This is a genomic window from Lelliottia sp. 7254-16, assembly GCF_002922995.1.
GTDB classification, from domain to species: Bacteria; Pseudomonadota; Gammaproteobacteria; order Enterobacterales; family Enterobacteriaceae; genus Enterobacter; species Enterobacter jeotgali.
In genome coordinates, this window is record NZ_PQVS01000001.1 from 172,149 (window position 1) to 402,834 (window position 230,686).

210 protein-coding genes and 2 pseudogenes (1 of these 212 running past the window's edge) are annotated in these 230,686 nt (G+C 54.9%); 118 read left to right on the top strand and 94 right to left on the bottom strand.

Annotated elements, in window-relative coordinates; translation table 11 throughout:
• The first annotated feature begins 85 nt into the window (after positions 1-85).
• The 4 genes and pseudogenes from manD to C3708_RS00875 all read left to right on the top strand — a co-directional run bounded on the left by manD (position 86) and on the right by C3708_RS00875 (position 5,361).
• Positions 86-1,300 (top strand): D-mannonate dehydratase ManD, encoded by a 1,215-nt coding sequence (manD, locus tag C3708_RS00860; protein ID WP_095281924.1) that lies wholly within the window; start codon positions 86-88, stop codon positions 1,298-1,300.
• A 14-nt stretch (positions 1,301-1,314) separates the two neighbouring features.
• On the top strand, positions 1,315-2,334 hold the full coding sequence (locus C3708_RS00865) for a Zn-dependent oxidoreductase (RefSeq protein ID WP_103949099.1): 1,020 nt from the start codon (positions 1,315-1,317) through the stop codon (positions 2,332-2,334).
• Positions 2,334-3,758: pseudogene (locus C3708_RS00870) on the top strand (MFS transporter). The gene C3708_RS00865 and the pseudogene C3708_RS00870 overlap by 1 nt, the downstream one beginning before the upstream one ends.
• Positions 3,759-3,897: 139 nt before the next feature.
• Positions 3,898-5,361 (top strand): mannitol dehydrogenase family protein, encoded by a 1,464-nt coding sequence (locus tag C3708_RS00875; RefSeq protein ID WP_103949019.1) that lies wholly within the window; start codon positions 3,898-3,900, stop codon positions 5,359-5,361.
• Between the two features lie 44 nt (positions 5,362-5,405).
• Here the strand turns inward: C3708_RS00875 and ydfZ are convergent, their stop codons facing one another.
• Positions 5,406-5,609 (bottom strand): putative selenium delivery protein YdfZ, encoded by a 204-nt coding sequence (gene ydfZ, locus C3708_RS00880; protein WP_095281927.1) that lies wholly within the window; start codon positions 5,607-5,609, stop codon positions 5,406-5,408.
• A 285-nt stretch (positions 5,610-5,894) separates the two neighbouring features.
• Between ydfZ and C3708_RS00885 the strand changes: the two genes are divergently transcribed.
• Entirely contained in the window at positions 5,895-6,326 is a 432-nt protein-coding gene (locus C3708_RS00885; protein WP_103946333.1) for a universal stress protein, read from the top strand.
• Between the two features lie 41 nt (positions 6,327-6,367).
• Here the strand turns inward: C3708_RS00885 and C3708_RS00890 are convergent, their stop codons facing one another.
• From C3708_RS00890 to C3708_RS00905, 4 genes are all read right to left on the bottom strand, one after another.
• Positions 6,368-7,054, bottom strand: coding sequence for a GntR family transcriptional regulator (locus C3708_RS00890; protein ID WP_095281929.1), 687 nt, complete (start codon positions 7,052-7,054; stop codon positions 6,368-6,370).
• A 92-nt stretch (positions 7,055-7,146) separates the two neighbouring features.
• Positions 7,147-7,893, bottom strand: a complete 747-nt coding sequence (ydfG, locus tag C3708_RS00895) for a bifunctional NADP-dependent 3-hydroxy acid dehydrogenase/3-hydroxypropionate dehydrogenase YdfG (RefSeq protein ID WP_103949018.1) — start codon at positions 7,891-7,893, stop codon at positions 7,147-7,149.
• A 101-nt stretch (positions 7,894-7,994) separates the two neighbouring features.
• Complete coding sequence (gene bamE, locus C3708_RS00900) at positions 7,995-8,300, bottom strand: outer membrane protein assembly factor BamE (RefSeq protein ID WP_095281931.1); 306 nt, start codon at positions 8,298-8,300, stop codon at positions 7,995-7,997.
• Positions 8,301-8,381: 81 nt separating this feature from the next.
• A complete protein-coding gene (locus tag C3708_RS00905) occupies positions 8,382-8,639 on the bottom strand; it encodes a hypothetical protein (RefSeq protein ID WP_095281932.1) in 258 nt (85 codons plus the stop codon).
• Positions 8,640-8,906: 267 nt separating this feature from the next.
• On the opposite strand from C3708_RS00905, the gene dcp reads away from it, so the two are divergent.
• The gene (gene dcp / locus C3708_RS00910) at positions 8,907-10,946 is read left to right on the top strand and encodes a peptidyl-dipeptidase Dcp (RefSeq protein WP_103949017.1); all 2,040 of its coding nucleotides are present in this window, start codon (positions 8,907-8,909) and stop codon (positions 10,944-10,946) included.
• A 180-nt stretch (positions 10,947-11,126) separates the two neighbouring features.
• On the opposite strand, the gene C3708_RS00915 is transcribed toward dcp, so the two are convergent.
• Positions 11,127-12,116, bottom strand: a complete 990-nt coding sequence (locus C3708_RS00915; protein ID WP_095281934.1) for a 2-hydroxyacid dehydrogenase — start codon at positions 12,114-12,116, stop codon at positions 11,127-11,129.
• A gap of 209 nt (positions 12,117-12,325) precedes the next feature.
• On the opposite strand from C3708_RS00915, the gene C3708_RS00920 reads away from it, so the two are divergent.
• Genes C3708_RS00920 through C3708_RS00930 form a run of 3 tightly spaced genes read left to right on the top strand, consistent with a single transcriptional unit; the run spans position 12,326 to position 15,481 of the window.
• The gene (locus tag C3708_RS00920) at positions 12,326-14,965 is read left to right on the top strand and encodes a YdbH family protein (protein WP_103949016.1); all 2,640 of its coding nucleotides are present in this window, start codon (positions 12,326-12,328) and stop codon (positions 14,963-14,965) included.
• Positions 14,962-15,153, top strand: a complete 192-nt coding sequence (locus C3708_RS00925; RefSeq protein ID WP_095281936.1) for a YnbE family lipoprotein — start codon at positions 14,962-14,964, stop codon at positions 15,151-15,153. The genes C3708_RS00920 and C3708_RS00925 overlap by 4 nt, the downstream gene beginning before the upstream one ends.
• A 7-nt stretch (positions 15,154-15,160) precedes the next feature.
• The gene (locus tag C3708_RS00930) at positions 15,161-15,481 is read left to right on the top strand and encodes a YdbL family protein (protein WP_103949015.1); all 321 of its coding nucleotides are present in this window, start codon (positions 15,161-15,163) and stop codon (positions 15,479-15,481) included.
• Here C3708_RS00930 and feaR read toward each other — a convergent pair whose 3' ends face one another.
• Positions 15,482-16,390, bottom strand: a complete 909-nt coding sequence (feaR, locus tag C3708_RS00935) for a transcriptional regulator FeaR (RefSeq protein ID WP_095281938.1) — start codon at positions 16,388-16,390, stop codon at positions 15,482-15,484. It abuts the gene before it with no gap.
• 240 nt (positions 16,391-16,630) lie between these two features.
• On the opposite strand from feaR, the gene C3708_RS00940 reads away from it, so the two are divergent.
• On the top strand, positions 16,631-18,130 hold the full coding sequence (locus tag C3708_RS00940) for an aldehyde dehydrogenase family protein (protein ID WP_103949014.1): 1,500 nt from the start codon (positions 16,631-16,633) through the stop codon (positions 18,128-18,130).
• A gap of 101 nt (positions 18,131-18,231) precedes the next feature.
• On the opposite strand, the gene C3708_RS00945 is transcribed toward C3708_RS00940, so the two are convergent.
• From C3708_RS00945 to paaZ, 4 genes are all read right to left on the bottom strand, one after another.
• Positions 18,232-19,338, bottom strand: coding sequence for a GGDEF domain-containing protein (locus tag C3708_RS00945; protein WP_103949013.1), 1,107 nt, complete (start codon positions 19,336-19,338; stop codon positions 18,232-18,234).
• Between the two features lie 66 nt (positions 19,339-19,404).
• The gene (locus tag C3708_RS00950) at positions 19,405-21,381 is read right to left on the bottom strand and encodes an alkyl/aryl-sulfatase (RefSeq protein WP_103949012.1); all 1,977 of its coding nucleotides are present in this window, start codon (positions 21,379-21,381) and stop codon (positions 19,405-19,407) included.
• 171 nt (positions 21,382-21,552) lie between these two features.
• The gene (gene tynA, locus C3708_RS00955; protein ID WP_103949011.1) at positions 21,553-23,826 is read right to left on the bottom strand and encodes a primary-amine oxidase; all 2,274 of its coding nucleotides are present in this window, start codon (positions 23,824-23,826) and stop codon (positions 21,553-21,555) included.
• Positions 23,827-23,975: 149 nt separating this feature from the next.
• On the bottom strand, positions 23,976-26,021 hold the full coding sequence (gene paaZ, locus C3708_RS00960; protein WP_103949010.1) for a phenylacetic acid degradation bifunctional protein PaaZ: 2,046 nt from the start codon (positions 26,019-26,021) through the stop codon (positions 23,976-23,978).
• Positions 26,022-26,305: 284 nt separating this feature from the next.
• Here paaZ and paaA point away from each other — a divergent pair, with 284 nt between their 5' ends.
• The 14 genes from paaA (at position 26,306) to C3708_RS01030 (ending at position 37,864) form a co-directional block, all read left to right on the top strand.
• The gene (gene paaA / locus C3708_RS00965; protein ID WP_233210382.1) at positions 26,306-27,235 is read left to right on the top strand and encodes a 1,2-phenylacetyl-CoA epoxidase subunit PaaA; all 930 of its coding nucleotides are present in this window, start codon (positions 26,306-26,308) and stop codon (positions 27,233-27,235) included.
• An 11-nt stretch (positions 27,236-27,246) separates the two neighbouring features.
• A complete protein-coding gene (gene paaB, locus C3708_RS00970; RefSeq protein WP_008502380.1) occupies positions 27,247-27,534 on the top strand; it encodes a 1,2-phenylacetyl-CoA epoxidase subunit PaaB in 288 nt (95 codons plus the stop codon).
• Positions 27,535-27,542: 8 nt separating this feature from the next.
• Positions 27,543-28,289: a 1,2-phenylacetyl-CoA epoxidase subunit PaaC gene (paaC, locus tag C3708_RS00975; RefSeq protein WP_103949009.1), complete on the top strand. Its 747-nt coding sequence runs from the start codon at positions 27,543-27,545 to the stop codon at positions 28,287-28,289.
• A gap of 12 nt (positions 28,290-28,301) precedes the next feature.
• Positions 28,302-28,799 (top strand): 1,2-phenylacetyl-CoA epoxidase subunit PaaD, encoded by a 498-nt coding sequence (paaD, locus tag C3708_RS00980; protein ID WP_103949008.1) that lies wholly within the window; start codon positions 28,302-28,304, stop codon positions 28,797-28,799.
• Between the two features lie 7 nt (positions 28,800-28,806).
• Positions 28,807-29,877 carry a 1,2-phenylacetyl-CoA epoxidase subunit PaaE gene (gene paaE / locus C3708_RS00985; protein WP_103949007.1) on the top strand — a complete coding sequence of 357 codons (1,071 nt, stop codon included), beginning with the start codon at positions 28,807-28,809 and terminating at the stop codon, positions 29,875-29,877.
• On the top strand, positions 29,874-30,641 hold the full coding sequence (gene paaF, locus C3708_RS00990) for a 2,3-dehydroadipyl-CoA hydratase PaaF (RefSeq protein ID WP_103949006.1): 768 nt from the start codon (positions 29,874-29,876) through the stop codon (positions 30,639-30,641). Before paaE ends, paaF begins: the two co-directional genes overlap by 4 nt.
• Positions 30,641-31,429, top strand: a complete 789-nt coding sequence (paaG, locus tag C3708_RS00995) for a 2-(1,2-epoxy-1,2-dihydrophenyl)acetyl-CoA isomerase PaaG (RefSeq protein WP_103949005.1) — start codon at positions 30,641-30,643, stop codon at positions 31,427-31,429. The genes paaF and paaG overlap by 1 nt, the downstream gene beginning before the upstream one ends.
• A 1-nt stretch (position 31,430) precedes the next feature.
• Positions 31,431-32,858, top strand: a complete 1,428-nt coding sequence (gene paaH / locus C3708_RS01000; protein ID WP_103949004.1) for a 3-hydroxyacyl-CoA dehydrogenase PaaH — start codon at positions 31,431-31,433, stop codon at positions 32,856-32,858.
• Positions 32,848-33,270, top strand: coding sequence for a hydroxyphenylacetyl-CoA thioesterase PaaI (paaI, locus tag C3708_RS01005; RefSeq protein ID WP_095281951.1), 423 nt, complete (start codon positions 32,848-32,850; stop codon positions 33,268-33,270). Before paaH ends, paaI begins: the two co-directional genes overlap by 11 nt.
• Entirely contained in the window at positions 33,270-34,475 is a 1,206-nt protein-coding gene (pcaF, locus tag C3708_RS01010; RefSeq protein WP_103946319.1) for a 3-oxoadipyl-CoA thiolase, read from the top strand. Before paaI ends, pcaF begins: the two co-directional genes overlap by 1 nt.
• Positions 34,476-34,503: 28 nt before the next feature.
• Positions 34,504-35,823, top strand: coding sequence for a phenylacetate--CoA ligase PaaK (gene paaK, locus C3708_RS01015; protein ID WP_095284264.1), 1,320 nt, complete (start codon positions 34,504-34,506; stop codon positions 35,821-35,823).
• Positions 35,824-35,941: 118 nt separating this feature from the next.
• Entirely contained in the window at positions 35,942-36,865 is a 924-nt protein-coding gene (gene paaX, locus C3708_RS01020; RefSeq protein ID WP_095281953.1) for a phenylacetic acid degradation operon negative regulatory protein PaaX, read from the top strand.
• A gap of 10 nt (positions 36,866-36,875) precedes the next feature.
• Complete coding sequence (gene paaY, locus C3708_RS01025; protein ID WP_103949003.1) at positions 36,876-37,478, top strand: phenylacetic acid degradation protein PaaY; 603 nt, start codon at positions 36,876-36,878, stop codon at positions 37,476-37,478.
• Between the two features lie 170 nt (positions 37,479-37,648).
• Complete coding sequence (locus tag C3708_RS01030) at positions 37,649-37,864, top strand: cold shock domain-containing protein (RefSeq protein WP_095281955.1); 216 nt, start codon at positions 37,649-37,651, stop codon at positions 37,862-37,864.
• Between the two features lie 77 nt (positions 37,865-37,941).
• Here C3708_RS01030 and C3708_RS23800 read toward each other — a convergent pair whose 3' ends face one another.
• Both C3708_RS23800 and azoR read right to left on the bottom strand, forming a co-directional pair.
• Entirely contained in the window at positions 37,942-38,112 is a 171-nt protein-coding gene (locus C3708_RS23800; protein ID WP_318261141.1) for a YnfU family zinc-binding protein, read from the bottom strand.
• A gap of 221 nt (positions 38,113-38,333) precedes the next feature.
• The gene (gene azoR / locus C3708_RS01035; RefSeq protein ID WP_095281956.1) at positions 38,334-38,939 is read right to left on the bottom strand and encodes an FMN-dependent NADH-azoreductase; all 606 of its coding nucleotides are present in this window, start codon (positions 38,937-38,939) and stop codon (positions 38,334-38,336) included.
• 202 nt (positions 38,940-39,141) lie between these two features.
• On the opposite strand from azoR, the gene hrpA reads away from it, so the two are divergent.
• A complete protein-coding gene (hrpA, locus tag C3708_RS01040) occupies positions 39,142-43,044 on the top strand; it encodes an ATP-dependent RNA helicase HrpA (protein ID WP_103949002.1) in 3,903 nt (1,300 codons plus the stop codon).
• A 93-nt stretch (positions 43,045-43,137) separates the two neighbouring features.
• Here hrpA and C3708_RS01045 read toward each other — a convergent pair whose 3' ends face one another.
• The 4 genes from C3708_RS01045 to C3708_RS01060 form a co-directional block, all read right to left on the bottom strand.
• A complete protein-coding gene (locus tag C3708_RS01045) occupies positions 43,138-43,797 on the bottom strand; it encodes an O-methyltransferase (RefSeq protein ID WP_103949001.1) in 660 nt (219 codons plus the stop codon).
• An 89-nt stretch (positions 43,798-43,886) separates the two neighbouring features.
• Positions 43,887-45,266 carry an efflux transporter outer membrane subunit gene (locus C3708_RS01050; RefSeq protein ID WP_103949000.1) on the bottom strand — a complete coding sequence of 460 codons (1,380 nt, stop codon included), beginning with the start codon at positions 45,264-45,266 and terminating at the stop codon, positions 43,887-43,889.
• Positions 45,263-46,345, bottom strand: coding sequence for an HlyD family secretion protein (locus C3708_RS01055; protein WP_095281960.1), 1,083 nt, complete (start codon positions 46,343-46,345; stop codon positions 45,263-45,265). The genes C3708_RS01050 and C3708_RS01055 overlap by 4 nt, the downstream gene beginning before the upstream one ends.
• Positions 46,346-46,374: 29 nt before the next feature.
• Positions 46,375-48,027, bottom strand: coding sequence for an MFS transporter (locus C3708_RS01060; RefSeq protein WP_370446854.1), 1,653 nt, complete (start codon positions 48,025-48,027; stop codon positions 46,375-46,377).
• Between the two features lie 212 nt (positions 48,028-48,239).
• Here C3708_RS01060 and C3708_RS01065 point away from each other — a divergent pair, with 212 nt between their 5' ends.
• Both C3708_RS01065 and aldA read left to right on the top strand, forming a co-directional pair.
• On the top strand, positions 48,240-49,034 hold the full coding sequence (locus C3708_RS01065; RefSeq protein ID WP_103948999.1) for a YdcF family protein: 795 nt from the start codon (positions 48,240-48,242) through the stop codon (positions 49,032-49,034).
• Between the two features lie 197 nt (positions 49,035-49,231).
• Positions 49,232-50,671 carry an aldehyde dehydrogenase gene (gene aldA / locus C3708_RS01070; RefSeq protein ID WP_103948998.1) on the top strand — a complete coding sequence of 480 codons (1,440 nt, stop codon included), beginning with the start codon at positions 49,232-49,234 and terminating at the stop codon, positions 50,669-50,671.
• Between the two features lie 38 nt (positions 50,672-50,709).
• Here the strand turns inward: aldA and gap are convergent, their stop codons facing one another.
• Positions 50,710-51,711: a type I glyceraldehyde-3-phosphate dehydrogenase gene (gene gap / locus C3708_RS01075; RefSeq protein WP_103946314.1), complete on the bottom strand. Its 1,002-nt coding sequence runs from the start codon at positions 51,709-51,711 to the stop codon at positions 50,710-50,712.
• 192 nt (positions 51,712-51,903) lie between these two features.
• Here gap and cybB point away from each other — a divergent pair, with 192 nt between their 5' ends.
• A complete protein-coding gene (gene cybB, locus C3708_RS01080; protein ID WP_095281964.1) occupies positions 51,904-52,431 on the top strand; it encodes a cytochrome b561 in 528 nt (175 codons plus the stop codon).
• A gap of 224 nt (positions 52,432-52,655) precedes the next feature.
• On the opposite strand, the gene C3708_RS01085 is transcribed toward cybB, so the two are convergent.
• Entirely contained in the window at positions 52,656-53,084 is a 429-nt protein-coding gene (locus C3708_RS01085) for a DUF3828 domain-containing protein (protein ID WP_103948997.1), read from the bottom strand.
• The gene (locus tag C3708_RS01090) at positions 53,081-53,311 is read right to left on the bottom strand and encodes a hypothetical protein (RefSeq protein WP_217449954.1); all 231 of its coding nucleotides are present in this window, start codon (positions 53,309-53,311) and stop codon (positions 53,081-53,083) included. Before C3708_RS01090 ends, C3708_RS01085 begins: the two co-directional genes overlap by 4 nt.
• A 456-nt stretch (positions 53,312-53,767) precedes the next feature.
• Here C3708_RS01090 and C3708_RS01095 point away from each other — a divergent pair, with 456 nt between their 5' ends.
• From C3708_RS01095 to C3708_RS01105, 3 genes are all read left to right on the top strand, one after another.
• Positions 53,768-54,043 carry a metal/formaldehyde-sensitive transcriptional repressor gene (locus C3708_RS01095; RefSeq protein WP_032610935.1) on the top strand — a complete coding sequence of 92 codons (276 nt, stop codon included), beginning with the start codon at positions 53,768-53,770 and terminating at the stop codon, positions 54,041-54,043.
• A 29-nt stretch (positions 54,044-54,072) separates the two neighbouring features.
• A complete protein-coding gene (locus C3708_RS01100) occupies positions 54,073-55,191 on the top strand; it encodes an S-(hydroxymethyl)glutathione dehydrogenase/class III alcohol dehydrogenase (protein WP_103948996.1) in 1,119 nt (372 codons plus the stop codon).
• Between the two features lie 158 nt (positions 55,192-55,349).
• A complete protein-coding gene (locus C3708_RS01105) occupies positions 55,350-57,041 on the top strand; it encodes a methyl-accepting chemotaxis protein (RefSeq protein WP_103948995.1) in 1,692 nt (563 codons plus the stop codon).
• A 126-nt stretch (positions 57,042-57,167) separates the two neighbouring features.
• On the opposite strand, the gene C3708_RS01110 is transcribed toward C3708_RS01105, so the two are convergent.
• Both C3708_RS01110 and C3708_RS01115 read right to left on the bottom strand, forming a co-directional pair.
• The gene (locus tag C3708_RS01110) at positions 57,168-59,552 is read right to left on the bottom strand and encodes a membrane-bound PQQ-dependent dehydrogenase, glucose/quinate/shikimate family (RefSeq protein ID WP_103948994.1); all 2,385 of its coding nucleotides are present in this window, start codon (positions 59,550-59,552) and stop codon (positions 57,168-57,170) included.
• 287 nt (positions 59,553-59,839) lie between these two features.
• The gene (locus C3708_RS01115; RefSeq protein ID WP_095284267.1) at positions 59,840-60,763 is read right to left on the bottom strand and encodes a LysR substrate-binding domain-containing protein; all 924 of its coding nucleotides are present in this window, start codon (positions 60,761-60,763) and stop codon (positions 59,840-59,842) included.
• Positions 60,764-61,026: 263 nt separating this feature from the next.
• Between C3708_RS01115 and C3708_RS01120 the strand changes: the two genes are divergently transcribed.
• Both C3708_RS01120 and C3708_RS01125 read left to right on the top strand, forming a co-directional pair.
• Positions 61,027-62,370: a VOC family protein gene (locus C3708_RS01120; RefSeq protein ID WP_103948993.1), complete on the top strand. Its 1,344-nt coding sequence runs from the start codon at positions 61,027-61,029 to the stop codon at positions 62,368-62,370.
• A gap of 42 nt (positions 62,371-62,412) precedes the next feature.
• Positions 62,413-63,921, top strand: coding sequence for a carboxylesterase/lipase family protein (locus tag C3708_RS01125; protein WP_103948992.1), 1,509 nt, complete (start codon positions 62,413-62,415; stop codon positions 63,919-63,921).
• Here the strand turns inward: C3708_RS01125 and C3708_RS01130 are convergent.
• Both C3708_RS01130 and ompC (C3708_RS01135) read right to left on the bottom strand, forming a co-directional pair.
• Positions 63,884-64,750: a LysR substrate-binding domain-containing protein gene (locus C3708_RS01130; protein ID WP_103948991.1), complete on the bottom strand. Its 867-nt coding sequence runs from the start codon at positions 64,748-64,750 to the stop codon at positions 63,884-63,886. The genes C3708_RS01125 and C3708_RS01130 overlap by 38 nt on opposite strands.
• 114 nt (positions 64,751-64,864) lie before the next feature.
• Positions 64,865-66,007, bottom strand: coding sequence for a porin OmpC (gene ompC, locus C3708_RS01135; RefSeq protein WP_103948990.1), 1,143 nt, complete (start codon positions 66,005-66,007; stop codon positions 64,865-64,867).
• Positions 66,008-66,457: 450 nt separating this feature from the next.
• Between ompC (C3708_RS01135) and C3708_RS01140 the strand changes: the two genes are divergently transcribed.
• From C3708_RS01140 to rimL, 4 genes are all read left to right on the top strand, one after another.
• Positions 66,458-67,627, top strand: coding sequence for a pyridoxal phosphate-dependent aminotransferase (locus C3708_RS01140; RefSeq protein ID WP_103946305.1), 1,170 nt, complete (start codon positions 66,458-66,460; stop codon positions 67,625-67,627).
• 11 nt (positions 67,628-67,638) lie between these two features.
• The gene (locus tag C3708_RS01145; RefSeq protein ID WP_095281975.1) at positions 67,639-68,412 is read left to right on the top strand and encodes an ABC transporter substrate-binding protein; all 774 of its coding nucleotides are present in this window, start codon (positions 67,639-67,641) and stop codon (positions 68,410-68,412) included.
• A gap of 245 nt (positions 68,413-68,657) precedes the next feature.
• Entirely contained in the window at positions 68,658-70,313 is a 1,656-nt protein-coding gene (locus tag C3708_RS01150) for a glucan biosynthesis protein D (RefSeq protein WP_103946304.1), read from the top strand.
• Between the two features lie 58 nt (positions 70,314-70,371).
• Positions 70,372-70,911, top strand: a complete 540-nt coding sequence (gene rimL / locus C3708_RS01155; RefSeq protein WP_103949098.1) for a 50S ribosomal protein L7/L12-serine acetyltransferase — start codon at positions 70,372-70,374, stop codon at positions 70,909-70,911.
• Here the strand turns inward: rimL and ydcK are convergent.
• The gene (gene ydcK, locus C3708_RS01160; RefSeq protein WP_103948989.1) at positions 70,906-71,886 is read right to left on the bottom strand and encodes a YdcK family protein; all 981 of its coding nucleotides are present in this window, start codon (positions 71,884-71,886) and stop codon (positions 70,906-70,908) included. The genes rimL and ydcK overlap by 6 nt on opposite strands.
• 122 nt (positions 71,887-72,008) lie before the next feature.
• Here ydcK and tehA point away from each other — a divergent pair, with 122 nt between their 5' ends.
• Both tehA and tehB read left to right on the top strand, forming a co-directional pair.
• A complete protein-coding gene (gene tehA, locus C3708_RS01165; RefSeq protein WP_103946302.1) occupies positions 72,009-73,013 on the top strand; it encodes a dicarboxylate transporter/tellurite-resistance protein TehA in 1,005 nt (334 codons plus the stop codon).
• Positions 73,010-73,606 carry a tellurite resistance methyltransferase TehB gene (gene tehB, locus C3708_RS01170; protein WP_103946301.1) on the top strand — a complete coding sequence of 199 codons (597 nt, stop codon included), beginning with the start codon at positions 73,010-73,012 and terminating at the stop codon, positions 73,604-73,606. Before tehA ends, tehB begins: the two co-directional genes overlap by 4 nt.
• On the opposite strand, the gene pepT is transcribed toward tehB, so the two are convergent.
• On the bottom strand, positions 73,603-74,832 hold the full coding sequence (pepT, locus tag C3708_RS01175; protein WP_103948988.1) for a peptidase T: 1,230 nt from the start codon (positions 74,830-74,832) through the stop codon (positions 73,603-73,605). The two genes, tehB and pepT, sit on opposite strands and share 4 nt — an antisense overlap.
• Before the next feature lie 111 nt (positions 74,833-74,943).
• Between pepT and C3708_RS01180 the strand changes: the two genes are divergently transcribed.
• Both C3708_RS01180 and C3708_RS01185 read left to right on the top strand, forming a co-directional pair.
• Complete coding sequence (locus C3708_RS01180) at positions 74,944-76,536, top strand: ABC transporter substrate-binding protein (protein ID WP_103948987.1); 1,593 nt, start codon at positions 74,944-74,946, stop codon at positions 76,534-76,536.
• Positions 76,537-76,675: 139 nt separating this feature from the next.
• Positions 76,676-77,344 (top strand): DUF3313 domain-containing protein, encoded by a 669-nt coding sequence (locus tag C3708_RS01185; protein ID WP_103948986.1) that lies wholly within the window; start codon positions 76,676-76,678, stop codon positions 77,342-77,344.
• Positions 77,345-77,377: 33 nt separating this feature from the next.
• On the opposite strand, the gene C3708_RS01190 is transcribed toward C3708_RS01185, so the two are convergent.
• Entirely contained in the window at positions 77,378-78,274 is an 897-nt protein-coding gene (locus C3708_RS01190; RefSeq protein ID WP_103948985.1) for a DMT family transporter, read from the bottom strand.
• A gap of 171 nt (positions 78,275-78,445) precedes the next feature.
• Between C3708_RS01190 and C3708_RS01195 the strand changes: the two genes are divergently transcribed.
• Positions 78,446-79,318: a helix-turn-helix transcriptional regulator gene (locus C3708_RS01195; RefSeq protein ID WP_103946297.1), complete on the top strand. Its 873-nt coding sequence runs from the start codon at positions 78,446-78,448 to the stop codon at positions 79,316-79,318.
• Here C3708_RS01195 and C3708_RS01200 read toward each other — a convergent pair.
• Positions 79,298-80,485 carry a benzoate/H(+) symporter BenE family transporter gene (locus tag C3708_RS01200; RefSeq protein WP_255411526.1) on the bottom strand — a complete coding sequence of 396 codons (1,188 nt, stop codon included), beginning with the start codon at positions 80,483-80,485 and terminating at the stop codon, positions 79,298-79,300. The two genes, C3708_RS01195 and C3708_RS01200, sit on opposite strands and share 21 nt — an antisense overlap.
• A gap of 71 nt (positions 80,486-80,556) precedes the next feature.
• Here C3708_RS01200 and C3708_RS01205 point away from each other — a divergent pair, with 71 nt between their 5' ends.
• Together C3708_RS01205 and C3708_RS01210 are read left to right on the top strand one after the other, a co-directional pair.
• Entirely contained in the window at positions 80,557-81,084 is a 528-nt protein-coding gene (locus C3708_RS01205; RefSeq protein WP_095281986.1) for a helix-turn-helix domain-containing protein, read from the top strand.
• Positions 81,085-81,164: 80 nt separating this feature from the next.
• Positions 81,165-83,129 (top strand): U32 family peptidase, encoded by a 1,965-nt coding sequence (locus C3708_RS01210; protein ID WP_103948983.1) that lies wholly within the window; start codon positions 81,165-81,167, stop codon positions 83,127-83,129.
• On the opposite strand, the gene C3708_RS01215 is transcribed toward C3708_RS01210, so the two are convergent.
• Positions 83,130-83,360: a DUF2554 family protein gene (locus C3708_RS01215; protein WP_103946293.1), complete on the bottom strand. Its 231-nt coding sequence runs from the start codon at positions 83,358-83,360 to the stop codon at positions 83,130-83,132.
• A 244-nt stretch (positions 83,361-83,604) separates the two neighbouring features.
• Between C3708_RS01215 and C3708_RS01220 the strand changes: the two genes are divergently transcribed.
• A complete protein-coding gene (locus C3708_RS01220) occupies positions 83,605-83,982 on the top strand; it encodes a hypothetical protein (protein ID WP_103948982.1) in 378 nt (125 codons plus the stop codon).
• 162 nt (positions 83,983-84,144) lie between these two features.
• Here C3708_RS01220 and ftrA read toward each other — a convergent pair whose 3' ends face one another.
• Positions 84,145-85,161 (bottom strand): transcriptional regulator FtrA, encoded by a 1,017-nt coding sequence (ftrA, locus tag C3708_RS01225; protein WP_103948981.1) that lies wholly within the window; start codon positions 85,159-85,161, stop codon positions 84,145-84,147.
• 73 nt (positions 85,162-85,234) lie between these two features.
• On the opposite strand from ftrA, the gene C3708_RS01230 reads away from it, so the two are divergent.
• From C3708_RS01230 to zinT, 8 genes are all read left to right on the top strand, one after another.
• Positions 85,235-85,633, top strand: coding sequence for a rhodanese-like domain-containing protein (locus C3708_RS01230; protein ID WP_103948980.1), 399 nt, complete (start codon positions 85,235-85,237; stop codon positions 85,631-85,633).
• Positions 85,634-85,793: 160 nt separating this feature from the next.
• Complete coding sequence (locus C3708_RS01235) at positions 85,794-86,897, top strand: cobalamin-independent methionine synthase II family protein (protein ID WP_103948979.1); 1,104 nt, start codon at positions 85,794-85,796, stop codon at positions 86,895-86,897.
• Positions 86,898-87,100: 203 nt separating this feature from the next.
• Complete coding sequence (gene urtA / locus C3708_RS01240) at positions 87,101-88,372, top strand: urea ABC transporter substrate-binding protein (protein ID WP_103948978.1); 1,272 nt, start codon at positions 87,101-87,103, stop codon at positions 88,370-88,372.
• Positions 88,373-88,396: 24 nt separating this feature from the next.
• Positions 88,397-89,971 carry an urea ABC transporter permease subunit UrtB gene (gene urtB, locus C3708_RS01245; protein WP_103948977.1) on the top strand — a complete coding sequence of 525 codons (1,575 nt, stop codon included), beginning with the start codon at positions 88,397-88,399 and terminating at the stop codon, positions 89,969-89,971.
• On the top strand, positions 89,971-91,044 hold the full coding sequence (gene urtC, locus C3708_RS01250) for an urea ABC transporter permease subunit UrtC (RefSeq protein ID WP_103948976.1): 1,074 nt from the start codon (positions 89,971-89,973) through the stop codon (positions 91,042-91,044). The genes urtB and urtC overlap by 1 nt, the downstream gene beginning before the upstream one ends.
• The gene (urtD, locus tag C3708_RS01255) at positions 91,044-91,841 is read left to right on the top strand and encodes an urea ABC transporter ATP-binding protein UrtD (RefSeq protein ID WP_095281996.1); all 798 of its coding nucleotides are present in this window, start codon (positions 91,044-91,046) and stop codon (positions 91,839-91,841) included. The genes urtC and urtD overlap by 1 nt, the downstream gene beginning before the upstream one ends.
• Before the next feature lie 9 nt (positions 91,842-91,850).
• The gene (gene urtE / locus C3708_RS01260) at positions 91,851-92,549 is read left to right on the top strand and encodes an urea ABC transporter ATP-binding subunit UrtE (protein WP_095281997.1); all 699 of its coding nucleotides are present in this window, start codon (positions 91,851-91,853) and stop codon (positions 92,547-92,549) included.
• A gap of 68 nt (positions 92,550-92,617) precedes the next feature.
• Positions 92,618-93,259: a metal-binding protein ZinT gene (zinT, locus tag C3708_RS01265; protein ID WP_103948975.1), complete on the top strand. Its 642-nt coding sequence runs from the start codon at positions 92,618-92,620 to the stop codon at positions 93,257-93,259.
• 105 nt (positions 93,260-93,364) lie between these two features.
• On the opposite strand, the gene ydeE is transcribed toward zinT, so the two are convergent.
• Positions 93,365-94,558, bottom strand: coding sequence for an efflux MFS transporter YdeE (ydeE, locus tag C3708_RS01275; protein ID WP_103948974.1), 1,194 nt, complete (start codon positions 94,556-94,558; stop codon positions 93,365-93,367).
• A gap of 188 nt (positions 94,559-94,746) precedes the next feature.
• Between ydeE and eamA the strand changes: the two genes are divergently transcribed.
• On the top strand, positions 94,747-95,646 hold the full coding sequence (gene eamA / locus C3708_RS01280; protein WP_095282000.1) for an O-acetylserine/cysteine exporter: 900 nt from the start codon (positions 94,747-94,749) through the stop codon (positions 95,644-95,646).
• A 33-nt stretch (positions 95,647-95,679) separates the two neighbouring features.
• Here the strand turns inward: eamA and marB are convergent, their stop codons facing one another.
• From marB to marR, 3 genes are read right to left on the bottom strand one after another with little or no spacing between them, the layout of a single operon-like run.
• Positions 95,680-95,898, bottom strand: a complete 219-nt coding sequence (gene marB, locus C3708_RS01285) for a multiple antibiotic resistance protein MarB (RefSeq protein WP_103948973.1) — start codon at positions 95,896-95,898, stop codon at positions 95,680-95,682.
• A 31-nt stretch (positions 95,899-95,929) separates the two neighbouring features.
• Positions 95,930-96,313 (bottom strand): MDR efflux pump AcrAB transcriptional activator MarA, encoded by a 384-nt coding sequence (gene marA / locus C3708_RS01290; RefSeq protein ID WP_146052590.1) that lies wholly within the window; start codon positions 96,311-96,313, stop codon positions 95,930-95,932.
• A gap of 18 nt (positions 96,314-96,331) precedes the next feature.
• Positions 96,332-96,766, bottom strand: coding sequence for a multiple antibiotic resistance transcriptional regulator MarR (gene marR, locus C3708_RS01295; protein ID WP_095282003.1), 435 nt, complete (start codon positions 96,764-96,766; stop codon positions 96,332-96,334).
• Between the two features lie 257 nt (positions 96,767-97,023).
• Between marR and C3708_RS01300 the strand changes: the two genes are divergently transcribed.
• On the top strand, positions 97,024-97,689 hold the full coding sequence (locus C3708_RS01300) for a MarC family NAAT transporter (protein WP_095282004.1): 666 nt from the start codon (positions 97,024-97,026) through the stop codon (positions 97,687-97,689).
• 79 nt (positions 97,690-97,768) lie between these two features.
• Here the strand turns inward: C3708_RS01300 and C3708_RS01305 are convergent, their stop codons facing one another.
• Entirely contained in the window at positions 97,769-98,965 is a 1,197-nt protein-coding gene (locus C3708_RS01305; RefSeq protein WP_103948972.1) for a sugar transporter, read from the bottom strand.
• 176 nt (positions 98,966-99,141) lie between these two features.
• Between C3708_RS01305 and C3708_RS01310 the strand changes: the two genes are divergently transcribed.
• Complete coding sequence (locus tag C3708_RS01310; protein ID WP_103946280.1) at positions 99,142-99,936, top strand: PhzF family phenazine biosynthesis protein; 795 nt, start codon at positions 99,142-99,144, stop codon at positions 99,934-99,936.
• 219 nt (positions 99,937-100,155) lie between these two features.
• Positions 100,156-100,638 (top strand): GNAT family N-acetyltransferase, encoded by a 483-nt coding sequence (locus tag C3708_RS01315; RefSeq protein ID WP_103946279.1) that lies wholly within the window; start codon positions 100,156-100,158, stop codon positions 100,636-100,638.
• Here the strand turns inward: C3708_RS01315 and C3708_RS01320 are convergent.
• A complete protein-coding gene (locus C3708_RS01320; RefSeq protein WP_095282010.1) occupies positions 100,592-101,470 on the bottom strand; it encodes a LysR family transcriptional regulator in 879 nt (292 codons plus the stop codon). The genes C3708_RS01315 and C3708_RS01320 overlap by 47 nt on opposite strands.
• A 99-nt stretch (positions 101,471-101,569) precedes the next feature.
• On the opposite strand from C3708_RS01320, the gene sad reads away from it, so the two are divergent.
• The 9 genes from sad to C3708_RS01365 all read left to right on the top strand — a co-directional run bounded on the left by sad (position 101,570) and on the right by C3708_RS01365 (position 112,716).
• Positions 101,570-102,958, top strand: a complete 1,389-nt coding sequence (gene sad, locus C3708_RS01325) for a succinate-semialdehyde dehydrogenase (protein ID WP_103948971.1) — start codon at positions 101,570-101,572, stop codon at positions 102,956-102,958.
• Positions 102,959-103,079: 121 nt separating this feature from the next.
• Positions 103,080-104,657: a methyl-accepting chemotaxis protein gene (locus C3708_RS01330; RefSeq protein WP_103948970.1), complete on the top strand. Its 1,578-nt coding sequence runs from the start codon at positions 103,080-103,082 to the stop codon at positions 104,655-104,657.
• Between the two features lie 63 nt (positions 104,658-104,720).
• Positions 104,721-105,647 (top strand): glutaminase B, encoded by a 927-nt coding sequence (gene glsB, locus C3708_RS01335; protein ID WP_095282013.1) that lies wholly within the window; start codon positions 104,721-104,723, stop codon positions 105,645-105,647.
• Between the two features lie 131 nt (positions 105,648-105,778).
• Positions 105,779-107,227, top strand: a complete 1,449-nt coding sequence (locus C3708_RS01340) for a GGDEF domain-containing protein (RefSeq protein ID WP_103948969.1) — start codon at positions 105,779-105,781, stop codon at positions 107,225-107,227.
• A 180-nt stretch (positions 107,228-107,407) separates the two neighbouring features.
• Positions 107,408-108,400: a diguanylate cyclase gene (locus tag C3708_RS01345; protein WP_103949097.1), complete on the top strand. Its 993-nt coding sequence runs from the start codon at positions 107,408-107,410 to the stop codon at positions 108,398-108,400.
• 53 nt (positions 108,401-108,453) lie between these two features.
• Positions 108,454-109,419: a sensor domain-containing diguanylate cyclase gene (locus C3708_RS01350; protein ID WP_103948968.1), complete on the top strand. Its 966-nt coding sequence runs from the start codon at positions 108,454-108,456 to the stop codon at positions 109,417-109,419.
• Positions 109,420-109,502: 83 nt separating this feature from the next.
• Positions 109,503-110,030 carry an N-acetyltransferase gene (locus C3708_RS01355; RefSeq protein WP_103948967.1) on the top strand — a complete coding sequence of 176 codons (528 nt, stop codon included), beginning with the start codon at positions 109,503-109,505 and terminating at the stop codon, positions 110,028-110,030.
• Between the two features lie 116 nt (positions 110,031-110,146).
• Positions 110,147-111,598 carry a tagaturonate reductase gene (locus tag C3708_RS01360; RefSeq protein ID WP_103948966.1) on the top strand — a complete coding sequence of 484 codons (1,452 nt, stop codon included), beginning with the start codon at positions 110,147-110,149 and terminating at the stop codon, positions 111,596-111,598.
• Between the two features lie 203 nt (positions 111,599-111,801).
• Positions 111,802-112,716 (top strand): bestrophin family protein, encoded by a 915-nt coding sequence (locus C3708_RS01365; protein ID WP_095282018.1) that lies wholly within the window; start codon positions 111,802-111,804, stop codon positions 112,714-112,716.
• A 7-nt stretch (positions 112,717-112,723) separates the two neighbouring features.
• Here C3708_RS01365 and C3708_RS01370 read toward each other — a convergent pair whose 3' ends face one another.
• Positions 112,724-113,272: a GNAT family N-acetyltransferase gene (locus C3708_RS01370; protein ID WP_095282019.1), complete on the bottom strand. Its 549-nt coding sequence runs from the start codon at positions 113,270-113,272 to the stop codon at positions 112,724-112,726.
• A 96-nt stretch (positions 113,273-113,368) separates the two neighbouring features.
• On the opposite strand from C3708_RS01370, the gene C3708_RS01375 reads away from it, so the two are divergent.
• Both C3708_RS01375 and C3708_RS01380 read left to right on the top strand, forming a co-directional pair.
• Positions 113,369-113,857 carry a GNAT family N-acetyltransferase gene (locus C3708_RS01375; RefSeq protein ID WP_095282020.1) on the top strand — a complete coding sequence of 163 codons (489 nt, stop codon included), beginning with the start codon at positions 113,369-113,371 and terminating at the stop codon, positions 113,855-113,857.
• Entirely contained in the window at positions 113,854-114,294 is a 441-nt protein-coding gene (locus C3708_RS01380) for a GNAT family N-acetyltransferase (protein WP_103948965.1), read from the top strand. The genes C3708_RS01375 and C3708_RS01380 overlap by 4 nt, the downstream gene beginning before the upstream one ends.
• A gap of 6 nt (positions 114,295-114,300) precedes the next feature.
• On the opposite strand, the gene tam is transcribed toward C3708_RS01380, so the two are convergent.
• Positions 114,301-115,059, bottom strand: coding sequence for a trans-aconitate 2-methyltransferase (gene tam / locus C3708_RS01385; RefSeq protein ID WP_103949096.1), 759 nt, complete (start codon positions 115,057-115,059; stop codon positions 114,301-114,303).
• A 48-nt stretch (positions 115,060-115,107) separates the two neighbouring features.
• A complete protein-coding gene (locus C3708_RS01390; RefSeq protein WP_103948964.1) occupies positions 115,108-115,683 on the bottom strand; it encodes a nuclear transport factor 2 family protein in 576 nt (191 codons plus the stop codon).
• Between the two features lie 111 nt (positions 115,684-115,794).
• Here C3708_RS01390 and C3708_RS01395 point away from each other — a divergent pair, with 111 nt between their 5' ends.
• On the top strand, positions 115,795-116,679 hold the full coding sequence (locus tag C3708_RS01395) for a LysR substrate-binding domain-containing protein (RefSeq protein ID WP_103948963.1): 885 nt from the start codon (positions 115,795-115,797) through the stop codon (positions 116,677-116,679).
• A gap of 154 nt (positions 116,680-116,833) precedes the next feature.
• On the opposite strand, the gene C3708_RS01400 is transcribed toward C3708_RS01395, so the two are convergent.
• The 7 genes from C3708_RS01400 to C3708_RS01430 are packed head-to-tail and all read right to left on the bottom strand — an operon-like array spanning position 116,834 to position 123,864.
• On the bottom strand, positions 116,834-117,304 hold the full coding sequence (locus C3708_RS01400) for a hypothetical protein (RefSeq protein ID WP_233210383.1): 471 nt from the start codon (positions 117,302-117,304) through the stop codon (positions 116,834-116,836).
• The gene (locus tag C3708_RS01405) at positions 117,291-118,055 is read right to left on the bottom strand and encodes a winged helix-turn-helix domain-containing protein (RefSeq protein WP_103948962.1); all 765 of its coding nucleotides are present in this window, start codon (positions 118,053-118,055) and stop codon (positions 117,291-117,293) included. Before C3708_RS01405 ends, C3708_RS01400 begins: the two co-directional genes overlap by 14 nt.
• Positions 118,056-118,110: 55 nt before the next feature.
• Entirely contained in the window at positions 118,111-118,803 is a 693-nt protein-coding gene (locus C3708_RS01410; RefSeq protein WP_103946268.1) for a molecular chaperone, read from the bottom strand.
• The gene (locus tag C3708_RS01415; protein WP_103948961.1) at positions 118,775-120,118 is read right to left on the bottom strand and encodes a fimbrial protein; all 1,344 of its coding nucleotides are present in this window, start codon (positions 120,116-120,118) and stop codon (positions 118,775-118,777) included. Before C3708_RS01415 ends, C3708_RS01410 begins: the two co-directional genes overlap by 29 nt.
• Entirely contained in the window at positions 120,115-122,595 is a 2,481-nt protein-coding gene (locus tag C3708_RS01420) for a fimbria/pilus outer membrane usher protein (RefSeq protein WP_103948960.1), read from the bottom strand. The genes C3708_RS01415 and C3708_RS01420 overlap by 4 nt, the downstream gene beginning before the upstream one ends.
• Complete coding sequence (locus C3708_RS01425; protein ID WP_233210387.1) at positions 122,582-123,295, bottom strand: molecular chaperone; 714 nt, start codon at positions 123,293-123,295, stop codon at positions 122,582-122,584. Before C3708_RS01425 ends, C3708_RS01420 begins: the two co-directional genes overlap by 14 nt.
• A 14-nt stretch (positions 123,296-123,309) precedes the next feature.
• Positions 123,310-123,864: a fimbrial protein gene (locus C3708_RS01430; RefSeq protein WP_095282028.1), complete on the bottom strand. Its 555-nt coding sequence runs from the start codon at positions 123,862-123,864 to the stop codon at positions 123,310-123,312.
• Positions 123,865-124,499: 635 nt separating this feature from the next.
• On the opposite strand from C3708_RS01430, the gene C3708_RS01435 reads away from it, so the two are divergent.
• Together C3708_RS01435 and C3708_RS01440 are read left to right on the top strand one after the other, a co-directional pair.
• Positions 124,500-124,778: a VF530 family DNA-binding protein gene (locus C3708_RS01435; protein WP_095282029.1), complete on the top strand. Its 279-nt coding sequence runs from the start codon at positions 124,500-124,502 to the stop codon at positions 124,776-124,778.
• Between the two features lie 7 nt (positions 124,779-124,785).
• Positions 124,786-126,093, top strand: a complete 1,308-nt coding sequence (locus tag C3708_RS01440; RefSeq protein ID WP_103948958.1) for a glycoside hydrolase family 10 protein — start codon at positions 124,786-124,788, stop codon at positions 126,091-126,093.
• A gap of 6 nt (positions 126,094-126,099) precedes the next feature.
• Here C3708_RS01440 and dsbG read toward each other — a convergent pair whose 3' ends face one another.
• The 6 genes from dsbG to C3708_RS01470 all read right to left on the bottom strand — a co-directional run bounded on the left by dsbG (position 126,100) and on the right by C3708_RS01470 (position 131,724).
• Positions 126,100-126,861 carry a thiol:disulfide interchange protein DsbG gene (gene dsbG, locus C3708_RS01445; protein ID WP_095282031.1) on the bottom strand — a complete coding sequence of 254 codons (762 nt, stop codon included), beginning with the start codon at positions 126,859-126,861 and terminating at the stop codon, positions 126,100-126,102.
• An 83-nt stretch (positions 126,862-126,944) separates the two neighbouring features.
• A complete protein-coding gene (locus C3708_RS01450) occupies positions 126,945-128,153 on the bottom strand; it encodes a murein L,D-transpeptidase catalytic domain-containing protein (RefSeq protein ID WP_158251351.1) in 1,209 nt (402 codons plus the stop codon).
• 104 nt (positions 128,154-128,257) lie between these two features.
• The gene (locus C3708_RS01455; RefSeq protein ID WP_095282033.1) at positions 128,258-129,472 is read right to left on the bottom strand and encodes a diguanylate phosphodiesterase; all 1,215 of its coding nucleotides are present in this window, start codon (positions 129,470-129,472) and stop codon (positions 128,258-128,260) included.
• A 142-nt stretch (positions 129,473-129,614) separates the two neighbouring features.
• On the bottom strand, positions 129,615-130,922 hold the full coding sequence (locus C3708_RS01460) for a type II toxin-antitoxin system HipA family toxin (protein WP_103946262.1): 1,308 nt from the start codon (positions 130,920-130,922) through the stop codon (positions 129,615-129,617).
• The gene (locus C3708_RS01465; RefSeq protein WP_103946261.1) at positions 130,923-131,174 is read right to left on the bottom strand and encodes a helix-turn-helix domain-containing protein; all 252 of its coding nucleotides are present in this window, start codon (positions 131,172-131,174) and stop codon (positions 130,923-130,925) included.
• A gap of 85 nt (positions 131,175-131,259) precedes the next feature.
• Positions 131,260-131,724 (bottom strand): helix-turn-helix domain-containing protein, encoded by a 465-nt coding sequence (locus C3708_RS01470; RefSeq protein WP_095282036.1) that lies wholly within the window; start codon positions 131,722-131,724, stop codon positions 131,260-131,262.
• A gap of 87 nt (positions 131,725-131,811) precedes the next feature.
• On the opposite strand from C3708_RS01470, the gene C3708_RS01475 reads away from it, so the two are divergent.
• The gene (locus tag C3708_RS01475) at positions 131,812-133,026 is read left to right on the top strand and encodes an MFS transporter (protein ID WP_103948956.1); all 1,215 of its coding nucleotides are present in this window, start codon (positions 131,812-131,814) and stop codon (positions 133,024-133,026) included.
• Here the strand turns inward: C3708_RS01475 and C3708_RS01480 are convergent.
• Positions 132,959-134,476 carry a carboxylesterase gene (locus C3708_RS01480; RefSeq protein ID WP_103948955.1) on the bottom strand — a complete coding sequence of 506 codons (1,518 nt, stop codon included), beginning with the start codon at positions 134,474-134,476 and terminating at the stop codon, positions 132,959-132,961. The two genes, C3708_RS01475 and C3708_RS01480, sit on opposite strands and share 68 nt — an antisense overlap.
• A 94-nt stretch (positions 134,477-134,570) precedes the next feature.
• Positions 134,571-135,479: a LysR family transcriptional regulator gene (locus C3708_RS01485; RefSeq protein WP_103948954.1), complete on the bottom strand. Its 909-nt coding sequence runs from the start codon at positions 135,477-135,479 to the stop codon at positions 134,571-134,573.
• A 130-nt stretch (positions 135,480-135,609) separates the two neighbouring features.
• On the opposite strand from C3708_RS01485, the gene C3708_RS01490 reads away from it, so the two are divergent.
• Positions 135,610-137,022 (top strand): MFS transporter, encoded by a 1,413-nt coding sequence (locus C3708_RS01490; protein ID WP_103948953.1) that lies wholly within the window; start codon positions 135,610-135,612, stop codon positions 137,020-137,022.
• 44 nt (positions 137,023-137,066) lie between these two features.
• Here the strand turns inward: C3708_RS01490 and C3708_RS01495 are convergent, their stop codons facing one another.
• Both C3708_RS01495 and C3708_RS01500 read right to left on the bottom strand, forming a co-directional pair.
• On the bottom strand, positions 137,067-137,495 hold the full coding sequence (locus C3708_RS01495) for an OsmC family protein (RefSeq protein WP_095282041.1): 429 nt from the start codon (positions 137,493-137,495) through the stop codon (positions 137,067-137,069).
• An 87-nt stretch (positions 137,496-137,582) separates the two neighbouring features.
• On the bottom strand, positions 137,583-138,464 hold the full coding sequence (locus tag C3708_RS01500) for a LysR family transcriptional regulator (RefSeq protein ID WP_103948952.1): 882 nt from the start codon (positions 138,462-138,464) through the stop codon (positions 137,583-137,585).
• 114 nt (positions 138,465-138,578) lie between these two features.
• Between C3708_RS01500 and C3708_RS01505 the strand changes: the two genes are divergently transcribed.
• The 6 genes from C3708_RS01505 (at position 138,579) to C3708_RS01530 (ending at position 144,549) form a co-directional block, all read left to right on the top strand.
• On the top strand, positions 138,579-139,430 hold the full coding sequence (locus tag C3708_RS01505; protein ID WP_103948951.1) for a Vmh family MBL fold metallo-hydrolase: 852 nt from the start codon (positions 138,579-138,581) through the stop codon (positions 139,428-139,430).
• A 51-nt stretch (positions 139,431-139,481) separates the two neighbouring features.
• Positions 139,482-140,003: a VOC family protein gene (locus C3708_RS01510; protein WP_103948950.1), complete on the top strand. Its 522-nt coding sequence runs from the start codon at positions 139,482-139,484 to the stop codon at positions 140,001-140,003.
• Positions 140,004-140,142: 139 nt separating this feature from the next.
• On the top strand, positions 140,143-140,358 hold the full coding sequence (gene bdm / locus C3708_RS01515; protein WP_095282045.1) for a biofilm-dependent modulation protein: 216 nt from the start codon (positions 140,143-140,145) through the stop codon (positions 140,356-140,358).
• 96 nt (positions 140,359-140,454) lie between these two features.
• Complete coding sequence (sra, locus tag C3708_RS01520) at positions 140,455-140,592, top strand: stationary-phase-induced ribosome-associated protein (RefSeq protein WP_095282046.1); 138 nt, start codon at positions 140,455-140,457, stop codon at positions 140,590-140,592.
• A gap of 175 nt (positions 140,593-140,767) precedes the next feature.
• On the top strand, positions 140,768-142,465 hold the full coding sequence (locus tag C3708_RS01525) for an NAD-dependent malic enzyme (RefSeq protein WP_095282047.1): 1,698 nt from the start codon (positions 140,768-140,770) through the stop codon (positions 142,463-142,465).
• 374 nt (positions 142,466-142,839) lie between these two features.
• On the top strand, positions 142,840-144,549 hold the full coding sequence (locus C3708_RS01530; RefSeq protein WP_103948949.1) for an ABC-F family ATP-binding cassette domain-containing protein: 1,710 nt from the start codon (positions 142,840-142,842) through the stop codon (positions 144,547-144,549).
• A 36-nt stretch (positions 144,550-144,585) separates the two neighbouring features.
• Here C3708_RS01530 and C3708_RS01535 read toward each other — a convergent pair whose 3' ends face one another.
• Positions 144,586-145,185, bottom strand: a complete 600-nt coding sequence (locus C3708_RS01535) for an inorganic diphosphatase (RefSeq protein ID WP_095282049.1) — start codon at positions 145,183-145,185, stop codon at positions 144,586-144,588.
• Positions 145,186-145,456: 271 nt separating this feature from the next.
• Between C3708_RS01535 and adhP the strand changes: the two genes are divergently transcribed.
• A complete protein-coding gene (adhP, locus tag C3708_RS01540; protein ID WP_095282050.1) occupies positions 145,457-146,467 on the top strand; it encodes an alcohol dehydrogenase AdhP in 1,011 nt (336 codons plus the stop codon).
• Positions 146,468-146,472: 5 nt separating this feature from the next.
• On the opposite strand, the gene C3708_RS01545 is transcribed toward adhP, so the two are convergent.
• Entirely contained in the window at positions 146,473-146,982 is a 510-nt protein-coding gene (locus C3708_RS01545) for an Rrf2 family transcriptional regulator (RefSeq protein ID WP_103946252.1), read from the bottom strand.
• 210 nt (positions 146,983-147,192) lie between these two features.
• Between C3708_RS01545 and C3708_RS01550 the strand changes: the two genes are divergently transcribed.
• The 7 genes from C3708_RS01550 (at position 147,193) to C3708_RS01580 (ending at position 155,653) form a co-directional block, all read left to right on the top strand.
• Entirely contained in the window at positions 147,193-148,395 is a 1,203-nt protein-coding gene (locus C3708_RS01550) for an NAD(P)/FAD-dependent oxidoreductase (RefSeq protein ID WP_103948948.1), read from the top strand.
• Between the two features lie 144 nt (positions 148,396-148,539).
• Positions 148,540-150,159 (top strand): TIGR04028 family ABC transporter substrate-binding protein, encoded by a 1,620-nt coding sequence (locus tag C3708_RS01555; RefSeq protein ID WP_103948947.1) that lies wholly within the window; start codon positions 148,540-148,542, stop codon positions 150,157-150,159.
• A 10-nt stretch (positions 150,160-150,169) separates the two neighbouring features.
• The gene (locus C3708_RS01560; RefSeq protein ID WP_103948946.1) at positions 150,170-151,114 is read left to right on the top strand and encodes an ABC transporter permease; all 945 of its coding nucleotides are present in this window, start codon (positions 150,170-150,172) and stop codon (positions 151,112-151,114) included.
• Entirely contained in the window at positions 151,111-151,962 is an 852-nt protein-coding gene (locus C3708_RS01565; protein WP_103948945.1) for an ABC transporter permease, read from the top strand. Before C3708_RS01560 ends, C3708_RS01565 begins: the two co-directional genes overlap by 4 nt.
• Positions 151,959-153,566, top strand: a complete 1,608-nt coding sequence (locus C3708_RS01570; protein WP_103948944.1) for an ABC transporter ATP-binding protein — start codon at positions 151,959-151,961, stop codon at positions 153,564-153,566. Before C3708_RS01565 ends, C3708_RS01570 begins: the two co-directional genes overlap by 4 nt.
• Positions 153,563-154,552 carry a putative FMN-dependent luciferase-like monooxygenase gene (locus tag C3708_RS01575; protein ID WP_103948943.1) on the top strand — a complete coding sequence of 330 codons (990 nt, stop codon included), beginning with the start codon at positions 153,563-153,565 and terminating at the stop codon, positions 154,550-154,552. The genes C3708_RS01570 and C3708_RS01575 overlap by 4 nt, the downstream gene beginning before the upstream one ends.
• A gap of 9 nt (positions 154,553-154,561) precedes the next feature.
• Positions 154,562-155,653: an alkylhydroperoxidase domain protein gene (locus C3708_RS01580; RefSeq protein ID WP_103948942.1), complete on the top strand. Its 1,092-nt coding sequence runs from the start codon at positions 154,562-154,564 to the stop codon at positions 155,651-155,653.
• Positions 155,654-155,659: 6 nt separating this feature from the next.
• Here C3708_RS01580 and araJ read toward each other — a convergent pair whose 3' ends face one another.
• Both araJ and C3708_RS01590 read right to left on the bottom strand, forming a co-directional pair.
• Entirely contained in the window at positions 155,660-156,835 is a 1,176-nt protein-coding gene (gene araJ, locus C3708_RS01585; protein ID WP_103948941.1) for an MFS transporter AraJ, read from the bottom strand.
• A 120-nt stretch (positions 156,836-156,955) separates the two neighbouring features.
• On the bottom strand, positions 156,956-157,597 hold the full coding sequence (locus C3708_RS01590) for a Qnr family pentapeptide repeat protein (RefSeq protein WP_095282060.1): 642 nt from the start codon (positions 157,595-157,597) through the stop codon (positions 156,956-156,958).
• Between the two features lie 142 nt (positions 157,598-157,739).
• Here C3708_RS01590 and ppk2 point away from each other — a divergent pair, with 142 nt between their 5' ends.
• Positions 157,740-158,558, top strand: coding sequence for a polyphosphate kinase 2 (gene ppk2, locus C3708_RS01595; RefSeq protein WP_095282061.1), 819 nt, complete (start codon positions 157,740-157,742; stop codon positions 158,556-158,558).
• Between the two features lie 86 nt (positions 158,559-158,644).
• Here ppk2 and fdnI read toward each other — a convergent pair whose 3' ends face one another.
• The 3 genes from fdnI to fdnG are packed head-to-tail and all read right to left on the bottom strand — an operon-like array spanning position 158,645 to position 163,237.
• Positions 158,645-159,301, bottom strand: a complete 657-nt coding sequence (gene fdnI / locus C3708_RS01600; protein ID WP_095282062.1) for a formate dehydrogenase-N subunit gamma — start codon at positions 159,299-159,301, stop codon at positions 158,645-158,647.
• Positions 159,294-160,178, bottom strand: coding sequence for a formate dehydrogenase subunit beta (gene fdxH, locus C3708_RS01605; protein WP_103946243.1), 885 nt, complete (start codon positions 160,176-160,178; stop codon positions 159,294-159,296). Before fdxH ends, fdnI begins: the two co-directional genes overlap by 8 nt.
• Before the next feature lie 11 nt (positions 160,179-160,189).
• Positions 160,190-163,237: a formate dehydrogenase-N subunit alpha gene (gene fdnG / locus C3708_RS01610; RefSeq protein WP_103972657.1), complete on the bottom strand. Its 3,048-nt coding sequence runs from the start codon at positions 163,235-163,237 to the stop codon at positions 160,190-160,192.
• 221 nt (positions 163,238-163,458) lie between these two features.
• Here fdnG and yddG point away from each other — a divergent pair, with 221 nt between their 5' ends.
• From yddG to C3708_RS01625, 3 genes are all read left to right on the top strand, one after another.
• Positions 163,459-164,337 (top strand): aromatic amino acid DMT transporter YddG, encoded by an 879-nt coding sequence (gene yddG / locus C3708_RS01615; protein WP_095282065.1) that lies wholly within the window; start codon positions 163,459-163,461, stop codon positions 164,335-164,337.
• 609 nt (positions 164,338-164,946) lie between these two features.
• Entirely contained in the window at positions 164,947-166,026 is a 1,080-nt protein-coding gene (gene ompC, locus C3708_RS01620; protein WP_095282066.1) for a porin OmpC, read from the top strand.
• A gap of 80 nt (positions 166,027-166,106) precedes the next feature.
• Positions 166,107-166,547, top strand: coding sequence for a GFA family protein (locus C3708_RS01625; protein ID WP_095282067.1), 441 nt, complete (start codon positions 166,107-166,109; stop codon positions 166,545-166,547).
• Here C3708_RS01625 and C3708_RS01630 read toward each other — a convergent pair.
• Positions 166,537-167,475 carry a LysR substrate-binding domain-containing protein gene (locus tag C3708_RS01630; RefSeq protein WP_095282068.1) on the bottom strand — a complete coding sequence of 313 codons (939 nt, stop codon included), beginning with the start codon at positions 167,473-167,475 and terminating at the stop codon, positions 166,537-166,539. The two genes, C3708_RS01625 and C3708_RS01630, sit on opposite strands and share 11 nt — an antisense overlap.
• Positions 167,476-167,646: 171 nt before the next feature.
• Here C3708_RS01630 and C3708_RS01635 point away from each other — a divergent pair, with 171 nt between their 5' ends.
• The 7 genes from C3708_RS01635 to C3708_RS01665 are packed head-to-tail and all read left to right on the top strand — an operon-like array spanning position 167,647 to position 174,097.
• Positions 167,647-168,597, top strand: coding sequence for a branched-chain amino acid ABC transporter permease (locus C3708_RS01635; protein WP_103948939.1), 951 nt, complete (start codon positions 167,647-167,649; stop codon positions 168,595-168,597).
• Positions 168,598-168,605: 8 nt separating this feature from the next.
• Positions 168,606-169,712: a branched-chain amino acid ABC transporter permease gene (locus C3708_RS01640; RefSeq protein WP_103948938.1), complete on the top strand. Its 1,107-nt coding sequence runs from the start codon at positions 168,606-168,608 to the stop codon at positions 169,710-169,712.
• On the top strand, positions 169,709-170,476 hold the full coding sequence (locus tag C3708_RS01645; RefSeq protein WP_095282071.1) for an ABC transporter ATP-binding protein: 768 nt from the start codon (positions 169,709-169,711) through the stop codon (positions 170,474-170,476). Before C3708_RS01640 ends, C3708_RS01645 begins: the two co-directional genes overlap by 4 nt.
• Complete coding sequence (locus C3708_RS01650) at positions 170,469-171,188, top strand: ABC transporter ATP-binding protein (protein ID WP_103948937.1); 720 nt, start codon at positions 170,469-170,471, stop codon at positions 171,186-171,188. Before C3708_RS01645 ends, C3708_RS01650 begins: the two co-directional genes overlap by 8 nt.
• A 28-nt stretch (positions 171,189-171,216) precedes the next feature.
• Positions 171,217-172,374: a branched-chain amino acid ABC transporter substrate-binding protein gene (locus C3708_RS01655; protein ID WP_103948936.1), complete on the top strand. Its 1,158-nt coding sequence runs from the start codon at positions 171,217-171,219 to the stop codon at positions 172,372-172,374.
• 17 nt (positions 172,375-172,391) lie between these two features.
• A complete protein-coding gene (locus C3708_RS01660; protein WP_095282074.1) occupies positions 172,392-172,874 on the top strand; it encodes an L-2-amino-thiazoline-4-carboxylic acid hydrolase in 483 nt (160 codons plus the stop codon).
• Positions 172,871-174,097, top strand: a complete 1,227-nt coding sequence (locus C3708_RS01665) for a Zn-dependent hydrolase (protein WP_103948935.1) — start codon at positions 172,871-172,873, stop codon at positions 174,095-174,097. Before C3708_RS01660 ends, C3708_RS01665 begins: the two co-directional genes overlap by 4 nt.
• A gap of 81 nt (positions 174,098-174,178) precedes the next feature.
• Here the strand turns inward: C3708_RS01665 and C3708_RS01670 are convergent, their stop codons facing one another.
• A complete protein-coding gene (locus C3708_RS01670; protein WP_103948934.1) occupies positions 174,179-175,666 on the bottom strand; it encodes an MFS transporter in 1,488 nt (495 codons plus the stop codon).
• Positions 175,667-175,781: 115 nt separating this feature from the next.
• On the opposite strand from C3708_RS01670, the gene C3708_RS01675 reads away from it, so the two are divergent.
• The 6 genes from C3708_RS01675 to narI all read left to right on the top strand — a co-directional run bounded on the left by C3708_RS01675 (position 175,782) and on the right by narI (position 184,682).
• Complete coding sequence (locus C3708_RS01675; RefSeq protein ID WP_103948933.1) at positions 175,782-176,357, top strand: TetR family transcriptional regulator; 576 nt, start codon at positions 175,782-175,784, stop codon at positions 176,355-176,357.
• 210 nt (positions 176,358-176,567) lie between these two features.
• A complete protein-coding gene (locus tag C3708_RS01680; protein ID WP_095282078.1) occupies positions 176,568-177,959 on the top strand; it encodes a NarK family nitrate/nitrite MFS transporter in 1,392 nt (463 codons plus the stop codon).
• Between the two features lie 69 nt (positions 177,960-178,028).
• A complete protein-coding gene (locus C3708_RS01685; RefSeq protein WP_103972658.1) occupies positions 178,029-181,769 on the top strand; it encodes a nitrate reductase subunit alpha in 3,741 nt (1,246 codons plus the stop codon).
• Positions 181,766-183,310, top strand: coding sequence for a nitrate reductase subunit beta (gene narH / locus C3708_RS01690; RefSeq protein WP_103945951.1), 1,545 nt, complete (start codon positions 181,766-181,768; stop codon positions 183,308-183,310). The genes C3708_RS01685 and narH overlap by 4 nt, the downstream gene beginning before the upstream one ends.
• Positions 183,310-184,005, top strand: a complete 696-nt coding sequence (narW, locus tag C3708_RS01695; RefSeq protein ID WP_103949284.1) for a nitrate reductase molybdenum cofactor assembly chaperone — start codon at positions 183,310-183,312, stop codon at positions 184,003-184,005. Before narH ends, narW begins: the two co-directional genes overlap by 1 nt.
• Entirely contained in the window at positions 184,002-184,682 is a 681-nt protein-coding gene (gene narI / locus C3708_RS01700; protein WP_095282082.1) for a respiratory nitrate reductase subunit gamma, read from the top strand. The genes narW and narI overlap by 4 nt, the downstream gene beginning before the upstream one ends.
• Before the next feature lie 159 nt (positions 184,683-184,841).
• Here narI and nhoA read toward each other — a convergent pair whose 3' ends face one another.
• The 4 genes from nhoA to C3708_RS01720 all read right to left on the bottom strand — a co-directional run bounded on the left by nhoA (position 184,842) and on the right by C3708_RS01720 (position 189,112).
• Positions 184,842-185,687: an N-hydroxyarylamine O-acetyltransferase gene (gene nhoA / locus C3708_RS01705; RefSeq protein ID WP_095282083.1), complete on the bottom strand. Its 846-nt coding sequence runs from the start codon at positions 185,685-185,687 to the stop codon at positions 184,842-184,844.
• A 72-nt stretch (positions 185,688-185,759) separates the two neighbouring features.
• Positions 185,760-187,415, bottom strand: coding sequence for an iron ABC transporter permease (locus C3708_RS01710; protein WP_103949285.1), 1,656 nt, complete (start codon positions 187,413-187,415; stop codon positions 185,760-185,762).
• Positions 187,416-187,454: 39 nt separating this feature from the next.
• Positions 187,455-188,423: an ABC transporter substrate-binding protein gene (locus C3708_RS01715; RefSeq protein WP_103949286.1), complete on the bottom strand. Its 969-nt coding sequence runs from the start codon at positions 188,421-188,423 to the stop codon at positions 187,455-187,457.
• Positions 188,420-189,112 carry an ABC transporter ATP-binding protein gene (locus tag C3708_RS01720; RefSeq protein ID WP_095282086.1) on the bottom strand — a complete coding sequence of 231 codons (693 nt, stop codon included), beginning with the start codon at positions 189,110-189,112 and terminating at the stop codon, positions 188,420-188,422. The genes C3708_RS01715 and C3708_RS01720 overlap by 4 nt, the downstream gene beginning before the upstream one ends.
• Before the next feature lie 136 nt (positions 189,113-189,248).
• Between C3708_RS01720 and C3708_RS01725 the strand changes: the two genes are divergently transcribed.
• Positions 189,249-189,821, top strand: coding sequence for a flavin reductase family protein (locus C3708_RS01725; protein ID WP_103945956.1), 573 nt, complete (start codon positions 189,249-189,251; stop codon positions 189,819-189,821).
• A 117-nt stretch (positions 189,822-189,938) separates the two neighbouring features.
• Here C3708_RS01725 and fusA read toward each other — a convergent pair whose 3' ends face one another.
• Positions 189,939-192,041, bottom strand: coding sequence for an elongation factor G (gene fusA / locus C3708_RS01730; RefSeq protein ID WP_103949287.1), 2,103 nt, complete (start codon positions 192,039-192,041; stop codon positions 189,939-189,941).
• Between the two features lie 161 nt (positions 192,042-192,202).
• Here fusA and C3708_RS01735 point away from each other — a divergent pair, with 161 nt between their 5' ends.
• Complete coding sequence (locus tag C3708_RS01735; RefSeq protein WP_103949288.1) at positions 192,203-192,502, top strand: helix-turn-helix transcriptional regulator; 300 nt, start codon at positions 192,203-192,205, stop codon at positions 192,500-192,502.
• Positions 192,503-192,602: 100 nt separating this feature from the next.
• On the opposite strand, the gene C3708_RS01740 is transcribed toward C3708_RS01735, so the two are convergent.
• The 10 genes and pseudogenes from C3708_RS01740 to C3708_RS01790 form a co-directional block, all read right to left on the bottom strand.
• Positions 192,603-193,478 (bottom strand): MBL fold metallo-hydrolase, encoded by an 876-nt coding sequence (locus C3708_RS01740; RefSeq protein WP_103949289.1) that lies wholly within the window; start codon positions 193,476-193,478, stop codon positions 192,603-192,605.
• 193 nt (positions 193,479-193,671) lie between these two features.
• Positions 193,672-193,902 (bottom strand): tautomerase PptA, encoded by a 231-nt coding sequence (gene pptA / locus C3708_RS01745; protein WP_095282093.1) that lies wholly within the window; start codon positions 193,900-193,902, stop codon positions 193,672-193,674.
• Positions 193,903-193,936: 34 nt separating this feature from the next.
• Positions 193,937-194,554 carry a glutathione S-transferase family protein gene (locus C3708_RS01750; protein ID WP_103949290.1) on the bottom strand — a complete coding sequence of 206 codons (618 nt, stop codon included), beginning with the start codon at positions 194,552-194,554 and terminating at the stop codon, positions 193,937-193,939.
• Between the two features lie 37 nt (positions 194,555-194,591).
• Positions 194,592-195,479, bottom strand: a complete 888-nt coding sequence (locus C3708_RS01755; RefSeq protein WP_103945961.1) for a transporter substrate-binding domain-containing protein — start codon at positions 195,477-195,479, stop codon at positions 194,592-194,594.
• Between the two features lie 9 nt (positions 195,480-195,488).
• The gene (locus tag C3708_RS01760) at positions 195,489-196,262 is read right to left on the bottom strand and encodes an amino acid ABC transporter ATP-binding protein (protein ID WP_095282096.1); all 774 of its coding nucleotides are present in this window, start codon (positions 196,260-196,262) and stop codon (positions 195,489-195,491) included.
• Positions 196,246-197,169: an amino acid ABC transporter permease gene (locus tag C3708_RS01765; RefSeq protein WP_103945962.1), complete on the bottom strand. Its 924-nt coding sequence runs from the start codon at positions 197,167-197,169 to the stop codon at positions 196,246-196,248. Before C3708_RS01765 ends, C3708_RS01760 begins: the two co-directional genes overlap by 17 nt.
• Before the next feature lie 9 nt (positions 197,170-197,178).
• Positions 197,179-197,688, bottom strand: a complete 510-nt coding sequence (locus tag C3708_RS01770; RefSeq protein ID WP_103949291.1) for a GNAT family N-acetyltransferase — start codon at positions 197,686-197,688, stop codon at positions 197,179-197,181.
• Between the two features lie 9 nt (positions 197,689-197,697).
• Positions 197,698-199,960 (bottom strand): annotated as a pseudogene (locus C3708_RS23805) (NtaA/DmoA family FMN-dependent monooxygenase).
• A gap of 16 nt (positions 199,961-199,976) precedes the next feature.
• The gene (locus C3708_RS01785) at positions 199,977-201,098 is read right to left on the bottom strand and encodes a M20 peptidase aminoacylase family protein (protein WP_095282101.1); all 1,122 of its coding nucleotides are present in this window, start codon (positions 201,096-201,098) and stop codon (positions 199,977-199,979) included.
• Entirely contained in the window at positions 201,095-202,096 is a 1,002-nt protein-coding gene (locus tag C3708_RS01790; protein ID WP_103949294.1) for an LLM class flavin-dependent oxidoreductase, read from the bottom strand. The genes C3708_RS01785 and C3708_RS01790 overlap by 4 nt, the downstream gene beginning before the upstream one ends.
• A gap of 457 nt (positions 202,097-202,553) precedes the next feature.
• Between C3708_RS01790 and C3708_RS01795 the strand changes: the two genes are divergently transcribed.
• Complete coding sequence (locus tag C3708_RS01795; RefSeq protein WP_103949295.1) at positions 202,554-204,089, top strand: methyl-accepting chemotaxis protein; 1,536 nt, start codon at positions 202,554-202,556, stop codon at positions 204,087-204,089.
• Here C3708_RS01795 and C3708_RS01800 read toward each other — a convergent pair.
• A complete protein-coding gene (locus tag C3708_RS01800) occupies positions 204,086-204,484 on the bottom strand; it encodes a cupin domain-containing protein (RefSeq protein ID WP_095282104.1) in 399 nt (132 codons plus the stop codon). The two genes, C3708_RS01795 and C3708_RS01800, sit on opposite strands and share 4 nt — an antisense overlap.
• Before the next feature lie 111 nt (positions 204,485-204,595).
• On the opposite strand from C3708_RS01800, the gene C3708_RS01805 reads away from it, so the two are divergent.
• A complete protein-coding gene (locus C3708_RS01805; RefSeq protein WP_095282105.1) occupies positions 204,596-205,486 on the top strand; it encodes a LysR family transcriptional regulator in 891 nt (296 codons plus the stop codon).
• A 1-nt stretch (position 205,487) separates the two neighbouring features.
• On the opposite strand, the gene C3708_RS01810 is transcribed toward C3708_RS01805, so the two are convergent.
• Positions 205,488-206,471, bottom strand: coding sequence for an aldo/keto reductase (locus C3708_RS01810; protein ID WP_103949296.1), 984 nt, complete (start codon positions 206,469-206,471; stop codon positions 205,488-205,490).
• Between the two features lie 319 nt (positions 206,472-206,790).
• On the opposite strand from C3708_RS01810, the gene ansP reads away from it, so the two are divergent.
• Positions 206,791-208,287 carry an L-asparagine permease gene (ansP, locus tag C3708_RS01815; RefSeq protein WP_095282107.1) on the top strand — a complete coding sequence of 499 codons (1,497 nt, stop codon included), beginning with the start codon at positions 206,791-206,793 and terminating at the stop codon, positions 208,285-208,287.
• 131 nt (positions 208,288-208,418) lie between these two features.
• Here the strand turns inward: ansP and C3708_RS01820 are convergent, their stop codons facing one another.
• A complete protein-coding gene (locus tag C3708_RS01820) occupies positions 208,419-209,480 on the bottom strand; it encodes a YncE family protein (RefSeq protein ID WP_103949297.1) in 1,062 nt (353 codons plus the stop codon).
• Between the two features lie 232 nt (positions 209,481-209,712).
• Here C3708_RS01820 and pqqU point away from each other — a divergent pair, with 232 nt between their 5' ends.
• Positions 209,713-211,827, top strand: coding sequence for a TonB-dependent receptor PqqU (gene pqqU, locus C3708_RS01825; protein WP_095282109.1), 2,115 nt, complete (start codon positions 209,713-209,715; stop codon positions 211,825-211,827).
• A gap of 60 nt (positions 211,828-211,887) precedes the next feature.
• Here the strand turns inward: pqqU and C3708_RS01830 are convergent, their stop codons facing one another.
• The 5 genes from C3708_RS01830 to C3708_RS01850 form a co-directional block, all read right to left on the bottom strand.
• The gene (locus C3708_RS01830) at positions 211,888-212,235 is read right to left on the bottom strand and encodes a hypothetical protein (protein ID WP_133159901.1); all 348 of its coding nucleotides are present in this window, start codon (positions 212,233-212,235) and stop codon (positions 211,888-211,890) included.
• On the bottom strand, positions 212,232-212,738 hold the full coding sequence (locus C3708_RS01835) for a hypothetical protein (RefSeq protein WP_233210384.1): 507 nt from the start codon (positions 212,736-212,738) through the stop codon (positions 212,232-212,234). Before C3708_RS01835 ends, C3708_RS01830 begins: the two co-directional genes overlap by 4 nt.
• A gap of 172 nt (positions 212,739-212,910) precedes the next feature.
• Positions 212,911-213,579 (bottom strand): GntR family transcriptional regulator, encoded by a 669-nt coding sequence (locus tag C3708_RS01840; RefSeq protein WP_095284281.1) that lies wholly within the window; start codon positions 213,577-213,579, stop codon positions 212,911-212,913.
• A 257-nt stretch (positions 213,580-213,836) separates the two neighbouring features.
• Complete coding sequence (locus C3708_RS01845) at positions 213,837-214,874, bottom strand: NADP-dependent oxidoreductase (RefSeq protein WP_095282112.1); 1,038 nt, start codon at positions 214,872-214,874, stop codon at positions 213,837-213,839.
• Positions 214,875-214,940: 66 nt separating this feature from the next.
• The gene (locus C3708_RS01850; RefSeq protein ID WP_095282113.1) at positions 214,941-215,516 is read right to left on the bottom strand and encodes a helix-turn-helix domain-containing protein; all 576 of its coding nucleotides are present in this window, start codon (positions 215,514-215,516) and stop codon (positions 214,941-214,943) included.
• Positions 215,517-215,663: 147 nt separating this feature from the next.
• On the opposite strand from C3708_RS01850, the gene C3708_RS01855 reads away from it, so the two are divergent.
• The gene (locus tag C3708_RS01855) at positions 215,664-216,179 is read left to right on the top strand and encodes a GNAT family N-acetyltransferase (RefSeq protein WP_095282114.1); all 516 of its coding nucleotides are present in this window, start codon (positions 215,664-215,666) and stop codon (positions 216,177-216,179) included.
• Positions 216,179-216,628 carry a DMT family transporter gene (locus tag C3708_RS01860; protein ID WP_103949299.1) on the top strand — a complete coding sequence of 150 codons (450 nt, stop codon included), beginning with the start codon at positions 216,179-216,181 and terminating at the stop codon, positions 216,626-216,628. Before C3708_RS01855 ends, C3708_RS01860 begins: the two co-directional genes overlap by 1 nt.
• Before the next feature lie 3 nt (positions 216,629-216,631).
• Here C3708_RS01860 and C3708_RS01865 read toward each other — a convergent pair whose 3' ends face one another.
• Together C3708_RS01865 and C3708_RS01870 are read right to left on the bottom strand one after the other, a co-directional pair.
• Positions 216,632-216,865: a DUF2526 family protein gene (locus C3708_RS01865; protein WP_095282116.1), complete on the bottom strand. Its 234-nt coding sequence runs from the start codon at positions 216,863-216,865 to the stop codon at positions 216,632-216,634.
• Between the two features lie 244 nt (positions 216,866-217,109).
• Complete coding sequence (locus C3708_RS01870) at positions 217,110-218,720, bottom strand: ABC transporter substrate-binding protein (protein WP_095282117.1); 1,611 nt, start codon at positions 218,718-218,720, stop codon at positions 217,110-217,112.
• A 282-nt stretch (positions 218,721-219,002) separates the two neighbouring features.
• Between C3708_RS01870 and C3708_RS01875 the strand changes: the two genes are divergently transcribed.
• The 3 genes from C3708_RS01875 to C3708_RS01885 are packed head-to-tail and all read left to right on the top strand — an operon-like array spanning position 219,003 to position 225,506.
• Positions 219,003-220,349, top strand: a complete 1,347-nt coding sequence (locus C3708_RS01875; RefSeq protein WP_103949300.1) for an SrfA family protein — start codon at positions 219,003-219,005, stop codon at positions 220,347-220,349.
• Between the two features lie 4 nt (positions 220,350-220,353).
• Complete coding sequence (locus C3708_RS01880) at positions 220,354-223,335, top strand: virulence factor SrfB (RefSeq protein ID WP_095282119.1); 2,982 nt, start codon at positions 220,354-220,356, stop codon at positions 223,333-223,335.
• Positions 223,332-225,506 carry a virulence factor SrfC family protein gene (locus tag C3708_RS01885; RefSeq protein WP_103949301.1) on the top strand — a complete coding sequence of 725 codons (2,175 nt, stop codon included), beginning with the start codon at positions 223,332-223,334 and terminating at the stop codon, positions 225,504-225,506. Before C3708_RS01880 ends, C3708_RS01885 begins: the two co-directional genes overlap by 4 nt.
• 699 nt (positions 225,507-226,205) lie before the next feature.
• On the opposite strand, the gene C3708_RS01890 is transcribed toward C3708_RS01885, so the two are convergent.
• Positions 226,206-226,379, bottom strand: a complete 174-nt coding sequence (locus C3708_RS01890) for a GhoT/OrtT family toxin (protein WP_095284283.1) — start codon at positions 226,377-226,379, stop codon at positions 226,206-226,208.
• Between the two features lie 250 nt (positions 226,380-226,629).
• On the opposite strand from C3708_RS01890, the gene C3708_RS01895 reads away from it, so the two are divergent.
• Genes C3708_RS01895 through C3708_RS01905 form a run of 3 tightly spaced genes read left to right on the top strand, consistent with a single transcriptional unit; the run spans position 226,630 to position 227,525 of the window.
• A complete protein-coding gene (locus C3708_RS01895) occupies positions 226,630-226,956 on the top strand; it encodes a DUF1971 domain-containing protein (RefSeq protein ID WP_103949302.1) in 327 nt (108 codons plus the stop codon).
• Between the two features lie 28 nt (positions 226,957-226,984).
• Complete coding sequence (locus C3708_RS01900; RefSeq protein WP_103949303.1) at positions 226,985-227,338, top strand: DUF1971 domain-containing protein; 354 nt, start codon at positions 226,985-226,987, stop codon at positions 227,336-227,338.
• Between the two features lie 4 nt (positions 227,339-227,342).
• Complete coding sequence (locus C3708_RS01905) at positions 227,343-227,525, top strand: DUF1869 domain-containing protein (RefSeq protein WP_103949304.1); 183 nt, start codon at positions 227,343-227,345, stop codon at positions 227,523-227,525.
• A 169-nt stretch (positions 227,526-227,694) separates the two neighbouring features.
• Here the strand turns inward: C3708_RS01905 and patD are convergent, their stop codons facing one another.
• The 3 genes in view from patD to C3708_RS01920 are tightly spaced (at most 24 nt apart) and all read right to left on the bottom strand, a layout consistent with a single transcriptional unit that may run on beyond the window.
• Positions 227,695-229,119: an aminobutyraldehyde dehydrogenase gene (gene patD, locus C3708_RS01910; RefSeq protein WP_103949305.1), complete on the bottom strand. Its 1,425-nt coding sequence runs from the start codon at positions 229,117-229,119 to the stop codon at positions 227,695-227,697.
• A gap of 24 nt (positions 229,120-229,143) precedes the next feature.
• Positions 229,144-229,950 (bottom strand): ABC transporter permease, encoded by an 807-nt coding sequence (locus C3708_RS01915; RefSeq protein WP_103945980.1) that lies wholly within the window; start codon positions 229,948-229,950, stop codon positions 229,144-229,146.
• Positions 229,940-230,686, bottom strand: the 3' portion of a protein-coding gene (locus tag C3708_RS01920; RefSeq protein ID WP_103945981.1) for an ABC transporter permease. 198 nt of this gene lie beyond the right edge of the window; the window shows 747 of its 945 coding nt (coding positions 199-945); its start codon lies beyond the right edge, outside the window; the stop codon is at positions 229,940-229,942. Before C3708_RS01920 ends, C3708_RS01915 begins: the two co-directional genes overlap by 11 nt.

Here is a 230,686-nt window from a genome sequence, read left to right on the forward strand (position 1 = left end):
GATTTTTTGATCGCTATACTTGTATGGTAGTTGCGTAATTGCGTAAGTTTCTTGCATCACAACGAGCGATGTAAGGAACGGGATCATGAAAATTGTCGGGGCCGAAGTCTTTGTTACCTGCCCAGGGCGTAATTTTGTCACGCTTAAAATCACCACTGACGACGGGATCGTCGGCCTGGGTGATGCCACCTTAAACGGACGCGAGCTGTCCGTTGCCTCTTATCTAAAAGATCATCTCTGTCCGCAGTTGATTGGCCGCGATGCGCATCGCATCGAAGACATCTGGCAGTTCTTCTATAAAGGCGCGTACTGGCGGCGCGGACCGGTCACGATGTCGGCCATTTCTGCCGTCGATATGGCGCTGTGGGATATCAAAGCCAAAGCCGCCGGAATGCCGCTTTATCAGCTTTTGGGCGGAGCATCGCGTGAAGGTGTTATGGTTTATTGCCACACCACCGGCCACACGATTGACGATGTCCTGGAAGATTACGCCCGTCATAAAGAACAGGGATTCAAAGCCATCCGCGTGCAATGCGGCGTTCCGGGCATGAAAACCACTTACGGCATGTCGAAAGGCAAAGGGCTGGCGTATGAACCAGCGACCAAAGGCCACTGGCCGGACGAGCAGCTGTGGTCGACGGAAAAATACCTCGATTTCACGCCAAAACTGTTCGACGCCGTGCGCAACCAGTTTGGCTTTAACGAACATCTGCTCCACGACATGCACCACCGCCTGACACCGATTGAGGCAGCGCGGTTTGGTAAAAGCATTGAAGCGTTTCGCATGTTCTGGATGGAAGATCCGACGCCTGCTGAAAACCAGGAATGCTTCCGCCTGATTCGCCAACATACCGTTACGCCGATTGCTGTCGGGGAAGTTTTCAACAGCATCTGGGACTGCAAACAGCTGATCGAAGAACAGCTTATCGATTACATCCGCACTACCATCACCCATGCGGGCGGGATCACCGGTATGCGGCGGATTGCTGATTTCGCCTCACTCTACCAGGTGCGCACCGGTTCACACGGTCCATCGGATCTGTCGCCGATTTGCCACGCCGCCGCGCTGCATTTCGATCTGTGGGTGCCAAACTTCGGTGTGCAGGAATACATGGGTTATTCCGAGCAAATGCTGGAGGTTTTCCCGCACAGCTGGAGCTTCGACAACGGCTACATGCATCCGGGTGAAAAGGCGGGGCTGGGCATTGAATTCGACGAGAAACTGGCCGCGAAATATCCGTACGACCCGGCGTATCTGCCTGTCGCCCGCCTTGAAGATGGCACCCTATGGAACTGGTAAATCAGGAGCACACCATGAAAAGTATTGTGATTCAAAAACCGAATGCGCTGCTGATTGATGAGCGTCCATTACCTGTACCGGGCAAGGGCGAAGTGCGGGTCAAAATTACCCTCGCGGGTATTTGCGGTTCCGACAGCCATATCTATCGCGGCCATAACCCGTTTGCCAAATACCCGCGCGTGATAGGGCATGAGTTCTTCGGTGTGATTGACGCGCTCGGTGAAGGCGTTGAAGAAAATCGTCTCGGGCAGCGCGTTTCCGTCGATCCGGTGATCAGCTGCGGGCACTGCTATCCGTGCTCGGTGGGGAAACCCAACGTCTGCACAACGCTGGTGGTGCTGGGCGTGCATCGTGACGGCGGCTTTAGCGAATATGCGGTGGTTCCGGCGAAAAATGCCTGGCACATCCCGGATACGATCCCCGATAAACATGCGGTAATGGTGGAGCCTTTCACGATTGCGGCCAACGTCACCGGGCACGTTCAGCCCACGGAGCAGGATGTTGCCCTGATTTACGGCGCGGGTCCGATGGGGCTGGTGACCGTGCAGGCGTTGAAAGGCGTTTATAAGGTGAAGCAGGTGATTGTGGTCGACAGGATTGACGAACGGCTGGAGATGGCGAAACGCAGCGGCGCGGACTGGACGTTCAACAACGCAGAACAGTCGCTGCAGGCGGCGCTGGAAGAGAAGGGCATTAAACCAACGTTAATTGTTGATGCGGCCTGCCATCCGTCGATTCTTCAGGAAGCGATTACCCTCGCTTCTCCCGGCGCGCGCATTGTGCTGATGGGCTTCTCCAGCGACCCGAGCCAGATTGTGCAGCAGGGAATCACCGGCAAAGAACTGTCGATTTTCTCTTCTCGCCTGAACGCCAATAAATTTCCGGTGGTGATCGACTGGCTGGAAAAGGGGCTGATCGACCCAGACAAACTGATCACCCACTCTTTTGACTATCACCACGTCACTGACGCCATCGAACTGTTTGAGAAAGACCAGCGGCAGTGCTGCAAAGTCCTCCTCACGTTCGGCCAATAATAACAAACGCGGTTAAGTGGTACGCATCTTACCTTTATTCAGAGATAGCCATTATGACTCAAGTACAACCTCAAAGAACGACGTCGGATCTGGTGAAAGCGGCTGTTTCCGGCTGGCTCGGTACCGCGCTGGAATTCATGGATTTCCAGCTCTATTCCCTGGGTGCGGCGCTGGTGTTCCATGAAATATTCTTTCCGGAACAGTCCGCTGCAATGGCGTTGATTCTGGCGATGGGGACTTACGGCGCAGGCTATATTGCGCGTATCGTCGGGGCGTTTATCTTCGGCAAAATGGGCGACCGTATCGGGCGTAAAAAGGTGCTGTTTATCACCATCACCATGATGGGGATCTGTACCACGCTGATTGGCGTTCTGCCGACCTACGCGCAAATTGGCATTTTTGCGCCGGTGCTGCTGGTGACGCTGCGCATTATTCAGGGGCTGGGCGCCGGGGCAGAAATTTCTGGCGCGGGAACCATGCTGGCGGAATACGCGCCGAAGGGTAAGCGCGGAATAATTTCCTCGCTGGTGGCAATGGGAACCAATTGCGGAACCCTGAGCGCCACGGCTATCTGGGCGGTGATGTTCTTTGTGCTGGACCGTGAAGATCTTATCGCCTGGGGCTGGCGCGTGCCGTTCCTCGCCAGCGTCGTAGTGATGATCTTCGCCATCTGGCTGCGAATGAACCTTAAATAAAGTCCGGTATTTGAGAAGGTAAACGATGAAAGCGGCCCGGTAGTGACCGCTGAAGAAACCTCGCTCGGCGCGATGTTCAAAAGCAAATCATTCTGGCTGGCGACCGGGCTGCGTTTTGGTCAGGCGGGAAATTCCGGTTTGATTCAAACCTTCCTGGCCGGTTATCTGGTGCAGACGCTGCTGTTTAATAAAAGCATCCCGACCGATGCGCTGATGATCAGCTCCATTCTCGGGTTTATCTCTATCCCGCTGCTGGGTTGGCTGTCCGATAAAGTAGGGCGCCGCCTGCCTTATATCTTGCTCAACATCTCCGCCATTATTCTGGCGTACCCGATGTTGTCGATTATCGTCGATAAAAGCTACAGCCCAGGGGTGATCATGCTATCGATCATCGTCATCCATAACTTTGCGGTGCTGGGCCTGTTTGCGCTGGAAAACATCACTATGGCGGAGATGTTTGGCTCGCGGAACCGTTTTACCCGCATGGCGATTTCGAAAGAGGCGGGTGGTTTGGTGGCGGTCGGATTCGGCCCGGTGCTGGCGGGGATCTTCTGCAATATGACCGGTTCCTGGTGGCCAATTGTGGTGATGATGGTGGTCTATTCGGTAATCGGTCTGATATCAGCGGTGCTGATGCCGGAAGTGCGCGACCGCGATCTGAGCCTCGCGGAAGATGCCGCCGAAAAAGCGGTTTCCACCGTGCCGCTTGGCCATACGGTGAATCAGTAAGATCGCAGGGCGGGAGGTCGATCCCGCCTTTTCTTCTCTTCTTGTATGGTAGTTGATGGAAATCAAAGATGTCATACCAATTGCATGAGATGGTCTACCTCCTCAGATTCGACGACCACTCACTAAAATGAGCCTCCTCATGAATAATAAATTGTTGAATGCCAAAGCGTCACTTCCTGCCTACGACCGTAACAAGCTAGTGCCACGCATCGTGCACCTCGGTTTCGGCGCGTTCCATCGTGCTCATCAGGCCGTTTACACGGATATCCTCGCGGCTGAGCACGGCAGCGACTGGGGTTACACCGAAGTGAACCTGATTGGCGGCGAACAGCAAATTGCCGATCTCAAGGCCCAGGATAATCTCTACACCGTGGCGGAAATGTCCGCCGACGCCTGGACAGCTCGCGTCGTCGGTGTCGTCAAAAATGCGCTTCATGCGCAGGTTGATGGTCTGGAGACCGTGCTGGCTGCCATGTGCGAGCCGCAGGTTGCGATTGTTTCGCTGACCATCACCGAAAAAGGTTACTGCCATGCGCCTGCGACCGGGCAACTTATGCTCGATAACCCGCTGATCGCCGCCGATCTGCAAAATCCGCATCAGCCAAAATCTGCGCCGGGCGTGGTGGTAGAAGCGCTGGCGCGTCGTAAAGCGGCGGGTTTACCGGCTTTCAGCGTCATGTCTTGCGACAACATGCCGGAAAACGGCCATGTCATGCGTAACGTCACCTGCGCGTACGCGCGAGCGGTAAACAGCGAACTGGCAGACTGGATTGAAGCGAACGTCACGTTCCCGTCGACAATGGTCGATCGTATTGTGCCGGCAGTGACGCCGGAAACGCTGGATAAAATCGAACAGTTAACTGGCGTGCGCGATCCTGCGGGCGTGGCCTGCGAACCATTCCGTCAGTGGGTAGTAGAAGATAACTTTGTTGCCGGGCGTCCTGAGTGGGAAAAAGCAGGCGCAGAGCTGGTGGCAGATGTGATTCCGTTTGAAGAGATGAAGCTGCGTATGCTTAACGGCAGCCACTCTTTCCTGGCGTATCTCGGCTATCTGGCGGGTTATCAGCACATCAACGACTGCATGGAAGACGAAAATTATCGTCAGGCCGCTCATGCGCTGATGCTCAATGAACAAGCGCCAACCCTGAAGGTAAAAGGTGTTGATCTGGGGCGTTACGCCGATCTGCTGATTGCGCGCTACAGCAATCCGGCGCTGCGTCATCGCACCTGGCAAATCGCGATGGACGGCAGCCAGAAGTTACCGCAGCGTATGCTCGATTCTGTACGCTGGCATCTGGCGCATCAGCGCAGTTTCCCGCTGCTGGCGCTGGGCGTAGCAGGATGGATGCGTTATGTCGGCGGCGTGGATGAAAGTGGAAACGCGATCGAAGTCTGCGATCCGCTGCTGTCCACCCTTCAGGCGGCGGTCAAGGGTAGTGCCGAAGGCGAAAGCCGGGTGAAAGCGCTGTTGGGTATCGAGGAGATTTTCGGTAACGAATTACCGCTGGAAGCCCGCTTTGTGGATGCGGTGATGGGAGCGTATAAAATGTTGCTGGAGCAGGGCGCGAAAGCGACGGTGGCACAGACTCTCGCTTCGAAATAAACACGTATCATGCCGCCGTTTGCGGCGGCATGTCATTAGGCCTGTTAGTGCATTCCTAAGCGAATCAGTTCAATCGGTTCGAACTTGCCTTCACAACCTTCCACTTCTACCGTTTTACTGCGGCGAACCTGCGCGGCGTCCAGCCCCTGAGCGTGAATTGCACGGACAGTCCCTGTGCGCCCGGTGCCGTTAATCATCACACGGCTGCCAGTGGTAATTGCGTTACGGTTGCGGTCATACGTCATCATGGTTATTTCTCCTCTTCTCTACACATCACGGCCCTGTTATTCCTGCCGCTGACGGGAGAATATAAATACGCCTGTTGCGTTCACATTTTTTTGTTTTTGATCAAGCTCACACTTTTTTGTCTGCATTTTATTGCCATTGGGCGGTTCAGACGCAAATTGACAAAACGGACAATTGTTTTCATTTATTGATAGTTTCGCCACTGAACGGTTTAGCCTTCGTTTCAAATAGCCATGTCACTCTTAAGTCAGATAACTCATTATTTTATTTGGAATAAGGAAGGGCTTATGTACAAGAAAATATTAATGCCTGTAGACGTATTTGAAATGAACCTCAGTGATAAAGCGGTGCGTCATGCGGAGTTTCTGGCGAAAGCGGATAACGCGACCATCACCTTGCTGAACATCCTGCCCATCAGCAGCCGCTCGTTGCTACGCGGGTTTAACTCTGACATTAAAAAGTTCGAAGCCTATATGGTCACCGAGTCAGAGAAAAAGATGAATGAATTAAAGCGCTTATTTGATATCGCGCCGGAGAATATTCACACTGAGGTGCGCTTCGGTAATGTTCGCGATGAAATCATCAGCATGAGTAATAAAGAGGATTACGAAGTGATTGTTATCGGCTCGAAGACGCCGGGAATGTCCAGCCATCTGCTTGGCTCAAACGCGGAATCGGTTATTCGCTACGCCAAAATACCTGTCTTAGTGGTACGCTAATTATTTAAGCGCCTCCCTGTAGGGAAGGGAGGCGCTTAATATTAATCTTCTGTAAACCAGTCGCTGTTTTCCTGGCGAATAAGCTGCACCGACTCGCCAATTTCTTGCAAATGCACGGTCATCGCTTTGTCTACGGCATCAACGTCACGCTTTTCCAGTGCGGCGAAAATATCGTGGTGCTGACGCAACAGCATTTCCGGTGGCGAGACGTGATCAAGGCTCATATAGCGCACGCGGTCCATCGTGGCTTTGATATTTTCAATGGTATCCCACGCCAGTTGACAGTCGGCAATTTGCGCCAGTTTCTGATGAAACTCATCGTCGAGCTGGAAAAAGTCATTCAGCTGTTTGCGTTCAATCGCAATGCGCTGCTGGTGGAGATTCTGTTCCAGCAAATAGCACTGATTTTCGTCAATCAGAGAAGCCGCACGACGCACCACCGCGCATTCAATCGCCTGACGGACAAAACAGCCGTTGCGCACTTGCGAAAGGGATATTTTATTCACGTAGCTGCCGCGCTGCGGGCGAATTTGAATCAGACCGTTTTCGGCAAGTTTAATGAATGCTTCGCGCACCGGCTGACGCGATACGTCAAAACGCACCGAGACCTCTTTTTCAGAGAGCGGTGTACCGGGCGGGATCAAACAATGGACGATATCACGTCGCAAAATGCGGTAAATTTGCTGATTAACAGGCTGGGTAGGATTCAGTTGCGATTCGGCGGCCATTGGATGTGATTTCTCAAAGAGTTAACACTTCAATACTACCATTCTTTTACCGGTCATCCCAGACCCGACCCGCAGGCCGGGCAGGGAAATAATCAGCCGCGATGCACGCTTAATCCGGCAAAGCTCTGGCTGACTGGCATCATTTCGACGGTGTTAATGTTGACGTGTTTTGGCAGCGTCGCGACCCACCAGACGGTTTCGGTCACATCTTCCGGGGTCAGAGCCTCGGTGTTTTCATAGGTTTTGCCTGCTTTCGCGTCATCGCCTTTGAAACGCACGTTGGAAAACTCGGTCCCGCCGACCAGACCCGGCTCAATATCCGTCACGCGGATCGCCGTGCCGTGCAGATCGGTACGCAGATTCAGACTGAACTGACGCACAAAAGCTTTGGTTGCGCCGTACACGTTTCCACCTGCGTAAGGCCAGCTTCCGGCGGTCGAGCCGATATTAATGATATGGCCGCGGTTACGCTCGACCATGCCCGGCAGCACCGCGCGGGTCATGTACACCAGCCCTTTGTTGTTGGTGTCGATCATGTTTTCCCAGTCTTCGACGCTGGCTTTATGCGCAGGCTCCATCCCCAGCGCCAGACCGGCGTTGTTGACCAGTAAATCAATGGCACGCCATTCTGCGGGCAGGTTAGCCAGCATCTCTTCAATGGCCGCACGATTACGCACGTCGAGTTGTGCGGTCAAAATGCTATCGCCAAGCTCATCCTTCAGCTCCTGCAAACGCTCCTGACGGCGACCTGTTGCAATCACTTTATGGCCGTTGTCGACGAAGCGACGCGTGATGCTTTCACCAAAACCCGCCGTTGCCCCGGTAACTAATACGATCATCTCACTGTTCCTCAACGCTTTTTGTGTTGTACAACCATAGCACGCCATCTGGCACGTCGTTAAGGCAACTTTTGTATCGCTAAATGAACGTGGAGAGGGCACTAAAAGACGACGATTCCTGTAACAGGGGCTCCCGCGCTACGAATTTGGCCGCTGCCATACTGAACGACTTTTCCGTCGACAAAAGTGACGTAATAGTCGCCTTTATCCCAACCCCATCCGGATGCCAGGCGATTGCTATACTGGATCTGTTCTTTATTGCCTTCAACCGCATCACCATCAGGCGTGCCTAACACGTCGATGACCTGTGCCTTAGTCATTCCCGTCTGAACATTATGTATTTTTTCGCCAGTGGTACACCCAGCCAGCAGCAGTAACGCCAAACTGGCTAAAAGATTTTTTTTCATTGTTGTCTCAGTAACGATAAGGATTAAATTTAGAACGTTTAAAAAATCAAATTAGAATATCGAATGCTTTCCTGCCGAAGGCTAGCGAATACGTTGAACATCGACGGATTCGCCATCATCAATGCTGACAATTTTATCTTCATCATCGGTGACGACCACATCTGATGCCGGTAGCCACAAGCCGCTGGTGATAGTGTCATAGCTGGCAACCTGCCATACGGAATTATCATCGAGAATAAGGATTTCCCCATTGGCATTATTACTTTTAATGAAATGCTGTTCAGCGGCTATGGCAGGGGTTAGGCAGAGTAACGATATAAAAAAGAGAATGGTTTTCATTAATAGCTCCAGAGCGAATGTATTTCGACATTAAAAGACGAAGGGTAAATTTGCGTTTAGGTTAATGCCTGACTCACAAGTCGTGTTGATCTTCGTCACGCTTTTTATGATTTGAAATTAATGAAACCGTTCAGAAATTAAACATGCAAACATTAATATCAGGAGAGACATAATATCTGATGGCAATAAATCTGCTCCTAATGGGGATTGCAGCACGCCGCTGGCTGTCCTACTCTGGGAGGATTATTATGTGCCCAGGAGTCAACGATGTCGGTTTCAAATCCGTTATTTGAAGTAAGCGTATTACCCTATCAGGCACCTCGATTCGATGTCATCGAAGACTGCCATTATCGTCCGGCATTTGATGAAGCGATGCGCCAGAAGCGCGCAGATATTGATGCCATTATTGCCAGTTCCGCCGCGCCGGATTTTGCCAACACGGTTTTGGCACTGGAAAAAAGCGGTGCGATGCTTTCGCGCGTCAGCAGCGTGTTCTTCGCCATGACCTCCGCGCACACCAACGACTATTTGCAGGAACTGGACGAAGCTTTTTCTACCGAACTGGCGGGATTAGCCAACGATATCTGGCTCAACGACGCGCTGTTTTCGCGCGTGCAGGCGGTGTGGGAAGGGCGGAAATCGCTGGATGCTGAGTCGTGCCGGCTGGTGGAAGAGACCCATCAGCACTTTATTCTGGCAGGGGCAAAACTGACTGAGACGCAGAAAGCCGAATTAAAATCACTCAATACCGAAGCCGCATCGCTGACCAGTCAGTTCAATCAGAAACTGCTGGCGGCAGACAAAGCGGGTGGGCTGGTGGTCGATTATGCGCATCAGCTTGAAGGGCTGAGCGCCGACGAAATCGCCAGCGCCGCACAGGCAGCCGCAGATAAAGGGCTGGCGGATCGCTGGTTGATCTCATTACTCAATACCACGCAGCAGCCAGCGCTTTCGGCACTTCACGATCGTCAGACGCGTGAAAATCTGTTCAACGCAGGCTGGATTCGCACCCAGAAGAATGATGAAAACGATACCCGTATGATTGTGCTCAGACTGGCGAATTTACGTGCCCGTCGTGCGCAGTTGCTTGGGTTCGAGAGCTACGCTAGCTGGAGTACCGCCGATCAGATGGCGAAAACGCCTGACGCGGCACTGAAATTTATGCGAGGTATTGTCCCGGCAGCGCGAGCGCGCGCGCAACGGGAGCAGGCCGATATCCAGAAAGTGATTGATGACGAGCAGGGGCGTTTCAGCGTGCAGGCCTGGGATTGGGCGTATTACGCTGAGCGCGTTCGTCTGGAGAAATACGCTCTGGATGAATCGCAGATCAAACCTTATTTTGCCCTCGATACTGCGCTGCACGATGGCGTCTTCTGGGCGGCTAGCCAGTTGTTCGGTATTCGCTTTGTCGAGCGCTTCGATATTCCTGTTTATCACCCGGATGTTCGCGTCTGGGAGATTTTCGACCAGAACGGCGAGGGTATGGCGCTGTTTTACGGTGATTTCTTCGCGCGTGATTCCAAAGGCGGCGGGGCGTGGATGGGGAATTTCGTCGAACAATCCCATGAACTCGCTGCACGCCCGGTGATTTACAACGTCTGTAACTACCAGAAACCGGCTTCCGGACAGGCGGCGCTACTCTCCTGGGATGATGTCATTACGTTGTTCCACGAGTTCGGTCACACGCTGCACGGCCTGTTTGCCGATCAGCGTTTCGCCACATTATCCGGCACCAACACGCCGCGCGACTTTGTTGAATTCCCGTCGCAAATCAACGAACACTGGGCCAGTCATCCTCAGGTCTTTGCGAACTATGCCCGTCATTATCAAACCGGAGAACCGATGCCAGACGCGCTGCGCGAGAAAATGCTCAGCGCGACGCAGTTCAATAAGGGTTACGACATGACCGAGCTTCTTAGCGCGGCGTTACTGGATATGAACTGGCACGGTATCGGCACGCAGGAAACGGTCACGGACGTGGATACGTTTGAATCGTCAGCGCTTAAAAAAGAGGGGCTGGATCTGCCCGCTGTTCCGCCACGCTATCGCAGCAGCTATTTTGCGCACATCTTTGGTGGCGGTTATGCAGCCGGATATTACGCCTATCTGTGGACGCAGATGCTGGCGGACGACGGCTATCAGTGGTTTGTCGAACAGGGCGGCTTAACGCGTGAAAACGGACAGCGGTTCCGCGAAGCTATTTTGTCGCGCGGGAACAGTAGCGATCTGGAAGCGTTGTATCGCGACTGGAGAGGGCACGATCCGTTGATCGAGCCGATGTTGAAGAATCGTGGGTTAAGCGATTAGTTCTTTGCGGTCTGATGCCCTCACCCCGACCCTCTCCCACGGGGAGAGGGAGAAAATAGAGTCCGAGCTTGAGGGAGAAAATCGAGTCCGTGCTTAACGTAAAAAACCGGCTCCGAGCTTGAGGGAGATCAGCGGACGATCCCCTCTCCCATTGGGAGAGGGTTAGGGTGAGGGGAAAAATTACACCACTTCGTTCGGGCAATCTTCGCCGTTTTCCAGCTGTTTAAGATTACCCAGCGTTGTTTCTGAAATGCTGATCAGCGCTTCGGCAGTCAGGAACGCCTGGTGTCCGGTAAACAGCACGTTGTGGCAGGCAGACAGACGGCGGAACACATCGTCCTGAATCACGTCGTTAGACTTGTCTTCAAAGAACAGATCGCGTTCGTTCTCATACACATCCATTCCCAGCGCGCCGATTTTTTGCGTTTTTAGGGCTTCAATTGCTGCCTGGGAATCGATCAGGCCGCCACGGCTGGTATTGATAATCATCACGCCGTCTTTCATCTGATCAAAGGCGTCTTGGTTGAGCAGGTGATAGTTCTCCGGCGTCAACGGGCAGTGCAGGGAAATCACGTCCGACTGCGAGAGCAGCGTTGGCAGGTCAACATACTCCACGCCCAGCTCCAGCGCAGCAGCACTTGGGTACGGATCGAACGCCAGCAGACGCATACCGAAACCTTTCAGAATGCGCAGAGTCGCCACGCCGATTTTACCGGTGCCGATCACGCCCGCCGTTTTACCGTACATGGTAAAACCGGTCAGACCTTCGAGAGAGAAGTTGGCATCACGGGTGCGCTGATACGCGCGGTGAATGCGTCGGTTCAGGGACATCATCATTCCGATGGCATGTTCCGCGACGGCTTCCGGGGAGTAGGCCGGAACACGCACCACTTTCAGACCCAGCTCTTTGGCGGCGTCCAGATCGACGTTATTAAAGCCTGCACAGCGCAAAGCAATGTATTTTACGCCGTGTTTTTTCAACTCTTCCAGCACCGGGCGGCTACCGTCGTCGTTGACGAAAATGCACACCGCTTCGCAGCCGTTCGCCGTTTTGGCGGTTCTTTCGGTCAGCAGAAAGTCGAAAAATTCGAGTTCGAATCCGTAAGTCTCGTTAACATGTTGCAGATACTTTTTATCGTACTGTTTTGTGCTATATACCGCGAGTTTCATAAGACTTTCTCCAGTGATTTTGCATTCACGTTAGCATGATTAAAATAATCTTACAATTTATAAAATTTTATTGAATTCAATAAGTTCTATCAATAATTCTAGAGCAACTATCCTTAAAACTGGCGTTGACTTCAACTGACTGGCTAAACATGCCACAATGACGGGCACTGTCGGCTTATTTTTTCGCTAAATCAGGATATTAACTGCCCATGAGGGGTAAATACAAAGCCGTAATTGCGCTACTTCTGCTCATCATTCTCTTGCCGCTGACGCTGCTGATGACGCTTGCCCAGTGGGTCCCCACTCTTGCCGGGATTTGGCTCCCTGTCGGTACGCGCATTGCATTTGAAAAAAGCCCGCGCCTCAGCCGCAATCAGATTGTGATCCCCGATCTCCGTTATCTGGTCGATGACTGCGAAATCGCCCGCGTGGAAAACGCCACGCTGTCTCATCCCAGCCGCTGGAAGCTTGACGTTGGCGCGCTCGAGCTCAATACCGCCTGCTTGAGTAAACTGCCGCAAACGGAACAGGCCAACACTGCGCCGAAAACGCTCGCCGAATGGCAGTCAATGCTGCCGAATACCTGGCTTAATATCGATCGTCTAACACTTTCCCCGTGGCAGCAGTGGCAGGGAAAACTCAACGTATCATTAACGCCGTCAATGCAGGAAGTGACTTACTTGGGTGAACAGGTAAAAGTGCGAGGTAAACTTCGCGGCCAAAGCCTGACCATCAGCGAATTTGAACTTCACCTGCCGGATTATCCACAGCCGATTCAACTGGCGGGAGAGTTCACGCTGCCGCTGATTCCGGACGGCGTGCCGGTAAAAGGCCACGCAGAGGCCACCCTGACCGTGCCGCAAATTGCGTCGCCGGTGGATGTCGATCTCGACTGGGAACAGAATCGGGGTCAATTAGTGATGAGCGCCCGCGATAACCCCGATCCGCTGCTCGATTTACCGTGGCAACTCACCGCCGAACAGCTGACGATCAGCGACGGGCGCTGGCACTGGGATCTCACCGGTCTGCCATTAAGCGGGCGCGTGGGGCTGAAAGTTGAAAACTGGCAGCAAGGCCTGGAAAACGCCATCTTTACCGGTCGTCTGAACGTGCTGACCCAGGGCGATGCCGGTAAAGGCAACGCCGTGCTAACCCTCGGTCCGGGCAAACTGAGCATGGATAACAGCGCTATGCCGCTCCAGTTGACGGGCGAAGCCAAGCAGGGCGATCTGATTTTATATGCCATTCTTCCGGCCCAACTGACCGGCAGCCTTGCCGATCCGCATCTGGCATTTGAACCTGGTGCACTGCTGCGCTCACGCGGTCGGATCATTGACTCCCTGAATATAGATGAAATCCGCTGGCCGCTGGCGGGAGTAAAACTGTCGCAGAAGGGCGTGGATGGGCGTTTACAGGCCATTCTCAAAGCACATGAAAACGAAATGGGCGATTTTGTTCTGCATCTGGACGGACAGGCGAATGACTTTCTGCCGGACAGCGGCCTGTGGCAGTGGCGCTACTGGGGCGATGGTCACTTTACGCCAATGAATGCCCGCTGGGATGTGGCTGGCAAAGGCGAGTGGCGCGACAGCGCGATTGAACTGACGGCATTATCGACCGGTTTCGATAAACTGGAATACGGCACCATGCTGGTGAGCAAACCGCGTCTGATATTAGACCAACCCGTGCGCTGGGTGCGTGGCGAAAATAATCCGCACTTTAGCGGCGCGCTGTCGCTGGATGCGGAGGAGACCTCGTTCTCCGGCGGCAGCGTGCTCCCGCCGTCGACCCTGAAATTCAGCGTCGACGGCACGGACCCGACCTTCTTCCAGTTTAAGGGCGATCTGCACGCTGGCGCGATTGGCCCGGTGCAGCTGAACGGTCGCTGGGACGGGGAACGTCTGCGCGGGCAGGCCTGGTGGCCGAAACAGTCCCTGACGGTCTTCCAGCCGCTGGTGCCGCCAGACTGGAAAATGAACCTGCGCGACGGCGAACTGTACGCGCAGGTGGCGTTTTCTGCCGCCGCTGGTCAGGGATTTGAAGCGGGCGGTCACGGCGTGCTGAAAAGCGGCAGCGTCTGGATGCCGGATAACCAAATTAACGGCATCGATTTTGTCCTGCCGTTCCGTTTCAGCGAAGGCACCTGGTCGCTGGGCACGCGCGGCCCGGTGACGCTGCGTATTGCTGAAGTGGTCAACCAGGTGACGGCGCGCAATATCACGGCGGATTTGCAGGGTGATTACCCGTGGAGCGAGCACAACCCGCTGCTGCTGACCAACGTCAGCACCGACGTGTTGGGGGGAAAAATCACCATGCAGCAGTTGCGAATGCCGCAGCACGATCCGGCCCTGCTGCGGGTGAATAATATCTCCGCCAGTGAGCTCATCAGCGCCGTCAATCCGAAACAGTTTGCCATGTCTGGCCCGGTCAGCGGTGCGCTGCCGTTCTGGCTGGAGAACGAAAAATGGATAATCAAAGACGGCTGGCTGACCAATCCCGGCCCGATGACCTTGCGTATCGACAAAGACACGGCGGATGCCATCGTCAATGACAACATGGCGGCGGGTGTGGCGATTAACTGGCTCCGTTATATGGAAATTTCTCGCTCGTGGACGAAAATCAATGTAGATAATCTGGGTGTGCTGACTATGCAATCGGCGATCAGCGGTACCAGCCGGGTAGACGGAAAAAGTAACACCGTGCACCTCAATTACACCCACGAAGAGAATCTTTTTACCCTGTGGCGCAGCCTGCGCTACGGGGATAATTTACAGGCATGGCTTGAGCAACACGCGGCGTTACCGGATGTCCGCTGTCAGGCAGGTAAGGAATGTGAGGAACAACAATGAAAAATCTGACTGGCGCGCTTGGCGTGATCATGGTCGTAATGCTCTCGGGCTGTACGCCGCGTATTGAAGTGGCGGCACCGAAAGAGCCGATCACCATCAATATGAACGTCAAAATCGAACATGAGATCCACATCAAAGTGGATAAAGACGTCGAAACCCTGCTGAAATCGCGCAGCGATCTGTTCTGAGGATGCCATGAAACGACTTCTTGCAATCGGTCTGCTGATGTTAGGCATCAACGTGCAGGCGCAGGCGATCACCTTAAACGAAGCACGTGCGCAGGGGCTGGTCGGCGAAACCCTGAGCGGCTACATTGCGCCGCTGCGCCAGGATAAGCAGACGCTGGCGTTGGTCAATGAGATCAATGCAGCCCGCACAGAAAGTTATCAGAAGCTGGCAGACAGCAATAATCTTCCGGTCGATGAAGTGGCGAAAATGGCCGGACAGAAGCTGGTGGCCCGCGCACAGCCGGGGGAATATGTGAAGGGGATTAACGGGAAGTGGCTGAAGAAGTGATCAGCGATAGCGCTTGCGGTACTCGCCCGGAGAGACACCAAAACGTTGTTTGAACGCCGTTGAAAAATGGCTATGGTCGGCAAAACCCCAGCTGTAGCCAATTCCCGCCAGTTTTTCATCATCACCCGTGGCGCGTAACACTTGCGCGCACAGGTCCAGCCGCCGGTTTTTGATGTACTGCGCCACCACCAGGCCTTTATCGGCAAACATGCGATACAGGCTGCGCACGGACATGCCGCTCTCGGTGGCGATCCACTCCGGGCGCAACGCTTCCGACTGAATGTGCGAATCAATCAGCGTCAGCACATTCTGGAACTGACGTTCTTTACGCGGCGGTGCGGATTCTCGCTGTTGAAAAGCAGGGCGCAGTAAACACACCATTGCCTCCAGCGCCGCTTCGCTTTCCAGATCGCTCAGATGGGCGTTATCCATGCTCTCCTGCAACAGCCGATAGCTCAGTTGCACCGTCGGCAGGTTGCGCGACAGCTTGAGCGCGCAGCTGACTTCCTGAAAGCGACACTGCTGTTCCAGAATCTGGCGTGGGAGTAAAAGAGAAATCTGGCGTGATTTATCGTGCCAATAAATCGAACAGGGGCGTGAAGCATCGATAAGCGTAATGTCACCCGCTTCAATCACCGTTTGCCTGTCGTCCTGTTCCAGCGTCGCATTGCCCTCGAGCTGAAATACGGTGTAGAACCAGGCGTCGTTGCTGCCTTTGATCTCCTGACGAGTGCGAAACAGATTAACGCCTGCGGCAGTGACAGTGCTGAGCTTCATACTTCTGGCGTAGCTGGTTTCCAGTTCGCCAAGAAACGGACCTGCCAGCGGACGCGCGGCAAAGCTGCCACACACCTGGTTAATTTGCGCCAGCCACTGTTGATATTTTTCCTGCTCGCTTGCACACGCCATCGTTCATCTCGCTGCACTGTCAATGTTTTTGCATTGTTGCATTTGTGTTGCATTTTGTCAGAGGTCTGGGCTGACTATAGGAAAGAACACTCGCTGATAACAGTGTTATAAGGCGGAATTATCTTTATTTGCGGGGGCTGTCACAGGTGGCAAAGCGAATGTCACACAGATAAAAGCGTATCTGGCAAAGCGATCTTAGACTGCGTTAACACCCTGCGAATAATAATGAAGGAGCACCCCATGTCTGAGACACAGACCGCCATTCTGCCGAGCGTGCAGCAGTTTTTAGACCGCCAACATGGCCTGTGGATTGAGGGCCGTCAGTCCGCTTCTGAAAGTGAAAAACGCCTGAATATCTTCAACCCGGCCACGGGTGAAATGATTGCTTCTACGGCAGATGCAAGCGTGAGCGATGTGGATCGCGCGGTAATGTCCGGCTGGCGTGCGTTTGTCTCCCGCAGCTGGGCGGGGAAACTGCCTGCCGAGCGTGAACGTATTTTGCTGCGTTTTGCCGATCTGGTTGAGCAGAACACGGAAGAACTCGCACAGCTCGAAACTCTGGAGCAGGGTAAATCAATTAACATTTCTCGCGCTTTTGAAGTGGGCTGCACGCTGAACTGGATGCGCTACACCGCCGGGCTGACCACCAAAATTGCCGGGAAAACCCTGGACCTCTCCATTCCGATGCCACAGGGCGCGCGCTATCAGGCGTGGACCCGTAAAGAGCCGGTTGGCGTGGTCGCCGGTATTGTGCCGTGGAACTTCCCGCTGCTGATCGGCATGTGGAAAGTGATGCCAGCGCTGGCCGCGGGCTGTTCCATTGTGATTAAACCGTCCGAAACCACGCCGCTGACGCTGCTGCGCGTGGCTGAGCTGGCAAGCGAAGCGGGCGTTCCTGATGGTGTATTTAACGTCGTCACCGGCAGCGGTGCAGTGTGCGGCGCGGCATTGACCTCGCATCCGCATATCGCCAAGGTCAGTTTTACCGGGTCAACCGCGACCGGCAAACAGATTGCGCGCGTCGCTGCCGATACGCTAACGGGCGTGACGCTGGAGCTGGGCGGTAAAAATCCGGCGATCGTGCTGAAAGATGCCGATCCGGCGTGGGTGGTGGAAGGGCTGATGACCGGCAGTTTCCTCAATCAGGGGCAGGTGTGTGCCGCAAGTTCGCGCATTTACATCGAAGCGCCGCTGTTCGACACTCTGGTGAGTCACTTTGAGCAAGCGGTGAAATCCCTGAGCGTCGGGCCAGGCATGTCGCCGACGGCGCACATCAACCCGCTCGTCTCCCGCGCCCACTGCGACAAAGTGCAAAGCTTCCTCAACGAAGCGCAATCCCGCAACGCCGAACTGATTACCGGCAACAGCGGCCCGGACAAGCAGGGCTACTACGTTGCGCCTACGCTGGTGGTCAACCCGGATGCCAGCCTGCGCCTGACCCGCGAAGAGGTATTTGGCCCGGTGGTGAATCTGGTGCGTGTGTCTGATGGTGAAGAGGCGTTACATCTGGCGAACGATACGGAATACGGCCTGACGGCCAGCGTCTGGACGCAAAATATCAGTAAAGCGCTGGAGTATACGGACCGACTTCAGGCCGGTACCGTATGGGTGAATAGCCATACGCTGATCGATGCCAACCTGCCGTTCGGCGGCATGAAACAGTCCGGCACCGGGCGTGATTTCGGCCCGGACTGGCTGGACGGCTGGTGCGAAACCAAGTCGGTGTGTGTGCGGTACTAGTTGTTTTTGCCGGATGGCGGCTTTGCCTTATCCGGCCTACACATTCGGCTCCCTCTCCCTGCGGGAGAGGGTTGGGGTGAGGGCATCAAACCGCAAAAACTTCAACGTGACCAACGATTGCGCCCACCTTCCTTCGCCCGATACAACGCCGCATCCGCCTGCGCCACCATCTCGTCGGCGGTTAATCCCGCCGTCATTCCTGCAATGCCCATACTGGCTGTGACGTGCTCGCTCACTTTCGACGCCTTATGCGCAATCCCCGCACGACGTAAATTCTCCTGAATGCGCTGCGCCACCTGATCGGCCGCATCGGGCGGGCAATCAAACAGGATCAACAAAAATTCCTCGCCGCCGTAGCGCGACACCAGATCTTCCGGCGTGCGCACCGACGCTTTCAGCGCCTGCGCCACCTGCACCAGGCACTCATCGCCTGCCTGATGACCGTAAGCGTCGTTGTAAAGTTTGAAGTAATCCACGTCAAGCATGAGAAGCGTGAAGGATTTTCCCTGTGTCACGGCGCTCTCCAGCACGTTTTCCATTTCGCGCCGGTTGGCGGTTTCGGTCAACGGGTCCTGATGCGCCAGGGCGTCGAGACGCGCAATCAGCAACTGGTTTTGCTGATTGCGCTGCCAGGCTTCGTCGAACCAGCGCAGAAGAATAAAACGCCCGCAAATCAGGATCAGCGTAAAGACAATCCACACCGCTGCGAAGCGCATATTTAACCCGTGATTGAGCACCACGCTGGCGATCGGCAGGGTAAACCACAGCGGGAGCACGCTGGAGAGCAATCCCACGGGATAGAAATAGAGCGCGGTGACGGCGGTCAATAACAGAATGGTGCACAGGGGCCAGGCATGCGGAAGTTGCCAGTCAACGATAAACCAGTAGCAGCACAGCGCCCACAGCAGCCCCGAGGTGAACAGCACCAGGCTAATCCCGGTGATATGCCGCCAGCTCATGACAATCAGCGCCGCCGACAGGGCTATTACCCCGAGCATTGCAGCATCGACCAGGGACGAAATCTGCTGCCCGGATACATGGGCAGGGTCGAAATTGTGTACCAGCGTGTTACGCAGCAAAATCATCAGCGCAAAGCTGACGTGCACGAACGCCAGCCACGGCATGTTGATGGTCAGACCGCGAGAGACCATCGCCTGGCGGGTCGGCCATGAGGTCAGTTCAGAAGAGAGAGGGTGACGTTTTTCCATACATTCACTGTGTTAGAAGAAGAGAGCCGGCAGGCAGGCCGCTCAACGGCCTGCCTGCCGGAAAGGTTACGGTGTCACAATGTTGAACCAAAATTCAAACTTATCCATATAGCCCAGCATCTGATCCAGTTTAGCGCCATCACCGGTCACTTTCACGTCGCCGCTGTCCTGTGCCTGTTTCAGCGTCACTTCTTTGAGGATGATTTTATTCAGCGTGTCGCGGTTGAGTGCAATGGTCGTGTCCGCGTCTTTTGCTTCGGTATTGGCCGTGTGGTTAAGCACGCCGTTTTCCAGCTCGAGCTTGTATTTTCCGCCGTCGCTGCCGAGATCGATGTTAAACACGGACTTCGCATCCCCGGCTTTTTCCCCGTTGATATGCACCGCCAGATAGTCGAAGAACATCTCTGGCGTCATGGCGCGCACGGTATCCGGGCTGGCGGTGTTCGGGGTTGGCAGTTTTTGCACGCCGTTACGCAGCTCCTGCGCACCGGTCAGGTAGAAGTTACGCCACGGGCCAGATTCCGCCTGATAGCCGAGCTGTTCCAGCGCGTCAGCTTCCAGATTGCGCGCCGCCTGGTTATTCGGATCGGCAAACACCACTTTGCTCACCACCTGCGCCACCCAGCGATAATTCCCCTGGTCAAAATCGGTTTTGGCCTTCTGTAAAATCGCATCGGCACCGCCCATGTACTCGACAAATTTCTTCGCGCCTTCTTCTGGCGGCAGTTCGTCGAGCGTTGCCGGGTTGCCGTCAAACCAGCCGAGATAAAGCACGTAGGTGGCTTTCACGTCATGGCTTACTGAGCCGTAGTACCCGCGGTTTGCCCAGGTGTGGGCCAGCGAATCTGGCAGTTTAAAGTTGGCGGCGATTTCGTCGCGCGTCAGCCCCTCGTTGGCCATGCGCAGGGTCTGGTCGTTGATGTAACGATAGAGGTCACGCTGGCTTTTCAGCAGCTTGACCACGTTGTCATTGCCCCAGGTCGGCCAGTGGTGCTGGGCCATGATGATCTCGGCTTTGTCACCCCAGCGGACAATCGCCTCGTTGATGTATTTTGACCACGGCAGCGGCTCGCGGATTTTGGCCCCGCGCAGAGAGTAGGTGTTGTGCAGGGTATGGGTCACATCCTCAGCGGATTCGATCAGTTTTTTCTCTTCGATATACCACAGCATTTCCGACGGCGCTTCCGAACCCGGTGCCAGCATGAAGTCATAGGTCAGGCCATCGATCACCTCTTTCTGGCCGTCTTTTTCAATGATATTGGTCGGAGCGATCAGCGTGACGTTCCCGGCAGAGGTGGTGGTTCCCAGCCCGGCGCCCACCTGACCTTTGGCGTCGGGTTTCAGCAGGTTACCGTACATATAGCTGGTGCGGCGGCTCATCACGTTACCGGCCATGATGTTTTCTGCGACGGCGGCTTCCATAAATCCGGCGGGTGCATAAATCTTCACTTTGCCCGCTTTCACATCCGCTTCATCCACCACGCCGCGCACGCCGCCGTAGTGGTCCACGTGGCTGTGGGTATAAATCACGGCTACCACCGGTTTTTGACCGCGATTTTTAAAATAGAGATCCATCCCGACTTTCGCTGTTTCAGCTGAGACCAGCGGATCAACGACGGTGACGCCTTCTTTACCTTCAATAATCGTCATATTCGACAGATCGAGATTACGGATCTGATACACCCCGTCGGTCACTTCGAATAGACCGCTGATATTAATCAGCTGCGCCTGACGCCATAAACTGGGGTTGACGGAATCCGGCGCTTTATCGCCTTCTTTAATAAAGGCGTATTGCTGTGGATTCCAGACCACATTCCCTTGTTCCCCTTTAATCACGTCCTGAGGGATCGGGGCGATAAAGCCTTTGTGGGCATCGGTAAAATCGGTGTTGTCGTCAAACGGGAGCTGGCTGTAGAGGGCGTTATTGGCCTGTTGGGTGGCGGCAGTGGCGTCCTTAGGCGCTTCTGCCGCCAGGGCGTTCGGGCTGAAGGAAATAAACAGTCCCGCCAGTGCGAGGCTGGTGGCTATGGCGTTCAATCTCATTCTAAAATCTCTCAGAAGTAAGTACGACGTTGCGTGTGAAACTTCGTGTCCTGGCTGAAAAATGGTTCAAGAGATGAAAATAATGCGGGGAGGCATGACTAACTATAATCGGGCTAACTCATTCGGCAAGTGAATGAAATAAACAGGCCGGGGAGTTCCCGGCCTTGGTAATTACTTCTCGTCCTTCTTCTTGCCGAGCGTTGGCGTCTCGTCGAAGAAGTTCCACGGTTTGAGCAGGGTGTGGACCCACTCTGTTGGCATAATCGGCCACTCTTCGGCGCGCGCCACGTGGGTGGTCCCGGTGGTCATCCACACCACATCATCCTGATTATCGATCGATTCGTTATCCTTGCTGTACTTGCCCAGACCACTGTCGTGAATCGAACGGTTCGGGAATTTGCCTTCCGGATACATCTCGTTCGGATGGTAGCGCGTCACCCACAGTTGTTTATCCATAAAGCTCAGGCGATGGTAAATCCATTCGTCCGGGGCGAATTTCGCGCCGGTGGCGACCGGATGAGTGCCGCCCGCATAAGGGATAATCTGGTACGACACCGGATTGCCCATGCGGTTCTCTTTGCTGGTGTTACTCAGCAGTCGAATGGTGCCTGGGTCAAACTTCTGCGCGGCCTGCTGTTCCGTATCAATGTTGTACTGATTGATCTGCATGGTACTGGTGCGCGGGCCACCGGCGGTGTTGGGTTTCACTTCCGGGTCCATCGCCACCAGACGGTTGTTGGTGCCATCCACGTCCATATCCAGACGGAAGTTGTAGATATGCTGGTGGGTGGTCCCGACGATGTTGTGATCGATCAGGGTGCCGTATTTGGTGTCGTCTTTGGCGCTCGGGTCGTGCATGGTTTTCGCCTGCACGCCTTTCACCGCTTCGATGCCGGTAGCGCCCGCATCGATGCCGATGGTGCCGTTTTCGTGGAAAATCCAGTCAAAGATATAGTCGTAGTTACCGACGGTACTGACCCAGCGCACCACCAGTTCGCGGCGCTCGGTGCTGACGTTCGGCTGGCCCATCTCCTGATGTTTATATTCCGGCCCGGCGTAGCGTTCAAAGACGGCAATCGCGCGCGGGATCTCCATCGGCGCACCGGTGTAATCCGGAATGGTTTCGTTGAGCATCACCGCGTTCGACGGCGCGTCTTTGCCGCGCACCAGCGGCGAGGTCAGGGTGCCCATGCCATAGTCACCGGAATCAAGATAGGCTTTAAAGTACCAGCCCACGTCCGGGTCGCCGTACGGCACAATCATCCCGCCGAGTGAACCTTGATACATCACCTGGCGTTTTTTGCCGTTATCGTTGTAGGTCACGGTGGAGATGATCGGCCCGACGCGAGAATCGAGGCTCAGGTGGAAGTCCCAGTTCTGCCAGTGGATCATGTCGCCGGTGATAGTGTAGTTCTTACCTTCTGGCTCACTGATTTCCAGCGGTTTTTTCACCGGAGCAATGCGGTCGCGACCATCATACGGACGGGCGAGCATGGGCACAGGAACCACCGGGCCTTCTTCAATTTTGATGATTTTTTTCTGTTCAAGATCGACGACCGCCACCAGATTTTCAATCGGGTGCGCCCAGTAGTTGCCGTCGCCGGTATCGAGATAGCTGACCACTTTCAGCAGGCGATCTTCCTGTTTCAAACCGTCTTTGCCGTCAAAATAGCCGACGGTGAGCGGGGTGCCGATCACTTTCTTAGGATCGGTCACGCCGTGTTTTTTCAGCGCCTCGGCGTATTCCGGGCTCGCCATGATGATCTGCTGCACGGAGGTGAAATCATCCAGCAGGACCATGCCGTGAGCGTCGTTGACTGGCGTCCAGCTCACGACTTTTTTGTCCTTCAGATCAACCACGCTTTCGATAACGTGTTTGCCATCCAGCATGGTGACGTTCGCCTGCCGCGGGCTATCAACCGCCGTACCGTTCAGCACGAAATCCCACACTTTGGCCTTTTCAGGTTCCGCCAGCGCGATCTGGGTAAAACGGGTATTGGGTTTAAAATCCGCCGAGGTTTTGACGATCTCGACGGCTTGTTTAATTTCGTCTGCGGTCAACGCGTTCAGCGGGTGTGGGCGCTTCTCCACCTGGAAGGTCTGATCAAGCCCCGACTGGAACACATCATTGATGAAGGTTTCGGAGATAAACGCTTTTTTACCTTTCATCACCACCGGCACCTGCAGTGTGAGCGGCTTGCCGTTGACGATGGCGGTTTTCGCGCCCGGTTTAACCTTCACAAAAGCGCCGTCTTTGCTGAGGGTGAACATCTGGGCGTAATCGTCCCACTGCACATCAGCGCCAAAGTCAGCAAGTGTCTTGTCCATTGGAACCATATGAGCTTCGCCGCCGTGGGCGAAAACCGGTGACTGCCAGGAGCATAACAACGCGACTGCCACGGCCAGTGCCGTTTTACGGGCAGAAAAAGAAGAAGGGCTTCCCATCGTTGACCTCATCATTATTGTGTTATTAGTGTTGTGCAGCCTTATCCTGGCAGGACGGCTTAGGGAATGCTTGCCTGCACCTGCCAGGCGTTTTGTCATGTTTGCCAAATTAAAAACCGGGAAGGGACCTTCCCGGTAAAAAGAACGGATCAGTCGGTGAAATCGCCCTGCTGGCGAGCCACGAGCGTCAGAATGGAGTACAGCGCGACGGGCTGCTGGTGCTGATTGAACACTTCAACCGCCCATTCGACCACGCCAGTCGGTTTCTCTTCTGCCGTGCGCTGTTTCTTGAGGGTTTTGCGCTTGCAGGTCAGACGCACCTGGATGGTATCGCCCGGTTTCACTGGCTCGATAAAGCGCAAGTTTTCCATGCCATAGTTGGCGATCACCGGTCCGACGCCGGCGTCGACAAACAGGCCAGCGGCGGCAGAAATCACAAAGTAACCGTGGACCACGCGCTCACCGAAGATCGACTCCGCTGCGCCAATTTTGTCCATGTGGGCGTAGAAATGATCCCCGCTCAGGCAGGCAAAATTAACGATATCCGCTTCGGTCATCGTACGACGCGGAGTCAACAGGCTGTCGCCCGGCTGCAACTCTTCGAAGTATTTGCGGAACGGATGAACGCGGTCTTCTTGCACCTGCGCGCCACGTACCCACTGTTGGCTGATGGCGGCCAGCATCGACGGGCTGCCCTGGATTGCGGTGCGTTGCAGATAGTGTTTCACCGCGCGTAAACCGCCCAGCTCTTCACCACCGCCTGCACGACCCGGACCGCCGTGAACCAGCTGCGGCAGCGGGGAGCCGTGGCCGGTAGACTCTTTTGCTGACTCTTCGTTGAGGATCTGAATACGCCCGTGGGCACGCGCCGCGCCGGAAATAAACTGCCGGGCGATACGCGAATCAGCGGTGACCAGCGTACCCGCCAGGCTACCTTCACCGGCGCGCGCCAGGGTCATAGCATGTTCCGCGTCGCGATACGGCATCAGGGTGGCGACCGGGCCAAAGGCTTCGGTCGCATGAACGGCAGGGGACTCGTCCGGCTGCGGGCAGAACAGCAGCGTCGGCGGGAAGAATGCCCCGGCGGCCTGCAGATCGGCTTTGCCACCGAGGCGAATCTGGCAGCCCGCCGCGACCAGCAGATCCACTTTTTCCTGCACGTCGGCACGCTGTTCGGCGTTGACCAGCGCCCCCATTTTGACGCCTTCCTGCGCCGGATTGCCGACCACCACTTTCTCAAGACGCGCAATCAGCGCCTGGCTCACCGCCTCAATTTGCCCCTGCGGGACGATGATGCGGCGAATGGCAGTACATTTTTGTCCGGCTTTGGCGGTCATCTCCCGCACCACTTCGCGGATAAACAGGGCAAACTCCGGCTGTTCCGGGGTCACGTCTTCGCCCAGCACGCAGCAGTTCAGGGAATCCGCTTCCATCGTGAACGGAATCGATTTGCCGACGATAGTCGGGTGGACGCGCAGCATCTGCCCGGTGGAGGCGGAGCCGGTAAAGGTCACCACGTCCTGACTGTCGAGATGATTGAGCAGATCGCCTGCACCGCCGCAGATCAGGCTGATCGCACCCTCCGGCACCAGACCGCTGTCGACGATGGATTTCACCATCGCCTGCGTCACCTGCGCCGTGGCAGTCGCCGGTTTGATGATCGCAGGCATCCCGGCAAGCCAGGTCGGGGCCAGTTTTTCCAGCATCCCCCAGCAGGGGAAGTTAAAGGCGTTGATATGCACCGCCACGCCGGATTTGGAGGTCAGTACGTGTCGCGCGGCAAAACCGCCTTCTTTCGACAGCGGGATCAACTCGTCTTCCGGCCACAGAGTGTCGTCCGGCAATTCACGGCTACCGAGGCTGGCGTAGGTAAACATCGTGCCAATCCCGCCTTCGATATCCACCCAGCTGTCCGCGCGGGTCGCGCCGGTTTCTGCCGACAGGGCGTAAAACTGCTCTTTCTGGCTCAGCAGATGTTTGGCGACCGCTTTCAGCATTGCCGCGCGCTCGATAAAGGTCATGGCGTGAAGTGATTCACCCCCGCGTTCGATGGCGAAGCGACGCGCCGCCGCCATATCCAGGCCTTCACTGGTCACTTCCCACAGGGCTTCGCCGCTGATGGCGTGATGAATGTTGCGCTCGCGGCCCCGGCCAGACTGCCAGATGCCGGATAAGAAGCTGGCTAACTGCTGCATCTTTCTCTCCAAGTGTTACGTAATTTCACTATAGATAGTTTGATTATGAATCATAAAAAGCAAGCAATGTTTTAATGATTTGTTAACAATGTGATCTTGTCAGATGAATCACGCTGTACGCATTGCCCGTTATGAGCGGCCTTGTGTAAAAGCCTTGCGAGCGGCATCACAAAATAGACAAACAATCCTTGGGGTTATATTTAACCTTTGTGTAACTTTTATGAAACGAAGTGATTCATCATTAAGCGATGATTAACGATTTAACGAATCATAAAGGTGACGACGTGACGGAAGAACAACGCTTTGAGCAGCGCATCGCACAGGAGACAGCCATCGAGCCGCAAGACTGGATGCCTGACGCCTACCGCAAAACCCTGATCCGCCAGATTGGTCAGCATGCGCACTCCGAAATTGTCGGCATGCTGCCGGAAGGTAACTGGATCACCCGCGCCCCGACGCTGCGTCGCAAAGCGATTCTGCTGGCGAAGGTGCAGGACGAAGCAGGGCACGGACTCTATCTCTACAGCGCGGCGGAAACCCTGGGCTGCGCGCGGGAAGACATCTACCAGAAGATGCTCGACGGCAAGATGAAATACTCCTCGATCTTCAACTACCCGACCCTGAGCTGGGCCGACATCGGTGTGATTGGCTGGCTGGTGGATGGCGCGGCGATCGTCAACCAGGTGGCGCTGTGCCGCACCTCTTACGGGCCGTATGCCCGCGCAATGGTGAAAATCTGTAAAGAAGAGAGCTTCCATCAGCGCCAGGGTTTTGAAGCCTGCATGGTGTTGGCGCAGGGCAGCGAATCTCAGCGTCAGATGTTGCAGGACGCCATCAACCGTTTCTGGTGGCCAGCCCTGATGATGTTCGGGCCGAACGACGACAACTCCCCGAACAGCGCCCGCAGCCTCGCGTGGAAAATCAAACGTTTTGGCAATGACGAACTGCGTCAGCGCTTCGTCGACAACACCGTTTCGCAGGTCGAAATGCTGGGCATGACCGTCCCGGATGCAGATCTGCATTTCGACGAAGAGAGCGGTCACTACCGTTTCGGCGAAATCGACTGGCAGGAATTTGAAGAAGTGATTAACGGGCGCGGCGTGTGCAACCACGAACGCCTTGCCGCGAAAAACAGAGCCTGGGAAGAAGGGGCGTGGGTGCGCGAAGCCGCACTGGCGCACGCAGAAAAACAACACGCCCGCACCGCCGCGTAAGAGGAATTAACATGAGCAATGTCTACTGGCCGTTATATGAAGTCTTTGTCCGCAGCAAACAGGGGTTATCCCACCGTCACGTCGGCAGCCTGCACGCCGCCGACGACCGCATGGCGCTGGAAAACGCGCGTGATGCCTACACCCGCCGCAGCGAAGGCTGTTCGATCTGGGTGGTGAAGGCGAGCGAAATCGTCGCCTCGCAGCCGGAAGAACGCGGCGAATTTTTTGACCCGGCGGAGAGTAAGGTTTACCGCCATCCGACGTTTTACACCATCCCTGATGGCATCGAGCACATGTGAGGATGGCTATGAAACCGACTACCCAATATGCCCTGCGCCTGGGCGATAACTGTCTGATCCTCTCCCAGCGTCTCGGTGCGTGGTGCGGTCATGCGCCGGAGCTGGAGATCGACCTGGCGCTGGCCAATATCGGCCTCGATCTGCTCGGGCAGGCGCGCAATTTCTTAACCTACGCCGCCGAACTGGAAGGCAGCGGCGACGAAGACACGCTGGCCTTTGGTCGCGACGAGCGCCAGTTCAGCAATTTGTTGCTGGTGGAACAACCGAACGGCAACTTCGCCGACACCCTGGTGCGTCAGTATTTCATCGACGCCTGGCACGTGGCGCTCTTTACCCGTCTGACCCAAAGCCGCGATGCGCAAATTGCGGCAATTGCCGCGAAAGCGATCAAAGAAGCACGCTATCACCTGCGCTTTAGCCGTGGCTGGCTGGAGCGTCTGGGCAACGGCACCGACGTTTCTGCGCAGAAAATGCAGCAGGCCATTGACTCCTTGTGGCGCTTCACCGCCGAACTGTTCGAGGCCGACGCGCTGGAACAACAGCTGATCGCCGAAGGTATCGCCGTTGACCCACACGAACTGCGCGCCGAGTGGGAAGCGGAAGTGTTTGCCGGGTTTGAACAGGCTTGCCTCCAGGTCCCGCAAGAAGCGGCGTACCGCACTGGCGGCAAAAAAGGGCTGCACACCGAACATCTGGGACCGATGCTGGCGGAGATGCAATACCTCCAGCGCATGTATCCTGGTCAGCAGTGGTAAGAGGAGGTCGCTATGCAACGTCTCGCTGAGATCGCCCCGGCGGAAATCCCGCAAATCTGGTCCCTGTTAAGCCAGATCCCGGACCCGGAAGTGCCGGTGCTCACCATCACCGATTTAGGCATGGTGCGCAGCGTTTCTGCCCAGGCGGGCGGCTGGGTGATTGGCTTTACGCCGACGTATTCCGGCTGTCCGGCGACGGAGCATCTGCTGGGGGCTATTCGCGAGATGATGACCGCCCACGGGTTCACGCCGGTGCATATCGTCCTCCAGCTCGACCCGGCCTGGACCACCGACTGGATGACCGACGATGCCCGCACACGGCTGCGTGAATACGGCATCAGCCCGCCGGTCGGCCACAGCTGTCACGCCCACGCGCCTGCCGAAGTAGCCTGTCCGCGCTGCGCGAGCACCAACACGTCGGTTATCAGTGAATTTGGTTCGACGGCCTGCAAAGCGCTCTATCGCTGCAACGCCTGCCGTGAACCTTTCGACTATTTCAAATGTATCTGAGGTTGCCATGACAACGTTTCATTCCTTAACGGTGGCAAAAGTGGAACCCGAAACCCGCGATGCGGTGACCATTACCTTCGCGGTTCCACAGACTTTGCAGGACGCTTATCGTTTTCGTCCCGGCCAGCATCTGACGCTGAAAGCGCGTCTGGCGGGAGAAGAGTTACGCCGCTGTTATTCCATCTGCCGTAGTGTGACGCCGGGCGAAATTAGCGTGGCGGTGAAAGCCATCGACGGCGGGCGTTTCTCCCGCTATGCCCGCGATGAGATCAAACAAGGTATGGCGCTGGAGGTCATGGTGCCGCAGGGCCACTTCGGTTATCAGCCGCAGGCTGAACGCGCCGGGCGCTATCTGGCGATTGCCGCCGGGTCCGGCATTACGCCGATGCTGGCGATTGTCTCCAGCACGCTGCTGGTCGAGCCGGACAGCCACTTTACGCTTATCTACGGCAACCGCAGCAGCCAGAGCATGATGTTCCGCCAGGCGCTGGCAGATCTGAAAGATAAATACCCGCAGCGCCTGCAACTGGTGAATATTTTCAGCCAGGAGACCCTCGACAGCGAGCTACTGCACGGGCGTATCGACGGCGAAAAACTGCATCAGTTGGGCAAAACCCTGATCGATTTCAGCCTGTTCGACGAAGCCTTTATCTGCGGGCCGTCGGCGATGATGGACGAGGCCGAACTGGCGCTGAAAGCGCTGGGAATGCCGGAGAAAACCATTCATCTGGAGCGCTTTAACACGCCGGGCAGCGCGGTGAAACGCGCCTCGACGGTGCAGGCGCAGGGGCAAAAAGTCACCGTGCGTCAGGACGGGCGCGACCGTGAAATCACGCTCACCGCCGACGACGAAAGCATTCTCGATGCGGCTCTGCGTCAGGGCGCGGACTTGCCGTACGCCTGCAAGGGCGGCGTCTGCGCCACCTGCAAATGCAAAGTGCTGCGCGGGAAAGTGGATATGGCGACTAACTACAGCCTCGAGCCGGACGAACTGGCGGCGGGCTACGTGTTGAGCTGCCAGGCGCTGCCATTGACCGCCGACGTGGTGGTCGACTTTGACGCAAAGGGGATGGCATGAGCGAGCTGATTGTTACCCGTCATGGCCGCGTGCTGCTTCTGACGCTGAACCGTCCGGCGGCGCGCAACGCCCTTAACAACGCGCTGCTCTCACACATCGCGGATGAACTGGAAACCGCGGCGCAGGACGGCGAGATCTCCGCCTGTGTCATTTATGGCAACGAGCGCTGCTTTGCCGCCGGGGCCGATCTCAACGAGATGGCGGAGAAAGATCTTCCCGCCACCCTGAACGATATTCGCCCGCAGCTGTGGGCGCGCATCAATAACTTCAACAAGCCGCTGATCGCCGCCGTGAACGGCTATGCGCTGGGCGCGGGCTGCGAACTGGCGCTTTTATGTGACGTGGTGATTGCTGGCGACAACGCCCGGTTCGGGTTGCCGGAAATCACGCTGGGCATTATGCCGGGCGCGGGCGGAACTCAGCGTTTGATTCGCAGTGTCGGTAAATCTCTCGCCAGCAAAATGGTGCTGACGGGCGAAAGCATTACCGCGCAGCAGGCGCAAGCGGCGGGGCTGGTCAGCGACGTGTTCCCGTCAGCGCTGGTGCTGGAATACGCCCTGAAACAGGCCGTGCTGATGGCGCGTCATTCGCCGCTGGCATTGCAGGCCGCGAAACAAGCGCTGCGCCAGTCGCAGGAAGTGCCTTTGCAGGCCGGTCTGATGCAGGAGCGCCAGCTGTTTACGCTGCTGTCTGCCACGGAAGACAGGCGGGAAGGCATCGCCGCTTTCTTACAAAAACGCACCCCCGACTTTAAAGGACGCTAATTGTGGAATTTATTCTGAGTCATGTTGAGCAGGGCGTGATGACCATTACGCTGAACCGCCCGGAGCGTCTGAACAGCTTTAACGATGTGATGCACCAGCAGCTTTCCGAGAGCCTGAAACAGGCCGAGCGGGATGACACCATCCGCTGCCTGCTGATCACCGGAGCCGGGCGCGGTTTTTGCGCCGGTCAGGATCTGAATGACCGCAACGTTGACCCGAACGGCCCCGCGCCGGATCTGGGCTATTCCGTGGAAACCTTTTACAACCCGCTGGTGCGCCGTCTGGCGAAACTGCCGAAACCAGTCATTGCTGCCGTCAACGGCGTGGCGGCTGGCGCTGGTGCGACATTAGCGTTGGGCTGCGACATGGTGATCGCCGCCCGTTCAGTGAATTTCATGATGGCCTTTAGCAAGCTGGGTCTGGTGCCTGACTGCGGCGGCACCTGGCTGTTGCCGCGCGTCGCCGGACGGGCGCGGGCAATGGGACTGGCGCTACTGGGGGATAAACTCAGCGCCGAGCAGGCCCACGCCTGGGGGATGATCTGGCAAGTGGTCGATGACGAAGAGTTGTCTTCCACGGCGCAAAAACTGGCTATCCATTTTGCCTCTCAACCGACCTTTGGTCTGGGCCTTATCAAACAGGCTATGAACGCCGCCGAAACCAATACGCTCGATGAACAGCTCGACCTGGAGCGCGATTACCAGCGTATGGCCGGGCGCAGCGACGACTACCGCGAGGGCGTTAGCGCGTTCCTCGCTAAACGCACGCCGAACTTCACGGGGAAATGAGATGACGATGAGAATTCACACCGTCGCCGTGATTGGCAGCGGCACGATGGGCGCCGGGATCGCGGAAGTGGCTGCCAGCAGCGGACATCAGGTGCTGGTGTACGACATCGCCTCTGACGTGGTGGCCCGCGCCATCGACGGGATTCGTGCGCGGCTGGAATCCCGCGTGGCACGCGGAAAACTGACCGCTGAAGCCTTTGAGAAGATCGTCGCGCGTCTGCTGCCAGTCAATGATATTCATGCCCTTGCCGCCGCCGACCTGGTAATTGAAGCGGCCTCTGAACGCCTCGACGTGAAAAAGGCGCTGTTCAAACAGCTGGGCGAAATCTGCCCGCCGCAGACGCTGCTCACCAGTAACACCTCGTCGATTTCGATAACGGCGGTGGCTGCTGACGTGCGCCATCCGGAACGCGTCGCAGGGCTGCATTTCTTTAACCCGGCGCCGGTGATGAAACTGGTGGAAGTGGTCAGCGGACTGGCGACCTCAAGCGAAGTGGCCGATCAGCTGTGCGAGCTGGCGCTGAACTGGGGCAAACAGCCGGTGCGCTGCCAGTCCACTCCAGGGTTTATCGTCAACCGCGTCGCGCGTCCGTTCTACTCTGAAGCCTGGCGTGCGCTGGAAGAAAACGTGGCCCCGGCACAGGACATCGACGCCGCGTTGCGCGAAGGCGGCGGTTTCCCGATGGGGCCGCTGGAGCTGACGGACTTGATTGGTCAGGATGTTAACTTCGCCGTGACCTGCTCGGTGTTTAACGCCTTCTGGCAGGAGCGCCGCTTCCTGCCGTCGCTGGTCCAGCAGGAGCTGGTACTCGGCGGACGCCTGGGCAAGAAAACCGGGCAGGGCGTATACGACTGGCATGGCGAACGTCCTGCTGCGCAGTGGCTTGCCCCGGTCGGAGCGACCTTCAGCCCGGTAACAGCGCAAAAAAGAAGTGACGGTGTCACGGAACTGGATGAGGTGCTACTGGTAGAAACCACAGGCGAAACCGCGCAAAGTCTCGCTCTGCGCCTCAATCGCCCGGTGGTGGTGGTCGACAGAATGGACGGTGACGTTGTAGTGATCGCGACGGCCGCCAGCAACCCACACTCTGCCACGCAAAAAGCGATTTATCACCTGCAGCAGCAGGGGAAACGCGTCCTGCACATGACGGATTATCCCGGCCTGCTAATCTGGCGCACCGTGGCGATGATTATCAACGAAGCGCTGGATGCCCTGCAAAAAGGGGTCGCCAGCGAACAGGATATCGATATCGCCCTGCGCCTGGGCGTGAACTATCCCGTCGGGCCGATTGCCTGGGGTGAACGTCTGGGATGGCAACGCCTGTTAATTCTACTGGAAAACCTGCAACGTCATTACGGCGAAGAGCGCTATCGCCCGTGTTCACTGCTGCGCCAGCGTGCGCTTGTGGAGAGTAGCTATGAGTCATAACGCCTGGCACAACGCCCGCGCCATGTATGAAAATGACGCCTGCGCGCAGGCACTTGGGATCGATATTGTTGAGATGGACGAGGGGTACGCGGTGGTGACGATGACCATCACCCCACAGATGCTCAACGGCCACAAAACCTGCCACGGTGGACAGCTGTTCTCTCTGGCTGATACGGCTTTCGCCTACGCCTGTAACAGCCAGGGGCTGGCGGCTGTGGCCTCGGCCTGCACCATTGATTTTCTGCGCCCTGGCTTTGCGGGAGACAAGCTGACCGCCAGCGCTCGCGTAAAACATCAGGGCAAACTGACCGGCGTGTACGACATCGAAATAACTAACCAACAACAAAAAACAGTCGCCTTGTTTCGCGGTAAATCGCACCGCATTGGTGGCAGTGTGACAGGAGAAGCCTGATGCGTGATGCATTTATCTGTGATGGTGTTCGTACCCCGGTGGGGCGTTATGGCGGTGCATTGTCTGGTGTACGCGCCGACGATCTGGCGGCTGTGCCGCTGCGTGCGCTGCTGGCGCGCTATCCGCACCTGGACGCTGAACGTATTGACGATGTGATCTTCGGCTGTGCAAATCAGGCCGGAGAAGACAACCGTAACGTGGCGCGTATGGCGGCGCTGCTGGCCGGATTCCCGCAGACGGTGTCTGGCACCACCATCAATCGTTTGTGCGGTTCCGGACTTGACGCCGTTGGTTTTGCCGCGCGAGCAATCAAAGCAGGCGATGCTGATCTGCTGATAGCCGGTGGCGTGGAATCCATGTCCCGTGCGCCGTTCGTGATGGGCAAAGCGACCACGCCGTTCCAGCGTCAGGCAGAGATGTTTGATACCACCATTGGCTGGCGATTTGTGAATCCGCTCATGCATCAGCAATACGGAACTGACAGCATGCCCGAAACGGCAGAGAATGTAGCTGAATTGTTAAATATCAGCCGTGCCGATCAGGATGCCTTCGCGCTGCGCAGTCAGCAGCGGACGGCGATTGCCCAGCAGAACGGGATTCTGGCGCAGGAAATCGTGCCGGTGAGCGTCGCGGGTAAAAAGGGCGCGATTACCGAAGTGCTGATCGATGAACATCCGCGCGGAGATACCACGCTTGAGCAGCTCTCCGCCCTGAAAACCCCGTTCCGTAAAAACGGCGTGGTGACGGCGGGCAACGCCTCTGGCGTGAACGACGGCGCGGCGGCGCTGATTATCGCCAGTGAAGCGATGGCGCATCAGCAGGGATTAACCCCGCGAGCGCGTATCGTGGCGATGGCCAGCGCGGGCGTGGAACCACGACTGATGGGGCTTGGCCCGGTTCCGGCAACACGCAAAGTGCTGGAGCGTGCGGGTCTGAGCATTAACGATATGGACGTGATTGAGCTGAACGAAGCTTTCGCGTCACAGGCACTGGGCGTGCTGCGCCAGCTCGGGTTAGCGGATGATGCCGCGCATGTGAACCCGAACGGCGGCGCGATTGCCCTGGGCCATCCGCTGGGGATGAGCGGTGCACGACTGGTGCTGGCGGCCAGCAATGAATTGCATCGACGCAACGGGCGCTACGCGCTTTGTACGATGTGCATCGGTGTGGGCCAGGGCATTGCCCTGATCCTGGAGCGTGTTTGAGCAAAACTACCTGCGAGTACCCTACAAAATGACAACGACAACAACACAACTTGATGCAATTGAAACTGCCTCCGTGGACGAATTACAGGCGCTGCAAACCGAACGCCTGAAGTGGACGCTGAAGCATGCTTACAACAATGTGCCAATGTACAAACGCAAATTTGACGCAGCGGGCGTGCATCCTGACGATTTCAAAGAGTTAAGCGATCTCAATAAATTCCCGTGCACCACCAAACAGGATCTGCGGGATAACTATCCGTTCGATACCTTCGCGGTGCCGATGGAGCAGGTGGTGCGCATTCATGCGTCCTCCGGCACGACGGGTAAACCGACGGTGGTCGGCTACACGCAAAACGATATCGACAACTGGGCCAATATTGTCGCCCGTTCTCTGCGCGCCGCCGGCGGCACGCGCAAGGATAAAATTCACGTGGCTTATGGCTACGGACTCTTTACCGGCGGGCTGGGCGCGCATTACGGCGCCGAGCGTTTAGGGGCGACAGTGATCCCGATGTCCGGTGGCCAGACCGAGAAGCAGGCGCAGCTGATACGCGATTTCCAGCCGGATATGATCATGGTGACGCCGTCCTACTGCCTTAACCTGATTGAAGAGCTGGAGCGCCAGATGGGCGGCGACGCCAGCCAATGTTCCCTGCGCGTCGGCGTCTTTGGCGCGGAACCCTGGACCCTGGCGATGCGCCATGAGATCGAGCGTCGCCTGGGGATCACCGCCCTGGATATTTACGGCCTGTCTGAAGTGATGGGACCGGGCGTGGCGATGGAGTGCATCGAAACCGCCGACGGCCCGACCATCTGGGAAGATCATTTCTATCCAGAAATCGTCAATCCGAACGACGGCACGCCGCTGGCCGACGGTCAGCAGGGCGAACTGCTGTTCACCACGCTCACCAAAGAGGCGTTGCCGGTTATCCGCTATCGCACCCGCGACCTGACGCGTCTCCTGCCAGGCACTGCGCGCACCATGCGCCGCATGGACCGTATCAGTGGACGCAGCGATGACATGCTGATCATTCGCGGCGTGAACGTTTTCCCGTCCCAGCTGGAAGAGGAGATTGTTAAGTTTGAGCATCTGTCGCCGCATTACCAGCTGGAAGTGAACCGCCGCGGCCATCTTGATTCACTTTCAGTGAAAGTGGAGCTGAAAGAGAGCAGCCTGGTGCTGAGCCACGAACAGCGCTGCCAGGTATGTCATCAGTTGCGTCATCGTATTAAGTCAATGGTCGGGATCTCCACCGACGTGACAATCGTCAACTGCGGCAGCATTCCGCGCTCTGAAGGCAAGGCGTGTCGGGTGTTTGATCTGCGCAAGGTGGCGGCGAACGGGTAGGTAGGGTGCGGTTTTTGCCCCTCACCCCGGCCCTCTCCCCAGGGGAGAGGGAGAGCTGGCGCGTAAAAATTCTATGCTATGATTCATCCAGGACAAAAACCACAACAGAATGAATCAGATGAGTAAACTCGATACTTTTATTCAGCACGCCGTTAGCTCTGTGCCGATCAGCGGAACCTCGCTGATTTCATCCTTGTATGGCGACTCGCTCTCCCATCGCGGCGGTGAAATTTGGCTTGGCAGTCTGGCCGCATTGCTTGAAGGGATGGGATTTGGCGAACGCTTTGTGCGTACCGCGCTGTTTCGCCTGAATAAAGAAGGCTGGCTGGATGTTTCCCGTATCGGCAGGCGCAGTTTTTATCGACTGAGCGACAAAGGGTTGCGTTTGACCCGTCGCGCGGAGAACAAAATTTATCGCGCAGAACTGCCCGCCTGGGACGGGAAATGGCTGCTGTTGCTCTCGGAAGGGCTGGATAAAGCGACGCTTGCCGATGTCAAAAAACAGCTGATCTGGCAGGGGTTTGGCACGCTGGCCGCCAGCCTGATGGCCTCTCCGTCGCAAAAAATGGCAGATGTACAGACCCTGCTGCATGAAGCGGGCGTAGCCGAAAACGTTATCTGTTTTGAAGCGCATTCCCCACTGGCGCTGTCGCGCGCGGCGCTGCGTTCCCGCGTCGAAGAGTGCTGGCAACTGACTGAACAGAACGTGATGTATGAAAAGTTTATTGAGTCGTTCCGGCCCTTGCTGCCGCTGTTAAAAGAGGCCGCCGATGAACTGACGCCGGAGCGCTGTTTCCAGATTCAGCTGTTGCTGATCCATTTCTATCGCCGCGTAGTGTTGAAAGATCCGCTGTTGCCCGAGGAATTACTCCCGGCGCACTGGGCTGGGCAAACCGCGCGGCAGCTGTGTATTAATATTTATCAGCGGGTTGCGCCAGGTGCGCTGGCTTTTGTCAGTGAAAAAGGCGAAACCTCGGTTGGAGAGTTGCCCACGCCGGGGGCGCTTTATTTCCAGCGTTTTGGCGGGCTGAATATCACATAACGGAGGAAGAATGCCTGTATATCAGATAGATGGACTGACGCCAGTCGTTCCCGATGAAAGCTACGTACATCCTACGGCAGTGCTGATTGGCGACGTGATCCTCGGCAAAGGGGTGTACGTCGGGCCAAACGCCAGCCTGCGCGGTGATTTTGGTCGCATCGTCGTAAAAGACGGTGCGAATATTCAGGATAATTGCGTGATGCACGGCTTCCCTGAACAGGATACGGTCGTTGAAGAGCACGGACATATCGGCCACAGCGCTATTTTGCACGGCTGCGTTGTGCGTAAAAATGCGCTGGTCGGCATGAACGCGGTGGTAATGGACGGCGCGGTAATCGGCGAGAACAGCATCGTCGGCGCGGCGGCATTTGTGAAAGCCAAAGCGGAAATGCCCGCCAACACTCTGATTATCGGCAGCCCGGCAAAAGCTATTCGTCAGCTGAGCGATCAGGAACTCGAATGGAAAAAGCAGGGGACGCGCGAATATCAGGTGCTGGTTGAACGCTGCAAGCTGACAATGCATCAGGTTGAACCGCTGCGGGAAGTGGAACCGGGAAGAACGCGTCTGGTATTTGACGAAAATTTACGACCGAAATCGTCACAGACGAATTAATCTTTGACTATTTGCCCTAGCGCTGAATTATTTCGTCAATTAATTCAGCCTTTGTTGACATGTGCGGTAAAAATAAACATTGCTTAATATATCGCCCCGTGCATTAATGCCCAGCGTTTACAATGCGAAAAAATTTTGTCAGCCGAAAGGCCAGAAAAAAGGAGCCTTATATGTCTGCAAAAATTATTGGTTTAGTGAAGTGGTTTAACGAAGATAAAGGCTTTGGCTTTATTTCTCCGGTTGATGGCAGCAAAGATGTTTTTGTCCATTTCTCTGCGTTGCAGGGTGATAATTTCAAAACCTTGTTTGAAGGCCAGAAAGTGGAATTCGTGATTGAAGCGGGTGCGAAAGGCCCGGCTGCGGCTAACGTTATTCTGCGCGACTAACCGGTTTGATCTCTGCGAGTCTGCAACCACGATGAAGGCGTAAGCCTGAGTAGTCAGAATCGCAGAGGATCAATACATCAGACTTTTTGGCTGGATTTGAACATTGTGCTGCAGTAAGGGCAAACAAGCAGTGACCCTTTTTGAACACGTGAGTAGCTGTGTTCAGAGTCTTTTGAGCAGTTTGGGCAAGGACATTTAATCAGAAAGTTACGGCGGGCTTTTCCATCTTTGCGATCGGACATAGGCATTTCCTGTGTAATTGGCCTGCTACCATACACGCATAATCCTCAAATAGCTCGTATTCATTTCCACTTCAAAAGAATTAACACTCCTTCGCCTCAAAATATCCCGAAAATATTTAAGAATAATTCCGTATTTTTATTTTAAGAAGAATGAATGAAGCAGGGGAAATATACGGCGGACGAAGAGAAGGAAAAACCCTCCCACCGGGCGGTGAGAGGGGGAATTCTTATGCTGCAACCAGGCTGTCGATAGCAGATTTTGCATCGGTCTGTGCTTTGGTCGCCACTTCTGGACCGTAAGCAATACCTTCAGCAAACACAAAGTTCACGTCGGTGATACCGATGAAGCCCAGGAACAGCGTCAGGTACGGTGCGACCAGGTCAGTTGGGGTATCTTTGTGAATACCGCCACGGCTGGACAGTACAATAGCGCGTTTACCTTTCACCAGGCCTTCAGGACCGTTTTCGGTGTAACGGAAGGTTACGCCAGCACGAGCGACCAGGTCGAAATAGTTTTTCAGCTGAGTAGGGATGTTGAAGTTGTACATTGGGGCGTTGATAACGATGACGTCATGCGCCTGCAGCTCAGCAATCAGTTCATCAGACAGCGCCAGCGCTTCCTGCTGACGTGGTGTCAGCGGTGCATCGCTTGGACGCAGCGCGCCAACCAACTCACCGTCCAGTACCGGAATCGGGTTTGCAGCCAGATCGCGAACGGTGATTTCGTCAGCGCTGTGCTGTTCACGCCACTGCTCAACGAAATAATCAGACAGCTGACCGGACTGAGAGTACCCTGCCAGAATACTGGATTTGAGAACTAATACTTTGCTCATGGGTGATTCCTTTAATTGGTTTGGATTGGGGTTTTCCCCGTTGCTTGCTGACACTCTATTCACAATCCTGTCGCAGGGATAGCGCAATATATCGAATCCTATGTTCGATTTTTTTGAATAAGGCAGTCAAAGCGGCGGTGTGGTACTCTATACCCATCATTCAAGTGAGATTTAGCCTGGCAGAGCACTGCCCCCTAACACTATGACAGAACAACAAAAATTAACCTTCCCGATGCTGATGCAACAGCTCGATACGCTGATGCTGCGCGACAAGCAGCGCTTCGCACGCCGTCTTCATGGGATCAAAAAGGTTAAAAATCCTGATGCACAACAGGCCATTTACCAGGAGATGGCGAAAGAGATTGAACAGGCTGCAGGGAAAGTCGTGCTGCGTGAAGCAGCACGTCCGGTGATTGAATACCCGCAAAACCTGCCGGTCAGTCAGAAAAAACAGGAAATCCTCGAAGCCGTTCGCGATAACCAAGTGGTGATTGTGGCCGGTGAGACGGGTTCCGGTAAAACCACGCAGCTACCAAAAATTTGTATGGAGCTGGGGCGCGGAATTAAAGGCCTGATTGGTCATACCCAGCCGCGCCGTCTGGCGGCGCGTACCGTGGCGAACCGTATTGCCGAGGAGCTGCAAACGGAGCCGGGTGGTTGCATCGGCTATAAAGTGCGTTTTAGCGATCACGTCAGCGACAACACGATGGTCAAACTGATGACCGACGGGATTCTGTTGGCTGAAATCCAGCAGGATCGCCTGCTGATGCAGTACGACACCATCATCATCGATGAAGCGCACGAACGCAGTCTGAATATCGATTTTCTACTGGGCTATCTGCGTGAATTACTGCCGCGTCGCCCGGATCTGAAAATCATTATTACCTCCGCGACCATCGACCCGGAGCGCTTCTCGCGCCACTTTAACAACGCGCCGATCATCGAAGTCTCTGGTCGTACTTATCCGGTGGACGTGCGCTATCGTCCGATCGTCGAAGAGGCGGATGATGTCGATCGCGACCAGCTGCAGGCTATTTTTGACGCCGTCGATGAGCTGGGCCGTGAAAGCCCCGGCGACATCCTGATCTTCATGAGCGGTGAGCGTGAAATCCGCGATACCGCCGACGCCCTAAGCAAACGCGATCTGCGCCACACAGAGATCTTACCGCTCTACGCCCGCTTGTCGAACAGCGAGCAGAACCGCGTTTTCCAGGCCCACAGCGGACGGCGCATCGTGCTGGCGACCAACGTCGCCGAAACCTCACTGACCGTGCCGGGCATCAAGTATGTGATTGACCCAGGCACCGCGCGTATCAGCCGCTACAGCTACCGCACCAAGGTGCAGCGTCTGCCGATCGAGCCGGTTTCACAGGCCTCTGCTAACCAGCGTAAAGGCCGCTGCGGTCGTGTTTCGGAAGGTATCTGTATTCGCCTGTATTCCGAAGACGATTTCCTGTCTCGCCCGGAATTTACCGATCCAGAGATTCTGCGTACCAACCTCGCGTCGGTTATTTTGCAGATGACGGCTCTGGGGCTGGGCGATATCGCCGCGTTCCCGTTTGTCGAAGCGCCGGATAAGCGCAATATTCAGGACGGCGTGCGCCTGCTGGAAGAGCTGGGCGCTATTACCACTGACGAACAGGCCACTGCCTACAAACTGACGCCGATGGGCCGTCAGCTGAGCCAGCTGCCGGTGGACCCGCGTCTGGCGAGGATGGTGATTGAGGCGCAAAAACACGGCTGCGTGCGTGAGGCGATGATTATCACTTCAGCGCTGTCGATTCAGGACCCGCGCGAACGCCCGATGGACAAAAAGCAGGCGTCCGATGAAAAACATCAGCGTTTCCACGACAAAGAGTCCGATTTCCTCGCCTTTGTGAACCTGTGGAATTACCTCGGCGAGCAGCAAAAAGCCCTGTCGTCGAACCAGTTCCGCCGTCAGTGTAAGGTCGAATATCTTAACTACCTGCGCGTGCGCGAGTGGCAGGATATTTACACCCAGCTGCGTCAGGTGGTGAAAGAGCTGGGCATTCCGGTGAACAGCGAACCGGCAGAGTACCGCGAAATTCACATGGCGCTGCTGACCGGGTTATTGTCGCACATCGGTATGAAAGACGCCGATAAGCAGGAATATACCGGCGCGCGTAACGCCCGTTTCTCCATCTTCCCGGGTTCTGGTTTATTCAAGAAACCGCCGAAATGGACCATCGTGGCTGAGCTGGTGGAAACCAGCCGTCTGTGGGGCCGTATTGCAGCGCGTATTGATCCTGAATGGGTCGAACCTGTCGCGCAGCACCTGCTGAAACGCTCATACAGTGAACCACACTGGGAGCGGGCGCAAGGCGCGGTAATGGCGACCGAAAAAGTGACCGTTTACGGCCTGCCGGTCGTTGCGGCGCGTAAGGTGAATTACAGCCTGATCGACCCGGCGCTCTCCCGCGAGCTGTTTATCCGCCACGCGCTGGTGGAGGGCGACTGGCAGACACGTCACGCCTTCTTCCGTGAAAACCTGAAGCTGCGCGCCGAAGTCGAAGAGCTGGAACACAAAACGCGCCGCCGCGACATCCTTGTGGATGACGAAGCGCTGTTTGAGTTTTATGACCAGCGCATCAGCCACGACGTGGTTTCTGCGCGTCACTTCGACAGCTGGTGGAAAAAGGCCAGTAAGGAATCGCCGGATCTGCTCAACTTTGAAAAGAGCATGTTGATCAAAGAGGGCGCGGAGCAGGTCAGCAAGCTGGACTACCCGAACTTCTGGCATCAGGGCAATCTCAAGCTGCGTCTGACCTATCAGTTTGAACCGGGCGCGGACGCCGACGGCGTGACAGTCCACATTCCGCTGCCGCTGCTCAATCAGGTGGCTGAGAGTGGTTTTGAGTGGCAAATCCCCGGCCTGCGCCGCGAGCTGGTGATTGCGCTGATCAAATCCTTGCCTAAACCGGTTCGCCGTAATTTTGTTCCAGCGCCAAACTATGCCGAGGCATTTTTAGCCCGTGTTACGCCGCTGGAGCTGCCGCTGCTCGATGCACTGGAGAAAGAGCTGCGCCGTATGTCGGGGGTGACCATTGACCGCGAATCCTGGCACTGGGATCAGGTGCCCGATCATCTGAAAATCACCTTCCGGGTAGTGGATGACAAAAACAAAAAGCTCAACGAAGGCCGCTCGCTGAGTGAACTCAAGGATGCGCTGAAAGGCAAAGTGCAGGAGACGCTCTCAGCGGTTGCGGACGATGGTATCGAGCAGAGCGGGCTGCATATCTGGAGCTTCGGTAATCTACCGGATCACTACGAGCAGAAGCGCGGCAACTACAAGGTGAAAGCCTGGCCGGCGCTGGTGGATGAGCGCGACAGCGTGGCGATCAAGTTGTTTGATAATCCGCAGGAACAACAGCAGGCGATGTGGCGCGGTCTGCGCCGCTTGCTGCTGCTGAATATCCCGTCGCCGATTAAATATCTTCATGAAAAACTGCCGAACAAAGCCAAACTCGGATTGTACTTCAACCCGTACGGCAAGGTGCTGGATCTGATTGACGACTGCATCTCCTGCGGCGTGGACAAGCTGATTGACGAAGCGGGCGGACCGGTCTGGACGGAAGAGGGCTTTGCCGCGCTGCACGAAAAAGTGCGTGCTGGGCTGAACGAGACCGTGGTCACTATCGCGAAGCAGGTCGAACAGATCCTGACGGCGGTGTTCAATATCAACAAACGTCTGAAAGGGCGCGTGGATATGACGATGGCGCTGGCGCTGTCGGACGTGAAAGCGCAAATGGGTGGGCTGGTGTATCGCGGATTTGTCACCGGCAACGGTTTCAAACGTCTCGGTGATACGCTGCGTTATCTGAATGCGATTGAAAAACGTCTGGAGAAGCTGGCCGTCGATCCGCACCGCGATCGCGCGCAAATGCTGAAAGTGGAGAGCGTCCAGCAGGCGTGGCAGCAGTGGTTAAACAAACTGCCGCCCGCGCGTCGTGATGACGAGGACGTGCAGGAGATCCGCTGGATGATCGAAGAGCTGCGCGTGAGTTTCTTTGCGCAGCAGCTGGGAACGCCTTATCCGATTTCCGATAAGCGTATTTTGCAGGCGATGGAGCAGATTACGGCTTAATGCTTGCCCGGTGACGCTGCGCTTACCGGGCCTACAAAAACCGCATAACTGTATCGTTGGCCGGGTAAGGCGTCGCCGCTACCCGGCTTTTTTTCAGCTATTCACTATGGCCAGCGTAAACCCATCCCAACCTTTCGTGCCCACGGTTTGCAGCGCAGTGGCTGTAAGACGAGGGTTATCTCCGGTCATTTCGATAAAACGCCGTACACCCTGCACGCGGTCATCGTTGCTTTGGTCATTGATCACTTCACCGTCACGCACCACGTTATCGCCAATAATCACGGTTCCCGGTCGTGAGTAGCGCAGCGCCCACTCCAGATAGCCTGGATTGTTAGGCTTATCCGCATCGATAAAGATCAGATCAAACGGCGGAATGTCGCCGAAGTCTTTCAGCAATTGCAATCCAGGACCTTCGATAAGCTCAATTTTTCGCTGCAAACCGGCAAGGTGGATATTCTGTCTGGCGATTTCGGCATGAACTGGATCGGCTTCAAGTGTGATAATTTTGCCGTCTGGTGGCAAAGCGCGCGCCATCCAGATAGTGCTATACGCGCCCAGGGTACCGATTTCCAGGATGCGTTTCGCCTGCGTCATTTGTACGAATAATGCCAGCAATTGCCCCTGATTTGCCGCCACGTCATGCTCCGGCAGCCCGGCTCGTTTGTTGTTCTCCAGAACCTGTTGCAGTACCGCATCTTGGGGAATGAGAGAAGAAATCATATAGTTATCTACTGCAGTCCACGTTTGTTGCATCGACTGACCTCCTGATTAATCTCTGAACCAATGCCCGGTGGCGTTGCGCTTACCGGGCCTACAGAACCCCGCATAGGCCGGGTAAGGCGTTATGCCGCCGACCATCCGCCACCCAGTGTTTTATACAAATCAATCTGTGCCAGCAGCAGGTTATTTTTCACCTGCACCACATTGGTTTGCACCGAGAACAGCGTGCGCTGGGCGTCGAGAACGTCCAGATACGAAGAATACCCGTTGCGATAGCGATTTTGTGCGATGCGCAGCGTCTCCTGTGCCACATCCTGCTGCGCGAGTAGCTCGGTCAGCTGTTCCTGATAGCGCGTGATGGCATCCAGACTGTCGTTCACTTCACGAAACGCATTGCGCACGGTTTTTTCGTAGCCATACAGCGCCTGATTACGCTGTGATTGCGAAATATCCACCTGAGCGTTGAGCGCCTGGCGATTCAGCAGCGGGGCCAGAATACTCCCGCCGAGACTCCAGAGCTGAAGCGGATTGTCCAGTAAACCGGGCAATGTACGATCCTGAACCGATCCGGTGGCGGTCAGGTTGATCGACGGCAGCAGGCTGGCGCGAGAAGCGGCGAGCGTGGCGTCGGCGGCGATCAGCTGGCGCTCCGCCTGCACAATATCCGGGCGGCGATTGAGTAGCGAGGAGGGCAGTTGTGACGGGAGTTGCAGCGGTGTCAGCGCACTAAAACTGTCGCTTCGAGCGACATCTTCAGGGTTATCGCCCAGCAGCTGGCTGAGCGCGTTTTCCTGAACCGCAATTTGATGCTGCAAAAGTGGGATTTGTGCACGCGTTGAGCGCAGCTCGGAATCCGACTGCATTAGCTCCAGCCGCGAGCTGTAACCCGTTTCAAACTGCCGTTTTGCCAGCGCCAGCGCATCTTCACGCGATTTCACTGTCGACTGCGTGACGCGCAATTGTTCATCCAGCGCAAGCAATGTCACATAGCCCGAGGCCACCGATGAGGCGACGGTTAAGTCCGCTGCCGCAGCTGCCGCTTTTTGTGCCTCGAGTGAGGCTTGCGCTGCGTTCGCCGTGCTGCGGTTCACACCCCAAATATCCACGTCGTAGCTGGCGGTCAGGCTGCCTTTGTATAAGGTACTGTAAACCGGCAGCCCGGTCGCAGCAGATTGAGTTCGTGCGCGAGTGCCGCTCACGCCGGCATCCAGCGAGGGGAACAGACTGCTGTCGGCGGCGTAGACGCGCGCCTGATATTCATTAATCCGCTCACGGGCGATCAGCACGTCGCTGTTATTGTGCAGCGCCTGATCGACGTAGCGGTTGAGGTGGTTATCGTGAAAATTACGCCACCATAGCTGCTCGGTCGGGCTCGTGGGGCCTGACGTCGCACGCCACTGTGCCGGAATTTGCAGCGTATTTTTGGCCGGGGCGACATCTGCCGACTGACATCCTACCAGGAAGGTCGCAATCAATAATCCAGCGACGGGGCGAAGCGTCATTCTTTCGTCTCCCGTGTGTCGATGTTCACCTGCACCGACATCCCAGGGCGCAGCAGGGCTGAATCTTCCGCTTTGCCGAGCACTTCAATGCGCACCGGAATGCGCTGGGCGATTTTGACAAAGTTGCCGGTGGCGTTATCCGGCGTAATGGCGCTGAACTCAACGCCAGTCGCCGGAGAGATACTCTGCACGCGGCCCTCATAGGCTTTACCGTTAAGCGCATCGACGGTGAATTTCACCGGCTGTCCAACGCGCAGATCGGCAAGCTGTGTCTCTTTAATATTGGCAATGACCCAGTGCTGCGGCGGAACCAGCGTGGTGAGATGGGTTCCTGCGGTGACGTAAGCGCCCAAACGCACGGCAATCTGCCCGAGCTGTCCGTCGCGCGGGGCGACAATCCGCGTGTTTTGCAAATCGATTTGCGCCAGTTCCAGCGCGGCTTTGGCGCTCTCAACGTCGGCTTCCAGCGAGCCGCGATTGACAATGACGGTTTGCAGATCCTGGCGTGACATCTCAAGCGTGGCTTTGGCCTGCTCAATATCGGCACTGCCCTGCGCGGCACTGGCAAGAGCTGCATCGCGCTCGCGAATCGAGAGTGAACCGTCGGCAGTCAGATCTTTAACGCGCTTTAAATCGGCCTGGGTTTTCAGGCTCTGGGCGCGGGCATTTTTCAGCGCCGCGTCGTTGCGAACAATCACTGCCTCAGCGCTTTTACGCTGCTGAAGATTATTGTTCAGCGCTGCCATTTTCATTGCCAGCTGGGCCTCGGCCTGATGTACGCGCTGGCGGTAAATTCTGTCGTCGATTTGCAGCAGCAGGTCGCCTTTTTTCACCTGCACAAAATCCTGTACTTTCACCTCAGTAATATAACCGTTCACCTGCGGGCTGATAAACGTGGTCTGCCCGCGCACGTAGGCGTTATCGGTGAACTGGGTATGGCGCGTGAACGGCGGCAATTGCCAGGCGTACAGAATCACCAGCACCCCGACGATGCCGATGGCGGCCGCAGCAAACAGTGAAACAATGCGCAAATTGTTGCGCGTAGTGGCCTGCTCTTTGGCGGCATCCTGCTGACTCATAACGTCTCCCGAAGTAAATCACTGTTCATTTATTTGGTCCCTGTCGCGCGTTTTAGCGCCAGTCGTGCGGTAATTCTCAGGCGCAGCAAGCGCCATAAAATCCACACCAGCGTGGCGGTGGCAATGGCCGCCGTCAGCATATAGGTGTCGTTATAGGCCAGAATATTCGCTTCCAGCGTGGTGACCGTTTGCAGTTGCAGCGTCGCCTGTGTGCCGAGCAGCGCACTGTCGCCAATCAAATTCTGGTACATCTGGCTGTACATTTGCAGCCGCTCGTTGACCAGTGGGTTGAGCGTGGTGAGCTGATCGGACAATAAGCTGGAATGATATTTCTCGCGCCAGGTCTGGAAGGTGCCCAAAATCGCGGAGCCTAACAGGCCGCCAATGTTCTGGCTCATGCCAAACAGCACCGAGAAACTGACCAGATTGCGCGGGTCGGCAATCACACCGCCAATGCCTGCCAGCATCGCGGGGGCAAGGAAAAACGCACTGCCAAAACCCAGTAAAAATTGGCTCAGCATCAGCTGGTCCGGGCGGGTTAAATTGCTGGACTGGCTGTCCAGCAGCGAGGCGATAATCATCAGCAATAAAGAGGTGACAATCGGCCAGGCAAGTTTGGTCGGCTTGATGGTCAGACAGCTGGCGACAATTCCGCAGACGATCCCGGCGAAAATTGACCACGCCAGATTCGTCATCTGTTCATTCTGTAAACCAACATACTGCAGCCAGCCGATCACCCCGGTGTTTTGCTCTGCCAGCACGATGCGGATCAGCAGCATAATCAGTCCCAGACGCAGAATACTGCCGCTGGAAAGCCAGCGGGTATTGAGCAGCGGGTTGCTGCGGCGGTGCTCAAACATGACAGCCGAGAGGATTAGCACCAGTGACGCAGCCAGCGCCCAGCCGATCCACGGCGCTTCAAACCACCAGTCGAGTCTTCCGAGAGAGAGCACTGCACACAGGAGCGCCATGCCTGGTGCCAGCAGGAAGAAGGTGATGAAGTCTTTCTTCTCGAAGACTTTGCGGCGATCGCCCGGCGGCAGTTTCAGGGCGATCACGCAGCCCAGCGAAATCAGCGCCAGACCGAGTTCGAAGAAGTATAGCCCGCGCCATTCGTCGAGCTGTAAAAGCTCGCTGGAAAACAGCCGCGCAATGGGGATCGCCAGCGAAGAACCGGTAATGCCGATGGTCAGCGCCTTAAGACGATGTTTGGCAGGCCAGGCCTGGATTTGATAATAAATCCCCAGCGAGCTGAGTGCGGCGGCGACCATTCCGTGGGCGGCGCGAACCATCATGGCTGAACTCAGGTCGTTGACGAACAGGTGGAAAAAGGTGACCAGCACGTACAGCACCAGAAACCCTTCGGTAAAGGCGCGCAACCCGAATTGCTGGCGAAACTTGACCAGTAACAGGTTGATCGACACGTTGGTCATCACGTAAACGGCGGGAAGCCAGGCGATTTCTGTCGACCAGACGGCAAACGTTCCCTGCAGGTTTTGCAGATTTGCGGCGACCATCGCGTTGCCAAGCGCACCCGTCAGGCAAACGAGCAAACCAACCACGCCATAGGCTACCCGTTTTGGCGTGCTGTGAAAGGGCGTCGAAGGGGAGCCGAGCAGGGCGGGTTTTTCGTGAGGCTGCCACTCGCGAGGAGCATAAGGATCGCGTTGAGGCAGGCGCATAACGTCGTTTACCTTTGGAAAATTTGAATAGTTAGTGGGCTAATGATTCTACCTGTGGCAGAAATCATAATTCAAGTGAATATGAAAAGCCTCATTAAATCAAATATGATTGCGTTCAGCAGCGGTAAAGAGCGGGCGGCTTTCGGAGAGATCCTCTATTGTGCATAATCCTGTGCGTTACCCTAAATATAACCTGATGTAAGGAGGTAACGATGACTCTGAACCTTTTTCCCTGTCTGCCCGATGCCACACTGGCGGCAGTCAACACCGTCGGTTCATGGCTGGCACAAGACGATTATCGTCATGACCAGCAATTTGATGCGGTGATTCTTGCCGGGAACGCGGTGATCCCAACGATTGACGCCGCCTCTCGTATTGCGTCTGAGCAAGCGATTCCGCTGTTGATCAGCGGCGGCATTGGTCACTCGACGACATTTCTGTACGCGGCGACAGCTCGCCATCCGCGCTATAACACTGTGCCCACCACCGGACGGGCAGAGGCGGCGATCCTTTCGGATATCGCGCGCAAGTTCTGGCACATCGCTGATGAACGCGTTCTGATCGAGGATCAGTCCACCAACTGCGGTGAGAATGCGCGGTTTAGCTGGAACGTATTGAAGCAGCACGCTCCGGTCCCGGAACGCATTTTGGTGGTTCAAGACCCGACGATGCAGCGGCGCACAATGGCGACGTTCGCCCGCGTGTGTCGCGACGAATCGGCTTTACCGCGCTTTGTCAGTCATCCCGGCTTTGTTCCGAGCCTGCAAAACAGCGAAAACGGCCTGGTGTTTAGCCACGGCGGTGAAGGGCTATGGCCGGTTGAGCGCTACCTGTCGCTGGTGCTCGGTGAACTCCCGCGTCTGAAAGACGATGTGAACGGTTATGGTCCTGCGGGGCGCGACTTTATCGCGCATGTGGAGATTCCGGCCAATGTAGAAGCCGCCTGGCGGATTCTGCGCAATGACAGCACCCTGACTGAAGCGCTGGTTAGCCGCTCTCTGCTGTAAGTTTTGCCCGTTTGCGCATACCTCGTCGCAAACGGGCATTTTATGTTGCTCATCTGTGATGAAATGGTTTTGCTGATGCGATTCTTTTTTGAGATATCTCACAAATACAGCGCGATAGCATAGGCAATCAGGCTCCTGCTTGTAATTTTTAACAATAATTTTACTTATTAAAAACAGTGCAATTACAGGAGCAGGTCATGACAGTACCCGTACAACATCCTATGTATATCGATGGACAGTTTGTTGCCTGGCAAGGTGAGGCGTGGATTGATGTCACCAATCCGGCCACCGAAGAGGTCATTTCCCGTATTCCCGATGGACGTGCCGAAGACGCTCGCAAAGCGATTGAAGCTGCCGAACGTGCCCAGGTGGGTTGGGAAGCACTTCCGGCGATTGAGCGCGCTGGCTGGCTGCGTAAAATTTCCGCCGGTATCCGCGAGCGTGTGGGTGAAATCAGCGCCTTGATCGTCGCTGAAGGCGGCAAAATTCAGCAACTGGCGGAAGTGGAAGTCAACTTTACCGCCGATTATATCGACTACATGGCCGAGTGGGCGCGTCGCTACGAAGGCGAAATCATCCAAAGCGATCGTCCGGGCGAAAATATTCTGGTCTTCAAACGCGCGCTGGGCGTGACAACGGGCATTTTGCCGTGGAACTTCCCGTTCTTCCTGATTGCCCGCAAACTGGCGCCCGCGCTGCTGACGGGCAACACCATTGTGATCAAACCGAGTGAATTCACGCCAAATAACGCCATCGCCTTCGCGAAAATTGTGGATGAAATTGGTTTGCCGAAAGGGGTCTTTAACCTGGTGTTGGGGCGCGGTGAAACCGTGGGGCAAGAGCTGGCGGGCAACCCGAAAGTGGCGATGGTCAGCATGACCGGCAGCGTGACCGCCGGTGAGAAAATCATGGCCGCAGCGGCAAAAAACATCACCAAAGTGTGTCTGGAGCTGGGCGGCAAAGCACCCGCTATTGTAATGGACGACGCAGATCTGGAGTTGGCCGTCAAAGCGATTGTTGATTCGCGGGTGATCAACACCGGGCAGGTGTGTAACTGCGCCGAGCGCGTGTATGTGCAAAAAGGGATTTACGATCGCTTTGTGAATCGTCTGGGCGAGGCGATGAAAGCCGTGCAGTTTGGCAATCCGGCTGAGCGCACGGATATCGCGATGGGGCCGTTAATAAACGCCGCGGCCCTTGAGCGTGTCGAGCAAAAAGTGGCGCGTGCGGTGCAGGAAGGTGCGCGCGTTGCGCTGGGTGGCAAAGCGGTGGAAGGCAAAGGCTACTACTATCCGCCGACGCTGCTGCTGGATGTACGCCAGGATATGACCATTATGCATGAAGAGACCTTTGGCCCGGTGCTCCCGGTGGTAGCGTTTGATTCTCTGGAAGAGGCACTGGCGATGGCCAACGACAGCGATTACGGCCTGACCTCTTCGGTTTACACCCAGGATCTGAACGTGGCAATGAAAGCCATCAAAGGGCTGAAGTTCGGCGAGACGTACATCAACCGCGAAAACTTTGAGGCGATGCAGGGGTTCCACGCGGGCTGGCGTAAATCGGGGATTGGCGGGGCTGACGGTAAACACGGTTTGCATGAATATCTGCAAACTCAGGTGGTCTATTTGCAGTCGTAACCAGGCAAGATGCGGGCAGCCGGACTGCCCGCTTTTCATCAGAGTGCGGCGAATTTGTCCAGCGTGCGCACCAGTTGGGTCACAAAACCGTATTCGTTGTCGTACCAGGCGACGGTTTTCACCAGCTGCACGTCTCCTGCCTCGCTCACTTCCGTTTGAGTGGCATCAAATATGGAACCAAAGTGAGAGCCGATCACATCCGACGACACAATCTCTTCGTCGGTGTACCCGAAAGAGTCATTGCCCTCGGTCGCCTTTTTCAGCGCGGCGTGAATCTCCTCCACCGTCACCTTTTTCTCCAGAATTGACACCAGCTCCGTCACCGAACCGGTTTTTACCGGCACACGTTGAGCGTGGCCTTTAAGCTTGCCGCTCAGGGCAGGGATCACCAGGCCAATTGCTTTTGCCGCCCCGGTAGTGTGCGGGATGATATTTTCCGCCGCCGCACGCGAGGCGCGAAGATCTTTCCCGCGAGGTCCATCCACCAGCGCCTGCGTCCCAGTGTAGGCATGAATGGTGGTCATGGTCCCAACCTTGATACCAAAAGCATCGTGCAACACTTTTGCCAGTGGAGCCAGGCAGTTGGTGGTGCATGACGCGACGGAAATAATGGTATCGCTGGCGTCTATAGTGTCGTCATTGACATTGAAAACGATGGTTTTCATTTCACCCGCAGGCGCGGAAATCAGCACTTTTTTTGCACCCGCATCCAGATGGGCCTGGGATTTTTCTGCCGACGTGTAAAAACCGGTGCTTTCAACGACCAAATCCACACCCGCCGAAGACCACGGAATGTGTTTGGCCTCTTTTTCGGCGTAGACGGAGATCGATTTGCCATCGACGATCAGCGAGTCTTCGGTGAAGTCCACGCTCCACGGGAAGGGGCCGTAGTTCGAATCATGTTTCAACAGATAGGCCAGCACTTTGGGGGAGGTGAGATCGTTAATTGCGACGACGGTGTTGCTGTCCTGAGTTTCAAGCAGACGGCGCAGAACGAGACGTCCGATGCGGCCAAAACCATTAATGCCAATTTTACTCATGGTTGACTCCTGTATGAACTGAACGATGCGACAGTTTGAACTCCTCCAGGCTTAGACCATGTCGGCGAGTGAGGCAATTGAAGATGATTCATGAGCAGGCGAAGTTTTTGAAAAACCATACAGAAAAGTTAATGAATTTTTAGGGAAAGCCCGTTATGTTGACCCTTTGTTCGACTTTATCCAGGAAATCATATGCGTAATAAATATACTGGCCTGCAAATAGGCATTCACTGGCTGGTGTTTCTTCTGGTGATTGTGGCCTACGCGGCAATGGAGTTACGTGGATTCTTCCCGCGTACGGCGCGTCCTCTCATTAATATGATTCATGTTTCCTGTGGGATTTCGATCCTCGTTCTGATGGTGGCGCGTCTATTGGTGCGCCTCAAATTCCCGGCACCGCCGATTCAGCCGAAGCCAAAACCGATGATCACCGGGATGTCGCACCTGGGGCATCTGGTGGTGTATTTGCTGTTTATCGCGCTACCGCTGATTGGCCTGGTGATGATGTATAACCGTGGCAACCCGTGGCTGGCGTTTGGTCTGGTGATGCCTCATGCGGCACAGGCAAACTTCGATCTGGTCGACAGCCTGAAGACGTGGCACGTGACGCTGGCAAACGTGGGGTATTTCGTTATCGGCATTCACGCCTTTGCGGCGCTGCTGCATCATTACTACTGGAAAGACAACACGCTGTTGCGAATGATGCCGAAGAAGAAGTGATGGTTATTTAGCAGAAAAACATTCGCTCTTAAGGCAGGCTTTAAGCTTATGATTTGGTTTAAGTCTGTTTAATTTCAACGATAAATATATCCATGACAACCACAGGGTTAGCAGTTATAAATGCACTATCCACCACGGACAGGGTGTATTCCAATCTGCAATGCTGTGTGTTTACAGGGCCTGACCGATGTCGGCAGGCCCTGGATTTTCATTAATGCAAGGTATTAATTAAAGTCGCGAGCGGCGACAGATTGCACTTTCCAGAATCCATCTTCTTTGACCATGCAGTCAATAACTGTGTGCTTCTTCTTCTTGCCAAATTCAATATAGACGTTCACGCAAACCGGATCGGTATCACCTGCAACGACGGTAACAAAATCAGCCCAGTCATCGCCGATGTACTGAGACTTTGTGAATATGTCTGCATCGTAAAAAGGATCATCGCTATAGTCGGCCTCCTGCGTGCGGCGCAATTTCTTCATCGTTGATGCTGTAACGTATTTATCGATTTCATGACTGTCTGTGATCGGGAATTTATCCTCGTTAATTTGTTTCACGTACCACTTATTGAACGCAACAGCTTGCTTTTCTGGATCGCTGTCCTGGGCTATGGCAGATGCGGCTATGAATATGAGTAGTAATAATTTTTTCATATTAGTAGTGCCTCCATAACAGCTATATCGCCTTCAATTGGCGTCCCATAAACTTTGGTAAAGCCTGCATTCTCAAGTGAGCGCCAAAAATTTTTTGCATCAGCATCTTCCACGCGGATGCCACCGGCGCGAATTGCTGCAGCAACCGCTCTGGCGCAATGACCACCACTTTTGAGATGAGAGTGCTGGCGAGCATATAAAACTGCATCGTGCGGTTTCCATGACACTATTCTAATTCCTTATTAAGTGAACGTGAATAACGCATGTTTTACACCTGTTTTTGATAATTGTTTGTATTTTAGGGTGAGATGATATTAACCACTATCCATGCAATCAATATAACTCTTTTCAGTTATTTAAAAATTTAATGCTCGCTATTTTGTTTTTTATTGAAGAAATAAAATCCGCACAAACAATTATTCCCGGATTTTCTCCCACCCTAACAGCAGTAAACTGGGCCTTTCGCTGCTAACTGCTCCTGCAATTGTTGGTGTTTTTTATAAGAGTGCATACTGAAAATTAACCAAAAATATGTTAATCCTGTTTTTCACGCTATTTTGCAAAATATTTTGAACGGACGTTAAGCAGTATGCTTTTGTCTGATATCCACTCGAAATCCATTATTTGCATGAATACCTAAACCAAGTTACTATACTCCCCTACAGTATCCAGCGGGAGGGCGTATGCCACATTCACCCGAAGACAAAAAACGCGTTTTGACTCGCGTGCGTCGCATCCGGGGGCAGGTTGATGCCCTGGAACGTGCGCTGGAGTCCGGCGAACCCTGCCTTGCCATTCTGCAACAAATCGCGGCGGTTCGCGGAGCAGCGAACGGCTTGATGGGCGAGATGGTCGAAATTCACCTCAAAGATGAACTGGTAACGGGGGAAACCACCGCCGACCAGCGTGCGGTGCGTATGGCGGAAGTCGGTCATTTGCTGCGCTCTTATCTAAAATAAAACACAGGCATCACATAAAGGAAATCAATATGAAATCACGTGCAGCTGTCGCATTTGGCCCCGGCCAGCCGTTGAAGATCGTTGAAATTGACGTCGCGCCGCCGCAGAAAGGCGAAGTGCTGGTCAAAATTACCCATACCGGTGTGTGTCATACGGATGCATTTACCTTGTCCGGTGACGACCCAGAAGGCGTATTCCCGGCAGTGTTGGGCCATGAAGGTGGTGGCGTAGTGGTCGAAGTGGGCGAAGGGGTCACCAGTCTGAAGGCGGGAGACCACGTTATTCCTTTATATACCGCTGAATGCGGCGAGTGTAAGTTCTGTAAGTCCGGCAAAACAAACCTTTGTCAGGCAGTTCGCGCCACTCAGGGTAAAGGCCTGATGCCCGATGGCACCACGCGTTTTTCCTACAACGGCGAGCCGATTTATCACTATATGGGCACCAGCACGTTCAGCGAATACACGGTCTGTGCAGAAATTTCTCTGGCCAAAGTTAACCCACAGGCGCCGCTGGATAAAGTCTGCCTGCTGGGCTGCGGCGTGACCACCGGTATTGGTGCGGTACATAACACGGCGAAAGTGAAAGAGGGCGACACCGTTGCGGTGTTTGGTCTCGGCGGAATCGGTCTGGCGGTGATTCAGGGGGCGGTTCAGGCAAAAGCCGGACGTATTCTGGCCGTTGATACCAACCCGGAGAAATTCAAACTGGCGGGTGAAATGGGCGCGACCGATTTCATCAACCCGAAAGATTATGATAAACCGGTTCAGGACGTCATTGTTGAACTGACCGACGGTGGCGTAGACTTCAGCTTCGAATGTATCGGCAACGTCAACGTGATGCGTTCCGCACTGGAATGCTGTCACAAAGGCTGGGGTGAAAGTATTATCATCGGCGTGGCCGGTGCGGGTCAGGAAATCAAAACCCGTCCATTCCAGCTGGTGACCGGTCGCGTATGGCGCGGTTCAGCGTTTGGCGGCGTAAAAGGGCGTACTCAGCTGCCGGGCATGGTGGAAGAGGCGATGGCCGGGAAAATCAATCTCGATCCGTTCATTACCCACCGTTTGCCGCTGGAGCAAATCAACGAAGCCTTCGATCTGATGCACGAAGGAAAGTCGATTCGTACCGTCATACATTTCGGCAGCAACTAATTATTCTGCCAGCGGTTTTTGCCGCTGGCACTTCCTGCATTTTCTTCTCTAAAGTGTGACCCATCTGGCGATTTTAGCCATAATCAAATTTCCCGCCGTGCCGATGACTAATTTACAGGCGTGTTTATACGCATTTACCTATAAGAGAGTCGACGGTCATGGACAACACAAAAACGATGCGAAGCCCGCAAACGCTTAGCTTCCTGCATCATATCCGGCTGGTTCCGCTGTTTTCCTCAATTCTCGGTGGCATCATTTTGTTATTTGCGTTGAGTTCGGCTCTTGCAGGGTATTTCCTGCTGAAAGCCGATACGGATCTGCAGGATGTCACGTCAGAAATTCAGGTGCGCACGGGGTTGTCGAACAGTTCTAACCATCTGCGTACCGCGCGTATCAATATGATCCATGCCGGTGCGGCGAGCCGTATCGCTGAAATGGACGCGATGAAGCAGAATATTTCAGAAGCCGAAACGCGTATCAAGCAGTCTCAGGAAAGCTTCGCGGCGTACATGAATCGCGCGGTGCGTACACCTGCTGACGAAGCGCTGGATGGCGAACTGAAAACGCGCTTTGATGCTTATATCGCCGGGTTGCAGCCGATGCTGAAATATGCCAAAAACGGTATGTTTGAAGCCATCATCAATCATGAGAATGAATCCGCCCGTCCGCTGGACGATGGCTACAATGAAATTCTGCTGAAGGCGATTAAGATCCGTACCGACCGCGCCAATGCGCTGACGTCCGACGCCCATAAACGTACCCAGCTCGGCCTGATGTTTATGGTCGGAGCGTTTGCACTGGCGCTGGTGCTGACTGCGATGACCTTCGTGGTGCTGCGCCGTACCGTGATTCATCCATTGCAGCGCGCGGCGCGTCGCATCGAGCAGATTGCGAAGGGCGATTTGACGATGGCGGACGATCTGACCGGTCGCAGCGAAATTGGGCGTCTCACCCGCGATCTGCAAACCATGCAGCACTCGCTGGTCAACACCGTAGGCACTGTGCGTCAGGGGGCAGAGCAGATTTATCGTGGTACCAGCGAGATTTCCGCCGGTAACACCGATCTCTCTTCCCGTACTGAGCAGCAGGCGGCTGCGATTGAGCAGACTGCCGCCAGCATGGAAGAGCTGACCGCGACCGTGAAACAAAACGCCGATAATGCCCATCATGCGAGCAAACTGGCGGAAGACGCTTCCGGGAAAGCCAGCCGTGGCGGCCAGATGGTCTCTGGCGTGGTGAAAACCATGAGCAATATTTCGACCAGTTCGAAGAAAATCTCTGAAATTACCGCGGTGATCAACAGCATTGCCTTCCAGACCAATATTCTGGCGCTGAATGCCGCTGTCGAAGCAGCGCGCGCGGGTGAACAAGGACGCGGATTTGCCGTCGTCGCCAGCGAAGTCCGTACTCTGGCCAGTCGCAGTGCGAACGCCGCGAAAGAGATCGAAGGCTTGATTAACGAATCCGTGACGCTTATCGATCAGGGTTCTGGCGAAGTGGTTGCCGCCGGAAACACCATGAATGAAATCGTCGAAGCTGTTAAGCGTGTCACCGATATCATGCTGGAAATCGCTGCCGCATCCGATGAGCAAAGCCGTGGGATTGTTCAGGTGAGTCAGGCGATTTCTGAGATGGATAAAGTCACGCAGCAGAACGCCTCGCTGGTGGAAGAAGCTTCTGCAGCGGCGGCGTCCCTCGAAGAGCAGGGTGCGCGTCTGACGGAAGCGGTGGGAGCGTTTCGTCTGAATGGTGTTACGACAGGACGTGGGAATAAGAGTGCGCCAGTTACTCAGGCTGCGCCATTGCGCCAGACTGCGGTTGTAAGTGGGGATAACTGGGAAACGTTCTGAGCGGGTGAAAGTCGGGTGGCGGCTGCGCCTTACCCGACCGACAAAATACAAAACCCGTAGGCCCGTGCAAGCGTAGCGCCGCCGGGCAAAAAAAAGGGGCCAAGTGGCCCCTTTTGCTTTGTATCGTTATGACTTATCCGGCAAAGCGTAGGCAATAATGTAATCGCCCCTGTCCGGCGACTGGCGTGCGCCACCCGCGTTAATGATGATGTACTGTTTACCGGTTTTCGGTGAGACGTAGGTCATTGGGCCAGACTGGCTACCCACTGGCAGACGGTCTTTCCAGATCTCTTTCCCGGTGGCAGTATCAAATGCGCGCAGGTAGAAATCCTGAGTGCCCGCAAAGAACAGCAAACCAGACTGCGTTGACAGCGATGCCCCCAGCGTCGGCATGCCGATAGGGATTGGCATATGCATGCGAATGCCCAGCGGACCAGTATCTTCAACCGTACCGGCAGGAACCTGCCACACCAGTTTACCGCTTTTCAGATCCACGGCTGACATGGTGCCGAACGGTGGTTTCTGGCATGGAATGCCCAGCGGAGAGAGGAAGCGCTCGCGCATTGCCCCAAACGGCGTGCCGTCCATCGGTACGATACCCATCTCGATGCCGCTGGCATTTTTTGCCACGTTTGCGCGCGGCACCATGTAGTTTGCCAGGCCCAGACGCATATCGTTGACGAACATCAGACCGTTGTTCGGATCAACCGACACGCTGCCCCAGTTCATCCCGCCAAGCGAGCCAGGGAACTGCAGCGATCGGTCAAGGCCCGGAGGGGTAAAGACGCCCTGATGACGCATCTCTTTAAACTGAATGCGGCACAGCAGCAGATCGACCGGCGTCGCGCCCCACATGTCGGATTCCGTCAGTGTCTGGTTGCCAATCATCGGCATGCCCACGGAATACGGCTGCGTCGGGGAGTAACGTTCGCCTTCAATATTACCTGCCGGGACCGGACGCTCTTCGACTTTCGCCACCGGTTTACCGGTTTCGCGATTGAGCATAAAGATCATGCCCTGTTTACTGGTTTGCACCAGTACCGGCGTGGTACCACCTTTGCCGTCAGGCAGATCGTACAGCAGCGGCTGAGAAGGCAGGTCAAAATCCCACAGATCGTGGTGAGTGGTCTGGAAGTGCCAGCGCACCTGACCGGTCGTGGCATCGACGGCCACTATCGATGAGCTGTATTTATCGTCCAGCGCGGTACGTTCGCCTGCGTAGAAATCTGGCGTGGCGTTACCGGTTGGCAGATAGATCAGGTTCAGTTTGGCGTCGTAGGACATGGCAGACCAAACGTTCGGCGTACCACGCGTATAGGTCTGGCCTTCCGGCGGCAGGCCGGTCAGCTCAGGGTTGCCTGGGTCCCATGCCCACGCCAGTTTACCGGTGTGCACGTCATAGGCACGCACCACGCCCGGCGGTTCACCGGTGGAGAAGTTATCCGCCACGCGTCCACCGACGACGACCACATTCCCGGCTACCAGCGGCGTTGACGTTTGCTGGTAATAACCCGGTTTGATTTCACCCATACCAATGCTGAGATCAACCACACCGTGCTCACCAAAGTCTTCGCAGACTTTACCGGTATCGGCATTGATGGCAATCAGGCGCGCATCGGTGGTTGGCAGGAACAGACGACGGGAACAGGCGGCAGGGGGAGTGTCGCTTTGTGACGTTGTCACGACACTGTGATCTTCAAAGAAGCCAAGACCACGGCAGCGCTGCCAGTTAGGCGCAGTCGCTTTTGAATCGTAGCGCCATTTTTCTTTACCGGAATCGACATCCAGCGCCAGCACTTTGCTGTAAGGCGTGCAGACAAACAACGTGTCACCGATCTGAAGCGGCGTATTTTGGTCTTCTGCGCCGGAACCGTTGCTGACCGGGATGTCTCCCGTGTGCGCGGTCCAGGCCACTTTCAGTTCACCGATGTTTTGCTTATTGATCTGATCAAGTGCGGCAAAACGGTCGCCGTGGGTGGTGTTCCCCCAATGCTCCCAGTTTTTCTGCTCTTCGCCTGGTGCGACCGGTTTCACCGGCACCGGCTCATTCGCGGCGACCAGGGTTTGCGGTTTAAACATCCAGCCGACACTGACCAGCATGACCACTGCCAGCACAGCCGCAAGGGCAAATGCCGGTTTTGTGTTAGCCGGTTGATGGCTGTTGGCTGCACGCAGGAACGGCCAGACGATGGCACATAAAAATGCCAGCACCGCCAGGGTAAACAGACGCGAGAACAGCGGCCAGAAATCCCAGCCTGCATCGCTGACTGCCCAGAACAGCGACGCGATAAACGCGATGGCATAGAGCACGATGCCGCTGGTGCGATTCATCAGAATTAAACCGGCGGAGATCAACATCACTACGCCTACTATCAGGAAGTACCAACTTCCGCCTACGGTGGCGAGCTTAAAGCCCAGACCACCGATCGCCAGTCCGATGATGGCCATCAGAACGACCAGGAGCCACTGCAGGAGTCTCGGAACCCCGCGCGGCGCGCTGCCAAATGCCATGTCTATCTCCTTAAAGACCTCGTATTCATCCGACTGCAATGGCGTTACGTTTGTACCAAATGGATAATCGAATACGGATTTAATGATGATTTATACGATGAATACCGCTTGTACGGCTTTTAAATCCACGTGATGAAATGGTTTGCGAACCATTTGGTGAATTGGCAGCTATGATAAATCTGTTAAATTGTTTAGCGCAATTGTTAATAAATAATTTCGCATTATTTGATTAAACAGATTAAAAACCCGTCATGGCGACGGGTGCGGGGAAGGCTGAAAGCTGAAAATTAGACAGGCATCGACTTACGAATGGCGCTCAGCAGGGATTGTGCGCCCGAGGAGAGCGGAGAGTCTACGCGGGTTAGAATACCAATCGGCTCACCGGCTCCCGGCGAAGCAACGGGCAGAGCGATCAGCGTACCCTGGCGTAAATCTTCTTTCACTGCGCCGGAGGGGACGAACCAAACGTAGTCATAATCTACTGTGAGCTGACGTGAAAGCGAGGCTGACAGCGTTTCGATACAACCGGACGGCAGCTTGCAGCCCTGCATTTGCAGCATCACTTCGGCATTATGGCGGGGAACCGTACCTTTTGGTGACACAACGACGGGCCATTCCATCACCCGGCTCAGGGTCACCGTATCATGCAACAGAGGATGATGAGGGCGAACCACCAGCTTGAGCGATTCCAGGAACAACAGTTCGTAATTCAGACCGCCCATCAGCTCCGGGTCAGACATGCGTCCAATTCCGAGATCCAACTCGCCAGACTTTAAACCGGCCAGCAGCATTGTGTTATTCATGGTCGCCACTTGAAGCGTGGTGTTTTTTTGCTGCTTATGAAACTGTCCGATGGCTGAGGGCAGAATACCCAGTGCTGCCGTTGGCAAAGCACCTATGCGCACGACATCCGTTGGCTGATCGTCTTTGCGACTCAGAGCCTGACCGGCGGTATTCAGGGCGTCCAGTACTTTGACTGCGTGCGTCAAAAATTGTTCGCCGACGAGAGTGAGTTGAGCGCCGAGCCGCCCGCGATCGAACAGGCGCGTTCCGGTCAATTGTTCCAGTTCGTTCAGAGTCTTCGAAAGGGCTGGCTGGCTAAGATTAAGAGTTTCAGCCGCGCGCCCCAGCGTTCCCTGTTGAGCGACGGCCACAAAAGTGTGCAGATGGCGCAAGCGTATGCGCTGACTAAACAAACCATTTTTTTCCATATGCGATGTTAAGAACAGAGCCATGCGAGTGACAAGGAAAGATGTTTAATTTTGATAACCTGATAGCAAAATATTATTAACATTTGATCTATTTGAGTTACAAGATATTTTTCATACCCACATTCTTCTCTTATTAAGGCGACAGGCGTCAAAAGCGCAGGGAATGACCACTTGTCTGCCAGGATCACAAATCGTAAATTCTTCCCCCCAACGCGGATGGCCTTCTCTACACTCCAGGTAATATTCACTGGAGGCATGACATCATGGCGAACACCATCACGGCTGATGATATTCGGGAACACTTTTCGCAGGCTATGTCAGCGATGTACCAGCAGGAAGTTCCGCAGTACGGCACATTGCTGGAACTGGTCGCGGATGTGAATCTGGCGGTACTGGAAAACAACCCGCACTTACATGAACAACTCGCCAATGCGGATGAGCTGGCGCGTTTGAACGTCGAGCGCCACGGGGCAATCCGCGTGGGCAGTGCGCAGGAACTGTCCACTCTGCGGCGGATATTTGCCATTATGGGCATGTATCCGGTCAGCTATTACGATCTTTCCCAGGCAGGCGTTCCGGTACACTCCACGGCGTTTCGCCCGATTGATGATGCAGCGCTGTCGCGAAACCCTTTCCGCGTTTTCACCTCGTTACTGCGTCTGGAACTCATCGAGAATGTTGACCTGCGTAAACGCGCCGCTGAAATTCTCGCGCAACGTACCATTTTTACACCGCGGTGCCTGGAACTGATTGACCTGCATGAGTCTGAAGGGAAATTTAATGAAACTCAGGCGCGTGAGTTTGTTCGTGAAGCGCTGGAAACGTTCCGTTGGCATCGCCACGCTACCGTCGATCAGGAAACCTATCAGGCGCTGCACAATGAACATCGCCTGATTGCCGATGTAGTCTGTTTCCCTGGCTGTCATATCAACCATCTGACGCCGCGCACCCTCGATATTGACCGGGCGCAGGAGCTGATGCCGAAGTACGGCATTGAACCGAAGATCCTGATCGAAGGGCCGCCGCGCCGCGAAGTCCCTATCTTGCTGCGCCAGACCAGTTTTAAAGCGCTGGAAGAGCCGGTGCTGTTTGCCGGGGAACATAAAGGCACGCATACAGCGCGTTTTGGTGAGATTGAACAGCGTGGGGTGGCGTTAACGCCGAAAGGCCGCGAACTTTACGATCGTCTGCTGAATGAAGCGGGTACGGGGAAGGACAACCTGACGCATCAGCTGCATTTGCGTGATGTGTTTCAGACGTTTCCGGACAGTGAAATGTTCCTGCGTCGTCAGGAACTGGCGTATTTCCGCTACCGTCTGACGCCGACAGGCGAGGCGCACCGCCAGGCATTCCGGGCAGGTGACGATCCGCAGCCGCTGATTGAACGTGGGTGGGTAGTGGCGCAGCCGATTACCTATGAAGATTTTCTCCCGGTTAGCGCGGCAGGGATTTTCCAGTCTAATCTCGGGAATCAAACCCAGGCGCGTAGCCACGGAAATTCAAGCCGTGCGGCATTTGAGACCGCGCTCGGCTGCGAGGTGTTCGACGAATTTGAGCTGTATCAGCAGGCGGAAGACCGCAGTAAACGGCGTTGCGGTTTGCTCTGAAATCGCTACTCTGCTGGGGTGTGAAGGAAAAAGAAGGTGATTATGGAACACTCCACGACCCCAGTGGTTACCACGCGCCAGGGTGCGCTGAGCGGTTTTACCGATGATGATGTACACGTCTGGTGCGGTATTCCGTATGCCGCACCGCCCATTGGCGCGCTGCGCTGGCGATCGCCACAACCGCTTGAATCCTGGGACGGTATTCGTGTGGCCGATACGATTTCGGCATCCAGCTGGCAAAACAGTGATTATTGCCGCGAGCTGGGCGGGGGCGACCCGGGGCGCTTCTCGGAAGATTGTCTCTATCTCAACGTCTGGTCTCCAGTAAAACGCAGTGAGCCTCTGCCGGTGATGGTTTGGTTGCACGGTGGCGGATTTACGATCGGAGCAGGTGGCTTACCGCCTTATAACGGCAAAGCACTGGCGCGTCGCGAGGTGGTTGTCGTTACCATCAATTATCGGCTCGGGCATCTTGGCTTCTTTGCTCATTCGGCGCTGGCAGGCGAAGAAGCATCTGTGGTGCATAATTTCGCCCTGTGCGACCAAATTGCCGCGCTCAAATGGGTGCGGGACAATATTGCCGCGTTTGGCGGCGATCCGAATAATATGACCTTATTTGGCGAATCTGCCGGGGCGCGGAGCGTGCTTTCGCTGCTGGCTTCTCCGCTGGCGAAGGGACTGTTTCACAAAGCGATTGTGCAGAGCGGTTACACGCTGCCCGATACGCCGCGCGAGCAGGCGTTGCAAAAAGGCGAAGCGCTGGCGGCACATTTTGGCTTAGAAAATGCCACCGCAGAACAACTTCGCGCGATCCCGGCTGAAGCCTTCTGGCCACTGGCTGCACCGCTGAACATTGCGCCTACGCCGATCGTCGGTGATTGTGTGTTGCCCGAACCGATGCTGGATGTGTTCTTTGCGGCCCGTCAGCACCCGGTTCCGTTGATGATTGGCTCAAACAGCGATGAGGCCAGCGTCATGGCGGTGTTTGGTATCGATCTTGCCGGACAAATTCAAAAACTGCGCCGTGAGCGTCGATTTGGTCTGGGGCTGATCAAGCTGCTGTATCCCGGGGTGAAAGGGGATGAAGAGCTGGGACGGCAGGTGTGCCGTGATATGGCGTTTACGACCATGGGATTTGTGGTGATGCAGGCCCAGCAGCGCGTCGGCGAACCTTGCTGGCGCTACTGGTTTGATTATGTAGCAGAAGCAGAACACGACACCTACCTCAACGGGGCATGGCACGGGAATGAAGTGCCGTATGTTTTTGATACGCTGGGGAACATTGAACCTTCATGCCAGTATGTGAACGAACGCGACCTGGCGTTCGCCGCGCAGGTGGCCGATTACTGGGTAAACTTTGCCCGTCATGCGAGCCGAACCTGCGATGCGTTACATGGTCCGACGCGCTGGCCTGCCTGTCGCAAAGGTCGAGACGTATTGTTGCGCATCGGTTTGAATAAACATGCAGGTTTTCGGCTGGAAAACCGTTTCATGCGTGCCCGGATGAGTCTGTTTAAACGGGTGATGAAGCATCATGTGAGCCTTGATTAAGCAAGCACGCACGAAATGCGGCCAGTCCGGCGGCTTTCGCGCGTGATTCCCTTAAAACTAGCCGGTAACTGGCCCCGGTTTTGACGCTGGTGTCAAAAGGGCGCGCCAGACGTCCGGCTCGAATATCCTCTTCAACCAGCGTTTCGTCAGCGATGGCCACACCAAGCCCCTGCATCGCGGCGGTAATAGCCAAATCCATCGTGTCGAAATGCTGATTCCTGTGCATCGAAAGGGGGAGCTCTGCCTGTCTGGAAAGCCACAGTGACCAGTCCGTTTTGTCCCGCGTTGGATGAAGAAACGTCAGACTATCCAGCGGAGAATGCATACGCAGTGGGCTCATCACTGGCGTGAGTGCCTCTTCAAAAAGCAGATCGCCCGCGCTCAAATGGGTGCCGAAGACAATCGCAGCGTCATAAGATTCGGTTTTGAAGTTAACCGTATGATCGGTTGTGGTCGTCAGCGCAATTTGCAGTTCGGGCTGATCGCGTTCGACTTCAAGCAGCCGTGGGACCAGCCAGCGCATCGCGCACGTTGGTACTTTCAAACGCACTACCGTTTGCTGAGCGCGTGCTTGCTCGGCCACGGTAAGCAGATGTTCGAATGCAGCCTGTAAGTCTGGAAGCAGGGCGCTCCCCTGGGATGAGAGCCGTAATCCACGCGCATGGCGTTCAAAAAGCGGAAAGCCGAACCAGGTTTCCAGGGTGGCAATTTTACGGCTAACGGCACCCTGAGTGAGACACAGCTCTTTCGCGGCGTGAGTGAGATTCAGATGACGGGCGGTGACCAGAAAGGCGTCAACCGCATTGTGCGGAAACGAACGGCGCGACATAAACACTCCAGCTATGCGTTTTTTTCATGTCGTCCATCACACATGACCTTGCGGAGTCTGTCAATCGGCTAAAAAAAAGCCCGCCGGGTGGCGGGCTTTTCACGATACAAGGGATTAGAACTGGTAAACCAGACCTAAAGCCACGATGTCGTCAGTTGCGATGCCAGCATCTTTATAGAACTGATCGTCGTTGTCCAGCAGGTTGATTTTATAATCAACGTAGGTAGACATGTTTTTGTTGAAGTAATAGGTTGCGCCGATATCAGCGTATTTAACCAGATCTTTATCTGCATTATCGCCGTTGTAAGTTAAGTCCTTACCTTTAGATTGCAGGTAAGAAATCGCAGGGCGCAGACCGAAATCGAACTGGTACTGTGCAGTCACTTCGAAGTTCTGAGTTTTGTTAGCCACGCCGCCGATGTCGTTATTATCGGTGCTACCGTAAGCGGTCATGTTACGGGTTTCTGAATACATGGTTGCCAGATAGATATTATTGGCATCGTATTTCAGACCAGCAGTCCATGCATCGGCTTTATCGCCTTTTGCCATGTAATCACTGGCGCTATTTTGTTGCGCGTTGGTACGGTCAGATGAAGCATAAGCTGCACCTGCGCTGAAGCCCATGCCGAAATCATAGGTAGAGGAGATGCCGAAACCATCACCGTTCTCATGACGCGCATCGCGACCATTACCGTTGTTGGTGCCTTCGTTACCGTTGCCCGCACTTTCGTTATTACCCTGATACTGCAGGGCAAAGTTCAGGCCGTCTACCAGACCATAGAAGTTGTTGTTACGGTAGGTAGCAACGCCGTTCGCACGGCTGGTCATGAATACGTCAGCCTGAGAATAAGAGTCGCCGCCGAACTCTGGCAGCATATCGGTCCAGCCTTCTACGTCGTAAAGAACGCCGTAGTTACGACCGTAGTCGAATGAGCCGTAGTCACCGAATTTCAGACCCGCGAAGCCCAGACGGGTCCAGGACTGGTTTGAAGAACCTTCAGTGTTGTTGGCCTGAACGTTGTATTCCCACTGGCCGAAACCGGTCAGTTGGTCGTTAATCTGAGTTTCACCTTTGAAGCCGAGACGAACATAGCTCTGATCGCCATCTGCAGAAGTGTTGTCAGAGAAATAATGCAGACCATCGACTTTACCGTACAGGTCCAGTTTGTTGCCGTCTTTGTTATAAATCTCTGCCGCGTGAGCTGCGCCTGCTGCCAGCAGAGCAGGGATAACGAGTGCCAATACTTTTCTATTCATTTTTTCATTCCTTAGAAAGGTTTTTATTATGATTTGAAATGAACTTTTGCCCATAACAAGAATCACACGGATCCTAATATTGTTTTGAATGTCCCGGCAATTAATATGGTCCGGTAAAATGTTAGTATTTAATTCAAAATTAACCAAATGAAATCTTAATTAATATAAGTAATGAGTTAACCCAATTCATTCACTGCATTTATTTATTTTGAATTAACAGTGGTGTTGTTTTATTCTGATTTTACTTGTTTTGATGCAACGCTTTTAATATTTGTGATCGTTATTTGAGTTTTAAACAGAGAAATAATTTCAGCTTTCTTCTGGCTCGTAACGCTATCTAACGCATTGAGCCATGCATTTTCGTCATGACGCCTATGACAACAATTCGGTTGTCGTCACAGTAACCTTCTTGTTGAATAGTTATGCAATATCCACGCGAAAGGATTGATGATGACTCTGCATACTCCGGTGCAAACCCGCTCTAAACTGCCTGATGTTGGCACCACTATTTTTACCGTTATTGGGCAACTTTCCGCTCAACATAACGCCATCAATCTTTCTCAGGGGGCACCTAATTTCTCCTGTGATCCGAAACTCATCGCGGGCGTGACGCGTGCAATGGAAGCAGGGCACAACCAATATGCCGCCATGACAGGCCTGCAACCACTCAAAGAACGCATCGTCGATAAAATTGCCTCCTTGTATGGCACACGCTATGACGCCAGCAGCGAAGTGCTGATCACCGCCAGCGCCAGCGAAGGGCTTTATTCTGCGATCAGTGGTCTGGTGCATCCCGGTGATGAAGTTATTTATTTTGAACCCTCTTTTGATAGCTATGCGCCGATTGTCCGCTTACAGGGTGCAACGCCTGTGGCGATTAAACTGACGGTGCCGGATTTTGCCGTGGACTGGAATGAAGTCCGCGCGGCGGTGACGTCCCGCACGCGGATGATCATCATCAACACGCCGCACAATCCGAGTGGGCAGGTATTTTCAGCCGCAGATCTGGAACAGCTGGCAGCGATTACCCGCCAGACAGACATCATTATATTGTCTGATGAAGTGTACGAACACGTGGTGTTTGATGGTCAGCCGCATCACGGAATGGCCACGCACCCGCAGCTTGCGGAGCGCAGCGTGATCATTTCATCCTTTGGAAAAACCTATCACGTCACCGGCTGGCGCGTGGGATATTGTGTCGCTCCGGCTGAACTGATGGACGAGATTTGCAAAGTGCATCAATTTTTGATGTTTTCTGCCGATACTCCGATGCAGTACGCTTTTGCGGAACACATGGCCGATCCGCAAACCTGGTTGTCGCTGTCGGCGTTTTACCAGCGTAAACGCGATTTGCTGCAAAATTTACTGGCGGAGTCGCCGTTCCGTCTGCTGCCAAGCGCGGGGTCTTTCTTCCTGCTGGCCGATTACAGCCACTTCAGCGACGAAAGCGACAGCGAGATGGTCAAACGACTGATCGTTGAATCCGGAGTAGCAACCATCCCGCTGTCGGCGTTTTATACAGACGGGACGGATAACAAATTGATCCGCCTCTCTTTTGCAAAAGATGAGGCAACATTACGGGCAGGTGCGCAGGCCCTGTGTCGGGTTAAACCACGCTAAGGAGTGTTGAGATGAAATTTAACGCATTAGTTGTCGGCATGGGATTGCTGTGTTCATTTTCTTCCTTCGCTGCGACTGAGCTGCGCTATGGCCTGGAAGCAGAATATCCACCGTTTGAAAGCCGCAATGCGTCGGGCGAACTGGAAGGATTTGATATTGATCTGGGTAAGGCAATTTGCAAAGCCGCTGAGCTGAAATGCAGCTGGGTAGAGACCTCATTTGATGCGTTGATTCCAGGGCTGATGGCCAAGAAATTTGACGCCATTAATTCGGCGATGAACATCACCGAACAGCGCCGTCAGAGCATTGACTTCACCCAGCCAATCTACCGTATTCCTTCGCAACTGGTAGGGAAAGAAGGGAGTGGCGTTGAAGCGACGCCGGAAGGTTTAAAAGGTAAAACGATTGGCGTGCTGCAGGGTTCAATTCAGGAAACCTATGCTAAAGAGCACTGGGAAAAACACGGTGTCACCGTGGTGTCTTATAAAGATCAGAATATGGCCTGGGGTGACTTGCTGAATGGTCGTATCGACGCCTCGCTGGTGATGTCAGCGGCCGGGCAGGCAGGTTTCCTCAGTAAGCCGCAGGGGAAAGGGTTTGGCTTTATTGGCAAACCAGTGTCAGACGACACCATCCTCGGCAGCGGGATCGGTTTCGGGCTGCGTAAAGGTGATGAGGCCACCAAAAAACAGCTCGATGCGGCCATTGAGAAAGTCCGCGCTGACGGAACGATCGACACACTGGCGAAGAAATACTTCCCGGGTATCGATGTCAGCGTAAAATAATAATATTGCGCCTGATTTGCCCCCGATGCAGATGTCCATCGGGGGCTTTTTATTTAGGGTAATTCTGTTTTTCTAAACAATTCAGCTCATTCCCCTCGACAGAAAATATTTCTCGCTTTGCTCAGATTATCGCCGCTCAACAATTGGATTCTTAACCGTTTTTGTTTAGGCTGTGCGTTCTTTCTTGCCGTCGTTTCGCTGCCCGCGAAACTCATTCACACGACCATAAGGACGTTTTCCCAGGCATGAATCGCAGACGTTTTTTAAAAGGCTCGCTGGCAATGGCTGCGCTGAGCGGTACCGCTGGACTCTCATCGCTGTTTTCCCGCGCGGCATTTGCTGCTGAGTCGGATATTGCCGACGGTCAGAGCCGCCGCTTTGACTTCTCTGTCCTGCAATCGATGGCACACGATCTGGCGCAAACTCCGTGGGGCGGAGCTCCGCGTCCACTGCCTGATACGCTGGCCACCATGACGCCGCAGGCGTACAACGCCATCAAGTACGATGAGAAACAGTCTCTGTGGAACAATATCGAAGACCGTCAGTTAGACGTGCAATTCTTCCATATGGGAATGGGTTTCCGCCGTCGTGTGCGCATGTTCTCACTCGATTCCGCGACGTCCCAGGCGCGTGAGATCCACTTCCGCCCGGAGTTGTTCAGCTACAACGATACGGATGTCGACACTAAACAATTGCAGGGGCAGAGCGATTTAGGTTTTGCGGGTTTCCGCGCGTTTAAAGCGCCTGAACTGGCGCGACGCGACATCGTGTCTTTCCTCGGTGCGAGCTACTTCCGCGCGGTTGATGATACCTATCAGTACGGACTGTCCGCGCGTGGTCTGGCGATCGATACCTTTACCGACACGCCGGAAGAGTTCCCGGATTTCACTTCGTTCTGGTTTGAAACCGTCAAACCGAACGACACCACCTTTACCGTCTACGCGCTGCTCGACAGCCCAAGTATCACCGGTGCCTATAAGTTCGTGATCCACTGCGAGAAGAGCCAGGTGATCATGGAGGTGGATAACCACCTGTACGCGCGTAAAGACATCAAGCAGCTTGGCATTTCACCGATGACCAGTATGTTCAGCTGCGGCAATAACGAACGCCGCATGTGCGACACCATTCACCCGCAAATCCACGACTCCGATCGCCTGGCGATGTGGCGCGGGAACGGGGAGTGGATCTGCCGTCCGCTGAACAACCCGCAGAAACTGCAGTTCAACGCTTTCCAGGATAAAAACCCGAAAGGCTTTGGCCTGCTGCAGCTGGACCGCGATTTCTCTCACTATCAGGACATCATGGGCTGGTACAACAAACGCCCGAGCCTGTGGGTCGAGCCGCGCAATCAGTGGGGCAAGGGCAGCGTTGGCTTGATGGAGATCCCAACCACTGGCGAGACTTTGGATAACGTAGTCTGCTTCTGGCAGCCAGAAAAACCCGTTAAAGCGGGCGATGAGCTGGACTTCAAATATCGTCTCTACTGGAGCGCGCAACCGCCGGTCCGCTCGCCGCTGGCGAACGTCTTTGCCACCCGTACCGGCATGGGCGGTTTCCCGGAAGGCTGGGCGCCGGGAGAAAACTATCCGAAAGTGTGGGCGCGCCGCTTTGCCATCGACTTTGTGGGTGGCGATTTGAAAGCCGCTGCACCGAAAGGTATCGAGCCGGTCATCACTCTGTCTAACGGCGAAGCAAAACAGGTGGAAATCCTTTACGTTGAACCGTTCGACGGCTATCGCATTTTGTTTGACTGGTATCCGACCAACGACTCCACCGATCCGGTTGAAATGCGCATGTTCCTGCGCTGTCAGGGGGAGGCGATCAGCGAAACCTGGTTGTATCAGTATTTCCCGCCTGCACCGGATAAACGCAATTACGTTGACGACCGCGTGATGCGCTAACGCTGAAAATCCCTCTCCTTTTCTGGGGAGAGGGAAAGTGTGAGGAATCATGACTGCCATTCCCGTTGAAATCATTCCCGTTACCGACCGCATCGAACTGCGGGCCATCGACGAGCGCTATACCAGCGAGCTTCATGCGCTGGTAATTAAGAACAAAACCTGGCTGCAAACGGCGTTTGACTGGGCGCAGTATGTTGGTACGCAAGACGATACGCGCAAAAATGTGTTGAGCAATCAGATGCTGCATCAGCGTGGCTACGCCAAAATGTTCCTGATTTTTCAGGACGAGACGCTAAAAGGTGTGCTGTCGTTCAATTCTATCGAACCGACGAATAAGACGGGGTATATCGGCTACTGGCTGGATAAAGGCAATCAGGGGCAAGGTATTCTGTCGCAATCTTTGCAGGCGTTTATGCGTTACTACGCGGCGCGCGGGGAAATCCGTCGTTTCGTTATTAAGTGTCGCGTGGGGAATGAGCAGAGTAACCGCGTGGCAGTGCGCAACGGTTTCACGCTGGAAGGGTGCCTGAAAGAAGCCGAGTTTTTGAACGGCGAATTTCAGGACGTGAATACCTACGCCAAAATTATTCGCCTATAGCGCGCCAAGCAGCGGTGTACGGGTGATGCGCTGCTGACCGTTAATCACTTTCTCGCCGCGCAGATGAATGTTATCCCCGCCAAAAGCTTCAATCACCGCATCGTCGGTAATCTCGATTCGATGCTCGATCAGCACATCGCCGCTGATTCTGGCCCGTCCCTGAATCACCACTTTGTCGTCAATCATGATTGGCCCGCCGCGTAGCCACGCCTGGCCGCCAATCAAGACATGATGTTTGATAATCACATTTCCCTCGATGACCGCATTTTCCGCCACCTGCGAGCTGTAGCGCAGAGTGGGAATGGCGTCATCGTCGCGGCCCGCAATGATTCGGGCATTGCCGTAAACTTTGGCGCAATCGCAGATCCAGACGTTGTTGAGATCATTTCCTTCGATGAGCGCGTTCTCAAATACCTCGGCGCGATGTTCGATGAAAGCAAAATTGACCATCGCATCCCCGTAGATTTGCGCCTGATGGACAATGTGAGACTGGCTGACGGTGGCGTTATCGTAGATTTTCAGAACCTGTTCCCGATCCGGTGTCAGGCCAAGCGCCGCAATGATGGTGCTTTGATGCAGAACGCGTGCGTTGCCGTAAAGATGGCAGGTGCCGCGCACTTCGGAGGATTGAATAGTGACGTTGTCACTTAGCTGCGCGCCGTGGCTCACCTGCGAACCCTCCACCCAGCTGTTATCACCGATTTTCGCCGCATGGCTAATCACGCAGGGCTGTGTAATGCGCGCGTTATCGCAAATTTGTGCCTGGGCAAAGACAACGCTGTTTTCGTCGTACACCCAGCAGTTGCCGTCATGAGACAGGGCACTTTCATCCTCCAGCCAGCCGCCTTTGGTCCCGGCGGTGACATCGCTGAAATCACGCTCGGCAATAATCTGGCGCAGGGTCACGCTCGCTTTTCCCTCGCCGTTCTGCCAGTGATAAAGGCGGGTTTCGTCGCTGAGTCGGTATTTTTTCATTACAGCCTCTCTGCTCATCATCTTCATTAACCGTAGCAAACTTTACGCCTTCTGAAGTACTGGCAACCGAGTCTGAAACCCCTTAAACTAGCATTTCAAATATAATTTATACTTTAAAATTAATGCATAAAAGACACAAATCTGAACAGGTTCTTAACTTACCCTTCGGCTACTTCGGCATGGTATTAGGGACCATTGGCATGGGTTTCGCCTGGCGCTATGCCAGCACGGTCTGGCCGGTTTCCCCCTGGCCGGGTGAGATTCTGGTGTCGCTTGCAATGGCTATCTGGTTTTTGCTGACCCTGGCATTCATTACCCGCGCCGTGCGCTTTCCGCATAGCGTGCTGGCGGAGATGCGCCATCCGGTGATGAGCAGTTTTGTCAGCCTGTTTCCCGCTACCACGATGCTGGTAGCGATGGGTTTTGTTCCCTGGTGTCGTCCCGTTTCGCTGGTGTTGTTTGGCACTGGCGTGGTAGTGCAGCTGAGCTATTCCGCCTGGCAGAGCGCCGGGTTGTGGCGGGGGAAACATCCTGAAGAGGCCACCACGCCGGGCCTGTATCTCCCGACGGTCGCCAATAACTTTATCAGCGCGATGGCCTGCGGTGCGCTCGGGTTCCACGATGCCGGGCTGGTGTTCTTAGGCGCTGGCGTCTTTTCCTGGCTGAGCCTTGAACCGGTGATTTTGCAACGCCTACGCAGTGCCGGTGAACTGCCTGCGGCGCTTCGCACCTCGCTCGGTATTCAGCTGGCCCCCGCGCTGGTGGCCTGTAGTGCCTGGTTGAGCGTTAACGGCGGCGAGGCGGATACCTTCGCTAAAATGCTGTTTGGCTACGGCCTGTTGCAGCTGCTATTTATGCTGCGCCTGATGCCCTGGTATCTTTCGCAGCCGTTTAATGCCTCTTTCTGGAGCTTCTCGTTCGGTGTGTCCGCGCTCGCCACTACCGGTCTTCATCTGGGGCAGAGCAGTCCGACGGGCTTTTTCCACGCCATCGCGGTTCCGCTGTTCATTTTTACCAACTGCATCATTGCGCTTTTACTGGTGCGTACCTTCATTTTGCTGGTGCAGGGAAAACTTTTAGTTCGTTCAGATAAAGCCACGCTTATGCACGCTGAGGAAAAGAAATGACTCACTTTGATGAAAACTACTTTACCGAAAAATACGGTTTGACCCGCACGCACTCGGATGTGGTCTACAGCGCCGGGATCGTCAAACCGGGAAAAACCCTGGATCTGGGCTGTGGCAATGGTCGCAATAGTCTGTTCCTGGCCGCCAATGGCTATGACGTGACCGCCTGGGATAAAAACCCGATGAGCATCGATAATATCGAGCGCATTAAGGCGGAAGAAGGGATCGAAAATCTGCAGGCTTCGGTTCAGGATTTGAACAGCCTGAGCTTTGACGGTGAGTACGATTTTATTCTCTCGACCGTGGTAATGATGTTCCTGGACGCTAAAACCATTCCGGGGCTGATCGCGAATATGCAACGCTGCACCACGCCAGGAGGCTATAACCTGATTGTGGCGGCGATGGACACGGAAGATTACCCGTGCACCGTCGGGTTCCCGTTTGCGTTTAAAAGCGGCGAACTGAGCCGCTATTACGAAGGCTGGGAGCTGTTGAAATACAACGAAGACGTCGGTGAGTTACACCGCACCGACGCCAACGGTAACCGCATCAAGCTGCGTTTCGCCACCATGCTGGCGCGCAAACCGGTTTAACGGGCGGCCAGCAGGCAAAGTTGCAGGGCGGTTTTGTACGATGCCTCGAACGACGACAGCGGCAAGAACTCAAACTTTGAGTGGAAGTTATGCGCGCCGGTGAAGAAGTTCGGGGTCAGCAGGCCTTTCGCCGACAGCGCTGCGCCATCGGTGCCACCGCGCATCGGCGTCGGTTTTGGCGTAATGCCGAGTGATTCCATCGCTTCAAACATCAAATCGATGGCGCGGCGATCTTCGCCAATCGCATTGCTGATATTGCTGTAAGTGTCTTCGATGTGGTGCTCGACGCGGGCGGTGGGGTGTTGGTCAGCAATGTGGCTCGCAACGTCAGCGATTTGCTGTTTACGCGCGGCAAAAAGGTCTTTGTCGAAGTCACGGATATTGGCTTTAAGCACCGCTTCGTTCTGTCCGGCCTGAATGCCGTTAAACCAGATGTATCCTTCGCGCCCCTCGGTGCATTCCGGTGTTTCTTGTCGGTCGAAATGGCTGATGAAGTCCATCGCCATCAGCAGCGGATTCACCAGTACGCCTTTCGCCGACATCGGATGGGCGGTCACACCGGTAAAGCGGATTTCTGCCGCAGCGGCGTTAAAGTTCTCGTAAACAATTTCGCCAATTTCGCAGCAGTCGATGGTCCAGGCGAAATCAACGTCGAAGCGTCTGAGATCCAGCGCTTTCGCGCCGCACAGACCGATCTCTTCATCCGGCACAAAGGCCACCACAATATCCCCGTGTTGATGTTCCGCCGTCAGGTTTTCCAGCACCGTCATTACTACCGTCACGGCGGCTTTATTATCTGCGCCTAATACGCTGGTCCCGTCGCTGAAAATAATCTCTTCGTCTGGGTATGCCAGTATTTCCGGATGCTCATTCACGCGTAACCAGATCTGTTTCTCTTTATTCAGGCAGAGGTCTTCTCCTGCAAATCTTAATATTTGTGGATGAATATCCGGTGTTAATCCGACGTCAACCGTATCAATATGGGTAATAAAACCAATGCGCGGCGCGCCGCTGACTGTCCCTTTTTTGACGGCGGTGACGGTGGCGAATTCATCGATCACGATGTCGCTCAAACCCAGTGATTCCAGCTCTTTCGCCAGTTCTCGTGCCATCTCATGCTGACCGGGCGTAGAGGGCAGCGTTTTGCTTTTCGGATCGCTCTGGCTGGTAATAGCCAGGTAGCGATAAAAGCGTTGGGTTAATTGACTGGAGAGTGAGAGCGCCATAGTGATTCCTTCTTTATTTGTATTATCAGGTGTTTGCATCATCACTTTAATGGTATTTGTGTATTGGCAAAAGAATTAATTAGCCGTCGAATAAAAAGACAGGAAAATGCGATGAACAGCAAATTGACAAAATTAACCCTGGCCATTGCCGCATTAACGGTAAGTTCCACCGTGGCGGCAAAAACACTGGTGTATTGCTCGGAAGGATCGCCGGAGAATTTTAACCCACAGCTTTACACCTCGGGTACCAGCGTGGATGCCAGTGCGGTTCCGGTCTATAACCGCCTGGTCGATTTTAAACCGGGCACTACGGAGCTGGTGCCAAGCCTGGCCGAGAGCTGGGACGTGAGCGAAGACGGCAAGGTCTACACCTTCCATCTGCGCAAAGGCGTGAAATTCCAGAGCAACAAATTCTACAAGCCGACGCGCGACTTTAACGCCGATGACGTGATTTTCTCCTTCATGCGGCAGAAAGACGTCAATCATCCGTATCACAACGTCTCGAATGGCAGCTACTCCAACTTTGAAAGCCTGGAGTTTGGCAGCCTGATTACCGCCATCGACAAGGTGGACGATCATACCGTGCGCTTTACCCTGGCCCATCCGGAAGCGCCGTTTGTCGCCGATTTGGCCTGGTATTTTGCCTCGATTCTTTCAGCGGAATACGCCGACGCGATGCTCAAAGCGGGCACGCCGGAAAAAGTGGATATGGAGCCGATAGGCACCGGGCCGTTTAAACTGACGCAATATCAAAAAGATTCACGCATTCTTTTTACCGCGTTCCCGGAATACTGGCAGGGCAAGTCGAAGCTCGACCGTCTGGTGTTTAGCATCACACCGGACGCCTCCGTTCGCCTGGCCAAAATCGAGAAAAATGAGTGTCAGGTGATGCCGTTCCCGAATCCGGCAGATCTGCCGCGCATGAAAGCCAACAAAGATATCAACCTGATGAGCAAGGCGGGGCTGAACACCGGTTTCCTGGCGTTTAACACCCAGAAACCGCCGCTGGATAATGTGAAAGTGCGTCAGGCGCTGGCGATGGCGATCAATAAACCGGCGATCATCGATGCGGTGTTCCACGGTACCGGTACCGCGGCGAAAAACCTGCTGCCGCCGGGCGTCTGGAGCGCGGACAGCGAGCTGAAGGATTATGACTACGATCCCGAAAAAGCCAAAGCGCTGCTCAAAGAAGCTGGATTTGCCAACGGCGTGAGCGTCGATCTGTGGGCCATGCCGGTGCAACGTCCGTATAACCCGAATGCCAAACGGATGGCCGAGATGATTCAGGCCGACTGGGCGAAGGTCGGCGTGCAGACCAAAATCGTCACCTATGAGTGGGGCGAATATCTCAAACGCGTGAAGGGCGGTGAACACCAGGCGGCGCTGATGGGCTGGACGACCGCGACGGGCGACCCGGATAACTTCTTTGGCCCGCTGTTTACCTGCACGTCAGCCAACGGCGGGTCAAACTCGGCGAAATGGTGTTATCAGCCGTTCGATAAAATCATCAATGAGGCTAAATCGATAACCGATCATGAAAAACGTGTGGCGCTGTACAAAGAGGCGCAACAAATGATGCACGATCAAATGCCTGCGGTGATGATTGCGCACTCCACCATTTTCGAACCGGTGAGAAAAGAGGTGACAGGCTACGAAATTGACCCATTTGGCAAACATCTGTTCTGGCAAGTGGATATTAAATAGCCATAAATCACTGCCCGTGACTATTCCGGGCAGTCTGTTTTCTGAATTGTGCGGCGAGCACCTTTTTTGTCACAACAAACCCCTGATACTTTTGCTATAACTTCATATGCATATCTGCATATAACAGGGATCTACCACCATGCGTACTCAGACTTTATTTAAAGTTGCAGCGCTCTCTGGCCTGCTGGCATTAGCGGGCTGTGCGTCCAAAGTGGCGCAACCCGATCAATATTCGGGCTTTTTAAAAGATTATTCAGGCTTGCAGCAAACGACGTCAGCGACCGGTAAACCGACGCTGCGCTGGGTCGATCCATCCTACAACCCGTCTAATTACGACAGTATTGTCTGGAATCCAATTACCTATTATCCAACGCCTAAACCTTCCACCCAGATAGGGCAAAAAACCCTCGATGGGCTGCTTGCTTATGCCAACAATAAAATGAAACCTGCCATCGGTTCGCGTAAACCTCTGGTGGCGACGCCAGGGCCACGTAGCCTGATTTTCCGCGGCGCGATTACCGGTGTGAGTTCGAAAGAAGAAGGGTTGCAGTTCTATGAAGTGGTCCCTGTTGCCTTAGTCGTTGCCGGTACGCAAATGGCGACCGGACATCGCACAATGGATACCCATCTCTTCTTTGAAGGTGAGCTGATTGATGCGGCAACGGGCAAACCTGTTGTTAAAGTCGTTCGTAAAGGCGAAGGGAAAGAGCTCAATAACGAAAGCACGCCGATGGCGATGTCGAACCTGACTCACGTTATCGATGACATGGCGACAGATGCCACCATGTTCGACGTGAAGAAAAAATAATGCCATACCGGCGGCATTACGCCGCCGGTTTTTTTACGCCGTACGCAGTCGCTTAAACCAGGTTTCCGGTTTCGTGAACATCACCATATTTCCCGTCAGAATCAGCAGCAATCCTGCCACGGCATTCATGTGCCAGACGTAGCCTTCGTATACCGTAGAAATCGACAGCGCGACCAGCGGGAACAACAGGGTGCTGTACGCCGCTTTACCGGCGCCAATGCGCCCGACCAGCGTAAAGTACACGCCAAAGGCTATGACCGAGCCGAAAATTGCCAGATACAGCAGCGCACCGATGTAGCTCACTGTCCATTGCGGCATAAAACTGTCGCCGCGCACCAGCGCAATCACGCCCATCACCAGCGTGCCGTACATCATCGCCCAGGCGTTGGTGGTCATGGTTTCCAGACCGTTACGCTGATGGCGCAGGCTGATCATATTCCCCAGCGAGAAGCCGTAGGTTCCGAGCGCCGACAGGCCAATGCCCAGCAGCAGCTCATGGCTCCAGCCGCTGGCGAGCAGATCGTCCCAGAAGAGGGTGATGATCCCAAATAATCCAAGAATAGCGGCGGTCCAGAAACGTGCCGGTGGACGCTGGCCAAAGAAAATAAAGCTGTTAATGGCGTTATACAGCACCGCCATCGAGAAAATGACCGACTCAAGACCGGTATTGATAAACTTCGCCGCGGTATAAAAACACCAGAAGTTAAAGCAAAACACGCAGCAGCCCTGAATCATACAGAACAGGTGATCGCGCATCGCCATTTTGCGCAAACGTCCCAGTGCCAGCAGGACAATCATCATGGTGGCGCTCGCCACGGCAAAACGCCAGAAGATGGAGACGGGAGCCGCGACCGGCCCTTGTTGCAGGAAAATCGCAATCCACGTCGTTCCCCAGATAACCACCACCAGTCCATACAAAAGTGCGTTCATTTTTCTCTCTTATCAAACCGCAAAAAAGCAGTATGACGTGAGCCACACAGCCCGGCTTTCAGCATCTTGCGGCTGACTTGCAGAATCTTGCGCTTTTTTATGGTGACAACGCTGGTATCGCGGGGCAACACTTCTTAGACTAACGATCTCTTTCATTACCAGCTGACGGATATGTCTCGCGCTTACGACACCTTTGAAACGCTTCGCCAACAAAATGCCGTGCTGCGGGAAACGGTCGCGCTGAATTCGGGCATCCAGCTGGCGGCGTGGTACAACAAGCACGATACGGTCACGGTAAAAAGTAACCACCACACCCTGAGTTTGTACGTGGCCGATGGTTATGAGAGCTACCACAAAACTAACAGCGGCTGGAAAAACGGCGGTGGGCCAGACCGTTTTTGCCTGATGCCGAAAGAGAGCGAGTCGAGCTGGGATATCCGTGATGATTTGTCATTTGTGCATCTTTACTGCACCGATGAGCATCTGCGGGAGATTGGCGAAAAAATCTGGGATAAAAGCCCGGCCGGGATTTCACTGGACGAAAAAACCTTCGCCAGCGATCCCAAAATCGCCATGCTTTACCGCCAGTTTTTGCTCGGCTGCGACTGGCAGCAACAGGCGAATCAACTGACGTTAAGCACCGCCAGCACCTTGCTGTTGACCCACTTGATCCAACATTATTCCAGCGTTCAGTGGAAGTTACCGGTGGTGACAGGCGGACTGTCGCCGTTCGTTCTGCGCAATGTGCTGGCCTATATTGACGAAAATCTTTCTCAGCCCTTAACGCTTGCTGAACTCGCTGCGATTGCTGCATTGAGCGAATACCATTTTGCCCGCATGTTCCGCCAGTCTATGAACATGGCTCCGCATCAGTACGTCATGCAGCAGCGGATGGAAAAGGCAAAAGGTCTGGTGCAATTCTCGCAGCAACCACTGACCGACATCGCGCTGGCCTGCGGTTTTAGCTCGGCCAGCCACTTTAGCAACCGATTTAAGGCGTCAACCGGATTCACCCCCTCGCAGCTACGCGCGGCGAAAGCGTGAGAACGCGGTAAAGCAGATCCCGCCCGCCACCAGTCCCCAGAATGCCGAACCAATTCCAAGCAGCGTCACGCCGCTGGCTGTGACCAGAAAGGTCACAATTGCCGCGTCGCGCTCAGCCTCAAGCTGTAACGCCTGATATAAACTGCCGCTGATCGTCCCCAGCAGCGCCAGCCCGGCCAGCGTCTGGATCCAGCTCACGGGCAGCGCCGCCATCAGGGCAGTAATGGAACCGCCAAAAATCCCTGCCAGCAAATAAAACACGCCAGCCGCCGCCGCAGCCAGCCAGCGTTTTTGCGCATCCGGATGCGCGTCCGGGCTTTGACAGATGGCGGCGGTAATCGCGGCAATGCAGATGGAATAGACGCCAAAAGGCGAAAACAGTAGGGCCAGTGCGCCCGTAAATATGATTAACGGCGAGACGGCAACCGGATAACCCGAGGCTTTCATGGTGGCGAAACCGGGCGCATTTTGTGAGGCCATCGTCACCAGGAAAAACGGCAGGCCGATACTGATAAGCGTGGTAAAGGTAAATTTTGGCGCGATAAACTCCGGCATCACCACCTTAAAGGCGAGATTGTCAGTGACAACGTCACCTCCAGCCCAGGCCGTGACGCTCCCTACCAACAGAGTGGCGACAATGGCATAACGTGGAACGAAGGTTTTGGCTATCAGCCACGCCAGCAACATGCTTCCGCATAGCAGGAAATGCCCTTCCAGATTTGTGAACGCCTGCAGGCCAAATCGCAGCAGCACGCCTGCCAGCATCGCCGCCGCCAGGGTATGCGGGATAATCTTCATCAGTCTGGCAAACAGTCCAGTCAAACCGCAGAGTAAAATCAGGGCGTTAGCGAAAATAAAAATACCGATGGTTTCCGCAAGCGTCACGCCCTGTAAGCTGGTGGCAAGCAGGGCGGCACCAGGCGTTGACCAGGCGGTTAACACCGGTGCTTTGTACCACAGGGAAAGTGCCAATGTGCTAACACCCATGCCGATACCGAGCGCGGTCATCCAGCCTGCAATTTGGTGAGGCGTTGCGCCAGCTGCCGCCGCAGCCTGCCAGATAATGGCGGCAGAACTGGCGTAACCGACCAGAACCGCGACGAAACCGGCCAGGATCGCAGGAAAAAGAGAAGATGAACTGCGCATGAAAACTCCGTTGTGCGTTATAGCGTCCGTGCAAAGGTAACACTGTGCGCTATAGCGTACAAGTGGTACACTTCGCCGCAACGGGAGGATCTATGAATATCACTGAACATCTTGCCTCAACGCTGAAAACTGAGCGTCAGGCGCGAGGCTGGAGCCTGTCAAAACTGGCCGACGAGACGGGCGTGTCGAAAGCGATGCTCGGACAAATCGAGCGCAACGAGTCCAGCCCGACCGTCTCTACGCTGTGGAAAATCGCCACGGGTTTGAACGTTCCGTTCTCGGCATTTATTACGCCGGAAGCCCATCCGCAGCCGGTTTTCGATCCTCAAGAGCAGGCGATGGTGGTCAAACCGCTGTTCCCCTGGGATGACGCGCTTAAGTTTGATCATTTCTCGATTACCCTCGCGCCTGGTGCGTTGAGTGAATCCACGCCGCACGAAGCCGGTGTGATTGAACATGTGGTGGTGATCAGCGGAGAACTAGATATGTGTATTGAAGGGGTCTGGCGCACGATTTTGCCTGATTCAGGCCTGCGTTTTGCAGGGGACAAACCCCATGCCTATCGCAACAGCAGCAGCCAGACGGTGCACTTTCATTCGTTGATTCATTATCCCCGTTAAAGGTACGCAAAACGGTTTCGCTGTCGTAGACTTCTGACTACAATAGCCGCCATTTTGACCATAACGGATAACGACGAAGTATGCGCCTGCAATCCCATCATCTTGAACTCTTAAGCCCGGCCCGTGACGCCTCGATTGCCCGCGAGGCAATTCTGCACGGTGCAGACGCGGTCTATATCGGCGGTCCTGGCTTTGGCGCTCGCCATAATGCCAGCAACAGCCTGCGCGATATCGCTGAGCTGGTGCCGTTTGCCCACCGATTTGGGGCGAAAGTGTTCGTGACCCTGAACACTATTCTTCATGATGATGAACTCGAGCCTGCGCAACGCCTGATTACCGATTTATACCAGACCGGCGTCGATGCCCTGATCGTTCAGGACATGGGCGTGCTCGAACTGGATATTCCTCCGATTGAACTGCATGCCAGCACCCAGTGCGATATTCGTACCGTCGAAAAAGCGAAATTCCTGTCTGACGTTGGTTTCACCCAGATAGTGCTGGCGCGCGAGCTGAATCTGAATCAAATCCGCGATATTCACCAGGCGACAGACGCCACCATTGAATTTTTCATTCACGGTGCGCTGTGTGTGGCTTATTCCGGGCAGTGCAACATTTCCCACGCCCAGACCGGGCGCAGCGCCAACCGTGGCGACTGCTCTCAGGCGTGTCGTCTGCCGTATACGCTGAAAGACGATCAGGGCCGCGTCGTGGCTTTTGAAAAACACCTCCTGTCGATGAAAGATAACGATCAAACCGCAAACCTCGCGGCATTGATCGACGCGGGTGTGCGCTCCTTCAAAATTGAAGGGCGATATAAAGACATGAGCTACGTGAAAAATATCACGGCGCACTACCGCCAGATGCTGGACGCCATTATTGAAGACCGAAACGATCTGGCGCGCGCGTCCGCCGGGCGTACCGAGCATTTCTTCATTCCGTCCACCGATAAAACCTTTCATCGCGGCAGCACCGATTACTTTGTGAATGCGCGTAAAGACGATATCGGCGCCTTCGATTCACCCAAGTTTATCGGCCTGCCAGTCGGTGAAGTGCTGAAAGTGTCCAAAGACCATCTCGACGTGAAAGTGACCGAAACGCTGGCGAACGGCGATGGTCTGAACGTGATGATCAAGCGTGAAATCGTCGGTTTCCGTGCGAATACCGTGGAGAAAACCGGCGAAAATCAGTATCGCGTCTGGCCAAACGAAATGCCTGCCGATCTGTATAAGGCACGTCCGAACGCGGCGCTGAATCGCAACCTGGATCACAACTGGCAGCAGGCGTTGCTGAAAACCTCCAGTGAGCGCCGGATTGCCGTCGATATCGAACTGGGCGGCTGGGAAGAGCAGCTGATCCTGACCATGACCAGCGAAGACGGCGTGAGTGTTACACATACGCTGGATGGTCAGTTTGAAGAGGCCAATAACGCCGAGAAAGCGCTGAACAACCTGAAAGACGGCGTAGCGAAGCTTGGGCAGACTATTTATTACGCGCGTGATATTCAGGTGAACCTGCCTGCGGCGCTGTTTGTTCCGAACAGTCTGCTAAACCAGTTCCGCCGCGAAACCGCAGAAATGCTTGATGATGCGCGACTGGCAAACTATCCGCGCGGCAGCCGCAAAGCGGTATCCGTTCCTGCGCCGGTTTATCCGGATTCACACTTGTCATTTCTTGCAAACGTTTACAACCACAAAGCGCGGGAGTTTTACCATCGCTATGGTGTCCAACTGATTGATGCAGCGTATGAGGCGCACGAAGAGAAGGGCGACGTGCCGGTGATGATCACCAAGCACTGTCTGCGTTTTGCCTTCAATCTGTGTCCGAAACAGGCCAAAGGCAATATTAAAAGCTGGAAAGCAACGCCGATGCAGCTGGTGAATGGCGATGAAGTTCTGACGCTGAAATTTGACTGCCGTCCGTGCGAAATGCACGTAATTGGCAAGATGAAAAATCACATCTTCAAGATGCCACAGCCGGGAAGCGTGGTGGCCTCTGTGAGTCCTGACGATTTGATGAAGACTCTGCCAAAGCGCAAAGGCGCTTAATCAGCGAAAATGGGTATCCGGTTTGCGCGACTTCTGCCAGTGATGGTGCTCGCGCAAACCTTCCGCTGACTCTTCTGCCACACTCCGCAGTTCATCACTGTCCGCCGCATGACGTAGCTGGTGGTCTGCATTCTGTACCCACAAATATTCATGCCCTTTATGTCCTGCCATTAATTGACCTGAAAATAGCGCACAGGTTAATAGTATGAAAACCAAACTTGTTTTAACCATTTCGTTACCACCGCATCACATTTAGCGGCCATAATGCCAATAGTTTCGTTGGGTTATTATTTGATGATTTAAACTAACGCAAATAAATTGTCAGTTTATGCGCTGAAATTACCGCAAGTCTATTTATGGACAATAAAAATCGGCTTCAGATTCTGGGATTTACTCTTTCAGGAGGCTGACAGGGATTATGTATTTAGGAAAAGTCCGATATAATTGCCTTTTGACTATGGACCAGGTCGAGTAGATGAAACCAGCATTAACTATAACGTCTTTTTGTATTGCAGCAGCGGCAGTGGCTTATATCGGTTACACCGCTTTCACCGCCAAACCAGAATATCTGCAGGCCGCAGAAACGCGTGTCGGTTCATATTTGACCAGTGATGTCGGGCGCGTTTCCTGTAACAGTACCAAAGTGGCGGATCAGCACTGGCGTCTTGATTGCAGCACCCAGGCGAAAGGTAAGATATTCGAGTATTCCGTTTACCCTGCTGAGAATGCGCCTTATGCCGTCTCGCGTGCGTTTTATCTTGAGGCCGTCAATGAGAGCGCTATTCAAAGCGCCGGAGAAGGGCTCATGAAGTATCTGCAAATCAACACAACGGCGACGAATATTCAGTCGTAACTAACAGGGTAAACCCTTTGTTTAGTGTTCATTTAAATTGTGGGTGTTAAGTTATTATCGATCCGCAACCGGTCACGGAATACCGGAACGTAGATACCAAAATATATATCTATCCATGCAAGCATTTACCGCCAGATTATGGCGGTTTTTTTTGCTTAAAATTCAGCGTATTTCCTTCTGTCTGAGGCCTGAATTAACGCGTTTTCGATATTGTGTCGGAGACTCATTATAGTGCTGGCGAAAATGATGGCGCAGCGTTGCGGAATGGCCAAACCCCGTTTGCTCAGCGATGCTGTCGACGCTTAAACGACTGTTTTCCAGATACTCTTTTGCTCTCAGCAGGCGTTCGCTGAGCAGCCAGCGAGCGGGTGTTGTCCCGGTGGCACTGGCAAAGCGGCGTAAAAAAGTACGTTCGCTCATTCCAACGCGTCGGGCCAGAGAGCTTACGCTATGATTGACCGTCAGCTGCAGGTGCAGGAAATCAAACAGCTCGCCAAAACGCTGACTTTCTCTTAGTACTGCCACCGGACGCGTCACGTGCTGCGTTTGCGTTCCATCACGGTGCGGGGGGATAACCAGGCGCCTGGCAACGAGATTTGCGGCATCTATTCCATAATCCCGGCGTACTACGTGCAAACAGAGATCGAGACCGGCGGCGCTCCCTGCGGACGTGAGGACCGTCCCTTCATCCTGATACAACACATCTTCAATCACCTGAATGGCCGGAAAGCGGGTCTTTAACGTCTCGGTATAACGCCAGTGCGTGGTGGCTTTGCGTCCGTCGAGCACACCCGCAGCAGCCAGAACGAACACCCCGGAACAAATCGAGAGCAGATGACTGCCGCGCGCATGGGCTTTGCGTAATGCCTCGCACAGCGCAGGAGGAACCCTTTCATCCGCACCTCGCCAGCCGGGGATCACAACCAGGCTGGCCTGTTCCAGTAACGACAGATCGCCGTCGGCCACCATCCTAATCCCGCCGGTGGCGCGCAATTCTCCTTCTTCAACGCTGGCGACGCTAAAACGATACCAGTCGTTGCCCATTTCCGGGCGCGGCAGGCCAAAAACTTCTACCGCCACGCCAAACTCGAAGGTGCACAGGCCGTCATACGCCAGGACCACCACCAGCGGGCGCGATGCTTGTCGTAAGTTTGTCATCATTTTGCTGTTTTCTGGCATAACCGCAGGCATTCACTGACTGAATTTTTGGATAACGTACTGTTAACACAAACGCCAAACTGGAGAAAGCACCATGAGTTACGTCACTGAATTTCCCACCGCCGACCCGCAGGAGTCCGTTGCCCATTTTCTGCGCCGTCTGAGCGTCGAAACCGACTGTGCCGACGTGCACCACGCGCTGGCAAATCATCAGCAGGATTTTGTTTTGCTACATGTGGTAGGCCGCCCGGAGCAATTTGCGCGCCGCCATCTGCCGGGAGCTGTCCATTTACCCTGGTCAGCAATGACCGCCGAAATGATGGCGCAATGGCCGCAGGATACGTTGTTCGTGGTCTATTGCGCCGGGCCACATTGCAATGGTGCGGATCGGGCGGCGCTGAAGCTCTCACGCCTGGGCTTGCCAGTCAAAATTATGCTCGGTGGCATCACTGGCTGGGAAGATGAAAACTTCGCCTTTGCCAGTGAGGATTAAGTCAGAGATGAATATAATTCATCACGCATGAAATTTTCTCGTTTGCTGCAACGCAGGGGTTATGACATCTTTTTGGACATATAGCCATCCAGAAGTCTAAAAGTTCAATTAATGAATTATCACTGTGGGCAATCAATTGCCGGCAGCAAAGGAGAGAATCATGCAGCGACAACACGCCCCGTACCGTGCCGATGTGGTAGGCAGCTTTTTACGTCCCGACGCGATTAAACAGGCGCGACTGCAGTTCGCCAGCGGTGAGATTGACGCCGGGCAGCTCCGCGCTGTGGAAAACGATGCGATTCGCCATGTAGTTGAGCAGCAATGCGCCTGCGGCCTGCACGTAGTCACTGACGGAGAGTTCCGCCGCGCGTGGTGGCATTTTGATTTCTTCGACGGTTTGCAGGGCGTGGAGCGCTACGATTCAAACCAGGGCATCCAGTTTAACGGCGTTCAGACTAAGGCTCACGGCGTGCGTGTCACCGGAAAACTGGCCTTTGGCGACCATCCGATGCTGGAAGATTTCCGCTATCTGAAAAGCATCAGCGGTAACGCACAGCCGAAAATGACCATTCCCAGCCCAAGCGTGCTGCATTTCCGTGGTGGGCGTAAAGACATCGACGCGACGGTTTACCCGGAACTGGACGCTTATTTTGACGATCTGGCGACCACCTGGCGCGATGCTATCCATGCGTTCTATGAAGCGGGCTGCCGCTATCTGCAACTCGACGACACGGTCTGGGCCTATCTCTGCTCAGACGATCAGCGCCGCCAGATTACTGAGCGCGGCGACGATGCAGACCAGTTGGCGCGCACCTATGCCCGCGTGTTGAACAAAGCGCTGGAAGGCAAACCGGAGGATCTGACCATCGGTCTGCATGTGTGTCGCGGTAATTTCCGCTCTACCTGGATCTCCGAAGGCGGCTACGAGCCGGTGGCCGAAGTGCTTTTCGGCTCCGTTAACGTGGATGCCTTCTTCCTGGAGTACGACAATGACCGCAGCGGGGATTTCGCGCCGCTACGCTTCGTCCGTCCGGGCAAACAGCAAGTGGTGTTGGGCCTTATCACCACCAAAAACGGCGAGCTGGAAAACCCGGAAGGGGTGAAAGCGCGTCTGGAAGAGGCGGCGCAATACGTTTCGAAAGAGCAGATTTGCCTCAGCCCGCAGTGCGGTTTTGCCTCAACGGAAGAGGGCAACAGTCTTACCGAAACCCAGCAGTGGGACAAAGTGCGTCTGGTCACGCAAATCGCTGACGAAGTCTGGTGATTTTTCGGGCACAGCGTTGCACTTTATTAATGCAGCGCTGTGCTATTCTGAATCGTTAACGCTTTTTTTGCACCTGTACTCCCCTGAATTTCCGCCGTTTTCCATTCTGGCATCCTTTTTGCTCTCCTGAAGCTGACACGTTTGATTCTGCGTCCACATGGTTACGGACGTTTTCGCACAGCTTTCTTTTCAGGAGTGAAAATATGCATCGTCGTACCTTCATCAAAGCTTTCGCGCTGTCGGCCTCCGTTGTGGCGATGGGAATGAGTTTCGGCGTTCAGGCTGCCGATACGATCAAAATCGGTATCATGCACTCGCTCTCCGGCACGATGGCGATCTCCGAAACGCCGCTCAAAGACGTGGCGTTAATGACCATCGATGAAATTAACGCCAAAGGCGGCGTGCTGGGTAAACAACTGGAACCGGTTGTTGTTGACCCGGCCTCTAACTGGCCGCTGTTTGCAGAGAAAGCGCGCCAGCTGTTAAGCCAGGATAAGGTCGCTGCGGTGTTTGGCTGCTGGACTTCCGTCTCGCGTAAATCAGTGCTGCCGGTCTTCGAGGAGCTGAACGGGCTGCTGTTCTACCCGGTGCAGTACGAGGGCGAAGAGATGTCGCCAAACGTGTTTTACACCGGCGCGGCACCAAATCAGCAGGCGATTCCGGCGGTGGAATATCTGATGAGTGAAGACGGCGGCAGCGCGAAACGCTTCTTCTTGCTTGGGACGGATTACGTTTATCCACGCACCACCAACAAGATCCTGCGTGCGTTCCTGCACTCAAAAGGTGTTCAGGACAAAGATATTGAAGAGGTCTACACCCCGTTTGGGCATAGCGATTACCAGACCATTGTCGCCAATATCAAGAAATTCTCCGCGGGCGGCAAAACGGCAGTGGTGTCCACTATCAACGGCGACTCCAATGTTCCCTTCTATAAAGAGCTGGCCAACCAGGGCGTAAAAGCCACGGATGTGCCGGTCGTCGCGTTCTCGGTCGGAGAAGAGGAACTGCGCGGGATTGATACCAAACCTCTGGTCGGCAATCTGGCGGCGTGGAACTACTTCGAGTCGGTCGATAACCCAACCAACCAGACCTTTGTCGCGGCGTACAAAGCCTATGCCAAAGCGCACAAACTGCCGAACGCCGATACCGTGGTGACTAACGATCCGATGGAAGCCACCTACGTGGGTATCCATATGTGGGCGCAGGCCGTGGAGAAAGCGGGAACCACCGATGTGGATAAAGTGCGCGCGGCGATGGCCGGTCAATCATTCAAAGCACCGTCGGGGTTCACGCTGACGATGGACGCCACCAACCACCATCTGCATAAGCCAGTGATGATTGGCGAAATTGAAGGTGACGGCCAGTTTAACGTCGTCTGGCAGACTGAAGAGACCGTCCGCGCCCAGCCGTGGAGCCCGTTCATTCAGGGCAACGACAAAAAACCAGACCAGCCGATGAAAACCGCCAGTAACTAAGCCTTAATCGCACGGAGAAAAGCCATGAGCGTAATGCGAATGTTCGTCGCAATAGTCTGGCTTGCCGGTCTGCTGCCAGGGATGGCGCAGGCGTCGGATGCGGACACGTTTGTCGCCGCAAGCCGCAGCCAGCAAACCGCACTGCTGGAAAAGTGGGCCGTCGCCCCGGATGAGAAGCGTCTGCCGCTGTTGCAGGCGCTGCAAAAAGAGAACCTGTTTGCTGACGGGCAGAAGCACGCTTTTGCCCGCGTGAATGGCGACATGGTGGCGCTGGGGGATTCACCCGCGGCGGAGGGCGACCCGAAAGCGGTGCGCCTGACCAACCGCCTGCGGGTGCTGGCCTCCGCGGCGCTGGCGACGCATCAGCTTGCAAGTGACAATGTCACGCAACGCAAGGGCGCAGCGCTACAGTTACAGCGCGAGGCCACACCTGAAATGCTGAATATGTTGCAGCACCGTCTGCAGGCGGAGAAGAACGAAGGCGTGCGTCAGGCGCTGGAAGTGGCGCTGGCCAATTTACAGCTCGTCAGCCCAAATGCGGAGGTGCGTTTGCAGGCCATCGAGCTGTTAGCGCACTCATCCGATCCCGAAACGCAGACCCGGCTGTTGCCGTTCACTCAGGTGCAAACCGAACCCGACGCCCGCGTGCGCGAGGCGGCGGAAAACAGTCTGCGCAAAATCGAGCATCGTCTGTTGATTAGCGATCTGCTGGGGCAGGCGTTTATGGGGCTGTCGCTGGGGTCTGTCCTGCTGCTGGCGGCGCTCGGGCTGGCGATCACCTACGGCCTGCTCGGGGTGATCAATATGGCCCACGGCGAAATGCTGATGCTCGGGGCGTATTGCACGTGGATGGTTCAGCAGGCGATGGCGCAGTTCATGCCCCAGTGGCTGGCGTTCTACCCGGTGGTGGCGCTGCCGGTGGCGTTCCTCGTGACCGCCGGAATCGGTATGGCGCTGGAGCGCACCATTATTCGTCATCTTTATGGCCGCCCACTGGAAACTCTGCTCGCAACCTGGGGCATTAGCCTGATGCTTATCCAGATTGTGCGCATGACCTTTGGCGCGCAGAACCTGGAAGTGGCAAATCCGGCGTGGCTTTCGGGTGGCGTGCAGGTCTACGCCAATCTGATCCTGCCGTGGAACCGTATCGTGGTGCTGGGCTTTGTGCTGCTGGTGCTGTTCTTCACCTGGCTAATCCTCAACAAAACGCGGCTAGGGCTGAACGTGCGGGCAGTGACGCAAAACCGCAGCATGGCCGCCTGCTGCGGCGTGCCGACCGGGCGGATCGACATGCTGGCGTTTGGTCTGGGCTCGGGAATTGCCGGGTTGGGCGGCGTAGCGCTGTCGCAGCTCGGCAACGTCGGGCCGGAACTTGGGCAGGGTTACATCATTGACTCGTTCCTGGTGGTGGTGCTGGGCGGTGTCGGACAGCTGGCCGGGAGCGTGGCGGCGGCGTTTGGCCTCGGGATCTTCAACAAAATTCTCGAACCGCAAATGGGTGCGGTGCTCGGTAAAATTCTGATCCTGGTGGCGATTATTCTGTTCATTCAGAAACGCCCGCAGGGACTGTTTGCGCTTAAAGGGAGGGTAACAGACTGATGAGCCAGCCGCTGACGTTAACACTGGCGCGTAAGGCGCCGCGCGCGACCCAACTTTTTGGCAGTCTGATCCTCGCCATTCTGCTGGTGCTGCCGTTTCTGGCGCTGCTTCCGGCCAGCCATCCGCTGGCGGTTTCCACCTGGATGCTGACGCTGGTCGGTAAAATTCTCTGCTACGCCATCGTCGCCGTGGCGCTCGATCTGGTGTGGGGTTACGCCGGAATGCTGTCGCTTGGACACGGGATTTTCTTTGCTCTCGGCGGTTATGCGATGGGGATGTACCTGATGCGCCAGGCCTCGGGCGACAGTCTTCCGGCATTTATGTCGTTTCTCTCCTGGAGCGAACTGCCGTGGTTTTGGTGGGGGACTCAGCATTTTGCCTGGGCGTTGCTGCTGGTGGTGATGATCCCCGGCCTGCTGGCGCTGGTTTTCGGCTGGTTTGCATTTCGCTCCAAAATCAAAGGGGTCTATTTTTCGATCATGACCCAGGCGCTGACCTACGCGGGGATGCTGCTGTTCTTTCGCAACGAAACCGGCTTTGGTGGCAACAACGGGTTTACCGGTTTCACCACGCTGCTGGGCTTTTCGGTGACGGCGACGACAACGCGTATCGCGCTGTTTCTGGCGACCGTCGCGTTACTGGTGGCGTCACTGGCTGTCGGTTTTGCGCTGGCGAAAAGCAAATTTGGCCGCATTCTGACGGCAGTGCGTGATGCGGAAAACCGCCTGACGTTTTGTGGTTACGATCCGCGCGGATTTAAGCTGCTGGTGTGGACGCTTTCTGCCGTACTCTGCGGACTTGCCGGGGCGCTGTATGTCCCGCAAGTGGGGATTATCAACCCCGGTGAAATGTCGCCGACCAACTCCATTGAAGCGGCCATTTGGGTCGCGCTCGGCGGGCGTGGAACCCTGGTCGGCCCGGTGATCGGCGCGGCGCTGGTCAACGGTGCGAAAAGCTACTTTACCGTGGCGATGCCGGAATACTGGCAGTTGTTTCTCGGGCTGATTTTTATCGCGGTCACGCTCTTTTTACCGCGCGGCGTGTACGGGCTTTTTCGTAAGGGAGAGAAATAATGCAGCCAGCCGAAGGACTTTTTACTCGTCAGTTGCCCGGCGACCGTTTTCGCGACCAGACCGATCCCGTGCTCCAGCTGGAGTCGATAAACGTCAATTTCGATGGCTTTCAGGCGCTGACGGATCTGTCGCTGAACATCGGCGTCGGGGAGTTACGCTGCGTCATCGGCCCGAACGGTGCCGGGAAAACTACGCTAATGGATGTGATCACCGGGAAAACACGTCCCCAGAGTGGGCGGGCGATTTACGATCAGTCTATCGATTTAACAGCGCTGGAACCGGCGGCGATTGCACGCCTGGGCATCGGGCGTAAGTTCCAGAAACCGACGGTGTTCGAAGCGCTGACGGTATGGGAAAACCTCGAGCTGGCGATGAAGGGCGACAAGTCTGTCTGGGCCAGCCTGCGCGCGCGGCTGACGTCGGAGCAGAGCGACCGTATCAGCGAGATGTTAACGCTTCTGCGTCTGAGTGCCGAGCGCGATCGCTGCGCCGGAATGCTCTCGCACGGTCAAAAACAGTTTCTTGAAATCGGCATGCTGCTGGTGCAGGAGCCGCATTTGCTGCTGCTCGATGAACCTGCCGCCGGGATGACCGATGCGGAAACGGAGTATTCGGCAGAACTTTTTCGCACGCTCGCCGGGAAACACTCGCTGATGGTGGTGGAGCACGATATGGGTTTTGTTGAAACCATCGCCGATCACGTCACCGTTTTGCATCAGGGACGAGTACTGGCGGAAGGCTCGCTGCGGGAAGTGCAGGCCAACGAGCAGGTGATTGAAGTCTATCTGGGACGCTAAGGAGCCATCATGCTACAGGTGAACGAACTGAATCAGTATTACGGTGGCAGCCACATTTTGCGCGGCGTGAGCTTTGACGCGCCGGGCGGGGAAGTGACCTGTTTGCTCGGGCGTAACGGCGTGGGGAAAACCACGCTGCTTAAATGTCTGATGGGGCTGATTCCGGCACGCAGCGGGGAGATTGTCTGGCAGGGGAAAACGATTACCCATGCGAAACCGCACCACCGGGTGCAGTCTGGCGTGGCCTATGTTCCGCAGGGGCGCGAGATTTTTCCGCGCCTTACGGTGGAAGAAAATTTGCTGCTGGGGCTATCGCGTTTTACGGCACGGGAAGCGAAAAGCGTTCCGGAGGATATCTGGCAGCTGTTTCCGGTATTGAAAGAGATGAAGCACCGGCGCGGGGGCGATCTTTCGGGCGGGCAACAGCAGCAGCTGGCGATCGGCCGCGCGCTGGCGAGCCGTCCGCAGCTGTTAATTCTCGATGAGCCGACGGAGGGGATTCAGCCCTCGGTGATCAAAGAGATTGGCGTGGTGATCCGCCAGCTCGCCAGCCGGGGGGATATGGCGATTTTGCTGGTCGAGCAATTCTATGATTTTGCGGCGGAACTGGCGGATAACTACCTGTTAATGTCGCGCGGGAGCATCATCCAGCGTGGTCGTGGAGAAAATATGGAACAGGAAGGCGTGCGCGGCCTGGTGGCGATCTAGGGTTATTGTGTTTTGAAATGTTATATTATAACATTCTCATTCTCGTAACATGGAGTGAGGATCGCACGTTGGCTTTACACATTGGAAAATTTGCAATGACTCTGGGGGCGCTGCTGGTCAGCGGCCAGCTGTTTGCCCACTCGCACGGCCATCAGATGACCGAAGCGGAACAAAAAGCGGCAAACGGGGTATTTGAAGATAAAGACGTTAAGGACCGTAAGCTCTCTGACTGGGACGGCACCTGGCAGTCGGTTTATCCTTTCCTGCTGGACGGTTCGCTTGATCCGGTATTTAAAAAGAAAGTCGAAAAAGACGCCAGTAAATCGTTCGAGGAAGTGAAAGCCTATTACCGTAAGGGCTACGCTACGGATGTGGAAACCATCGGCATTGAAAATAACGTGATGGAATTCCACACCGGCAAATCGGTGGCGAGCTGTCAGTATGATTACAGCGGCTACAAGATCCTGACCTACGCATCAGGCAAGAAGGGCGTGCGTTACCTGTTTGAATGTAAAGACGCCAGTTCGAAAGCGCCGAAATTTGTCCAGTTCAGCGATCATACCATCGGCCCGCGCGCCTCGGCGCATTTCCATATCTTTATGGGCAACACCTCGCATGAAGCCTTACTGAACGAGATGGACAACTGGCCGACCTATTACCCGAACGAGATGTTTAAGAAGCAGGTGGTGGAGGAGATGTTGCACCATTAAGCCGTGTTTTGCCGGGTGGCGGCTTCGCCTTACCCGGCCTACAAAACCCTGGAACGTAGGCCCGGTAAGCACAGCGCCACCGGGCATTTCAGACCGCACCAGCCATCACGGCGTTTCCACCCGTTCGGCATAGGGTTCCACGCTCATCCCGCGCAAAATCATCAGCCACGCCACCACGATCGCGACCATCATAATCACAAACAACGACCAGTGCGGCAGGTGGGTCAGAATCAGTCCTGTGACCATCGGATTGGCAGCAGCGCCCAGCCAGCCGAGCGCTTGCGCTGAGAAGTAGCTCGCTTTCATTCCCGGCGGCGCGATGTTATCAATCAGCAAGTATTCACCCGGCGCATAGATAATCTCCCCAATGGTGAACACCGCCGAGGCAATTCCCCAGTAGATCAAATTGGTGCCAGAGAGCATAAACCCGCCCAGTCCAAGAAGGAAAAAGAGCGTGCCGATTGCCATTAACGGGCGAATATTGCTGGCTTTGATTTTACGGCCAATAAAATACTGCAGCGACACCACCATCGCGGCGTTAGCGGGCAGCACCACGGCAACCACTTTTTCCGCGAATTCACTGGTGTAATCCGCCGCCAGTACATACTGGGAAATACAGCTCGCAAACGAGCCGCCCACGTAGGACGCCAGCAGGCCGGAGAGCGTATACCAGAACAGCGCCCGGTCACGCAGAAGTACCGACGGCTGCCACGGCACGGTGACGTTTTCACTGTCGGCGGCAATGCTTTTCTGCACATACATCTGGATAAACACCAGTGGCAGCGCGGCGCAGAAGGCTGCCAGCCAAAATGGCAGTTGCAGGCTGTACATCACCAGCAGCGTGCCGATCGGTGGGCCGATCGTCCAGCCGATATTGAGGAAGCTGTAGTTTAGGGAAAATACGCGTGCTTTCTCGCCTGGTGTCAGCACATCCGCGAACCAGGCTTTGAGCACCGTCGAGAACACGGAATAAGCGCAGTTAATCAGGGCGAAGAACAGCACCACCAGCGTGACATTATTCACCAGCGGGATCGCCACGAACCCGGCAATAAACGCCAGAATCGACAGCATCATGTAGCGTTTTTTGTCGAACTTATCCGCCAGGATGCCAAACCCCATGCTGAACACCACGCCAATCGTCAGAGCGATGGTCAGGGCGTAGCCGATATTCGCGACGCTCATCTGATAAACGCGCGTGAGGTAGATGGTCATAAACGGCAGCGTCGCGCCACGGCCAATGGTTAACAACAACGACGATGCCAGTAACGCTGCGGTTGAGCGCCTGAGAGATGATTTCATTTTCCTGTCCGACATATGCTTATGCTTTTTTTATGTCTAAATGATTATCACGCCACCAGGGGCGTTGTATAGCACCCAATTTTTCCATCAGTGCTTTATCTGACTGCCAGAATTAATGATCTTTTCCTGCCGCGTTTTTTTCGTTAACGTGAATCTGTTTACAAAAATTTAATAATCAGGGGCAAGGTATGACGCGTAAAGACGGGCTGCTGGCGTTACTGGTGGTCGTGGTGTGGGGGCTAAATTTTGTGGTCATTAAGGTGGGGTTGCATAACATGCCGCCGCTGATGCTGGCCGGTTTGCGTTTCTTACTGGTGGCCTTCCCGGCACTGTTTTTCGTCGCCCGTCCAAAGATCCCGTTTCGTCTGCTCCTTGGTTACGGTCTGACCATCAGCTTCGGTCAGTTCGCCTTTCTGTTTTGCGCGATCAAATTCGGGATGCCCGCAGGACTGGCGTCGCTGGTATTACAGGCGCAGGCCTTCTTTACTATTATTCTCGGTGCGTTTGTGTTCGGTGAACGTTTGCAGGGTAAACAACTGGCGGGGATCACGCTGGCGGTGTTTGGTGTGCTGGTTCTGGCCGAGGCCAGTCTCAACGGTCAACATGTGGCGATGCTGGGCTTTATGTTGACGCTGGCGGCGGGGCTGAGCTGGGCATGCGGGAACATCTTCAACAAGCTGATTATGCAGCACGAGGCACGACCGGCGGTGATGTCGCTCGTCGTCTGGAGCGCGCTGATTCCCGTGATTCCCTTTATGGTGGCGTCACTTATTTTTGATGGTCCGGCGCTGATGCTGACAAGCCTGATCGAGATTGACCTGACGACCATTCTGTCGCTGGTATATCTGGCGTTTGTCGCCACGATTGTCGGGTACGGGATTTGGGGAACGCTGCTGGGGCGTTACGAAACCTGGCGGGTTGCACCGCTGTCACTGCTGGTACCGGTCGTGGGTATGGCGAGTGCGGCAATTTTGTTGGGGGAAAAACTGACCACGCTGCAATTGATCGGTGCGGTGCTGATCATGGCCGGGCTGTACATCAACGTGTTTGGTTTGCGGTTGCGTCGGACGACGCGGGTCAGGGGATGAAAAAAGCCCCGCAATCTGCGGGGCAAAAACGAATCAGAGGTCGTGCTGATTGTAATACGGCACGCCTAATTCGTCGGATTTGTCGCTGCCCGCACCCATATGATTGAAATCAAACGGTGATTGTTCGTGTGCGGTTGGCAGAACCATCGTCGTGCGACTGTTCTGCTGGTTAGCGTGAGTGGTTTGCTCCGCAAAAGTCTGGCCGGAGACCAGCACCAGTAAGGTGAGGGCGGCGGAGGCGGTAAATTTCATGATTTCCTCGGTTACGTCTTAATACAGGCGATTAGCAGTTACAGTGTGTTAGCGGATGCAGATATCGGGATTCACCGGGCATACTGGTGATTCGGTATTTATGCGGCGGCACGTCGAAATAGTTCTTAAACGTGCGGGTCAGGGTCTGTTGCGATTCAAACCCATAACGCTCTGCCAGATACAGAATCGGCTCGTTGCTCTCTTTCAGTTTCTGCGCAATTTCCGTCAGCTTACGGCTACGAATATATTGCCCTAAAGAATGACCGGTCTCTTTTTTGAACATCCGTTGCAGGTGCCATTTTGAGTAACCTGAACGCTCGGACACCTTTTCAAGTGAGAGCGGCGATTCCAGGTTCTCTTCGATCCAGTCCAAAATGCTATGAATAGTGATGGCGTCATTATTGCGTCTGGACATCGTCATACCTCTTTCTGTTTACGGCAGGATTTTCTTCAGCAAATGCTCAAGAGTGACCACTTCATCCGCCGTTAAGTTTTTTGTTAGTTCCTGGTGCAGTGTTTGTCCTACTAACTCATGACATTTTTCACACATCGCCGCGCCATCACTGGTGAGTTGCACCAGTACGCCGCGTTTGTCATTGGGGTTAGGGCGTCTTTCAATCCATCCTTTGCAGACAAGACGATCGAGCATGCGCGTGAGCGCCCCCAGGTCGACAGAAAGCACCTTTTTCAGCTCAACCGGGGTGATGCATACTTCGCAGCGAATGGAACACAGCACTTTGAACTGAGTCGCGGTGATGTCCATCGGAGACAGATAGTCATTGAGCAGGCGATCTTTTTTCTGGTTCACCATATGAATAAGACGGCCCAGTGGAATAATTTCGTTAAAGAGATCACTGGTGCTTTTCACAATGGTTGCCCTGGCAAGTAGTTTAATCACGGCAGATATTATTGCTCAGGCAAGTATAAGTCAACTGAATGTATCCGCCGATGCCACGATTTGCTAAAACGTTTGATGAACTTTTTTTGAGGCCTTTTAAATCATAAACATAACGGATGGTTATCTTTATCCAGCGGAAAACACTGCTTACGTTGTCTGCGTGGCTCACGCAGGGCATTTCACCGTATACTGTGAGGGTTGATTATGGAAAAGGACGACAACGCACTATGGTGGAATTATTTCAGGCAATAGGTCTTGGGCTGGTGGTGCTGTTGCCGCTGGCAAACCCGTTAACAACTGTGGCGTTGTTCCTGGGGCTGGCGGGGAACATGAATACCGCCGAACGTAATCACCAGTCGCTGATGGCCTCGGTGTACGTATTCATTATCATGATGGTGGCGTATTACGCCGGACAGCTGGTGATGAACACGTTTGGGATTTCGATTCCTGGGTTGCGTATTGCAGGGGGCCTGATCGTCGCCTTTATCGGTTTCCGCATGTTGTTCCCGGCGCAAAAAGCGCACGAATCGCCGGAAGCCAAAAGCAAATCGGAAGAGATGGAAACGGAGCCTTCTGCCAATATCGCTTTTGTGCCGCTGGCGATGCCGAGTACGGCGGGTCCGGGTACGATTGCGATGATCATCAGTTCCGCTTCCACGGTTCGCGATGGCACGACGTTTTCGGCGTGGGTAGTCATGGTGGCACCACCGCTGATCTTCGCATTGATTGGCGTGATTTTGTGGGCGAGCCTTCGCAGTTCAGGCGCGATCATGCGCTGGGTGGGTAAGGGCGGAATCGAAGCAATTTCCCGTCTGATGGGGTTCCTGCTGGTGTGTATGGGCGTGCAGTTTATTATTAACGGCGTGCTGGAAATTATTAAGACTTACCACTGACTTTTTGCCGGGTGGCGCTGCGCTTACCCGGCCTACTCTTCCCGTAGGCCCTGCAAGCGAAGCGCCGCTGGGCAAAAAACTACCCGCGATGCGTCTGTTCTTCTAAGGCCACAGGCCATTTTCGGAATATCAGAATCGACCAGATAAATGCCGCCAGCGCCGGAATTGCCCCGAGATAGCCAATCGCCGACATTGAAAAATGCAGGCTTACCTGATTCCCGACCAGCGCCCCCGCGCCAATGCCTAAATTGAAGATCCCAGAGAAGAGCGACATCGCCACGTCGGTGGCGTCCGGGGCCAGCGCCAGCACTTTGACCTGCATTCCCAGGCCGATAATCATCATCGCCACGCCCCAGCAAATACTCAATATCGCCAGATTGGTCTCGCTTCCCGCCGCAGGCATCAGCAACACCAGACACAGCAACAGCATCCCGATTGCACCGCTCACCAGCAGCGACGCGTGCTGGTTGCCCAGTTTGCCAAACAGGATGCTGCCGATGATTCCGGCCCCGCCGAGGAGTAACAGCAAGACAGTGGCAAAGTTGGCGCTAAAGCCCGCGACCACCTGTACAAAAGGCTCGATATAGCTGTACGCCGTGTAATGGGCGGTGACCACAACCACCGTCAGCAGATAAATACTCATCAACGCCGGGCGGCGGAACAGCAACGGCAGGCTTTTCAGCGAGCCAGAATGTTCGCTCGGCAATTTTGGCAGGAGTTTAATCAGACACAGAAGGGTGATTAACGCCCCCATGCCGATGGCAAAGAAGGTGGATCGCCAGCCGAAATACTGCCCAACGATTCGCCCGATCGGCAAACCGAGCACCATTGCCAGCGCGGTTCCGGTTGCCAGCAGGCTCAGCGCCTGAGCGCGTTTCCCCGCCGGGGCCAGACGAATGGCCAGCGAGGCGGTAATCGACCAGAAAATGGCGTGTGCAAAGGCGATACCAATCCGGCTGATCACCAGCACGGTAAAGTTCCACGCCAGGAACGACAACACATGGCTGGCGATAAACAACACAAACAGGCCAATCAGCAGCTTGCGCCGTTCCACTTGGCTGGTGAGAAGCATAAAGGGCAGCGACATCAACGCGACCACCCAGGCGTAGATAGTCAGCATGATCCCGACCTGCGCTGTTTCCATATGGAAACTTTGAGCAATATCGGAAAGCAACCCTACGGGCACAAATTCTGTGGTATTAAAGATAAACGCAGCAATGGCAAGCGTGACCACACGTAGCCACGCGACCTTGCGGGAAACCGTGTTCGAAGGCATAAGTATAATTAGGGTTCGTTGCTGAAAAGATGAGAAGGCGATCTTAAAGCCTTCACTGGTTAAAAGACAATCATTATGTGATGTAGATCTCAAAGTTTACCTTATGCAACCGGTAGCGAAGGGCGTTGTTTTCCTTGAATATAAAGAACAGCACAATAAAAACAGGCGGTAACACGATGCAGGAAATTGATTTTTATCTGGTGGATGCCTTTAGCGATAAAGCCTTTGGCGGTAACGCAGCAGCCGTATGTCCGCTGGAAGAGTGGCTCCCGGACGAGATACTCCTCAGCATGGCGAAGCAACACAATCAGTCGGAGACGGCGTTTTTCGTGCGTACCGATGAGGGTTTTGAGCTGCGCTGGTTCACCACACTCTCTGAGATAGACCTCTGCGGACATGCCACGCTCGCGGCGTCGCATGTGATTTTTGAATACCTCGATTATCCACACACTGAGATCGAATTCTCGACCCGCTTCGTGGGTAAACTGACCGTTAAACGTAACGGCGACTGGCTGACGCTAAACTTCCCTGCATGGGCGAGTGAGCCGGTGGACAATGCGCCAGCGCTGCTGTTTTACGCTCTGGGGATCACCGAAGCGAAAGAAGTGCGCGTCGCGCGTGACTACATGGTGGTGCTGGAAAACCAACAGCAGGTCGAAGCGATTGCCCCGGATATCGCCGCGATGATCCCGCTGGATAAAATGGTCTGCATTACTGCACCCGGCGACAAAGCTGATTTTGTCAGTCGCTTCTTCTGTCCAGGAGAGGGCGTACCGGAAGATCCGGTGACAGGCTCTACCCACAGTATGCTAATCCCTTACTGGAGCGAAAAACTCGGCAAAACGCAGATGAATGCCCGCCAGGTGTCAGCCCGAGGCGGGGAGTTGCGCTGCGAGCTATTGGGCGATCGTGTGCTAATCGGCGGCCAGGCGACGTTGTATCTGAAAGGCAAAATCTTCCTGCGCGTGTAGGCCATACTGAAATGCCCGCACTGCGGGCATTTCAGGTAAGCGTTGTTCACGAGTGACGGGCATATTATCGCGATTCCTATACCAATACTGTATATAACTACAGCACCCCGCATTTTTGGCACTCTTTGTTAGATTCCCCTCAAGAAAGATAAGTTAACCGTATGACCCTTTGGCGATGGAGGCAGCTATGTTGATAACAAACAACAAAAGGAGCCTGCCATGTATTCCATTACCTCTGAATCTGCCTCTCATCCGGATATTGTGGCGCTGATCACCGCCCTGGACCGCTATCAAACCGAGTTGTACCCGGCAGAAAGTAATCATCTGATTGATTTGACCCAGTTAGCAGCCGGCTCGCTGCTGATGATGGTGATTCGCGATAATCAATTAAATGCCGTAGGCTGCGGGGCGATAGTGCTCAACGGTGACGGCAGCGGGGAGATGAAGCGGGTCTATATCGATCCCACCCATCGCGGACAAAAATTGGGTGAAAAACTGCTGGCGGCGCTGGAGGATGAAGCCCTGAGCCGCCACTGCCACACGCTTCGCCTCGAAACGGGGATTAAGCAGCATGCGGCGATTCAGCTGTATGAACGCTGCGGGTATCAGACGCGCACGGCGTTTGCGCCATACGCGGAAGATCCGTTAAGCCTGTTTATGGAGAAGGTGCTGGTGGCTGACGTTCGTTTAGCAGTGCTATAAATGCCTCAAGTGGACGCGTCATCGCGCCGCGTCGCCATACCAGCCAGGTGGTGAGCCAGCGCCAGTTTTCCGCGAGCGGCCACGCCTCCACCTGATGATGCCCCGGCATGCTCTCCAGCATCGAGCGGGGCATCAGCGCAATTCCCGCTCCGGCGACCACGCAGGCGAGCATCCCGTGATACGACTCCATCTCATGAATTCGCCCAGGCATCGCCCGGTCCGCATGAAACCAGCTTTCAAGATGGCGGCGGTAGGAACAGTTGGCGCGAAAAGCGTAGACGTCGCGCCCGCTCACCTGGGTAGCGCGCGACACTTTTTCGTGTCCTGCAGCCGCGACCAACATCATCTCTTCCTGATAGACCGGCATACCGTCAAGTTCCGGGTGTGACAGCGGCCCGTCAACGAACGCCGCGCTTAATGTGCCCTCCAGCACGCCGTCAATCATTGTCCCGGAAGGCCCGGTCGACAGGGCAAACTGAATACGCGGATAGCGCTGATTAAATTGTGCGAGGGATTCTGGAATGCGCACCGCTGCTGTGCTTTCCAGCGCGCCGAGGGCAAACAGGCCCTGCGGCTCATCACCCGCAACCACCATCCGCGCTTCCTCGACCAGGGCGAGGATCTGTTTGCTGTAGCGCAGGAAGTTATGCCCAGCCGGCGAGAGGCGCAAACGCTGGTTTTCGCGGATGAACAGCTCCACACCGAGATCGGCCTCCAGTTGGCGGATACGGGTGGTCAGGTTCGACGGGACGCGATGCACTTTTTGCGCCGCCTGGGTGATGCTGCCGGTCTGGGCGACCGCATTGAACATTTCAAGCTGGGTTAAATCCATAGCGTTCTCGATTCGTGAATAAGTGAGTCAGTATTATTCATTTTTAAGAAATAACAGAGTGGGCCACAATGAATCAACCCCTATTACGTGGAGAAGACTATGACTCACTCACCTGCAACGCATGCGCTGTCTATTGATCCGGCCACCGGCAAAACGCTGGCGGCATATCCGTGGGCCACGAAAGAAGACGTAGAACAGGCCATTGCTCTGGCGGATCGCGGTTTTCGTCTGTGGCGAAACGAAACGGTTTCTCAACGGGCGAAAGCGCTTCGCCAACTCGGTACTGCGCTGCGTGCACGTGCTGAAGAGATGGCACAGATGATGTCGCGTGAGATGGGAAAACCCATTGTGCAGGCTCGTGCCGAAGTCACTAAATCTGCCGGTCTGTGCGACTGGTACGCCGAGCATGGCCCGGCGATGCTTGCCGCTGAAGCGACACTTGTCGAAAACAACAACGCAGTGATTGAGTATCGCCCGCTGGGTCCCGTTCTTGCGGTGATGCCGTGGAACTTCCCGCTGTGGCAGGTGCTGCGCGGTGCGGTGCCGATCCTGCTTGCGGGTAATAGCTATCTGCTCAAACATGCACCTAACGTTCTCGGTTCGGCGACGCTAATCGGTGAGATTTTCGCTGACGCGGGTTTTGAGCCGGGCGTGTTTGGCTGGGTAAATGCCACGAATGACGGCGTGAGCCAGGCGATTAATGACCGTCGTATAGCCGCGATTACCGTGACCGGAAGTGTGCGAGCCGGTGCGGCGATTGGTGCTCAGGCGGCTGCGGCGCTGAAAAAATGTGTGCTGGAGCTGGGCGGTTCGGATCCGTTTATTGTGCTGAACGATGCGGATTTGGATCTGGCTGTTAACGCCGCAGTCACCGGGCGCTATCAAAATACCGGGCAGGTTTGCGCGGCGGCTAAACGCTTTATCGTCGAAGAGGGCATTGCGGAACAGTTCACCGACCGTTTTGTGGCGGCGGCGGCTGCGCTGAAGATGGGCGCACCGGATAACGAAGCGCATTATCTCGGGCCGATGGCGCGTTTCGATCTGCGCGATGAGCTGCATCAGCAGGTGCAGGCGACACTTAATGAAGGCGCCACGCTGTTGCTCGGCGGCGAGAAAGTGGCGGGAGAGGGCAATTATTACCCGGCAACCGTGCTTGGCAATGTGACGCCAGAAATGACCGCGTTCCGTCAGGAATTGTTCGGTCCGGTGGCGGCAATCACGATAGCGAAAGACGCTGAACATGCCCTGGCGCTGGCCAACGACAGTGACTTTGGTCTGTCGGCAACGGTATTTACTGCCGATCAACACCTGGCCGACACCTTCGCGCGTCAGCTTGAATGCGGTGGCGTGTTCATTAACGGTTTCAGCGCCAGCGATGCGCGCGTGGCCTTTGGCGGCGTGAAGAAAAGCGGCTTTGGTCGCGAGCTGTCTCACTTCGGTTTGCATGAATTCTGCAATATCCAAACCGTGTGGAAAGACCGGGTGTAAGTTCTGCTAAAACGCTTAAAAGGCCTTCATCACGAAGGCCTTTGTCATTTTTGTGTCATGGTTCTGTCATTTAGGTTTCGTAGACTCGCACGCGTCTAACGTACTGTTACAGAAGAATATTATGAACCTAACGCAAATTTTTAGCCGTATTGCGAAGCGTCAGTTTGGTCTGCTGGCCGGCATCTTCTGCATTATCGCCCTTTTTTCTGCTTTACAGCTTTCCTCCTCGATTCTCCTGACCGCTTCACTGCGCGATGCGAAACTCAATGAACAACAAAACCAGCTGGCGCAACAGCAGCAGAGCAAACTCGATCTGGCTCGCGTCTCGCTGCTGGCGGCAAGCGATCTGCTCAATCGGTCAGGCGTCTATTTTATGCAGGATAAAGAAACCGGCTCGGAGGGGAGCTGGAACAGCCTGATGGATGAAGCACAGAAGGCGTTGAGTGCCTCTCAGCAAGCGTGGAACGCGTGGCTGGCGCTGAATCCGCCGAAAGATGACGCGCTGATCAACAGCTATCAATTGTTCTACGGGGCGATCAATGAGCAGGCGCAAGGGCTGATCAAAACCAACTCCATCGATGCCTTTTTTGCGGTGCCTGCCCAGGCATTTCAGACTGATTTTAATGATAACTACGCGCGCTTTCAGCAACTCAGCGAACAACAGGCAGGCGTGGGGCGACAGTCGCTGATGGACCGTCTATCGGATTTGCAGTCGCTGTTCCTGTTGGCGCCGGTGGTGCTGCTGCTCATTGCGGTTGCGGTTTGGTTTGGAATGTCTCGCTGGGTGATTGTCCCTCTGCGCAGGCTCATTGCACATATCAATCAGCTGGCGGCGGGAGATCTCTCCGGGAATGCGCCTGCGGTGAATGGCTTTAACCGTGAAATCGGACAGCTGAGCGTGAGCGTCATGACCATGCAGCGTGGATTACAGCAGCTGGTGACCCAGGTGAGTGAGGCCACAACGTCGATGGTGTCGAATATTGGCGAGCTGGCGGAAGGTAATCAGAAACTGTATCAGCAGTCGGCACGCCAGGCGCAAGAGCTGAGCGATGTTACGGCCCATATCGCGACGCTGGAAACGCACGTTGAAGGCAATACCGGCTATGCAAAACTGGCCAGCTCACGTGCCAACGAAGCGCGTCAGACGGCGGCGGGTGGCGATATGATGATGTCGACCGTGAATGCGTCGATGCAGGCGATCGTTGAACGATCGTCTGAGATGCGCGGGATCGTCTCTCTGATCGACAGCGTGGCATTCCAGACCAATATTCTGGCCCTAAACGCCGCCATTGAAGCCGCCCATGCGGGCAATCAGGGGCGCGGTTTTGCGGTGGTTGCGCGTGAGGTCGGCCTGCTGGCGAGAAAGAGCAGCCATTCGACGCAGACGATTCAGGAGCTGATCAATCATTCGTTGCAAGGGATTGAGGACGGCTCAAAAGCAGTGGTCAAGCTGGAGAACAATTTGCAGCAGGTTACCGGGCTGGTGGCGAATCTCAGCAGTTTGCTCGATGACATCTCTGCCGCCACCCTGAGCCAGGGCGACAGTATTCATCAGATGACGCGACAGTTACAGGCGCTGAATCAGGTTTCGCAGCAGACTGATGTCCTGGTGAGCACTGCGTCTGAAGCCTCGCGCCGCTTACACGATGAGTCTTATCTTCTGATGCAGGCGGTTTCGCGTTTTCGTCTTCCTGCCTGACGGAGCGCATCGCCCTCTGTTATACTCGCAGCCCGTTTTTGGCCTGTGGGCAAGGAGCAAAGTGTGGCTGCGGTCATTGATAATCAGATGCTGGAAGAGATTCTGGCCCAGGTTCGCCCGTTACTGGGGCAAGGTAACGTTGCCGATTACATTCCCGCGCTGGCGTGTATCAGCGGCAATAAACTGGGTATCGCGATTTGTACCGTTGAGGGGCAACTTTATCAGGCGGGGGATGCCACTGAGCGTTTTTCGATTCAGTCGATCTCAAAAGTGCTGAGTCTGGTGGCGGCGATGCGTCAATATGATGAAGACGAGATCTGGCAGCGGGTCGGGAAAGATCCCTCGGGTCAGCCGTTTAACTCTTTGCTCCAGCTGGAAATCGAACAGGGCAAACCGCGTAATCCGTTCATCAACGCCGGCGCGCTGGTGGTGTGCGATATGCTGCAAAGCCGTCTCAGTGCGCCGCGCCAGAGAATGCTGGAGATTGTGCGTCAGCTGAGCGGTGTATCCGATTTGAGTTACGACGCCAACGTGGCGCGTTCTGAGTTTGAACACTCTGCGCGGAACGCCGCCATTGCCTGGCTGATGAAATCCTTCGGCAATTTTCACAATGATGTCGCCACCGTGCTGCAAAACTATTTCCATTACTGTGCGCTGAAAATGAGCTGCGTGGAGCTGGCGCGTACCTTTCTGTTTCTTGCCGATCAGGGCCATTCTGCGCTGCATAATCAGGCCGTTGTGACGCCGATGCAGGCGCGGCAGGTGAATGCGCTCATGGCGACCAGCGGGATGTATCAAAATGCCGGTGAGTTTGCCTGGCGGGTAGGGCTGCCGGCCAAATCGGGCGTTGGCGGTGGCGTCGTGGCGATTGTTCCTCACGAAATGGCGATTGCGGTTTGGAGCCCGGAGCTTGATGCTGCCGGGAACTCGCTGGCAGGCGTTGCGGTGCTGGAGCAACTCACTCAGCGGCTTGGGCGTTCGGTTTACTGATCAAATACACCACTAACGTTGATGGGTTATGCTCCCTGGGGATGTATGTTATAGATAGGTGCTAATCTTTTAGTATTCCTGCTGATGACCGCGAAATAATTGCGTTAAGCGATTATATGGATTGATATTTGATGCAATCTTCTTTGACCTCATTTAAACCTTTTCAACCCGACAATCCGCTGCGTAATGCGGTGAGTATTTTTATTCTCACCACGCTATTTTATTTCATTGGTGCGGAATTACGTCTGGTGGAGGCGCTCTCGCTTTTCTGGCCGCTGAATGGCGTGATGGCGGGCGTATTTGCCCGTTACGCTTATCTCAACCGCCTGCATTATTATGCGGTGTCGTATGTCGCGATGCTGATGTATGACGCGGTAACCACTAACTGGGGCATGGCCTCGGTGGTGATCAATCTTTCCAATATGGTGTTTATCGTCACCGTCGCGTTGCTGGTGACGCGGGACAGACGCAGAGGACGGCTGGTTCCGGACCCGATTAACGCCCTACGACTGTTTAATTATTGTCTGCTGGCGGCACTTCTGTGCGCGCTGATAGGCGCAATGGGCTCGGTCGGCATTGACAGTCAAACTTTCTGGCCACTGTTTGCCGACTGGTTTAGCGAGCAATTCTCGACGGGAGTGCTGATTCTGCCGTGCCTGATGACGGTCAAAATCCCGGAGCTCAAACATCCGGTGCGGCTGGATCACTTTATGCCGGTGGTGGCGCTGATCGTTTCGGTGATGGCTTCAGTGGTGATCGGTGGAGCGGGCAGTCTGGCGTTTCCGCTGCCTGCGCTTATCTGGTGTGCGGTGCGCTATTCTCTCCCGGCGACCTGTTTACTGACCTTTGTGACGGGAGGCGTAGAAATCATCCTGGTCGCCAATTCGATTATTAATATTGCTGTGGCCGCACCGCTGTCGACGCCAATGATGTTCTCTGCGCGTCTGGGGATTGCCACGATGGCGATTTGCCCGGTGATGGTTTCCGTGAGCGTTGCGGCGATTAACTCGCTCATTCATCAGGTGTCGCTGCGCGCTGATTATGACTTTCTGACCCGCGTCTATTCACGGTCGGGCCTGTATGAAGCGCTGAAAAATGAAGAATCTCATCGCCATCCGCGTTTTCTGACGGTCATGCTGCTGGATATCGATTATTTCAAAAGCATCAATGATAACTATGGTCATGAGTGCGGGGACCGTGTTCTTGCCGAGTTTGCCGGCAAGGTGCAGCAGACCGTCGGTGAAGACGGGCTGGTGGCAAGAATGGGCGGCGAAGAATTTGCGGTGGTGGTGAACTCCGTGGATGCGCGTCAGGGCGTTGAACTGGCGGAACGTATAAGGGAATCTATCGCTTCGCATCCGTTTAGCTGGCGTCAGCAAACGCTCTTTCTGACCGTGAGTATCGGTCTCGGGAGCGCCAAATCCGAGTCCTGGCAGCTGACTGAGGTGTTTAATAAGCTGATGGCCGAAGCAGATGAGTATCTGTATCGCTCGAAAAAAGCAGGGCGAAATCGTACCAGTGCGCGTCAACTGGACAATCAGCTTAGCGTTGAACCCGAAAAAAGTACGGAGCACGTGTAAACGTATCCATCCCAGGCAGAATGCGGCCTTGATGTTATCAAATTGCTGATAAATTGCTTGCTACGTATTTTTAAGCTCAATAAGATACCGGGGATAACACATCGGAAAAATCGCGTGATGAACGGAATTGATAAACTGAGTAAAAACCATCGCTTACCAGGGAGTCGTTTTGTCAAACGTATGTATCTGATGCGTATCCTTGGCACGTTTCTCTGTTTTATCCCCATTATCTCCGTACTCATTGAGCAAAATTGTTCAGAATGGCTCATGCTTTTGCTGGCTGTGAACGCTTTTGTCTGGCCGACGGTCGCCTGGCAGCGCGCTCGTCGCTCTTCTACGCCGCTGGTGACGGAACATCAAAATCTGGTGATTGATGCGGGAGCGGGCGGTTTTTGGATTGCCATGATGGCTGTCAATCCGCTCCCCTCGGTTGTCATTGCGACGATCCTGCTGGCAGACCGGCTTTCCGCTGGCGGTTTTACGCTGATGAAGAAAGCGGCGTTTGCGATGCTGGCGGTGTTTCTCGCCGCCTGGCTGGTACAGGGAATGGCAGTGGTCACCACCGTTTCTCAGCAGACCATGTTTGCCACGTTGCCCTTAATTGCTATCTATATCATCGCCCTCAGCGTGCTGACGGACAGTATTGCGCTGCGCTTGCGCATTAAATCGCGCGAGCTGGAACGTATTGCAATGATGGACCCGCTGCTGGATATCGCCAATCGCCGCTTGCTCGAAAAACGCATTGAGCATGAACTCAAAAAACTCCAGCAGGCCTGTCGGGAATCGGCGTTGATGTTTATCGATATCGATAACTTTAAAGAGGTAAACGACCGTTTCGGCCATAAAGTCGGGGATGCGATGCTCGCTGCGGTATCGCAAATTTTGCATCTCGCCACGCGTTCCACCGATACACCGGCTCGACTGGGTGGCGATGAATTTGTGATATTGCTACCGGATACCTCTATTGAAGAGGCCCACGTGGTGGCGGCGCGGATTATGGAAGCCGCCGCCATTATGCAAGATGTGGCGCAAGAAACGATCAATTGTACGTTGAGCATTGGTATTGCAGGGGCGACCCGCGAGATGTCGAATGTCACCGACTGGCTACAGGCGGCGGATACGGCGCTGTACCAGGCTAAGCGCGGCGGCAAAAATCGAATTTTCGCGCACTGACAAGTTGACTCTTTAGGCTAAGCTATTAAAAAAGCTGAGTGTCAGGAGACATTATGAAAGCGCCCGCGATCCCTGCCAATGAATCAGACCGTCTGTTATCCCTGCGTGATTCCGGGCTTCTGGAATCCTCTCACCATCAGCCTTACGACCGTATTACCCGTCTGGCGACGCGTATTTTTAACGTGCCGGTGGCGATGATCAATCTCATTGATGAGCATTCGCTGGTGGCTTTGTCGGCGAAGGGTTCAACGGTAAACCTCCCGCCGCGCAGCCACTCTTTTTGCGGCCATACCCTGAGTGGCAACGTGCCGCTGGTGGTTCCTGATACCCACCATGACGCTCGTTTTGGCGATAATCCGCAGGTCAGGGGAGCGCTGGGCGTGCGTTTTTATGCGGGCATTCCACTGCATTTGCCTGATGGTGCGATTGCCGGAACGCTGTGTCTGATGGACGCCGTTCCTCGGGATTTCAGCGATCAGGACATGGCGGCGCTGAACGATTTGGCGGCGCTGGCGGAAGATGAATTTGCGGCGGCCTGTGCTGCGACCACCGACGATCTGACGGGGCTGTTTAACCGGCGCGGGTTTAACCAGTTTGCGGCTTTCGCATTATCCGGTGCCCGGCGGCGGGCAGAGCCATTAACACTCGCCTGGATGGATCTGGGCAGATTCCGCCAGATTAATGAACGCTACGGTCAGAGTGAAGGTGATATTGCGCTTAAAGCGATGGCTGAACTGATGCGCGCCTCGTTTCGCGAAGCCGATCTTTTAGTGCGGTATGGCGGTGACGAGTTCGCGGTATTGTTTGCCGATACCGATGAGAAGGGTGCCTGGATTGCGATGCAATATCTTAATGAACAGGTCGCGGAATACAACCAGCGCGGTCTGCATCCCTGGATTCTTACGTTTTCGTGGGGAGTTTGTGAGTTCGAGCATCAGCAAAATGATCTTCAGCAATGGCTACATGCCGCCCATGAAAGGATTCTCGCGGCGAAGCAGCAGCACAGCGCGGGTGGCTGACATCATAAAATCCTATGAGCGCGGTTCTTGCGTTAAATAAATGTTAAGAGCAATCTGAGGAGGTCAATTCACAAGGAAATCCAATGACCTCCTCGCTGCATATTCACTCTCTTTCTCGGGAAGCGATCCTTTACCATATCGATTCGCTGGCTGATATCCTCGAAAACTGCGTCAGCGGTGGGGCATCGGTGAGCTTTATGCTGCCTTTTACCCCTGAGAAAGCGCGCCAGTTCTGGCTGGGCGTGGCCGAAAGCGTGGGGCGGCAGGAGCGCACCGTGCTGGCGTGCAGTGACGAACGTGAGGCGTTTTTAGGCACAGTCCAGCTCATCACCGATCAACCTGAAAACCAGCCGCACCGCGCGGATGTTGCCAAACTGTTGGTACATGAAAAAGCCCGTCGTCGCGGTGTGGCTATGGCATTGATGGACGCACTGGAATCGGTCGCGCAAAATCAGGGAAAATCCGTTCTGGTATTGGATACCGCAACCGGCAGCGGCGCGGAAACGTTCTATCAGCGTGCTGGCTGGCAAAAGGTAGGAGAGATCCCGCGCTATGCGCTGATGCCGGACGGTGAAATGACGGCGACCTCAGTGTTTTATAAGTTTTTATAATATTTTTTACAATTGCTGCATGGTTTGATCAAAACAGGGTTTCATGGTCTCAAAGTTTGATAGGTTATTGGACCAATCTTATCGGGCTGTATGACTAATTAAAAAAGGAACCCCTTGTGAACACACTCAACCGTCGTGATTTTCCCGGTGCTCTCTATCCTGAACGTATCATCCAGTTTGGTGAAGGTAACTTTTTACGTGCGTTCATCGACTGGCAGGTAGACCTGCTGAATGAACACACCGACCTCAACTCTGGGGTGGTGATTGTCCGCCCAATCCAGAGTGATTTCCCGCCTTCGCTCAGCACTCAGGACGGCCTGTACACCACAATTATTCGTGGTCTGAATGAGAAAGGTGAAGCCGTCAGCGACGCGCGTCTTATCCGCTCCGTGAACCGCGAAATCAGCGTCTACAGTCAGTACGATGAATTCCTCAAGCTCGCGCACAATCCCGATATGCGTTTTGTGTTCTCCAACACCACCGAAGCGGGTATCAGCTATCACGCCGACGACAAATTCGACGATGCGCCAGCCGTGAGCTATCCGGCAAAACTGACTCGTTTGCTGTTTGAACGTTTCAGCCATTTCAACGGCGCGCCCGATAAGGGCTGGGTGATTATTCCGTGCGAACTGATTGATTATAATGGCGATGCGCTGCGTGAACTGGTGCTGCGCTACGCTCAGGAATGGGCGCTTCCCGCTGCATTTATTCAATGGCTGAATGATGCTAACAGCTTCTGTTCAACCCTGGTTGACCGCATTGTGACGGGCTATCCGCGTGACGAAGTGGCTGCACTCGAAACAGAGCTTGGCTACCACGATGGCTTCCTCGACACCGCTGAGCATTTCTATCTGTTTGTTATTCAGGGGCCAAAATCCCTGGCAGCCGAACTGCGCCTCGATAAATACCCGCTTAACGTGCTGATTGTCGATGACATCAAACCCTACAAAGAGCGCAAAGTAGCGATCCTTAACGGCGCGCACACGGCGCTGGTTCCGGTTGCCTTCCAGGCCGGGTTGGACACGGTGGGTGAGGCGATGAACGATGCAGAGATCTGCGCATTCGTGGAAAAGGCTATCTACCAGGAGATCATCCCGGTGCTGGATTTACCAAAAGATGAGCTGGAATCCTTTGCCAGCGCGGTGACCGGACGTTTCCGCAACCCGTATATCAAACATCAGCTGCTGTCGATTTCACTAAACGGGATGACCAAATTCCGTACTCGTATCCTGCCGCAGCTTCTGGCAGGGCAGAAGGCTACCGGCAAGCTGCCTGCGCGCCTGACGTTTGCATTGGCCGCGCTGATGGCTTTCTATCGTGGGGAACGTAACGGTGAAAGCTATCCGGTGCAGGACGATCTTCACTGGCTGGAGCGTTTTCAGCAGCTGTGGACGCAACATAACGATAAACAAATCAGCACCAGCGAACTGGTGAAAGCGGTTCTGAGCGTCAGCGATCACTGGGAGCAGGACCTGACCAACGTGAACGGATTGGTAGAACAAGTTACTCTCGATCTGGATGCGATTTTGCTGCAGGGGATGCGCGCTGCCGTGAAACAGCTGTGCTAATCACGATTCCCGGCTCTGGCCGGGTTTTGTTTAAACACTAATTAGTTACAACATACTATGTGTTCCGTTTTTTTAAAACACACATTGGCATCGTGCGCTTTTTGTCTGGCAGTTAAAAAGGGAACAGCAATCTCGTAACAAGCTTGCAACCGTGATGGTGATCACGTTTAATAGTCACGCTCTTTATTGACCTGAAGCTAACTATGATTGTTCGTCCTCAACAGCACTGGCTGCGCCTGATTTTCGTCTGGCACGGTTCCGTCCTGTCTAAAATTTTTACCCGGTTGTTCCTTAACTTCCTGTTATCCATCGCTGTTATCGTGATGTTGCCGTGGTACTCATCGCTGGGCATCAAATTGACCGTTGCGCCATTTAGCATCCTCGGGGTGGCCATCGCGATCTTCCTTGGTTTTCGCAATAACGCCTGTTATTCGCGCTACGTCGAGGCTCGCCAGCTTTGGGGGCAACTGATGATAGCGTCACGCTCGCTATTTCGCGAGGTGAAAAACACGCTTCCGGACGATCCGCATTTGAGCGAGTTCGTGCGTCTGCAAATTGCCTTCGCCCATTGTCTGCGCATGACGCTTAGAAGACAGCCGCAGGCGGACCAGCTTGCACGTTATCTTTCAGCTTCACATCTTCGCGCGGTAATGGATTCGAATTCGCCGTCGAACCGCATTTTACTGATAATGGGTGAATGGCTCGCCGTAAGGCGTCGGGAAGGGCACCTGTCGGACATTCTGTTCCACAGTCTCAACAATCGCCTAAACGATATGTCAGTGGTACTGGCCGGATGTGAACGCATTGCTAACACGCCGGTGCCGTTTGCTTATACCCTGATTTTGCACCGCACCGTGTACCTGTTCTGCATCATGCTGCCGTTTGCCCTGGTGGTTGATCTGCACTACATGACGCCATTCGTCTCGGTCCTGATCTCCTACACCTTTATCTCTCTCGATGCGCTGGCAGAAGAGCTGGAAGAACCTTTCGGTACCGAAAATAACGACTTACCGCTGGATGCTATCTGCAATGCGATGGAAATCGATCTGCTACAGATGAACGACGAGCCAGAAATCCCGGCCCGCGTTTTACCGGATAAACATTACCAGCTCACATAGTGAATATTCAGGAACGCGGCAACGCGTTCCATTCATCGCGGGTGATTTCCCACAGCTCTGAGTCCAGCTCACCGCTAACGTAGGATTTCTTTTCGGTTCTCACCAGGCGCATCCCGCTGCTCGCTGAAATCTTCTGAGAACGTTCGTTAACGGCGGCTTTTGGGGCTCGCAGAACCGGTTTGTTTAGCGTATTGAACCAGTAATCTGTTGCGGCAATACTGGCTTCGCGCATATATCCCTGGCCTTGCCATTCGGGTGTCAGCCAGAATCCACGGTTATTATCTTCCACGTCGTACAAACAGATCAGACCCACCAACTCGTCAGGCGAAGCTTTGCGACGAATCGTCCAGAACCATGCAACACCATTTTCCACGTCCGGCAAGGCGACGTTATTGACGTAATTCTCTGCACCATCGTCCGGATAAGGCCACGGCACGCTCGCTACCATATAGCGCACGATCTCCCAGCGCGGATATAGCTTCTGAATTTGCGCCGCATCTTTTGCTTCCAGCGGTTTAAGCAACAAGCGTTCGGTGGTCAACGTTGGTGTATTCACGGCTCGTATCTCCATTTTTTGTCGTTATGTTTTTGTTTGCCTTCTGCTATTTTCATGATTATCACATTCTTTGTTATCTGAATAGCCGAGGAAAATATGACCTTAAGACTGGCCGTGCCAGAAGAGGCTGAAAAGCTCTGGGAAGTTCGTAATCTTGCTATCCGCGCAGGCTGTCAGAGCAGCTACGATTCTGAAGTGATCGCCCGATGGACTCCGGAGGCGATGCCTGAAAGCTATCGTCAGGTCATCATCGATAATCCTTTTTACGTAGTAGAAGATGAGAAGGGCGAAATTGTGGCGAGCGGCTATCTCGACCTTGATGCAAATAGCGTGGAAGCAATTTTTACCGTACCCGAAGCCGCGGGAAAAGGACTCGCGGGACGAGTCATCACAGCGATACTGAGCAATGCACGCGAGCGCGGTATTTCTCGATTAACGCTTTCCTCAACGCCAAATGCACACACTTTTTATCAGAAACACGGATTCATCACCCTGGGTGAAAGCCTGCATCTTTCAAGAATGGCGGGCGCTGAGTTGCGCTGTTTCAACATGGCCATTGATTTATCCGATGAGGAGAAACCATGACAGTAATCGTGAGAGCATTGCGCAAAGGCGATTATGCCGGCTGGCGTCCGTTGTGGGATGGTTATACGGCGTTTTACGCATGTGAACTCGATGAATCCGTGACGGCATTAACATGGGAAAGGGCGCTCAACTCGCATTCGTCCCTGTTTTGTCGGGTCGCAGAAATCGATGGCAAGGTGATCGGTTTTGCCATGTGCGTGCTGCATGAAGGCACTTGGACCACCGCTCCCGTTTGTTATCTTGAAGACTTGTTTGTTGATGAAAATGTTCGCGGAAAAGGTGCCGGAAAGGCGCTGATTGAGGCGCTCCAGGCGGAAGGAAAACGCGAAGGGTGGTCAACGCTCTATTGGGTGACACGTCAAAACAACCCTGCGCGAAAACTCTACGACATGTTTAGTGAAGCAGACGATTTCGTCCGCTATCGCGTGTCGCTCTAAACTGCGTTATGGCTCGCGACGAGCAACGATAAACAGACGCGGAAACGCCAGCAGTATCTGACCGTTTTCCTGGAGCGGATACTGCTGTTCCAGAAGCTCGTGATAGCGCTCCAGATAGTTCCGCTGCTCATGCTCACTCAGTTCCTGCAACCAGGGACGCAATCCCGTCGCGCTGACCCAGTCGATGATGGCCTGATGAGAACTCATTTTGTGATAGTACGTTGTGCGCCAGATATCCACGTCGCATCCCGCATCGGTCAGAATATCAAAATAAGCATGAACGCCGGGCAACGGGTCGCGGCTACGGTCAGGAAAACCTTGCTCATACGCCACTTCTCGCATCAGAACGTGGGTAGGTTCATCGCGGTTATCCGGCATCTGAATCGCGAGCACGCCGTTCAGTTTGAGCAGAGAAACCAGGTGCGGGAGTAGCTCATAATGGTCGGGTATCCACTGTAACGACGCGTTGGCATAGACCAGATCGACGGAATGCTGAGGACGATACGTTTTTATGTTCGCTTCAATAAACTGACACTCGGGTAAGGCCACTCGCGCCTGTTCCAGCATCGCGGGCGAATTATCCACGCCAACAATATGTGCTGATGGCCAACGCTGGTGCAAAAGCGTAGTGCTGTTAGCCGGGCCGCAGCCCAGATCCAGAACCTCAGAAACGTCGTTTAGCGCCACTCTTGCCAGCAATTCGGCGGCGGGACGGGTGCGTTCCGCGCCATATTGCAGATATAAAGAAGGATTCCAGTCGGCCATCATCGCATCTCCAGTTTGCGGTTTTCAGCAAGTGTAGATGATTTATGTTCAGGCGTTTAGCCAGGCCTGGCCATCGGCCTTCATTTTTCGCTCTAATTCGCTGCCACGAGTGGCAAAGACGCGCTTAACCGGAAAACCACTTTTTTCCAGTACATAGGCCAGCGCAGCATATTCACGCGGGTATTTTTCGGCCGTCGCCGTGTCTATTTCCACAAGCCCAAGAGGAAACGTGAAAGTGCCCATGTCATAAATGCTCTGACGATGGAACAGTTTCCAGACGCCATTTCGTTTTTCCATCAGATCGTAAAAACGATTATGTCCGTTACAGCCCACGTTAAGTTTGACGTTCTCAGCGATAATAATGGCGTTAGTTTCAACAATCGCTTTGTAGCCGTTGAAGGTGATAATCGGGCTGCCCATCAGATGTTTAGTCCGAATATCGGACGCTCCCATACGCTCTGAACCGGTCACAAAATCGCTGAACAATCCTTCAAACCAGGTCACCTCGATGGTGCCGTCCGGATGAAACAATGAACGCAGCTGCTCCCATTCGTTTAGATCCCGGTGGATCCAGCCATTGATCAGGTCGGTAATCTGCAGGCGATCTTCAATTCTGTTTTCCATTTCTGTGCTCCAGTGTGTGAAAGTTGTATGGAGTATTGACCTTACCTTCGATAACATCAAATAGCTTATAATGACAGATTAATCATTTTTACTGATGAATGGAGAGCGAACGTGGATTTACGCCAGTTACGCTATTTTCTGGCCGTAGCGCAAGAGAAACACTTTGGTCGCGCAGCCCAGACGCTAAACATCGTGCAGCCTGCACTCAGCATGCAGATTCGTGCCTTAGAGGAAGAACTCGGCGGCGCGTTATTTGTCAGAACCAGTCGCAGCGTTGAGCTGACCGAAGCCGGAAAATTGTTCCAGGCTGAGGCGCAACGCACGCTAGACCAGGCTGAGTTTGCCCGCCGATCTGTTGAACGGTCGCTACGCGGTGAAACCGGTACGGTACGAATTGGATTCGCCGGAAACGCCATTTTCAGCGGTCAACTGATGCAAGATTTACGTTTTTTCCGCAAACAGTATCCCGACGTAGAAATAACGCTGAAGGAAATCCCCCCGCAGCAGCAGGTGGAGGCGATCCTCGCCGGACAGCAGGATATTGGGTATACGCCTGATCACAGTAAAACCCTCACTGACGGGATTAACGTGAAGAGAATAGGGGAATGGGCGTTTCTGGTGGCGCTATCGAATGAACATCCGCTGGCTGAACATCCGTATTTCACTTTCGAGATGCTCTCCGGCGAACCGCTGATCCTCTACGATGCCCATGACACACATGAAAAGCTTTACCTCCTGTTGAGTCAGAAACTGAAGAGTGCTCTTAGGGTTGCGCATCGTTCTGACAGTTCGTTGAGCGTTTTGGCTCTTGCTGCCGCAGGACTCGGAATCGTGCTGGTTCCCGAACCACTAAAGCAGGTCAATATTCCAGGACTGGTTTACCGCAGCCTGAGTGCTTCGGAGTTAACGGCTAATTTGCTGATGATCAGCCGTAGTGATGAAACTAACGGCGCGGTTAGCGCTTTCTTAGCGCTGAAATCGCAAGGACAAGGATGACGATAATGATGCTGGATTCTGCCAGAGTTATGATTGGTGCGCATAATGTATATTATGTTAAATGCGATTCAAGCTTATCTAATCGGTTTACTTCCCAACCCCCCTGACTTCCTCCGCCACTTCAAAGAGCGCTGGATAGTTAAAAGCAAAAAACCTATCGTCGGCAAAACACCGATGGCGACCGACTGGTGTAGAACTGCCAGGTGCTGCTATTGAGTCGAATGATGCTGAAATAAAACGGCTCGTTTGATTTGAGATAGAAATCTGGCAGCGTCCTTGCCAGTAACGGATGGATCGTCGTGCCTCCTCCACTGGATGCAACATTATCCGATTCAAGAAAATAATCGTCATCCTTACGGGTAAAGGAAAACCAGACGTTTTGATTTACCGCCAGCGTCTCGGCATTTTTATCGGTTATTTGCCCGCGTAAAATAGCCACTCCACGCGTACCATTAAAAACGTATCTGACGGAAATATCGCCTTGAATATCCGGATACTCCATCATCATCTCTCCTGAACAATCGAAATGTGAACGCTGCCAGTTTTGTAACATTAACGTCGCCGCGATTGTTATCGCCACAGCGACGATGATGAAAACACTCCATTTAATATTACGCGCCCACATTTCTGGACTCCTTAAAATAATAATGTGTCACGCAGTCATTATCACGCCAGCGACTATATTGTTGGCGACAAGCTAATGCCGAGATCCGAGGGAAATTAGGATATAGCGTGAGATAAATCCAGGGATAACTCTGACAATCCAGCGTGCTGGCTTTTATAAATTGCAGATGTTTATCAAATTTCAGTACATCCTGATTCCCGTACCAGTGACATCCCTCCCCTACGCTCAGTGGTACATAGCGGCTGAGTCTGGAATCAAACTGTGTCTGCCAGGTCACCAATGCAGCGATAAAACAGCAAACAACGCCTGCCAGCAGCCACCAGGCTGTACGTTTGTGTGGCGGTTTCAACGTTTTTTCAACCGGCGTGACTGGCGGAGTTATTGGCTCATTACACAGAGTTGCTTCGGGCTCCTGCTCCTGGATCTCGAGCTGTGACTCAAGACGGATCCCGACTTTTGGCACGGTGACGATCAGCTCTTCATTCAGCCCCAACTCTTTAAACGCGCGGCGAAGCAATGATATGTTCTGATAGAAAGTATTATTTGTGACCTGAGCACCGTTAATAAACCAGACATGCTCAAAAAAATAATCGCGTTCGATGACCTGGCCTTGTCGCTGAATTAACAACAATAAACAACGAGTTGCCGGATTACTTAACGCTATGCGCTTCGTCTCATCTGATTTCGCGTGTAATACATTTCGCTCTGGCCAGAATACAACGGTGCCGTTGAGCAAAAAAACTTTTGCCATCGTGAGCCCTGAATGTGATTTTTTGTCAATTTATCTGAAGTTAGTTCATCCCTGGTTATTTTACGACAGCTGAAAATCCCCAGCGATTTCCTTCATCGTTAATTACCACAAAGTTTATCGTATTATTCAGCATTGCAGGAGGGGCCGAATTAAAAATCATGCTTCGGGAATGCGGTAATACCACTATTCCGCTTGTGGAATAGTCTCCGGAAGAAACATCAGCCAGTGTTATGTTCCAGGAACTATCATTTACAGCATGAATTATTCCACGCTCATAGCGAAAGCTCAGAAGATTGATGGATTTTTCAGTCAACACCTCTATTTTTTTTGGACGCCATAGAACTTTAAGCTGATTTCTTAGCGCAAGTCGCACTTTTTCACCAGTCGAAGAGGTCTTCTTCTCCGGCGGAATTTGATAAATATTGAGCCAGAAAAGTGACTCACGATCGTCGGCAAGTCCTGCACCCGTGGTCATGATCCGCAATTCTCGCTGCTCACCTGGCTGAATCTTCAGCACTGGCGGCAATACCACAAAAGGCGCACTGCTCTGCGAAGGCCCTTTCTCAGGCGCTCCGTCATCCACCCAGCTCTGCACCACCACCGGGTAATCTCCGTCGTTCACCAACTTTACCGTCCGCTGCGTCTCTCCATGATTGAAGATCACGCGCGTCGTGTTGATATTGACTGCCGCCTGTACGCTAAACGCCAGAAGCCACAGGCTACTGAATACGCAGTAAAACTTGTACATGTGACTGGTAGCTCCCCGCCGTTAATGTATCAGCCCCAAAACTGGCAAGGCGTGCCTCGAAGGTTTCGTTGTAATAATTCACGCCATCCTGGCTGCCATTTTGCTGCGTATTGCTGCCGATAACCGGCATCCAGCCGCCTTCTGTTCCACTGCCTGGCGTCGTCACCGCCATAAAATTTACCGATTTACCTGCCCTGTAAACCTGCACGCCCACGCCACGGGCATGTCCGGCGGCGCCGTATTGTGAGTCAAGCAGCCAGGTCACGGTTTTACCGGTGATCAAATTAAAACTCCAGCCGCTGTTGACGCTGCTTTCCGGCGCAAGCAGCCCCATTGCCACGTTACTTTTCCCCGTTGCAATGCCTGATATGACCGTCGATTCGCAGGCAAATCCTATCTGAAACGGTGCCGAGGCGTATTCCCCGCGTTTTAGCTGGGCAACCGAAATAACCGGCAAATGCACAACCGGGGTAAAGTCCGTCACCTGGCACATCGCCGCACGTTTAACGGTGATGCCGTTGTTATACAGGCTTATCACCGATGGCCAGTCATTGGCCCACCCGGCCCAGTTGCCTCCCCGGTGTGGCTGCCCGACTTTAATATCCCAGGACGAGGTTCCCGGCCCGCGAAACACCACATAGGCATTAGGGTTCACATAGCTGTTATAGCTCGCCGACTGTGCCTGATTCGCGTAATACCGCGTATCCAGCGTTTTGATAAGCTCTGCACTGATAGTGGAGAAATTTTTGGCCTTAATCAGGAAGTTACCGTTGGTGTCGAGATCCAGGTTTTCGAGCGGGCGTTGCTGCCAGCTGTCGGTGAATACGCTGCCCGTCGCGTCATGCGTCAGACGCAGCGCGACATTTTTCATCACCGTCAAACGGGCACCTGGTACGTCGTTCGCTTCATACCATCCCGCGTAAGCATCATCGCCGTTGGTTGACCAGGCTTCATAGAGTTGTCCGGCGGTATCTGGCGTACAGCGGAAAAAGACCTGTTCGGGATCGTAGCCACCGCCTTTGTGCGCATAGGTGGTGAACGGAATACCGCCGCTGGAGGTCAAAATTGTGCCTCCCGGCTGAAAACTGTTATTGCTGGTGATATCAACGGATTTGCTCAGGCCCGGCAGCAGCCCGTTCCAGGCATCGTTGCCGCCACCGGATCGCCAGTCATTGGCGATCCCATCCTTTGCGGCACTGAGCCGGTGCGAACCCTGCGCGCCGCTGCTCCCAGAGCTGTACGGGTAAATAATGTATTCGCAAGCAGCCTGCACTCCATAAGAAAACAGAACCAGCAGCAGGAAAAAAAGTCTCATGATTGTCCTTTTGCCACGCAGGCCAGTGTTAATGCAATCAGCGGTTCGGTGCGCTGTTGTTCGTTAAGTTTCCACGGCAGCGAGCAGTCACTGCCTTCGAGCGTTAATCGCCCTTGTTCGCCTTCCACTCGGGCATAAACCTGATTCCCCTGAGCCACCATGCCCACGACGCGCCCGCGATCGTCGATAACAGATGTGCCCACCGGCAGCGTCTCTTTACCGCTGACGGTAATAAGCAGCGGATAGCCTGCAAGCGTTGCAAAACGCAGTTTGACGGCAGCTCCGGCCATCGGCGCGACCCGACGCTGGCTCTCCTGTAGCTCTGCATTGGTGTTCATTGCACTGCCATCAAGTGTGACGTTGTTATAGCGATACGGGGTTAACGACGGGACCAGCGCGTAACCGCCACTGTTCACCGTTGATCCCTGCCCGCTGCCGACTCGAGCCCCTTCCGCGCCCGGAGCTTCCACCAGGGCGAAGGTGTCGCCCACCCACGGTCCGGTGACAACGCCGTGACGATGTACGACTACCGCCCCACGAACACCTGCCGTCCACTGCTGATAATTCTGCGCCTGTGAAACACTGCCATTCAGCGTGCCAAAGGCGGTATTTTTTTGTAGCGACCCGCTCCAGTCGGTAACATCGCCGGCTTCCCCCTGCCCCTGTTGCCAGCCTGTCGACAGCGCGTAATTGAGGCTTTCCTCATTGTCGAGTGCGCCAGACAGCGCCAGTTGAGCATTGCGCCCGGCCTGTTGAGCCTGGCTTGCAGACAGGGCCAGCGTGTGTTCACGTTCACCAAAACTGAGTGGCACGGAGAGTGTCAGCGTCGCCACATTCTCTTTTTGCGCTTGCGCGTTGTCACCGCTGCGCCACCAGGTATTCTGCCGACTGAAGGAAACGCCAAGCGTCACGCGACCGAACGTGGTGTTGTATCCTGCCTGCAGCTGGGTGCTGTTCCCGCGCCCGCCGTAGTAATCCATCATCGATCCGGAAACCCACAGATTGCCGTAACCGCCCAAGGTCTGATTAACGGTCGCGGTGAACTGATTACGCTGGCGCAGGGTATCCGAACGCCACGGCGTGTCGCGCCCGCTCACGCTTCGCTCGCCCAGCACGTCGCCGTAATCACGATAACCTTCTGTCGAGTAGCGATAACCCGCCAGTGCCACGTGGGTTCCTGTCGGACTGAAGGTTTTGCTCCAGTTGGTTTGCATCCGCCACCCACTCAGGGACTGAGACGCTATCCGCGCACGTGAACCAGTAAGATCGACGCCAAATGCGCCCAGCGTGGTCGCCAGAACGCCGCCGATCAATAGCGCCTGATACTCGTCACCGACACGTACGGCCCCATTCGCTGTCAGTAAATTGGTCATTCCCCGCTCCAGCGTGAAATCAGTAAACACGCCGTCGGCAGCACTGTAATCGCGGGTTTTTCCCGCCACCAGACCATAGCGCCAGACGCCGGGGCGCAACGACAACGGCACGCTGGCGTAAGGTACGGTGAAGCCGCTTTTTTTGCCGTCTGCCCCGGTGATTTCAACCTGCAAATCCCCATCCCACGCGGTGTTCGGCAAATCGTCGAGCACAAATGGCCCTTGCGGGACGCTGGTTTCGTACAGTGTGCGACCGTTTTGCTTAACCACGACGCGTGAAGGCGTTGATGCCGTTCCGCGAACCTCTGGCGCATAGCCGCGTCGGGACTGGGGCCACATCCGCTGATCGGTTTCCAGTTTGATGCCGGTAAACGCCATGCTGCCAAGCAGGTTACCTGGCGTGTAGCTCTCACCCACGGTCAGCACGCTTTCCAGTTTGGCAATCGGGTGCTGGAGCCAGGTTTGCAGCGCATCCCAACGCTGAGTTTCGCGATACTCATCGCGCCGCCAGTTTGCAGACGACTGCTGACGAAACTGCCAACTGCCCAGGTTGAAGCCGCTGCTCAGCCCCAGCCAACCGTAATCGCTCTGCTGGCCGCCATTTTTATTGTGGTAAACGTGCAAGTTGTAATTGCTGAACAGCACGCTTTCCCCGCTCTGCCACTGCGAGGGCGGAACGTAGTCCTGTGGCGTGCGTTTCATTGCTGCCTGCGGAACGCTCAGGTTCAAACGCAGCAGACCTTGATCGAAATCCCACCGTCCGCCGCTGATGCGCGCTTCAGGTTCAAGGCAGGCGTCCGGTGGCATTTCTGCCGCAGCCGTAACCCCTTGTTCATCCCAGAATTTCACGGGTAAACAAGGTGAAACGCGCCCTTGGGTATCCTGGCGAAACAACACGTCATCGCGCCCGATGTACTGCCCGTTCAGCCAGATATCGACGCTGTAGTGCCCGGGCGCAACCGCAGTTTGATCGTTAAACTGTGCCAGCCCTTTTTCGTAACCGCTGCCCAGCAATAACGCCTCATCGAAAGTGTATTCACTTGCGTATAAGGGCGTTATGCCGGGAAAAAGCAGCCAACACCAGTGCGGGTTAATGGCCGACATCGCCTTGATTCTCCACCGCCACACGACCGCTTAAGGTTGCGCCCTGATCGTTAATCCAGCGCATGTTTGCTTCCGCGATCCGAGAAACCTTTGCGGGCCATGAGACCGTCGCCCACGGCGCAATGGTTTCACTCTGAATACGCTGCTTTTTACCCGCATCGCCGACTTCAAGCGACGAAAGCGCGAGGTAATAGCCGCTATTGTTGCGCAAAAAAAGTGTGCCGTTCTGCAGCCATACTCGGCTGGTGCTCGCCATTTCCAGCGGCGATCCCGTCAGCCCGTTTGGTCTCATCAACACTTTGACCCGGCTACGCACCAGCACCAGCAACTGGTTGTCCGCCTGCGCGCCTTTTTCCGACGGTGGGATCTGAATAAAGTTGAACCACCACAGAGACTCCCTGTCCTGCGCGACCGGCTTACCGACATAACGCAGGCGCACGGTTTGTCCCGAATGGGCCGCCAGCCGGAAGACTGGCGGCGTGGTGACAAAAGGAGCGTTCGCGGTTTGCGGAGCAGATTGCGGATTGCCTTCATCCAGCCAGACCTGAACAACGCCGGGGAAATCGTCGCGATTGGTCAACTGCACGCTGACTTCCCGGCTATCGGCCGGATAAATAATCCGGCTGCCGGTCATCACAATGCTTGCCTGTGCGCTGGCACACATCAACATCCCGGCCAGAAATATCGCCATTCCTTTCATCACGCTGAACTCGCTTACAGGTAAGAAACGGCGTACTGCACGGCACCGACAACCGTACCGGCAGTCGCCCCGCCGTTCGGGCTGAAGTACTGCACCGCAAAGTCGTGTTCGCCGGTGGTGCTACCTGCTGCAACGGTAATCCCGGCAACCGGTGTCGCATCACGCAGATCGATAGCCGTGGTCCCCGCACTGTCGGTCATCAGCTGCAGCTCGACGTTTTGCGCTGTACCGGTGTTAGCCAGGTTGCCGCGCTCGGTCATGTTATTGGCGACGAATACAGTCTTGATATCCAGCGCATCAGCATCAACGGTACATCCGGTCACACCCAGGGTGAACGCCGTCAGACCCGCAGAAGAAGCCGCAGTGGCCAACTCGCTTTTGGCGACAGTGGGCAGTAACACTACCGGGCGCGCATTCACACCATTCACGGTCACTTCGCAGGTCTGCTCGGTCACTTCACCTTTAAAGGTAATGGTGTTGGCCGAGTCAGCGTGTGCCGTCTGCGCAATTAACAGCGCGAGGCTACCCGCAACAAATAGACGACAGGCATGTGAAGTATTGGTTTTCATATTGTCTTTCCTTAATAAATAAATACACGGCATCCTGACAATGCAACGCAATAGCGCTCCTCCGCTGAACGCGGAATGTTTATTTGCATGACGTAAAGAGACCAGTAATGTCTGTTGGCACCATAGGATTAACCCTACGATGATTGTTAGTTTAAGATTATTCCTGGTAATTAAAACCTTTGTTTTCTCAAATAACAAAAAGAGCGATCTTAAATAAGAAAAAAGGTGTTAAGATGAGTGTTAGTGCATTGTTTTATAACGATTAATATGATTTCTGATGAGCGAGATAATTTTTTTCTTAACTGCTTGAGAGACACTTAAAATTCATAAGATTCACAGATTAATAATATGTTGTTCACCCTCTGTACGGGTGTTGGTCGAGAAAATAGGTTAATTAACGGGAATGGAGTTATGAAGGATGGAAAGTCAGTAAGCATTGTATCGATCAATCCACAATAAAATCTCGCGGGTCGCCGAGATAAGTTTATATCTACCCAATATTATCTACAGCTTTTAATACGCCGGTCTGGTTCATCTGAACGATGGGCTAAACCCCCAGATTGTTTGCCGATAACCCGACTTTCTTGTACCCTTTGATTGCCCCTGAAGACTCACAGCAGAAACCGGATTTCACTATGGCAGCACACAATTCTAAAGATCCATTGCATGGCGTAACGCTTGAAATGCAAATCAACGCACTGGTTGCACGTTACGGTTGGGCTCAACTGGGCAAACTGATCAACATTAACTGTTTTAAAAGCGATCCCAGCGTCAAATCAAGTCTGAAGTTTTTGCGCCGTACCCCCTGGGCGCGTGCAGAAGTCGAAGCGCTGTACCTGGACTCACTGGAAGACGCAGCACCTGAAGATCTTGATAATGACCCCTGGGCCAATAGTCGACTGAAAAAGAGTTAACATCACGATGCCCTTACACGTTAAACGTACTGGCGCACTCATTTTTCTCGCGCTGCTGCTCGCCAGCTGCGCGTCCAAACCGCCAAAATCGTTAGTCACCCCGCTTCCACCGGTGACCAAACATCCGCTTCCCGACAAATCGCACAGAGACCAGGGGCCGATGCGCGGCATCTGGCTGGCGACGGTTTCCCGTCTCGACTGGCCGCCTGTTTCCTCTGTCAATATCAGTAATCCGGCTACCCGCAACAGCGTGCAGCAAAAAGCACTGACCGATAAGCTCGATAAACTGAAAAGTCTCGGCATTAACACGGTGTTTTTCCAGGTCAAACCGGACGGCACGGCGCTGTGGCCCTCAAAGATTTTGCCGTGGTCGGACACGCTGACCGGACATGTCGGGCAAGATCCTGGCTACGACCCACTGATGTTTATGCTTGATGAAGCGCACAAACGCGGCATGAAAGTTCACGCCTGGTTTAATCCTTACCGGGTAACGACTAACACCAAACCGGGAACGGTTGCGGAACTTAACCGCACTATCTCGCTCAATCCGGCCAGCGTGTTTGTCTTGCACCGCGACTGGATTCGCACCGCCAGTGACCGCTACGTGCTGGACCCCGGCATCCCGGAAGCCAGAGACTGGATTACCAGCATCGTGGCGGAAGTGGTTTCGTGTTATCCGGTCGATGGTGTGCAGTTTGATGACTATTTCTATACGGAAACGCCCGGCTCAACGCTTAATGACAGCCAGACATTCCAGAAATACGGCGCCGGGTTTGCGTCCAAAGCCGACTGGCGCAGGCACAATACCCAACAGCTGATAGCGCAAGTTTCGCGCTCGATTAAACAGCTCAGTCCAGGCGTGGAATTTGGCGTCAGCCCAGCCGGTGTGTGGCGAAATCGCTCACACGATCCTATGGGATCAGAAACCTCGGGTGCAGCAGCGTATGACGAAGCTTTTGCCGACACCCGTCTTTGGGTGCAGCAAGGTCTGCTGGATTACATCGCGCCACAGGTTTACTGGCCGTTTTCGCGCAAAGCCGCGCGTTATGACGTGCTGGCAAAATGGTGGGCGGAGGTCGTTAAGCCGACCAACACGCGCCTGTACATTGGCGTCGCGCTGTATAAAGTCGGTGAGTCTTCAAAGAATGAACCTGACTGGACGGTGAATGGCGGCGTGCCGGAGCTGAAAAAGCAGATCGATTTGAACGAATCGGTACCGCACATCGACGGTACCATCCTGTTCAGGGAAGACTATCTTAACCAGCCGCAGGCGCAGGAAGCGGTCAGCTACATCAAAACGCGCTGGGGTTCATAACCCCAGCTATTCCGGTTTGGGTCCGAACATCTCCAGCAGTTGCTTCTGATCGGGCATCCCAACCACCTGCTGCAACTCGTTCTTCTCATTCATATAATAGATGGCTGGCGTCGCGTTCGCGCCCAGCTCATCCATTAATTTCTGGTGCTGTTGGAGCACATTGAAGGTTTCTCGTGATGAGTCGCCTTTCAGCTCTGGCAGCGTTTTGCCCCCTGACAGCTCATACTCCTTCCAGGCTGCGACCGGATCGGCAGCATTGAGGATCGCCGTCGCATTCGGGCCGCTCTTCGGATTCAGAAATGCCACCAGCAGCGTATTCAATTGCACTTTACCGGCAGTGACCCACGGCTGTGCTTCAGCCCAGAACTTTTTGCAGTACGGGCAGAACGGATCGGCGAAAACAAACACCTTGCGGGGAGCCGTTTCTGCGCCCTCTTTCAACGCGTGCGTTTTGTTCAGGTTCTCCCACATCTGGCGGCCTAGCGGGATATAAATCTCTTTTTGAAAATACTCTTCACTGATATTTTTCCCTTTGTCATCATAAAGATAACCGGAAATAACGTGTTTCCCGTCTGGCGTCATAAACAGCGTCACGCCCATATCCTGATATTGGCCGATCCAGCTTTTAACCCCACCAGGCGCGTCAATTTCCTTGATATTTTGAATGCCCTGCTGCTCGCCAAAATGCTTCACGATCGGCGGAATATCGCTGGCAGCAAGGGCCAGCGCGGGGATAAACCATGTCGAGATGAAAAAAAGATTACGCATATCACACCCACAATGTTTAGACGCCTCGATCATAGTCCATAACGATTAATCTACAACATTCTGATGTGTAAGGTTTTGTCGCGTTAACTTTTCCAGGCCATCAATAACGATCCGAGTTTCAGCCGCTCAATAATGCTTTGACTGTACTGTGCATCCACCGCCGGACATCCGTAGCTACGTCCCACACGATGATTTTCTGCCGCAAATTCATCGGAAACGTAGTTCGAAGGATGTATCACAATAGACCGTTGACGGGCATTGCTATTGCTCTCATCAAGCCCGTCCAGACGCATTGAATACCCATTGCTGCCGAAGTAGGTCTCAGAACATAAATAGACCCCCAGCGAGGACATGTGCGAACCATCAACATTCGAAAATAGCGTGGCATAACCCGAATTAGAGGGGTCTGAACCTTCACCGTGTGCGCAAAGATATGAACTGATGTTGCCCTCCTCCATATCAAAAATAAACAACCGCCGGGTATCAGATTTTTTATCGAAATCAATAATCGCCCAATATCGTGGATGACTTGCGGGGTATTTTTCAGCGCGTTTATCGAGAAGTGTTTGCATGGCAGAACGTAAATCAAGGGATTCGGCAAGGGGAAGTAATATCGCCGCTTCCTCTGCAAAACGCTTACTGATGGGCGAAATGGTGCTACTGGCAACAAGGTTTGCTGTCTGAGTATTCACCTGTTGTGCCCCGTCACCGAGCGCTTCGAGGAACAATGTATAATAGCCCGCAATCATATCGGCAACCGTCACCGGCTGTCCGTGAATGATTTTAGTCTCTTTACCGTTAATGATATTGCGCGCCCCGACGGGATCGTTGGCCGTTGCGGAGAAATAGCGGCTTAACGTATGACGCCCCTGATTATCGCCACGAAACCAGCCCTTATCCATGCCGATAAACATCACGTTGGCGGCAATATCGGGTTCAAGAGCCCGATCAAGTTGATCAACCAAATTAACGCCTATCGCGTCACCGGCTTTTTGATAATTCTCGCGATGCGTAAGCTGGACATAGCCGCGACCGTAATAAGGATAATAGCTGAGATGATTTTTGCGCCACGTTTCGCTAAGCCAGTAAGCCTCTTTAACCGGCTGCATGGTGGCGTTAGTTTCATGAAATGCGGTGGCCAGCATATAGGCCAGCCACCGCTTGTCGGACTTATTCGACCAGGCTTCAAAACCCTCGACAATCGCCTTAATGCCACCCAGTTCTTTTTCATCATTTAAAGACTGAAAATTTTTACGAATACTGGCCAGAAAATCGTTGTTAAATAAGGACATGATTATCTCCTTTACACAGTTTTGTGACGCAAACATAGTAAGGAGAATTCAAGCAGAGCTCATGTCCGGAAGTAATCGCACATTTTCATGAATTACAGTTGACGTTAGTGCGCTATCTGTGGCCAGTGAATATCACCCACCCCGTTCAGCTGCGGGCGAGCAAACAGAAAACCCTGAAAGCGTTTGATTCCGGCGGATTCCAGCCAGTGCCACTCTTCTATTTTTTCAATGCCTTCTGCCACCAGCGTAATTTCCAGATCGGTACAACAACTGACGATGGATTTAACAATCGCCTGCTTCGGGCCGCTCAGGTGAATGTCGCTGACAATTTCTCTGTCGATTTTGATTTTATCCGGCTGGAATTTAGTCAGTAGCGACAATCCCGCGTAGCCCGAACCGAAATCGTCGATGGCCAGCCCAATTCCCGCCGCCCGCAGCTGTTTGATCGCACTATTAAACTGCTTAAAGCCAGAAATCATCTCGTTTTCCGTAACTTCCACCACCACTTGCTCAGGCAACAGGTGATGTTTTGCGATGCTTTCCAGCAGAAAATCGACCGCATCCGGCACGTTCACCAGTGAACCTGGCAGTAGATTAATGGCGATCTTATGGCTACCGATACCGATCTTATCGGCCAGCGCAAAGGCATAGGCTTTGGTCTGGAGATCAATCTCATACAGTTTTGCCGGATCAATGGCGTTAAAGAAGTGTTCCGGACTCCCCCCGTCATTGCCACGGATCAGGGCTTCCAGCGAGGTGATTTTCCCTTCTGACGGTTCAACAATCGGCTGGAAGGCAAACTGGCAAATCTGATTCGTCATCAGACCGTCCACGCCACGTCCAAAAGGTGCGCGTTCGGATTCCAGTTTCCAGTTATCAGGGCGGAAGATATCCCCGGCGCCCGGCAGTTTTTTGCGCGTGATAAACGTCTGGATGAATTTAAACACCCGATCCTCAGACGTAAGATAGCGTTCAAGTTTGCTGTAGCGCAGCACGGATTCCAGCACGGATTTAGGCGTGTCTACCTGCAGATCGAACAGCAGCATACCAACGTTTTCGAAGCGTCGTCTTGGGCCGTAATCGCGCAGTAATTCCACCACGCCGTGATGGCGCTTGTCATCGCGGATTTTATGGAACAGCTTCACCACGCTCTCTTCTGCTCCCTCAAGGATTTGCAGAAACTCGGCGCCGTTGAACAGCAAAATGCCGGTAATATTCAGTCCGGCATTACGCTTTTTGGCTTGCTCAACCAGTGAAATGAGCTTGAATGGTTCACAGGATGAATTTAACTGGCTTCGATAAATGAGTGTAGTCAGCACAGCAAGTATGTCCCGTCATAATAATTACGCCTATAAGCGATTGTTTATCATAATTTATAGCCGTCGACTAATAATATTCCCTCACTAAGACGTTTTCAGATTTTCTGGTAGAAACATAAGTGAAGTAAATGTAAACGTCGGTTTATTCCGCTCTAAGCAGTCTTTCCGCTTGCTTCTCCATTCCACGGAAAATGGCCTCGCTAATGTGCGGTGGAAAATCAGCGGGTAAAATCTTACTGACACTTGCGATCACTTCAGGTGTCTGTTCCCCTATTTCCCGCATCATCGCTTTCGCCCGCGAGGCCGAGAATCCTACCCGTTCAGCCGTCGCGGGGAAATGACGAGGCTGAATCTGCGCCCAATGGTATTGACGGTTTTTACCCTGTAGCGCCATCGCCATTTTGGCCTTCTGGGCAGAAATCCCCTTCGCACCCAGAATTGGAAAGGCCGACAAAATATCGTACAGCGGCGTCATGACATACGCCGATTCTGGCTCAATAAACACGCTATAGTTTTTTGCATGGCCATCAATGGCACCCAGCAACCAGTATAAAATCTGCGTACGGAAAAACGTCTCTCTGTCGTGCAATGCGCGGCGCGAGCCCAGCAGTAAGGTCATAATTTCCGCAATACCGGGGCCACCGTGAGACTCATACTTCAGCGCGGGTGAATAGCCCAGAGCCTGACACATATCTTCCTGCGGAAGACGCATCAGCCAGCTTCCGTCACGTGACCATCTTCGGTCAAAACGCTCGACAATCAGCACCGTTTTATCTGCCCAGGTGGCTAACGAGGCGTTCGCGACAGCAAATCCAAACGCGCGGGCTATCTGCAAACAGAGCCACTCGTTTTCGCAGCTTTCACTGAGATCGATATTGTTCTGCTCAATTTTGCCAATCGGCAGTTTAAAGATATGGCTAGTCGGCGTGCTGCCAAGCGGTCTTTGCCACTGTTCCTGATACCAGAGCAGCGCCGTTTTTTCCTGTGCGCCGGCAATAGAAATTCTAAAATCCTGATCGTCGGTCATTCCCAGCGGGGCGTTACGGTAACCTTCGAGCAGCGTCGCAATGTCATCATCGGAAAGCGGCGTGGCGTATATCTGCGTGACCGAAGGCATGTCAGTGTCGTCGGGATAAAGCTGAATGGCCCCAACGCAGTCGCGCCCTACGCTTGCCAGCAGATCAAAAGGATGATCGGTCGCCACTTTAAACCGCATTTGCATGCGGGCAATAATCGCCTGCGAGTCAGGTAGCAAATTGCTGAAAAAGTTATATACCGCCTCACCGTCCTGGCGACGAGGTGTGAGCGGCAATGATTGAGAAATCACACGCGCACCGGGCGTTTGTAGCCAGCTCTGTGCGTATTGCCAGGACATCGCCCCTTTTCCGTTACGATAAAGCGAGCCGACCACCGTGCCATTCATCGCCACGGTGAGCTTACTGTTTTTCATTTACCACTCCTGAGTCCAGCCGCTGTCCTTATCTGCTGCCTCGCCGCGCGGTAAGACATGCAGTTCCAGTTCTAGTGCTGAAAGCAGACGAAACAGCGTTTCCAGCTTGCTGGTATCCGGATTTTGCTCAAAGCCTGAGACAGTGGTTTGTTTCATACCCACGCGCTCAGCGGCATCCGCCTGCGTGAGCTGCAGGGCTTTGCGCTGATCGCGAATGGCATTCGCCAGCATGGTCGATGTGGTAATTTTCATGATGCCCTCTTTTATCCCCGATCGCGGATAATTTTAAAATATCCCCGATCGCGGATAAAATCAAATTATCCCCGCAAGGGGATATTTATTGTTTATCCCTTTGCGAGGATATTGTGCTGATGCGCCGCAGCTGTTCAGGTTTGAGAGCGGTTCCGTCCTGCGCTGTAATGATGAGCTTCGCGACAGGCTGCCCCTCGCTATCCACTAGCTGCGAGCGAGCTTCGCCTTCAGCAAACAGATTCTCTTCGCCCCACTGGCGCAGACTGACAATCAAAGGCAGCAGCGATTTGCCTTTTTCGGTCAACTGATAGGCTTTATACGCGCCCCCTTCGCTTGCCGGTATCAGCGAGAAAATCCCCGCCTCTACCAGCGTTTTTAAACGCGCCGCCAGCACATTTTTAGCAACGCCTAAATTTTTCTGAAAATCACTGAACCGGCTGATGCCGTCAAAGGCATCGCGAACGATCATCAGCATCCAGCGATCGCCCAGCAAATCCACGGTTCTCGCCACCGGACACGTCGTCGTTACAAAGGTTTCATCATAGGTCATAGGATTGGCACTCAAAAACTAGTTGCAAATAAAAACCAGAAAGCATAATGATCAACTGGTTTTTATTTAAAACCAGTTTAGAGGATAATGCAATTGACCAGCACTGAAAGCTACGACGACATCACACCGCTCTCTGAGTGGATGATTTTACTTTTTGCCGTGCTCTGCGCCTTTGCCGTGGCTAACGTCTACATGACCCAACCGCTACTGGATCAAATCGCCGCCACGTTTCACGAAAAGCCGGACAAAATGGGCATCATCATTACCGCCACACAAATTGGCTACGCGCTTGGTTTGCTGCTGCTGGTGCCTTTGGGCGATTTGTTTAATCGTAAACGCCTGGTCGCCGGAATGCTCCTCGCCAGCAGTGGGCTGCTGACGGTTTCCTCGTTTGCCTCCTCTCTCTACGGGTTAAGCTGTGCCCTGGGGCTGGTCGGATTCATGGCTGTGGTGGTGCAAATCATTGTGGCGTATGCCGCGAGTCTGTCCTTACCGGCGAACCGCGGGAAAGTGACCGGTACCGTCACCAGCGGTGTGGTGCTGGGGATTTTACTGGCGCGTATGGTCTCAGGAGTTCTGGCTGAATGGGCGGACTGGCGAGTAGCGATTCAATTCTCCGCTGGCGCAATGCTTCTGATGGCTTTGCTGTTTATCCGTATTGCGCCTGAAGATCGTCAAGCGCAGAAACCCGGCGCATATCTACAGTTGATGGGTTCTGTCTGGACACTGTGGCGAGAAATACCCGAACTGCGCTCTCGTGGTGTGCTGGCGCTGCTGATTTTCATGAATTTTAGCGTTCTGTGGACATCCGTCGTTTTCCCGCTGAGCACTGCCCCCTTTAACCTGACCACTGCGCAGATTGGTATGTTTGGCCTGGCGGGCATTGCCGGTGCGCTGGCCTCCAGAAAAGCCGGCGTATTGGCCGATCGCGGTTTCGGACAGCGCGTTACGGGTGTCGCGTTAGCGCTGTTATTACTGTCGTGGGGAGCCATTGCGCTGGGCGGATCGTCACTGATCGCTCTAACGACAGGTATCATCGTGCTGGATTTCGCCGTGCAGGCTATTCATGTCACCAGTCAAAGTCTGATTTTTGCGAAACGCCCGCAGGCCACCAGCAGACTGGTGGCGGCCTACATGGTGTTTTACTCCCTTGGCAGCGCCACCGGCGCATGGCTCACTACCTGGGTCTGGGGACACTTCGCCTGGCCCGGTGTGTGTACGCTCGGCGCGGCGATCAGCGGGCTAGCATTGCTTTACTGGTTGCTGGTTGACAGGAATCTGCACATCCCACCCGCTGATTAATTCTCTCCAGCATATAGGCGTAAAACGGGTTCGAGGTGACCCGCATCAGAGAATCCATCCCGACCACCAGCACGGAGGTTTCACCGCGCAGGGCAATATTACCGAGATTAATGCCATAACAGCGCGGGTTTATCGGCTCTATGCCGTAGAGATCGTCCGTCGGGGGGAACGGGATCGCCACGTGCGATAAGGAATAGAGATCGCGCGGATACGGCGTGATTAAAGGTTGGGCCGTCTCATCTACTGCCCCCGCAGCAGTGGTCAGGGCAACGGTATTTAAGGTTTGCGCTGACGCATTGGTCACCACTGTAACGGCAAAACGGCGAGGCGCAGGCGGGAGTAGCGCGTTAACCGCCACGTACGTTCCCGGTTTGAACAGCGGGCGCAACGTGCTCGCCTGATTGATATCGAAGATCACCAGTTCACTGCCGTTCTTAGGCAACAAATTAAACAACGAATCAACCACGCCACGCGTGCTGACGGTGGAATCCATCACGGACTGGAACGCCAGTACCGGCGGGAGTGCCGTCAGTTTATTCTGCCGCGCCGCGTCGTTGAGTTGCTTCTGTAAAGCCTGCGTCAGCTGCCAGGACTGACGTGCTGCATTCACCGGAAAAGAATTGTATTTAAACGGGTTATATTCGGGCAGAACGCTGAGCCATGCTGCTTTGGCAAACGGCGGCAGCAGCGCGGGCAATCCCGCCAGCCCGGCAAAACGGGCGAAGGCATGGACACGGATCATCGGTGACAGCAGGATCAGCTGTTGGGGTTTGCGAAGATGCGGATCGTCAATGGCGTCGAGGGCATATTTCATCGCCAGCGCCCCGCCGTTGGAATAGCCCACCAGATGCAACGGCACATCGTTGCCCGCCAGACGCGTCGCTTCACGAACGGAAAGACGCGCGACGGCCAGCCACTCTTCCCAGTCGACGTTCGTCAGTGCGCCGGGCGCAGTGCCATGACCGGGCAGACGTGGCGCAACCGCTACAAACCCGCGCTGCTGATAATCAACGGCAATACTGCGCACGCTGTATGGGGAATCGGTCAAACCGTGCAGCAGCACCACGGCCCCTTTCGGTTTACCCTGCGGCATCAGCACAAATGAACGGTTGCCGTCATCAGGAAACTGACCCGGCCACATTGGGCTGTGATGATAATAGCGGTTAAGCGGCGTCTGGTCTGATTCGTCCAGTTTATCGGTCACTTGCGTTTGCAGATCGTGGAAAATGGCTGTTTCATGTGTCAGATAATCGCTGAAACTGGCCCGATCAATCTCCTGTCCGGACATCTCGTGCGCCGTCCAGGTGTGCCAGGGATGTAGCGCCGGGCCGGTTTGCGACTTATAGACTCTCACTGACAGCAGTACGATCGCCACAATGCCTAAAACCACCACGACACGCTTTATCACCGCCCACAAACGCACACGTATCCGCCACGGCAGATTAGCCATTCCCGTCTCTCTTTTAGCAAAAATGAGGGCCTATCTTAAAAGAGATAACGCGTGATGCCAAAAGTGTAAAGTTCCAGCATTGATTCCGCCCGGCTTAACCGTGAATCTTCCGGCAAACGGCTAACACCGTTTTTCTCAGCCAGCGATGGGCCGGGTCCATTTCCAGCCGCGGATGCCACATTTGCGAAACGGTGATGGACTGGATTTTAAACGGTAGCTCGAAGGCATGCAGTTGGGCTGAGGTTTGCGGGCGATGCAAAAATGACGCGGGGACCAGCGCAATCAGGGAAGAGGCCTCTGCAACAGCCAGTGCCGAAGGGAATCCCGGCACCGCACAGGCAATTTTACGCGTCAGGCCGCGTTCGGCTAACACCTCGTCCACCGGCCCCTGCAACTGACCCCGGCGGGAAGCCACCACATGTCCCCAGGCAATGTAATCGCTGATGCTGACGGTATTGAGTGCCGCCAGTGGATGATCGTGTCGGACCACGCCGACAAAGCGATCGCGAAACAGTGCCTGAACACGAATTTCCGGTCCCATATTACTGAGCACGCCAATTTCAAGATCCACCAGGCCTTCACGCAGGGAGCGTGAGCTTTTCTCGGGTTTGGCCGCAAAACGCAAACACACCTGAGGCGCCGCTTCGGAAACCTCGGCAATCAGCGCCGGACCGAATGCCTCGATAAAACCGTCGTTGGCACGCACGACAAAGACTCTCTCCAGTTCGGCCAGATCAAGTGACATTGAGGACGGTTGCAGTACCGCCCTGGCTTCCAGCACCGTATTTCGCGCCCTGTCCCGACTGGCCTGCGCGTAGGGTGTGAGCACCATATTCCTGCCAGCCCGGACCAGAAGCGGATCGCCCGTCACCTCCCGCAACCGGCCCAGCGTGCGGCTCATCGCAGAGGTACTCACATTCATTCTGCGTGCGGCACCTGCCACGCTGGCCTCTGTCAGCAACGCATCGAGCGCAATCAGCAGATTAAAATCGGGATCGGTCATCAGAGAACTCCTGTGAACAAGAGATAAGGCGTTTGATGCAACTATACAGTACCAATGCTGCGTCTTCCGCCTCTGATGATGAAGGAATAGAGTTTCTCGCATCAATACACTCGCTAATGAGATACACACAATGGAACTCTTTTCCGATAAACCAGGGGACGAAGGCTTGCCAGGCCGCGAGCGAGGGCTGGTGATGGCCGCCGTGATGACCTCCACCCTGATGGCCGTTTTTGACGGTACTATGGTCAACATCGCCCTGCCGCAAATGGCGCAGGCGTTAAACGTTGCCTCCCCGCTGGCGGTCTGGTTCGCCAACGGTTATCTGCTGTCTGCCGCCATGACGCTGCTTATCTTCGCGGCGCTGGCGACGCGCATTGGCTTCAGGCCGGTGTTTATCTTCGGCCTGAGTCTTTTCACCCTGGCTTCGCTCGGCTGCGCGCTCTCACCAGATGCCAACATTCTGATTGGTATGCGTATTTTGCAGGGGATCGGCGGAGCCGCCACCTTAAGCATCGCGCCGGCCATCTTACGTTCGGTGTTTCCTGGGCGCTTGTTAGGCCGCATTCTTGGTCTGAATGCATTACTGATCGCCTCCAGCACTGCCGTCGCTCCCGTACTGGGAGGACTGCTGCTCAGCACTTTGAGCTGGCAGTGGCTGTTCGCGATTAACGTTGTACCGGGTCTGCTGGCGCTCATGCTGGGCTTAAAAGCCATACCGCATAAACCGGTGTTAAGCGGTCAAACGTTTGATCTTAGAGGAGCGCTACTGTCCGCTACTATGCTCGGTGCGGCGATCATGGCGACAAACAGTTTCGCCAGCCCACACGCCGCCAGCCACGCTATTAGCGCGTCGGTCATCAACTGGTTTGGACTGGCACTCATCAGCGGTATCGCGTTTATCCTGCACATTCGTCAGGCGGACAAACCGTTGCTTCCGCCAGCCATCTTTCATTCAGGACGTTTTTCCCTTGCGGCACTCACGTCACTGGCCTGTTTTATCAGCCAGGGAGTCACGTTCGTCGCGCTGCCGTTCCTGTTTCAACGTGTTTATGGCTACAGTGCGTTTACCTCCGCGCTGCTGTTCACGCCGTGGCCAGTGGGCATTGCACTGGTTGCGCCCTGGGCCGGAAAACTGGCGGACAAATACTCTCCGTCGATCATATCCACGGCAGGCCTGCTTTTCTTTGTCATCGGATTAATGCTGCTGGCAACCTTGCCCGCCACGGCGGCGCACTGGGATATTGGCCTGCGTAGCCTGATATGCGGCATGGGATTCGGGTGTTTCCAGAGTCCGAATAATCGTGAAATGTTGTCGAGCGTAGTGCGGGAGTGGAGCGGATACGCATCGGGCGTGCTGGCAGTTGTGCGCACCTTCGGTCAGTGCCTGGGCGCGGCCTTAGTCAGCGTTTTGCTGGCTGTGATGGTTTCGGCGAACAGTGTTGTGGAGCAGGATCAAGCCGTGAGAGTCTGTTTATGGCTGGCGGTAGCCGCATCAGGGTGTGCGATAGTATTAAGCTTGAGTCGGTTGCGCAGAAATAAGTGACAACGTCACAATAGCCAGCGGCGTAACTGCCGCTGGCAAGAGACTCAGTTAAGAGTGTAATCGAGGGTAATTTCGGCTTTCAGTAGCTGAGAAACCGGGCACCCTGCTTTCGCTTTCTGGATGATGCCGTCGAACTGCTGGGGGTCGATGCCCGGCACTGTCACCTTGCTTTGCAGCGCGACCTTTGTGATAGCAAAGCCGCCGTCGGTTTTATCCAGCGACACATCCGCCGTGGTATCAATGGAATCCGCAGTGTAGCCCGCTTCACCCAGCATCAAAGACAGCGCCATCGAGAAACAGGCCGCATGTGCCGCGCCAATCAGCTCTTCCGGGTTGGTCCCTTTTTCACCTTCGAAACGGGTATTAAAGCCGTAGGGTTGCTGATTCAGGACGCCGCTTTCCGTCGAAACCGTCCCTTTTCCGCGCTTAATATCGCCAGACCAGTGTGCCGAACCGTGCTTATGAATCGTCATTATTGCTCTCCTTTTGGCTTGCAAAGGGTTAAGTATAGAACGTTGATTCAGTTGTGAGAGGAAGACGGAACAGTCTTAGCCGATTGTTCATAATCTCATCAATGACTCGCCCAACGCATCCAGAAACAACCGCTGCGCCGCAGGCTGGTAATCGCGGGACTGATAGATCCCAAAAATGCCGATCGGTTTGGGCGTGAGATCGCCCAGAACGGGGACCAGCTTCCCGCTGTCCAGCGCGGGCTGCGTTTCCCATTCTGGCAACATCGCAATGCCGCAATGATGAATGGCCGCATCCATTAGCAGCGACGATATGCTGGCGCTCAGATTGCCGCTCACTGCAACGCTTTCCACTTCCCCCGCGTCGGTGACAAAATTCCACGACTGCCCGGCAAAGAAACTGTAATGCAGGCAGTTGTGCTGGGCCAGATCCTCCAGCGTGTCAGGCGTGCCGTGGGCGGCCAGATAATCGGGCGACGCGCACAGCACCGAGCGGCACTCTCCCAGACGACGGGCAATCATGCCGGGTTCTGGATTATCAGTAATGCGGATTGCCAGGTCGATACGCTCGCCGACCAGGCTAACCGGGTGGTTATTGACGTCCATCTCTACGCGCACTTTCGGGTACTGTGCCAGAAAATCCGCTAGCATCGGGGCGACCATTTGCATCGCCGTAAAATGGGCGCAGGCCACGCGCAGCGTACCGGACGGCGTTTCTTTGGGTGACTGATCTTCAATTTCCTGCGACAGCCGCGTGAGATTACGGGTTTTCTGCAACACCTTTTCCCCGGCGGAGGTTAGCGTCAGCTTGCGCGTGGAACGGTGCACCAGCCGGGTTCCGGCCCATTTTTCCATCTGCTCCAGATACCGGCTGACCATCGGGCGCGAAATACCCAGCGCGCGGGCGGCGGCGCTCAAACTTCCCAGCTCACAAATACGGTTATAGACCTGGGCGGCGATCACGCGATCCATTGGTATGACTCCATCTGCTCGATTTATGAAACTAAGCATGTCTTGTTTCAGGAATTCTGGCAAATCGAGAGATCGGTACAATAGCGTCTTCACCACTAAAACCGAGACAAAATGATGAAGCTCAATCGCCTTGCCCTGCTGTGCACCCTGTTCACTCCCGCGGTTTTTGCCGCGCCGTTAACGCTGGATACCTACAACCCGCAGGAAAAAGGTATTTTCGCCGTCTCCTCGACGCTGGTTTCCGGACCGAAAGAAGCGGTGCTGTTCGACGCGCAGTTCAGCGTCAAAGATGGCGAAGCGCTTGTCAAAAAAGTGCGCGACAGCGGTAAAACGCTCAGCAAAATTGTGATTACCTCCGGCGATCCGGATTTTTACTTTGGCTTACAGCCGCTGGTAAAAGCCTTCCCGAACGCCAAAGTAGTCGCTACTCAGGCGGTCGTGGATCACATCAAAGCCACCAAAGATGCCAAACTGGCTTTCTGGGGTCCGCAGATGAAAGACGGTGCGCCAACAGAGCTGGTTGTGCCGCAGGTTATCGCCTCCACCACGTTTATGGTTGACGGTGAAAAGATTGATATCGAGCAGGCTGACAGCTACGCCGCGTATGTGTGGATCCCATCAGCGAAAGCGATTCTCGGCGGTACCGGCGTGTCTTCAGGTATTCACGTCTGGACGGCAGATACCCAAACCAAAGCCAGCCGCCAGCAGTGGGTAGCCACCCTCGATGAAATGGCCGCCCATAAGCCAGAGCGCGTAATCCCAGGTCATTACATCGGCACAGCGCCAGCAGGTGTTGAAGCCATCAACTTTACCCGCACTTACCTGCAGCAGTTCGAACAGGCGCTGGCCGCCCATAAAGACTCGGCAAGCGTTATCGAGGCGATGAAAAAGCAGCAGCCGAAGCTGGCAGAAGTCAGTTCGCTGGAGCTGAGCGCGAAGGTTAATACCGGCGAAATGAAGTGGTAACAGGCTAACTATCTCCTGCTATATTTATTCTTTTTATAGCAGGAGATGGTTATGCAACCCTCAGTCAGAGGAATTGATCACATTGGTATTACGGTTCCGGACATAGAAGAAGCAACGTTATTTTTTGAAAAAGCCTTTGCGGCAACCGTGATATATCACTCAGTTGAACCCGATAGTGAAAATATTGATCATGAGGCGCAGGAAAATACCTTGAGATTATTTCCCGGAACAAAAATCCGCGCCATCAGGATGCTGGCCATGCCTAATGGTCCCGGCATTGAACTGTTTGAAATGCATGGACCTGAACAGCAATCCCCCGCCCGCCCCAGTGATTTTGGCCTGCAACATTTCGCTGTCTATGTTGATGATTTTGAAAGCGCAATCTCCTGTTTTACAGCCGCAGGAGGAGAAATGTTTACCGAGCCAAAAACCCTCTCTTTTCCCGCCGAACGCGGCGAAGGTAATGCGTTTTGCTACGGCAAAACCCCCTGGGGAAGTGTGGTGGAATTAATCTCCTGGCCGTCCCCGATGCCCTACGAAAAATATACCGAACTGCGCTGCTGGAAACCCTGATTTAACGAAAAAAAGGGTTAATGTGATATTTATATTTCCAGGATGAATCTGAACCACAGCGCGGATAATATTTGCCATTCTGAATGTGAAGACTGAATTGCGAACCGGAATATTACACAGATAACGACACGGAGGCAGCATGTTTACCCATTACTCAGCAAATACACATTCCGCACAACCGGCCCTGGTGAATGCCATTGAACAGGGTCTTCGCGCTGAACATGGCGTGGTCACTGAAGATGACATTTTGATGGAACTCACCCGCTGGGTGGAAGCCTCAGATAATGACATCCTCAGTGACATCTACCAGCAGACCATTAACTACGTTGTGAGTGGTCAACATCCCCCTCTGTAAAAACCCTGCTATGCTGGATCTGCAACCTAAGGGGTTACATTTCGTTTGCGCAAGCAAACTGGTCCTTAAAACTATCAACAGGATTGAGGAGTTAACATGAAATCGAACCGTCAGGCACGTCACATTTTGGGACTGAACTACAAGCTATCGAACCAACGTAAAGTGGTGATCGAGGGCAGCAATGAAACCGTAGTCGCCCATACGCACGGCAGAAAACGCCACGCAGACAAGTAAATCCCGCAGCTGAATCATCACACCATCGGCAAAACCGATGGTGTTTTTGTATGTGTGTTGCGGTAATTAACATTTAGCTCCTTTATAATGCCACCCGAGGTCGCCCTGCCAGCAAGCCAGAAAGATGACAATACGCAGTGCCAGGGACGGATATTCAAAAAATCGAGTGAGTGACATGGACAACAAAGCAAAACAGCATCGTTCTCTTTACATCCCCTATGCGGGCCCGGTCCTGCTGGAATTTCCCCTGCTGAACAAAGGCAGCGCCTTCAGCAGCGAAGAGCGCAGCAGCTTTAACCTTCTCGGCCTGCTGCCGGAAGTGGTCGAAACCATCGAAGAGCAAGCCGAACGCGCCTGGATCCAGTACCAGGGCTTCAAAACCGAAATCGACAAACACATCTACCTGCGCAACATCCAGGACACCAACGAAACCCTTTTCTACCGTCTGGTACAAAATCACCTCGAAGAGATGATGCCGGTGATTTACACCCCGACCGTAGGCGCGGCCTGTGAGCGTTTCTCCGAGATTTATCGTCGTTCGCGCGGGGTATTCATCTCTTATCAGAACCGCCATAACATGGATGACATCCTGCAAAACGTGCCGAACCACAACATCAAAGTGATCGTGGTAACGGACGGCGAGCGTATTCTGGGCCTCGGTGACCAGGGTATCGGCGGGATGGGGATTCCGATCGGTAAACTTTCTCTGTATACCGCCTGCGGCGGGATCAGCCCGGCATACACCCTGCCGGTGGTGCTGGATGTCGGCACCAACAACCAACAGCTGCTGAACGATCCGCTGTATATGGGCTGGCGGCATCCGCGCGTGACGGACGAAGAGTATTACCAGTTCGTCGACGACTTCATTCAGGCCGTTAAACACCGCTGGCCAAACGTGCTGCTTCAGTTTGAAGACTTCGCACAGAAAAACGCCATGCCGCTGCTTAATCGCTATCGGGATGAGATTTGCTCGTTCAACGACGACATTCAGGGCACTGCGGCGGTCACCGCCGGGACGCTGATCGCCGCCAGCCGCGCGGCAGGCAGCCAGCTGAGCTACCAGAAAATTGTCTTCCTCGGCGCAGGATCTGCCGGTTGCGGAATTGCAGAACAGATCATCGCGCAAACGCAGCGCGAAGGATTAAGCGAAGATCTGGCCCGATCCCGCGTGTTTATGGTCGATCGTTTCGGGCTGCTGACAGACGGAATGCCAAACCTGCTGCCGTTCCAGACTAAGCTGGTGCAAAAGCGCGAGAACCTGAAAAACTGGGATACGGATAACGAAGTGCTGTCCCTGCTGGACGTGGTGCGTAACGTGAAGCCGGATATTCTGATTGGTGTCTCCGGGCAAACCGGGCTGTTCACCGAAGAGATCATCCGCGAAATGCACAAGCACTGCCCGCGCCCTATCGTGATGCCGCTCTCTAACCCGACCTCTCGTGTAGAAGCCACGCCGCAGGACATCATCGCCTGGACCGAGGGTGATGCGCTGGTTGCAACCGGCAGCCCGTTCGATCCGGTGGTGTGGAAAGACAAAATCTACCCTATTGCCCAGTGTAACAACTCCTATATTTTCCCAGGAATTGGCCTTGGCGTCATTGCCGCCGGTGCATCGCGCATTACCGATGAAATGCTGATGTCCGCCAGCGAAACTCTGGCAAAACACTCCCCGTTAGTGGCTAACGGCGAAGGTTTGGTTCTGCCAGAGCTGAAGGATATCCACACCGTATCGCGTGCAATAGCTTTTGCGGTCGGCAAAATGGCCCAGCAGCAGGGCGTGGCGGTGAAAACGTCCGCTGATGCGCTGCAGCAGGCGATTGACGAGAACTTCTGGATGCCGGAATACCGGAATTATCGCCGGACCTCCATCTGATCGACGGTGCGGCCTAAACGCCCGGTGGCGCTGCGCTTACCGGGCCTACGTTCCAGGATTTTGTAGGCCGGGTAAGGCAAAGCCGCCACCCGGCAGCGCTCAGCTTGCCCGACACTCAAAACCTCGCTACACTCCTTTTACCCATCAACCCACTGAATAAATAAGGAGGCTAATTATGCTGTATAGTGAAATTTTTAATGTTTCACATACATTTGGTGATCGCACCAGCTCAAGCGTTATCGGTATCGTGCTGCGATAACTTCTGCTTGAGCGAAGACACCAACCTACCAAATCCCTTCTCTCGGGCTTACTGAGTTATCGTCAGCGATGTTTGACGAGGCATTTCCATGCCTGTAATACTTGAGTAAGCAACAATGAGCACATTACTAACTGCACAATCTTTACGCGTTGAAACGGCGTTTAACACCCTCTTCGACTCGCTCTCCTTTACCCTGAAAAAAGGCGACCGCATTGGTCTGCTGGGCGATAACGGCTGCGGCAAAAGTACCCTCCTGAAGATCCTCGACGGTACCGAAACCCCGTCCATCGGCACGGTTGCACTTGCCGGATACTGCCTGATGGCGCGTGTGGAACAGCATCTGCCGGAATCGATTTATCCCCTGTCGATGCTCGACGCCGTGCTGGCACAACTCCCCGCCGCTGAACGCGACAGCCTGCGCTGGCGGGCCGAAACACTGCTCGCCGGAATGGGTTTCACTCCCCAGGATATGGCGTTGCAATCGGCAACGTTGAGCGGCGGACAACACACGCGGCTGCTGCTGGCACGTGCGTTAATCAGCGATCCCGATCTGCTGTTACTGGATGAGCCGAGCAACCACCTCGATCTGCCGACCATGCTGTGGCTGGAGCAGTTTTTACAGAACTGGTCCGGGAGTTTTGTGCTGGTCTCGCACGACCGCCAGCTACTGGATGCCGTGACCAACGGCAGCTGGATTTTACGCGACAAAACCCTGCACAGCTTCGCCCTTCCTTGCTCGGCTGCGCGTCAGGCGCTGGCGGCAAAAGATGAAAGCGATGCGCTGAGATACAAAGCTGAACAAAAGGAGATCGACCGTGTGGCGGCGAGCGCCAAACGGCTGGCGACCTGGGGCAAGGTCTACGACAACGAAGATCTCGCCCGCAAAGCCAAACAGATGGAAAAACAGGTCGAGCGCCTGAAGGAGAGTCAGACCGATCTCACGGCGGGCAGCCCGTGGACACTCACTCTGCGCGGCGACGCACTGCGGGCCGACCGTTTGTTGGAAATGGCCTCTCTTTACGTCCCGCCAGCACCGGGTCTCCCGGCGCTGTTTGACGTGGATATCGCACGGCTCAAAAGCGGCGATCGCGTGGCGATTGTCGGGCGCAATGGCTGCGGGAAATCCTCGCTGATGAAGCTTATCTGGCAGCAGTTTGTCGCGGAACAGTCGACGGATGAACTTAAAATCCATCCCCGTCTGACGCTGGGTTATTACGACCAGACGTTGCACCAGCTACCGGACGACGCATCGCTGCTGGATGCGCTCGAAGCGTTTGCGCCGGACCCGCAGGTGCGCAAAATGTCGCTTATCAGCGCCGGATTCCCGTGGGTGCGTCACGGGCAGAAAGTCAGCACTCTGAGCGGCGGCGAGCGTTCGCGCCTGCTGTTTATCGGGCTAACGCTGGCACGCTATAGCCTGCTGATGCTTGATGAACCGACCAACCATCTGGATATGGAAGGCAAAGAGGCGCTGGCCGAAACGCTGCAACAGTTCGAAGGCGGCGTTCTGCTGGTGAGTCACGACAGGCAGCTTATCCATCAGAGCTGTAATCGGTTCTGGCTGATTGAGGACGGCAAGCTCAGCGAATGGCACGACGCCGATGCCGTGTTTGAGCGTCTGCGGGAAAGCGGAGGATTAACGACACCTGCGATGCCAGCCATCTCGACTACATCAGCGCCGACGGAGTTTGACGACCTTCTCGAAAAACTGGTGGCACTGGAAACGCTGTTGGCAGAGGATTTGGCGCGTAAGCCTAAGCATCAAAAACCGCAACTACAGGTGCAGTGGCGTCAGGAGATAGAGCGCATAGAAGCACAACTGTAAAACCTGAGCCCGGCGGTGTCCCCGCCGGGCCAGCTATTATTGCGGTTTTTTCTCTTTCCAGGCGTCCCACGCCTGTTTAATTTCTTGCTTCGCGGTGGCGGCATCGTTAAACCCGCTCAGCTCCACCTTTTTGCGCCCTTCTGGCAGTTCTTTGTAGACGCGGAAGAACGACTCCAGGCGCTGCACCTCAATTTTAGGCAGATCGCTTAGCTCTTTAATGTCGTCATACGTCGGGTCGATCTTGCTCGCCGGGACGGCCACAATTTTGTCGTCCTTCTCCCCGCCATCCACCATTTTCAGCACGCCTATGGCGCGCAGTTTGATAAGCGTCCCCGGAGCCATCGGTGCTCGGGTGTAGAAAATCACGTCCAGCGGGTCGCCATCGCCCGCGAGGGATTGCGTCAGCGAGCCGTAGTTAGCCGGGTAAGCCACCGGCATCGACTGAAAACGATCAGCGATGATAAACCCGGTTTTAGCGTCGGTTTCGTATTTGATAATGCCGCCCGCCGGGATTTCGGTGACCGCATAAAACTCTTCCGGATTGTTTTCCGGCTGTGGGAATTCCAGGATATTTTGCGCTTGCGCAGAGGCGGAAAGGAGAACGCTAACGGCAAGTAATGTTTTGAACAGCTGCATGTCTTTTAACTCTTCGGTTATTGGGAAGACAACACGTTACGTTTTACACATGACAGAACCATGACGTTTTTTTGGCAGTTTTCCTCCCCCCATTTATTCAGGGGTTGAATGGTTTATTGATGCTTTAATCGCCTGAAAGACAACGAAATTATTACATTATGTTGCCCCGCCCTTGTATAAAACCGGCAAAGCATCAATCCTTAGGGAGTAAGAACGATTCTCATTTTTCTTGCACGCTATGCAGATACTGAAAATGAACATGGAGAAACATATGAAGGCTGCTGTCGTAACTCAAGATCATCACGTTGACGTCACTGATAAAACCCTGCGCGCGCTGCAACACGGCGAAGCGTTGCTGAAGATGGAATGCTGCGGCGTTTGCCACACTGACCTTCACGTAAAAAATGGCGATTTTGGCGATAAAACCGGGGTGATCCTCGGCCATGAAGGGATTGGCATTGTCAAACAAATCGGCCCAGGTGTTACCTCGCTGAAAGTGGGCGATCGCGCAAGCGTCGCGTGGTTCTTCCAGGGCTGCGGCCACTGTGAATACTGTAACTCCGGTAACGAAACGTTATGTCGTGACGTAAAAAATGCCGGTTATTCCGTTGATGGCGGGATGGCTGAAGAGTGCATCGTCACCGCCGATTACGCGGTAAAAGTACCGGACGGACTGGAATCCGCAGCGGCCAGCAGCATCACCTGCGCGGGTGTGACCACCTATAAAGCGGTGAAAATTTCCCACATTAAACCGGGCCAGTGGATTGCGATTTACGGTCTGGGTGGGCTCGGCAACCTGGCGCTGCAATACGCGAAAAACGTTTTCAATGCCAAAGTGATCGCCGTGGATGTTAACGACGAACAATTGAAACTGGCTGCTGAAATGGGTGCCGATCTGACGATCAACTCCCGTAATGAAGATGCGGCGAAAGTGATTCAGGAAAAAACCGGCGGCGCACACTCCGCCGTGGTGACGGCTGTCGCGAAAGCGGCGTTTAACTCTGCGGTCGACGCAGTGCGCGCCGGTGGCCGCGTGGTGGCTGTCGGTCTGCCGCCAGAAGCCATGAGCCTGGATATTCCGCGTCTGGTGCTGGATGGTATTCAGGTAGTCGGTTCACTGGTCGGAACCCGTCAGGATCTGATCGAAGCCTTCCAGTTTGCCGCCGAAGGCAAAGTGGTGCCGAAAGTGACAATGCGTCCACTGGGCGACATCAACGCGATTTTCAAAGAGATGGAACAAGGCCAAATCCGTGGCCGTATGGTGATTGATTTCCGTTCTTAACGGATTCAGGACGGGCTGCGGCGATCCGTAATCCAGTCCTGCACTTCAATCAGGAATGTATCAGGTGCTTTTCGATACATTTTGCGCGCCAGATCGAGAATGGTGTGGCGCGCCAGTTCTTCCTCCATCCGCTGCTGGGCGCTGTCCATTACCGAACGCACGCCGCACGGCCCGTCGCACACCCATGCAGGTGGTGTTTCGTCAAATACCGCCAGACGCTGACGCACTTCCCGGCACTCAAACATATTCTTTTCGCCATCGATGGCATGAGCCACATCGAGCACCGTGATGAGTTCCGCCGGACGCGCGAGCTTAAAGCCACCGCCCTTACCTTCTGAACTGTTCACCAGTCCCGCACGCGACAGACGAGTAAAGATTTTGCCCAGATAGTCGTAAGGCACACCCTGCAGGTCCGCCATCTCCCTGACGCTTAAATCCCGTTCGTTCCCTTTGGCATCCACCATGCACATCAGACTATGAATGGCGTATTCCACACCGGAACTGTAAAAGGCCATGATTAACTCCGCTCTCATTATTCGTGGTTATTATAGCTGTGTTCGCGAGCGAAAAAACAGCCTGTAAATCACCTGTTACCTAACCTGCTATTTTTACGGTACTTTTCATTTTTTATCATTCTAACTCAGAAAAAAGTTGTCGCAGTTAACTCCGACAAGTATAGTTGCAGTCAGGTCAGACACAAAGCCTGATGAGCAAAAGGATCGAAGATGAAGAAGCATATTTTAATTGTGGGCAGTGGTTTTTCCGGTATGTGGGCAGCGGTGAGCGCGGCGCGTCTGGCGGAACTGAACGAGAGCAGCGATCTGCGTATTAGCGTGCTGGCTCCGCAACCCGAGCTGCGCGTTCGCCCGCGTTTCTATGAAGAAAAAGTGGCAGGCCTGGTGGCTCCGCTGACGGATCTCTTTGCCGAATTGGGCATTGAGTATATTCAGGGCAGCGCTGAACGCATTGATACTAAAGAGAAAGCAGTCTGGTATCGCGACAGCCACGGCAAAACCACCCTCGCTACTTACGATCGTCTGGTTCTCGCCACAGGCAGTCAGACTAAGCGCCCTCCGGTAGCCGGTCTGTCTGAATTTGCGTTTGACATCGACCAACTCGAATCCGCACAGGTGTTCGAAAAACACCTCGATGCGCTGGTTCATCAGCCATCCACTCCTGCCCGTAACACGGTGGTGGTTTGCGGCGGCGGCTTTACCGGCATCGAACTGGCGACCGAATTACCCGCCCGTCTGCGCGCTCGTTTTGGTGAGGATACGCAGACTAAAGTTATCGTAGTTGAGCGTGGCGCAACAATCGGTGGTCGTTACAGCGAAGCCCTGCGCGATGTGATTGCGGATGCAAGCCAAGAACTCGGCGTGGAATGGCGCTTAAACAGTGAAATCGAGTCTGTCGACGCGGCCGGTGTGACCCTGAAAAATGGCGATCGCATTGAATCATCCACCGTGGTCTGGACCGCGGGCGTTGAAGCCCATCCATTGACCACGCAAATTGATGGCGAACGTGATGCTCAGGCACGCCTGCGTGTCAACGAGCTGCTGCAGATCCCCGCGCACCCGGACGTCTTCGCGACTGGCGACACAGCCCATGCGAGAACGGATGATGTCGGCAACACTGCGCTGATGACCTGTCAGCATGCGATCCAGCTCGGCAAATTTGCCGGACACAACGCCGCCGCCAGCCTGCTGAACGTCGAGCCATACCCGTATCGTCAGGTGAATTATGTCACCTGTCTGGATTTGGGTGCCTGGGGCGCGGTGTACACCGAGGGATGGGAACAAGAAGTGAAACTGGTGCGTGAAGAGGCGAAAAAACTCAAAATTGCGATTACCAATGAGCTGATCTACCCACCAGCCGCCGACCGCGCAGTGGCCTTTGCCGCCGCCGATCCGCTGGCGAAGTTTGTTTAGTAACCCCCGCCGCTCCTGACCGGGAGCGGTTTTTCTATATTCCCGATTTCCGGCAATCCTTATCTCAATTCCTTTGTTCCCTTGTTTTCAGCCGCGCACGATGATGAATCCGACGCTAAAACAAAGATTACAAAGGAATTCACCATGCAAACCCCTTTTCGCCTGCCGCTGCTGACGGCGCTGATCATCGCGGGGACCGCCGCGCACGCCGCTGATACGCCGGTTAAAGGCGGGACGCTTGTCTATCTGGAACAACAGGCGCACACCAATCTTTATCCCCCGGCGGGTGGGTTTTATCCAAACGGCGGCATTCTGAATCAGGTCACCGACAAGCTCACCTGGCAGAACCCGAAAACGCTGGAAGTTGAGCCGTGGATCGCCGAAAGCTGGTCCACCAACGCCGACAAAACTGAATACACTTTTAAAATTCGTCCCGGGGTGACCTTCTCTGACGGCACCCCGCTGGATGCCAGTGCGGTGGCTAAAAACTTTGACACCTACGGATTAGGCAACAAAGCGCAACGCCTCCCGGTCTCGGAAGTGATCAACAACTACGATCGTAGCGAAGTGGTCGATGCACACACCGTGAAGTTTTACTTCAAAAAACCGTCACCGGGCTTCCTGCAAGGGACGGCCACCATCGGTTCCGGACTGGTTTCATTAAGCACCCTGAAGCGTAACTTCGAAGAACTGGGCGACGCACGCCATATCATTGGCTCAGGTCCGTTTGTCGTAACAGACGAAAAACTCGGTCGTGAAGTGACGCTCGAAGCGCGCAAAGCGTACCAGTGGGGACCGAAAAATCTCGCGCAGCAAGGCCCGGCGAATCTCGACGGCATCAAATTCATCGTTACGCCGGAAGATAGCGTGCGCGTCGGTGCGCTGCTGGCAGGTCAGGCTGATTTTATCCGTCAGGTTCAGGCCTACGATGAGAAACAGGCCACCGATCAGGGCTATAAAATTTATGCCGCCCCAACGCGCGGCGTGAATGACAGCATCAGCTTCCGCCCGGATAACCCGCTGGTGTCAGATATCCGCGTGCGTCAGGCGCTGCTCCACGCCACCAATGCAAAACAGGTGGTAGAAACTCTCTTCTCGCCAAACTATCCGCAGGCCAAATCGGTGATTGCCGGCTCCGCCGCCGGGTTTGTTGACCTTAGCGACAAGCTGACCTTCGACGCAGCGAAAGCTAACGCCCTGCTGGACGATGCAGGCTGGAAAGCCGGTGGCGACGGTATTCGAGCTAAAGACGGACAACGACTGGCGCTGACCGTTTATGAATCGCTGCCGCAGCCGCAAAACAAAGAGGTGCTGCAACTGGTGGCCCAGCAGTGGCGACAGGTCGGCGTGGCGCTGAGCGTCAAAGCCGGCGATGCGGGCAGCCGCACGCTGGATAATCTCGATCCGTTGAAAACGCCGCTCACCGTGTCAGAAGTGGGACGCGCCGATCCAGACGTGGTGAAAAGTATGTTCTACCCGGCTAACCGCGATGCGCTGCTGCAAAAAGGCGGCTCCAGCGACAAAGTGAAAAACTTCCGCGACGACAAACTCAACGAACTACTGGTGAACATCTCCGCTGAAGTTGATGCGCAAAAACGCCTTCAGTTAACGGGCGATGCCCAGCGCTATTTGCTGGATAACGCTTATGTGATCCCCATTTTTGAAGAGCCGCAGGTCTTCGCCGGTGCGCCGTGGTTGAAGGGTGTCAACTTCGAAGCGGTAGGTCGTCCGTCGTTCTACGGCGCGTGGATCGAAAAACACTAAGGGGACGATGATGAGCCATTATCTGCTGCGACGGGCCGGGATGGGGCTGCTGGTCCTGTGGGCCGCATTTACCCTCTCCTTCGTGCTGCTTCAGGTGCTGCCGGGCGACGCGGTGCTGATTAAATTTCAGAACCCGGATTTGGGACTAAGCCCGGCGCAAATAGAAGAGATGCGTGTCGCCTACGGTGCGGACAGCCCGCTCTGGCAACAGTATTTCCATACTCTGTTTGCCATGCTGCGCGGCGATTTTGGTTTTTCATTGCAGGCGGGCGTACCGGTGAGCGAGCTTGTCGCCAGCAATTTGCCCGACACCCTGAGCCTCGCCCTGCCCGCGTTCGCCCTGGCGGTGGTGCTGGCCTTCGCGCTGGCGTTTTCCGCGCGCTTGCCAGGGCTGCGCTGGATGAGCAACGCTCTTCAGTCGGTACCTGTTCTGTTCATTTCGCTGCCAACCTTCTGGCTCGGCATCGCGCTGATTCAACTTTTTTCCTTCCAGCTACGGCTGATCCCAGTGATTAACCCGTCGCCGCTGCAAGGGCTGATCCTGCCGATCGTTACCGTCGCCATTCCGATCTCCGCCCCGCTGGCTCAAATCCTGATGCGCAGTCTCGATCAGGTTGCGGCCCAGCCGTTTGTCGCCGTCGCACGTGCCAAAGGGCTGAGTGAAACCGGCGTTTTGTGGCGTCACGTCACGGGTAACGCCCTGCTGCCGGTGCTGAATATCGCCGGCATTTTGCTCGGTGAACTGATCGCCGGGGCGCTGATTACCGAAACCGTCTTTGGCCGCAGCGGTCTGGGACAGCTCACGCAGCAGGCGGTGAACAATCAGGACATCACCGTGTTACAGGCGGTGGTGATGATCTCGGCGCTCGGTTTTGTACTGATTAACCTGCTGGTGGATCTGTTGATGCCGCTGTTTGATCCACGTCTGCAACCCGTCACCGGAGGTGCATCATGAGTCTGGTGGATTATGCGGCCGCTGCGCGAAAGCGCGTTCCGGCTCTGCAATATCTCACTATTCAGCCCGGTTTATGGCTGGCGTGGGGTGTGATTGTTGTTGCCGCCCTGGCCGCGTTCGCCCCCGGCCTGCTCACGCAGTACAGCCCGATTGATGGGATCGCAGGCGCACAGCGGCTCGCTCCGCAAGCGGGACACTGGCTGGGAACCGATCAGTTGGGTCGCGACGTTTACGCACGCATTGTATATGGCGCATCGCATTCCCTGAGTGCTGCGCTGGCAGCCGTCGCGATGGGATTGTTCGTGGGGACGGCAATCGGCGTGATTGCGGGCGCTTTTGCCGGGCGCGTGGAGTCGGTGCTAATGCGCCTGGTCGATGTCCTGCTGTCGATTCCGTCGCTGTTACTTTCCCTGACAGTAATCATTTTGCTCGGTTTCGGCACCGTGAATGCCGCGATCGCCGTCGGTGTGGCATCGATTGCCAGCTTTGCCCGCCTGGCGCGCGGGGAAGTGGTGCGCATTCGTCACGCGGATTACGTCGAAGCGGCCTACGGCAGCGGCGGCACCTTCTGGGCGGTGCTGTGGCGACACATTTTGCCGAACTCTCTGACTGCTGTTCTCGCCTTCGCAACGCTCCAGTTTGGTCAGGCCATTCTTGCCCTCTCAACGCTCAGTTTCCTCGGTTACGGCACTCCGCCACCGATTCCGGAATGGGGTCTGCTGATCGCCGAAGGACGTAACTATCTCTCGACGGCCTGGTGGTTGACTACCTTCCCCGGCATCGTGGTGATCGCCGTGGTACTTGCCACCAACCGTATCAGCCAGCAGTTAAACGGAGGCCGCTCATGACCGTTCTATCCGTTGAAAATCTGACCTTAAGCTATCGCATTGGCCGCCAGTGGCGCGAAGTCGTGCATAACGTCAGCTTCACCCTGAAACGCGGCGAAATGCTGGCTTTTGTCGGCGAATCCGGTTCCGGGAAAACCACCACCGCGCAGGCGATTATTGGCCTGCTGGCGGAAAATGCCCGTCGTGATAGCGGCAAAATTGTTCTCAACGATGAAGAGATCGGTCAGTGGTCGGCGAAACGGCTCAACAGCCTGCGCGGAGCGCGTATCAGCCTTGTGCCACAGGACCCCGGCAACTCACTGAATCCGGTTAAAACCATCGGCGCACAGGTGGGCGAAATCCTGCATATTCACCAGAAAATCACCTCTGCTGAGCAGGAAAGCCTGGTGCTGGCCCTGCTGACCAAAGTCGGGCTGAGCCACCCTGAACAGCGCATGAAACAGTATCCGCACCAGCTTTCCGGCGGAATGAAGCAGCGGGTGCTGATCGCGATTGCCATCGCCCTGCGCCCGGATCTCATCATCGCCGATGAACCGACAAGCGCGCTGGACGTGACGGTGCAAAAACGGATTCTCGATCTGTTGGATATTCTGCGCCGCGAGTCGGGCACAGCGGTGCTGTTTGTGACGCACGATCTGGCTCTCGCCGCACAACGTGCCGATCGCTTACTGGTATTTCGTCACGGCGAAGTGCAAGAGCACGGCGCGACCGCCGACGTGGTGCGTACCCCGCAGCACGCCTATACCCGTCAGTTGCTGAACGATTTGCAAGGTTCGCGGTTAACCATCGCTCCGGTATCAGGCCATCGGCTGGCATCCGCCGCCATTCGAGCGCAAAACATCAGCAAACAATTTTCGCTCAGCAAAGGTCACGCTTTGCAGGCGCTGGATAACGTCAGTTTTGACGTACAGCGCGGCAGCACTCATGCACTGGTTGGCGAATCGGGATCGGGGAAAACCACGCTTGCCCGCATTTTGCTGGGATTCGAGCAGGCAGACAGCGGGCGCGTCACCATTGATGATATCGATGCAACGCAGCTTAGCGTGGAGGCCCGCCGCCAGCTGCGGCAAAAAATTCAGTTCGTGTATCAGAACCCGTTTGCTTCGCTCGACCCACGACAGACGCTGTTTGAAATCATCGAAGAACCGTTAAAAAACTTCGGCAAGGCTGCCAAAGCGGAACGCAAAACCCGCGTCGAGGCCGTCACCACGCGGGTCGCCCTGCCGCTGGAACTGTTGAATCGCACGGCGCGCGAACTCTCCGGCGGTCAGCGCCAGCGCGTAGCCATCGCCCGCGCCCTCATTCTGGAACCGACGATTCTGGTGCTCGATGAAGCGACTTCTGCGCTGGACGTCACAGTCCAGGCTCAGATTCTTGCCCTGTTGCAACAGCTTCAGCAGCAGTTGGGGCTGACCTATCTGTTTATTACCCACGACCTGGCAACCGTTCGTCGCATCGCGCACAGCGTGACGGTGCTTAAGAGCGGCCAGGTGGTTGAACATGGCACAGTTGAAACGCTTTTCTCCTCACCGCAAAACAGCTACACCCGTGAGCTGATCGACGCCATTCCCCATTTTTCACCCGTTACGGAGGAATACGCATGACGCGTAAACGCCTGGGATTCTTTACCCGCCTGCTGGATGATGCCCCGCCCAAAGAGCGCTATCACCTGGCGACAGAACAGATCCGCCATGCCGAGCGTTCTGGGTTTGATACGGCCTGGATTGCCCAGCACCATTTCCATGAACGGGAAGGCGGCCTGCCATCACCGCTGGTATTCCTCGCCCACGTTGCGGCGCAGACGGAAAAAATTCGACTGGGTACCGCAATTATCACCCTGCCAATGGAGAACCCGCTGCGCGTGGCAGAAGATGCGGCGGTGCTGGATTTGCTGGCCGACGGGCGTCTCGAAGTCGGTTTTGGTTCCGGCGGCACGCCGACCTCGTTTCTGCCTTTTGGTCTGACCTTTGAACAGCGCGGCGCGGCATTTGCGGATCATTTGCATCTGATTCAGAGCGCCTGGCGCGGGGATTCGCTCACCCATCCAGATAATCATCTTTACCCGCCTGCGCCACAGCTGGCGGAGCGCGTATGGATCGCGACGTTTTCCGTTGAGGGCGCAGTGCGTGCGGCGCAGGCCGGACACGGGCTGATGTTGTCCCGTACCCAGCCTCGTCCGGCCGATCGGCTCGATCTCGCTCTCGACCAGATTCAGAACCCGATTGTCGACGCTTATCTCAATGCGTTGCCCTCGGGCGTTGCACCGCGGATTTTGGCCTCTCGCACAGCATTTGTGGCCGACAGTGATGAGTACGCCCTGAAAGTCGCAACGCCGGGTTTAACCCGACAGGCGCAGGCACATGTTGCAGCGGGTCATGCCGTTTTAGGTGACAGTGTCACGGATTATATTCGTCAGTTCGACGCCCATATCGGCACGCCACAAACGGTGCTGGCGTCGCTTTCCCAGGATTCGGTCCTCAGACGAGCAACGGATATTTCATTCCAGGTCCACTCCGTTGAGCCGTCCCATCGGGACACCTTACGTTCGATTGAGCTTATTGCAGAACATATCGCCCCTCATATTCTTTAAGGAGTCCCTATGTCTTTAAGTCAGGATATTGTTGCCGAATTAGCCGGGATCGCGCCGGGTTCACCGTTGGCTACTGTCCGCGCGACCCGCGACGCCGCGACGCGTCATGCACAGGGCAGCTATGAAACCCTCTTCAGCCAACAGGACGCCGCGTTTGGGCTGGATGAACGTGTGGCCGTCGCCGCGAAAGTTGCGAAATGGCACAACGCCGATGCGCTGGCCGCTCACTACGCCGGTTTTGGTCTGGCTGACCCGACATCAGCACGGCTCACGCCTGCGCTGACTTTTGCCCGTCTGCTCACCTTCTCGCCCGTCGAAGCCACACCTGGCGCGCTGAACGCGCTGACTCAGGCGGGTTGGAGCAAAGAGGCGATCGTGACGCTGGCACAGCTGATCGCGTTCGTCAGTTTCCAGAGCCGTCTCATCGTCGGACTCCGTTTGCTCAATGACAAAACCGTTGCCGCAAGCGACACGCCTGTTGCGGCGGGAATTTGGCACACCACGCCCACGACGAAAAGCGGTAAACCTGCGCCAGTGCAGTTTACTCAGCAGGAGCTGGGCTGGGAGCCGTGGCTGGCGTCCAAACCACTGGCGGAATTTAACGCCGATGAACAGGCGACTCTCGCCAAATTTGGCCATACGGAGTCTGATTATTTCCGTCTGCTTGCGCGCAATTTGCCGGTGCTGGAGCAGCGCACGCTGACCGATAAAGGGATTTTTTATACGGCTGGCGGCCTGCCCAGAGCAGAGCGTGAACTGGCGGCAACCGTGACCAGCAAAGTAAACGGCTGCATTTACTGCGCATCTGTCCATGCGCGTAAAGCCAGCCAGTTGTCGAAGGATGACAACGCGGTTGAAGCACTGCTGGCGGTGCGTCCGGGTCAATCGTTAAGCGAGGGGCAATCAGCTCGCTGGCAGGCGGAAATTGATTTTGCTGCAGCGCTGTCCGTGACGCCGCCGGCTATCACGCCAGCGCATCTGGCGGAACTGGAGAAGCAAGAGCTGGACACGCTAGAACAGCTCGATCTGATACAGTCCGCGGCGTTTTTCGCCTGGGCCAACCGGCTCATGCTGACCCTTGGCGAACCGTACCTTCCTTGACAGACGTCAGGCTAGCGCGCTGGCGCTAGCCTGAGCACGTTTGGCTTTTTGACGGCCATACAGCAGCAGCGACGACATCGCGGCGAACGAGAGGAGCGCCGCCGGTAGCGTCACGTAGCTCCAGCTGTAACCGAGCGTGATCATCATCCCGCCGAAATACGCCCCGATAGCACTCCCGAGGTTAAACGCCACCTGCCCGCCTGCCGCACCCAGCAGTTCACCGCCCTGCGCGTTTTGCAGCAGCATGATTTGCAGCGGCGCAGACAGCGCAAACAAGCCCGCACAGCAGATAAAGCCCATCACCAGCGATGCCGACGGGTTTTCACCAAAGGCAAACAGCATCAGTAGCGACAGCACAATCACCAGATCGGTGGTCGCGGCAATACGCAGCGGGCTGTAGCGACCCGACAATTTGCCACTGAGCAAATTCCCCAGCACCATACCGAGGCCCATCAGCATCATGATGATGGTCATAAACCCTGCCGAAAACCCGGAAACGTTAACCATAAACGGCTTCACAAAGCTGAACCACGCAAACACACCGGCATTGCCGAACATGGTGGCGGCGAAGATCAGCCAAGGTTCCGGCTTTTTCAAAAAGTGAAACTGTTCCGTGAGCCGGGTTTCCGTTTTATCGTAAAGATTCGGCACCCACAGAACGACCGAGAGGATCACCAGCGCATCAAATGCCGCAATCAGGAAAAAGGTGTAGCGCCAGTTGTACTCGTGGCCGAGCCAGGTGCCCAGTGGGACGCCAACCAGATTAGCGACCGTCATCCCGGCAATCATCCCCGACACGGCGAGCGTGACTTTGCCCGGCGGCGCGATTTTAGACAGAATGATCGCCCCGACGCCGAAAAATGCCCCGTGTGGGAAGCCTGACACCAGCCGCCCAATGGCCAGCCAGAAATACGAGGTTGAGAAGGTAAATAGCGCGTTTCCGGCCACACACAGGGCCACCAGGAACAGCAAAACCGTTTTCAGCGAGAACTTATTTGAAAACAGCGCAATGATCGGTGCGCCAATGACCACGCCAAAAGCGTAGTACGAAATCATACTCCCGGCGGATGGGATCGAAATGCCGGTATCCTGCGCCAGCTCGGTCAACACGCCCATGATGCCAAACTCGGCCATCCCTAAGCCAAAAGTGCCCAGCGCCAGTGAAAAAACGGTTTTTTTCATACCACAGCCATTTGTTAAAAATTTGCAACAGCCATTATTGAACAAACTGGTATGGTGAGCCAGTTCGAATTAGCGCTCTGACAGGTTAATCCATTATTTCGGGTAGGGTTGTGAATAGGTTTACCCAATTATGGCTACGCCCAGTCGTTCCATAATCTGCGCCACCTGATAACTGTCGAGCTTAACGCCCTGCAAATCTACGCCGCGCACGTCCAGATCGCCCAGTTCAGAATTGGTCAGATCGCAATGCGTGACATTGGCCGCTCGCCAGTCGAACGATGAAAATTCGCCGCCGGAAAGATCGGAACCACTGAACGTTGCGCCGAGAATGTGCGCACCGTTCCAGCGGTTCTCCCACAGTTCGCACTTCTCAAGCACTACTTTTGAAAAGTTGGCGTAGCTGAGGTTGCTCTTGGTGATGTACGCGCTGCAAAACCAGGTGCGTGAGGTGATCATATTCATAAAGCTGGTGCCACGAAAATCAGCGCCCTGCGCCCGACACTCGCGAATTTCGATCCCCAGCGCGCTGGCGTTTCTGAAATCTGCCATCGTTAAATCACAGCTTTTGAAAATGGCGTCTTTGAGTATTGCTCTGGAAAAATTACCGCCCTGCTGGCTTTCGCGATCGTAAAACTGACAGCCGATAAACTCCGTGCCGGTGAGATCGACACCGGAAAAATCACAGTTTTGAAAAGTCCCGTTTTCAATTTTTTCCCCCGTGAACTGGTTACGGCCAATTCTTTCACCCTTCAACGTCAGCATTTTACGACCACCTGTTTATTTATACAGTCATGGCCGCATTGTAACCTGATCCCTCACCTGCGTGTAAATATTTCCCGCGAGGTTTTGCGAGCACGATTACACTTCAAAGAGTTACCCCTCCCTCCAGCAGAAGAGGATTGTTATGGGAAATATCAAGAAAGTAAAAACCGTGGCGGAAAAAGTTATTAGCAAACCGCTGAAGACGAAGGAGTACGAAAAGGAACTGCGTCGCCTCCACGTTGAACTGGTGAAATTACAGCAATGGGTGGTCACCAAAGGCCTTAAGGTTTGCATTGTCTTTGAAGGTCGGGACGGCGCAGGCAAAGGCGGCACCATTAAAGCCATCACCGAACGTGTCAGCCCGCGTGTGTTCCGGGTTGTTGCGCTGCCCGCGCCGACTGAGAAAGAAAAAAGTCAGCTCTATTTCCAGCGCTACGTGCCGCATTTACCCTCTGCGGGGGAGATCGTTATTTTTGACCGCAGCTGGTACAACCGTGCGGGCGTGGAGCGCGTGATGGGCTTTTGTACGCCGGAACAGGTGCAAAAGTTTCTCGATGGCACCCCGACGATGGAACGAGCAATGGTCGATGCGGGGATTATTCTGATCAAATACTGGCTCGAAGTGACGCCCAAAGAGCAGGAACGCCGCCTGCGTGACCGCATTGACGATGGACGTAAAACCTGGAAGTTATCGCCGATGGATATCAAATCCTTCAAGCTGTGGGATGAATACACCAAAGCACGCGATGCGATGTTTGCCGCCACCGATACCGCCTGGGCGCCGTGGTTTGTTGCACGTTCCGAGGACAAAAAACGCGTCAGGCTTAATGTTATTTCTCACCTGCTGTCGCAGATCCCTTACAAATCGCTGCCCGTCGAACCGGTTAAACTGCCGAAGCGGAGAGTGGGTAAAATCAAACCGACGGATTATCCGTTCAGATATATTGCAGAACGGTTTTAAAAGCGCCGGGGGGCAGCTTCGCCTTACCCGGCCTTCAGAAAGGTCGAACCCGTAGCGCCGGCGGGCAAAGCCGACGGCGCAGAGGTTTACTTGATCCCTTCCGTGCTCTCTTTTTTCGCTTCCAGTCTTTCGACGTCACGATACCAGCGCGGATGATGCTTTTGTGCCCAGCGGCGGCTGACTTTCCCTTCAATCATTCCTTTGATCGACCCTTTCACCCAGAACGCCATATACATATGGATAAGGATCGCGTGGATCAGAATGATTGCCGTGGTCGCATGGATAAGCAAACTGTAACGAATCACCTGTATCGGGAAATAGTGGGCAAAGTACGGGCGCCAGATAATCACCCCGGTCACCAGCAGCACGAAAATCATGCTCATGATGGTCCAGAACATCATTTTCTGTCCGGCATTGTACTTGCCAACTTTGGCGACTTTATGCTCGTTGCCTTTCAGCACTTCGACAATCCCTTTCACCCACGGAATATCCTGCTTATCCGGGATGTTGTGATGCACGAAGCGCACGAACATAAACATCAGCACCACGAAAATTAGCACGCCGAAGAACGGATGCAGAATGCGTCCCATCTGCGGTGTGCCGAAGGTTTCAGTCAGCCATTGCAGCGTCGGGAAGAAGAACGAAATCCCCGATACCGCCACCAGAAAGAAGCAAATGACCACCGTCCAGTGACAGGCGCGGTCGACGAATTTCGTGCGCACAATCATCTTCGATTTACTCATGATGCTCCTCCTCGTCGTCATCCACCTCTTTGTTCGGCCCGATACCGATGTAGTGATAAATCAGTCCGGCAAAGGTGGCGATAAATCCGGCGGCTGACAGCGGTTTCAGCGCCCCTTTCCACAGATTGATAGAGGTATCAATGGCCGGATCTTTTGGCAGATTGTGATAAAGCTCAGGCTGATTGTTGTGATGCAAAACGTACATCACGTGCGTGCCGCCAACGCCCTGCGGGTTATAAATCCCCGCGTTGTCGTACCCGCGCGCTTTGAGCTTATCGACGCGTTCCTGCGCCACTTCAAGCATCTCTTTCTTGGTACCGAAATGAATCGCGCCGGTCGGACAGGTTTTCACGCAGGCAGGTTCTTGCCCGACGCTGACGCGGTCCACGCACAGCGTGCATTTATATACCCGGTTATCGTCTTTGTTCAGACGCGGAACGTTAAACGGACACCCGGCGATGCAGTACCCGCAGCCGATACAGTTATCCTGCTGAAAATCGACGATACCGTTGGCGTACTGAATAATCGCGCCCGCAGAGGGACACGCTTTCAGACAGCCAGGATCTTCGCAATGCATGCAGCCGTCTTTGCGGATCAACCACTCCAGTTTGCCGTTCTGCTCGGTTTCGCTAAAGCGCATCACCGTCCAGGATTTAGCGCTAAGATCTGCCGGGTTATCGTAAACCCCGACGCAGTGCCCAACCTCGTCGCGGATATCGTTCCACTCCGAACAGGCCACCTGGCAGGCTTTGCAGCCCACACAGGAAGAGACATCAATCAGCTTGGCGACTTCGGCCTTATAGTCCCGCACACGAGGTGCGGGAGTCATGGCGTTGGTCGCGGAGCGTTTGATAATGTCTTGTGTTTCCATTGCCATTGAATCGCTCCTTACGCTTTCTCGATGTTGACCAGAAACGCTTTATATTCCGGCGTTTGCGAGTTGGAATCGCCGACGTTTGGCGTCAGGGTGTTGGCGAGATAGCCTTTTTGCGCCACCCCTTCAAAGCCCCAGTGCAACGGAATACCGACGGTTTCTACCTGCTGGCCGTTGACGTTGAGCGTCTGAAGACGACGCGTTACCACCGCCACCGCACGAATAAAGCCGCGCTTACTGCTCACTTTCACCCGGTCGCCGTTAGCAATGCCCTTCGACTTCGCCAGGTTTTCGCTGATTTCGACAAACTGTTCCGGCTGCGCGATGGCGTTGAGCCGCGCATGTTTGGTCCAGGTGTGGAAATGCTCGGTCAGACGATAGGTGGTCCCGACGTACGGGAACTTATCTTTCTTGCCTAAACGCAGCGCATCGTCTTCATACAGGCGAACCACCGGGCTAGAGACCACGTTCGGATGCAGCGGGTTGGTGCCCAGCGGCGTTTCCATCGGCTCGTAGTGTTCCGGGAACGGACCTTCCGCCAGTTTGTCGAGGGCGAACAGACGGCCCAGACCTTCTGGCTGCATGATGAACGGCCCGGTTTTACTGCCCGGCGGCGCGGTGTTGAAGTCCGGGATATCGTTCCCCGCCCACTTCGTGCCGTTCCACTCGATCAGACTGCGTTTCGGGTCCCACGGCTTGCCGTTGATATCCGCCGACGCGCGGTTGTAGAGCACGCGACGGTTAAGCGGCCACGCCCATGCCCAGCCCAGCGTGTTACCTAATCCTGACGGATCGGCGTTATCGCGGTTGGCCATCTGGTTGCCCTGCTCAGTCCAGCTCCCGGCGTAAATCCAGCAGGAGGACGCCGTCGTTCCGTCATCACGCAGCAGCGCAAAGCTATTCAACAACTGGCCTTTTTTCGCCAGCAAATTGCCATTCGGGTCGTAGAGATCCGCCAGCGCAACGCCGTTGTTCTCTTTGGCTACCTCTTCCGATTCCGGATGATCCGGCTGTTTGTAGCTCCAGCCCATTTTCAGCAGCGGTTCTGCACCCTTACCGCCTTCGGAGCGATACATTTCGCGCAGACGATGATAAATACCGGCCAGAATTTCGCCGTCGTTACGCGCTTCGCCCGGAGCGTCCTGGCCTTTCCAGTGCCACTGCAACCAGCGGCCAGAGTTAGCAATCGAGCCATCTTCTTCTGCAAAACAGGTCGATGGCAGGCGGAAGACCTCGGTTTGAATTGACGCAGTATCGACATCGTTCATCTCGCCGTGGTTCTGCCAGAAGTTAGAGGTTTCGGTCACCAGCGGATCGATAACCACCATGTACTTCAGCTTGCTCAGACTGCGCACGACTTTGTTTTTGTCCGGGAAAGAAGCCACCGGGTTAAAGCCCTGGCAGATGTAGCCCGTGACGTTGCCCTTATCCATCATGTTGAAATACTTGATGACGTCGTAGGCCTGGTCCCATTTTGGCAACCACTCAAAGCCCCAGTCGTTCTCTTTCTGCGCGGCATCGCCGTAGAAAGATTTCATCAGGCTAACGAAGAACTTCGGATAGTTGCTCCAGTAGTTCACCTGATCTGGAAGCAGCGCTTTTGGCGTATTGGCCGCAAGATACGTTTGCAGATCCGCCTGCTTTTCAGAAGGCAGCGACAGATAGCCGGTCAGGCTGGTGGAGAGCAGCCCCAGATCGGTCAAACCCTGAATGTTGGAGTGTCCGCGCAGGGCGTTCACGCCGCCGCCTGCCATCCCCATATTGCCGAGCAGCAGCTGGATCATCGCCATAGTACGGATGTTCTGCGCACCGACGGTGTGCTGCGTCCAGCCCAGCGCATACAGGAACGTCGTCGTACGATCGGCTGCGCTGGTCGAGGCCAGCACTTCACACACTTTCAGGAAGTCAGCTTTTGGCGTTCCGCAGATGTTTTCCACCACCTCCGGCGTATAGCGAGAAACGTGCTGTTTGAGCAAGTTCCACACGCAGCGCGGATCGGTCAAGGTTTCGTCGCGTTTCGCAAAGCCGTTTTCATCAAACTGATAGTTCCAGGAGGATTTGTCGTACTGACGTTTTTCTGCGTCATAGCCGCTGAAAAGTCCGTCATCAAAGGCAAAATCGTCCCGCACCAGCAGATTAGCGTTGGTGTAGTGTTTAACGTATTCGTCGTTGATTTTATTGTTTTCAATCAGATACAGCAGCACGCCAGACAGGAACGTAATGTCCGTACCGGAACGAATCGGCGCGTAGATATCGGCTACCGATGCTGTACGCGTAAAGCGCGGATCGACGACGATCAGCGTCGCATCGTTATTGTTTTTCGCTTCCATCGCCCAGCGGAATCCCACCGGATGCGCTTCAGCGGCGTTACCGCCCATCACGACGACAACGTTGGCGTTTTTGATATCAACCCAGTGGTTGGTCATCGCACCGCGACCAAATGTTGGAGCAAGACTTGCTACCGTTGGTCCGTGTCAGACGCGCGCCTGGTTGTCTACCGCCAGCATGCCGAGTGAGCGCACGAATTTTTGCGTCAGCATACCGGTTTCATTACTTGCCGCAGATGCGCAGAGCATCCCGGTGGAAAGCCAGCGGTTCACGGTAACGCCCTGCTCGTTCTTTTCGACAAAGTTGGCGTCACGGTCAGCTTTCATTAATTTGGCGATGCGATTGAACGCATCATCCCAGGAAATACGCTGCCATTTATCAGAACCTGGCGCACGGTATTCCGGGTAACGCAGGCGGTTGTCGCTGTGGACATAATCCAGCAGACCTGCGCCTTTCGGGCAAAGTGCCCCACGGCTCACCGGATGATCCGGGTCCCCTTCAATATGATAAATCGCTTCTTTGGCGTTCTTAGCGCCATCACCCAGGCTATACATTAATAGCCCGCATCCCACGGAGCAGTATGTGCAGGTGTTGCGGATCTCTTTGGCGCGCAGCAGTTTATAGTTACGCGACTGAGCCAGCGCCATTTTGGGCATAAATCCCAACGCAGCAGCTGTTGTTCCGGCCATACCGCCCGCGCAGATTTTAAAAAACTTTCTGCGGCTGACGTCCATTATTGTCCTCGTTCTGTTCAGGAGACTTCGCGGGGGAAACTAGCAGCAAAGCCCCTGATTTTTTTGCGTCAAATCAATGTCCACGATCTTCGCCCCCTTAATAGTCCTCCCTGGCGGCTTTGCTTAATCCTTTGGGGTTAACCGTTTGTAGTTTGATTCGCGAAAGCGCCTGAAAGAGTGCTATAAAATTGCCCCTGGATTGAGATGCCTGTGGGAAAGTAATGGACAGAAAAAGAGCAACATTGATTGGCCTCGCGGCGATTGTGCTGTGGAGCACGATGGTAGGATTAATTCGCGGTGTGAGCGAAGGACTGGGGCCTGTCGGTGGTGCGGCAATGATCTACACTCTCAGCGGTTTACTCTGTTTAATCACCGTTGGATTTCCGGATATCAGACGCTTCTCAACGCGCTATCTTATTGCGGGCAGCGTCCTGTTTGTGAGCTACGAAATATGCCTGGCGCTTTCGCTCGGATATGCCAGCACCCGCCATCAGGCGATTGAAGTGGGGATGGTGAATTATCTCTGGCCGAGTCTGACGATTGTGTTCGCCATTTTGTTTAATGGTCAAAAATCGAACCTGTGGATTATCCCTGGCTTACTGATCGCCCTGCTCGGTGTTTGCTGGGTATTAGGCGGTGAGAATGGTCTGCATCTTGCTGAAATAACCGCCAATATTATCTCTAATCCGCTGAGCTATGGACTGGCATTTGCCGGGGCCTTTATCTGGGCGGCTTACTGCACGGTGACCAGTAAATATGCCAAAGGACAGAACGGTATTACGCTGTTCGTTTTGCTGACTGCGCTGTCGCTGTGGATGAAATATCTGTTCAGCGATCAACCGGAAATGGTCTTCAGCGTACCGGTGGTCATTAAACTGGTGATGTGCGGAATTGCGCTCGGTTTCGGCTACGCTTCGTGGAATATCGGCATTTTGCACGGAAATGTCTCCGTGCTGGCCACAGTCTCTTATTTCACCCCGGTACTGTCTGCCGCCCTGGCCGCCGTTCTGCTGAACGCCCCGCTCTCCTTTGCCTTCTGGCAAGGGGCGTTGATGGTGTGCGCAGGGTCGTTACTGTGCTGGTATGCCACCCGAAAATAAACCCGATTCAGGGGGAAATACCCCCTGTTATTCATCCTGCATAAATAAAATGTGATCCGACATCAGATATTCTATTTTTTACATCGTGTTTACATTTAAATTCTGTTTATATTGTGCCCTTCGTAACTTCTTCTTACATTCTGATTGACATAAACTGACAACTCATCGGGACTAATTACGCTCTAATAATCCCTGCCGATATAGCCATCGCCACAATAGTTTATGTGTAAATATTTCAGCATTTCTGTCCTGAATCAGCGCGGAATCTGGCTAACTATTTGATTTTGCGTTTTAGAAGCAAGAATTCAATCGGATATACTTGATAATCACCCACAATAATAAAAACCCAATCAAACTATATGAAGAGTAATTATAAAATTAAGTAAATACTCAATATTCGAATAACAATTAATCAATCCTGCCAAATATCGGCCATTTTATTGGACGCACGTCACACTAATTGAAATTATCAGCAATAACTTGAAACTTATTATTGAAATGAGACTACAAGATTCTTAAAAATAGCATGCCATTGACGAACGACCTCGTTTAGAAATCGTTTATTAATGGCTCAGGAAATGCCCAAAGAAAATTATAAGGATTATTAAAATGAAACTTAAATTAGTTGCAGTGGCAGTGACTACCCTGTTGGCAGCAGGCGCGGTAAACGCGGCTGAGATTTATAACAAAGACGGTAACAAGCTGGATCTGTACGGTAAAGTAACAGGTCTGCACTATTTCTCTGATGACGCTGGCAACGACGGCGACAAAACTTACGTGCGTCTGGGCTTCAAAGGTGAAACTCAGATCAACGACCAGATGACCGGCTACGGTCAGTGGGAATATGAGTTCAAAGGCAACAACGACGAATCCAACGGCGACAAAGGCAACAAAACCCGTCTGGCGTTCGCGGGCCTGAAATTCAACGAATTTGGTTCTTTCGACTACGGTCGTAACTACGGTGTTGCTTACGACATCGGCGCATGGACCGACGTTCTGCCAGAATACGGCGGAGACACCTGGACTCAGACTGACGGCTTCATGACTGGCCGTACTACCGGTGTTGCAACTTACCGTAACGCAGACTTCTTCGGTCTGGTTGATGGTCTGAACTTTGCAGCACAGTACCAGGGTAAAAACGACGACCGTGATATCACCACCGCGAACGGCGATGGCTGGGGTCTGTCTTCTACCTATGAAATGGACGGTTTCGGCGTGGGTGCTACCTATGCGAAATCTGACCGTACTGACAACCAGGTTCGTGCAGCAGCGCTGAACGACCTGAACGCAGGCGGCGAAAACGCAGAAGTTTGGGCTGCTGGCCTGAAATATGACGCGAACAACATCTACCTGGCAACTACCTACTCTGAAACCCGCAACATGACCAACTTCGGTAAAGGTTACATTGCGAACAAAACTCAGAACTTCGAAGCGGTTGCACAGTACCAGTTCGACTTCGGTCTGCGTCCTTCCGTCGCTTACCTGCAGTCCAAAGGTAAAGACATCAATTCTTACGGCGACCAGGATCTGGTGAAATACATTGAAGTGGGTACCGTTTACTACTTCAACAAAAACATGTCCACCTACGTTGACTACAAAATCAACCTGGTTGATGACAATGCCTTCACCAAAGCTGCTGGTGTAAGCACCGACAACATCGTTGCACTGGGTCTGACCTACCAGTTCTAAGATTTTGTCAGTTAAAAAGGCCAGCCCTTCGCGGCTGGCTTTTTTTATCGCAGTCACCTGGCGTGATAAAGGAGTACGCCATGCACCTCTATACCGGACGCTGCTTGTGTGGGATGAGCCAGTTTAGCGTCAACATCGATGCGCTCGATGTGTATGCCTGCCACTGTACCAACTGCCAGAAATGGTCGGGCGGAATTGCCATGTATCTGGAAACTCAGGGTGAACCTACCGTTGAGCAAGGTTCGATCGCCCCTTCGCACTTTTCCTCTTCTTCGCGCGGAGAGCGCTGGTTCTGTCCCGGATGCGGTTGTCCACTCTGGTTCGAGTTAACCCCCGCCGGACGTTATTTTGTCCCCTGGACGCTGCTGGATCTCAGCGAAGATGAACGTCGTCGACTGGTGCTGGCCGCCGAGATTTATACCGAAACACAGCCGGCTTTCTGGCGACTCACAGGACAATACGCCCGATTCAGCGGGACCGAGATCGAAGCGCTGGATAAAAGCTGCTCATTCACAACGTAGCGCTACCCGCCGCGCGCCTGAGCCATGCCTGCAACAACTTGCCATCCTCGGTCATATCCGAATCCTGACGGACGCACAGATAATAGTCGCGCCCGTCATCGATGGGCGCATCGAAGATTTTCACCAGCTCGCCGCTCTCCAGATAGGGCGCGATAAGCGGCTCGCGCATCAGCGCGCAGCCCAGTCCGGCCTGCACGCCCGCCAGCGTCAGCAATCCATCTTCAAACAGCGGGCCGCTCTTGCGCGGTGGACGTTTCACGCCCTGCTGGATAAACCACTGCTGCCAGGTGGTGCGCTCTTCGTCGTGTAAGAGCGGCATTTGCAGCAGCTGTTCCGGCGTATCCAGAAGCCCGTGAACGCGCAGAAACGCCCGGCTGCATACCGGCACCATCTGCCCGGAAATCAGTTTTTCGCTCTGATATCCCGCCCACTGACCGTTGCCAAATCTAATCGACATATCCGACGCATCGCTAAGATAGTTACGATGGTTGGCGTACACCACGTTGATTTCCGTTTGCGGGTTGGCGCGCATAAACGCGGGCAAACGTGGAATAAACCAGCCCATGCCGAACAGCGGGATCAGGCTTATCGTCACCTGCCGCGTCTGTGCCTGTTCTACCAGATGCTCCGTCGCCTGACGCAGGACGTTAAAGGCCGCGCGGATTGAGCGGTAATAGTCACGCCCCTGCTGGCTCAAAATCAGCCTGCGCCCCTGGCGCTCGGTGAGCGGCATTTGCAAATAGCCTTCCAGCACTTTGAGCTGATGGCTGACAGCAGACGGTGAAATCGCCATTTCCTGTGCCGCCTGCGTCACGCTTCCCAGCCGGGCGATCGCTTCGAAGGCGCGCACGGCCCGCAGGGGTGGATCGTTCGCCAGACGGCTTTCTGCATAGGCAGGCAGCGCATGTGATTGTTCTGTTTTATTCATATGTTGATTTCAGTGGCGTCATTTCGCTCAGATGATGTTTTGCTATTTTGTTTAAAATCATCGTGATAAATCAATCTCGAAATATCATAAGAAATAATATATGCGTATTTTACAATTTAATTCAATTATCGGATGTTACCCGCTGAAAGAGCAATCTGTTGGGTAACCACGTTGGACACACTGATACAACAACTGATCAATGGCGTGATGCTGGGCAGCATCTACGCGCTGATCGCGCTGGGCTATACGATGGTGTATGGCATTTTGCGCATTATTAACTTTGCCCACGGCGATATTCTCATGGTCGGCGCGCTTACCACGCTGTCGGCCCTCAACGCGCTCAACGGTTTTTTCCCGCACATGCCGCAGCTGTTGCAGCTCGGTTTTGCGCTGGTTATTGCGATGGCCGTCTGCGCCCTGCTGGCAATGGCGGTAGAACGCTTCGCCTATCGTCGCCTGCGCAACGCCCCGCGTCTGGCACCGCTGATCTCCGGGATCGGCGTGTCGGTTTTACTGCAAACCGTGGCGATGATCATCTGGTCCCGCAACCCGCTGATGTTTCCGCAAATCCTGCCGATGGACGCCATTGCTGTCACCGCCGGCAGCGCTGACCATCCTCCGGCCATTATCACCGTGACGGGTATCGTCACCGTGTCGCTGGCGCTGATAGTGATGACAGGACTGTGGCTGCTGGTGGAATACACCCGATTAGGTCGTGGAATGCGCGCGGTGGCCGAAAACCCACGCGTCGCGACGCTGATGGGCGTCAATCCCAACGCCATTATCACGCTCACATTTGCCATTGGCGGTATTTTTGCCGCGCTCGCGGGGGTGATGATGGCCAGCAACTACGGCAACGCCAGTTTCTCTATGGGCTTTCTGCCCGGCATTAAAGCCTTTACCGCCGCTGTTTTAGGCGGCATCGGCAATATTCGCGGGGCAATGATCGGCGGGATTTTGCTTGGGATCATTGAAGCGCTGGGCGCGGGGTATCTGGGTGAGCTGACGAACGGCGTGTTCGGGAGTAACTACCAGGACGTCTTCGCGTTCATCGTGCTGATTCTGGTACTGGTGTTCCGTCCGGCAGGTTTGCTGGGTGAACGCGTGGCGCACAGGGCGTAAGGGATACTATGACAACCACATCACTACAGGCTCCTGTTTCTACGCGCCGCTTCTGGCCCGGTATGACGCTATTCGTTATCGCCCTGCTGATTGCGCCGATAGTCGCCAGCCAACTCGGCGGCAACTACTGGGTGCGCGTCATCGATTTCGCACTGCTGTACATCATGCTGGCACTGGGGCTGAACATCGTCGTCGGTTATACCGGCCTGCTGGATATGGGCTTTATCGCCTTCTACGCCGTCGGCGCGTATCTGGCGGCGCTGCTGGCTTCACCGCATCTGCAGGAGGTCTTCCCGATCCTCAGCGTCTGGTTCCCGGACGGGCTGCACACCTCGTATCTGCTGATTATTCCGCTTGCGGCGCTGGTCGCGGCGGTGTGCGGCATTATCCTCGGCGCACCGACGCTAAAACTGCGCGGCGACTATCTGGCAATCGTCACCCTCGGTTTCGGGGAGATCATCCGCATTCTGATGCGCAACCTCGACCGCCCGGTAAACATCACCAACGGCGCAAAAGGCATTACTGGCGTCGATACCCTCAATCTGTTTGGCCTGAAATTTAGCGGCGTGTATCACTGGTTTGGCATGAAGGTCCCGGCCCTGTGGCTGTGGTACTACCTGCTGATGCTGGTGATCGTGCTGATCATTTTCGTCTGTCTGCGCCTGCAACACTCGCGCATTGGCCGGGCGTGGCACGCGATTCGTGAAGATGAAGACGTGGCTCGCGCGATGGGCATCAATATACGCAACTACAAACTGCTGGCCTTTGCGATGGGAGCTTCCTTTGGCGGCGTGGCGGGCGCGTTATTCGGCGCTTTCCAGGGCTTCGTTTCACCGGAATCCTTCACGTTACAGGAATCGATTGCGGTGCTGGCAATGGTGGTGCTCGGCGGAATGGGCCACATCCCAGGGGTGATCCTCGGCGCGGTACTGCTAACCGCCCTGCCAGAAATCCTGCGCAGCCAGGCGGCACCTGTTCAGCAAGCGCTGTTTGGCACTGTGCTGATCGACCCGGAAATTCTGCGCCAGCTGTTCTACGGACTGGCCCTGGTACTGGTGATGCTCCTGCGCCCCGCCGGGATCTGGCCGGTACACCACAAGGAGGTCAACGCATGAGCCTGTTAACCGTGCGCAATATGTCTAAACGCTTTGGCGGTCTGACCGCCGTTGACGATGTTTCGCTCTCGATCAACAAAGGTGAAATCTACGGTCTGATCGGCCCGAACGGCGCAGGCAAAACCACCTGCTTTAACCTGATAACCGGCCTCTACCCGGCGGACAGCGGCGAGTTTTCGATTGCCGATAAGCCCTATTTCCCGAAGCAGATCGACAAAGTCACTGCTGCTGGCATCGCCCGCACCTTCCAGAATGTGCGTCTGTTTAATGAGATGTCGGTGCTGGAAAACGTGATGGTAGGCCGCCACGTGCGCACCCGCAACGGACTCTGGGCAGCATTATCTCGCCATAAACGCGCCCGCGCGGAAGAGGCGCAAACTCGCGAACTGGCCTGGCACTGGCTAGAGTACACCGGCATTGCCAAATTTGCTCACTATCGCGCCTGCGACCTGGCTTACGGCCATCAGCGTCGGCTGGAAATCGCCCGCGCGCTGGCGACCGACCCGCTGCTGTTAGCACTCGACGAACCGGCTGCAGGCATGAATGCCGCCGAGAAAAATGCGCTCGGTGAATTGCTCACACGTATTCGCGATGACGGCAAAACGCTGCTGATGATTGAACATGACGTCAAACTGGTGATGGGCATTTGCGATCGCCTGACAGTCCTGGATTACGGTAAAACGCTGGCGGTCGGCACGCCCGACACCGTTCGACGTGACCCGGCGGTAATCGCCGCCTGGCTGGGAGGCAACGTCCATGTCTGAATTACTCAAAGTCGATCGTCTGGACGTGCATTACGGCGGCATTCAGGCGGTGCGCGATGTCTCGTTTACCCTGCATGAAGGCGAACAGGCAACGCTAATCGGCGCTAACGGCGCGGGCAAAAGCTCCACCGTACGCGCCATCACCGGGCTGGAAAACTTCGGCGGAAATATCCAATTTAACGGTCAACCGGTGCGCAAACGCAAAGCCGAAGCTTTACTGCGCGACGGGCTGGTGATGGTCCCGGAAGGTCGCGGCATCTTCGCCCGCATGACGGTGCTGGAGAATTTACAGATGGGGGCCTGGCTTCGGCGTGACACTGTCACCATTAAAAGCGAAATGGACGAGATTTTCGACCGCTTCCCGCGCCTCGGCGAACGTCAGCATCAGCTCGCCGGGCTGCTTTCCGGCGGCGAACAACAGCTGCTGGCGCTAAACCGCGCCCTGCTCAGCCGCCCGCGTCTGCTGATACTCGACGAGCCATCGATGGGACTGGCCCCGAAAATGGTTGAGAACATTTTTCAGGTGATTAAAGGGCTGCGCGAACGCGGCGTGGCCCTGCTGCTGATCGAACAAAACGCCCGGCTGGCACTGGAAGTCACGGACCAGGCCTGGGTGATGGACAGCGGCAGCATCGTGCATCACGGCGAATCAAAAGCGCTGCTCGATGACGACCAAATTGCACAGATTTATTTGGGCGAAATGCCCGTTTAACACACCAACCAACACCAGGGAAATTATAATGAAAACCTTAAAAATCAGTGCGCTCAGAGCCGCGTTTCTGCTCAGTGGTTTTGCCTCATCCGCCTCATGGGCTGCGGACAGTGAAACGGTAATTATCGGCCTGGCAGGCCCGCTCACCGGCCCTTCTGCGCGAATCGGCAAAGATCTGGAGAACGGCGCACAGCTGGCGATCGACGACATCAACAAACAACACCCGACCATCGGCGGCAAAGCAGTGACGTTCAAACTGCAGTCCGAAGATGATCAGTCCGATCCGCGCACCGCCGTGGCCGTAGCTCAGCGTCTGGTCGACAGCGGTGTGGCTGGCGTGGTCGGCCACTGGAACACCGGGACCAGCATTCCTGCGGCGCGTGTTTATCACGATGCCGGGATCGCCCAGGTCGCGCCCGTCGCCACCGGTCACGCGTACACCAAACAGGGCTTTGACACCAGTTTCCGCGTGATGGGCCACGACGATGACGGCGGCCAGTTCGCGGGCGAGTATGCGGTGAAAACGCTGAAAGCCAAACGCATCGCCGTGATCGACGACCGTACCGCTTTCGGGCAGGGTCTGGCAGATGAATTTATCAAATCGCTGGAAGCTCAGGGCGTGAAAATCGTCGACCGCCAGTACGTTGACGACAAAACTGTCGACTTTAGCGCCGTACTAACCGCCATTCGCAGCAAAAACGCCGATCTGGTGTTCTTCGGCGGCGTGGACAGCCAGGCCGCTCCACTGGCGCGTCGTATCAAACAACTGAATATGAACGCCACGCTGATGGGCGCGGGCGGCTTCGTCAGTCAAACATTCCTGCAGCTGGCGCAGAAAGAAGGTGAAGGCGTTGTCGCGCTGGAACCGGGTCTGCCGGTTGATCAAATGCCGGGCGGAAAAGCGTTCGAGCAGGCGTATCAGTCCCGCTACCACACCCATATCGAACTGCACGCGCCGTTCGCCTATGACGCCACCCGCGTGCTGGTCGCGGCGATGGAAAAAGCGAACTCCGTCGATCCGTCCGAGTATCTGCCCGCCCTGCGCGCCATCAGTTATTCCGGCGTCACCGGTCAGGTAGCCTTTGACGATCAGGGCAACCTGAAATCCCCGTCCTTTACCGTCTATAAAGTTGTCGACGGGAAATGGCAGCCGCAAACCGTTCTGGGCGGCGCAAAAACGAAGTAACGCAGTGAGGCAATGTGATGAGTGATAACAATGAGCTGGGCATTCTCGCCCGCCGAAAAATAGAAGCAGAAATTATTAAACCCATTTACGAGATCCTGGTGCGCGAGATAGGGAAAACCCGCGCCCAGGCGGTGATTGGTGAAGCTATCGAACAGGCGGCGATTGACGCCGGGGCGCATTTTGCCCGTCAGGAGCCGAACGGCGCGGATGTGAAGAGCTTTATCGCCCTGCAATATCTCTGGGAAAAAGACAACGCGCTGGACGTAAAAGTGATCGACGCCGACGACCAGCAGTACAACTACAACGTGACGCGCTGTCGCTACGCTGAGATGTATCACGAGATGGGATTGGGCGAGATTGGCCACTTACTGTCGTGCGCACGCGATGAAAAGTTCATCGTCGGCTACGCGCCGGACGTCGAACTGACGCGCACCACCACCATCATGCAGGGCGGAAAATGCTGTGATTTCCGTTATCACACCAAAAAGGACAAAGCATGATTCGTATCGATGCCCCGCGTCTGTGGTCCACGCTTTCGATGATGGCGCAGATCGGCGGCACGCCCGCCGGTGGTGTAACGCGTCTGGCCCTCAGTGAAGAGGATCGGATCGCGCGCAATCTGCTGCGCGACTGGGCGCTGGAAGCAGGTTTCACCTGTGACGTCGACAGCATGGGCAATATGTTTATCCGCCGCGCCGGGAAACACCGCGCCCTGCCGCCGGTGATGACCGGATCGCACGTTGACTCTCAGCCGCTCGGCGGAAATTACGACGGGATCTACGGCGTGCTGACCGGGCTGGAAGTGTTGCGCACGCTCAACGACAACAGCGTTGAAACCGAGCGTGATATCGTGCTGGTAAACTGGACCAATGAAGAAGGCGCACGCTTCGCGCCTGCGATGCTGGCCTCCGGTGTCTGGTCCGGGCAGTTTAGCGAAGAGTACGCCCTCGCGCGCGCCGATAACGCAGGAGTTACGGTAGGTGAAGCGCTGGATGCCATCGGCTATCGCGGCACCCTGCCTGCGCGCGCATTTCCCGTTCACGCCTGCTACGAACTGCATATCGAGCAAGGCCCGATTCTGGAAGATGAGGCTATCGACATCGGACTGGTTCGTGCCGCAATGGGCCAGCGTTGGTTCACCCTGACAATTGACGGTTTTGCCGCCCACGCCGGAACCACGCCGATGCACAGTCGCCGCGACGCCTTAACCGCCTTCGCCGAACTGGCGCTGATGGTGGAAGAAATTGGCTATCAGCACCAACCTGACGGACGCGCGACCATCGGCATGGCGCAAATCACACCTAATTCGCGCAACGTCGTGCCCTCGCGGGTGGTGTGCAGCGTGGAGTTTCGCCATCCGCAAAGTGAGGTGCTGGAAGCAATGGAAATCGCGCTGCGTGAGGCCGCTGAAGGGCTTTCTACGCGCGGCGTTATGGCAAACGTGGAGCGGATTTTTGATTACGCGCCGATTGTTTTTGATGATGCCTGCCTGGCACGCAGTGAAAAAGCCGTTAAAGCGCTGGGCTACTCGTCTAAGCCGATGGTTTCCGGCGCTGGCCACGACACCTGCTATATCAGCAAAATCGCCCCGGCAAGCATGATCTTTATTCCGTGCGAAAAAGGCATCAGCCACAATGAGGCAGAAAATATTCTGCCTGAGTGGTCAGAGAAAGGGGCAAATGTGCTGCTGCACAGCGTGTTGAGTGCGGCACTCGAAAAATAAGCCGGATGCGCTGCGCTTATCCGGCCTACGGGTTGGGTGCACTTTGTAGGCCTGGTAAGCGCAGCGCCACCAGGCTTTCTGTTACTTCTGCTCCACCTTCGCGAGGCTAAACCACATCCCGGTCGCCAGTATCAGCAGCATGGCACCCGCGCTGCCGAGCGCGACGCTGTGCGAGGTGATAAACGCGGTTTTGGCGGCCTCGACAGTGGCTTCTGCCAGCGCGGGCGAGAGATCCTGCGCGACTTTTACCGCTTCACCAATCGACGACGAGGCTTTATCGGCAAGCGTCGCATTCAACCCCTGCGGCAATTCGATGGACGCCGAAAAACTGCGGGTGAGTAGCAGTCCGAAAATGGCGATCCCAAGCCCAGCGCCTAATTCGTAGGACATGGTCTCGATCGCCCCTGCCGCCGCCGCTTTTTCTTTCGGTGCCGCCGCCATAATTGCAGCGGTTGAGGCCAGCAATGCGCTTGCGGCGCTGAACCCAAGCAGAACCATCAGGCTCCACGCCTGCCACTGCTGGGTGCTGAAATCGAGCATCGACAGCCCGATAAAACTCACCGCGCTCAATCCCATACCGCCCGCCGCGACCAGTCGCAATCCGAGTTTCCCCACCAGCACACCGGCAATTGGTCCGCTGAATCCGCTGGCGACCATCAGCGGCAGCATAAACATGCCCGCCTCAAACGGCGTAAAGCCGTGCACAAACTGCAGCTCCTGCGCCATCAGCAGTTCGAATCCGACCAGGGCGATCATCGCGGTCATGGCCATCACTACACCGCTCAAAATAATGCGGTGGCAGAACAGGCGCATGTCGATCATCGGCTCGCGCGCTCGCAGCTGGATGCGCACGAAGATAAACAGCAGCACTGCGCCGGTTAACAGTGTTCCCGCTACGATCGCAGGAGAAAGCGTGCCTTTGAGTGCCGTTTTGGCGCTATACACCAGCAGCAAAATCGCCACGATCAGCATCAGGGCATGAGAAATATTCAGCGTTTGCTCCGGGCGTCCCTGCTGTTTCGGTACAAAGCGCGCGGCCAGGGCGACTACCACGACAACGATCGGCACGTTGATCAAAAACACCGAACCCCAGTAGAAATGCTCCAGCAGCAAACCACCGACCAGCGGGCCAAATGCCGCCCCGCCTGAGCCCACAGCGGCCCAAACGCCTAATGCGATATTGCGGTGTCGCGCCTCGACAAACAGCGTGCGAATGCCCGCCAGCGTCGCCGGGATGATCATCGCCGCGCCAATCGCCAGCGACGCGCGTGCGGCAATCAGCCAGGCAGCGGACGGCGCAAAGGCTGCGGCCAGGGACGACAGACCAAACAGTAAACTGCCGAGCATCAGCAGCTTTTTAAAGCCAATGCGATCCCCGAGCGCACCCATCGGCAGCACCATACCCGCCATCACCAGCGAGTAAATATCAATAATCCACAGCAATTCGTTACCGCTGGCACCGAGCGTCATACTCAGCGTCGGTGCGGCGACATGCAGTACCGTTGCGTCAATCGCGACTGGGATATAGACCAGCACGATAATCACTAACGCTAACCACCTTTGAAACATAAATTTCCCTTTCACCTTAATCTGGACACGCGTCCAGAATGCGATCCTACGGAAAGTTGAACGCGTGTCCAGCTTTTTGTTACACTCGTTGCATCGTCATTAAGAGTGAACAGAAATGAGCTATTTGAGCAAGGACGAACGGCGGGAAGATATCCTGCAGGCTGCAATGCGCGTCGCATTAAGCGAAGGTTTTAACACCATGACGGTCCGCCGCATTGCCAGCGAGGCTGGAGTCGCGACCGGGCAGGTGCATCACCATTTTGCCAGCGCCGGTGAGCTTAAATCACTGGCTTTCGTACGTCTGATTCGTGATTTACTCGATGCAGAAGTGGTGGGCGAAAATGCAGACTGGCGACAGAGCCTGCATGCGATCCTCGGCAGCGATGACGGCGCGTTTGAGCCTTACATTCGTCTGTGGCGTGAAGCGCAAATTTTGGCAAGTCGCGATCCTGACATTAAAAGTGCCTATATCCTGACGATGGAAATGTGGCATCTGGAAACCGTCTCCATCATTAACGCAGGTGTAGCGGCCAAGGCATTTACCCTCTCCGATCGCGCAGAAAATATTGCCTGGAGATTGATTGGTTTAGTCTGCGGACTTGATGGTATCTACGTGTTAAATATGCCAGAAATGGATGATGCTGCGTTTAATAAACATCTTGATAAATTAATCTCACTGGAATTGTTTTAATACTCCTTACTGAGTATTTAAAAACGATTTTTTTACAATTAGTAACACATAAAGCGAATCATATTCCCCCTCTCAAACTCAGGGATTCGCTTTCTTATCTATCCTTTCAGAAGCATCTGAAAAATTCCAAAAATCTTAATCGCATAACGTCAGCCATCTGACTGTTTTCACTTCTCTTTTCTGTATTTTACGGGTAAGTACGAGGGCGATATGTCACCAAAAAGTGAGAAGAATAATCATTATCTTTTAAATAACTGGAAACCTGAAAACGCGGCATTTTGGGAGAATAAAGGCAAACACATCGCGCGACGGAATCTTTGTATATCTGTCGCATGTCTGCTACTGGCCTTTTGCGTGTGGATGTTATTTAGCGCTATTGCGGTCAATCTTAATAAAGTCGGCTTTAATTTCACAACAGATCAGCTTTTCATGTTAACCGCTTTACCTTCCCTCTCTGGTGCAATATTACGCGTACCCTATTCCTTTATGGTGCCGATATTTGGTGGCCGTTACTGGACAATATTCAGCACCGTGATATTGATTGTTCCCTGCGTGTGGCTGGGGATTGCGGTGCAAAACAGTGCCACGCCGTACTGGGTGTTTATCACCATCGCCCTGCTGTGCGGATTTGCCGGAGCAAACTTTGCATCCAGCATGGGCAACATCAGTTTCTTCTTCCCGAAAGCCAAACAAGGCAGCGCACTCGGGATTAACGGCGGGCTGGGCAATCTGGGCGTCAGCGTGATGCAGATGGTCGCCCCGGCGGTGATTTTCCTGCCGATGTTCGCGTTTCTCGGCGTCCACGGCGTACCGCAGGAGGACGGCTCGGTGCTGTCGCTTGCCAATGCCGCGTGGATTTGGGCGCCTCTGTTGCTGATTGCGACTCTCGCCGCCTTTTTCGGCATGAACGATATTGCCAGTTCGAAAGCGTCCATTGCCAGCCAGTTGCCGGTACTGAAACAGCCACACCTGTGGCTGCTGAGCCTGCTCTATCTGGCGACATTCGGCTCGTTTATCGGCTTTTCGGCGGGCTTTGCCATGCTCGCCAAAACGCAGTTTCCGGATGTGAATATTCTCCACCTCGCCTTCTTCGGTCCGTTAATTGGCGCGCTGGCGCGTTCGGCGGGCGGCGTGGTGTCGGACAAACTCGGCGGCGTGCGCGTGACGCTGGTCAACTTTATCCTGATGGCTGTCTTCAGCGCCCTGCTGTTTCTGACGCTTCCTGGCTCTGGTTCCGGGAACTTTACCGCCTTTTATCTGGTATTTATGGGCCTGTTCCTGACGGCCGGTTTAGGCAGCGGCTCGACCTTCCAGATGATTGCCGTCATCTTCCGCCAGATAACCATCTACAAGGTGAAACTGCACGGCGGCACCGAAGAACAAGCCCAGCAGGAAGCCGTTTCCGATACCGCTGCGGCGCTTGGATTTATCTCCGCCATCGGTGCCGTAGGCGGCTTCTTCATTCCAAAAGCGTTCGGCACCTCGCTGGCGTTGACCGGTTCGCCCGTCGGCGCAATGAAAGTCTTCCTCGTGTTTTATATCGTCTGCGTGTTTGTCACCTGGCTGGTCTATGGCCGCCGTCAAAAACACGTCAAATCATAACTATTCAGATCGACACATTTGTGAGCAGTGTAACCACGGGGTGGGCGTCGCCCCGTCAGGAGAAACGTCATGAGTAAATTGTTGGATCGCTTCCGTTATTTCAAACAAAAAGGCGACACCTTCGCCGACGGGCACGGTCAGGTGATGCACACCAACCGCGACTGGGAAGACAGCTATCGCCAGCGCTGGCAGTACGACAAAATTGTGCGATCCACCCACGGCGTGAACTGTACCGGCTCGTGTAGCTGGAAGATTTACGTCAAAAACGGCCTCGTGACCTGGGAAACGCAGCAGACCGACTACCCCCGCACCCGCCCCGACTTACCGAATCATGAACCCCGCGGCTGCCCGCGCGGCGCGAGCTACTCCTGGTATCTGTACAGCGCCAACCGCCTAAAATATCCCCTGGTGCGACGCAAATTAATCGAACTGTGGCGCGAAGCGCTGGATCAGCACAGCGATCCGGTACTGGCGTGGAACGCCATCATGAGCGACCCGCAAAAAACCAATAGCTACAAAAAAGCGCGTGGTCACGGCGGATTTATTCGCTCGAACTGGAAAGAGCTGAATCAGCTGATTGCCGCCGCCAACGTCTGGACGATAAAAAATTATGGCCCGGACCGCGTCGCCGGATTCTCGCCAATCCCCGCGATGTCGATGGTCTCTTACGCCGCCGGGACGCGTTATCTGTCGCTGCTCGGCGGAACCTGTCTGAGTTTTTATGACTGGTACTGCGACCTGCCGCCCGCCTCGCCGATGACCTGGGGCGAGCAGACCGACGTGCCGGAATCCGCCGACTGGTACAACTCCAGCTACATCATCGCCTGGGGCTCGAACGTGCCACAAACGCGGACCCCGGACGCGCATTTCTTCACTGAAGTGCGCTACAAAGGCACCAAAACCATCGCCATAACCCCGGACTTTTCGGAAGTCGCCAAACTGAGCGATCAGTGGCTGGCGCCGAAGCAAGGCACCGACAGCGCGCTGGCGATGGCGATGGGCCACGTAATCCTCAAAGAATTTCACCTCGATAAACCCAGTGAATACTTCCTCAACTATTGCCGCCGCTACACCGACATGCCGATGCTGGTGATGCTCGATGCGCGTGAAGACGGCAGCCTGGTACCTGGCCGGATGCTGCGCGCCTCGGATCTGGCCGACGGGCTGGGCGAGGAAAATAATCCTGAGTGGAAAACCGTGGCGTTTGATATCGCCGGTGGTCTGGTCGCGCCAAACGGTTCGATTGGTTTCCGTTGGGGCGAAAAGGGCAAATGGAACCTTGAACCGCTGGCGGCAGGCCAAGAAACTGAGCTGACGCTCTCCCTGCTCATCACCCACGATCAGGTGGCGAATGTCGCATTCCCCTATTTCGGCGGCAACGAAAACCCGCATTTTCGCAGCGTGAAGCAAGACCCGGTGCTTATCCGCAAAGTGCCGTCCAAAACCCTCACCCTGGCCGATGGCCGTCAGCAGCAGGTCGCCAGCGTGTACGATCTGATTCTGGCGAACTACGGTTTAGATCGCGGGCTGAATGATGAAAATGCCGTTCAGGATTATGCCGAAATCAAAGCCTACTCCCCGGCCTGGGGCGAGCAGATCACCGGCGTGCCGCGCCGTCACATCGAACAAATCTCCCGTGAGTTCGCCGATACCGCCAACAAAACCCACGGTCGTTCGATGATCATCCTCGGTGCGGGCGTGAACCACTGGTATCACATGGACATGAACTACCGCGGGATGATCAATATGCTGGTCTTCTGCGGGTGTGTCGGCAAAAGCGGCGGCGGCTGGTCGCACTATGTCGGCCAGGAAAAGCTGCGTCCACAAACCGGCTGGCTGCCGCTGGCGTTTGCGCTGGACTGGAACCGCCCGCCGCGCCAGATGAACAGCACCTCGTTCTTCTACAACCACGCCAGCCAGTGGCGCTACGAGAAACTCACCGCGCAGGAGCTGCTCTCCCCGCTGGCGGATTCGTCGAAATTCACCGGCCATCTGATCGACTTTAATGTGCGTGCCGAACGCATGGGCTGGCTGCCGTCCGCCCCACAATTGTCGCTCAACCCGCTGCACATCAAAGCCCGCGCCGATGCCGCAGGGATGTCGCCGCAGGAATATACCGTACAGGCGCTGAAATCAGGCGATCTGCGTTTTGCCTGCGAACAGCCGGATAACGGCAAAAACCACCCGCGTAATCTCTTCGTCTGGCGCTCGAACCTGCTCGGTTCGTCCGGGAAAGGCCACGAGTACATGCTCAAATACCTGCTTGGGACGGAAAACGGTATTCAGGGCGACGATCTCGGTTCAACCGACGACGTCAAACCGGAAGAGGTGGAATGGCAAACCGCCGCCATCGAAGGCAAGCTCGACCTGCTGGTAACGCTTGATTTCCGCATGTCCAGCACCTGTCTGTTCTCGGATATCGTTCTGCCAACCGCCACCTGGTACGAGAAAGACGATATGAATACCTCGGATATGCATCCGTTTATTCACCCGCTCTCGGCCGCCGTCGACCCCGCCTGGGAATCGCGCAGCGACTGGGATATCTACAAAGGCATCGCCAAAGTGTTTTCTGAAGTGTGCGTTGGCCATCTGGGTACGGAAACAGACGTGGTGCTGCAACCGTTGCAGCACGACTCCCCGGCGGAACTGTCGCAGCCGTTTGATATTCAGGACTGGCGCAAAGGCGAATGCGATTTGATCCCCGGCAAAACCGCGCCGAATATCGCCGTCATCGAGCGCAATTATCCAGAAACGTACGAGCGCTTTACCTCACTCGGCCCGCTGATGGACAAGCTCGGCAACGGCGGGAAAGGTATTTCCTGGAACACTCAGGAAGAGATCGATTTCCTCGGCAAGCTGAATTACGTCAAGCTCGACGGGCCGTGTAAAGGACGCCCGCTGATTGATACGGCGATCGACGCCTCAGAGGTGATCCTGTCGCTTGCCCCGGAAACCAACGGCCATGTGGCAGTCAAAGCCTGGAAAGCCCTCGGCGAGTTTACCGGGCGCGACCATACCCATCTGGCGATCAACAAAGAAGACGAGAAGATTCGTTTCCGCGATATCCAGGCCCAGCCGCGCAAGATCATCTCCAGCCCAACCTGGTCCGGCATTGAGAGCGAGCATGTTTCCTATAACGCCGGATACACCAACGTTCACGAGCTGATCCCGTGGCGCACCCTGTCGGGCCGTCAGCAGCTGTATCAGGATCACCAGTGGATGCGTGCCTTCGGTGAAAGTCTGGTGGCCTATCGTCCGCCGATCGACACCCGCAGCGTGACGCACATGCGCGAAATTCCGCCGAACGGCTTCCCGGAAAAAGCGCTGAACTTCCTCACGCCGCACCAGAAATGGGGCATTCACTCCACTTACAGCGAAAACCTGCTGATGCAGACCCTGTCGCGCGGCGGCCCGATTGTGTGGGTAAGCGAAGCGGACGCCAAAGAGCTAGAAATTGAGGATAACGACTGGATCGAAGCGTTCAACGCTAACGGCGCCCTCACCGCACGCGCGGTTGTCAGCCAACGCGTACCGCCGGGCATGACCATGATGTATCACGCTCAGGAGCGCATTCTGAACATACCGGGATCGGAAGTGACCGGACGGCGCGGCGGCATTCACAACTCCGTCACCCGCGTTTGTCCAAAACCGACGCACATGATTGGCGGCTACGCGCAGTTGGCCTACAGCTTTAACTATTACGGCACCGTCGGCTCGAACCGCGACGAGTTCATCATGATCCGCAAGATGAAAAACATTAACTGGCTGGATGGCGAAGGTCGGGATCAGGTACAGGAGGCGAAAAAATGAAAATACGCTCACAGGTCGGCATGGTACTGAATCTCGATAAATGCATTGGATGTCACACCTGCTCGGTGACGTGCAAAAACGTCTGGACCGGGCGCGAAGGCATGGAATATGCGTGGTTTAACAACGTCGAAACCAAACCGGGCATCGGCTATCCGAAAAACTGGGAAGATCAGGAAGAAGGACAAGGCGGCTGGGTGCGCAGTATCACCGGGAAACTTACGCCACGCCTCGGTGGACGCGTGGGCGTGCTGTCCAAAATCTTCGCCAACCCGTCGCTGCCGGGCATTGATGACTATTACGAACCCTTCACCTTTGACTATCAGGATCTGCACCGTGCGCCAGAGGGCGATCACCTGCCGACAGCACGCCCGCGATCGCTTATCAGCGGCAAACGGATGGATAAAATCGTCGGCGGCCCCAACTGGGACGAACTGCTCGGCGGCGAATTCGAAAAACGCGCCCGCGACCGTAACTTCGACAAGATGCAAAAGGAGATGTACGGCCAGTTCGAAAACACCTTCATGATGTATCTCCCGCGACTGTGCGAACACTGCCTTAACCCAAGCTGCGTCGCCACCTGCCCAAGCGGGGCTATCTACAAACGTGAAGAAGACGGCATCGTGCTGATCGACCAGGACAAATGCCGCGGCTGGCGCATGTGCATCAGCGGCTGTCCGTACAAAAAAATCTACTTCAACTGGAAGAGCGGCAAGTCGGAAAAATGCATCTTCTGCTATCCGCGCATTGAATCCGGCCAGCCCACCGTGTGCTCAGAAACCTGCGTCGGACGCATTCGCTATCTTGGCGTGCTGCTCTACGACGCAGATCGCATTGAAGAAGCAGCAAGTACCGAGCATGAAACGGATCTGTACGAGCGTCAGTGCGACGTGTTCCTGAATCCGAACGATCCGGCGGTGATTGAGGAAGCGCTGAAACAGGGAATTGCGCAGAACGTGATCGACGCGGCCCAGCGTTCTCCGGTCTACAAAATGGCGATGGACTGGAAGTTAGCCCTGCCGCTGCACCCGGAATACCGCACCCTGCCGATGGTCTGGTATGTTCCGCCATTGTCACCGATCCAGTCTTACGCCGACGCCGGTGGTTTGCCGCAAACCGACAGCATTTTGCCCGCCGTCGAAAGTCTGCGCATTCCGGTGCAGTATCTGGCGAATATGCTGAGCGCGGGCGATCCTGCTCCAGTGTTGCGTGCCCTGAAACGCATGATGGCGATGCGCCACTACAAACGCTCGCAAACCGTGGAAGGCGTGACCGATACCCGCGCTATCGACGAAGTCGGCCTGAGCGTGGAACAGGTGGAAGAGATGTACCGCTACCTGGCGATCGCCAACTACGAAGACCGTTTCGTGATCCCAACCAGCCACCGTGAAATGGCTGCCGATGCCTTCCCGGAGAAAAACGGCTGCGGCTTTACCTTCGGCGACGGTTGCCACGGTTCGGACACCAAATTCAACCTGTTTAACAGCCAGCGCATTGACGCCATCAATATTTCCGAGGTGCGTGAACACGGGGAGGGAGAGTAATGCGAATTTTGAAAATTATCGCCCTGCTCATTGAATATCCCGACGAGGCGCTGTGGGAAAGCCGCGATGAAGCCCTTTCCTTGATTGCCCAGGATGCTCCGCAGTTGTTGCCCTTTGCGCAGCAGTATCTTGGCGCGGCGCTGCTGGATCAACAGGCGCAATGGTGTGAAGTATTTGAGCGCGGGCGAGCGACGTCGCTGCTGCTGTTCGAGCATGTTCACGCTGAGTCCCGCGATCGCGGCCAGGCGATGGTGGATTTAATGGGCCAGTACGAGAAAGCCGGTTTAGCCCTCGACTGCCGCGAGCTGCCGGACTATCTGCCGCTGTATCTGGAATATTTGAGCCTCGTGACGGACGCCGAGGCGCGCGAAGGATTACAAAACGTCGCGCCGATTCTGGCGCTGATCGGCGGACGACTAAAACAGCGCGATGTGCCGCAGTATCAGCTGTTTGACGCCCTGCTGGCGCTCGCCGCCAGCAATCTCACAAGTGACAGTGTCACTAAACAGGTGGCGACGGAACAGCGGGATGACACTCGTCAGGCACTGGATGCGGTATGGGAAGAGGAACAGGTGAAGTTTATCGAGGACAACGCCACGGCCTGCGACAGCTCGCCGATGCAGCAATATCAACGACGCTTTAGCCAGGACGTCGCGCCTCAGTACGTGGACGTCAGCGCCGGAGGACCGAAATGATGCACTATCTGAACGTCTTCTTTTACGATATCTACCCGTATCTGTGCGGGACGGTGTTCCTGCTGGGAAGCTGGTTGCGCTACGATTACGGGCAGTACACCTGGCGGGCGTCGTCCAGCCAGATGCTGGATAAACGCGGCATGGTGCTGTGGTCGAATTTGTTTCACATCGGCATTCTGGGGATCTTTTTCGGCCACGCCTTCGGGATGCTGACACCGCACTGGGTCTATTCGTGGTTCCTGCCGATGTCGCAAAAACAGCTGATGGCGATGATCCTCGGCGGGGTTTGCGGCGTGCTGACGCTGGTCGGTGGTGCGGGGCTGCTGGTGCGACGTCTAACCAATCCGCGCATCCGCGCGACCTCTTCGACGGCGGATATTCTGATCCTCTGCGTGCTGCTCATCCAGTGTATTCTCGGTCTGGCGACGATTCCGTTCTCCGCGCAACATCCGGATGGGAGTGAAATGTTGAAACTGGTCGACTGGGCGCAGGCGGTGGTGACGTTCCACGGCGGTGCGTCGGCACATCTCGATGGCGTGGCCTACATTTTCCGCGTACATCTGGTGCTCGGTATGACCATCTTCCTGCTGTTCCCGTTCACCCGTCTGGTGCATGTGTGGAGTGCGCCGGTGGAGTATTTGACGCGCAGATATCAGGTGGTGAGATCGCGGCGTTGATTGCGCCGGATGGCGCTGCGCTTATCCGGCCTACGGTTTAGTTTGTTCGCTTTTGTAGGCCCGGTAAGCGCAGCGCCACCGGGCATTAAAGGCGATAATCCGGTTAAGTTTGTCCGGTTTTGTAGGCCCGGTAAGCGCAGCGCCACCGGGCGTTACAGGCTATTTTCCCGCTTCCGGATGGGTATCAAACCCGGCCATCACCGCCGTTAATTCTGTCAGCGAAAAACCGTGTTTCGGATCGTCCACGCCTAATCCAAAACGCGCCTGCATCACGGCATACAGCGCATTGGCATCCGGCAGATTGACCGTTTCCACGGCGCGAGCGCCTTGCCAGTGTGTGAAGTGATAGTTCGTTAATGTCAGTTTTCCGCCGTCCGGCAGGTGTCGGCACATCAACAGATGGTGGCGGAAATGCGACTGCGGCCAGTGGGCGGACCAGAAATTGCCCATCACGTAATCGGTGAAATACTGTGTCGCCAGGTCAAAATGGTACATCGACTGCCAGTGCTCGTGATGGCGGAACTGCAGCACCCAGTCGTTATTCTCGTTCATCAGGCGATAAACACCGTGAGGCGTGGCCTGCTCTTCACCGGCAATCAGGCGAATCGGCGCAGTTAGCGTCTGGCCGCCAAATCCGACATCCGCAATCCAGCGCTCGCCGTTGAGTTCCACCAACAGCAAACGATGCGTGCGCGGCGGCATTTGCGGCGGATTCGCCAGAATCACACGGCCCAGCACGCTACGCACCTCAAAGCCCACTTCACGCAGTACCCGCTCGAATAATCCGTTTTGCTCAAAGCAGTAGCCGCCGCGACGGGCGGAGACCAGTTTGTCGGCAACGCACTGATCGTCGAGCTGGATTTCGCGCGTCATGACCACGTCAATATTCTCAAACGGGATCGCGCAGTTGTGGCTTAAATGCAGCGCTCGCAGGGTGTCGATATCAACGGAGACCGGCTGTTGCCAGCCGATACGTGAAAAATAAGCACTCAAAAATGGGGACATGTTTCGCTTCCTTGGAGAGATATTCCCTGTTTATAAACTATTTTTACGATCCCACTGGCGCAAAAGTGCTTTTTAGCGACGCGCGCCACGCTGCATGATGTGCAACGCGGTAAGCATCAGCGTCAGCCCGGTGATTAACGTCAGCGTCGCCATCGCCATACCTTGCCCGACCGAACCCTGTTCAAACTGCCGCCAGATAAAGACCGACACCGTTTGTGTTCCGGCGGGCGCGAGTAATAGTGATGTCACCAGTTCCCGCGAGGCAATGGCAAACACCATCAGCATCGCCGCCAGCAGGGCCGGGAAGACTAACGGCAGCACGATAAAGCGCAGCGCCTGAAATGCCGATGCGCCGTGTACCCGCGCGGCAGGTTCGAGATTGCCGCCCAGCTGACGTAATGCGCTACCGACATAACGCACCGGCCACGGCAGGAGCAAACAGCAGTACGACAACAGCAGGATTGCCCAGCTGTTATAAGGAGAAATTACCCAGAACGGCTGGTTCCACAGCAGGATCAATCCGACGCCGACCACTACGCCGGGCAGCGCGGCGGGCATCAGAGAAAGTGCGTCGATAAATCCGCGCCCTTTTATCTTTTGCACCACCACCAGCCACGAAGCCAGCAGGCCGAGCATTCCGGTGATACAGGCCGCACCCAGCGCCAGTGAAAGACTGGTGCCCAGTGCAGCAAGCGCATCACCCTGCTGGCTAAACAGCGCCGCGTAGTGTGACAACGTCACGTTAGACAGCGTAACACCGCCGGATAAGGTGCCTAACATCCCGGACATCACCATCGACGCGCCGGGTAAAACTACCGCGACAATCCCGACCGACGCCATCACGGCCACCACGGGCAGCGTCCAGACGCCCGCCTCCGCACCCATGTTTTCAGTGGGTTTGCCGGTGATACTGGTGACATCATGATTGCCGGTCAGCTTTTTCTGCACGCCCCAGGCGCACAGCGCAATGGCAACTAACACCACAGAGAGCATCGACGCGCCCGACAGATCGATCGGCCAGTCGGCGAGTTTCTTCTCGATATTGGTCGTCAGCATCACCACGCCTGCGCGGGTTCCCAGCGCCGCCGGAACGCCAAACTCTTCGATCGCCAGCGTAAAGGCCAGCAGCATTCCGGCAGCCAGAGACGGTGAAAGCATCGGCAACGTAATGTGCCAGAATGCCCTGCCCGCGCTGGCTCCGTGAACGCGCGCTACCAGCGCCAGACGCTGCCCGCTGGCAAGTAAACTGCGCGAAACCGCGAAATAAACCACCGGGAAAATATTCAGCGCCATCACCAGCACAATGCCCGTTTTGCTGAACAAAAGGGAGTTTAACGAAACGCCCGTTAGCTGCTGCAAATAGCCGTTAGTCTGAAGCACCAGCATCCACGACAGCGCGGCAATGTACGGCGGCGTTAGAAACGGGATCAGAAACAGCAGATCCCACAGACGTGGCAGCGGCAAATTAAACAGCCCGCGCGCCACGCCGAGCGGAAAGCCAATCAGCGCACTGACTAACGCCACGCCGAGCGCGATTTGCAGCGTCCCACTCAGCATTCCAGGCAACTGCGGTTCCGCCAGCAGCGCAGTCACGCCGCCAAAAGCACCCGCAAGCGAGCCTGCGCTAAACTGCGGAAACACCGCTTGCAACACGATAAACGCCAGCGGAAACGCCACCAGAATCACCAGCAGCGCCAGCGTCATGACGGATAAAAGTCGTTGATTCACGAGGAAATCCTGAAGACGGGGTCGCCCCCGTCAGATGAATTACAGAGAGAAAAGCGTGTTGAAGCGCTTGAGAATATCGCTGCGCTCGCGGGTGCCATCGCTTTTGGTTGGCAAGATTTTCAGCTCGTTGAGCAGTGGGCGTTTGGCCTGAACATCGTCACGCGCGGGCATCAGCCAGGCATCGGCAACCATTGTCTGGCCTTCCGGCGACAGCACGTAATCGACGAAGGCTTTGGCATCATCCGTATGCTGCGTGGATTTGAGGATCATCATCGGGCGCGGCGCGATCACCGTGCCGCTGGCCGGGAAAATCACTTTCAGGGATTCGCCCTGATTGATGTTGCCGTAGGAGACATAATCTACCGCGCCAAACACTGCCGCTTTAGCCCCCTGCATCACCGGCGTTACCGCCTGCGCATTCGGGCCGCTGACAACCATGCCGTTCTTTTTCAGCTCGTCAAACAGCGCCCAGGCTTTATCACCCATGCCGTTTTGCAGACCGATCAGCAAATCGAGCGACGCACCGGACAGCGCTGGATCGGGCGTCGTGACTTTATCCTTGAAGGCATCGGTGGTCAGGTCCTGCCACTCTTTTGGCTCCGGGGTACCGCTTTTGGTATTCCATACAATGCCGAGGGCCGACACGCCCTGAGCGACGTAATCCGCCGATTTCAGCTCCGCCGGGACTTTTTCAGCGTTGACGCTTACGTAGGGCAACAGCCAGCCGCGCTGATGTAAATCCTCCGCCGTATCCCATGACGCGGAGATCAGAATATCGGCCTGCGGATTAGCCTGCTCGGCCTCCAGTCTGGCCATCACTTTGCCGGTGGTCGCCTGGAAGATATCGACTTTGACCCCGGTTTTCTTTTCAAACCCGGTCGCCAGATTTTTAGCCAGCGACCCCGGCCCTGCGGTGTAGACGGTCAGCGCATGGGCGCTGGACATCATGACGGAAGATAGTGCCACGGCGAGCAAAACTCCTTTATTGAAGGCAAATGACTTTTTCATGCGAACTCCCCTGAGGATGAAATCAAACGATCGGCAGCGACGCTGCCCGCAGACAAATGCACGATGCGATCGGCCAGGATTTCAGCCTCCCGGCGGTCGTGCGTAACATAAACGGCGGTGGTCCCGAGCTGGCGCAGCAGTGCAGCCATCTCCAGGCACAGTGATTCGCGAAGTTCGCTGTCAAGATTGGAGAGCGGTTCGTCAAACAGCAGCACGCGCGGTTCGGCGACGATGGCACGCGCCAGCGCCACACGCTGTTGCTGACCGCCGGATAATCCGGCAGGTTTTCGTTCGGCGAAATCGCGTAAGCCAACACGGGAGAGCGCCTGCGACACGCGAGCTTCGCACTCCCGGCGCGGGAGGTTGCGCATTTTCAAGGGGAACGCCACGTTTTGTGCCACCGTCATGTGCGGCCACAGAGCGTAATCCTGGAAGACCATGCCGATGTCGCGGGCTTCCGGCGCCAAAGACCAGCCCGCTCTTGCGACCTGCCTTCCACCAAAGAAGATTTCTCCCGCAGCCGGTTGCGTTAACCCGGCGAGCAGTCGCAGAAGCGTACTTTTCCCGCAGCCTGACGGACCGAGCAGCGCGACTACGCTACCCGCATCAATGTGCAGATCGATGTGATTTAATACGGTGTTCGCACCAAAGGCGTACGACACGCCGTTGAGCGTGATATCGCTGACCATCTTGTTATCCTCTTTGGGATTTAGTGTCCGCCACTGTAGGCAGGCTGTATGACGAAGGCATGACACGCAGGTTGCAGCTTGATTTCATCCGCGTTTCAGTCGTTTAATGCCCTATCCCACCGATTAAGGAATGCTCATGACCCCTTTCCGTCCCGTTGAGTTAAAACATGCGAGCCGCCTTCTGAATCACGGTCCTACGGTGCTTATCACCAGCCGCGATGAGACTATCGACCGGCGCAACGTGATGGCTGCCGCCTGGTCGATGCCCGTCGAATTTGAACCGCCGCGCATTGCGATCGTGGTCGACAAAAGCGCGTGGTCCCGCGAGCTGATTGAACGCAGTGGGATGTTCGGGATAGTCATTCCGGGTGTCGCCGCCGCCAACTGGACCTACGCCGTCGGCAGCATCAGCGGTCGCGATGAAGATAAATTCAACGCTTATGGAATCCCGGCGATTAACGGCCCAGTGCTGGGCCTGCCGGTGATTGAAGAGAAATGCCTGGCATGGATGGAGTGCCGCTTACTACCGCCGACCTCCGCCGCCGAAAAATACGATACGTTATTTGGCGAAGTGGTGGCCGCTGCAGCCGATGAACGCGCATTTGTCGCCGGACGCTGGCAGTTTGATGCGGATAAATTGAATACATTGCATCACCTGGGCGCGGGAACGTTTGTGACGAGTGGGAAGATGGTGAAAGCGCCGGAGTAAACTCCGACGCCTGGTGTTGTAGGCCCGGTAAGCGCAGCGCCACCGGGCTTTGTTACAGAATGGTGCGGTTTGGTTCCCTCACCCCGACCCTCTCCCAAAGAGAGAGGGAGCAACCATTTACGCTTTCGCGCGGCTGGCAATAATACCCTCTGCCACGTTGCGTGGAGCCTCGGCGTAGTGATGGAATTCCATGCTGTAGGTTGCGCGGCCCTGCGACATGGATCGCAACGTGGTCGCATAACCAAACATCTCCGCCAGCGGAACGTCAGCGCGAATAATCTGGCTGCCGAACCGTTCGTCCATGCCCTGCACCATCCCGCGACGGGAAGAGAGATCGCCCATAATATTCCCGGCGTACTCTTCCGGCGTTTCCACCTCGACGTGCATCACCGGTTCCAGAATCGCCGGGTCAGCTTTGCGCGCGCCGTCTTTAAACCCGAAGATCGCCGCCATACGGAAGGCCATTTCCGAGGAGTCGACGTCGTGATACGAACCAAACGTCAGGGTCGCTTTCACGTCCACCACCGGATAACCCGCCAGCACGCCGCTGTTCATAGCTTCACGCAAACCTTTTTCCACCGATGGAATGTATTCGCGCGGCACCACACCGCCTTTGGTGGCATCTTCAAACTTAAAGCCGCTGCCCGGTTCAAGCGGTTCCAGGCTCAGGACCACGTGGCCATACTGCCCTTTACCGCCGGACTGGCGCACAAATTTGCCTTCGATCTCTTTCACCGCTTTGCGCAACGTCTCGCGGTAGGTCACCTGCGGGCGACCTATATTGGCTTCGACGCCAAACTCACGCTTCATTCGGTCGACGATAATTTCCAGATGCAACTCGCCCATCCCGGAGATAATCGTCTGGCCGGACTCTTCATCTGTGTGCAGACGGAAAGACGGATCTTCTGCCGCCAGCCGCTGCAACGCGATGCCCATTCTCTCTTGATCGGCCTTGGTTTTCGGCTCGATCGCCAGCGAAATCACCGGTTCCGGGAATTCCATGCGCTCAAGCGTGATCACATGATCCGGATCGGTCAGGGTGTCGCCTGTTGTGACATCTTTTAACCCGACGCAGGCGGCAATATCCCCCGCACGCAGCTCGTCGACTTCATGACGATCGTTGGCATGCATCAGCACAATACGTCCAATACGTTCTTTTTTCCCTTTAACCGGGTTGTACACCGCGTCGCCTTTTTTCAGCACGCCGGAATAGACGCGGATAAAGGTCAACTGGCCGACGTACGGGTCGGTCATCAGCTTGAACGCTAACGCCGAGAACGGTTCGTCGTCGCTCGGGTGGCGCTCGGCGGGCTGGCCTTTTTCATCCACGCCATCAATAGCCGGAACGTCGAGGGGCGACGGCATCAGTTCGACAACCGCATCGAGCATGCGCTGCACGCCTTTGTTTTTGAACGCGCTGCCGCACAGCATCGGCTGGATCTCACCTTTAATGGTGCGCTGGCGTAGCCCGTCGATGATTTCGGCTTCATCCAAATCGCCCGTTTCCAGGTATTTATCCATCAGCGCATCAGTGGCTTCCGCCGCCGCAGAGACCATTTTCTCACGCCAGATTTTCGCGGTACTGAGCAAATCATCCGGCACCGGCCCGTAGCTGAAGGTCATACCCTGGGTGGCATCGTCCCACAAAATGGCGCGCATTTTGATGAGATCGACCACGCCAGTAAAGTGTTCTTCGGCACCGACGGGAATGACAATCGGCACCGGATTGGCTTTAAGGCGGTCAATCATCATCTGCACTACGCGGAAGAAATCAGCCCCCTGGCGGTCCATTTTATTGACGAAAGCCAGGCGTGGCACGTGGTACTTGTTAGCCTGTCGCCAGACCGTTTCCGACTGCGGCTGTACGCCACCGACGGAGTCATACACCATCACTGCGCCATCGAGTACACGCATTGAACGTTCCACCTCAATGGTGAAATCCACGTGCCCTGGGGTGTCGATAATGTTGATCCGGTGCGGTTCAAAATTTCGGTCCATACCGGGCCAGAAAGCGCTCACGGCTGCGGAAGTAATCGTGATTCCGCGCTCTTGCTCCTGCGCCATCCAGTCAGTTGTTGCCGCGCCATCGTGGACTTCACCCATTTTGTGGCTCATCCCGGTGTAAAACAGAATGCGCTCGGTGGTGGTCGTTTTACCGGCATCGATATGCGCGGAGATACCGATGTTGCGATAACGTTCGAGGGGGACGGGTCGGGGCATGATAAATCCTTAGTCAGTTTGACTTGAGTAGTACAACCGGAATGGTTGTCTGTGTGTTCGTCTGCTATAATAGTCCTATTGTACGAGTATATACGAACTATTTTTTTAAGGGTGTGCCTATCATTAAGATAGCTCAACCTGTCCGCTAACCCAGGAAGTCTATGATCGCTAACCACCCCGAACCTGAACAAATCACGCTGGAAAATGTGCTGTTAGCCCTCGGCAACCCGCTGCGACTGGAGATCCTCCGCCTGCTCGCTGACGGCAGTGAACTTAGCTGCAACGCCCTGCGCCCGGAAGACATTGCCAAATCAACGATGACGCACCACTGGCGGGTACTGCGCGACAGCGGCGTGATCTGGCAGCGTCCGCAGGGACGCGAGAATATGATTTCGTTGCGAAGAGAAGATTTAGACGCCCGCTTTCCGGGGCTGTTGGACACGTTGTTGAAGGTGATGTAGTCGTTTTGTGCCGGGTGGCGCTGACGCTTACCCGGCCTACGGTTTGCAGTGATTTGTAGGCCAGGTAAGGCGCAGCCACCACCCGGCTTAAATTGCTGTTTCAGACCTCCGGTGACCACCCGTCATACTGCAACGAGAACCGCGCATCATTCCCTTTCACGCGGGCTGTTACCGGTGAATTAAAATGCATGCCTGTTACGCTGATTTTATCTGACACCACCCGTTCCAGCAGACGTTTGCGAGCTCCCGCCGCCGCTACCGGATCGGTATCAAACGCAATCGTCACTTCTGGATGCTCAACCTGAATATGCGGGAAATGGACAATATCCCCCCAGATGAGCAAGGACTCCTGATCGTTACCGATCAGATATCCAGTATGGCCAGGCGTATGGCCGGGTAACGGCACAGCCTGAATTCCAGACACAATGTCCTCCTGACTGAAGGGAACCAGTTTCTGCTCGTAGGCCGCAAAAGCATTTTGCGCGAGTAAAAAAGACGGATTAAATACCCCTGGCGCACTCGCATGAATTGTTTTATTGCGCCAGAAAGACAACTCTTTCTCGTGAACATACACCCTTTCAACGTTACGAAAGAGGGGGGTATTCAGTGGACCCGCGATACCGCCAATATGATCGGGATGCGCATGTGTCAGCAGGATGGTGTCAATTTGTAAAGGATCTATCCCTGCCGCCGCCAGCGCGACCGGCAAACGTCCGCCCCAGCCTTTAAAGTTCCCCGCTCCACTATCCACGAGGATAGTCTGATTACCGGTCTGGATGACGTACACGTTGATATTCATGCGCGGTAGCGAAGAGACACCGCGCTGTTGAAGGAGTGCTTCGGCTTTTGAGTCATCGATCCCCGACAGCAGTTCAAATGAAGCATCCAGATACCCATCGCTGAGCATGGTAACCAGCATATTGCCGATTTTTTTACGGTTAATCATGGGGGCCTGAAATGTCTGCAGTAACGTCATGTTGTGACCTCGAAAATGTGAGTTAGATCAGCATAACCCTCTGACGAGGCGATAAAAAGTGGCAATGTGCTTCAGACTATTATCGAGCCACGCAGATTTGAAAACCTTGCCGGGTGGCGGCTGCGCCTTATCCGGCCTACAAAATCTTCGGACCCGTAGGCCGGGTAAGCGTCAGCGCCACCCGGCAAAAATCTTACATCGAATACCCAGGCTTCTTAATCAGCTCATCCAGTTTCGGGCCGATCTCCGTATCCCAGACCTGCGCCTTCCAGTCTTCCTGCTGGACCTGGTTCAGGGCAACGGACACGGAAGCGTCTTTACTGTTGAAATGGCGAATAATCACTTCGGCGATGTCCGCTGCCAGTGCGGTTTTTTGTTCTTCGTTCAGATCGCGGGGAAAACATTTGATATCGACGTGTGGCATGTGCAGGCTCCTGTGTTGTGAGCGTTTCAACTTATCAGATTATTTCGTTTGCTTTTAACACCTTGTGCAGTTCTGGCAGCTGACAGACGGAATCTGCGATCGCAGTAATATGCGGCGTGTTGGCAGCAAACCATTCATGGCGCGGGCCCCAGGTGCGCATCACCGCGATATAGACGTCAATCAGCGTAAGCTGTTCGCCGAACGCCCAAGGCGCGGCTTTGAGATGATTATCCAGCCACAGATAGAGCGATTGACGATACGCCAGGCAATTTTCCCGCAGCTGTTCCGGCGCGTCGGGTGCCCAACGTTCCGGATAATCGGCGTAGGTAAAAGTGGGATAGACATTAGCGACAAGCCAGACAAGCAGACGCTGAAACTGCGCCCGATCCGGATGGCCGACAGGCGGCGCCAGATCCGGACAGCGGTCGAGAATCATCAACCCGATGGCCGCCGTTTCGCTCATCACCGCGCCGTTTTCCATTTCTAGCGTCGGGACCTGACACAGTGGATTGAGTTTCTCGAGAAGGACGCGCTGTGGGCCAGGCGAGTCAAACCCGTCGACATTGATAAACTGATAAGGAATATCGGCCAGGGTCAGCATCACTTCGCTGATGGCCGATCCCCAGCCGGGTACGCCGTACACCTTGATCATACTGCCCCCACTCAGGAGAAATCCTAAGTGTAGAACATCAGTAGGTAATACCCGGCGGATTGACTTCGGACTGCGCCACGCCCTCGCCCTGCTCACCCCAGCGAGCCAGCACCTGTTGATATTCACCGCGCTGAATAGCCCCGTCCAGCGCGGCCTGCAATGCATACACCAGCTCGTTGCCTTTTTTGGTGGTTGTCGCGACGTAGGCTTTTTTCGGCCCCAACCCCACGACTCGGGATTTTCCGGTCAGCGCCGCTTTATAGGCAGAAACCGACTGTGGCCCGAAGAACACATCCGCGCGTCCGGACTGGATATACAAATTGCCAGAGGCGTCATCTGTCAGATAAACCGGCAGCGCAGGCTCGCGCCCGGCCTGTTTGTTCTCTTCGTTCCAGCCGAGCAGGATGCGCTCCTGATTGGTGCCAGAGCCAACGATCACTTTTTTGCCCGCCAGATCTTCAGCGTTTTTGATCGACTGCACGTCGCTGGTGGATTTCACCGAAAACGCCAGGGAATCGACGCGATAGGTCGCAAAATCGAACTTTTGTTTACGCTGCTCGGTCACCGCGATATTCACCAGCGCCACGTCGTAGCGCCCGGAGCTGATCCCCAGCGGCCAGTCTTCCCATGCGGTTGGCACCAGTTTCAGTTTTAATCCGAGACTGCCCGCCAGCAGACGAGCAATATCCGGATCGCTGCCAATGCGGGTACGGTTGTCGCTGGCCAGCAGCGCCAGCGGAGGTGAATTGAGCGCGGAAATGGCGACCGTCAACGTGCCTGGCTCAACAAATTTATAATTTTGCGGGATCTTCGCAATCGCGGCTTGATCGACTGTTACCGGCAACGGCTGCTCGTTGGCTTTTAAATCGATGCTCGCCTGGCTCACCGATACGACGCCCAACAGCGCCAGAAATCCATATTTCATACCCACTCCTTACAACACTTTTGACAGGAACTGACGCGTTCGCGCATGGGATGGACGGTTTAACACCTCGTCGCTGCTGCCCTGCTCGACTATTTTGCCATCAACCATAAACACCACCTGATCGGCTACCTCGCGGGCAAAGCCGATCTCGTGCGTCACCACCACCAGCGTGGTGCCGGATCGGGCGAGCTTTTTGATGACATCCAGCACTTCACCCACCAGCTCCGGGTCGAGCGCCGACGTCGGTTCATCAAACAACATCACGCGCGGTCGCAGCGCGAGAGCGCGAGCAATGGCTATGCGCTGCTGTTGCCCGCCGGACAGATGGCGCGACCAGGCATCGGCTTTTTCGCGCAAACCGACCACATCCAACAGGCCGTAAGCCCGCTCGACCGCCTCTTTGCGGCTTAATTGTTTGTGCGCAATCGGCGCTTCGATCAGGTTTTCCAGCACCGTGAGATGCGGAAACAAATTGAAGTTCTGAAACACGTATCCGACGTTGACGCGCTGTTTGAGGATCTCTTTCTCTTTCAATTCATACAGCTTATCGCCCTGGCGGCGATAGCCGATGTAATCCCCGTCGATCTGAATAAAGCCTTCGTCAACGCGCTCCAGGTGGTTAATGGTACGCAGCAGCGTCGATTTACCGGAACCGGATGGGCCGAGGATCACCGTCACCGATCCGGGCGGGATTTCAAGCGACACATTATCCAGCGCCTTGTGGCGGCCAAAGAACTTACTGACGCCGGTGATTGAGATATGTCCTTCAGGAGAGGCTGGCATGGATAGGCTCCTGTGCTGGGGTAACGGAACGGGTGCGTTGGCTTGTTCGAGACTGATTCACCGCCGAGCGGCGTTCACTGCGGGCCAGGCCGCGTTCGACGACATGCTGAATCACGGATAAGACGGTGGTAATCACCAGATACCAGGCGGCACCGACCATCAGCAGCGGGATCACTTCCTGGGTGCGGTTGTAAATCATCTGAATGGTGTAGAACAGCTCCGGCATCGCCAGGACGTACACCATCGCGGTGCCTTTCGCGAGGCTGATAATTTCGTTAAACCCGGACGGTAAAATGGTGCGCAGCGCCTGAGGCAGGATAATTCGCAGCGTGCGACGCCAGGCCGGTAAACCCAGCGCGGCGGCCGCTTCGTACTGACCGTGATCGACGCCCAAAAAACCGCCGCGAATGATCTCAGCGGTATAGGCACTCTGCACCAGCGTCAGCCCCACTACGGCAGTGGAAAACTGCCCGAGCACGTTGATGGTCTCAAATTTTCCCCAGGTGATGCTGGTGAACGGCACGCCGAGTGAGAGCGTGTCGTACAGATACGAAAAGTTATAGAGGATGATCAGCACCACGATCAGCGGCAGCGAGCGGAACAGCCAAATGTAGCCAAACGCGAGGCTGCTCAACAGCCATGACGAGGACAACCGCGCCAGGGCTAACATGCCCCCCAGCACCACGCTCAGTGCCGTGCCGATCAGGGTCAACAGCAGAGTTTGTCCGACCCCTTCCAGAATCACCGGATCGAAGAACCAGCGCGCGAACACGCTCCATTCCCAGCGCGGATTAAAGGCTACCGACTGAACGACGACGGCCAGTACAAAAAGCGCGGCAATCGCCCCGACGGTGCGCCACGGATAACGCGCCGGGACCACTTTGATGGTTTCAACGTTGTTGTTCATCGTCGTTCCTCATGCGGATTTACTGAACGCTTCGCGAACCAGCGTTTTGGTGAAACGCAGACGCCCGTCGAACGGCGGCTGGCTGTACTCTTCCGGATCGCGGTCGAGATCGAACTGCGGCGCGTAGCCCTGGCTCAGATACAGTTTCACCGCTTCCGGCTGACGAAAACCGGTGGTGAGATAGATACCGCTGTACCCCGCCAGCACCGCCCGGCGCTCCAGCTCCTGCACCACGCGTGCAGCCAGCCCCTGCTGGCGCAGCGTTTTATCGGTCCAGATGCGTTTGATTTCTGCCGTGTGCACATCGAAAGGTTTATACGCCCCGGTGGCGATGATCTCGCCGTCGCGCTCCAGCACGATGAACAGCCCTTGAGGCGCGAGATACCACTCGGTCAGTTCGATTTCGGCATCTTTGGAAAAGTAGTCGCCGTAGCGCGCCGCATACTCTGCGAACAGCCCATCAATGATAGGCTGAAGATCGGCGTCTTCAGGCGTTACGTCGCGAAAAAGATCGCTCATGTGGCCTCCTTAATCGCCGAGTCCGGCCGGGTTCACTTCAGAATTCGGGATACGCTCGACGCCTTCACCCCAGCGGTTCAACACTTTGTCGTAATCGCCGTTTTTGATAACGCCGTTGAGCGCGGTCTGTACCGGTTCAACCAGTCCGGAGCCTTTTTTCAGCGTCACGGCGATGTGCGCCGCTTTCGGCCAGCCGCCGTCCACGCTGCCCACCAGTTTGGTTTTTCCGTTCAGCGCCGCTTTCCATGCGCCAATCACGTTCGGGCCAAAGTACGCATCAGCGCGCCCGGATTGCAGCGCCAGGGTTTGCGCCGCATCGTCTTTGGTATAAACAGGGGTAAATGGTTTAAGGCCTTTTTTGAGGTTTTCCGCGTTCCACGCCAGCAGAATCGCTTCCTGATTGGTGCCAGATCCGACAATAATTTTCAGCCCGGCGATATCTTCCGCTGTCTTAAGCGATGCGATCGGGCTGGTCGATTTGACGTAGAAACCGAGGGAATCCTTACGGTAAGTGGCAAAATCGAACTTCTCTTTGCGCTCTTTGGTCACGGTGATGTTGCTGATCGCCGCGTCATATTTGCCGGAGGCCACGCCGAGCGGCCAGTCTTCCCAGGAGGTTGGGACCACATTCAGCTCAAGTCCAAGGCTATCCGCCACCAGACGCGCGACGTCCACTTCGCTGCCAAGCAGGGTTTTGTTGTCGTCTGAAAACACGGTCAGCGGCGGCTGGTTCAGCCCCGCCACGGCGACGGTGAATTTCCCCGGCACCGCAAAGCGATAGTCCTTCGGCAACTGCGCCACGGCATCGCCGTTTTTAGTGGTATTCACCGGGGTTTTATTGGCCTCGATGCTCACACCGGTGCCGTTAATGTTCACATTCTCTGCCCAGACGGCAGGGGTAAAGGCCAGCGCGAGCGCCAGAACGAGCGATGATTTCTGCATAGTGTGTTTTCTCTTATTGTTGTGCGAACTGGTTTTTTGGCAGGTCTAAACCCAGGCTTTCGCGCAGGGTGGTGCCCGGATATTCCGTGCGGAACAGGCCGCGAGCCTGCAATACCGGAACAACGGTGTCGACAAAGCGCGGGAAAGTGTCCGGCGTACCGCCCTGAATGATGAAACCGTCTGCGGCGTGAGCGTCAAACCACTGTTGCAGCCCATCGGCCACCTCTTGTGCCGTGCCGGAAAAACGCGGGCGCGGAGAAGCCGCTTCCAGCGCCACCTGGCGCAGAGTCAGGTTCCGTTCACGGGCGTTGCGTTTGATCTCATCGGTGGTGCTGCGGAAACTGTTTTGCCCTAAATCGCCGATATCCGGGAAGGGTTCGTCGAGGGGATACTGGCTAAAATCATGGTGCTCGAAATAGCGTCCGAGATAATTCAACGCATCGTTAATCGACACCAGCGCGGCGGTGGTTTGATACTGATCTTCAACATCCGCCGCATCTTTTCCGACAATCACGCTGACGCCCTGGAAAATATGCAGTTCCTCGGCACGACGGCCATTTAATTCCAGCTGAGTTTTCACGTCACGATAAAAGATTTGAGCTTCTTCTAATGTATCGTGATGGGTGAAAATGGCGTCCGCATGTTTTGCCGCCAGTTTTTTACCGTCTTCCGATGCACCCGCCTGGAATACAATCGGACGTCCCTGCGGAGTGCGGCCAATATTCAGCGGCCCAGCGACCTGGAAGAAATCACCGTGATGATCCAGAGTATGTAATTTCTCTGGATTAAAGAATTGTCCGCTCGCTTTGTTACGCACAAAAGCATCTTCTTCCCAGGAATCCCACAGTCCTTTCACCACGTCGAGATATTCATCAGCAATGCGATAACGCAGGGCGTGCTCCGGGTGTTTCTCGCGGGAAAAGTTCTTTGCCGAACCTTCCAGCGGGGAGGTCACTACGTTCCAGCCCGCGCGGCCATTGCTTAAATGATCGAGACTGGCAAACTGACGCGCAACGCTAAACGGCTCGCTATAGGAAGTCGATAACGTACCGACCAGGCCGAGACGCGACGTCAAACTCGCCAGCGCGGATAAGACGGTCAACGGCTCAAAGCGATTGAGAAAATGCGGGATGGATTTCTCATTGATAAACAGTCCGTCAGCGACGAATAAAAAATCCAGTTTCCCCTCTTCCGCTTTTAACGCCGTCTCTTTGACGAAATCAAAATTAATACTCGCATCAGCGATAGCCGCCGGATGACGCCAGGCTGACATATTCCCTGATGCGCCATGTAATATCGTTCCCAGACGCAATTGTCGTGTTGCAGACATATTCACCCCTTAATCATTAAATTTGATGTAATGCTTTTTCTGCAAGCTGCGAGAAATAGTGTGCGGCGGGTTCGATTAATGCTTCATCAGGATTAAAACCCGGATGGTGCAAACCGAATGGACTATTACTGCCGATACTGACAAACGCGCCGGGAATGTGCTGTAAATAGACGGCAAAATCTTCGCCGCCCATATGCAACTCTGCGTGCTGCGTTTCGTATCCGGTTTCGCGAGCCACCGAAGTGGCAAAATCGGCCCAACGCTCGTCATTCACCAACGCAGTCGGTCCGGCGTACCAGATGATATCGATTTGAGCGTTAAAAGCGCTGGCAAATCCGGCGGCGATTTCGCCAACGCGCGCTTTGACATTCTGTTGTACTTCAATGCGATGGGTGCGCAGCGTTCCTTCCAGCTCCACGCTTTCTGGCAGCACGTTCCAGGTATTGCCGCCTTCGATGCGCGTCACGCTCAGCACCACGGAGTCGAGTGTGTTGACGTTCCGGCTGGCAACGCTTTGCAGCGCGGTGACCAGCTGGCTGGCGAGCAGGATCGCATCAGACCCTTCATGCGGACGCGCAGCGTGAGCGCCCTTGCCCGTCACGCGGATCACAAACCTGTCGACGTTGGCATAAAACGGTCCGCCGCGCGTGGCGAATGCACCCACCGGCAGACCCGGCTCGTTGTGCATGCCGAAAATAGCGCTCACATCGTGCAGCGCCCCGGCCCGAACCAGACTTTTCGCGCCGCCAAAATTCTCTTCAGCGGGCTGAAACAGAATGCGTACGCGACCGGGAAGTGACGTTTCGCGGGCTTTGAGCTGCAATGCTGCACCCAAAATGACGCTGGTGTGAATATCGTGCCCGCAGGCGTGCATCACGCCGGGATTTTGCGAGCTAAATTCCACGCCACTGCGCTCTTCAATGGGCAGCGCATCGATATCCGCGCGCAGGGCAATTTGTTTAGCGCCTTTGCCAATTTCAGCCACTACGCCGGTCTGGATATCATAGGGCAGCACGGTGATCCCGGCGTCCGACAACCACTGGCGCAGCCGCGCGGTCGTTTCGACTTCCTGACCTGACAGTTCGGGATGGCGATGCAGTTCACGACGCCAGTCGATCAGCTGTTGTCCGAGGCTCATGCCAGCACCTCCCCGGCGAATTTCGCCTGTGCCAGCAGGCGCAGGGATTGCGTGCGGGCCAGACCGTCAGCGACCGGAGTATCAATGATGAACTCGTCAATTCCCCACTTCTGATGCAGGGTTTCAAGCGCTTCAAGCACCGATTCTGCCGAGCCTTTGATTAGTGACTGAGCGCGACGGGCGATGCGCAGCGGCTCGCTTTGCGCCTGACGCGCGAAGGCATAAGCTTGTTCTTCGCTGGCGACCGTCACTCGCTGGCCGTTCGCCAGTTCAACGCCCCAGACTTCAACTTTTTCGGCCAGCGCATCGGCCTGAGCCTGAGTCGGCGCGACGATGACCTGTACGGCCACAATGGCATTGAGCGCGCTGCTGGCGTGCCAGGTTTCGAGGACGTCGCGCAGGAGATTTGCATCCCCATTAAGATGCGCGGCAAAAACAAAATTCCAGCCGAGCTTCGCGGCAAGCTGTGCACTTTCGATGCTGGCACCGAGCAGGAATTTCTCCGCTGGAGCGGCGGGAAGCGGCGTCGCGTTGACGCTGTCGTCTTGAACGTCTGCTCCCGGAGAGAGCCAGCCATCGAGCTGCGTCAGTTGATCGGCGAAATCCCCCTTCTCCTCCTGATGCAAGCCACGTTGCAGAGCGCGGGTGGAAAGCGGCAGACCGCCTGGCGCTTTGCCGACACCCAAATCAACGCGCCCAGGCGCAATTGACGCCAGCACGTTGAAATTCTCCGCCACTTTATACGGGCTGTAATGTTGCAGCATCACACCGCCGGAACCGACGCGAATGTGTTTTGTTTGTCCCAGAATCCAGGCAATGAGCAGCTCAGGCGATGGGCTGGCAAGCTGAGCAGTATTGTGGTGCTCGGCAATCCAGAAGCGATGAAACCCCAGCGCTTCGGCCTGTTTCGCCAGACTTAAGGTGCGCGCCAGCGCATCGGCTGCCGTTTCGTTCACCGCGACAGGGCTTTTATCCAGAATGCTGATTCGCCAGGACATGTTGTGTTCTCGTTTGACTTAACATGTCGTCATTATTAAAGGGCGATTTCACCTCTGAGAAACAATTAATTTACATTTGGTTTCCCGGAAATCAGAAATGGGATGTCACCCGACGGCACTTCGTTTGCGCGAGCCTACAGATTTTGTAGGCCGGGTAAGCGAAGCGCCACCCGGCAATAACGGCACGAGTTTCAGTTTTCGCATTCATATTTCACTTAATATTTAGCTTAAAGTGAGAATTTAATTCGCCATTAAAAATAGCGTTTCCGTTTGTTTGCAATTTCATTACATAAGCAAAGTTTAATAGATAAAATTTATTTAATTTAGGTGCTTTCTTGTTCACCCCTTTTTGTGGAAGAATGCGCAGGCCGTAATAAACACAACAATAAATTCTGTCTTGCCTGAATAATTTTTCGGGCGGCTTCTCTGTTTTTTTGACATCACCACGGAGTTTTTCATGAGAAATAACACTCCTGTTACACAAAGCGAGTATTTGCTTAACGAAGAGTCGACGCTGATGTCGACCACCGACATCCACAGCCATATTACTTATGCCAACTCGACCTTTATTGAGGCCAGCGGCTATAAAGAAGAACATCTTATCGGCGAGCCGCACAATATGATTCGCCATCCTGATATGCCGCCAGAGGCGTTTGGGGATATGTGGTTTACCCTCCAGCAAGGCCAGAGCTGGACCGGGCTTGTCAAGAACCGCCGCCACAATGGCGATCATTACTGGGTGCGGGCTAACGTCACGCCGGTATACCAGAACGACACCCTGACCGGTTATATTTCGGTCCGAAATATTCCACCGCGCGCAGAGATTGAAGCCAGCGAAAATCTTTACGAGAGAGTTCGAAATAACCAGATCACTCGCCATCGTTTTTATAAAGGTTTATTGGTTCGCAGAGGTTTATTTTCTTTTCTTTCGCTTTTTAAAAAAATCAGCATTGCGAAAAGAGTCAATTTCGCCATTGCGTTCACCGCGATCCTGACGTTGCTCGCCACTATTTTATTACCCCGAGGGATCGTGCAAACCGGTGCATTTGTGGCAATTTTTATTATGTTAGCATTTTATCTTAATGCGCAGATTTGCCGTCCACTAAAAACCATTGTTCATCATATGCAGCACGTCGTTTCTGGACGAAAACCGGCCTATTTCCATTTCGATCGCGTCGATGAAGTGGGAATGATGATGCGTCTGGTTAATCAGTCAGGTCTGAATCTAAATTCTCTGGTGGATGATGTCGGGGCACAAATATCCGGGATCAGTACCATTAGCCAGCAGGTGGAAAAGGAAGGCGCGGCGTTGCAGGCGCGTTCAGAAGAAACAGCGGATGATTTGCAGCAAACGGCAGCTGCCGTGGAAGAAATTGCCAGCGCCGTACAGCAAACCGCACAAACCGCCGGGGAAGCGATTCATATGGCGGATCGCACCAGCAGCAGCGCCCACAGCGGCGAAACGGCGATGAAACAGACCATCGGCATGATGCAGTCGGTGTCGAAAGATAACAGCCAGATCGTCGATATCATCGCCGTGATCGACCGTATTGCCTTCCAGACCAATATTCTGGCGCTCAACGCGGCGGTGGAAGCCGCTCGCGCGGGTGAAGCAGGACGCGGTTTTGCAGTCGTGGCGGCGGAAGTCCGTAATCTGGCCCAGCACTCGGCCTCGGCGGCCAAAGAGATCAAAACGCTGATTGAGAAAAACGTCGCCAGCGTTAACGCGGGCGTGGCAATGGTTGAACAGACCGAAACGCACCTTACTGCAATGATCGGCAACGTATTGCAGGTGACGTCACTGATTAAAGAGATCGGCCATGCGACTCAGGAGCAAACTCTGGCCCTGACGCTGATTAACGAATCGATTTCCCGCATCGGCGTGATGACCCACAACAATACGGGCATGGTCGATAATGTCACCAGCGCCGCCAGACACCTGACGCAGCGCACCACGCGGCTGCAACAGGCGATTGCGGTATTTGGCGGTTAACGGCCCTGATATTGCTCGTCGGTCACTTTTTCTAGCCAGTCAACCGGGCTGCCGTTCACGGATTCGGCGATGGCGATATGCGTCATCGCGGTTTGTGAACTGGCGCCATGCCAGTGTTTTACGCCGGGCGGTATCCACGCGATATCGCCCTGATTAAGCACTTCTGCCTCTTTACCCCACTCCTGCAACCACCCGCGCCCCTGCGTCACAATCAGAGTCTGCCCCAGCGGATGAGTATGCCACGCGGTACGTGCGCCGGGTTCAAACGTTACCGTTGCCCCGCCGACGGCTGCCGGTTCCGTCGCCTGAAATGGCGCATCGATACGCACGGTGCCGCTAAACCACGCTTCCGGGCCGCGAACGGACGGTAGCGAACCACTACGGATAATTTTCATGTTGCCTCCTGTTTTGCTGATGCGTTAACAGTAGCGCAAAGCCAGGCGCAGCATTAGACTGCATAATCAGAAAGGAACTATGAACTCAACTCATAAATCGGGAACTGCGCCATGCTGAAAGATAATTTCAACGATCTGCTTTCTTTTATGGTGGTTGCCCGCGAGCGCAGTTTTACCCGCGCTGCCGCCCAGCTTGGTGTTTCGCAATCGGCGTTAAGCCACGCGATGCGCAATCTTGAAGCCCGTCTGGATATGCGCTTGCTCACCCGAACCACCCGCAGCGTGGCCCCGACCGAGGCAGGCGAGCAACTTTTTACGCGCCTCAGCCCGCACTTGCTGGAAATCGAACAGGAGCTAACTGCTCTGCGTGATATGCGCGACAAACCCGCTGGTAACATTCGTATTACCGCCGGAGAACACGCCATGTCATCGGTGCTGTGGCCGGTGCTAAAACCGTTTATGGCGCAGTACCCCGACATTCACATAGAAGTTACCGTGGACAATGGCCTGACGGATATTGTTGATGGTCGCTTTGACGCAGGCGTGCGGCTCGGCGAACAAGTTGCCAAAGATATGATTGCGGTACGCATCGCACCTGATATGCGTATGGTAGTGGTCGGATCGGCGGATTATTTAGCGCGTTTCGGCATCCCGGAATCCCCCGAACAGCTGGCGAACCATCGCTGCATTAATATGCGTCTGCCGACGCTCGGCGGGCTGTACGCCTGGGAATTTGAACAGGATGGGCGTGAACTGCGGGTACGAGTGGACGGACAGTTGACGCTAAACAGCCTGCCCCAGCGCATTGATGCCGCCGTGGCAGGCCTGGGACTGGCGTATGTGCCGGAAGATACGGTGCAGCACGCTATTGCTGGCGGACAACTTATCCAGGTGCTTGATTCATGGTGTCCGTATTTTGACGGTTACCACCTTTACTACCCGAGTCGTCGTCAACACACCACCGCCTTCTCACTGCTCGTCGATGCGCTGCGTAAAGCGTAAATTACTTCCCGACGCGCGCCTGAAGATGTTGAGGATAGCGATCGCCGACCACATCGATGCTCGCCAGCGCCTGGTTGATTCGACCGAGCGCTTCAGGTGACAACGTCACGCTGGCTCCGCCCAGATTCTCTTCCAGACGATGCAGTTTAGTGGTGCCCGGAATCGGCACAATCCACGGCGCTTTGGCCAGCAGCCATCCCAGCGCGATTTGCGCCGGCGTCACGCCCTGCTCAGCCGCCAGACGCTGCACCAGATCCACCAGCTGTTGATTGGCCTGACGCGAGGCTTCACTAAAACGCGGCACCTGGTTGCGGAAGTCACTGCTGTCGAAGGTAGTTTGTGCGTTGATCGCCCCGGTCAGGAAGCCTTTTCCCAATGGGCTGAACGGCACAAAACCGATATTCAGCTCCTCGAGCAGCGGTAAAATGGCCTGTTCCGGTTCGCGCCACCACAGGGAATATTCGCTTTGTAGCGCAGCCACCGGGCACACCGCATGGGCGCGACGAATCGTCTCGACGCCCGCTTCTGACAGTCCGAAATGTTTCACTTTGCCTTCGGCGATCAGGTCAGCAACGGTTCCGGCAACATCTTCTACCGGAACATCAGGATCAACCCGATGCTGGTAATAGAGGTCAATTACCTCCGTTTTCAGGCGTTTTAACGAGCCTTCTATCGCCGCGCGAATATGTTCCGGACGGCTGTTAAGCACCTGGCCAGGTTGAGCGCAGTCGAAACCAAATTTGGTCGCAATCACCACCTTATCGCGCACCGGGGCCAGCGCTTCGCCCACTACCTCTTCATTGATGTATGGACCGTAGACTTCGGCGGTGTCGAAGAATGTGACGCCGCGATCAACCGCCGCACGGATGAGGGCAATGGCCTGCGCTTTGTCCGTCGCCGGGCCGTAACCGAAGCTTAACCCCATACATCCCAGCCCCAGGGCGGAAACTGTTAAACCATTTTGTCCGAGTTGTCGCTGTTGCATCTGTTGACCTCATGCGTTGTGTTTTGAACAACACCACTCTAAGGGGCATTTCTTATGAGCACTACAGCGCATAACTGCTTGTGCTTATGAAATTGGCTCATCAATCGTGATAAGTCCCTCTCAATTCGTATTATTTCAGGCCGGTTATATTTTGCGTCGCTTATGGATTGCGGGTAGGATGCTTCGCCATGTTTTGCCTTATCCATACGCAGAATGACTGGAAAGGCGGCATCTGGCCGCACAGAAGCAATCGATTGGTCTGCTGACGGCCATGTACGGGCATCCCTAAGATGATTCAGACAGGTAAACAGGTATCTCAATGAAAACAAGCAATAAAAGCGCAGCCGATCATCACGCTGCGAAACGTCGCTGGTTGAACTCTCACGAAGAGGGCTACCACAAGGCGATGGGCAACCGTCAGGTGCAGATGATCGCCATCGGCGGCGCCATTGGTACAGGGTTGTTTTTAGGTGCGGGTGCACGACTGCAAATGGCGGGCCCGGCGCTGGCACTGGTCTATCTGGTGTGCGGTATTTTCTCCTTCTTTATTCTGCGTGCGCTTGGCGAGCTGGTATTACACCGCCCGTCCAGCGGCAGTTTTGTCTCTTACGCCCGTGAGTTTCTCGGCGAAAAAGCCGCCTATGTGGCGGGCTGGATGTATTTCGTCAACTGGGCAATGACCGGGATTGTCGATATCACCGCTGTCGCGCTGTATATGCACTACTGGGGCGCGTTCGGTGATGTTCCGCAGTGGGTGTTTGCCCTTGGTGCGCTGGCGATTGTCGGCACCATGAATATGATCGGCGTGAAGTGGTTCGCCGAGATGGAGTTCTGGTTTGCACTCATTAAAGTGCTGGCAATTGTGATTTTCCTGGTCGTCGGAACCGTGGTTCTCGGCAGCGGAAAACCGCTCGACGGCGGCGCGACCGGCTTCCATCTGATAACCGATAACGGCGGCATCTTCCCGCACGGCCTGCTGCCTGCGCTGGTGCTGGTTCAGGGTGTGGTTTTTGCCTTCGCCTCGATTGAACTGGTCGGGACCGCAGCGGGTGAATGTAAAGACCCGCAGACGATGGTGCCAAAAGCGATTAACAGCGTTATCTGGCGTATCGGCCTGTTCTACGTTGGCTCAGTAGTGCTGTTGGTGCTGCTGCTGCCGTGGAATGCCTATCAGGCGGGACAAAGTCCGTTCGTGACCTTCTTCTCTAAGCTCGGCGTGCCTTACGTTGGCAGCATTATGAATATCGTGGTGCTGACCGCTGCGCTCTCCAGCCTGAACTCCGGTTTGTACTGCACAGGCCGCATCCTGCGCTCGATGTCGATGGGCGGTTCCGCACCAAAGTTCATGTCAAAAATGAGCAAACAGCAGGTTCCGTACGCGGGGATTCTTGCGACGCTGGTGATTTACGTCTTTGGCGTGTTCCTGAACTATCTGGTGCCGTCTCAGGTGTTTGAGATCGTGCTAAACGTGGCGGCTATCGGCATTATCGCCTCATGGGCGTTTATCGTGGTGTGCCAGATGCGCCTGCGTAAAGCGATCAAAGAAGGTAAAGCAGCGGATGTGAGCTTCAAAATGCCGGGCGCACCGGTAACATCGTGGCTGACTCTGCTGTTCCTGTTCAGCGTACTGGCATTGATGGCGTTTGACTATCCGAACGGCACCTACACCATCGCCACGATCCCACTGCTGGCTATCCTGCTGGTGATTGGCTGGTTTGGTGTGCGTAAGCGCGTGAACGAGATCCACAGCACCGCGCCGGTGCTGACGGAAGACGCGCAGCACGACGGTCCATTGGTTGAAGAGACTTCGCGTTAACAGACGCGGCTGAAACCCCGTAGGCCCGCGCAAGCGCAGCGCCGCCGGGCAAAAAAAGGGAAGGCATTTTTGCCTTCCCTTTTTCTTTTCGCCGGGTGGCGGCTTCGCCTTACCCGGCCTACAAGAGCCGTTTACAGCGCGATACGGATCACGTCGTCCGGCTGAGTCGCTTCCTGCTGACGGGTGGATTTCTGTTTCACCGTCACATACAGGGTTTTACCGTCGGCGGACAGCGCCAGGCTGTTCGGGAAGGTTGGCGTATCAAAGGTTTTCGTCACTTTGTAGGTTTTCGCGTCAATCACGCTCACTTTACCCGCTTCGCGATGGGTCACGTAGGCTTCGTTGCGCGTCGGGTTAAACAGCACCGCCAGCGATTCAGGTGCGGCGATCTTCTCGATAACCTTTCCGTCTTTCAGATTCACTACCAGCACTTCAGGCTGTTTAGAATCGGTCAGGAATGCGCGCTGGTCTTTAGTGTCCAGGCTCAGGTTCAGATAGAAGTGTTCTTTCCCATCATTCTGCACTTTTTGACGGCTCAGCACCTTGTGGGTGGCCGTATCAATGGTAATCAGTTCGCCGTCCGCATTGGTGCTGTACAGGCGTTTGGCCTGCGCATCCAGCGCCAGACCGGTGCTGAAGGTGCCTGTGTCCTTGATGGTTTCTTTCAGTTTCAGCGTTTCGCCATCCACCACCCAGATAACGCTCTCTTTGCCGATACCGGTGATATACACGGTGTTGGTGGTGTCATCAGCCACCAGTTCGCGCGGTTGCAGCGGCTTCACGGTGTCACTACGTTTGCGATCGTCCAGTACCAGGCGCCCTTTCACGTCGCCGGTTTTGGCGTCGATGGCGGTCACGGCGCTGTTGGTGGTGTTACCGAACCACAGGGTTTGCGTGGCGCTGTTGATGGTAGCCCCGAACGGTTTTAAATCGTTATGAATGGCCTGTGTCACTTCCAGCGTGACCGGATCGAGACGGTAAACCACGCCACCTTTATCCGTTTTACGGCTTTGCGTGGTTGCCACCCACAGGGCGTTTTCCTGCTGGCTGACGGCCATTTCGTAAGCGCCCTTGCCGACCGCTTTTCGCAGCATCTCTTCTGCAGCATGAACATTAAACGAACCCGCTACCAGCAGTGAACCCAGCAGTAAAGAACCACGCAGACGCGGCGAGCACAGATGACGTAATGACATGACGACTCCCTTTGATAAAAAATGTAGTAATGCCGACATTGCTTCCCTGAGACGAAGTCATGGCTTCGTCATGATTATTGTTGAGAATAGTAATCATTATTCCAGTAAATGTGGAGACTTTGTTTCCTGTTAACCTAATGTGCTGTTAAAGTTTTCAAATTATTTACAAAAGATTTACCATACGCACATGTGTTCCATTTGGTTCGTTTCTTCCATCTACTGGCTTCTATTCATGAAAATCATTTCTGCCCGTCAGGCCACGCTCTCCCTTTTGTGGATGCCGACGATCTTCGCCTCCGCATCCGTTCTGGCTGCACAAGAACAAACGATGATCGTCAGCGCTACGCCGCAGACCGTTTCTGAACTCGATACCCCTGCTGCTGTCAGCGTGGTTAACGGGGACGATATGCGCCAGGCCGCGCCGCGCATCAACCTTTCAGAATCGCTCGGCAGCGTTCCGGGTTTACAAATCCAAAACCGTCAGAACTATGCCCAGGATTTGCAGCTCTCCATGCGTGGATTCGGCGCGCGCTCGACCTTCGGCGTGCGCGGCATTCGCATGTACGTCGACGGCATTCCGGCCACGATGCCCGACGGTCAGGGGCAGACCTCGAATATCGACCTCTCCAGTATTGATAGCGTTGAAGTGCTGCGCGGCCCGTTTTCCGCCCTGTACGGCAACGCCTCCGGTGGGGTGATCAATATCGCCAGCCAGACGGGACAGCAGCCGCCGACTATTGAGGCGAGCAGCTATTACGGCAGCTACGGAACCTGGCGCTACGGGATGAAAGCCACCGGTGCGATGGGCGATGGGACGCACGCGGGCGACGTGGATTACACTGTTTCCACCACCCGCTTCACCACCCAGGGCTATCGCGACCACAGTGGCGCACGTAAAAATCTCGCCAACGCCAAACTCGGCGTGCGCATTGACGATGCCAGCAAACTGACGCTGATTTTTAACAGCGTCGATATGAAAGCCAACGATCCGGGCGGACTGGATTATCAGGAGTGGCGCGACAATCCGCGTCAGTCGCCACGCGCCGATCAGTACAACACCCGCAAAACCATCAAACAGACTCAGGCGGGCCTGCGCTATGAGCGTCAGCTGACGGAGCAGGACGATCTCAGCGTGATGATGTACGCCGGTGAGCGCGAAATGACGCAGTACCAGTCAATTCCGTATCAGCCGCAGCTTAAAGAGACCCACTCCGGCGGCGTTATCGACATGCAGCGCCACTATCAGGGCGTGGACACCCGCTGGACGCATCGCGGCGAACTGCTGGTGCCGGTCACTTTCACCACGGGTTTGAACTACGAAAACATGAGCGAAGATCGTCGCGGGTACGAAAACTTCGTCATGAATAATGGCGTGCCGGAATATGGCGTCAAAGGCGATAAACGCCGCGACGAACGCAACCTGATGTGGAACGTTGACCCGTATCTACAAACAAGCTGGCAGCTGACGCAAAAACTGTCCCTGGATGCGGGCGTGCGCTACAGCTCCGTGTGGTTTGATTCCAACGATCATTACGTGCAGGGCACCAACGGGGATGACAGCGGTGACGCGAGCTATCACAAATGGCTGCCTGCCAGCGCGTTAAAATACGCCATCACCGACGCGTGGAATGTCTATGCCGCCGCTGGTCGCGGATTTGAAACGCCGACCATTAACGAGCTGTCTTACCGCTCCGGGAATCAAAGCGGGCTGAACTTCGGCCTGAAACCGTCCACCAACAATACCTACGAAGTGGGCAGCAAAACCCGCATCGGCAATGGTCTGTTGACGGCGGCGCTGTTCCGCACCGATACGGATGATGAGATCGTCGTGGACGCCAGTTCCGGCGGTCGCACCAGCTACAAAAATGCCGGGAAAACCCGTCGTCAGGGCGTGGAACTGTCTCTCGATCAGCAGTTTGCCGAGAACTGGAAGCTGAAAATGGCGTGGACGTATCTGGATGCGACCTACCGCACTAACGTCTGCTCTGACGCCGACTGTAACGGTAACCGTATGCCGGGCATCGCGCGCAATATGGGCTATGCGTCGTTCGGCTGGCAGCCGGAAGAAGGCTGGTACGCAGGTTCGGATGTGCGCTACATGAGCGACATTATGGCGGACGATGAAAACACCGCCAAAGCCCCTTCCTACACCGTGGTCGGCCTGAATACGGGCTACAAATTTAACTACGGCAACTGGGGAATGGACGTCTTCGGGCGCGTCGATAACCTGTTCGACAAAGAGTATGTCGGATCGGTCATCGTTAACGAATCCAACGGCCGCTACTACGAACCGGCTCCGGGGCGTAATTACGGCGTGGGAATGTCAGTTTCGTATCGTTTCGAATAACGATTAATAGACGCTACGCATCATAAACCCCGCCTGACGAAGGCGGGGTTTCGGGGCCTTTCATTCCTCAACGTAACGGTACGCGGTCACAATCCCTTTATCAGAGAAATCAACCGACAGATATTGTTTCCTGTCGAGGATCACCGGAATGATAAGATAGATGCGACGATCGACGATTTTTGAGGTATATACCCAGTGGTTCACTTTGTTGTAATCCGGCGTATTGGCGGGCACGCCGAAGGCAATCAGAACATCTTTGCGGGTGGTCACCTCAGGAGTGATTTTCTGTTTGATCTCTTTTTCAGAATACTGCGCTAAGCTGGTTGCGCCCGTTTTATCGTAATTTGACGCGCATGACGCGCTCATTAAGACAAGTAAAACAATTCCTAACGCCTTCGCCGCTCTCATTGCTTAACATCCTTTTCCACATAGATGCCATTGGTAGTATCTAATGCGACTTCCTTCATATACAGCACGCAGTAGCCCGTCTTGTCTGCGTAGCTGGTGTGCCCTTCGTAGATTTTTTGCTTTTCAGGTACGAATGAAAGGGATACGTGGCAGCCCTGATACAATGAATGCTCAATGGTGGTTTTTTGATTCGGTATTAGCAGCGTTTCAAAATAATCATCTTTGTAACTCTTTCCGGTTATTTTGGGTAAACCAATATCCTTTGTTGAACCCAGGAAAGGATTCAGGTAACGATTATGCTTTAAAACCCAGCCACCCGTTTGTTTACCAGAAGGGTCGTATTGATAAATCCCGTAGCTCATCGGAGGCCCGATAAGACGGATTTTTGCGACATCAGCACTGTTTGCCGGAGGGGTGTACAGTTTTGGCTCTGGGAATAACGTGCTGCAGCCTGATACGCTCAGGGCAACAGGAATCAAAATCCAGCTCAGATATTTCATCATCTATCCTTGTCTAACAAAGTAGAGTGAATATCGGCATGCCTCCTCAAAACTTGATGGTGACTTTTTACATCAATAAACATGAAATAATATTCCCGGAAGAGCAATTCCTCCGGGTAATAGTTAAGTAGGGCAATAGTTTTAATGAAGAAGTAAAAAGGAATTAAACTATTCCTTAACTAAAATATTGCTGCAATAAAAGCGCCGTCGAGCCTTCAATCAGTTTATCTATCGCTTTATCGCAGGCCTGGACATCCCCGCGCTCGAGGGCATCGAGCAGCTCATCGTAGCGATAGGAATACTGTGTAATGTCGTGAACATCTTCATAAAGATAATTGAAGCATGGGCCAATACGCACCCAAAGTTGTTCAATCATTGCCGTTAATGTCGGCATTTTCGCGTGTTCATACAGCCTGAAACGAAACGCACGATTGGCGTGTAAGGCGCGTTGCGCCTCGCCGTTACGCATCGCTGTGTGGAATTTTTCAGCCAGATCCCGTAATTCCAGCATCTTATTGTCAGTCATATTTTCGCAGGCGGCAGCGACAGCCATTGTTTCCAATTGCTTTCGAATGGCGCTAATTTCTGTATAACGCTCGAGGGTTATTTCCGGCACCAGAAAGGCCTGTGCAGGGGTAGCGTGCAGTGCCCCGGCGGAAACCAGTCGCAAAAGTGCTTCGCGAACGGGAGTAATGCTGGTGCCTAATTTATCCGCAATTTCTTTGGTAATGAGCCTTGCGCCAGGTTTGAGCGCTCCGGCAATCAACGCCCCTTTTAAACTTACCTCAACTTGCATCGTAAGGCTCAAACGTTGGGCTTTTTCCAAATTTTCCAATTCCAGCATGTTCATTTCCTTCAGCTTAAAATAAGCGCTATTCACCGCCCCCGCCTTGACCATAACGGGGCCTGTTAAATATATCCTGTATCTTCATGCCTGGTATTGGGGGTAACGCTAAAATGACGAACTAAAAATTATGTTTCTTTTATGCATCCAGCTAACACGTTCCAGCAGGAACGATCGCTATGCTGGTATTATTAAAGACATTATAGTCAAACTTTAAGAATATATTATGGCGGGGATTCCCGCCATATTTAGTACCATTAGTTATCCTTCGCCACGCGAATCACGACTTTGCCGAAGTTTTTTCCTTCCAGCATGCCAATGAAGGTCTGAGGCGCATTTTCAAGTCCGTCGGTAACCTGTTCGCGATACTGAATTTTGCCCTCTTTGATCCAGCGCCCCATCTCTTCCTGGAACTCGTGAATGCGATGGCTGTAATCAAGGCTGATGATAAAGCCCTGCATACGGATGCGTTTTTTGAGCAACGTCCCCATGAGCAGCGGTAAACGGTCTGGCCCGTCGGGCAGTGACGTGGCGTTGTATCCGCTCACCAGTCCACAGACCGGCACGCGCGCCGAGGTGTTGAGAAGCGGGAGTACCGCATCAAAGACCTTACCGCCGACGTTTTCGTAATAAACATCGATGCCTTTCGGGCAGGCTTGCGCCAGCTGTTCGGCAAAATCATCCGCGTGGTGATCCAGACACTGGTCAAATCCCAGCACGTCGACCGCATGACGACATTTTTCCGCGCCGCCCGCGATGCCTACCACATGACAGCCTTTAATCTTGCCGATCTGCCCGACGGTTGCCCCGACTGGCCCGGTGGCCGCAGCGACTACCAGCGTCTCGCCCGCCTTCGGCTGGCCGATATCCAGCAGCCCCATATACGCGGTGAAACCTGGCATCCCCAGCACACCCAGCGCCCAGGACGGATTTTCAACCTCTTCGCCCAGCTTGACGAGGCCCGCGCCGTCAGAGAGTTCATACTCCTGCCAGCCGCTATAACCCAGTACCCACTCGCCCGCTTTAAATTTCGGATGGTTCGACTGCTCTACGCGGCTGACCGTGCCGCCCACCATTACCGCGCCAACGTCGACCGGCGGTGAATAGGACGGCGCATCGCTCATGCGGCCACGCATATAAGGATCAAGTGAAAGCCACACTGTTCGCAGCAGCAGTTGCCCGTCCGCAGGCGTCGGCACCGGCTGCTCTTCCAGGCGAAAATTGTCCGCCACCGGCGCACCGTGCGGGCGAGAGGCCAGCACCAGACGGCGGTTTGTTTTTGCAGATTGACTCATGGGTAGCTCCTTTGTTGCGCAAATGTCCTTAGAGACTAGCGCCTGTTGCCGACAACTGCCTTATCATTACGAGCCAGACTGATTCAGGCGCACCACCAGATAGACGCAGGGTTGCTGCGTCTCATTGATGAAGCGACAGTCGTTCGGCGGCCCCAGTTCCAGACAATCTCCGGCCTGCATTTCATGCCGGGTATCGCCCTCCTGGAATACCAGCTCGCCGGACTGTAGCCAGATAAGCTGGCGCGCCAGGGCATAGGACGAAGCAGGCATCGGCACATCACTGCCACCAGGAAGCTCAACCTGAACCAGGTCAATCGGCAAATCAGTGCGGGGAGAAACGTGGCGACGCAGATAGTGACTTTGCGGATCGCGCCACACTGGCTGATTAGCCAATCGTAGCAATTTACCCTCCTGCATCTCAGCGCGGGCAATCAGCGTGGACATGCTGATGCCAAACGCACCCGAAAGCCGTGCCAGAAGTGTGGCGGTTGGGCTACTTTCGCTGCGTTCAATTTTGTGGATCATGGCGCGCGAGACGCCTGCCCGTTCAGCAAGCTCGCTCAGAGACCAGCCGCGCGACTCGCGTTCTACCCGAATACGCGCGCTAATCCGTTGATTCATATCGTCTGGCATAGTGTTCATATCGTCATACTATAGTGTATAGACCCGATTTCAATGGCGTTGTCATAACAAAAAAATATGTCTTATGCCGTAGCAGTATGGCCGCGCGCTTGTGTAATATTGTGTGAATAATGTCTACTATAGTGAACAACACATTTCGAGGTTCCGATGATGATTCGTCACGCCAGCAAAGAAGATTGCGCCGCCATCGGCGAGATTTACAACCATGCGGTACTCCACACCGCCGCCATCTGGAACGACTCCACCGTCGATACTGATAACCGCATTGCCTGGTTTGAAGCGCGAACACTGATGGGCTATCCGGTATTAGTGACGGAAGAAAACGGCGTGGTGACGGGCTATGCTTCATTTGGCGACTGGCGCGCCTTTGACGGTTTTCGTCATACCGTCGAACACTCGGTTTACGTTCATCCCGATCACCAGGGTAAAGGCATTGGCCGCGAACTGATGAAAAAGCTGATCGTTGAGGCCCGCGCTATTGGCAAACACGTGATGGTCGCGGGTATCGAGTCGCAAAATCAGGTTTCTGTTCACCTGCACGAAACGCTGGGCTTTGTCGTCACCGGGCAGATGCCGCAGGTGGGGACCAAATTTGGCCGATGGTTGGATTTGACCTTTATGCAGCTCCAGCTCGACGATCGAAACGAACCGGACGCTATCTGATGAATCAGTCCCTGACGCTGGTCTTTCTGGTGGCAGCCGGGATCGGCCTGGTGGTGCAAAACACGCTGATGGTACGCATCACTCAATCGTCTTCGACGATTTTAATCGCTATGCTGCTGAACTCGCTGGTTGGTATTGTGCTGTTTGTCAGTATCTTGCTGATTAAAAACGGCGTGGCGGGCTTTAGCGAGCTGGCATCGACGATCCGCTGGTGGACGCTGATTCCGGGCCTGCTGGGGTCGTTCTTTGTTTTCGCCAGTATTAGCGGCTATCAGTACGTCGGCGCGGCGACCACTATTGCAGTGCTGGTCGCCAGCCAGTTGATTGGTGGGCTGGTGATGGACATCGTGAAAAGCCAGGGCATTCCGCTGCGCGCGCTAATTGGCCCAGTTTGCGGCGCAGTGCTGTTGGTGGTGGGCACCTGGCTTGTGGCGAGACGCCAGTTCTGAACCTTAAATAATCGAGCCGCCCTGGGTCAGGTGCTCATGGCGGGCTTCTGCTTCTTCTTTGTGCTGTTTGCCGTGGTGGGCGATGGTGTTGCGAAGTCGCTGCTGCTGAGCGTAACGATCTTCGCGGGTCAGCTCGGTGTCTTCGCTGAGCTCGACCAGCAGTTCGTTCATATGGGTGATAACACTCTCTTCCACCGCCGCATCCACGCGGGCAATCACTTCATCTAAATGTGACATTGTCACTCCTTGTTAACTGAGTTTGCCGGGTGGCGGCTACGCCTTACCCGGCCTACGGGTTGTTTGCGGTCTTTTTGCCGGGTGGCGGCTGCGCCTTACCCGGCCTACGGTTCTGTGCGGTCTTTTTGTCGGGTGGCGGCTACGCCTTACCCGACCTACGGGTTCTGTGCGGTGTTTTGGAGGCCCGGTAAGCGCAGAGCCACCGGGCGTTTTAAGCCGCACCGTCCCTACAAATACTGAAATGTTAATTCAGCTTCGCTTTTGAGAAATCGCTTCCCATCAGGCTAACGCTATAACCCGTGACATTGCTGCGGGTGGCGTAGAACGTTTTGCCATTTGCCAGCGCAATCCACGGAGCCTGCTGGTAGAAAATCTCCTGCGCCTGACCGTAAAGCTCTGCACGTTTCGCTGGTTCACTGGTCAGTTTTGCTTTCTGTACGAGGTCATTATACCCTTTGTCACACCAGCGCGCGGCATTGGAACCGGTCTTGATACTGTTACAGCCCAACAGCACATCGGCGAAGTTGTCCGGGTCGCCGTTATCGGACATCCAGCCAAACAGCGCGGCGTCGTGCTCGCCTTTGCGCATGCCGGACAGATATTCGCCCCACTCATAAGAGACAATTTTCGCCTTCACGCCGACCTTCGCCCAGTCGTTCTGGATCATCTCTGCGATGCGTTTGGAGTTCGGGTTATACGGGCGCTGAACCGGCATCGACCACAGCGTCACTTCTGCGCCCTTCTCCAGCCCAGCCTGCTTCAGCAGCGCTTTCGCTTTTTCCGGGTCGTAGCTGTAATCTTTCAGATCTTTGTTATAGCCAAGCATATTTGGCGGAATTGGTGATTTAGCGACCGTACCGGAGCCCATAAACACCGCATTCACAATAGCCGTTTTATCAGTCGCATAGTTCAGCGCCTGACGCACCAGCACGTTATCAAACGGTTTTTTCTCCGTATTAAACGCCAGATAGCCGACGTTCAGCGCATCAACGGAGTGCAGCGTCAGATCTTTGTTGTTCTTAATCACATCAAACTGCACCGGCGAAGGCGCAGGAATAATCTGGCATTCGTTGGTTTGCAGCTTCGCCAGACGTGTTTCGACGTTAGGCGTGATAGAGAAAATCAGGTGTTTAGTCGGGACCGCACCGTCCCAGTAATTTGGGTTGGCGAGATAGCGGATCTGCGAATCAACTTTATATTGTTGCAACACATACGGACCGGTGCCGATAGGCCAGGTGTCGACGTTTTCCGGCGTGCCTTTTTTAAGCATCACGTCGGCATATTCGGCTGACAAAATGGAGGCGAAATCCATTCCCCAGTCGGCCAGGAACGCCGCATTCGGCTCGGTCAGCACAAACTGCACATGATAATCATCGACTTTTTTCACGTCCTGAATCAGTTTGTCCAGACCGACGTCATTAAAGTATTCGTAATTGCCCTGCGAAACGTTGTGGTACGGATGTTTAGGGTCTTTCTGGCGCAGCACCGAGAAGATAACGTCATCAGCATTAAAATCACGCGTCGGTTTGAAGAATTTATTGCTATTAAACTTCACGCCCTTACGCAGCGTAAATGTATAGGTTTTGCCGTCAGGCGAAATGGTCCACGACTCCGCCAGTGACGGAACGGGGGTATTCTTGACCGGATCAAAATTGATCAAACGGTTATAAAGCACCTGAGAACTGGCAACGAATGACGGGCCAGAACTGGCGATTTGCGGGTTGAACGATTCCGGTGACGCCTCGGAACAGTAAATAATCGTATCTGTGTTTGCCGCCCAAGCGGCGCTTGCCGGTAAAAGTGTGCTCAGCGCCAGCGCGAGCAGCGTTTTCCCTGTCTTTTTACCTGTGGACATGGTTATAAGCCTTTTCGTTTTATTATATAGAAGGTTAATAACAGCACAGCCCTGAGCGAGTGGCAAATAACGAAACACTATCAGGTTATTCTAAAGCAGCGTATTTCGCTGGTTTAACAAACAGCCCTCGCCGGTTGATTTGCCTTAAGTCAGCTACGTCGTCAAGCACTACCGCCACGTTCTATGCCGTAAGAAATCGCCGCTTTTAGCGTCTCCTCGTCCGTTTGCTTGTATCTCGATTTCGTTAAAGTAATGGTGTGAAGAAGTCTACAGGACCAAATCGTGGCAAAAACACTTTTACGCAGCGGTAATCTCGATGATTTTCAGGCCGTTGGCGGCGGCGGACAGGCCGTATTTGAATCAGCATTACAAATCCGAGAAGCACTTCGTCTGCGCAAACAGCAGGCTATTGTCGATTGTCTGGCCATCCCGCAGGTCAACGACGGCGGTGACCGCGTTGACTGGTATTCGCCGGTAGATGGCGACGTTTTCAGCTGGAATGCAGCCGATGAAGACGCACGTTTTCGCGCCTTGCGCTATCTGGAAAATACCCTTTCCAGCGTCGAGTCGCTGAGTAAAAAGAGCCTTCAGTCACCCAAAACTGCTCAGCAGCTGTTTGGTTCCCTGCTCTCAAAAGCATTCCAGTTCCCTGGTGAAAATTTCCTGTTCCTCGTCGACGGCAAGCCCGTCATTACGTTCTGGGGGTTTGTGAACCTCAACGAAAACGCGCGCGAGGATGTTCTGGATTGCCTGCGCGAATCGCTCAAACCAGAACCGATGCCTGCGCCGGTAGAAGAACCTGAGACAGAAGAGCCCGCCCCGACGATTGTTTTTGAACAAGCCGACGCGCCGCTCGTCGCGCCACCGCCTGTCGTGCGGGTAACCGAGGACGATTTGTATTCGGCTGAGCCTGCCACTGTGCGAATGCCCGAAGTGGCAACGCCTGTTGAACCGGCGCCTGCCGTTATCGGCAAGAAGCGCCGCGTTCCGCTCTGGTCCCTGCCTGTAGCCGCCGTGATTATCGCCGCTGTTGCCGCGCCGCTGCTGTGGCCGAAACAGGCCCCTTCCGCAGAACCGACCCCAGAGTCAGCCCCTGCACCATTAGCCATCGCACCGAAACCGGTGAAACCGGCAGTGGAAATGACGATGAATTTACCGCTGCATCAAGCCGAAGTCCTGCCAGTAAAAGCAGCAGAACCCGCGCCCGCACCTGTGGAGCAAGCCGTTGTCATCACCGCCATACCTAAAGATGCGATGGTCATGGACGCAGTTCAGGTGAAAACCGGTTCGACCAAGTTCCTCAACGGCACCTGGCGCGCGATGCTGGACGTGAAAGATCCGATTACCGGAAAACCACCCTCACTGCGTTACCAAATTCAGAACAACAAAGGTATTGCCAGAGTGGTTCACGGTGACAATGTGGTTTGCCGAAGCGACATCTTCTCCGGGCTGCACAGCAACGGCGAACTGATGATTAAGAGCCGCGGCAATGCTCGCTGCACTGACGGTTCGCGCTACCCGATGCCGGAGATCGCCTGTAAAGCCGGGACTAACGACGTGGCAGAATGCACTGCCCGTTATGATGCCAAAACCGTCGTTCCGCTGACGTTCAAGAAAGCAGGTGCCTGATCCTATGCTGGTTAATCTTTGCGACTACAAACAAAGCGTGACGCTGATTGCGAACAGCGGCGTACAGTTTCTTGATTTTGGCCTGACGCCACAGGATTCGGCAAGTCTGGGCCGTTTCGTACGTAAAACCGCCAATGGCCCGTTGCTGCGCCTCAATTATGATCTGGTGAACAGCCGCTATACCTTACCCGCGGGTCGCGGCGGGCAGCCTGAAGTGGTGAAACCAGAAAGTACCTACACCTTGCATCAGTCTCTGGCGGTGCTGGATGGCGTCTGGTTCCCCATTCCTTTTTTACGCTTTAATCCTCCACGTACCTTCGTCGACGGCCCGGATAACTGGGCGCGGGCGCAGGTACGCAAGCTTGAGACGCCGGACAGCGCAGGCAATACCCATCGTGTAACCTTTGCGCTCGACAGCCAGATTGCCGATCACGCCACACCGGGCCTGTCGCCGGTCGAAAATGACATCCTGAACGGCACCCGTTTTGCGCTGGCCTGGCGCGACGATGAAGTGCTGAGTTTCCTCGATCAGACCTGGATTGATGGCTGGCTGCGCGAAGCCTTTACGGGCTACGCTACCGGCGTGGAAAACCGCTCCGAGCGCGACCTGCATCAGGCGCTGCGCGGGTTTGAATACCAGGCGCACTGGCTCAATTTGATGACCATGCTTGGCGAGCAGATCACCGTCCCGGAAGTCAAATTTGTTACCCATACCCTGAGTACCCCGGCGATTCCAGTCGATCTGATTCTGGATGTCGGCAACACTCACACCTGCGGCGTGATCATTGAAGATCATGGCGATGCCAACGACGGCCTGCGCCAGACCGCAGAGCTGCAGGTACGCTCCTTAAGCGAACCGCAGTTCCTGAACGAGCCGCTGTTTACCAGCCGCCTGGAATTCTCTGAAGCCCGCTTTGGCAAACAACACTTCTCTGTCGAAAGTGGACGCGAAGATGCCTTTGTCTGGCCATCTATCGTTCGCGTGGGCGATGAAGCACGCAAACTAGCAATGCAGCGCCTCGGCACCGAAGGCAACAGCGGGATCTCCAGCCCGCGTCGCTATCTGTGGGACGAAACCCCGACAGTTCAGGACTGGCGATTTAGCCAGATGAACGCCAAAACCCAGCGCGAACCGCTGGCGACGGCTTTCCCGCTGATGAATCTGATGAATGATGACGGCCAGCCGCTGTTCACCCTGCCACAGGATGAGCGTCTGCCGGTCTTCTCACCGCAGTACAGTCGCAGCACGCTGATGACTCACATGCTGTGCGAACTACTCGCACAGGCGCTGGGCCAGATTAACAGCGTCGCCACGCGTCTGCGTTTAGGCTTCCCGGCATCACCGCGTCAGCTGCGTACTCTGATCCTGACCCTGCCCTCGGCGATGCCTAAACAGGAGCGCGAGATTTTCCGCCGCCGGATGTTTGAAGCTATCGCCATCGTCTGGAAAGCGATGGGCTGGCACCCGCAGGACGAAGATTTTGCCAGCCGTAAACAGCAGGATAAGAGCGTGATCCCGGTCCCGACCATCCAGATGGAATGGGACGAAGCCAGCTGCGGTCAGCTGGTGTGGCTGTATAACGAGGCCATTTCCCACTTCGGCGGCCAGACGGAAGCGTTTTTCGCCTCCCTCGCCCGCCCCGATCGCGAAGTCGAACCCGGCGCCCAGCCTGGACGCTCACTGCGCGTGGCCTCGATTGATATTGGCGGCGGCACGACCGATATGGCGATCACCCATTATCAACTGGATGATGGTTCGGGGAATAACGTCAAAATCACGCCACAGCTACTGTTCCGCGAAGGTTTTAAAGTCGCAGGAGACGATACGCTGTTGGACGTTATCCAGCGCTACGTTTTGCCAGCTTTGCAAACACAGCTGCAAAAATCCGGTATCGCCGACGCCTCACTGCTGATGGCATCTCTGTTTGGTGATTCCGGGCGCATTGATACCCAGGCAGTCCTGCGACAGCAGACGGCTCTGCAGCTGTTTATGCCAATAGGCCACGCCATTCTGGCGGCATGGGAAAACAGCGATATCGACGATCCGCTGGCTGGATTGCACGCCACCTTCGGCGATCTGCTCAAACAGCAGCCGACCCGCAATGTGATGAACTATTTGCAGCAGGCGGTCGACCATGCACTGCCGGCCGGTTCCGCCCCGTTCGACCTGTTTGCAGTACCGCTGCATGTAAACTTCCACGAAATGCAGGACGCAATGCTGACAGGCCAGTTTACGCTGGCCGCCCCGCTGCACGCCGTTTGTGAAGCCATTTCGCATTATGCCTGCGACATTTTGCTGATCACCGGGCGTCCGGGCTGCCTGCCTGGCGTGCAGGCGCTGATTCGCCACCTGCAACCAGTGCCCGTCAACCGTATCGTCTGGCTGGATAAATATCGCGTGCACGAATGGTATCCGTTTAGCCAGCAGGGCCGCATCGGTAATCCAAAATCTACCGCCGCCGTTGGCGCGATGCTGTGCAGCCTTGCGCTGGATCTCCGTTTGCCGCGCTTTAATTTTAAAGCCGCCGATATTGGTGCTTATTCAACCGTGCGTTATCTGGGCGTGCTCGACAATACGGTCAACACGCTGCGCGAAGAGAACGTCTGGTATCAGGACATCGACCTCGATAAACCGGGCGCAAAACTGGATGCAAAACTGCACTTCCCGCTGCGCGGTAACGTCACGCTGGGCTTCCGTCAGCTGGCAAACACCCGCTGGCCGGCAACCCCGCTCTATACCCTGAGCATCAACTCCGCAGAACTGGCAAAATCCATCGCCGGTGACGGTGTGTTGAACGTGCGTTTACAGCTGCGCGGCGGCACAAAACATGAAGGGCCAGAGTCGTTTGAACTGAGCGACGCCTGGCTCCAGGACGGAACGCCAGTTCCGCCTGACGCCTTAACATTTAAACTGAATACCCTGGCCGATCGCCGTCACAGCGGAAGCCATTACTGGATCGACAGCGGGAGTGTATATCTCAAATGACAGCGATGACTGCCACCACTCAGGCCCTGATCGAGTGGATCAATGAAACGCGTCTGCACGCTCCAATGCTGGATAACGATGCCGACGCCCTGCTGGCCCAGCTGACCTGTGCACAGGCGCGGGGACAGGCCATAGACCGTGCTCTTTCAGGACGTAGCAGCATTGGTCTTTACGGCCACTCCCAGGCAGCCAAGGCGCACCTGCTGGCGTCATTGTGCGGCAGCGGAAATAGTCGTCTGGATGTGTCTCCCGGCCAGCGTACTTTTGACTATTTTTCACATATCAACCCCGGTCATGCCCTGACCAACATGGCGGTACGTTTTACGCCGCGTGCGAGTGATGTCAGCGATGATGCTTTCCCTCTGCGCCTGAGCCTGGTAACAGAGGCCGAGTTGGTCCAGCTGTTTATCGCCCGAACCACGCTCCACACGCTGATTCGCCCGGTGGAAAAATCAGTCATCGAATCGCGTGTTGAAAAGTGGCGCGCACTGCGACAGCCGCAAGCCGTTCCGGGGATCACCGCTCAGGAAGTGGCGACCATTGGCCGCTACTGGCGCAGCGCCGTGCCAGGTTTTGAACAACAGATGGACGATGTGCTTTGGCACCAGTTCGCTCAACTGATTCCTTCGCTGGATTTAAGCACCCGAGCCAGCGTCTGGTCGCTATTGTGGGGTGAGCAGCAGGAAATTACCCAGCAGTGGCTGAAACTGGCGCACGTGCTGCATCAGACCAGTCACGCCCGTGAACTGGCGGCACCGCTGAGCTTGCTGGTCGATAATTTTGGCCTGCCGAGCGAAGGATTCCTGACCCGCGCGGAATTTACCGCTCCTGATGCCCAAGAAGCGGTACTTCACCCGCTGAACGACGGTGAGATGCTGAATGCCATCAGCATACCTGTCGACGTGTTGGCGTTTCTGACTCGCGAGCTGGTTTTGCCTGCTGAAAATGGTGTGCTCGACAGCGTCGATATTATTGATATCCCCGCGCCATCTGATGCAAATTTATCACCTCTGGCAGAAGCGAAATGCACGTGGCTGCTCGAACATTATCGCCAGCAGATGCAGCCCGATGTGCTGGTTATCTGCAATGCGACCGCTCGACACGAGCAGACGGCAAAAACCGCCAAAACCTTGCTGAACTGGGTGAAAGAGACCCAAACGGCGGAAGAGTCAGCGTTGCCAGGCCTGGTATGGGCGATTACTCCTCACGACGCGCGTTTCCACACTAAGCAAAATCTGGACGAGGCCGTGCAGCACCTGCTTGGCAAGCCCGGCCAGCGCTGGGGAACCTTGCAGGCGCTGGACACGCACAGCATGCAGCGCGTGGTGGAGTGGCTGTCTCAAGCGACGCTTTCCACGCAGCGACAGTCTCGCCTGCTGGCCTTAAAAACCGCGCAAAAGCGAGAGCTTCACGCCCTGATGCAAAGCTATCTGGCACCGATCGCCGTCGAGCCAGGAACACAACGCACTCAGGCCGAAGCGATGGTGCGTTCACTTCAATCCAGCGCTGCTCGTCACGGCGAACTGCTGGAAGGACTGTTGCCTCCACTGAAAGCCTTCGAAACGCTGCTCGCCGTCCAACAACCGCGCGAAGAGCAGGTTAATGGCCTGTTCACCGACGTTATTGATCTCTTTGCTGATAACGCCAGCGACGGTCATGAGACATTCCAGACCAAAGACAAAGCGCGTCTGGCGCATCGCGTCTGGCTCAATCATCTGCGCCAGTGGAGCCGGAATGAAGCGACAGCCCACCGGCTGGGGCTGGACATCTCCGTGCTGCCACAGATTGCCGATGCGCTGGCAATCAGCAGCTATCGCCTGAATCTCCCGCAACAATTGCAGCGCATTGTAGAAGCCGATAAAAGCAGTGCAGCGCAGTTACATGCTGCCATCGGTAACTTCATCGGCTGGCTGGGTTACGCCGAAACACCGGTAGCCTCTCGTCCGGCAAGCCGCGTGCGCAAAGGACAGGCCATTTTCGTGACGCCAGTGGTCAGCAGCACAACGCCGAGACTGACCCGCCTGGGTGAGCAACCGGTGCATGCCGCCACCGTCTATGTTTACGACTGGCTGGTTGCGCTTTACACTCGCGCGATTGAGAACATGGGTTTTCAGCATCCACACGATATTCAGCCAGTAGCACGTCAGGCGTTACAAACAATTCTGCGCTAGTCACTTTGACAGCCCGCCGCTTCGGGGGCTGTCTCCACTGTCCCGCTGTTAATCCCGTCCTTTAGGGTATCAGTGGAATAGTTCCGTTCACTTCCGTGCCTCTGCTTCCTGTCTGTTTCTCTACGGTGAACGTGTTAAGGGGGCTATCGCCGCTTCGCGGTGCCTTCGTCTTATTCCTTCCAGCTGACGGGGACGGGCGCAGGTAACGTCCATGTAAGTCGCGCCCTCGACGCACATCCCTGTGCGTCGCCCCTGCCTCCAGTCAACGTCTCAGCGATTTTCAGCCGGACTCACGCTCCCTCAACCCTAACAGCTGCCTGAATGTGGCACCGGTGTTGGCTCCCCGCTGAAATCGGCGAACCGGAGGTCGGATGACAAGGGCTGGACGCCAGGGATGGCGGCCAGAGGCGAAACGAGACAGGGACGTCGAGTCGAGCCGACCGCAGGCAGCAGGCCGGGAGGTGAGCGCAGTGCGAAGCACCGATTTCCTTAAGGGGCGCGGGGATTGACAAGGGGCCCGCGCAGGCCACTTGTCACGTTCACAGGTATTAGAGTGACTATGTTCTGATGAACATGAGGTGAACGGAACAATTTGAGTCGCTGAATAGAACATGAAGCACCCCTTTGACTTCGCACTGTGTATTTATACAGTCACGCGCAGCAGAATGCTATTTTGTCTTTAAAAACTGGAAGCGAGCTTCAGAAAAGCGAGATCAACAGCGCGACAGGGAAGCTCATCGGCCACGTGGAACCCACCAGAAATGCGCTCAGAAAACGAATGCGCTTGCGGTCTTTCGACAGGAACCAGGTTATCAGGGCGCAAATCGCGGCCATGACTGCGTAAAACACCAGCATTTTTTGATACAGCGTCATTTTGTGCACTCGATCGATAAAATAACCGCGCGCAATATGCGTCATATGTTGATACAGATCAAGTTTTAATGTTACACATTAACCACTAAAATCACATGGTTAATAACATTTGAGTATTTTTTCCGTGCTAACCCCCTGCCTTTTCTACCTCTTTTACTACTCCTTTAAAGTTGCATCTTAAATGCACATTTTGCACAATGGTTCTGTCAGGAAAGTGGTGTAATAACGGCAGGTTTTACAGGGAGAAAATATGTTACGCATTCCATCGAGTTGTATTCATACCCGTTCCACGCCTTTCTGGAACAAGGACACCGCTCCTGCAGGCATTTTCCAGCGCCATCTTGATCGCGGCACGCGACCGGGCGTTTATCCCCGTTTATCCGTGAGCCAGGGGGCGATTCGTTACTTAGGCTATGCCGACGAATTCACGCCAGAGCCTGACAGCGAACTCATCATCGAGGCCGGTCATTTCGGTGTTTTCCCACCCGAAAAATGGCACCACATCGAAGCAATGACCGACGATACGATTTTTAATGTCGACTTCTTTGTTGAACCCGAGGTTCTGAAATCTCTTTGAGCAAGTAAACGCTTATAAGGAACTCACTATGCTACGTATTCCTGAAAATTTTGTTCACACTCGCGCCACCCCTTTCTGGAACAAAGATTCTGCACCGAAGGCCCTTTTCACTCACCACAACACCAAAGCGGGCGTGTATGGCCGCCTGTCGGTAATGCAAGGTGCGGTGAAATACTTTGGTTTCCCGGATGCTGACGCCACCGAACCCGATCTGGAACTCATTATCGAAGCGGGTTCTTTTGGCATTTCGCCGCCGCAAAAATGGCACCGCATTGAGCTTCTGACCGACGATACGTATTTCAGTATTGATTTCTTCGCCGATCCACATGCAACCCTGGAAGGTGCGGGCCTGGGTAGAGTCGTTAATACACATAAGGAGTAAGATCATGGGCAAGGCAACGTATACCGTCACCGTGACGAACAACAGTAACGGCGTGTCGGTAGATTACGAGACACAAGCCCCGATGGAGCTTTTAATCCCCGACGTCGTCGCCGATGTCGTGAAAGATCTGGTCAATACCGTGCGCGCGTATGACACAGAAAATGAGCATGATGTGTGCGGGTGGTAGAAAAATGCCGGGTGGCGGTTTCGCCTTACCCAGCCTACAAATGAAGGGTTTCGTAGGCCCGGTAAGCGAAGCGCCACCGGGCGAAGTCTGGTGCGGGGCCAACTAAAAGCCGGGTGGCGGCTGCGCCTTACCCGGCCTACGGAATTGATGCGTTTTTTGCCGGGCGGCACTAGTGTTTAATCATCACATGCCGAACAACGGTGTAATCTTCCAGTCCATATACAGACATATCCTTGCCGTAACCAGAGAGTTTCATTCCGCCGTGCGGCATTTCGCTGACCAGCATGAAATGGGTATTCACCCAGGTGCAGCCGTATTGCAACTGTGCACTCATGCGATGGGCGCGACCCACGTCTTTGGTCCAGACCGATGAGGCCAGGCCGTATTGCGAGTCATTCGCCCAGGCCAGAACCTGCTCTTCGTCGTCAAATTCCGTCATACTCACCACCGGACCGAACACTTCTCGCTGGACGATGGCATCTTCCTGTTTTGCGCCGGCCAGCAAAGTGGGCTGGAAGTAATAACCTGCCCCGTCCACTTTATTGCCCCCGGTCACCACTTTCACATGACCGAGCGCTTTGGCGGCATCCACAGCCTGACAAACTCGCGCCAGATGCGCGGCGGAACTGAGCGGCCCAAGCTCGGTGGATTCATCATCCGGTGCGCCGGTTTTCAGCGTCGCTATCGCCGCGCCGAGTTTTTCGACAAGCGCGTTGTAGATCCCTTTTTGCGCATAAATCCGGCAGGCTGCAGTACAGTCCTGGCCTGCATTGTAGAAACCAAAGGTGCGCACTCCTTCCACTACCGCGTCGAGATCGGCGTCGTCAAAGACAATAACCGGCGCTTTGCCGCCAAGTTCCATATGCGTGCGTTTAATCGACGAGGCCGTGTGGCCGATAATGTGCTCGCCGGTGGCGATCGATCCGGTCAGCGATACCATACGTACTTTTTCGTGTCCGGTCAGTGGGTCGCCAACGGTTTTTCCGCGTCCGAAGAGGACGTTAAGGACGCCAGCCGGGAAGATATCTTTTGCCAGCTCGCCCAGCTTTAGTGCCGTCAGCGGGGTGATTTCAGAGGGTTTAATCACCACGCAGTTCCCGGCGGCCAGTGCGGGAGCCAGCTTCCAGGCCGCCATCATCAACGGATAGTTCCACGGCGCGATGGAGGCCACCACGCCGACCGGGTCGCGGCGAATCATCGAAGTGTGGCCGTCAAGATACTCGCCCGCAGCAAGGCCATTTAAGGTACGCGCCGCCCCGGCGAAGAAGCGGAAAACATCCACCACTGCAGGGATTTCGTCGTTGATAACGCAGTGCAGCGGCTTGCCGCAGTTTTGTGATTCGAGTCGCGCAAAGATTTCAGCATGTTCCTCGATAACATCAGCGAGTTTCAGTAAGCACTCAGAACGCGCTTTCGGCGTCGTGCGGCCCCACTCGGAAAATGCACAATCGGCGGACCGTACGGCGGCATCGACCTGAGCGGCAGACGCCTCAGCGATCTCCAGCAGCACTTCCCCCGTTGCAGGATTGTATACCGGCTGTTTTTCCCCTTCGCCGGTGACCAGTTCACCATTAATCAGCAGTTGATTTTGCATAGCATTGTCCTGTTGAAATCAAAGTTATTTCCCGCTTTCGACCACGTTTTCGTTGTCGCGGGTTAGCCACCAGGCGCCCAGAATTGGAATGGTTGTCACCAGCATCACCAGCAGCGCGACCACGTTGGTAACGGGCACATCGCGCGGGCGTCCGAGCTGATTGAGCAACCACAGCGGCAACGTGCGTTCGTGTCCCGCTGTAAATGTCGTGACGATGATTTCATCGAACGACAGCGCAAACGCCAGCATTCCCCCCGCCAGCAGTGCAGAACTTAAATTCGGCAACACCACGTAGCGGAAGGTTTGCCAGCCGTCTGCGCCTAAATCCATCGATGCTTCCACCAGGCTCCACGAGGTGCGGCGAAAGCGTGCGATGACGTTGTTAAACACCACAACCACGCAGAACGTGGCGTGACCGGTGACGATAGTGAAAAAGCCCGGCTCCAGATTGATGGTTTTAAATGCCGTCAATAGCGCCAGCCCGGTGATGATCCCCGGCAGCGCAATCGGCAGCAGAAGTAGCAGCGAGATAGCGTTTTTGCCGAAGAACTCACTGCGCCACAGCGCGGCTGCCGCAAGCGTCCCCAGTACCAGAGCGATGGCGGTCGAAAGCGATGCAATTTGAAGTGACAACGTCACCGAGTCAATGATATCGCTGCGCGACGCCGCCACGCTGAACCACTTCAGCGTGAGCCCCTTCGGCGGAAAGCTGAATGCCGCGTCCTCCGTATTAAAAGCATAGATGGCAATAATCAGCAGCGGGAAGTGCAGGAAAATGACCCCGCCCCAGGCCGCCACTTTCAGGAACCAGGGAGCGCGTTCAGAGTGCATCGAAGGCTCCCAGACGTTTCACGAACGCCAGATAGAGGGATATAAGAACAATCGGCACTAATGTGAATGCCGCCGCCATTGGCATGTTGCCTATCGCACCCTGTTGGGCATAAACCATGTTGCCGATGTAATACCCCGGCGGGCCGACCAGCTGCGGCACAATGAAATCACCCAGCGTCAGTGAGAAGGTAAATATCGATCCGGCGGCAATACCGGGAATGGCTAGCGGCAGCACCACATAGCGGAAAGTCTGACGAGGACGCGCACCGAGGTCAGCGGAGGCTTGTAACAGCGACGGTGGCAGACGCTCAAGCGCGGCCTGCACCGGCAGGATCATAAACGGCAGCCAGATATAGACGAAAACCAGGAAGCGCCCCAGCCCGGATGTCGACAGCGTATTGCCGCCAATGGCAGGCAGCGTCAGCACCGACATCAGCAGCGGCTCCAGCCCCATATAACCCAGAAACCATTGTGCAACGCCATCTTTTGCCAGCAATAACGTCCACGCGTAAGCCTTAACGATATAGCTCGCCCACATCGGGAGCATCACCGCGATATAGAAAAACGCTTTCCATTTACCGCTGGTGTAACGCGCCATATACCACGCCATCGGAAAGGCCAGGATGGCGCTGGCAATCGTGACCGCAATCGCCATGAGTAAGGTGCGCAGGATAATGTCGTAATTGGCGGGGTTAAAAAGAGCCAGGATGTTCGCGAAAGTCAGGTCCGGCGTCAC

Bases quoted from the DNA above. Each gene is read 5' to 3' on its own strand.
- C3708_RS00930 (WP_103949015.1), top strand. From the start codon at position 15,161: ATGAAACGACTTCTTGCAATCGGTCTGCTGATGTTAGGCATCAACGTG.
- C3708_RS01840 (WP_095284281.1), bottom strand. From the start codon at position 213,579: ATGCTGGAATTGGAAAATTTGGAAAAAGCCCAACGTTTGAGCCTTACG.
- C3708_RS01715 (WP_103949286.1), bottom strand. From the start codon at position 188,423: ATGAAAAAGTCATTTGCCTTCAATAAAGGAGTTTTGCTCGCCGTGGCA.
- C3708_RS01475 (WP_103948956.1), top strand. From the start codon at position 131,812: ATGCAATTGACCAGCACTGAAAGCTACGACGACATCACACCGCTCTCT.
- ydfZ (WP_095281927.1), bottom strand. From the start codon at position 5,609: ATGATGACGTATGACCGCAACCGTAACGCAATTACCACTGGCAGCCGT.
- C3708_RS00950 (WP_103949012.1), bottom strand. From the start codon at position 21,381: ATGAGATTGAACGCCATAGCCACCAGCCTCGCACTGGCGGGACTGTTT.
- C3708_RS23800 (WP_318261141.1), bottom strand. From the start codon at position 38,112: ATGCCTATGTCCGATCGCAAAGATGGAAAAGCCCGCCGTAACTTTCTG.
- C3708_RS01125 (WP_103948992.1), top strand. From the start codon at position 62,413: ATGGAACACTCCACGACCCCAGTGGTTACCACGCGCCAGGGTGCGCTG.
- C3708_RS01865 (WP_095282116.1), bottom strand. From the start codon at position 216,865: ATGTCACATTTAGATGAAGTGATTGCCCGCGTGGATGCGGCGGTGGAA.
- gap (WP_103946314.1), bottom strand. From the start codon at position 51,711: ATGAGTAAAATTGGCATTAATGGTTTTGGCCGCATCGGACGTCTCGTT.
- tam (WP_103949096.1), bottom strand. From the start codon at position 115,059: ATGGCCGACTGGAATCCTTCTTTATATCTGCAATATGGCGCGGAACGC.
- ppk2 (WP_095282061.1), top strand. From the start codon at position 157,740: ATGGGAAATATCAAGAAAGTAAAAACCGTGGCGGAAAAAGTTATTAGC.
- C3708_RS01490 (WP_103948953.1), top strand. From the start codon at position 135,610: ATGGAACTCTTTTCCGATAAACCAGGGGACGAAGGCTTGCCAGGCCGC.
- C3708_RS01145 (WP_095281975.1), top strand. From the start codon at position 67,639: ATGAAATTTAACGCATTAGTTGTCGGCATGGGATTGCTGTGTTCATTT.
- patD (WP_103949305.1), bottom strand. From the start codon at position 229,119: ATGCAAAATCAACTGCTGATTAATGGTGAACTGGTCACCGGCGAAGGG.
- C3708_RS01510 (WP_103948950.1), top strand. From the start codon at position 139,482: ATGCAACCCTCAGTCAGAGGAATTGATCACATTGGTATTACGGTTCCG.
- C3708_RS00865 (WP_103949099.1), top strand. From the start codon at position 1,315: ATGAAAAGTATTGTGATTCAAAAACCGAATGCGCTGCTGATTGATGAG.
- C3708_RS01230 (WP_103948980.1), top strand. From the start codon at position 85,235: ATGAGTTACGTCACTGAATTTCCCACCGCCGACCCGCAGGAGTCCGTT.
- C3708_RS01310 (WP_103946280.1), top strand. From the start codon at position 99,142: ATGCAGGAAATTGATTTTTATCTGGTGGATGCCTTTAGCGATAAAGCC.
- C3708_RS01535 (WP_095282049.1), bottom strand. From the start codon at position 145,185: ATGCAGCTGTTCAAAACATTACTTGCCGTTAGCGTTCTCCTTTCCGCC.
- C3708_RS01630 (WP_095282068.1), bottom strand. From the start codon at position 167,475: ATGAATAAAACAGAACAATCACATGCGCTGCCTGCCTATGCAGAAAGC.
- C3708_RS01805 (WP_095282105.1), top strand. From the start codon at position 204,596: ATGCTGAAAGATAATTTCAACGATCTGCTTTCTTTTATGGTGGTTGCC.
- C3708_RS01790 (WP_103949294.1), bottom strand. From the start codon at position 202,096: ATGTCCTGGCGAATCAGCATTCTGGATAAAAGCCCTGTCGCGGTGAAC.
- C3708_RS01755 (WP_103945961.1), bottom strand. From the start codon at position 195,479: ATGAAATATGGATTTCTGGCGCTGTTGGGCGTCGTATCGGTGAGCCAG.
- cybB (WP_095281964.1), top strand. From the start codon at position 51,904: ATGCGTAATAAATATACTGGCCTGCAAATAGGCATTCACTGGCTGGTG.
- C3708_RS01105 (WP_103948995.1), top strand. From the start codon at position 55,350: ATGGACAACACAAAAACGATGCGAAGCCCGCAAACGCTTAGCTTCCTG.
- C3708_RS01560 (WP_103948946.1), top strand. From the start codon at position 150,170: ATGAGCCATTATCTGCTGCGACGGGCCGGGATGGGGCTGCTGGTCCTG.
- C3708_RS01210 (WP_103948983.1), top strand. From the start codon at position 81,165: ATGCGCCTGCAATCCCATCATCTTGAACTCTTAAGCCCGGCCCGTGAC.
- araJ (WP_103948941.1), bottom strand. From the start codon at position 156,835: ATGAAAAAAACCGTTTTTTCACTGGCGCTGGGCACTTTTGGCTTAGGG.
- C3708_RS01050 (WP_103949000.1), bottom strand. From the start codon at position 45,266: ATGACGCTTCGCCCCGTCGCTGGATTATTGATTGCGACCTTCCTGGTA.
- ftrA (WP_103948981.1), bottom strand. From the start codon at position 85,161: ATGCCAGAAAACAGCAAAATGATGACAAACTTACGACAAGCATCGCGC.
- fdxH (WP_103946243.1), bottom strand. From the start codon at position 160,178: ATGGCAATGGAAACACAAGACATTATCAAACGCTCCGCGACCAACGCC.
- ydfG (WP_103949018.1), bottom strand. From the start codon at position 7,893: ATGATCGTATTAGTTACCGGGGCAACGGCGGGTTTTGGTGAAAGCATC.
- pqqU (WP_095282109.1), top strand. From the start codon at position 209,713: ATGAAAATCATTTCTGCCCGTCAGGCCACGCTCTCCCTTTTGTGGATG.
- paaH (WP_103949004.1), top strand. From the start codon at position 31,431: ATGACGATGAGAATTCACACCGTCGCCGTGATTGGCAGCGGCACGATG.
- paaB (WP_008502380.1), top strand. From the start codon at position 27,247: ATGAGCAATGTCTACTGGCCGTTATATGAAGTCTTTGTCCGCAGCAAA.
- C3708_RS01650 (WP_103948937.1), top strand. From the start codon at position 170,469: ATGTCTGAATTACTCAAAGTCGATCGTCTGGACGTGCATTACGGCGGC.
- C3708_RS01725 (WP_103945956.1), top strand. From the start codon at position 189,249: ATGACCCCTTTCCGTCCCGTTGAGTTAAAACATGCGAGCCGCCTTCTG.
- ansP (WP_095282107.1), top strand. From the start codon at position 206,791: ATGAAAACAAGCAATAAAAGCGCAGCCGATCATCACGCTGCGAAACGT.
- C3708_RS01830 (WP_133159901.1), bottom strand. From the start codon at position 212,235: ATGAGAGCGGCGAAGGCGTTAGGAATTGTTTTACTTGTCTTAATGAGC.
- aldA (WP_103948998.1), top strand. From the start codon at position 49,232: ATGACAGTACCCGTACAACATCCTATGTATATCGATGGACAGTTTGTT.
- narW (WP_103949284.1), top strand. From the start codon at position 183,310: ATGCGAATTTTGAAAATTATCGCCCTGCTCATTGAATATCCCGACGAG.
- C3708_RS01055 (WP_095281960.1), bottom strand. From the start codon at position 46,345: ATGAGTCAGCAGGATGCCGCCAAAGAGCAGGCCACTACGCGCAACAAT.
- C3708_RS01435 (WP_095282029.1), top strand. From the start codon at position 124,500: ATGGCAGCACACAATTCTAAAGATCCATTGCATGGCGTAACGCTTGAA.
- C3708_RS01795 (WP_103949295.1), top strand. From the start codon at position 202,554: ATGAGAAATAACACTCCTGTTACACAAAGCGAGTATTTGCTTAACGAA.
- C3708_RS00920 (WP_103949016.1), top strand. From the start codon at position 12,326: ATGAGGGGTAAATACAAAGCCGTAATTGCGCTACTTCTGCTCATCATT.
- C3708_RS01380 (WP_103948965.1), top strand. From the start codon at position 113,854: ATGACAGTAATCGTGAGAGCATTGCGCAAAGGCGATTATGCCGGCTGG.
- C3708_RS01345 (WP_103949097.1), top strand. From the start codon at position 107,408: ATGTATCTGATGCGTATCCTTGGCACGTTTCTCTGTTTTATCCCCATT.
- C3708_RS01495 (WP_095282041.1), bottom strand. From the start codon at position 137,495: ATGACGATTCATAAGCACGGTTCGGCACACTGGTCTGGCGATATTAAG.
- C3708_RS01115 (WP_095284267.1), bottom strand. From the start codon at position 60,763: ATGGAAAAAAATGGTTTGTTTAGTCAGCGCATACGCTTGCGCCATCTG.
- C3708_RS01765 (WP_103945962.1), bottom strand. From the start codon at position 197,169: ATGAACAACAACGTTGAAACCATCAAAGTGGTCCCGGCGCGTTATCCG.
- C3708_RS01870 (WP_095282117.1), bottom strand. From the start codon at position 218,720: ATGTCCACAGGTAAAAAGACAGGGAAAACGCTGCTCGCGCTGGCGCTG.
- C3708_RS01415 (WP_103948961.1), bottom strand. From the start codon at position 120,118: ATGAGACTTTTTTTCCTGCTGCTGGTTCTGTTTTCTTATGGAGTGCAG.
- C3708_RS00890 (WP_095281929.1), bottom strand. From the start codon at position 7,054: ATGGCCGCCGAATCGCAACTGAATCCTACCCAGCCTGTTAATCAGCAA.
- C3708_RS01645 (WP_095282071.1), top strand. From the start codon at position 169,709: ATGAGCCTGTTAACCGTGCGCAATATGTCTAAACGCTTTGGCGGTCTG.
- C3708_RS01685 (WP_103972658.1), top strand. From the start codon at position 178,029: ATGAGTAAATTGTTGGATCGCTTCCGTTATTTCAAACAAAAAGGCGAC.
- C3708_RS01465 (WP_103946261.1), bottom strand. From the start codon at position 131,174: ATGAAAATTACCACATCGACCATGCTGGCGAATGCCATTCGCGATCAG.
- tynA (WP_103949011.1), bottom strand. From the start codon at position 23,826: ATGGGAAGCCCTTCTTCTTTTTCTGCCCGTAAAACGGCACTGGCCGTG.
- C3708_RS01420 (WP_103948960.1), bottom strand. From the start codon at position 122,595: ATGTCGGCCATTAACCCGCACTGGTGTTGGCTGCTTTTTCCCGGCATA.
- C3708_RS01770 (WP_103949291.1), bottom strand. From the start codon at position 197,688: ATGAGCGATCTTTTTCGCGACGTAACGCCTGAAGACGCCGATCTTCAG.
- C3708_RS01095 (WP_032610935.1), top strand. From the start codon at position 53,768: ATGCCACATTCACCCGAAGACAAAAAACGCGTTTTGACTCGCGTGCGT.
- dsbG (WP_095282031.1), bottom strand. From the start codon at position 126,861: ATGCGTAATCTTTTTTTCATCTCGACATGGTTTATCCCCGCGCTGGCC.
- C3708_RS01675 (WP_103948933.1), top strand. From the start codon at position 175,782: ATGAGCTATTTGAGCAAGGACGAACGGCGGGAAGATATCCTGCAGGCT.
- C3708_RS01150 (WP_103946304.1), top strand. From the start codon at position 68,658: ATGAATCGCAGACGTTTTTTAAAAGGCTCGCTGGCAATGGCTGCGCTG.
- C3708_RS01180 (WP_103948987.1), top strand. From the start codon at position 74,944: ATGAACAGCAAATTGACAAAATTAACCCTGGCCATTGCCGCATTAACG.
- urtD (WP_095281996.1), top strand. From the start codon at position 91,044: ATGCAGCCAGCCGAAGGACTTTTTACTCGTCAGTTGCCCGGCGACCGT.
- paaK (WP_095284264.1), top strand. From the start codon at position 34,504: ATGACAACGACAACAACACAACTTGATGCAATTGAAACTGCCTCCGTG.
- yddG (WP_095282065.1), top strand. From the start codon at position 163,459: ATGGACAGAAAAAGAGCAACATTGATTGGCCTCGCGGCGATTGTGCTG.
- azoR (WP_095281956.1), bottom strand. From the start codon at position 38,939: ATGAGCAAAGTATTAGTTCTCAAATCCAGTATTCTGGCAGGGTACTCT.
- C3708_RS00915 (WP_095281934.1), bottom strand. From the start codon at position 12,116: ATGAAACTCGCGGTATATAGCACAAAACAGTACGATAAAAAGTATCTG.
- C3708_RS01655 (WP_103948936.1), top strand. From the start codon at position 171,217: ATGAAAACCTTAAAAATCAGTGCGCTCAGAGCCGCGTTTCTGCTCAGT.
- fusA (WP_103949287.1), bottom strand. From the start codon at position 192,041: ATGCCCCGACCCGTCCCCCTCGAACGTTATCGCAACATCGGTATCTCC.
- paaY (WP_103949003.1), top strand. From the start codon at position 36,876: ATGCCTGTATATCAGATAGATGGACTGACGCCAGTCGTTCCCGATGAA.
- C3708_RS00875 (WP_103949019.1), top strand. From the start codon at position 3,898: ATGAATAATAAATTGTTGAATGCCAAAGCGTCACTTCCTGCCTACGAC.
- C3708_RS01760 (WP_095282096.1), bottom strand. From the start codon at position 196,262: ATGCCAGCCTCTCCTGAAGGACATATCTCAATCACCGGCGTCAGTAAG.
- C3708_RS01030 (WP_095281955.1), top strand. From the start codon at position 37,649: ATGTCTGCAAAAATTATTGGTTTAGTGAAGTGGTTTAACGAAGATAAA.
- paaX (WP_095281953.1), top strand. From the start codon at position 35,942: ATGAGTAAACTCGATACTTTTATTCAGCACGCCGTTAGCTCTGTGCCG.
- C3708_RS01665 (WP_103948935.1), top strand. From the start codon at position 172,871: ATGATTCGTATCGATGCCCCGCGTCTGTGGTCCACGCTTTCGATGATG.
- bdm (WP_095282045.1), top strand. From the start codon at position 140,143: ATGTTTACCCATTACTCAGCAAATACACATTCCGCACAACCGGCCCTG.
- C3708_RS01215 (WP_103946293.1), bottom strand. From the start codon at position 83,360: ATGGTTAAAACAAGTTTGGTTTTCATACTATTAACCTGTGCGCTATTT.
- ydeE (WP_103948974.1), bottom strand. From the start codon at position 94,558: ATGAAATCATCTCTCAGGCGCTCAACCGCAGCGTTACTGGCATCGTCG.
- bamE (WP_095281931.1), bottom strand. From the start codon at position 8,300: ATGAAAAAAAATCTTTTAGCCAGTTTGGCGTTACTGCTGCTGGCTGGG.
- hrpA (WP_103949002.1), top strand. From the start codon at position 39,142: ATGACAGAACAACAAAAATTAACCTTCCCGATGCTGATGCAACAGCTC.
- narH (WP_103945951.1), top strand. From the start codon at position 181,766: ATGAAAATACGCTCACAGGTCGGCATGGTACTGAATCTCGATAAATGC.
- urtE (WP_095281997.1), top strand. From the start codon at position 91,851: ATGCTACAGGTGAACGAACTGAATCAGTATTACGGTGGCAGCCACATT.
- pptA (WP_095282093.1), bottom strand. From the start codon at position 193,902: ATGCCACACGTCGATATCAAATGTTTTCCCCGCGATCTGAACGAAGAA.
- C3708_RS01740 (WP_103949289.1), bottom strand. From the start codon at position 193,478: ATGACGTTACTGCAGACATTTCAGGCCCCCATGATTAACCGTAAAAAA.
- C3708_RS01860 (WP_103949299.1), top strand. From the start codon at position 216,179: ATGAATCAGTCCCTGACGCTGGTCTTTCTGGTGGCAGCCGGGATCGGC.
- C3708_RS01425 (WP_233210387.1), bottom strand. From the start codon at position 123,295: ATGAAAGGAATGGCGATATTTCTGGCCGGGATGTTGATGTGTGCCAGC.
- sad (WP_103948971.1), top strand. From the start codon at position 101,570: ATGACTCACTCACCTGCAACGCATGCGCTGTCTATTGATCCGGCCACC.
- C3708_RS01110 (WP_103948994.1), bottom strand. From the start codon at position 59,552: ATGGCATTTGGCAGCGCGCCGCGCGGGGTTCCGAGACTCCTGCAGTGG.
- C3708_RS01835 (WP_233210384.1), bottom strand. From the start codon at position 212,738: ATGATGAAATATCTGAGCTGGATTTTGATTCCTGTTGCCCTGAGCGTA.
- C3708_RS01550 (WP_103948948.1), top strand. From the start codon at position 147,193: ATGAAGAAGCATATTTTAATTGTGGGCAGTGGTTTTTCCGGTATGTGG.
- paaC (WP_103949009.1), top strand. From the start codon at position 27,543: ATGAAACCGACTACCCAATATGCCCTGCGCCTGGGCGATAACTGTCTG.
- C3708_RS01085 (WP_103948997.1), bottom strand. From the start codon at position 53,084: ATGAAAAAATTATTACTACTCATATTCATAGCCGCATCTGCCATAGCC.
- eamA (WP_095282000.1), top strand. From the start codon at position 94,747: ATGACGCGTAAAGACGGGCTGCTGGCGTTACTGGTGGTCGTGGTGTGG.
- C3708_RS01045 (WP_103949001.1), bottom strand. From the start codon at position 43,797: ATGCAACAAACGTGGACTGCAGTAGATAACTATATGATTTCTTCTCTC.
- C3708_RS01660 (WP_095282074.1), top strand. From the start codon at position 172,392: ATGAGTGATAACAATGAGCTGGGCATTCTCGCCCGCCGAAAAATAGAA.
- C3708_RS01895 (WP_103949302.1), top strand. From the start codon at position 226,630: ATGTTACGCATTCCATCGAGTTGTATTCATACCCGTTCCACGCCTTTC.
- C3708_RS01390 (WP_103948964.1), bottom strand. From the start codon at position 115,683: ATGGAAAACAGAATTGAAGATCGCCTGCAGATTACCGACCTGATCAAT.
- C3708_RS00940 (WP_103949014.1), top strand. From the start codon at position 16,631: ATGTCTGAGACACAGACCGCCATTCTGCCGAGCGTGCAGCAGTTTTTA.
- C3708_RS01300 (WP_095282004.1), top strand. From the start codon at position 97,024: ATGGTGGAATTATTTCAGGCAATAGGTCTTGGGCTGGTGGTGCTGTTG.
- narI (WP_095282082.1), top strand. From the start codon at position 184,002: ATGATGCACTATCTGAACGTCTTCTTTTACGATATCTACCCGTATCTG.
- C3708_RS01575 (WP_103948943.1), top strand. From the start codon at position 153,563: ATGACGCGTAAACGCCTGGGATTCTTTACCCGCCTGCTGGATGATGCC.
- C3708_RS01900 (WP_103949303.1), top strand. From the start codon at position 226,985: ATGCTACGTATTCCTGAAAATTTTGTTCACACTCGCGCCACCCCTTTC.
- urtA (WP_103948978.1), top strand. From the start codon at position 87,101: ATGCATCGTCGTACCTTCATCAAAGCTTTCGCGCTGTCGGCCTCCGTT.
- C3708_RS01670 (WP_103948934.1), bottom strand. From the start codon at position 175,666: ATGTTTCAAAGGTGGTTAGCGTTAGTGATTATCGTGCTGGTCTATATC.
- C3708_RS01100 (WP_103948996.1), top strand. From the start codon at position 54,073: ATGAAATCACGTGCAGCTGTCGCATTTGGCCCCGGCCAGCCGTTGAAG.
- C3708_RS01065 (WP_103948999.1), top strand. From the start codon at position 48,240: ATGACTCTGAACCTTTTTCCCTGTCTGCCCGATGCCACACTGGCGGCA.
- urtC (WP_103948976.1), top strand. From the start codon at position 89,971: ATGAGCCAGCCGCTGACGTTAACACTGGCGCGTAAGGCGCCGCGCGCG.
- C3708_RS01735 (WP_103949288.1), top strand. From the start codon at position 192,203: ATGATCGCTAACCACCCCGAACCTGAACAAATCACGCTGGAAAATGTG.
- paaE (WP_103949007.1), top strand. From the start codon at position 28,807: ATGACAACGTTTCATTCCTTAACGGTGGCAAAAGTGGAACCCGAAACC.
- sra (WP_095282046.1), top strand. From the start codon at position 140,455: ATGAAATCGAACCGTCAGGCACGTCACATTTTGGGACTGAACTACAAG.
- C3708_RS01460 (WP_103946262.1), bottom strand. From the start codon at position 130,922: ATGAAAAACAGTAAGCTCACCGTGGCGATGAATGGCACGGTGGTCGGC.
- C3708_RS01720 (WP_095282086.1), bottom strand. From the start codon at position 189,112: ATGGTCAGCGATATCACGCTCAACGGCGTGTCGTACGCCTTTGGTGCG.
- C3708_RS01405 (WP_103948962.1), bottom strand. From the start codon at position 118,055: ATGGCAAAAGTTTTTTTGCTCAACGGCACCGTTGTATTCTGGCCAGAG.
- C3708_RS00905 (WP_095281932.1), bottom strand. From the start codon at position 8,639: ATGAAAACCATTCTCTTTTTTATATCGTTACTCTGCCTAACCCCTGCC.
- ydcK (WP_103948989.1), bottom strand. From the start codon at position 71,886: ATGAAAAAATACCGACTCAGCGACGAAACCCGCCTTTATCACTGGCAG.
- C3708_RS01195 (WP_103946297.1), top strand. From the start codon at position 78,446: ATGTCTCGCGCTTACGACACCTTTGAAACGCTTCGCCAACAAAATGCC.
- C3708_RS01750 (WP_103949290.1), bottom strand. From the start codon at position 194,554: ATGATCAAGGTGTACGGCGTACCCGGCTGGGGATCGGCCATCAGCGAA.
- C3708_RS00885 (WP_103946333.1), top strand. From the start codon at position 5,895: ATGTACAAGAAAATATTAATGCCTGTAGACGTATTTGAAATGAACCTC.
- C3708_RS01350 (WP_103948968.1), top strand. From the start codon at position 108,454: ATGAAAGCGCCCGCGATCCCTGCCAATGAATCAGACCGTCTGTTATCC.
- ompC (WP_103948990.1), bottom strand. From the start codon at position 66,007: ATGAATAGAAAAGTATTGGCACTCGTTATCCCTGCTCTGCTGGCAGCA.
- C3708_RS01530 (WP_103948949.1), top strand. From the start codon at position 142,840: ATGAGCACATTACTAACTGCACAATCTTTACGCGTTGAAACGGCGTTT.
- tehB (WP_103946301.1), top strand. From the start codon at position 73,010: ATGACTCACTTTGATGAAAACTACTTTACCGAAAAATACGGTTTGACC.
- marB (WP_103948973.1), bottom strand. From the start codon at position 95,898: ATGAAATTTACCGCCTCCGCCGCCCTCACCTTACTGGTGCTGGTCTCC.
- C3708_RS01440 (WP_103948958.1), top strand. From the start codon at position 124,786: ATGCCCTTACACGTTAAACGTACTGGCGCACTCATTTTTCTCGCGCTG.
- ompC (WP_095282066.1), top strand. From the start codon at position 164,947: ATGAAACTTAAATTAGTTGCAGTGGCAGTGACTACCCTGTTGGCAGCA.
- pepT (WP_103948988.1), bottom strand. From the start codon at position 74,832: ATGGCGCTCTCACTCTCCAGTCAATTAACCCAACGCTTTTATCGCTAC.
- C3708_RS01375 (WP_095282020.1), top strand. From the start codon at position 113,369: ATGACCTTAAGACTGGCCGTGCCAGAAGAGGCTGAAAAGCTCTGGGAA.
- C3708_RS01890 (WP_095284283.1), bottom strand. From the start codon at position 226,379: ATGACGCTGTATCAAAAAATGCTGGTGTTTTACGCAGTCATGGCCGCG.
- C3708_RS01140 (WP_103946305.1), top strand. From the start codon at position 66,458: ATGACTCTGCATACTCCGGTGCAAACCCGCTCTAAACTGCCTGATGTT.
- C3708_RS01315 (WP_103946279.1), top strand. From the start codon at position 100,156: ATGTATTCCATTACCTCTGAATCTGCCTCTCATCCGGATATTGTGGCG.
- fdnI (WP_095282062.1), bottom strand. From the start codon at position 159,301: ATGAGTAAATCGAAGATGATTGTGCGCACGAAATTCGTCGACCGCGCC.
- C3708_RS01885 (WP_103949301.1), top strand. From the start codon at position 223,332: ATGACAGCGATGACTGCCACCACTCAGGCCCTGATCGAGTGGATCAAT.
- C3708_RS01320 (WP_095282010.1), bottom strand. From the start codon at position 101,470: ATGGATTTAACCCAGCTTGAAATGTTCAATGCGGTCGCCCAGACCGGC.
- C3708_RS01205 (WP_095281986.1), top strand. From the start codon at position 80,557: ATGAATATCACTGAACATCTTGCCTCAACGCTGAAAACTGAGCGTCAG.
- C3708_RS01330 (WP_103948970.1), top strand. From the start codon at position 103,080: ATGAACCTAACGCAAATTTTTAGCCGTATTGCGAAGCGTCAGTTTGGT.
- pcaF (WP_103946319.1), top strand. From the start codon at position 33,270: ATGCGTGATGCATTTATCTGTGATGGTGTTCGTACCCCGGTGGGGCGT.
- paaF (WP_103949006.1), top strand. From the start codon at position 29,874: ATGAGCGAGCTGATTGTTACCCGTCATGGCCGCGTGCTGCTTCTGACG.
- C3708_RS01400 (WP_233210383.1), bottom strand. From the start codon at position 117,304: ATGTGGGCGCGTAATATTAAATGGAGTGTTTTCATCATCGTCGCTGTG.
- C3708_RS01915 (WP_103945980.1), bottom strand. From the start codon at position 229,950: ATGCACTCTGAACGCGCTCCCTGGTTCCTGAAAGTGGCGGCCTGGGGC.
- C3708_RS01305 (WP_103948972.1), bottom strand. From the start codon at position 98,965: ATGCCTTCGAACACGGTTTCCCGCAAGGTCGCGTGGCTACGTGTGGTC.
- C3708_RS01580 (WP_103948942.1), top strand. From the start codon at position 154,562: ATGTCTTTAAGTCAGGATATTGTTGCCGAATTAGCCGGGATCGCGCCG.
- C3708_RS01880 (WP_095282119.1), top strand. From the start codon at position 220,354: ATGCTGGTTAATCTTTGCGACTACAAACAAAGCGTGACGCTGATTGCG.
- C3708_RS01525 (WP_095282047.1), top strand. From the start codon at position 140,768: ATGGACAACAAAGCAAAACAGCATCGTTCTCTTTACATCCCCTATGCG.
- C3708_RS00945 (WP_103949013.1), bottom strand. From the start codon at position 19,338: ATGGAAAAACGTCACCCTCTCTCTTCTGAACTGACCTCATGGCCGACC.
- C3708_RS01500 (WP_103948952.1), bottom strand. From the start codon at position 138,464: ATGGATCGCGTGATCGCCGCCCAGGTCTATAACCGTATTTGTGAGCTG.
- C3708_RS01800 (WP_095282104.1), bottom strand. From the start codon at position 204,484: ATGAAAATTATCCGTAGTGGTTCGCTACCGTCCGTTCGCGGCCCGGAA.
- C3708_RS01450 (WP_158251351.1), bottom strand. From the start codon at position 128,153: ATGTCCTTATTTAACAACGATTTTCTGGCCAGTATTCGTAAAAATTTT.
- C3708_RS01365 (WP_095282018.1), top strand. From the start codon at position 111,802: ATGATTGTTCGTCCTCAACAGCACTGGCTGCGCCTGATTTTCGTCTGG.
- C3708_RS00925 (WP_095281936.1), top strand. From the start codon at position 14,962: ATGAAAAATCTGACTGGCGCGCTTGGCGTGATCATGGTCGTAATGCTC.
- C3708_RS01570 (WP_103948944.1), top strand. From the start codon at position 151,959: ATGACCGTTCTATCCGTTGAAAATCTGACCTTAAGCTATCGCATTGGC.
- C3708_RS01060 (WP_370446854.1), bottom strand. From the start codon at position 48,027: ATGCGCCTGCCTCAACGCGATCCTTATGCTCCTCGCGAGTGGCAGCCT.
- adhP (WP_095282050.1), top strand. From the start codon at position 145,457: ATGAAGGCTGCTGTCGTAACTCAAGATCATCACGTTGACGTCACTGAT.
- C3708_RS01810 (WP_103949296.1), bottom strand. From the start codon at position 206,471: ATGCAACAGCGACAACTCGGACAAAATGGTTTAACAGTTTCCGCCCTG.
- C3708_RS01410 (WP_103946268.1), bottom strand. From the start codon at position 118,803: ATGTACAAGTTTTACTGCGTATTCAGTAGCCTGTGGCTTCTGGCGTTT.
- C3708_RS01820 (WP_103949297.1), bottom strand. From the start codon at position 209,480: ATGTCATTACGTCATCTGTGCTCGCCGCGTCTGCGTGGTTCTTTACTG.
- C3708_RS01505 (WP_103948951.1), top strand. From the start codon at position 138,579: ATGAAGCTCAATCGCCTTGCCCTGCTGTGCACCCTGTTCACTCCCGCG.
- C3708_RS01855 (WP_095282114.1), top strand. From the start codon at position 215,664: ATGATGATTCGTCACGCCAGCAAAGAAGATTGCGCCGCCATCGGCGAG.
- nhoA (WP_095282083.1), bottom strand. From the start codon at position 185,687: ATGTCCCCATTTTTGAGTGCTTATTTTTCACGTATCGGCTGGCAACAG.
- C3708_RS01120 (WP_103948993.1), top strand. From the start codon at position 61,027: ATGGCGAACACCATCACGGCTGATGATATTCGGGAACACTTTTCGCAG.
- C3708_RS01785 (WP_095282101.1), bottom strand. From the start codon at position 201,098: ATGAGCCTCGGACAACAGCTGATCGACTGGCGTCGTGAACTGCATCGC.
- C3708_RS01485 (WP_103948954.1), bottom strand. From the start codon at position 135,479: ATGACCGATCCCGATTTTAATCTGCTGATTGCGCTCGATGCGTTGCTG.
- C3708_RS01130 (WP_103948991.1), bottom strand. From the start codon at position 64,750: ATGTCGCGCCGTTCGTTTCCGCACAATGCGGTTGACGCCTTTCTGGTC.
- C3708_RS01220 (WP_103948982.1), top strand. From the start codon at position 83,605: ATGAAACCAGCATTAACTATAACGTCTTTTTGTATTGCAGCAGCGGCA.
- C3708_RS01480 (WP_103948955.1), bottom strand. From the start codon at position 134,476: ATGGCTAATCTGCCGTGGCGGATACGTGTGCGTTTGTGGGCGGTGATA.
- C3708_RS01185 (WP_103948986.1), top strand. From the start codon at position 76,676: ATGCGTACTCAGACTTTATTTAAAGTTGCAGCGCTCTCTGGCCTGCTG.
- C3708_RS01590 (WP_095282060.1), bottom strand. From the start codon at position 157,597: ATGCTGACGTTGAAGGGTGAAAGAATTGGCCGTAACCAGTTCACGGGG.
- C3708_RS01190 (WP_103948985.1), bottom strand. From the start codon at position 78,274: ATGAACGCACTTTTGTATGGACTGGTGGTGGTTATCTGGGGAACGACG.
- C3708_RS01555 (WP_103948947.1), top strand. From the start codon at position 148,540: ATGCAAACCCCTTTTCGCCTGCCGCTGCTGACGGCGCTGATCATCGCG.
- tehA (WP_103946302.1), top strand. From the start codon at position 72,009: ATGCATAAAAGACACAAATCTGAACAGGTTCTTAACTTACCCTTCGGC.
- C3708_RS01850 (WP_095282113.1), bottom strand. From the start codon at position 215,516: ATGAACACTATGCCAGACGATATGAATCAACGGATTAGCGCGCGTATT.
- C3708_RS01680 (WP_095282078.1), top strand. From the start codon at position 176,568: ATGTCACCAAAAAGTGAGAAGAATAATCATTATCTTTTAAATAACTGG.
- paaI (WP_095281951.1), top strand. From the start codon at position 32,848: ATGAGTCATAACGCCTGGCACAACGCCCGCGCCATGTATGAAAATGAC.
- C3708_RS01640 (WP_103948938.1), top strand. From the start codon at position 168,606: ATGACAACCACATCACTACAGGCTCCTGTTTCTACGCGCCGCTTCTGG.
- C3708_RS01565 (WP_103948945.1), top strand. From the start codon at position 151,111: ATGAGTCTGGTGGATTATGCGGCCGCTGCGCGAAAGCGCGTTCCGGCT.
- C3708_RS01545 (WP_103946252.1), bottom strand. From the start codon at position 146,982: ATGGCCTTTTACAGTTCCGGTGTGGAATACGCCATTCATAGTCTGATG.
- dcp (WP_103949017.1), top strand. From the start codon at position 8,907: ATGTCGGTTTCAAATCCGTTATTTGAAGTAAGCGTATTACCCTATCAG.
- urtB (WP_103948977.1), top strand. From the start codon at position 88,397: ATGAGCGTAATGCGAATGTTCGTCGCAATAGTCTGGCTTGCCGGTCTG.
- C3708_RS01355 (WP_103948967.1), top strand. From the start codon at position 109,503: ATGACCTCCTCGCTGCATATTCACTCTCTTTCTCGGGAAGCGATCCTT.
- C3708_RS01905 (WP_103949304.1), top strand. From the start codon at position 227,343: ATGGGCAAGGCAACGTATACCGTCACCGTGACGAACAACAGTAACGGC.
- marA (WP_146052590.1), bottom strand. From the start codon at position 96,313: ATGTCCAGACGCAATAATGACGCCATCACTATTCATAGCATTTTGGAC.
- paaD (WP_103949008.1), top strand. From the start codon at position 28,302: ATGCAACGTCTCGCTGAGATCGCCCCGGCGGAAATCCCGCAAATCTGG.
- feaR (WP_095281938.1), bottom strand. From the start codon at position 16,390: ATGGCGTGTGCAAGCGAGCAGGAAAAATATCAACAGTGGCTGGCGCAA.
- C3708_RS01430 (WP_095282028.1), bottom strand. From the start codon at position 123,864: ATGAAAACCAATACTTCACATGCCTGTCGTCTATTTGTTGCGGGTAGC.
- manD (WP_095281924.1), top strand. From the start codon at position 86: ATGAAAATTGTCGGGGCCGAAGTCTTTGTTACCTGCCCAGGGCGTAAT.
- C3708_RS01340 (WP_103948969.1), top strand. From the start codon at position 105,779: ATGCAATCTTCTTTGACCTCATTTAAACCTTTTCAACCCGACAATCCG.
- C3708_RS01470 (WP_095282036.1), bottom strand. From the start codon at position 131,724: ATGACCTATGATGAAACCTTTGTAACGACGACGTGTCCGGTGGCGAGA.
- paaZ (WP_103949010.1), bottom strand. From the start codon at position 26,021: ATGCAGCAGTTAGCCAGCTTCTTATCCGGCATCTGGCAGTCTGGCCGG.
- C3708_RS01625 (WP_095282067.1), top strand. From the start codon at position 166,107: ATGCACCTCTATACCGGACGCTGCTTGTGTGGGATGAGCCAGTTTAGC.
- C3708_RS01845 (WP_095282112.1), bottom strand. From the start codon at position 214,874: ATGAGTCAATCTGCAAAAACAAACCGCCGTCTGGTGCTGGCCTCTCGC.
- C3708_RS01235 (WP_103948979.1), top strand. From the start codon at position 85,794: ATGCAGCGACAACACGCCCCGTACCGTGCCGATGTGGTAGGCAGCTTT.